This is a genomic window from Variovorax sp. GW821-FHT10C12 (genome assembly GCF_059415405.1).
Window position 1 is genome coordinate 1,495,304 of the sequence record NZ_JBWKNE010000001.1, and the last position, 222,920, is coordinate 1,718,223.

At 67.6% G+C, this 222,920-nt stretch carries 213 protein-coding genes and 2 tRNA genes (1 of these 215 cut by a window edge); 84 read left to right on the forward strand and 131 right to left on the reverse strand.

Annotated features, from left to right (window positions below; genetic code table 11):
* Positions 1–41: 41 nt before the first annotated feature.
* Positions 42–1,874, reverse strand: a complete 1,833-nt coding sequence (locus tag AC07OH_RS07060) for a carboxylesterase/lipase family protein (RefSeq protein ID WP_495300101.1) — start codon at positions 1,872–1,874, stop codon at positions 42–44.
* Positions 1,875–2,023: 149 nt separating this feature from the next.
* Here AC07OH_RS07060 and AC07OH_RS07065 point away from each other — a divergent pair, with 149 nt between their 5' ends.
* The 6 genes from AC07OH_RS07065 (at position 2,024) to AC07OH_RS07090 (ending at position 6,806) form a co-directional block, all read left to right on the forward strand.
* The gene (locus AC07OH_RS07065) at positions 2,024–3,115 is read left to right on the forward strand and encodes an AraC family transcriptional regulator (RefSeq protein ID WP_495300966.1); all 1,092 of its coding nucleotides are present in this window, start codon (positions 2,024–2,026) and stop codon (positions 3,113–3,115) included.
* Between the two features lie 73 nt (positions 3,116–3,188).
* Positions 3,189–4,670: a protein adenylyltransferase SelO gene (locus tag AC07OH_RS07070; RefSeq protein ID WP_495300102.1), complete on the forward strand. Its 1,482-nt coding sequence runs from the start codon at positions 3,189–3,191 to the stop codon at positions 4,668–4,670.
* On the forward strand, positions 4,667–5,077 hold the full coding sequence (msrB, locus tag AC07OH_RS07075) for a peptide-methionine (R)-S-oxide reductase MsrB (protein ID WP_062471289.1): 411 nt from the start codon (positions 4,667–4,669) through the stop codon (positions 5,075–5,077). Before AC07OH_RS07070 ends, msrB begins: the two co-directional genes overlap by 4 nt.
* Positions 5,074–5,613: a septation protein A gene (locus tag AC07OH_RS07080; RefSeq protein ID WP_062471286.1), complete on the forward strand. Its 540-nt coding sequence runs from the start codon at positions 5,074–5,076 to the stop codon at positions 5,611–5,613. The genes msrB and AC07OH_RS07080 overlap by 4 nt, the downstream gene beginning before the upstream one ends.
* Entirely contained in the window at positions 5,610–5,891 is a 282-nt protein-coding gene (locus tag AC07OH_RS07085) for a BolA family protein (protein WP_495300103.1), read from the forward strand. The genes AC07OH_RS07080 and AC07OH_RS07085 overlap by 4 nt, the downstream gene beginning before the upstream one ends.
* 129 nt (positions 5,892–6,020) lie before the next feature.
* Entirely contained in the window at positions 6,021–6,806 is a 786-nt protein-coding gene (locus AC07OH_RS07090) for a peptidylprolyl isomerase (protein WP_492677060.1), read from the forward strand.
* A 192-nt stretch (positions 6,807–6,998) separates the two neighbouring features.
* On the opposite strand, the gene purL is transcribed toward AC07OH_RS07090, so the two are convergent.
* Positions 6,999–10,967: a phosphoribosylformylglycinamidine synthase gene (gene purL / locus AC07OH_RS07095; protein ID WP_495300104.1), complete on the reverse strand. Its 3,969-nt coding sequence runs from the start codon at positions 10,965–10,967 to the stop codon at positions 6,999–7,001.
* Positions 10,968–11,124: 157 nt separating this feature from the next.
* Between purL and map the strand changes: the two genes are divergently transcribed.
* Both map and AC07OH_RS07105 read left to right on the forward strand, forming a co-directional pair.
* A complete protein-coding gene (gene map / locus AC07OH_RS07100; protein WP_062471267.1) occupies positions 11,125–11,949 on the forward strand; it encodes a type I methionyl aminopeptidase in 825 nt (274 codons plus the stop codon).
* A 22-nt stretch (positions 11,950–11,971) separates the two neighbouring features.
* On the forward strand, positions 11,972–14,581 hold the full coding sequence (locus AC07OH_RS07105) for a [protein-PII] uridylyltransferase (RefSeq protein ID WP_062471264.1): 2,610 nt from the start codon (positions 11,972–11,974) through the stop codon (positions 14,579–14,581).
* 25 nt (positions 14,582–14,606) lie between these two features.
* Here the strand turns inward: AC07OH_RS07105 and AC07OH_RS07110 are convergent, their stop codons facing one another.
* Together AC07OH_RS07110 and AC07OH_RS07115 are read right to left on the reverse strand one after the other, a co-directional pair.
* Positions 14,607–14,951 carry a hypothetical protein gene (locus tag AC07OH_RS07110; protein WP_495300105.1) on the reverse strand — a complete coding sequence of 115 codons (345 nt, stop codon included), beginning with the start codon at positions 14,949–14,951 and terminating at the stop codon, positions 14,607–14,609.
* A gap of 53 nt (positions 14,952–15,004) precedes the next feature.
* On the reverse strand, positions 15,005–15,637 hold the full coding sequence (locus AC07OH_RS07115; RefSeq protein WP_495300106.1) for a response regulator: 633 nt from the start codon (positions 15,635–15,637) through the stop codon (positions 15,005–15,007).
* Between the two features lie 198 nt (positions 15,638–15,835).
* Here AC07OH_RS07115 and AC07OH_RS07120 point away from each other — a divergent pair, with 198 nt between their 5' ends.
* From AC07OH_RS07120 to AC07OH_RS07130, 3 genes are all read left to right on the forward strand, one after another.
* Positions 15,836–16,078, forward strand: a complete 243-nt coding sequence (locus AC07OH_RS07120) for a helix-turn-helix domain-containing protein (protein WP_495271246.1) — start codon at positions 15,836–15,838, stop codon at positions 16,076–16,078.
* 123 nt (positions 16,079–16,201) lie between these two features.
* Positions 16,202–17,857 carry a phosphoglucomutase (alpha-D-glucose-1,6-bisphosphate-dependent) gene (gene pgm, locus AC07OH_RS07125; protein WP_495300107.1) on the forward strand — a complete coding sequence of 552 codons (1,656 nt, stop codon included), beginning with the start codon at positions 16,202–16,204 and terminating at the stop codon, positions 17,855–17,857.
* A gap of 16 nt (positions 17,858–17,873) precedes the next feature.
* Positions 17,874–18,287 (forward strand): PPC domain-containing DNA-binding protein, encoded by a 414-nt coding sequence (locus tag AC07OH_RS07130; protein WP_495300108.1) that lies wholly within the window; start codon positions 17,874–17,876, stop codon positions 18,285–18,287.
* Here the strand turns inward: AC07OH_RS07130 and AC07OH_RS07135 are convergent.
* The 3 genes from AC07OH_RS07135 to AC07OH_RS07145 are packed head-to-tail and all read right to left on the reverse strand — an operon-like array spanning position 18,242 to position 21,353.
* The gene (locus tag AC07OH_RS07135; RefSeq protein ID WP_495300109.1) at positions 18,242–19,300 is read right to left on the reverse strand and encodes an amino acid ABC transporter permease; all 1,059 of its coding nucleotides are present in this window, start codon (positions 19,298–19,300) and stop codon (positions 18,242–18,244) included. The two genes, AC07OH_RS07130 and AC07OH_RS07135, sit on opposite strands and share 46 nt — an antisense overlap.
* On the reverse strand, positions 19,297–20,298 hold the full coding sequence (locus tag AC07OH_RS07140) for an amino acid ABC transporter permease (RefSeq protein WP_495300110.1): 1,002 nt from the start codon (positions 20,296–20,298) through the stop codon (positions 19,297–19,299). Before AC07OH_RS07140 ends, AC07OH_RS07135 begins: the two co-directional genes overlap by 4 nt.
* Positions 20,295–21,353 carry an amino acid ABC transporter substrate-binding protein gene (locus tag AC07OH_RS07145; RefSeq protein ID WP_495300111.1) on the reverse strand — a complete coding sequence of 353 codons (1,059 nt, stop codon included), beginning with the start codon at positions 21,351–21,353 and terminating at the stop codon, positions 20,295–20,297. Before AC07OH_RS07145 ends, AC07OH_RS07140 begins: the two co-directional genes overlap by 4 nt.
* Before the next feature lie 173 nt (positions 21,354–21,526).
* Here AC07OH_RS07145 and AC07OH_RS07150 point away from each other — a divergent pair, with 173 nt between their 5' ends.
* On the forward strand, positions 21,527–21,916 hold the full coding sequence (locus AC07OH_RS07150; RefSeq protein ID WP_489056738.1) for a DoxX family protein: 390 nt from the start codon (positions 21,527–21,529) through the stop codon (positions 21,914–21,916).
* 24 nt (positions 21,917–21,940) lie between these two features.
* On the opposite strand, the gene def is transcribed toward AC07OH_RS07150, so the two are convergent.
* From def to smc, 5 genes are all read right to left on the reverse strand, one after another.
* Positions 21,941–22,480, reverse strand: coding sequence for a peptide deformylase (gene def / locus AC07OH_RS07155; RefSeq protein ID WP_070060694.1), 540 nt, complete (start codon positions 22,478–22,480; stop codon positions 21,941–21,943).
* A 49-nt stretch (positions 22,481–22,529) separates the two neighbouring features.
* Positions 22,530–22,976 (reverse strand): hypothetical protein, encoded by a 447-nt coding sequence (locus AC07OH_RS07160; RefSeq protein WP_495300112.1) that lies wholly within the window; start codon positions 22,974–22,976, stop codon positions 22,530–22,532.
* Between the two features lie 119 nt (positions 22,977–23,095).
* Entirely contained in the window at positions 23,096–25,192 is a 2,097-nt protein-coding gene (gene ligA, locus AC07OH_RS07165) for an NAD-dependent DNA ligase LigA (protein WP_495300113.1), read from the reverse strand.
* Between the two features lie 26 nt (positions 25,193–25,218).
* Positions 25,219–26,325, reverse strand: a complete 1,107-nt coding sequence (locus tag AC07OH_RS07170; RefSeq protein ID WP_489056735.1) for a cell division protein ZipA C-terminal FtsZ-binding domain-containing protein — start codon at positions 26,323–26,325, stop codon at positions 25,219–25,221.
* 13 nt (positions 26,326–26,338) lie between these two features.
* Positions 26,339–29,854, reverse strand: coding sequence for a chromosome segregation protein SMC (gene smc / locus AC07OH_RS07175; RefSeq protein WP_495300114.1), 3,516 nt, complete (start codon positions 29,852–29,854; stop codon positions 26,339–26,341).
* 113 nt (positions 29,855–29,967) lie between these two features.
* Between smc and AC07OH_RS07180 the strand changes: the two genes are divergently transcribed.
* The 4 genes from AC07OH_RS07180 to AC07OH_RS07195 all read left to right on the forward strand — a co-directional run bounded on the left by AC07OH_RS07180 (position 29,968) and on the right by AC07OH_RS07195 (position 33,181).
* Positions 29,968–30,738, forward strand: coding sequence for a hypothetical protein (locus AC07OH_RS07180; protein ID WP_495300115.1), 771 nt, complete (start codon positions 29,968–29,970; stop codon positions 30,736–30,738).
* A gap of 55 nt (positions 30,739–30,793) precedes the next feature.
* Entirely contained in the window at positions 30,794–31,114 is a 321-nt protein-coding gene (locus AC07OH_RS07185) for a helix-turn-helix domain-containing protein (RefSeq protein WP_070060699.1), read from the forward strand.
* Complete coding sequence (locus tag AC07OH_RS07190; protein WP_495300116.1) at positions 31,111–32,409, forward strand: type II toxin-antitoxin system HipA family toxin; 1,299 nt, start codon at positions 31,111–31,113, stop codon at positions 32,407–32,409. Before AC07OH_RS07185 ends, AC07OH_RS07190 begins: the two co-directional genes overlap by 4 nt.
* Positions 32,410–32,488: 79 nt before the next feature.
* A complete protein-coding gene (locus AC07OH_RS07195; protein WP_095948584.1) occupies positions 32,489–33,181 on the forward strand; it encodes a P-loop NTPase family protein in 693 nt (230 codons plus the stop codon).
* Positions 33,182–33,435: 254 nt separating this feature from the next.
* On the opposite strand, the gene fabG is transcribed toward AC07OH_RS07195, so the two are convergent.
* From fabG to AC07OH_RS07245, 10 genes are read right to left on the reverse strand one after another with little or no spacing between them, the layout of a single operon-like run.
* Entirely contained in the window at positions 33,436–34,167 is a 732-nt protein-coding gene (gene fabG / locus AC07OH_RS07200) for a 3-oxoacyl-ACP reductase FabG (RefSeq protein WP_062471225.1), read from the reverse strand.
* The gene (locus tag AC07OH_RS07205) at positions 34,164–34,637 is read right to left on the reverse strand and encodes a hotdog family protein (protein WP_495300117.1); all 474 of its coding nucleotides are present in this window, start codon (positions 34,635–34,637) and stop codon (positions 34,164–34,166) included. The genes fabG and AC07OH_RS07205 overlap by 4 nt, the downstream gene beginning before the upstream one ends.
* Positions 34,634–35,404, reverse strand: a complete 771-nt coding sequence (locus tag AC07OH_RS07210; protein WP_095745353.1) for a class I SAM-dependent methyltransferase — start codon at positions 35,402–35,404, stop codon at positions 34,634–34,636. Before AC07OH_RS07210 ends, AC07OH_RS07205 begins: the two co-directional genes overlap by 4 nt.
* Complete coding sequence (locus AC07OH_RS07215; protein WP_495300118.1) at positions 35,401–36,243, reverse strand: polysaccharide deacetylase family protein; 843 nt, start codon at positions 36,241–36,243, stop codon at positions 35,401–35,403. Before AC07OH_RS07215 ends, AC07OH_RS07210 begins: the two co-directional genes overlap by 4 nt.
* Before the next feature lie 20 nt (positions 36,244–36,263).
* Positions 36,264–38,669: an MMPL family transporter gene (locus AC07OH_RS07220; protein WP_495300119.1), complete on the reverse strand. Its 2,406-nt coding sequence runs from the start codon at positions 38,667–38,669 to the stop codon at positions 36,264–36,266.
* Complete coding sequence (locus AC07OH_RS07225; RefSeq protein ID WP_495300120.1) at positions 38,666–39,253, reverse strand: LolA-related protein; 588 nt, start codon at positions 39,251–39,253, stop codon at positions 38,666–38,668. Before AC07OH_RS07225 ends, AC07OH_RS07220 begins: the two co-directional genes overlap by 4 nt.
* Before the next feature lie 19 nt (positions 39,254–39,272).
* Positions 39,273–40,283, reverse strand: a complete 1,011-nt coding sequence (locus tag AC07OH_RS07230) for a lysophospholipid acyltransferase family protein (RefSeq protein ID WP_495300121.1) — start codon at positions 40,281–40,283, stop codon at positions 39,273–39,275.
* Positions 40,280–41,995 (reverse strand): ApeI family dehydratase, encoded by a 1,716-nt coding sequence (locus AC07OH_RS07235; protein WP_495300122.1) that lies wholly within the window; start codon positions 41,993–41,995, stop codon positions 40,280–40,282. The genes AC07OH_RS07230 and AC07OH_RS07235 overlap by 4 nt, the downstream gene beginning before the upstream one ends.
* Positions 41,996–42,011: 16 nt before the next feature.
* The gene (locus AC07OH_RS07240) at positions 42,012–42,656 is read right to left on the reverse strand and encodes a COG4648 family protein (RefSeq protein ID WP_495300123.1); all 645 of its coding nucleotides are present in this window, start codon (positions 42,654–42,656) and stop codon (positions 42,012–42,014) included.
* 3 nt (positions 42,657–42,659) lie between these two features.
* A complete protein-coding gene (locus AC07OH_RS07245; protein ID WP_062482694.1) occupies positions 42,660–42,971 on the reverse strand; it encodes a phosphopantetheine-binding protein in 312 nt (103 codons plus the stop codon).
* A 102-nt stretch (positions 42,972–43,073) separates the two neighbouring features.
* On the opposite strand from AC07OH_RS07245, the gene AC07OH_RS07250 reads away from it, so the two are divergent.
* Positions 43,074–44,585 carry a helicase HerA-like C-terminal domain-containing protein gene (locus AC07OH_RS07250; protein ID WP_495300124.1) on the forward strand — a complete coding sequence of 504 codons (1,512 nt, stop codon included), beginning with the start codon at positions 43,074–43,076 and terminating at the stop codon, positions 44,583–44,585.
* A gap of 10 nt (positions 44,586–44,595) precedes the next feature.
* Here AC07OH_RS07250 and AC07OH_RS07255 read toward each other — a convergent pair whose 3' ends face one another.
* Together AC07OH_RS07255 and AC07OH_RS07260 are read right to left on the reverse strand one after the other, a co-directional pair.
* Positions 44,596–45,237: an NrsF family protein gene (locus tag AC07OH_RS07255; protein WP_495300125.1), complete on the reverse strand. Its 642-nt coding sequence runs from the start codon at positions 45,235–45,237 to the stop codon at positions 44,596–44,598.
* Positions 45,234–45,818, reverse strand: coding sequence for a sigma-70 family RNA polymerase sigma factor (locus tag AC07OH_RS07260; protein ID WP_495300126.1), 585 nt, complete (start codon positions 45,816–45,818; stop codon positions 45,234–45,236). Before AC07OH_RS07260 ends, AC07OH_RS07255 begins: the two co-directional genes overlap by 4 nt.
* An 86-nt stretch (positions 45,819–45,904) precedes the next feature.
* Between AC07OH_RS07260 and AC07OH_RS07265 the strand changes: the two genes are divergently transcribed.
* The 14 genes from AC07OH_RS07265 to AC07OH_RS07330 all read left to right on the forward strand — a co-directional run bounded on the left by AC07OH_RS07265 (position 45,905) and on the right by AC07OH_RS07330 (position 59,115).
* Positions 45,905–46,324, forward strand: a complete 420-nt coding sequence (locus AC07OH_RS07265; RefSeq protein WP_495300127.1) for a hypothetical protein — start codon at positions 45,905–45,907, stop codon at positions 46,322–46,324.
* Positions 46,325–46,338: 14 nt separating this feature from the next.
* On the forward strand, positions 46,339–46,806 hold the full coding sequence (locus tag AC07OH_RS07270) for a DUF6152 family protein (RefSeq protein WP_070060744.1): 468 nt from the start codon (positions 46,339–46,341) through the stop codon (positions 46,804–46,806).
* A gap of 82 nt (positions 46,807–46,888) precedes the next feature.
* Positions 46,889–48,214, forward strand: a complete 1,326-nt coding sequence (locus AC07OH_RS07275; RefSeq protein ID WP_489056718.1) for a GTP cyclohydrolase II — start codon at positions 46,889–46,891, stop codon at positions 48,212–48,214.
* Positions 48,211–49,614: a URC4/urg3 family protein gene (locus tag AC07OH_RS07280; protein WP_495300128.1), complete on the forward strand. Its 1,404-nt coding sequence runs from the start codon at positions 48,211–48,213 to the stop codon at positions 49,612–49,614. Before AC07OH_RS07275 ends, AC07OH_RS07280 begins: the two co-directional genes overlap by 4 nt.
* Before the next feature lie 51 nt (positions 49,615–49,665).
* Entirely contained in the window at positions 49,666–50,295 is a 630-nt protein-coding gene (upp, locus tag AC07OH_RS07285; RefSeq protein ID WP_307635808.1) for a uracil phosphoribosyltransferase, read from the forward strand.
* A gap of 190 nt (positions 50,296–50,485) precedes the next feature.
* Positions 50,486–51,487, forward strand: coding sequence for a BMP family protein (locus AC07OH_RS07290; RefSeq protein ID WP_056582550.1), 1,002 nt, complete (start codon positions 50,486–50,488; stop codon positions 51,485–51,487).
* Positions 51,488–51,495: 8 nt separating this feature from the next.
* Entirely contained in the window at positions 51,496–52,446 is a 951-nt protein-coding gene (locus AC07OH_RS07295) for a 5'-methylthioadenosine/S-adenosylhomocysteine nucleosidase (RefSeq protein WP_495300129.1), read from the forward strand.
* Entirely contained in the window at positions 52,437–53,183 is a 747-nt protein-coding gene (locus AC07OH_RS07300) for an alpha/beta fold hydrolase (protein ID WP_495300130.1), read from the forward strand. Before AC07OH_RS07295 ends, AC07OH_RS07300 begins: the two co-directional genes overlap by 10 nt.
* Positions 53,180–54,769 carry an ABC transporter ATP-binding protein gene (locus AC07OH_RS07305; RefSeq protein WP_495300131.1) on the forward strand — a complete coding sequence of 530 codons (1,590 nt, stop codon included), beginning with the start codon at positions 53,180–53,182 and terminating at the stop codon, positions 54,767–54,769. Before AC07OH_RS07300 ends, AC07OH_RS07305 begins: the two co-directional genes overlap by 4 nt.
* The gene (locus AC07OH_RS07310; protein ID WP_390349899.1) at positions 54,769–55,833 is read left to right on the forward strand and encodes an ABC transporter permease; all 1,065 of its coding nucleotides are present in this window, start codon (positions 54,769–54,771) and stop codon (positions 55,831–55,833) included. The genes AC07OH_RS07305 and AC07OH_RS07310 overlap by 1 nt, the downstream gene beginning before the upstream one ends.
* Positions 55,830–56,753 carry an ABC transporter permease gene (locus AC07OH_RS07315; RefSeq protein ID WP_062477785.1) on the forward strand — a complete coding sequence of 308 codons (924 nt, stop codon included), beginning with the start codon at positions 55,830–55,832 and terminating at the stop codon, positions 56,751–56,753. Before AC07OH_RS07310 ends, AC07OH_RS07315 begins: the two co-directional genes overlap by 4 nt.
* Before the next feature lie 7 nt (positions 56,754–56,760).
* Positions 56,761–57,225: a hypothetical protein gene (locus AC07OH_RS07320; protein WP_369646986.1), complete on the forward strand. Its 465-nt coding sequence runs from the start codon at positions 56,761–56,763 to the stop codon at positions 57,223–57,225.
* Positions 57,226–57,253: 28 nt separating this feature from the next.
* On the forward strand, positions 57,254–58,534 hold the full coding sequence (locus tag AC07OH_RS07325) for an amidohydrolase family protein (RefSeq protein WP_495300132.1): 1,281 nt from the start codon (positions 57,254–57,256) through the stop codon (positions 58,532–58,534).
* 71 nt (positions 58,535–58,605) lie between these two features.
* Positions 58,606–59,115 (forward strand): DinB family protein, encoded by a 510-nt coding sequence (locus tag AC07OH_RS07330; protein ID WP_495300133.1) that lies wholly within the window; start codon positions 58,606–58,608, stop codon positions 59,113–59,115.
* A 1-nt stretch (position 59,116) separates the two neighbouring features.
* Here the strand turns inward: AC07OH_RS07330 and AC07OH_RS07335 are convergent, their stop codons facing one another.
* The 7 genes from AC07OH_RS07335 to AC07OH_RS07365 form a co-directional block, all read right to left on the reverse strand.
* Positions 59,117–59,608 (reverse strand): RidA family protein, encoded by a 492-nt coding sequence (locus AC07OH_RS07335; protein ID WP_062477794.1) that lies wholly within the window; start codon positions 59,606–59,608, stop codon positions 59,117–59,119.
* 86 nt (positions 59,609–59,694) lie between these two features.
* Positions 59,695–60,015 (reverse strand): non-heme iron oxygenase ferredoxin subunit, encoded by a 321-nt coding sequence (locus tag AC07OH_RS07340; RefSeq protein ID WP_056580656.1) that lies wholly within the window; start codon positions 60,013–60,015, stop codon positions 59,695–59,697.
* Positions 60,016–60,031: 16 nt separating this feature from the next.
* Positions 60,032–60,997: a Bug family tripartite tricarboxylate transporter substrate binding protein gene (locus AC07OH_RS07345; protein WP_495300134.1), complete on the reverse strand. Its 966-nt coding sequence runs from the start codon at positions 60,995–60,997 to the stop codon at positions 60,032–60,034.
* Complete coding sequence (locus tag AC07OH_RS07350) at positions 60,994–61,362, reverse strand: chorismate mutase (protein ID WP_062477800.1); 369 nt, start codon at positions 61,360–61,362, stop codon at positions 60,994–60,996. Before AC07OH_RS07350 ends, AC07OH_RS07345 begins: the two co-directional genes overlap by 4 nt.
* Before the next feature lie 9 nt (positions 61,363–61,371).
* Positions 61,372–61,854, reverse strand: coding sequence for an aromatic-ring-hydroxylating dioxygenase subunit beta (locus tag AC07OH_RS07355; protein ID WP_495300135.1), 483 nt, complete (start codon positions 61,852–61,854; stop codon positions 61,372–61,374).
* On the reverse strand, positions 61,851–63,110 hold the full coding sequence (locus AC07OH_RS07360) for an aromatic ring-hydroxylating dioxygenase subunit alpha (protein WP_495262517.1): 1,260 nt from the start codon (positions 63,108–63,110) through the stop codon (positions 61,851–61,853). Before AC07OH_RS07360 ends, AC07OH_RS07355 begins: the two co-directional genes overlap by 4 nt.
* A gap of 28 nt (positions 63,111–63,138) precedes the next feature.
* Positions 63,139–64,128: a 2Fe-2S iron-sulfur cluster-binding protein gene (locus AC07OH_RS07365; RefSeq protein ID WP_495300136.1), complete on the reverse strand. Its 990-nt coding sequence runs from the start codon at positions 64,126–64,128 to the stop codon at positions 63,139–63,141.
* Positions 64,129–64,261: 133 nt separating this feature from the next.
* Here AC07OH_RS07365 and AC07OH_RS07370 point away from each other — a divergent pair, with 133 nt between their 5' ends.
* Positions 64,262–65,182, forward strand: a complete 921-nt coding sequence (locus AC07OH_RS07370; protein ID WP_495300137.1) for a LysR family transcriptional regulator — start codon at positions 64,262–64,264, stop codon at positions 65,180–65,182.
* On the opposite strand, the gene AC07OH_RS07375 is transcribed toward AC07OH_RS07370, so the two are convergent.
* Positions 65,179–65,640, reverse strand: coding sequence for a 2'-5' RNA ligase family protein (locus AC07OH_RS07375; RefSeq protein WP_495300138.1), 462 nt, complete (start codon positions 65,638–65,640; stop codon positions 65,179–65,181). The two genes, AC07OH_RS07370 and AC07OH_RS07375, sit on opposite strands and share 4 nt — an antisense overlap.
* Before the next feature lie 335 nt (positions 65,641–65,975).
* Between AC07OH_RS07375 and AC07OH_RS07380 the strand changes: the two genes are divergently transcribed.
* Complete coding sequence (locus AC07OH_RS07380; RefSeq protein ID WP_495300139.1) at positions 65,976–66,587, forward strand: porin family protein; 612 nt, start codon at positions 65,976–65,978, stop codon at positions 66,585–66,587.
* Positions 66,588–66,603: 16 nt separating this feature from the next.
* Here AC07OH_RS07380 and AC07OH_RS07385 read toward each other — a convergent pair whose 3' ends face one another.
* The 10 genes from AC07OH_RS07385 to guaB form a co-directional block, all read right to left on the reverse strand.
* A complete protein-coding gene (locus AC07OH_RS07385; RefSeq protein WP_495300140.1) occupies positions 66,604–67,605 on the reverse strand; it encodes a fimbrial protein in 1,002 nt (333 codons plus the stop codon).
* 17 nt (positions 67,606–67,622) lie between these two features.
* Complete coding sequence (locus AC07OH_RS07390; protein ID WP_495300141.1) at positions 67,623–68,381, reverse strand: fimbrial biogenesis chaperone; 759 nt, start codon at positions 68,379–68,381, stop codon at positions 67,623–67,625.
* A 299-nt stretch (positions 68,382–68,680) separates the two neighbouring features.
* Entirely contained in the window at positions 68,681–69,781 is a 1,101-nt protein-coding gene (gene argE / locus AC07OH_RS07395) for an acetylornithine deacetylase (RefSeq protein ID WP_495300142.1), read from the reverse strand.
* A 4-nt stretch (positions 69,782–69,785) separates the two neighbouring features.
* Positions 69,786–70,709, reverse strand: a complete 924-nt coding sequence (locus tag AC07OH_RS07400; protein WP_495300143.1) for a DMT family transporter — start codon at positions 70,707–70,709, stop codon at positions 69,786–69,788.
* Between the two features lie 2 nt (positions 70,710–70,711).
* Positions 70,712–71,431 (reverse strand): alanyl-tRNA editing protein, encoded by a 720-nt coding sequence (locus tag AC07OH_RS07405; RefSeq protein WP_495300144.1) that lies wholly within the window; start codon positions 71,429–71,431, stop codon positions 70,712–70,714.
* Between the two features lie 77 nt (positions 71,432–71,508).
* Positions 71,509–72,339 carry a helix-turn-helix transcriptional regulator gene (locus AC07OH_RS07410; protein ID WP_495300145.1) on the reverse strand — a complete coding sequence of 277 codons (831 nt, stop codon included), beginning with the start codon at positions 72,337–72,339 and terminating at the stop codon, positions 71,509–71,511.
* 106 nt (positions 72,340–72,445) lie between these two features.
* Positions 72,446–74,062, reverse strand: a complete 1,617-nt coding sequence (gene guaA / locus AC07OH_RS07415) for a glutamine-hydrolyzing GMP synthase (RefSeq protein ID WP_159271746.1) — start codon at positions 74,060–74,062, stop codon at positions 72,446–72,448.
* 11 nt (positions 74,063–74,073) lie between these two features.
* On the reverse strand, positions 74,074–74,508 hold the full coding sequence (locus AC07OH_RS07420; protein WP_495300146.1) for a type II toxin-antitoxin system VapC family toxin: 435 nt from the start codon (positions 74,506–74,508) through the stop codon (positions 74,074–74,076).
* Positions 74,505–74,753: a type II toxin-antitoxin system Phd/YefM family antitoxin gene (locus AC07OH_RS07425; RefSeq protein ID WP_495300147.1), complete on the reverse strand. Its 249-nt coding sequence runs from the start codon at positions 74,751–74,753 to the stop codon at positions 74,505–74,507. Before AC07OH_RS07425 ends, AC07OH_RS07420 begins: the two co-directional genes overlap by 4 nt.
* 77 nt (positions 74,754–74,830) lie before the next feature.
* Positions 74,831–76,300, reverse strand: a complete 1,470-nt coding sequence (gene guaB, locus AC07OH_RS07430) for an IMP dehydrogenase (RefSeq protein WP_095948611.1) — start codon at positions 76,298–76,300, stop codon at positions 74,831–74,833.
* Between the two features lie 128 nt (positions 76,301–76,428).
* On the opposite strand from guaB, the gene AC07OH_RS07435 reads away from it, so the two are divergent.
* Positions 76,429–76,944, forward strand: a complete 516-nt coding sequence (locus AC07OH_RS07435) for a DUF4124 domain-containing protein (protein WP_495300148.1) — start codon at positions 76,429–76,431, stop codon at positions 76,942–76,944.
* A gap of 27 nt (positions 76,945–76,971) precedes the next feature.
* Here the strand turns inward: AC07OH_RS07435 and AC07OH_RS07440 are convergent, their stop codons facing one another.
* Positions 76,972–77,319 carry an RnfH family protein gene (locus tag AC07OH_RS07440; RefSeq protein ID WP_492677003.1) on the reverse strand — a complete coding sequence of 116 codons (348 nt, stop codon included), beginning with the start codon at positions 77,317–77,319 and terminating at the stop codon, positions 76,972–76,974.
* A complete protein-coding gene (locus tag AC07OH_RS07445) occupies positions 77,319–77,765 on the reverse strand; it encodes a type II toxin-antitoxin system RatA family toxin (protein WP_495300149.1) in 447 nt (148 codons plus the stop codon). The genes AC07OH_RS07440 and AC07OH_RS07445 overlap by 1 nt, the downstream gene beginning before the upstream one ends.
* 62 nt (positions 77,766–77,827) lie before the next feature.
* Here AC07OH_RS07445 and smpB point away from each other — a divergent pair, with 62 nt between their 5' ends.
* From smpB to AC07OH_RS07475, 6 genes are all read left to right on the forward strand, one after another.
* Complete coding sequence (smpB, locus tag AC07OH_RS07450; protein ID WP_099789277.1) at positions 77,828–78,304, forward strand: SsrA-binding protein SmpB; 477 nt, start codon at positions 77,828–77,830, stop codon at positions 78,302–78,304.
* 95 nt (positions 78,305–78,399) lie between these two features.
* Positions 78,400–78,780 carry a COG4315 family predicted lipoprotein gene (locus AC07OH_RS07455; protein WP_495300150.1) on the forward strand — a complete coding sequence of 127 codons (381 nt, stop codon included), beginning with the start codon at positions 78,400–78,402 and terminating at the stop codon, positions 78,778–78,780.
* Between the two features lie 24 nt (positions 78,781–78,804).
* On the forward strand, positions 78,805–79,311 hold the full coding sequence (locus tag AC07OH_RS07460) for a sigma-70 family RNA polymerase sigma factor (RefSeq protein ID WP_495300151.1): 507 nt from the start codon (positions 78,805–78,807) through the stop codon (positions 79,309–79,311).
* A 16-nt stretch (positions 79,312–79,327) separates the two neighbouring features.
* A complete protein-coding gene (locus AC07OH_RS07465; protein WP_495300152.1) occupies positions 79,328–80,152 on the forward strand; it encodes an anti-sigma factor family protein in 825 nt (274 codons plus the stop codon).
* Positions 80,153–80,229: 77 nt separating this feature from the next.
* On the forward strand, positions 80,230–80,625 hold the full coding sequence (locus tag AC07OH_RS07470) for a COG4315 family predicted lipoprotein (protein ID WP_119556624.1): 396 nt from the start codon (positions 80,230–80,232) through the stop codon (positions 80,623–80,625).
* Positions 80,626–80,725: 100 nt separating this feature from the next.
* Positions 80,726–81,403, forward strand: a complete 678-nt coding sequence (locus AC07OH_RS07475; protein WP_495300153.1) for a hypothetical protein — start codon at positions 80,726–80,728, stop codon at positions 81,401–81,403.
* A gap of 13 nt (positions 81,404–81,416) precedes the next feature.
* On the opposite strand, the gene AC07OH_RS07480 is transcribed toward AC07OH_RS07475, so the two are convergent.
* From AC07OH_RS07480 to AC07OH_RS07535, 12 genes are all read right to left on the reverse strand, one after another.
* A complete protein-coding gene (locus tag AC07OH_RS07480; RefSeq protein WP_495300154.1) occupies positions 81,417–82,334 on the reverse strand; it encodes a DMT family transporter in 918 nt (305 codons plus the stop codon).
* A 16-nt stretch (positions 82,335–82,350) separates the two neighbouring features.
* Positions 82,351–84,189 carry a translational GTPase TypA gene (gene typA / locus AC07OH_RS07485; RefSeq protein ID WP_489056689.1) on the reverse strand — a complete coding sequence of 613 codons (1,839 nt, stop codon included), beginning with the start codon at positions 84,187–84,189 and terminating at the stop codon, positions 82,351–82,353.
* Entirely contained in the window at positions 84,186–85,142 is a 957-nt protein-coding gene (gene truB / locus AC07OH_RS07490) for a tRNA pseudouridine(55) synthase TruB (RefSeq protein ID WP_495300155.1), read from the reverse strand. The genes typA and truB overlap by 4 nt, the downstream gene beginning before the upstream one ends.
* A gap of 2 nt (positions 85,143–85,144) precedes the next feature.
* Entirely contained in the window at positions 85,145–85,516 is a 372-nt protein-coding gene (gene rbfA, locus AC07OH_RS07495) for a 30S ribosome-binding factor RbfA (RefSeq protein WP_062479819.1), read from the reverse strand.
* A gap of 117 nt (positions 85,517–85,633) precedes the next feature.
* A complete protein-coding gene (infB, locus tag AC07OH_RS07500) occupies positions 85,634–88,624 on the reverse strand; it encodes a translation initiation factor IF-2 (protein ID WP_489056686.1) in 2,991 nt (996 codons plus the stop codon).
* 23 nt (positions 88,625–88,647) lie between these two features.
* On the reverse strand, positions 88,648–90,132 hold the full coding sequence (gene nusA / locus AC07OH_RS07505) for a transcription termination factor NusA (RefSeq protein WP_487846889.1): 1,485 nt from the start codon (positions 90,130–90,132) through the stop codon (positions 88,648–88,650).
* A gap of 17 nt (positions 90,133–90,149) precedes the next feature.
* Positions 90,150–90,779 (reverse strand): ribosome maturation factor RimP, encoded by a 630-nt coding sequence (gene rimP / locus AC07OH_RS07510; protein WP_495300156.1) that lies wholly within the window; start codon positions 90,777–90,779, stop codon positions 90,150–90,152.
* 187 nt (positions 90,780–90,966) lie between these two features.
* The gene (locus AC07OH_RS07515) at positions 90,967–92,172 is read right to left on the reverse strand and encodes a YbfB/YjiJ family MFS transporter (RefSeq protein WP_495300157.1); all 1,206 of its coding nucleotides are present in this window, start codon (positions 92,170–92,172) and stop codon (positions 90,967–90,969) included.
* Positions 92,173–92,191: 19 nt separating this feature from the next.
* Entirely contained in the window at positions 92,192–93,835 is a 1,644-nt protein-coding gene (locus AC07OH_RS07520; RefSeq protein ID WP_495300158.1) for an ABC transporter ATP-binding protein, read from the reverse strand.
* Positions 93,832–94,875: an ABC transporter permease gene (locus AC07OH_RS07525; protein WP_495262530.1), complete on the reverse strand. Its 1,044-nt coding sequence runs from the start codon at positions 94,873–94,875 to the stop codon at positions 93,832–93,834. The genes AC07OH_RS07520 and AC07OH_RS07525 overlap by 4 nt, the downstream gene beginning before the upstream one ends.
* Entirely contained in the window at positions 94,868–95,881 is a 1,014-nt protein-coding gene (locus AC07OH_RS07530) for a microcin C ABC transporter permease YejB (RefSeq protein ID WP_099789303.1), read from the reverse strand. The genes AC07OH_RS07525 and AC07OH_RS07530 overlap by 8 nt, the downstream gene beginning before the upstream one ends.
* Positions 95,882–95,896: 15 nt before the next feature.
* Positions 95,897–97,729, reverse strand: a complete 1,833-nt coding sequence (locus tag AC07OH_RS07535; RefSeq protein ID WP_495300159.1) for an extracellular solute-binding protein — start codon at positions 97,727–97,729, stop codon at positions 95,897–95,899.
* Between the two features lie 37 nt (positions 97,730–97,766).
* Between AC07OH_RS07535 and fabI the strand changes: the two genes are divergently transcribed.
* Together fabI and AC07OH_RS07545 are read left to right on the forward strand one after the other, a co-directional pair.
* Entirely contained in the window at positions 97,767–98,549 is a 783-nt protein-coding gene (gene fabI, locus AC07OH_RS07540) for an enoyl-ACP reductase FabI (protein ID WP_495300160.1), read from the forward strand.
* A gap of 31 nt (positions 98,550–98,580) precedes the next feature.
* Positions 98,581–99,429, forward strand: a complete 849-nt coding sequence (locus tag AC07OH_RS07545; protein WP_495300161.1) for a DNA ligase — start codon at positions 98,581–98,583, stop codon at positions 99,427–99,429.
* Between the two features lie 46 nt (positions 99,430–99,475).
* Here AC07OH_RS07545 and AC07OH_RS07550 read toward each other — a convergent pair whose 3' ends face one another.
* Complete coding sequence (locus AC07OH_RS07550; protein ID WP_492676987.1) at positions 99,476–101,773, reverse strand: Orn/Lys/Arg family decarboxylase; 2,298 nt, start codon at positions 101,771–101,773, stop codon at positions 99,476–99,478.
* Positions 101,774–101,989: 216 nt separating this feature from the next.
* Between AC07OH_RS07550 and AC07OH_RS07555 the strand changes: the two genes are divergently transcribed.
* From AC07OH_RS07555 to AC07OH_RS07575, 5 genes are all read left to right on the forward strand, one after another.
* Positions 101,990–102,403 (forward strand): NfeD family protein, encoded by a 414-nt coding sequence (locus AC07OH_RS07555; protein ID WP_489056678.1) that lies wholly within the window; start codon positions 101,990–101,992, stop codon positions 102,401–102,403.
* A gap of 49 nt (positions 102,404–102,452) precedes the next feature.
* Positions 102,453–103,382: an SPFH domain-containing protein gene (locus AC07OH_RS07560; protein ID WP_099789315.1), complete on the forward strand. Its 930-nt coding sequence runs from the start codon at positions 102,453–102,455 to the stop codon at positions 103,380–103,382.
* 36 nt (positions 103,383–103,418) lie between these two features.
* A tRNA-Ser gene (locus tag AC07OH_RS07565) sits at positions 103,419–103,509 on the forward strand.
* A 64-nt stretch (positions 103,510–103,573) separates the two neighbouring features.
* Positions 103,574–104,224, forward strand: coding sequence for a DUF4145 domain-containing protein (locus AC07OH_RS07570; RefSeq protein ID WP_495300162.1), 651 nt, complete (start codon positions 103,574–103,576; stop codon positions 104,222–104,224).
* A 75-nt stretch (positions 104,225–104,299) separates the two neighbouring features.
* Positions 104,300–105,268, forward strand: a complete 969-nt coding sequence (locus tag AC07OH_RS07575; protein ID WP_495300163.1) for a hypothetical protein — start codon at positions 104,300–104,302, stop codon at positions 105,266–105,268.
* A 54-nt stretch (positions 105,269–105,322) separates the two neighbouring features.
* Here the strand turns inward: AC07OH_RS07575 and AC07OH_RS07580 are convergent, their stop codons facing one another.
* Positions 105,323–105,580: a hypothetical protein gene (locus AC07OH_RS07580; RefSeq protein ID WP_495300164.1), complete on the reverse strand. Its 258-nt coding sequence runs from the start codon at positions 105,578–105,580 to the stop codon at positions 105,323–105,325.
* A 251-nt stretch (positions 105,581–105,831) separates the two neighbouring features.
* Here AC07OH_RS07580 and AC07OH_RS07585 point away from each other — a divergent pair, with 251 nt between their 5' ends.
* The 3 genes from AC07OH_RS07585 to AC07OH_RS07595 all read left to right on the forward strand — a co-directional run bounded on the left by AC07OH_RS07585 (position 105,832) and on the right by AC07OH_RS07595 (position 107,695).
* On the forward strand, positions 105,832–106,728 hold the full coding sequence (locus tag AC07OH_RS07585; protein ID WP_495300967.1) for an AlbA family DNA-binding domain-containing protein: 897 nt from the start codon (positions 105,832–105,834) through the stop codon (positions 106,726–106,728).
* 113 nt (positions 106,729–106,841) lie between these two features.
* On the forward strand, positions 106,842–107,066 hold the full coding sequence (locus tag AC07OH_RS07590) for a hypothetical protein (RefSeq protein WP_495300165.1): 225 nt from the start codon (positions 106,842–106,844) through the stop codon (positions 107,064–107,066).
* Positions 107,067–107,281: 215 nt separating this feature from the next.
* Positions 107,282–107,695, forward strand: coding sequence for a DUF2513 domain-containing protein (locus tag AC07OH_RS07595; protein WP_495300166.1), 414 nt, complete (start codon positions 107,282–107,284; stop codon positions 107,693–107,695).
* Positions 107,696–107,761: 66 nt separating this feature from the next.
* On the opposite strand, the gene AC07OH_RS07600 is transcribed toward AC07OH_RS07595, so the two are convergent.
* The 13 genes from AC07OH_RS07600 to AC07OH_RS07660 all read right to left on the reverse strand — a co-directional run bounded on the left by AC07OH_RS07600 (position 107,762) and on the right by AC07OH_RS07660 (position 115,739).
* Entirely contained in the window at positions 107,762–110,155 is a 2,394-nt protein-coding gene (locus AC07OH_RS07600) for a phage tail tape measure protein (RefSeq protein ID WP_495300167.1), read from the reverse strand.
* A 9-nt stretch (positions 110,156–110,164) separates the two neighbouring features.
* Entirely contained in the window at positions 110,165–110,569 is a 405-nt protein-coding gene (locus AC07OH_RS07605; RefSeq protein WP_495300168.1) for a hypothetical protein, read from the reverse strand.
* A 151-nt stretch (positions 110,570–110,720) separates the two neighbouring features.
* Positions 110,721–111,074: an HNH endonuclease gene (locus tag AC07OH_RS07610; RefSeq protein ID WP_495300169.1), complete on the reverse strand. Its 354-nt coding sequence runs from the start codon at positions 111,072–111,074 to the stop codon at positions 110,721–110,723.
* Complete coding sequence (locus AC07OH_RS07615) at positions 111,074–111,865, reverse strand: hypothetical protein (RefSeq protein ID WP_495300170.1); 792 nt, start codon at positions 111,863–111,865, stop codon at positions 111,074–111,076. Before AC07OH_RS07615 ends, AC07OH_RS07610 begins: the two co-directional genes overlap by 1 nt.
* Positions 111,813–112,154 carry a hypothetical protein gene (locus AC07OH_RS07620; protein ID WP_495300171.1) on the reverse strand — a complete coding sequence of 114 codons (342 nt, stop codon included), beginning with the start codon at positions 112,152–112,154 and terminating at the stop codon, positions 111,813–111,815. The genes AC07OH_RS07615 and AC07OH_RS07620 overlap by 53 nt, the downstream gene beginning before the upstream one ends.
* A gap of 71 nt (positions 112,155–112,225) precedes the next feature.
* A complete protein-coding gene (locus AC07OH_RS07625) occupies positions 112,226–112,594 on the reverse strand; it encodes a hypothetical protein (protein ID WP_495300172.1) in 369 nt (122 codons plus the stop codon).
* On the reverse strand, positions 112,591–112,824 hold the full coding sequence (locus AC07OH_RS07630; protein WP_495300173.1) for a hypothetical protein: 234 nt from the start codon (positions 112,822–112,824) through the stop codon (positions 112,591–112,593). Before AC07OH_RS07630 ends, AC07OH_RS07625 begins: the two co-directional genes overlap by 4 nt.
* A 364-nt stretch (positions 112,825–113,188) precedes the next feature.
* The gene (locus tag AC07OH_RS07635; RefSeq protein ID WP_495300174.1) at positions 113,189–113,653 is read right to left on the reverse strand and encodes a hypothetical protein; all 465 of its coding nucleotides are present in this window, start codon (positions 113,651–113,653) and stop codon (positions 113,189–113,191) included.
* A 3-nt stretch (positions 113,654–113,656) separates the two neighbouring features.
* Positions 113,657–113,872, reverse strand: coding sequence for a hypothetical protein (locus tag AC07OH_RS07640; protein ID WP_495300175.1), 216 nt, complete (start codon positions 113,870–113,872; stop codon positions 113,657–113,659).
* Complete coding sequence (locus tag AC07OH_RS07645) at positions 113,869–114,075, reverse strand: hypothetical protein (protein ID WP_495300176.1); 207 nt, start codon at positions 114,073–114,075, stop codon at positions 113,869–113,871. The genes AC07OH_RS07640 and AC07OH_RS07645 overlap by 4 nt, the downstream gene beginning before the upstream one ends.
* Positions 114,076–114,161: 86 nt before the next feature.
* Positions 114,162–114,839, reverse strand: coding sequence for a hypothetical protein (locus AC07OH_RS07650; RefSeq protein WP_495300177.1), 678 nt, complete (start codon positions 114,837–114,839; stop codon positions 114,162–114,164).
* An 85-nt stretch (positions 114,840–114,924) separates the two neighbouring features.
* The gene (locus AC07OH_RS07655) at positions 114,925–115,173 is read right to left on the reverse strand and encodes a hypothetical protein (RefSeq protein WP_495300178.1); all 249 of its coding nucleotides are present in this window, start codon (positions 115,171–115,173) and stop codon (positions 114,925–114,927) included.
* Positions 115,170–115,739, reverse strand: a complete 570-nt coding sequence (locus AC07OH_RS07660) for a hypothetical protein (protein ID WP_495300179.1) — start codon at positions 115,737–115,739, stop codon at positions 115,170–115,172. Before AC07OH_RS07660 ends, AC07OH_RS07655 begins: the two co-directional genes overlap by 4 nt.
* A gap of 531 nt (positions 115,740–116,270) precedes the next feature.
* Between AC07OH_RS07660 and AC07OH_RS07665 the strand changes: the two genes are divergently transcribed.
* Positions 116,271–116,867: a DUF6988 family protein gene (locus AC07OH_RS07665; RefSeq protein ID WP_495300180.1), complete on the forward strand. Its 597-nt coding sequence runs from the start codon at positions 116,271–116,273 to the stop codon at positions 116,865–116,867.
* Positions 116,868–116,891: 24 nt separating this feature from the next.
* Here AC07OH_RS07665 and AC07OH_RS07670 read toward each other — a convergent pair whose 3' ends face one another.
* The 10 genes from AC07OH_RS07670 to AC07OH_RS07715 form a co-directional block, all read right to left on the reverse strand.
* The gene (locus tag AC07OH_RS07670; protein ID WP_495300181.1) at positions 116,892–117,338 is read right to left on the reverse strand and encodes a hypothetical protein; all 447 of its coding nucleotides are present in this window, start codon (positions 117,336–117,338) and stop codon (positions 116,892–116,894) included.
* Positions 117,339–117,371: 33 nt separating this feature from the next.
* Positions 117,372–118,601 (reverse strand): tyrosine-type recombinase/integrase, encoded by a 1,230-nt coding sequence (locus AC07OH_RS07675; RefSeq protein WP_495300182.1) that lies wholly within the window; start codon positions 118,599–118,601, stop codon positions 117,372–117,374.
* Between the two features lie 283 nt (positions 118,602–118,884).
* Positions 118,885–119,628, reverse strand: a complete 744-nt coding sequence (locus tag AC07OH_RS07680) for a GntR family transcriptional regulator (protein WP_495300183.1) — start codon at positions 119,626–119,628, stop codon at positions 118,885–118,887.
* A gap of 58 nt (positions 119,629–119,686) precedes the next feature.
* Entirely contained in the window at positions 119,687–120,448 is a 762-nt protein-coding gene (locus tag AC07OH_RS07685) for an aspartate/glutamate racemase family protein (RefSeq protein WP_159271731.1), read from the reverse strand.
* Between the two features lie 16 nt (positions 120,449–120,464).
* Positions 120,465–121,892 carry a dihydropyrimidinase gene (gene hydA, locus AC07OH_RS07690; RefSeq protein WP_307588420.1) on the reverse strand — a complete coding sequence of 476 codons (1,428 nt, stop codon included), beginning with the start codon at positions 121,890–121,892 and terminating at the stop codon, positions 120,465–120,467.
* A 46-nt stretch (positions 121,893–121,938) separates the two neighbouring features.
* Positions 121,939–122,667, reverse strand: a complete 729-nt coding sequence (locus tag AC07OH_RS07695; RefSeq protein WP_307588422.1) for a maleate cis-trans isomerase family protein — start codon at positions 122,665–122,667, stop codon at positions 121,939–121,941.
* 25 nt (positions 122,668–122,692) lie between these two features.
* On the reverse strand, positions 122,693–124,018 hold the full coding sequence (locus tag AC07OH_RS07700; protein WP_492676984.1) for an MFS transporter: 1,326 nt from the start codon (positions 124,016–124,018) through the stop codon (positions 122,693–122,695).
* Between the two features lie 218 nt (positions 124,019–124,236).
* Entirely contained in the window at positions 124,237–125,463 is a 1,227-nt protein-coding gene (locus AC07OH_RS07705; RefSeq protein WP_495300184.1) for a pyridoxal-phosphate-dependent aminotransferase family protein, read from the reverse strand.
* Between the two features lie 37 nt (positions 125,464–125,500).
* Positions 125,501–126,271: a fumarylacetoacetate hydrolase family protein gene (locus AC07OH_RS07710; RefSeq protein WP_495300185.1), complete on the reverse strand. Its 771-nt coding sequence runs from the start codon at positions 126,269–126,271 to the stop codon at positions 125,501–125,503.
* A 32-nt stretch (positions 126,272–126,303) separates the two neighbouring features.
* Positions 126,304–127,371, reverse strand: coding sequence for an EAL domain-containing protein (locus AC07OH_RS07715; protein WP_495300186.1), 1,068 nt, complete (start codon positions 127,369–127,371; stop codon positions 126,304–126,306).
* A gap of 304 nt (positions 127,372–127,675) precedes the next feature.
* Between AC07OH_RS07715 and AC07OH_RS07720 the strand changes: the two genes are divergently transcribed.
* A complete protein-coding gene (locus AC07OH_RS07720; protein WP_495300187.1) occupies positions 127,676–128,065 on the forward strand; it encodes a response regulator in 390 nt (129 codons plus the stop codon).
* Positions 128,066–128,177: 112 nt separating this feature from the next.
* Here AC07OH_RS07720 and AC07OH_RS07725 read toward each other — a convergent pair whose 3' ends face one another.
* The 4 genes from AC07OH_RS07725 to AC07OH_RS07740 all read right to left on the reverse strand — a co-directional run bounded on the left by AC07OH_RS07725 (position 128,178) and on the right by AC07OH_RS07740 (position 131,938).
* Positions 128,178–129,383 carry a branched-chain amino acid ABC transporter substrate-binding protein gene (locus AC07OH_RS07725; RefSeq protein ID WP_369628966.1) on the reverse strand — a complete coding sequence of 402 codons (1,206 nt, stop codon included), beginning with the start codon at positions 129,381–129,383 and terminating at the stop codon, positions 128,178–128,180.
* Between the two features lie 136 nt (positions 129,384–129,519).
* Positions 129,520–129,948, reverse strand: coding sequence for a hypothetical protein (locus tag AC07OH_RS07730; RefSeq protein ID WP_495300188.1), 429 nt, complete (start codon positions 129,946–129,948; stop codon positions 129,520–129,522).
* Complete coding sequence (locus AC07OH_RS07735; protein WP_095948627.1) at positions 129,948–130,391, reverse strand: DNA polymerase III subunit chi; 444 nt, start codon at positions 130,389–130,391, stop codon at positions 129,948–129,950. The genes AC07OH_RS07730 and AC07OH_RS07735 overlap by 1 nt, the downstream gene beginning before the upstream one ends.
* Positions 130,388–131,938, reverse strand: coding sequence for a leucyl aminopeptidase (locus tag AC07OH_RS07740; RefSeq protein ID WP_495300189.1), 1,551 nt, complete (start codon positions 131,936–131,938; stop codon positions 130,388–130,390). Before AC07OH_RS07740 ends, AC07OH_RS07735 begins: the two co-directional genes overlap by 4 nt.
* A gap of 21 nt (positions 131,939–131,959) precedes the next feature.
* Here AC07OH_RS07740 and lptF point away from each other — a divergent pair, with 21 nt between their 5' ends.
* The 8 genes from lptF to AC07OH_RS07780 all read left to right on the forward strand — a co-directional run bounded on the left by lptF (position 131,960) and on the right by AC07OH_RS07780 (position 137,909).
* Entirely contained in the window at positions 131,960–133,099 is a 1,140-nt protein-coding gene (gene lptF / locus AC07OH_RS07745) for an LPS export ABC transporter permease LptF (protein ID WP_495300190.1), read from the forward strand.
* The gene (gene lptG, locus AC07OH_RS07750; protein ID WP_495300191.1) at positions 133,096–134,202 is read left to right on the forward strand and encodes an LPS export ABC transporter permease LptG; all 1,107 of its coding nucleotides are present in this window, start codon (positions 133,096–133,098) and stop codon (positions 134,200–134,202) included. Before lptF ends, lptG begins: the two co-directional genes overlap by 4 nt.
* Positions 134,199–134,570 (forward strand): sirohydrochlorin chelatase, encoded by a 372-nt coding sequence (locus AC07OH_RS07755; RefSeq protein ID WP_495300192.1) that lies wholly within the window; start codon positions 134,199–134,201, stop codon positions 134,568–134,570. Before lptG ends, AC07OH_RS07755 begins: the two co-directional genes overlap by 4 nt.
* A 63-nt stretch (positions 134,571–134,633) precedes the next feature.
* A complete protein-coding gene (locus AC07OH_RS07760) occupies positions 134,634–135,575 on the forward strand; it encodes a CysB family HTH-type transcriptional regulator (RefSeq protein ID WP_056580504.1) in 942 nt (313 codons plus the stop codon).
* A 31-nt stretch (positions 135,576–135,606) separates the two neighbouring features.
* Positions 135,607–136,788: a pyridoxal phosphate-dependent aminotransferase gene (locus AC07OH_RS07765; RefSeq protein ID WP_495300193.1), complete on the forward strand. Its 1,182-nt coding sequence runs from the start codon at positions 135,607–135,609 to the stop codon at positions 136,786–136,788.
* A gap of 28 nt (positions 136,789–136,816) precedes the next feature.
* The gene (locus tag AC07OH_RS07770) at positions 136,817–137,191 is read left to right on the forward strand and encodes a rard protein (RefSeq protein ID WP_495300194.1); all 375 of its coding nucleotides are present in this window, start codon (positions 136,817–136,819) and stop codon (positions 137,189–137,191) included.
* Positions 137,192–137,202: 11 nt separating this feature from the next.
* On the forward strand, positions 137,203–137,652 hold the full coding sequence (locus AC07OH_RS07775; RefSeq protein WP_495300195.1) for a DUF3592 domain-containing protein: 450 nt from the start codon (positions 137,203–137,205) through the stop codon (positions 137,650–137,652).
* 98 nt (positions 137,653–137,750) lie between these two features.
* Positions 137,751–137,909 carry a DUF3309 family protein gene (locus tag AC07OH_RS07780; protein ID WP_093195340.1) on the forward strand — a complete coding sequence of 53 codons (159 nt, stop codon included), beginning with the start codon at positions 137,751–137,753 and terminating at the stop codon, positions 137,907–137,909.
* A gap of 44 nt (positions 137,910–137,953) precedes the next feature.
* Here the strand turns inward: AC07OH_RS07780 and hrpA are convergent, their stop codons facing one another.
* A complete protein-coding gene (gene hrpA, locus AC07OH_RS07785; protein ID WP_495300196.1) occupies positions 137,954–141,919 on the reverse strand; it encodes an ATP-dependent RNA helicase HrpA in 3,966 nt (1,321 codons plus the stop codon).
* Positions 141,920–142,267: 348 nt separating this feature from the next.
* Between hrpA and AC07OH_RS07790 the strand changes: the two genes are divergently transcribed.
* The 11 genes from AC07OH_RS07790 (at position 142,268) to AC07OH_RS07840 (ending at position 155,817) form a co-directional block, all read left to right on the forward strand.
* Positions 142,268–144,289 carry an AAA family ATPase gene (locus AC07OH_RS07790; RefSeq protein WP_495300197.1) on the forward strand — a complete coding sequence of 674 codons (2,022 nt, stop codon included), beginning with the start codon at positions 142,268–142,270 and terminating at the stop codon, positions 144,287–144,289.
* A gap of 43 nt (positions 144,290–144,332) precedes the next feature.
* The gene (gene argA / locus AC07OH_RS07795; RefSeq protein WP_062470199.1) at positions 144,333–145,679 is read left to right on the forward strand and encodes an amino-acid N-acetyltransferase; all 1,347 of its coding nucleotides are present in this window, start codon (positions 144,333–144,335) and stop codon (positions 145,677–145,679) included.
* 31 nt (positions 145,680–145,710) lie between these two features.
* Positions 145,711–146,358: a LysE family translocator gene (locus AC07OH_RS07800; RefSeq protein ID WP_495300198.1), complete on the forward strand. Its 648-nt coding sequence runs from the start codon at positions 145,711–145,713 to the stop codon at positions 146,356–146,358.
* Positions 146,359–146,479: 121 nt separating this feature from the next.
* Positions 146,480–147,475, forward strand: a complete 996-nt coding sequence (locus AC07OH_RS07805; protein WP_495300199.1) for a DUF3829 domain-containing protein — start codon at positions 146,480–146,482, stop codon at positions 147,473–147,475.
* Between the two features lie 58 nt (positions 147,476–147,533).
* Positions 147,534–148,745 carry a succinyldiaminopimelate transaminase gene (gene dapC, locus AC07OH_RS07810; RefSeq protein ID WP_495300200.1) on the forward strand — a complete coding sequence of 404 codons (1,212 nt, stop codon included), beginning with the start codon at positions 147,534–147,536 and terminating at the stop codon, positions 148,743–148,745.
* A 51-nt stretch (positions 148,746–148,796) separates the two neighbouring features.
* Complete coding sequence (dapD, locus tag AC07OH_RS07815; protein ID WP_095745420.1) at positions 148,797–149,630, forward strand: 2,3,4,5-tetrahydropyridine-2,6-dicarboxylate N-succinyltransferase; 834 nt, start codon at positions 148,797–148,799, stop codon at positions 149,628–149,630.
* 88 nt (positions 149,631–149,718) lie between these two features.
* Positions 149,719–150,867 (forward strand): PilT/PilU family type 4a pilus ATPase, encoded by a 1,149-nt coding sequence (locus tag AC07OH_RS07820; RefSeq protein WP_062470184.1) that lies wholly within the window; start codon positions 149,719–149,721, stop codon positions 150,865–150,867.
* Between the two features lie 128 nt (positions 150,868–150,995).
* On the forward strand, positions 150,996–152,174 hold the full coding sequence (gene dapE, locus AC07OH_RS07825; RefSeq protein WP_495300201.1) for a succinyl-diaminopimelate desuccinylase: 1,179 nt from the start codon (positions 150,996–150,998) through the stop codon (positions 152,172–152,174).
* Positions 152,171–153,052, forward strand: a complete 882-nt coding sequence (prmB, locus tag AC07OH_RS07830; protein WP_495300202.1) for a 50S ribosomal protein L3 N(5)-glutamine methyltransferase — start codon at positions 152,171–152,173, stop codon at positions 153,050–153,052. Before dapE ends, prmB begins: the two co-directional genes overlap by 4 nt.
* 142 nt (positions 153,053–153,194) lie before the next feature.
* Complete coding sequence (locus tag AC07OH_RS07835) at positions 153,195–155,204, forward strand: ABC-F family ATP-binding cassette domain-containing protein (RefSeq protein ID WP_495300203.1); 2,010 nt, start codon at positions 153,195–153,197, stop codon at positions 155,202–155,204.
* 91 nt (positions 155,205–155,295) lie between these two features.
* Complete coding sequence (locus AC07OH_RS07840) at positions 155,296–155,817, forward strand: hypothetical protein (protein ID WP_495300204.1); 522 nt, start codon at positions 155,296–155,298, stop codon at positions 155,815–155,817.
* Positions 155,818–155,827: 10 nt separating this feature from the next.
* On the opposite strand, the gene AC07OH_RS07845 is transcribed toward AC07OH_RS07840, so the two are convergent.
* Positions 155,828–156,058 carry a helix-turn-helix domain-containing protein gene (locus AC07OH_RS07845; RefSeq protein WP_489056644.1) on the reverse strand — a complete coding sequence of 77 codons (231 nt, stop codon included), beginning with the start codon at positions 156,056–156,058 and terminating at the stop codon, positions 155,828–155,830.
* Positions 156,059–156,128: 70 nt separating this feature from the next.
* Here AC07OH_RS07845 and AC07OH_RS07850 point away from each other — a divergent pair, with 70 nt between their 5' ends.
* Both AC07OH_RS07850 and AC07OH_RS07855 read left to right on the forward strand, forming a co-directional pair.
* Entirely contained in the window at positions 156,129–156,854 is a 726-nt protein-coding gene (locus AC07OH_RS07850; RefSeq protein ID WP_489056643.1) for a helix-turn-helix domain-containing protein, read from the forward strand.
* 550 nt (positions 156,855–157,404) lie between these two features.
* Positions 157,405–157,659, forward strand: a complete 255-nt coding sequence (locus AC07OH_RS07855) for a hypothetical protein (protein WP_495300205.1) — start codon at positions 157,405–157,407, stop codon at positions 157,657–157,659.
* Positions 157,660–157,701: 42 nt separating this feature from the next.
* On the opposite strand, the gene AC07OH_RS07860 is transcribed toward AC07OH_RS07855, so the two are convergent.
* Positions 157,702–158,658, reverse strand: a complete 957-nt coding sequence (locus tag AC07OH_RS07860; RefSeq protein ID WP_495300206.1) for a helix-turn-helix transcriptional regulator — start codon at positions 158,656–158,658, stop codon at positions 157,702–157,704.
* Between the two features lie 305 nt (positions 158,659–158,963).
* Here AC07OH_RS07860 and AC07OH_RS07865 point away from each other — a divergent pair, with 305 nt between their 5' ends.
* Positions 158,964–159,866, forward strand: coding sequence for a helix-turn-helix domain-containing protein (locus AC07OH_RS07865; protein ID WP_495300207.1), 903 nt, complete (start codon positions 158,964–158,966; stop codon positions 159,864–159,866).
* 11 nt (positions 159,867–159,877) lie between these two features.
* Here AC07OH_RS07865 and AC07OH_RS07870 read toward each other — a convergent pair whose 3' ends face one another.
* The 19 genes from AC07OH_RS07870 to sctV form a co-directional block, all read right to left on the reverse strand.
* The gene (locus AC07OH_RS07870; protein ID WP_495300208.1) at positions 159,878–160,924 is read right to left on the reverse strand and encodes an ABC transporter ATP-binding protein; all 1,047 of its coding nucleotides are present in this window, start codon (positions 160,922–160,924) and stop codon (positions 159,878–159,880) included.
* A 31-nt stretch (positions 160,925–160,955) separates the two neighbouring features.
* Complete coding sequence (locus tag AC07OH_RS07875) at positions 160,956–163,217, reverse strand: ABC transporter permease (protein ID WP_495300209.1); 2,262 nt, start codon at positions 163,215–163,217, stop codon at positions 160,956–160,958.
* Between the two features lie 28 nt (positions 163,218–163,245).
* Entirely contained in the window at positions 163,246–164,298 is a 1,053-nt protein-coding gene (locus AC07OH_RS07880) for an ABC transporter substrate-binding protein (RefSeq protein ID WP_495300210.1), read from the reverse strand.
* A 123-nt stretch (positions 164,299–164,421) separates the two neighbouring features.
* Entirely contained in the window at positions 164,422–165,762 is a 1,341-nt protein-coding gene (locus tag AC07OH_RS07885) for a sensor histidine kinase (RefSeq protein ID WP_495300211.1), read from the reverse strand.
* 12 nt (positions 165,763–165,774) lie between these two features.
* Positions 165,775–166,500, reverse strand: a complete 726-nt coding sequence (locus tag AC07OH_RS07890; RefSeq protein ID WP_495300968.1) for a response regulator — start codon at positions 166,498–166,500, stop codon at positions 165,775–165,777.
* Positions 166,501–166,600: 100 nt separating this feature from the next.
* Entirely contained in the window at positions 166,601–174,157 is a 7,557-nt protein-coding gene (locus AC07OH_RS07895; protein ID WP_495300212.1) for a DUF4781 domain-containing protein, read from the reverse strand.
* Between the two features lie 120 nt (positions 174,158–174,277).
* On the reverse strand, positions 174,278–175,309 hold the full coding sequence (locus AC07OH_RS07900; protein WP_489056635.1) for an EscU/YscU/HrcU family type III secretion system export apparatus switch protein: 1,032 nt from the start codon (positions 175,307–175,309) through the stop codon (positions 174,278–174,280).
* Between the two features lie 8 nt (positions 175,310–175,317).
* Positions 175,318–176,100 carry a type III secretion system export apparatus subunit SctT gene (sctT, locus tag AC07OH_RS07905; RefSeq protein WP_099789444.1) on the reverse strand — a complete coding sequence of 261 codons (783 nt, stop codon included), beginning with the start codon at positions 176,098–176,100 and terminating at the stop codon, positions 175,318–175,320.
* A gap of 21 nt (positions 176,101–176,121) precedes the next feature.
* Positions 176,122–176,610, reverse strand: a complete 489-nt coding sequence (locus AC07OH_RS07910; protein WP_495300213.1) for a serine kinase — start codon at positions 176,608–176,610, stop codon at positions 176,122–176,124.
* Complete coding sequence (locus AC07OH_RS07915) at positions 176,607–177,953, reverse strand: FliI/YscN family ATPase (protein ID WP_495300214.1); 1,347 nt, start codon at positions 177,951–177,953, stop codon at positions 176,607–176,609. Before AC07OH_RS07915 ends, AC07OH_RS07910 begins: the two co-directional genes overlap by 4 nt.
* Positions 177,950–178,588 carry a type III secretion system stator protein SctL gene (gene sctL / locus AC07OH_RS07920; protein WP_495300215.1) on the reverse strand — a complete coding sequence of 213 codons (639 nt, stop codon included), beginning with the start codon at positions 178,586–178,588 and terminating at the stop codon, positions 177,950–177,952. Before sctL ends, AC07OH_RS07915 begins: the two co-directional genes overlap by 4 nt.
* The gene (locus tag AC07OH_RS07925) at positions 178,570–179,274 is read right to left on the reverse strand and encodes a SctK family type III secretion system sorting platform protein (RefSeq protein ID WP_495300216.1); all 705 of its coding nucleotides are present in this window, start codon (positions 179,272–179,274) and stop codon (positions 178,570–178,572) included. Before AC07OH_RS07925 ends, sctL begins: the two co-directional genes overlap by 19 nt.
* A gap of 6 nt (positions 179,275–179,280) precedes the next feature.
* Positions 179,281–180,090, reverse strand: coding sequence for a type III secretion system inner membrane ring lipoprotein SctJ (gene sctJ, locus AC07OH_RS07930; protein WP_495300217.1), 810 nt, complete (start codon positions 180,088–180,090; stop codon positions 179,281–179,283).
* Between the two features lie 7 nt (positions 180,091–180,097).
* Complete coding sequence (locus tag AC07OH_RS07935; protein WP_495300218.1) at positions 180,098–180,511, reverse strand: hypothetical protein; 414 nt, start codon at positions 180,509–180,511, stop codon at positions 180,098–180,100.
* Positions 180,512–180,566: 55 nt separating this feature from the next.
* Complete coding sequence (locus tag AC07OH_RS07940) at positions 180,567–180,773, reverse strand: hypothetical protein (protein WP_021004014.1); 207 nt, start codon at positions 180,771–180,773, stop codon at positions 180,567–180,569.
* A 143-nt stretch (positions 180,774–180,916) separates the two neighbouring features.
* The gene (locus AC07OH_RS07945; RefSeq protein WP_495300219.1) at positions 180,917–182,122 is read right to left on the reverse strand and encodes an FHA domain-containing protein; all 1,206 of its coding nucleotides are present in this window, start codon (positions 182,120–182,122) and stop codon (positions 180,917–180,919) included.
* Between the two features lie 2 nt (positions 182,123–182,124).
* Positions 182,125–183,903 carry a type III secretion system outer membrane ring subunit SctC gene (gene sctC, locus AC07OH_RS07950; protein ID WP_495300220.1) on the reverse strand — a complete coding sequence of 593 codons (1,779 nt, stop codon included), beginning with the start codon at positions 183,901–183,903 and terminating at the stop codon, positions 182,125–182,127.
* The gene (sctS, locus tag AC07OH_RS07955; RefSeq protein WP_099789463.1) at positions 183,900–184,166 is read right to left on the reverse strand and encodes a type III secretion system export apparatus subunit SctS; all 267 of its coding nucleotides are present in this window, start codon (positions 184,164–184,166) and stop codon (positions 183,900–183,902) included. The genes sctC and sctS overlap by 4 nt, the downstream gene beginning before the upstream one ends.
* Positions 184,167–184,208: 42 nt before the next feature.
* Positions 184,209–186,284 carry a type III secretion system export apparatus subunit SctV gene (sctV, locus tag AC07OH_RS07960; RefSeq protein ID WP_495300221.1) on the reverse strand — a complete coding sequence of 692 codons (2,076 nt, stop codon included), beginning with the start codon at positions 186,282–186,284 and terminating at the stop codon, positions 184,209–184,211.
* A gap of 323 nt (positions 186,285–186,607) precedes the next feature.
* Here sctV and sctQ point away from each other — a divergent pair, with 323 nt between their 5' ends.
* From sctQ to AC07OH_RS07975, 3 genes are all read left to right on the forward strand, one after another.
* A complete protein-coding gene (gene sctQ / locus AC07OH_RS07965) occupies positions 186,608–187,741 on the forward strand; it encodes a type III secretion system cytoplasmic ring protein SctQ (protein ID WP_495300222.1) in 1,134 nt (377 codons plus the stop codon).
* Between the two features lie 2 nt (positions 187,742–187,743).
* Positions 187,744–188,403 (forward strand): type III secretion system export apparatus subunit SctR, encoded by a 660-nt coding sequence (gene sctR / locus AC07OH_RS07970; protein WP_099789470.1) that lies wholly within the window; start codon positions 187,744–187,746, stop codon positions 188,401–188,403.
* 137 nt (positions 188,404–188,540) lie between these two features.
* Complete coding sequence (locus tag AC07OH_RS07975; protein WP_495300223.1) at positions 188,541–189,230, forward strand: DJ-1/PfpI family protein; 690 nt, start codon at positions 188,541–188,543, stop codon at positions 189,228–189,230.
* Here the strand turns inward: AC07OH_RS07975 and AC07OH_RS07980 are convergent.
* Entirely contained in the window at positions 189,227–190,228 is a 1,002-nt protein-coding gene (locus AC07OH_RS07980) for a GlxA family transcriptional regulator (protein WP_495300224.1), read from the reverse strand. The two genes, AC07OH_RS07975 and AC07OH_RS07980, sit on opposite strands and share 4 nt — an antisense overlap.
* 212 nt (positions 190,229–190,440) lie before the next feature.
* On the opposite strand from AC07OH_RS07980, the gene AC07OH_RS07985 reads away from it, so the two are divergent.
* Entirely contained in the window at positions 190,441–192,372 is a 1,932-nt protein-coding gene (locus tag AC07OH_RS07985; protein WP_495300225.1) for an amidohydrolase, read from the forward strand.
* Positions 192,369–192,755 carry a YybH family protein gene (locus AC07OH_RS07990; protein WP_495300226.1) on the forward strand — a complete coding sequence of 129 codons (387 nt, stop codon included), beginning with the start codon at positions 192,369–192,371 and terminating at the stop codon, positions 192,753–192,755. The genes AC07OH_RS07985 and AC07OH_RS07990 overlap by 4 nt, the downstream gene beginning before the upstream one ends.
* A gap of 31 nt (positions 192,756–192,786) precedes the next feature.
* Here AC07OH_RS07990 and AC07OH_RS07995 read toward each other — a convergent pair whose 3' ends face one another.
* From AC07OH_RS07995 to AC07OH_RS08035, 9 genes are all read right to left on the reverse strand, one after another.
* Positions 192,787–195,309, reverse strand: a complete 2,523-nt coding sequence (locus AC07OH_RS07995) for a TonB-dependent receptor (RefSeq protein WP_495300227.1) — start codon at positions 195,307–195,309, stop codon at positions 192,787–192,789.
* A gap of 133 nt (positions 195,310–195,442) precedes the next feature.
* Positions 195,443–196,408: a FecR domain-containing protein gene (locus AC07OH_RS08000; RefSeq protein ID WP_495300228.1), complete on the reverse strand. Its 966-nt coding sequence runs from the start codon at positions 196,406–196,408 to the stop codon at positions 195,443–195,445.
* A complete protein-coding gene (locus AC07OH_RS08005) occupies positions 196,405–196,932 on the reverse strand; it encodes a sigma-70 family RNA polymerase sigma factor (protein WP_495300229.1) in 528 nt (175 codons plus the stop codon). The genes AC07OH_RS08000 and AC07OH_RS08005 overlap by 4 nt, the downstream gene beginning before the upstream one ends.
* 36 nt (positions 196,933–196,968) lie before the next feature.
* Entirely contained in the window at positions 196,969–197,130 is a 162-nt protein-coding gene (locus AC07OH_RS08010; protein ID WP_495300230.1) for a hypothetical protein, read from the reverse strand.
* 734 nt (positions 197,131–197,864) lie between these two features.
* Complete coding sequence (locus AC07OH_RS08015; RefSeq protein ID WP_495300231.1) at positions 197,865–199,091, reverse strand: PepSY-associated TM helix domain-containing protein; 1,227 nt, start codon at positions 199,089–199,091, stop codon at positions 197,865–197,867.
* 20 nt (positions 199,092–199,111) lie between these two features.
* The gene (locus AC07OH_RS08020) at positions 199,112–199,846 is read right to left on the reverse strand and encodes a DUF4198 domain-containing protein (RefSeq protein ID WP_495300232.1); all 735 of its coding nucleotides are present in this window, start codon (positions 199,844–199,846) and stop codon (positions 199,112–199,114) included.
* Positions 199,847–199,857: 11 nt separating this feature from the next.
* The gene (locus AC07OH_RS08025) at positions 199,858–202,239 is read right to left on the reverse strand and encodes a TonB-dependent siderophore receptor (protein ID WP_495300233.1); all 2,382 of its coding nucleotides are present in this window, start codon (positions 202,237–202,239) and stop codon (positions 199,858–199,860) included.
* Between the two features lie 182 nt (positions 202,240–202,421).
* A complete protein-coding gene (locus AC07OH_RS08030) occupies positions 202,422–203,444 on the reverse strand; it encodes a FecR domain-containing protein (protein WP_495300234.1) in 1,023 nt (340 codons plus the stop codon).
* On the reverse strand, positions 203,434–203,943 hold the full coding sequence (locus AC07OH_RS08035; protein ID WP_495300235.1) for a sigma-70 family RNA polymerase sigma factor: 510 nt from the start codon (positions 203,941–203,943) through the stop codon (positions 203,434–203,436). The genes AC07OH_RS08030 and AC07OH_RS08035 overlap by 11 nt, the downstream gene beginning before the upstream one ends.
* A gap of 284 nt (positions 203,944–204,227) precedes the next feature.
* On the opposite strand from AC07OH_RS08035, the gene AC07OH_RS08040 reads away from it, so the two are divergent.
* Positions 204,228–206,585, forward strand: a complete 2,358-nt coding sequence (locus AC07OH_RS08040; RefSeq protein ID WP_495300236.1) for a TonB-dependent receptor — start codon at positions 204,228–204,230, stop codon at positions 206,583–206,585.
* A gap of 217 nt (positions 206,586–206,802) precedes the next feature.
* On the opposite strand, the gene AC07OH_RS08045 is transcribed toward AC07OH_RS08040, so the two are convergent.
* From AC07OH_RS08045 to tolB, 5 genes are all read right to left on the reverse strand, one after another.
* A tRNA-Lys gene (locus tag AC07OH_RS08045) sits at positions 206,803–206,878 on the reverse strand.
* 51 nt (positions 206,879–206,929) lie between these two features.
* Positions 206,930–207,748, reverse strand: coding sequence for a tRNA threonylcarbamoyladenosine dehydratase (locus tag AC07OH_RS08050; protein WP_495300237.1), 819 nt, complete (start codon positions 207,746–207,748; stop codon positions 206,930–206,932).
* A gap of 63 nt (positions 207,749–207,811) precedes the next feature.
* Positions 207,812–208,564 (reverse strand): tol-pal system protein YbgF, encoded by a 753-nt coding sequence (ybgF, locus tag AC07OH_RS08055; RefSeq protein WP_489061296.1) that lies wholly within the window; start codon positions 208,562–208,564, stop codon positions 207,812–207,814.
* Complete coding sequence (gene pal / locus AC07OH_RS08060) at positions 208,564–209,082, reverse strand: peptidoglycan-associated lipoprotein Pal (protein WP_489061297.1); 519 nt, start codon at positions 209,080–209,082, stop codon at positions 208,564–208,566. Before pal ends, ybgF begins: the two co-directional genes overlap by 1 nt.
* A 36-nt stretch (positions 209,083–209,118) precedes the next feature.
* Positions 209,119–210,435: a Tol-Pal system beta propeller repeat protein TolB gene (gene tolB, locus AC07OH_RS08065; RefSeq protein ID WP_489061299.1), complete on the reverse strand. Its 1,317-nt coding sequence runs from the start codon at positions 210,433–210,435 to the stop codon at positions 209,119–209,121.
* 163 nt (positions 210,436–210,598) lie between these two features.
* On the opposite strand from tolB, the gene msbA reads away from it, so the two are divergent.
* On the forward strand, positions 210,599–212,383 hold the full coding sequence (gene msbA, locus AC07OH_RS08070) for a lipid A export permease/ATP-binding protein MsbA (protein ID WP_495300238.1): 1,785 nt from the start codon (positions 210,599–210,601) through the stop codon (positions 212,381–212,383).
* Between the two features lie 3 nt (positions 212,384–212,386).
* Here the strand turns inward: msbA and AC07OH_RS08075 are convergent, their stop codons facing one another.
* The gene (locus tag AC07OH_RS08075; RefSeq protein ID WP_495300239.1) at positions 212,387–213,136 is read right to left on the reverse strand and encodes a GntR family transcriptional regulator; all 750 of its coding nucleotides are present in this window, start codon (positions 213,134–213,136) and stop codon (positions 212,387–212,389) included.
* A gap of 99 nt (positions 213,137–213,235) precedes the next feature.
* Between AC07OH_RS08075 and AC07OH_RS08080 the strand changes: the two genes are divergently transcribed.
* The 3 genes from AC07OH_RS08080 (at position 213,236) to AC07OH_RS08090 (ending at position 216,437) form a co-directional block, all read left to right on the forward strand.
* On the forward strand, positions 213,236–214,018 hold the full coding sequence (locus AC07OH_RS08080; RefSeq protein WP_492727003.1) for an SDR family oxidoreductase: 783 nt from the start codon (positions 213,236–213,238) through the stop codon (positions 214,016–214,018).
* 47 nt (positions 214,019–214,065) lie between these two features.
* Complete coding sequence (gene kce / locus AC07OH_RS08085; RefSeq protein WP_070060809.1) at positions 214,066–214,998, forward strand: 3,5-dioxohexanoate:acetyl-CoA acetone transferase; 933 nt, start codon at positions 214,066–214,068, stop codon at positions 214,996–214,998.
* 107 nt (positions 214,999–215,105) lie between these two features.
* A complete protein-coding gene (locus tag AC07OH_RS08090) occupies positions 215,106–216,437 on the forward strand; it encodes an MFS transporter (RefSeq protein WP_495300240.1) in 1,332 nt (443 codons plus the stop codon).
* 33 nt (positions 216,438–216,470) lie between these two features.
* Here the strand turns inward: AC07OH_RS08090 and rng are convergent, their stop codons facing one another.
* The 8 genes in view from rng to AC07OH_RS08130 are tightly spaced (at most 40 nt apart) and all read right to left on the reverse strand, a layout consistent with a single transcriptional unit that may run on beyond the window.
* Complete coding sequence (gene rng, locus AC07OH_RS08095; RefSeq protein ID WP_153284119.1) at positions 216,471–217,997, reverse strand: ribonuclease G; 1,527 nt, start codon at positions 217,995–217,997, stop codon at positions 216,471–216,473.
* Positions 217,998–218,004: 7 nt separating this feature from the next.
* Entirely contained in the window at positions 218,005–218,607 is a 603-nt protein-coding gene (locus AC07OH_RS08100; protein WP_095745437.1) for a Maf family protein, read from the reverse strand.
* Between the two features lie 40 nt (positions 218,608–218,647).
* The gene (rlmH, locus tag AC07OH_RS08105) at positions 218,648–219,115 is read right to left on the reverse strand and encodes a 23S rRNA (pseudouridine(1915)-N(3))-methyltransferase RlmH (protein ID WP_070060813.1); all 468 of its coding nucleotides are present in this window, start codon (positions 219,113–219,115) and stop codon (positions 218,648–218,650) included.
* The gene (gene rsfS / locus AC07OH_RS08110) at positions 219,112–219,807 is read right to left on the reverse strand and encodes a ribosome silencing factor (protein ID WP_062470113.1); all 696 of its coding nucleotides are present in this window, start codon (positions 219,805–219,807) and stop codon (positions 219,112–219,114) included. The genes rlmH and rsfS overlap by 4 nt, the downstream gene beginning before the upstream one ends.
* Positions 219,807–220,439 (reverse strand): nicotinate (nicotinamide) nucleotide adenylyltransferase, encoded by a 633-nt coding sequence (nadD, locus tag AC07OH_RS08115; protein ID WP_495300241.1) that lies wholly within the window; start codon positions 220,437–220,439, stop codon positions 219,807–219,809. The genes rsfS and nadD overlap by 1 nt, the downstream gene beginning before the upstream one ends.
* The gene (hemF, locus tag AC07OH_RS08120; RefSeq protein ID WP_139701687.1) at positions 220,436–221,356 is read right to left on the reverse strand and encodes an oxygen-dependent coproporphyrinogen oxidase; all 921 of its coding nucleotides are present in this window, start codon (positions 221,354–221,356) and stop codon (positions 220,436–220,438) included. Before hemF ends, nadD begins: the two co-directional genes overlap by 4 nt.
* On the reverse strand, positions 221,356–222,654 hold the full coding sequence (gene purD / locus AC07OH_RS08125) for a phosphoribosylamine--glycine ligase (RefSeq protein ID WP_095948656.1): 1,299 nt from the start codon (positions 222,652–222,654) through the stop codon (positions 221,356–221,358). Before purD ends, hemF begins: the two co-directional genes overlap by 1 nt.
* Before the next feature lie 35 nt (positions 222,655–222,689).
* Positions 222,690–222,920: the 3' end of a YebC/PmpR family DNA-binding transcriptional regulator gene (locus AC07OH_RS08130; RefSeq protein WP_495300242.1), read on the reverse strand. It continues 495 nt past the right edge of the window; the window shows 231 of its 726 coding nt (coding positions 496–726); the start codon falls outside the window, past its right edge; its stop codon occupies positions 222,690–222,692.

A 222,920-nucleotide genomic window follows, 5' to 3' on the forward strand; every position in this document is an offset into this window, starting at 1 on the left:
GCGTCTCGGGGCGGGACGGCGATCCCCTGCGGTCCGCTGTATCAGGGCGCCGCGGTGATCTTCGTGGCGGTGGGCGTGGCGTCGAGCAGCAACTGCGAGGGCCACGTTCCCCAGGTGGCGCCGAGTTCGGGCGTGTTCGGATCGCCGTTGCGCATGAAGGCACCGACGCTGGCCATGACGGCCTTCGACAGCGCCACGCGCCCCTTCTCGTTGGCCTTGCCGCCCATCACGTTGCTGAGCAGCGAACCCTCGAAGTTGCCGAACACGAACGGCAGGTCGAAGGCGTGTGCGGCGCCGTACACGTCGTTCCACGGCGCGGCTTCCTGCGACCAGTCGAGGCGGTAGTGCCAGATGTTCGACTGGCGCGTCTTCATGGTGTTGAGCAGGTTGTCGCGATTGGCGCCAAACAGGCCCTGCGTGACGATGTCGGTCGCTGCGTTGTAGCCCGTGCCAGGAGTACCTACCGGAAGGTAGGATGCGTCGATGATTTCGTTCACCGTGAGCGTGGGGGCGGCGTCCGGGTTGAAGTTGAACATCATCGAGAAGCGCACGTCGTCCTTGACGATCCAGCCCGCCTTCAGGCCCGGGATGCCCAGCGATCCCAGCAGCGACGCAAAGAGCTTGCCTTCGTCGCGCGTGTTGCCCGCGAGCATGGGCACCTTGACGTACTTGTCGGCCGCGATGGCGGCGATCGGGTCGGCCGGCAGCACCGTGCCATCGGGAATGGGCGCCACGCTGCCCAGGCCGGCTGCGGTGACCTTGGTCAGCAGCGCCCCGCCCGCCTGCGCACGCATGTACTCGGCGATCTGCGTCGGCGTGCGCGTGCCGATGTACACCTTGGCCGCTGCGTCGTCGGCCACGGTGCCGTCGGCGACAAGCAGCTTTTCGAGGATCGTCTGGCCCTGCGTCTGCGACACCGACACCGGCTGCAGCGAAGGCAGCGTCCTCGCCGGCAGGTTGGTCGCGAGCGAAATGCCGCCACTCATTTCGAAGGCCTTGTGGAACAGGCCCTTGGCCATCGGCGAGGTCATCACCGCCAGCAGGTTGGTCGCGCCGGCCGATTCGCCCGACAGCGTGACGTTGCCCGGGTCGCCGCCGAAGTTGGCGACATTGCCCTGGATGAAGCGCAGCGCCGCCATGTTGTCCAGCAGCGCGAAGTTGCCCGAGTCGTCGCCCGCCGTGCCGCCCGGCCGCAGCTGCGGCATGTTCAGGAAGCCCAGGATGCCCAGCCGATAGCTGGCGGTGATGACCACCGCGTTGGTGGCCTTGGCCAGTGCCGCGCCGTCGTACAGCGGATCGGCCGTGTAACCCGAAATGTTGCTGCCGCCATGGATGAACAGCAGCACCGGCAGGTTCTTCTCGGTGGTGGCCGGGCGCCAGATGTTGACGAACAGGCAGTCTTCGCTGCCGACCGGCTTGCCCAGGTTGGTGCCGATGGTGGCGTCGTAGGTGTTGCTGGTGCCGGGGCTGAAGATCCGGCCGATCTGCAGGCAGGCGTTGCCGAAGGCCTTGGCCGGGCGGATGCCGGTCCAGGCCTCGGGCTCGACCGGTGCGCGCCAGCGCAGCGCGCCGACCGGCGGCTGGGCGAACGGAACGCCCTTCCAGGACCAGGTGCCATTCCTGGCGCTGTCGTCCACGCCCTCGACCTTGCCGGCCGTGGTCTGGCGCACCATCGGACCGTCGGCGGCGGGTGCCGGAGCGGGCGCGGGCGCCGGTGCTGGCGGCAACACGGGAAAGGCGGTCGCCCCCGACGAACCACCGCCGCAGGCCGCGAGCGCCGCCGCGGCGGCCAGCGTGGCCACCGTTGCAATGGCGCGCGCCATCGCCGTCTGTCCTGCCGCACCCTGGTTTTGTGCTGTCGTCGTTGTCTTCATGTTTTGTCTCCACACCGGGTTAATCGGAATGCCTGGCTCGGCGCGCGGCACCCATACTCCGGGCCGCCGTGCACTGGAAAAATTCTAGGAACCGGCCCCGTTTTCACTGCTATCGCAAGCGAGCCAATCGAATGACTTCAGAAGCCTCCCTGCCGCGCCATTCGCGCCGGCCGTCGCGCCGCCCCGGCTGTCCGCAGCCCGAGCTGCGCACCAGCTCGGCCGCCTGGCTGGAGGGGGTGCTGTCGATGTTCGAGGCCGAGGGACTGAACGTGCCCGCGCTGCTGCGCGATGCCGGCTTCGACCCCGACTCGCTGCACCGCCAGAACGCGCGCATCCCGGTCGACGAGATCTCCGTGCTGTGGCAGGTGGCCGTGGCGCACGCCGGTCGGCCCACGCTGGGCCTGGACCGCGACCTGGCCGCCACGCACAGCAAGCTGGGCACCGTGGGCCACGCCATGGCCTGCAGTCCCACCCTGGGCGCGGCGCTCACGCGGCTCACCCGCTACATGGCCGTGATCTCCGACGCCACCGCCTTCTCGCTGCAGTCCGACGCACGCGGCTGCTGGATGGTCATGGAGCACACCGGCGGCAGCCTGCCGATCCCGCGCCAGCGCGTCGAGTACGCCCTGCTGACCGTGCTCATGCAGTGCCAGTGGCTCACGCGGCGCGAGCTGCAGCCGCTGGCCATGGAGTTCGTCTATCCGCCGCCGGCCCACGACCGGCTGCACCGCGAGGCCTTCGGCTGCGAGATCCGCTTCAACGCGCCCGCCAACCGCGTGCTGCTGTCGTCGGCCGACATGACCATGCCGCTGCCCACCCACCACCCGGCGCTGGGCGAAATGCAGGAGCACCTGCTCGAAGACCAGCTCAACCTGCTGGGCCAGACCACCACCGCCAGCCTGGTGTGCGCCGAGATCGCGCGCCGGCTGCAGCACGGCGAGCCGCGCCGCCAGGACGTGGCCTCGGGCCTGGGGCTGGCCGACCGCACGCTGCAGCGCCGCCTGCAGGAAGAGTCGGTGTCGTTCCAGGCGCTGCTCGACCGCACCCGCCGCGAACTCGCCAAGCAGTACCTAGCCGAACAGCGCCACACGCTCGCGGACGTGGCCGACCGGCTGGGCTTCGTGGACGTCAGCAACTTCTTTCGCGCCTGCAAGCGCTGGTTCGGCCTGCCGCCGGCCCAGTACCGCGCCAGCCTCGCGCTCGACGGCGCCGGGGCGCTGCGCGGCGCGCTGCTGAACTGACCGACAGCCTCCACTTCGCGCGCCCGATGGCCTCAACGGCCTGGGGTTTCGCCCACTGCCGGACAATCCGGGCATGAGCTTGTTAGCCGAAGACACCCCGGTCGCCGACCTGGGCCTGCGCTGGAAGCCCGGCTTCTCGACGCTGGGCCCCGCTTTTTTCACCGAACTGCGCCCCACGCCGCTGCCCGACCCGTACTGGGTCGGCCACAGCGACGCCGTCGCCCGCGAACTGGGCCTGCCACCCGGCTGGCGCGACTCGGACACCACGCTCGCCGCGCTCACCGGCAGCCTGCCGGTCGCGGGCACGCGGCCTTTCGCCACGGTCTACAGCGGCCACCAGTTCGGCGTCTGGGCCGGGCAACTGGGCGACGGGCGCGCGATCCTGCTCGGCGAGACCGAGGGCGGGCTCGAAGTGCAGCTCAAGGGCGCAGGGCGCACGCCCTACTCGCGCGGCGGCGACGGCCGCGCCGTGCTGCGCTCGAGCATCCGCGAGTTCCTGTGCAGCGAAGCCATGCACGGCCTGGGCATTCCGACCACGCGCGCGCTGTGCGTGACCGGCTCCGACGCCCGCGTGCGCCGCGAAGAGCTGGAAAGTGCCGCCGTCGTGACCCGCGTGGCGCCGAGCTTCATCCGCTTCGGCCACTTCGAGCACTTCGCCGCCAACCAGCGCGAAGACGAGCTGCGCGCGCTGGCCGACTACGTCATCGACCGCTACTACCCCGAGTGCCGCACCACCGCGCGCTTCAACGGCAACGCCTACGCCGCCTTCCTCAAGGCCGTGAGCGAGCGCACCGCCGCCCTGCTCGCCCAGTGGCAGGCCGTGGGCTTCTGCCACGGGGTGATGAACACCGACAACATGAGCATCCTCGGGCTCACCATCGACTACGGGCCGTTCCAGTTCCTCGACGGCTTCGACCCGCGCCACATCTGCAACCACAGCGACACCCAGGGCCGCTACGCCTTCAACCAGCAGCCCAACGTCGCCTACTGGAACCTGTTCTGCCTGGCGCAGGCGCTGCTGCCGCTGATCGGCGACCAGGAAATCGCCGTGGCCGCGCTGGAGTCGTACAAGACCGTGTTCCCGAATGCCTTCGAAGACCGCATGCGCGCCAAGCTGGGCCTCACGGCACCCGCCGAGGGCGACCGTTCGCTGATCGAGGGCGTGCTCAAGCTGATGGCGGCCGAGAAGGTCGACCACACCATCTTCTGGCGCCGCCTGTCGAACCACATGGCCGACGGCAACGTGGAGCCGGTGCGCGACCTGTTCCTCGACCGGGCCGGTTTCGATGCCTGGTTGCTCTCTTTTTCAGAGCGCCATGCACAATCGCAGCGTGCCGAAGCGGCAAAATTGATGCTGCAGTCGAACCCCAAGTTCGTGCTGCGGAACCACCTGGGCCAGCAGGCCATCGAAGCCAGTCAGCAAAAGGACCACGCGGGTGTGGCAACCTTGCTGACGCTGCTCCAAACCCCATGTGAAGAACACCCCGGTGCCGACGACTACGCCGGCTTCCCGCCCGACTGGGCCTCCACGATCGAAATCAGCTGCTCATCATGACCACGCCCGTACAGAAAACCGACGCCGAATGGAAAGCCCTGCTCGCTGAAAAGGGTGCCGAACCCGCCGCCTTCGAGGTGACGCGCCACGCCGCCACCGAACGCCCGTTCACCGGCAAGTACGAAGCCCACTGGGACGACGGCACGTATCACTGCATCTGCTGCGGCGCCAAGCTGTTCGAAGCCGCCACCAAGTTCGACGCCGGCTGCGGCTGGCCCAGCTTCTCCGAAGAAGCGGTGCCCGGCGCCATCCGCAACATCGTCGACCGTTCGCACGGCATGGTGCGCACCGAGAACGTGTGCGCCAATTGCGGCGCCCACCTGGGCCACGTGTTCCCCGACGGCCCCACCGAAACCGGCCTGCGCTACTGCATGAACTCGGCGTCGCTCGACTTCCAAAAGAAATGAAACTGCTCCTCGACTTCTTCCCGATCCTGCTGTTCTTCGGCGCCTACAAGTTCGCCGACATCTACACCGCCACCGGCGTGCTGATGGCCGCCACCGTGGTGCAGATGGCCGTCATCTACGCCATGGAACGCAAGCTGCAGGCGATGCAGAAGGCCACGCTGGTGCTGATCCTGTTGTTCGGCACGCTCACGCTGGTGCTGCACGACGACCGCTTCATCAAGTGGAAGCCGACGGTGCTGTACGGCGCCATGGCCGTCGCGCTGGCGGTGGCGCTGTGGGCGCTGAAGAAGAACTTCCTGAAGATGCTGCTGGGCGCGCAACTCGAGCTGCCCGAGCGCATCTGGGGCCGGCTCAATGTGGCGTGGATCGGTTACTGCCTCTTCATGGCGCTCATCAACGGCTACGTGGCGGCGTACTTCACGACCGAGGCCTGGGTCAACTTCAAGCTCTGGGGCTATGTGTTCCCGATCGTCTTCCTGGTGGCGCAGGGCCTGTACATCGCGCCACACCTCAAAGAAGACAAGCCGACCGCATGACCGACGCCACCACCTTTCCCCTGCCCACCGTGGCCGCGCTCGAGGCGGCGCTGCGCGCGACGCTCGCGCCCACGCAGCTCGAAGTGATCGACGAAAGCGCCGCCCATGCGGGCCATGCGGGTGCCAACGCCGAGGGCTACGGCACCCATTTCCGGGTGCGCATCGCGTCCCCACTGTTCGACGGGAAGCCCCGCGTGGCGCGGCATCGCCTTGTGTATGATGCCCTCCAAGTTTTTATCGCACAGGGTCTGCACGCCATCGCCATCGAGGTGCTCTGAGTCGTCCAATCGGTTGCTTGCCGCGTTCGCCGCGGCCGCCCACCCTCTCCTTCTTTTCTCCTGATTCCTGCTTTCTTTCCCGCGCCTTTTCCTACACGCGCATTTCCTCTCCAGCCTGATATTCATTTCATGAAAAAACACATCTTGCAGGCCGTTGCGGCCGCAGCGCTGATCGGTGCACTCCCCCTGACGGCCCTGGCGCAGAACGCAGCCATCGTGAACGGCAAGCCGGTGCCCAAGGCCCGCATGGACGTGCTGGCCCAGCAGCTGGCCGCCGCTGGTCGCCCGGTGACGCCTGAAATGCAAAGCCAGCTGCGCGAGGAAATCGTGGCACGCGAAGTGTTCATGCAGGAAGCGCAGAAACAAGGCCTCGACGCCACCGAGGACTACAAGAACCAGCTCGAGCTCGCCCGCCAGGCCATCATGATCCGCGCGCTGTTCGAGAACTACCGCAAGACCAACGCGGTGTCCGACGCCGACGTGAAGGCCGAGTACGACAAGTTCGTGGCAGCCAACGGCGGCAAGGAATTCAAGGCCCGCCACATCCTGGTCGAGACCGAAGACCAGGCCAAGAAGATCATGGCCGACCTGAAGAAGGGTGCCAAGTTCGAAGACATCGCCAAGAAGCAGAGCAAGGACCCGGGTTCGGGCGCCAACGGCGGCGACCTCGACTGGGCCAACCCCGCCAGCTTCGTGCCCGAGTTCTCGGAAGCGATGATCAAGCTCAAGAAGGGCGAGACCACCCCTGCCCCGGTCAAGACCCAGTTCGGCTACCACATCATCCGCGTCGACGACATCCGCCAGGCCCAACTGCCGAAGCTGGAAGAAGTGAAGCCGCAGATCACGCAGCAGCTGCAGCAGCAGCGTCTGCAGAAGTACCAGGAAGACCTGCGCGCGAAGGCAAAGGTCGAGTAAGCCTGCGGCCATCGCCCTAGAAAAAGCCCCGCGACTGCGGGGCTTTTTTCATTGGGGCGTGATGCTGAAGTCTTTGAGAAACCGGGCCCAGCCGACAGACGCCCCCAATGAAAAATGCCCTTCAGGCCAAAGCCTGAAGGGCATTTCTTATTGACCTGATTCAGGCCGCTTGCACGGCCTGACGACGTCCGATCAACCCACCCACTTGCGCGCGTTGCGCCAGATCTGCATCCACGGGCTCAGTTCGCTCTTGTCACCCGAGGTCCAGCTCATCTGGATGTTGCGGAACACACGCTCGGGGTGCGGCATCACGGCGGTGAAGCGGCCGTCCGGCGTGGTGACCGAGGTCAGGCCGCCCGTGCTGCCGTTCGGGTTGAACGGGTACTGCTCGGTCGGCTGGCCGTGGTTGTCCACGAAGCGCATCGCGCCGATGGCCTTGGCGGCGTCGCCGCGGTGCTTGAAGTTGGCATAGCCCTCGCCGTGCGCCACCGCGATCGGCAGGCGGCTGCCGGCCATGCCCGCGAAGAAGATGCTGGGCGACTCGAGCACCTCGACCATCGACAGGCGCGCCTCGAAACGCTCGCTCTGGTTGGTGGTGAAGCGCGGCCAGGCCTCGGCGCCCGGGATGATGTCGGCCAGCTCGGCAAACATCTGGCAGCCGTTGCACACGCCCAGGCCGAAGGTGTCGGCGCGGCCGAAGAAGGTCTTGAACTGCTCGGCCAGCTTCGGGTTGAAGGTGATGCTGCGCGCCCAGCCGATGCCCGCGCCCAGCGTGTCGCCGTAGCTGAAGCCGCCGCAGGCGACCACGCCCTTGAACGCGGCCAGGTCCGCCCTGCCCGTCTGCAGGTCGGTCATGTGGACGTCGAAGGCCTCGAAGCCGGCTTCGGTGAAGGCATAGGCCATCTCGACGTGCGAGTTGACGCCCTGCTCACGCAGGATCGCGACCTTGGGGCGCGACTGCAGGATGGCCGGCGCCACCGGGGCGTTCGGCAGGAACACGTGCATGCCCGGGTCGTTCGGCACGCCGGCCGCGGCGTGTTCGGCGTCGGCGCAGGCCGGGTTGTCGCGCTCGCGGGCGATCTTCCAGCTGACCGAGTCCCACACCTGCTGCAGGTCGTGCAGCGAGGCACTGAACACCGACTTGGCATCGCGCCAGACTTCGAGCTTGCCCTTGCCGGCGTCCATGGCCGAGCTGGCCGGTCGCGTCTTGCCGACGAAGTGGCTGTGCGTGCTCAGGCCGTGGGCGCGCAGCACCTGCATGACGTCGTTGCGCTCGGCGGTGCGCACCTGCAGGACCATGCCCAGCTCTTCGTTGAACAGCGCCTTGAGCGTGAGCTCTTCGCGGCGCGCGCTGACCTGCTGCGCCCAGTTCTTGGCGTCGCCGGTTTCCATGCGGCTGTCGGAGATGCCGTCGCCTTCGGTGACGAGCATGTCGACGTTCAGCGCCACGCCGACGTGGCCGGCAAAGGCCATTTCGCAGGCGGTGGCGAACAGGCCGCCGTCGCTGCGGTCGTGCATCGCGAGGATCTTGCCGTCGGCGCGCAGCGCGTTCACGGCGTTGACCAGCGCCACGAGCTGCGCCGGATCGTCGAGGTCGGGCACGGTGTCGCCGCTCTGGTCGAGCGTCTGCGACAGGATGCTGCCGGCCATGCGGTGCTGGCCACGGCCGAGGTCGATGAGCACCAGCGTGGTGTCGTCTTCCGTGGCGTCGAGCTGCGGCGTGAGCGTGCCGCGCACGTCGGCCAGCGAGGCGAAGGCGGTGACGATCAGGCTCACGGGCGAGGTGACCTTCTTCGCTTCGCCATCGTCCTTCCACTGCGTGCGCATCGACAGCGAATCCTTGCCGACCGGAATCGACACGCCCAGGGCCGGGCACAGTTCCAGGCCCACGGCCTTCACGGTCTCGTACAGCGCAGCGTCTTCGCCGGGCTCGCCGCAGGCGGCCATCCAGTTGGCCGACAGCTTGACGCGCGAGAGTTCGATCGGCGCGGCCAGCAGGTTGGTGATCGCCTCGGCCACGGCCATGCGGCCCGAGGCCGGCGCGTCGAGCGCGGCCAGCGGCGTGCGCTCGCCCATGCTCATCGCTTCGCCGGCGAAGCCCTTGTAGTCGGCCAGCGTCACGGCGCAGTCGGCCACTGGCACCTGCCACGGGCCGACCATCTGGTCGCGGTGGGTCAGGCCGCCCACGCTGCGGTCGCCGATGGTGATGAGGAAGCGCTTCGAGGCCACGGTCGGGTGCGCGAGCACGTCGATGGCGGCCTTCTGCAGGTCGACGCCCGTGAGGTCGAGCGGCTTGAAGCTGCGGGCGACGGTCTTCACGTCGCGGTGCATCTTGGGCGGCTTGCCCAGCAGCACGTCCATGGGCATGTCGACTGGCTGCACCGCGGCGCCTTCGTCGGCCACCAGCAGCTGGCGCTCTTCGGTCGCCACGCCGACCACCGAGAACGGGCAGCGCTCGCGCTCGCAGAAGGCCTTGAACTGTTCGAGCGATTCGGGCGCGATGGCCAGCACGTAGCGCTCCTGGCTTTCGTTGCACCAGATTTCCTTCGGCGCCATGCCCGACTCTTCGAGCGGTACCGCGCGCAGGTCGAAACGCGCGCCGCGGCCGGCGTCGTTGGTCAGCTCGGGGAAGGCATTGCTCAGACCGCCCGCGCCCACGTCGTGGATCGCGAGGATCGGGTTGGCCGCGCCCTGCTGCCAGCAGTGGTTGATGACCTCTTGCGCGCGGCGTTCGATTTCGGGGTTGCCGCGCTGCACCGAGTCGAAGTCGAGCTCGGCCGCGTTGGCGCCGGTCGCCATCGAGCTGGCGGCGCTGCCGCCCATGCCGATGCGCATGCCGGGGCCGCCGAGCTGGATCAGCAGCGAGCCGGCCGGGAACAGGATCTTCTTGGTCTGCGTGGCGTCGATGCTGCCCAGGCCCCCCGCGATCATGATGGGCTTGTGGTAGCCGCGCTGCACGGTGTCGAGATCGCTCGTCACCGCCTGCTCGTACTCGCGGAAGTACCCCAGCAGGTTAGGCCGGCCGAATTCGTTGTTGAACGCGGCGCCGCCGAGCGGGCCCTCGGTCATGATCTGCAAAGGGCTGGCGATGTGCTCGGGCTTGCCGTAGTGGCCCTCTTCCGGCCAGAGCTTCGAGACGGTGAAGCCGGTCAGGCCCGCCTTGGGCTTGGAGCCACGGCCGGTGGCGCCTTCGTCGCGGATCTCGCCGCCCGCGCCGGTCGAGGCGCCGGGGAACGGGGAAATGGCCGTCGGGTGGTTGTGCGTCTCGACTTTCATCAGCACATGGCTCAGGGCGCTATCTTTTTGATAGCTCTGCGAGCCGTTTGCCGGGATGAAGCGCTCGATGGTCGCGCCCTCCATCACCGAGGCGTTGTCCGCATAGGCGATCACCGTGTGCTGCGGGTTCTGCTTCTCCGTGTGGCGGATCATCGAGAACAGGCTCTGTGGCTGGGCCACGCCGTCGATGGTGAAGTTGGCGTTGAAGATCTTGTGGCGGCAGTGCTCGCTGTTGGCCTGCGCGAACATCATCAGCTCGACGTCGCTGGGGTTGCGACCCAGGCGGGTGAAAGTTTCGACGAGGTAGTCGATTTCGTCCTCGGCCAGCGCCAGGCCGAAGCCGGTATTGGCCGCCACCAGGGCGTCGCGCCCGCCGGTTTGCACGTCGACCTGCGCCATCGGCTGGGCCGGCAGTTCGCTGAACAGGCTGGCCGCCTGCTCGACCGCGGCGAGCACCGATTCGGTCATTCGGTCGTGCAGCGGGCCGGCCACGGCGGCCAGCGCGTCGCCTTCGAGCACGGGGGCCTTGCCGATCAGCGGCGCCTTCAGCTTCAGGTGGTACTGGGTGACGCGCTCCACGCGGCGCAGCGCCAGGCCGCAGTTGTGGGCGATGTCGGTGGCCTTGGAGGCCCAGGGCGACACGGTGCCCAGGCGGGGCGTGACCACGACCGAGGCGCTTGCCTTGGCCGCCACGGCCTCGAAGGGCTCGCCGTAGGTCAGGAGCGCGGCAAAGCGCTCGCGGTCGGCGTCGCCCAGCGAGGCATCGGTGACCACCAGGTGCACGAAACGGGCCGAAATGCCCTCGATGCGCGGCTCGATGGCCTGCAGCTTCGGCAGCAGTTGCCGCGCACGGAAGTCGCTGAGTGCGCTGCCGCCCTCGAACATGGTTACGACAGGAAGGGCTTGAGGTGCGGGCTGCGTCACGGTCGATGGGGGGCCTCGGGGGCCGCGTTGGGAATCAAGGAATCGAGGCGGAGGCCGCTGACTGGGGTCATCCGCGTTAACCCGGAATTTTAGCTTGCCGAATGGGATAATTCGGGGCATGAGCATTACCTACAAAGACGCCGCAGGCATCGAAGCCATGCGGGTCGCCTGCCGCCTCGGTTCCGAGGTGCTGGACTACCTCACGCCCTTCATCAAGCCCGGCATCACGACCAACGACGTGGACCGGCTGGCCGCTGAGTACATGGTCAAGCAGGGCACCACCTCGGCCACGGTGGGCTACATGGGCGCCAGCAGCGTGCCGTTCCCGAAGTCGCTGTGCACCTCGGTGAACCACGTGGTGTGCCACGGCATCCCCAATGACAAGCCCCTGAAGAAGGGCGACATCATGAATGTCGACGTCACCGTCATCAAGGACGGCTGGTTCGGCGACAACAGCCGCATGTTCGTGATCGGCGACGCCTCCATCGCCGCCAAGCGCCTGTGCAACGTCACCTTCGAAGCCATGTGGCACGGCATCCTGCAGGTGCGCCCCGGCGCCCACCTGGGCGACGTGGGCCATGCGATCCAGAAATTCGCCGAGGGCCAGGGCTTCTCGATCGTGCGCGAGTTCTGCGGCCACGGCGTGGGCCAGCGCTTCCACGAAGAACCCCAGGTGCTGCACTACGGCCGCCCGGGCACCATGGAGGAGCTCAAGCCCGGCATGATCTTCACGATCGAGCCGATGATCAACGCCGGCAAGCGCGACGTGAAGGAAGACTTCAAGGGCGGCCAGTACGACGGCTGGACCATCGTCACGCGCGACCATTCGCTGTCGGCCCAGTGGGAGCACACGGTGCTGGTTACCGAGACCGGCTACGAGGTGCTGACGCTCTCCGAAGGCAGCCCGCCGCTGCCGGCCTTCGTCACCTCCACCAAAACCTGACGCGCCCCAGCGCGCCCCCGCCGTGATCGAAGCAGCCAAGATCGACGTGGCGACGCTGCGCGAAGCCTATCGCGCGAAAAAGCTCGCCCTTTTCGACACCCTGCGCTTCGCACGCGCGCCCACCCGCAGCGTCCACACGGTGCTGCGCCAGCTTTCGGCGCTGGCCGACCAGACGCTGACAGCGCTGTGGAACGAAGCCGGCTTCGGCGACGCCTTTGCGCTGGCCGCGGTGGGCGGCTACGGGCGTGGCGAGCTGTTCCCGTACTCCGACGTCGATGTGCTGCTGCTGCTGCCGCCCGAGGGCCAGGACAGCGGCGTCGAGCCGGCCCGCATCGAGGCCTTCATCGGCCAGTGCTGGGACGCCGGCCTCGAGATCGGCTCCAGCGTGCGCACGCTCGAGGAGTGCCTGGACGAGGCCGCCAAGGACATCACGGTCCAGACCTCGCTGCTCGAATCGCGCCTGATCACGGGCGACAAGAAGCTCTTCGCGGCCTTTCGCCGCCGCTTCACCCAGGCCATCGACCCGCAAGCCTTCTTCGTGGCCAAGTCGCAGGAAATGCGGCACCGCCACCAGAAGTTCGACAACACGCCCTACGCGCTCGAACCCAACTGCAAGGAATCGCCCGGCGGCCTGCGCGACCTGCAGACCATCCTGTGGATGAGCAAGGCCGCCGGCTTCGGCAGCCGCTGGGACGACCTGGCCAAGAACGGCCTGGCCACGCCCTTCGAGGCGCAGCAGATCAAGCGCAACGAAGCCCTGCTCTCGCTCATTCGGGCCCGCCTGCACGTGATCGCCAACCGGCGCGAAGACCGGCTGGTGTTCGACCTGCAGACCGCCGTGGCCGCGAGCTTCGGCTACGAGAGCGAGTCGCAGCGCAAGTCGAGCGAGGCGCTGATGCGTCGCTACTACTGGGCGGCCAAGGCGGTGTCGCAGCTCAACCAGATCCTGCTGCTCAACATTTCCGAGCGGCTGCAGCCCATCGACGAGCAGCCCACGACCATCAACGAGCGCTTCTACGAGCGCGCCGGCCTCATCGAGATCGCCAGCGACGACCTGTACGAGCGCGAGCCGCACGCGGTGCTCGAGACCTTCCTGCTGTACCAGAAGACCATCGGCGTGAAGGGCCTGTCGGCGCGCACGCTGCGTGCGCTGTACAACGCGCGCCACGTCATGGACAGCAAGTTCCGCAACGACCCGGTCAACCACGTGACCTTCATGCGGATCCTGCAGCAGCCCTACGGCATCACGCATGCCTTCCGGCTCATGAACCAGACCTCGGTGCTGGGGCGCTACCTGCGCGTGTTCCGCAGCATCGTGGGGCAGATGCAGCACGACCTGTTCCACGTGTACACGGTCGACCAGCACATCCTGATGGTGCTGCGCAACGTGCGCCGCTTCTTCATCGCCGAGCATGCACACGAGTACCCGGGCTGCTCGCAGCTCGCGGCCGGCTGGGACAAGCCCTGGATTCTTTACGTCGCCGCCCTCTTCCACGACATCGCCAAGGGCCGCGGCGGCGACCACTCCACGCTCGGCGCGCGCGACGTGCAGCGCTTCTGCAAGCAGCACGGCATCGCGCGCGAAGACGCCAAGCTCATCGAATTTCTCGTGGCCGAGCACCTGGTGATGAGCCAGGTCGCGCAGAAGCAGGACCTGGGCGACCCCGAGGTCATCGGCGCCTTTGCCAAGCGCGTGGGCAACGAGCGCTACCTCACGGCGCTGTACCTGCTGACGGTGGCCGACATCCGCGGCACCTCGCCGCGCGTGTGGAATGCCTGGAAGGGCAAGCTGCTCGAGGACCTGTACCGCTTCACCCTGCGCGCCCTCGGCGGTCGCATGCCCGACCCGGACGCCGAGGTCGAGGCCCGCAAGCGCGAGGCGCTGGTGCAGCTCGCCCTGCACGCCCAGCGCTTCGAGGCGCACAAGGCGCTGTGGGACACGCTCGACGTCGGCTACTTCATGCGTCACGACGCCACCGAGATCGCCTGGCACGCCAAGCAGCTGTCGCGCTTCGTGCCGCCGAAGAACGTGCCCATCGATCCGAAGGCGTTGCCCATCGTGCGCGCGCACCTGTCGCCGGTGGGCGAAGGGCTGCAGGTGGTGGTGTACACGCCCGACCAGTCCGACCTCTTCGCGCGCATCTGCGGCTACTTCGACCAGGCGTCATTCAGCATCCTGGACGCCAAGGTCCACACCACGAGCAACGGCTACGCGCTCGACACCTTCCAGGTGGTGACGACCTTCCAGCCCGACCACTACCGCGACCTGATCAGCATGGTCGAAACGGGCCTGGCGCAAACGCTCACCGAAGCCGGCGCCCTGCCCGCGCCGAGCATGGGACGCGTGTCACGCCGGGTGCGCAGCTTTCCGATCAAGCCGCGCATCAGCCTCGTGCCCGACGACAAGGCGCAGCGCTGGCTGCTCAGCATCTCGGCCAGCGACCGCGCGGGCCTGTTGTATTCGGTGGCGCGCGTGCTCGCGCGGCATCACCTGAACCTTCAACTGGCGAAGGTGACGACCCTGGGCGAACGGGTGGAAGACACCTTCCTGATCAGCGGGCCGGAACTGCAAGGCCAGAAGACGCAGCTGGCCATCGAGACCGACCTGATGGAGGCGCTGGCCTCCCAATGAGGCCGCGGACTTGGCGGGTGCGGGCTCAGCCGCAGTACGCGCCGAGGATGCGACCCGTGGGATCGACCTGCGCGTTGAGGCGCGTCGCGTCCTGGGCCGGGTCGGCCGGTGCCGTGGCCGGCACGGTGCGGGCGGTTTTCGCGCCGGCGCGCTGGCGCATTTCTTCGAGCAACGGACGCGTCGCCTGCATGCCGAGCGCGAAGCGCACTTCCGGGGCTTGGCAACTTTCGGGCGGGGGCGCGAAGCTCGGCGGCGCCGGCACTTCGGAGGTGAGCGGCCGGTCCTTGGGCGGGGCTTCGCAGCCCGCGAGCACCGCAGCCAGGGCCGCAGCCATCAGAAGAACCCCGTGCCGGCCAATCGTCATGCGCATCTTGTCTTGCTCCTTGAAACCAGCCTGAAGCTTAGCCGCCCGCGGCGGCCGGTTCATGACCCCTTGCGCTGCAACGGGGACAACAGCCCCAGGCGGATGCCCGTGATCACGGCCTCGGTGCGATTGTGCACACCCAGCGCCTGGAACAAGGTGCCGATGTACTCCTTCACCGTGTGCTCCGACAGGCCGAGCTCGCGCGCGATCGACTTGGTCGGCAGCCCGCGCGCCAGGCCGTGCAGCGTGTCGGCCTGCCGCGGACTGAGCGTGGGCCTGGCAGTGCTCTTCGGCCCCAGGTGCAGGATTTCCTGCGGCAGGTAGACCTCCCCCGCCAGCACAGTCTCGAAGGCCCGTTTCAGGAAGTCGGCCGGCATGCTCTTGGGCACGAAGCTCATGGCGCCGGCTTCCAGGCAGCCACGGATGATGTCGACATCGGTCGAGGCCGACACCACCACGGCCGCGATGTCGGGCGCCGCCGCCTTCAGGCGCACCAGCGCGTCCAGGCCGTACTCGCCCTTGAGTTCGAGGTCCAGCAGACAGATCGCCAGGTCGGGGTGGCGCAGCGCCAGGGCGCAGGCCTCATCGACCGTGGCGGCTTCGAAGATTTCGGCATTGCGTTCCATGCTCTCCAGCAGCATGCGCAGGCCCGCGCGAAACAACGCGTGGTCGTCCAGCGTCATCACTTTCATGGCACACCCCCTTCGGCCTTTCTGGCCGATATGCACCCTCATTCTGACGCTGGCGCCCACGGGTGCACCCGCCGTGCGTCGGAACTAGATCACCCTCCACGCAAAAAACTACCAGCCCCTGCGAAGGAGGGGTTGGGTACCGGGCGCGTTTCGAGGAGATTCAGGGCCGACCGCTGTTGTCGCCAAAGGGGGCCGACCATGAACGCCAGCTTTCAAGACCGACTGATCTCGCTCGTCGCCGAGTCGCAGCCCCAATGGAAATCCGAACTCGCCCGACAGTGCGGCGTCAGCGCCCCCACCGTGATCCGCTGGCTCACCGACCGCCACAGCTGCGCAGGCACCTTGCACCTGCATGCGATCGCCGCGTACTTCGAGGTGCCGGCCCGGTGGCTGGCCACGGGCGACGGCCCGGAGCGGGTCCGCACGCGGCGCTCACATTGAAAGGGTTGTAAGCGGACCTCTGTGAACGGGCGCGCAGGCGGCAAGCCGGTCCCGCCCATGGCGTATGCTGAAAGGCCGCGCACGGCACCGCCGGCGCGCTCCCTTTCATCACCCGCTTTCGACATGAGCACCACTTCCCATCCCCTCGCGGGCCAGCCGGCCCCGTCTGATCTGCTGGTGGACGTGCCCCGCCTCGTCTCGGCCTACTACACCGGTCGCCCCGACCCGGCGGTGCCCAGCCAGCGCGTGGCCTTCGGCACCTCGGGCCATCGCGGCTCGTCGTTCGACGACGCGTTCAACGAATGGCACGTGCTGGCCATCAGCCAGGCCATCTGCGACTACCGCAAGCAGCAAGGCATCGACGGCCCGCTGTTCCTGGGCATCGACACGCACGCGCTGTCCACGCCCGCCTTCGCCAGCGCGGTCGAGGTGCTGGCGGCCAACGGCGTCGAGCTGATGCTCTCGAAGGACGACGAGTACACGCCCACGCCGGCCGTGTCCCACGCCATCCTGGTCTACAACCGCGGACGCACCAGCGGACTGGCCGACGGCATCGTGATCACCCCCTCGCACAACCCGCCCGAAAGCGGCGGCTTCAAGTACAACCCGCCGAACGGCGGCCCCGCGGGCACCGACATCACCTCCGCCGTCGAAGCCGCCGCCAACAAGATGCTGGCGAACAAGCTCGAAGGCGTGAAGCGCATGCCGCTGGCGCAGGCGCTGAAGGCGTCCACCACGCACCGCCACGACTACCTGAACACCTACGTCGAAGACCTGGCCCAGGTGCTCGACATGGACGCGATCCGCGGCGGCACCATCGACCTGGGCGTCGATCCGCTGGGCGGTGCCGGCGTGCACTACTGGCCCGCCATTGCCGCGCGCTACAAGCTGCAGCGCCTGAACGTGCTGAGCCAGGCGGTCGACCCGACCTTCCGCTTCATGTCGCTCGACTGGGATGGCCGCATCCGCATGGACCCGTCGTCGCCCGACGCGATGCACGGGCTGGTCGCGCTGAAGGACCGCTTCGGCATCGCCTTCGCCTGCGACACCGACCACGACCGCCACGGCGTGGTCACGCGCAGCGCGGGCCTGATGCAGCCGAACAACTACCTCGCGGTGATGGTCGACTACCTCTTCACGCACCGCCCGCACTGGCCGGCGCAGGCGGCCGTCGGCAAGACCGTGGTCAGCAGCCGCATGATCGACCGCGTGGCGGCGCGGCTGGGCCGCCCGCTGTACGAAGTGCCGGTGGGCTTCAAGTGGTTCGTCGACGGGCTGGTCGACGGCTCGCTCGGCTTCGGCGGCGAGGAAAGCGCGGGCGCCACCTTCCTGCGCCAAGACGGCAGTGCATGGACCACCGACAAGGACGGCATCGTGCCCGCCCTGCTCTCGGCCGAGATCGCCGCGCGCACGGGTCGCGACCCCGGCGAGCGCTTCACCGAGCTGACGCAGGCGCTGGGGCGCCCTGTGTCCGACCGCGTGGACGCACCCGCTACGCCCGAGCAGAAGAAGCGCCTCTCCGCCCTGTCGCCGCAGCAGATCACCTCGACCACGCTGGCAGGCGAGAAGATCGAGAACGTGCTGAGCCACGCACCGGGCAACGGCGCGGCCATCGGCGGCGTGAAGGTCGTCACCGAGAACGGTTGGTTCGCCGCACGGCCGTCGGGCACGGAGAACATCTACAAGATCTACGGTGAGAGCTTCCTCGGCGACGAGCACCTTGCACGCATCCTCGGCGAGGCGCAGCAGGTGGTCGACAAGGCGCTGTCGGCGAGCTGACGCGAGGCAACAGCGCATGGACACGCTCGTGCTGCGGCTGCAACCCGGCGACGACCTGCGCGCGGCGCTCGACGCTGTGCTGAAGCAACCCGGCATCGGCGACGCGGCCTTCGTGGTCTCGGGCATTGGCAGCCTGAGCGGCGCGAGCATCCGTTTCGCGGGTGCCGAGTCGGCGACGCGGATCGAAGGCGACCTTGAAATCCTCACGCTCGCCGGCACGCTGTCGCCCGATGGCTCGCACCTGCATCTCAGCGTGTCGGATGCCGTCGGCCGGGTGTCGGGCGGCCATGCCGCGCCGGGGTGCGTGGTGCGCACCACGGCCGAGATTCTCGTCGCGGTGCTGCCCGAATGGCGCTTCTCGCGCGAACCTGATGCGCAGACCGGCTACGCCGAGCTGGTGCCCAGGCGTCGCTCGAGCCAGACGCTGTAGCGCGACAGCCCGAAGCACAGCAGCCAGTAGACGGCTGCCACGAACAGGTAGCCCTCGAGGTAGAACGGCCGCCAGACCGGATCGCCACCCAGCGCCAGCCCGAGCGCGCCGGTCAGCTCGAACAGGCCGACCACGGTGACCAGCGAGGTGTCCTTCAGCGTGCCGACCACGCTGTTGGTCAGCGCCGGCACCACGAGTCGCAGTGCCTGCGGTAGCACGATGTCGCGCTGCACCGGCCAGCGGCCGAAGCCGAGCGCCATCGCCACCTCGGTCTGCCCACGCGGCACGGCCTGCAGGCCACCGCGAATGATCTCCGCCAGGTAGGCCGCGACGAACAACGTGAGGCCCATGAGCACGCGCACCAGCACGTCGGGCTGCCAGCCCGCGGGCCACAGCAGCGGCAGCAGGAATGAGGCCATGAACAGCACCGAGATCAGCGGCACGCCGCGCACCAGCTCGATGTAGCTCGCGCTCAGCGTGCGCACCACGGGCCATTCGGAGCGCCGCCCCATCGCGAGCAGCAGCGCCAGCGGAAAGGCCAGCGCCAGCCCGACCACCGCGAGCCCGATGGTGAGCGGCAGGCCGCCCCAGCGGCTGGTCGGCACCACGCTCAGCCCGGCCACGCCGCCGTGCATCAGCCCGACGAACAGCAGCAACGCCGCGCCCCACAAGGGCGCCAGCCACCAGCGCCAGCTGCGCGGCCAGGCGCTGAGCACCGTCACCGCGGACAACACGACGACGGCAACGGCCGGGCGCCATTGCTCTTCGTACGGGAAACGCCCGAAGAGCATGGGCCGCCACTTCTCGGCCACCACGCCCCAACAGGCGCCGTGCTGCACCGCGCGACAGGCGTCGGCGTCGGGGCGGAACACGGCGTGCAGCACGCCCCATTCGAACGCGTGGAAGCCGGCCCAGGCCAGCACGCCCAGCAGCAGCACCGTGGCCAGTGCGCGCAGCGGCGAACCCCACAGCTCGCTGCGCCATGCGATGGGGCCTTGCGCGACATTTCTCATCGCCAGCCTCGCAGCGCGACGCGCGCGTTGTAGCGGTTCATGCCGAAGGAGATCACGAGCGACAGCAGCAGGTACACCGCCATGATGATCGCGATGCACTCGAAGGCGCGCCCGTTCGAGCCGATGGTCGTGTTGGCCACCGACACCAGTTCCGGGTAACCCACGGCCACAGCGAGCGACGAATTCTTGGTAAGGCTCAGCAACTGGTTGGTGAGCGAAGGCACGATCACGCGCAACGCCTGCGGCAGGATCACGATGCGCAACTGCTGCACCGACGACAGGCCCAGCGCCTGTCCCGCCAGCACCTGTCCCTGCGAGACCGAGAGGATGCCGGCGCGCACGATCTCGGCGACGAATGCCGCCGAGTACAGCGACAGCCCGGCGACGATGGTCACGTACTCCGGGCTCAGCGCGGCGCCGCCGCTCACGCCGAAGTCGCCGCGCTCGGGCCATTCGAAATGCGTGGGCCACCCACCGCCCTCGCCCGTCACCGGCCAGGGCACGCTGAGCCCGCCCTTGCTGAGCCACACGCCCGGCAGCAGGTGCACGGGCTCGGTCGGATCGGGCAGCAGGTTGGCCATCGCGAAAGCCAGCATCAGGAGCTGCACCAGCAGCGGCACGTTGCGCAGCAGCTCCACATAAGCAGTGCAAATGCCGCGCAGCAGCACGTGCGGCGCAAGCCGGCCGATGCCGATCAGCATGCCCAGCACCACCGCGAAGATGGCGGCCGGCACGGCCGCGCGCACGGTGTTGATCAGCCCTGCGAGGAACGCGCGCCACGACGGCTGGCTGGCGTCGAAGTCGAGCCAGCCTTCACTGATCGAAAAGCCCGCGGGCTCGGTGAGGAAGTCGAAACCTGAACGTACGCCGCGTGCACGCAGCACATCGAGTGCATGGTTCACCACCCAGGCGGCGCCGGCCACGACGGCCAGCACCAGCAGGGCCTGAACGAGCCAGGCCAGCCAGGCGCCGCGGCGCGAGGCGCCCTCCTGCCTCATCGCACCGGTGGTGCGTAGATCAGGCCGCCCTTGCTCCAGAGATTGTTGGAGCCGCGCGGCAGCTTGAGCACCGACTTCGGACCGACGTTGCGCTCGAACATTTCGCCGTAGTTGCCCACGGCCTTGATGGCGCGGTACGACCAGTCCTTGTCGAGACCCAGCAGCTTGCCGAGGTCTTCACCGGCGCCGAGCAGGCGCTGCTGGGCCGGGTCCTTGCTGCCGGCCTTGAGCTGGTCGGCATTGGCCTGCGTGACGCCGAACTCTTCCGCCTCGATGAGCGCGTTGGGCACCCACTTGGCAATGGCGAACCACTCGTCGTCACCGCGGCGCACCAGCGGTGCGAGCGGCTCCTTGGAGATCAGCTCGGGCAGGATGAGGTAGTCGTCGGGGTTCGGCGCTTCCTTGTTGCGCAGGCCGGCCAGCGCCGAGGCGTCGGTCGTGAAGGCCTGGCAGCGGCCCGAGAAGAAGGCCTTGAACGAGGCCTCGAAGCTCTCGAACACGACGGTCTTCACCGGGATGTTCTGCGCGCGGAAGTAGTCCGACACGTTCTTCTCGTTGGTGGTGCCCGACTGCGTGCAGATGGTGGCGTTCTTGAGCTGCTTGGCGCTCGTCACCTTGAGCTTCTTGGGCACCAGGAAGCCCTGGCCGTCGTAGTAGGTGATGGTGGTGAAGTTGAAGCCCAGCGACGCGTCGCGCGTGAGCGTCCAGGTGGTGTTGCGCGCGAGGATGTCGATCTCGCCGGCCTGCAGCGCCGAGAAGCGCTGCTGCGAGTTCAGCGGCACGAAGTCGACCTTCTTGGGATCGCCCAGCACGGCCGCGGCGATGGCGCGGCAGGTGTCGACGTCCAGGCCCGACCAGTTGCCCTGTGTGTCGGGGGCCGAGAAACCGGCCACGCCGTTGGTCACGCCGCACTTGACGGTGCCGCGCTGCTTGACCGCATCGAGCGTCTTGCCGGCAAAGGCCGGGGCCGCGGTGGCCATCGCGAGAACGGAAGCGGCGGCGAGCAGTGCCGGGCGCAGTCGGGTGGTTGGGGTGGTCGTTGTCTTCTTCGTCATGGGTGTGTACTCCTCAACAGTAGGCAAAAGGCAGTGTACGGGGCGATGCAGGTCGGCGACAAAGAACCCTGCGTTGGATACATATGTCGAACTGCCTCTTGGCGACAGGCCGGTTTGCCTCGCAGTTTCACTACCATACGGCCCTTTCATCACTCCCAAACAGGAATCACACCATGGTCAAGTCCGACGACACCGGCAAGCTCATCCTGCGCGTTGCGCTGGGCATCCTCATCCTGCTGCATGGCATTGCGAAGGTCGGCAAGGGCGTCGATGGCATCGGCGGCATGCTCGCGTCGCACGGCGTGCCCGCGGTGCTGGCCTACCTGGTCTACGTGGGCGAGATCCTGGCACCGGTGCTGCTGATCGTCGGCCTGTTCACGCGGCCCGCCGCACTGGTCGTGGCCATCAACATGGTGGTGGCGATCTGGCTGGCCCACCGCAAGGACCTGGGCGCGCTGAACGGGCAAGGCGGCTGGGCGCTGGAACTGCAGGGCATGTTCCTGTTCGCGGCGATCTCGCTCGCGTTCACGGGTGGCGGGCGCTTCGGGCTCAACAACAAGTAAGCCGGTCAACGGACGGACGACCCGTCAGTCGTCGTCGGCCGCATCGAGGCCTGGAAACAGGACCTCGGTGTAGCCGAAGCGCGAGAAATCGCGCACCCGCATCGGGTACAGCTTGCCGAACAGGTGATCGACCTCGTGCTGCACCACGCGCGCATGGAAGCCGTCGGCGGTGCGGTCGATCGGGTCGCCATACAGGTCGAAGCCCGTGTAGCGGATGTGGGCGAAGCGCGGCACCACGCCGCGCAGACCTGGCACTGACAGACAACCTTCCCAGCCCTCTTCCTCTTCATCGCCCAGCGGGGTGATGACAGGGTTGAGCAGCACGGTGCGCGGCACTGGCGGCGCATCGGGGTAGCGTGGATTGACGGTGTCGGTGCCGAAGATCACCAGTTGCAGGTCGACGCCGATCTGCGGCGCCGCAAGGCCGGCGCCATTGACCGCCTGCATGGTCTCGAACATGTCGCGCACCAGCAGGTGCAGTTCGTCGGTGTCGAAAGCGGCGACCGGCTGCGCGGTGCGCAGCAGCCGGGGGTCGCCCATCTTGAGAATTTCGCGGAAGGCCATGGCGAGATTATCGCGACAGCCTCACACGAACGTCATGCCTGGGCCGCGATCACGGAGGCGTGGTGCCTTGCGAGTCGGGCGAGGTCCACAGCCGCGCCCGGCCGGTCGGCATCTGCTGCGGCCGCGAAGGCGTGATGCCAGGCACGCCGCCCGCACCGGGCCGCACAGGCGGCACCACCGCGACCGGCGGACGGCCACCACCCCAGGGCGGACGCGTCGTCGGGTACGAAGGCGTGGGCCGCACGCCAGGGTACGGATAGCCAGGCCGATAGCCGTCGTAATAGGGACGGCGGTCGTAGTACGGGCGACGGTTGTCGTAGTAGCCGCCCCCCTGGATGTAGACCGGCGCAGGCACCACCACAGGACCCGGATCGGCGTAGTACGGATCGGAATAGCCGCCGGAGTAGTACGGATCGCCAGGAACGGCCACGCAGCCGCTCAGCAGCGCGATGCCGCCGAGTGCGAGGCTGGTAGCGAGGACACGAATTTTTTGCATGAGGGACTCCTTGTCGGCCTTCTGTAGTCGTTCAACGCCCGCTTGTAGACCCTGTTGACTGCGCGGATGTGAAGTCGCGTAACGGCCGGTAAGGGCCCCAGCCACCGATGCCGACGGCTTCAGGCCTCAGGTGCCGGTGGAACCCCGTTCGCGAGGATCTCCAGCATACGCGCCTCGTCGATCACCGTGACGCCGATGTCGCGCGCCTTGTCGAGCTTGCTGCCAGCCTCTTCCCCGGCCACGAGGTAGTGGGTCTTCTTGCTGACGGAGCCGGCCACCTTGGCGCCGGCTGCCTCCAATTTATCCTTCGCTTCGTCGCGGCCCAGCGTAGGAAGGGTGCCGGTGATCACGAAGGTCAGTCCCGCCAAAGGCTTGGGCGCACGGGCTTCGGGCTCGAACTCTTCCCAGGTCAGGCCGCAGGCGCGCAGCTGCTCGACCACCTCGCGGTTGTGCGGCTGGTCGAAGAAGGTGCGCAGGCTTTGCGCCACCACCGGACCGACGTCGTTGACCTCGAGCAGCTGTTCCTCGGTCGCGTCCATGATCGCGTCGAGCTTGCCGAAATGCTTGGCCAGGTCCTTGGCCGTGCTCTCGCCCACGTGGCGAATGCCCAGGCCGAACAGGAAGCGCGGCAGCGTCGTCTTCTTCGAGGCTTCGAGCGCATCGACGAGGTTCTTGGCCGACTTCTCGGCCATGCGGTCCAGCCCCGCCAGCGTGACGAAGCCGAGCTTGTAGAGATCGGGCAAGGTGCGGATCAGGTTGGCATCGACCAGCTGCTCGACCAGCTTGTCGCCCAGCCCGTCGACATCGACCGCTCGCCGCGCCGCGAAATGCAGGATGGCCTCCTTGCGCTGCGCTGCGCAGAACAGGCCGCCCGTGCAACGGTAGTCGACCTCGCCCTCCTCCCGCACCGCCTCCGAATCGCACACGGGGCACTTGTGCGGCATGGTGAAAATCGCGCCGCGCTGGTCGTCGGGCTTGGCCAGGCTGTCGGGCGCCACGCCCACCACTTCGGGAATCACGTCGCCGGCGCGCCGCACGATCACGGTATCGCCCACGCGCACGTCCTTGCGGCGCGCTTCGTCTTCGTTGTGCAGCGTGGCGTTGGTCACGGTCACGCCGCCGACAAACACCGGCGCCAGCTTGGCCACCGGCGTGAGCTTGCCGGTGCGCCCCACCTGGATCTCGATGCCGACCACCTCGGTCAATTGCTCCTGCGCCGGGTACTTGTGGGCCACGGCCCAGCGCGGTTCGCGCGAGACAAAACCCAGCTGCCGCTGCAGCTCCAGGCTGTCGACCTTGTAGACCACGCCGTCGATGTCGTACGGCAGCGCATCGCGCTGGCGGCCGATGGTTTCGTGGAACGCTATCAGTTCAATAGCGCCCGTCGCCCGCGCTGTCTGCGTGGCGACCGGGAAGCCCCAGACATGGAACTGCTGCAGCCAGTCGAACTGGGTGGCGATCTCGGGACCGCCGTCGCTCGCCGGCGAGACTTCGCCCAGGCCGTAGGCAAAGAAGCTCAGCGGCCGCGCCGCCGCGATCGCCGGATCGTGCTGGCGCACCGCGCCGGCCGCCGCATTGCGCGGATTGACGAACACCTTCTCGTTCTTCTGCCCGGCGGCGATCTTCTCGCGCTGGCGTTCATTGAGGGCGTCGAAATCGGCGCGCTTCATGTAGACCTCGCCGCGCACCTCGACCACAGGCGGCGCCGCGCCCTTGAGCTTGAGCGGAATCTCGCGCACGGTGCGGATGTTCTGCGTGACGTCCTCGCCCACCTCGCCGTCGCCGCGTGTGGCGGCCTGCACCAGCACGCCGTACTCGTAACGCAGGCTCATGGCCAGCCCGTCGAACTTCAGCTCGCAGACATAAGCGATCTGCGGCGCGTCTTCGGCCAGGCCCAGTTCGCGGCGCACGCGTGCATCGAAGGCGCTGGCGCCGGTCGGGGTGATGTCGGTCTCGGTGCGGATCGACAGCATCGGCACGCGATGGCGCACCTTGGCCAGGCCGTCGAGCACCGCGCCGCCCACGCGCTGCGTCGGTGAGTCGGGCGTGCGCAGTTCCGGAAACTCGGTCTCCAGCACCTGCAGGCGCTGGAACATCTTGTCGTACTCGGCGTCGGGCAACTCGGGGGCGTCGAGCACGTAGTACAGATGGGCGTGGCGATGCAGCTGCTCGCTCAGTGCGGCGGCTTCGCGTGCCGCTTCGTCGCGCGTTGTCATGGGGTGTCCCTCGGGAAAAAGACGGATCAGCTGAAGAGGCGTCGCGCCAGCGGCGAGCCCGCGGCGAGGTCGCGTCCATCGAGCGTGTCGTACAGCTGCTCGAGGTCGGTGCCGATCACGTCCATGGTTTCGTCGCGCAGCAACTGGCCGTCACTGTCAGTGACCACGCCGTCCATCTCGCGGGCGAGCGTGGCAGCAGCTTCGCGCATGCGGCGGAACGGCTCTTCGCCGCGATCGACCTGCGGCACATCGAGGCTCAGGCTGAGCTCGCGGATGGCCGATTGCGCCGGATCGTCGGCCAGCGCGGCCTGGGTGTCGAACGAGAGCCCGAGGATCGGCGGCAGGCCGGCCTCGCTGGTTGGCAGCACCATGCGGCCCGGGATGATCCCCGCTACAAAGCCCAGCCGCGCAGCGTTCTGCTGCACGTAGCCCGGGCTCCAGGCCGCATGCAGCGCACGCAGCACGAAGCCCAGTTGCGCGTCGTGCGCGCTGGCGAACTGGTCGAGCTCGCGGGCACGTGCCACTTCGTCGAGCATCTCGGGAAACTCGGGCGCGCCGTTCACGGCATCGGCAAAGGCCTGCGCCTTGACCACGAACTCGGAGTACTCGATCTCGTTGAGTGCCCCGGTGCGGTTGGCCAGCTGCACGCCGACCTGGAAAGCGCGGTAGCGCTGCCCGGGTGCCGGCGGCTCCCACTGGCTGGTGAGGTCGTTCAAACCTTCGATGGCCACCGGCTTGCTGCCGGCGCGGCGCGTGGACGGCATGGCCGCCAGGGCCGCATCGCCCGAGGCCAGGCCTTCGAGCGAAATAGGCGCGATCACGTCGATCAGCGGATCGAGCCCGCCGCGGCGCTCGCCGGTGGGCACGGGTACGCCGCTGGGCGCCGGCAGGTCGGGGTCGAACAGCGGCTCGTGGCGGTCGCTGCCGGCCACCTGGCTCGGATCGGCATGGAGCATCGGCTCCACGCCGCCGTCGCTGCCTCCGGCCAGTGCACGTTCGGCTTCAGCCAATGCGACATCGACCGCGTCGGGCTGGCGCGGCGCGTTGCGGCGCGACATCAGGGTGTTGTAGGCCACGACGGCCGCGAGAACGAGGCCGCCGAGGATCGCCAGGGCGAGGGTGAGATTGCTCATGCGCGCGCCTGCCTTATGCCGCTTCGACCATCGAGGCCGCCGACTCCATGTCGACCGCAACGATGCGCGACACGCCCTGCTCCTGCATGGTCACGCCGATCAGTTGTTCGGCCATTTCCATGGCAATCTTGTTGTGGCTGATGAAGAGGAACTGGGTTTCACGGCTCATGGCGGTCACGAGTTTGGCATAGCGTTCGGTGTTGGCGTCGTCCAGCGGCGCGTCCACTTCGTCCAGCAGACAGAAAGGCGCCGGGTTCAACTGGAAGATGGCGAACACGAGCGCAATGGCCGTGAGCGCCTTCTCGCCGCCCGAGAGCAGGTGGATGGTCTGGTTCTTCTTGCCGGGCGGCTGCGCGAGCACCTGCACGCCGGCATCGAGGATTTCGTCGCCGGTCATCACGAGGCGTGCATTGCCGCCGCCGAACAGCTCGGGGAACATGCGGCTGAAGTGCTCGTTGACGATCTTGAAGGTGCCGCCGAGCAGGTCGCGCGTTTCGGCGTCGATCTTGCGGATGGCGTCTTCGAGTGTGCCGATGGCTTCGTTCAGGTCGGCCGACTGGGCGTCCAGGAAGATCTTGCGTTCGCTCGCGATGGCGAGTTCGTCGAGCGCGGCGAGGTTGACGGCGCCCAGCGCGACCACTTCGCGGTTCAGGCGGTCGATTTCGCTTTGCAGGCCGGTCAGGCGCACCTTCTCGGTCTCGATCGATTGCGCGACCGCTTCGAGGTCGGCGCCGGCGTCGTCCAGCAGCTGCTGGTACTGCTCGACGCCCAGGCGCGCGGCCTGCTCCTTGAGTTGGAACTCGGTGATGCGCTGGCGCAGCGGATCGAGTTCGCGCTCGAGCTGCAGCCGGCGCTCGTCGCTGGCGCGCAGCTTGAGCGTGAGGTCGTCGTACTGGCTGCGGGCCGCGCCCAGAGCTGTCTCGCGCTCCAGCTTGAGCGACAGCGCGTCCTGCAGGCCGGCTTGCGCGGCGGCGTCCGACAGGCGGCTCAGTTCAGCGCGGGCGCGCTCGTCTTCGTCGGTCAGCGCGACGGTCTGCTGCGAGGCGGTTTCGATGCTGCGGTTCAGTTCGCCGCGGCGCGCTTCGAGCGTGCGCTGCGAGAAGGTCGCTTCCTGCGCCTGCCGTTCGAGGCTGCGGTGCTGCTCGCGGCTGGCGTTCAGCGTGCGACCGGCTTCGATGACGCGCTCGTCGAGCTGTGCATGACGTTCCTGGCTGTCGGCCAGTTGCATGTCGAGCTCTTCGAAGCGGCCTTCGGCGGCGATGCGCTTTTCTTGCAGTTCTTCGAGCTGGGCATCGACCTCGCCGAGGTCGGCGGCCAGTTGCTGGCTGCGCGCACGGGTCTGCTCGGCGAGCTGCGTCATGCGCAGCGTTTCGACCTGCAGCTCATGGGCGCGCGACTGCGTTTCGGCGGCTTCGCGGCGGGCCGTGACGAGGCGCTGTGCGGCGTCGCCGTAGGCCGCTTCGGCACGGACCAGCGCAGTGCGCGCCTCTTCGTTGATGAGCGTCTGGGCCTTGAGCTGGCGCTCGAGGTTTTCCATTTCCTGCTGGCGGGCCAGGAGGCCGGCCTGCTCGGAATCGGGCGCGTAGAAGTTCACGCTGTGCGACGACACGGCATGGCCGCTGCGCACATAGATCACCTCGCCGGGCTGCAGCGTGGCGCGCTGGGCCAGGGCCTCTTCGAAGCTCTCGGCCGTGAAGCAACCGTGCAGCCAGTCGTTCAGCAGCGCTTGCTGGCCGGCGTCGTTCAGGCGCAGCAGGCTCGACAGCTTGGGCAGCGCGCCCGCACCTTGAGGCACACCGGCGGCAGGCGGGCTGTAGAAAGCGAGCTTGGCGGGCGGGGCGTCGTTGCCGAAGGCACGCACCATGTCGAGCCGGCTGACTTCAAGCGCACCCAGGCGCTCACGCAGCGCGGATTCGAGCGCGCTCTCCCAGCCCTGTTCGATGTGGATGCGGCTCCACAGGCCCTGCAGGCCGTCGAGGCCGTGCTTGGCGAGCCAGGGGGCGAGCTTGCCGTCGGTCTTGACCTTCTCCTGCAGCGCGCGCAGCGCTTCGAGGCGGGCCGAGAACTCGGCGTGGCGGGCACCCTCGGTGTTGACGGCCTGCTGCTTGGCGCGACGGTCTTCGTCGAGCTGCGGCACGGCTTCCTGCAGTTCCTGCAGGCGGGCGTCGGATTCGCTGGCGGCTTCTTGCGCCGCAGCCAGCTGCTCCTGCATTTCGGTCAGCCGGTCTTCGTCGGGCGCGGCCAGTGCGTTCTGGTCGGCACGCAGACGTTCGCTGCGCAGCGTGAGCTGGCGGCTCTGGTCTTCGATGTTGCGCTGGTCGGCGGCCAGCACCTGGATCTGCTGCTGCACCTGCGACACCGTCGCGCGCTGGGTGTTGGCCTCGTTCTGCGCACGCTGCACGGCCTCTTCGAGGTCCGGCATGCGCGCGTCGTGTTCTTCGAGCTGCGCGGCCAGCAGGATGGCCTGCTCTTCGGCATCGACGCCGGCACCGGCCAGCGTCTCGATCTCGGCCTCGGCTTCTTCGCGGCGACGGCCCCACTGGCCCATCTGCTCACGCAGCTGCACCAGGCGCTGTTCGACGCGCTGACGGCCTTCGACCACGAAGCGGATCTCGCCTTCGAGCCGGCCGACTTCGGCGCTGGCTTCGTACAGCTTGCCTTGCGCCTGGTTCACCAGGTCGCCGGCGCCGTAGTGGGCCTGGCGCACGGTTTCGAGTTCGGACTCGATGCGGCGCAAGTCGGCGGTGCGCGATTCAAGGTCGTTGATGGCCTTTTCCGAATCGGCCTTGATCTTGGCCTGGTCGGCATCGCTTTCGCCGCGCTTGAGGAACCACAGCTGGTGCTGCTTCTTCGTGGCGTCGCCTTGCAGCGCGTTGTAGCGCGCCGCCACCTCGGCCTGCTTCTCGAGCTTTTCGAGGTTGGCGTTGAGTTCGCGCAGGATGTCTTCGACGCGCGTGAGGTTCTCGCGCGTATCGCCCAGGCGGTTCTCGGTTTCGCGGCGGCGCTCCTTGTACTTGGAGACGCCCGCGGCTTCTTCGAGGAACAGGCGCAGCTCTTCGGGCTTGGATTCGATGATCCGGCTGATCGTGCCCTGTCCGATGATGGCGTAGGCGCGCGGCCCGAGGCCCGTGCCCAGGAACACGTCCTGCACGTCGCGACGGCGCACCGGCTGGTTGTTGATGTAGTAGCTGCTCGTTCCGTCGCGCGTGAGCACGCGGCGCACGGCGATTTCGGTGAACTGGTTCCACTGGCCGCCGGCGCGATGGTCGGCGTTGTCGAACACCAGTTCGACGCTTGAACGGCTGGCCTGCTTGCGGGTGGTCGTGCCGTTGAAGATCACGTCCTGCATCGACTCGCCGCGCAGTTCCGACGCACGCGACTCGCCGAGCACCCAGCGCACGGCATCCATGATGTTCGACTTGCCGCAGCCGTTCGGCCCCACCACCCCGACCAGTTGGCCCGGCAGCAGGAAGTTGGTGGGTTCGGCGAACGACTTGAAGCCCGAGAGCTTGATGGAGTTAAGACGCACGACTTGTCGCCCTGCCTTGGCATAGCGCCAAGGTATTGATTTGTAAGGAAAATTGCACGGGCCCGCAGCTTGAAGCGAGCCGCCGCCCCAGCCGTGGATGATAACGTCAGGGCATGAGCGATTCCCCGGCTTCTCCCCTCGCGGCGCGACGCACCTGCCTGCTGGCGGGCACCGCGGCCGCCCTGCTCGCGCCGCTGGCGCTGACGGGCTGTTCGTCCCTCCGATCCACCGAGCGCGCCGAGCCCTACGGCAACCAGGAGTGGCTGCAATCCGCCACCAACCGCATCGCCAATTTGTCGCTGCGCGACAACCTGCAATCGGTGCGCCGCGTGCAGACCACCTTGTACCGGCGCAACCCGCGCGAATGGCGCAAGTCGGCCGCCAGCATGGAAGAAGCCACGCAGCGCACCTGGGACGCGGTCCTGCAGGGCACGCCGCTGCCCGAATTGCGCGGCGCCAACGGCATCGACGCCATCCGCCTGGCCTTCGAGACCGGCCCGCAGGCCTACCAGGGCGACCGCGTGGCGGCGCTGGTCGTCGGGTGGGTCACGATGCTCAAACAGGCCAACGGCAACACCTGGGACCAGACCATGATCGACGGGGTCGACGCCGAGAACAGCTACCGCACGGCGCGCAACTTCGAGATTTCGCTCTGGCTCATCTCTTCCAAGACCGGCCCCGACGGCCAGCCGCTGCTGCTGGCCACCGAGATCAGCGAGCGCGGGCGCAACCTCGTGGCCGACCGCGAGCTGTCGAAGGTGGTGGCACGGCTCGACCTGCTGGCCGCGCAGGCCGACGAGAAATACCGCCGGGCGGCCCTCGATTTCGGCCAGAACTGGGTGATGGGCGTGGTCATGCCGCTCTTCACGTTGATACCCAAGTAGGCTTCTCGCATCGGAAATATATTTCCCAAATAGGCATTTGCGGTAATATCTTTCCGTGGACAAGCAGGAACTCATCACCGCCCTCACGGCGCGACGCGGGGCCACTGGCCTCACGAACGCCGAGATCGCCTTGCGCTCGGGGCTCACCGAGCGCTCGGTGCGCAATGCCCTGAGCCTGAAGGGCAATCCGCAGCTGTCGTCGCTGCTCGCGCTGGTCGATGCGCTGGGGCTCGAACTGCAGCTCGCGCCCAAGGGCTTCGGCGAAGGCACGGCCGTCGATCCTGGCTATCGCCCGGTTGCCACGCGCGTCGGTCGTGCGCTGGCCGAAGCGCCTGCCGCGCCGCCCTACGTGCGGGGCCGCCGCTCACCGCCATGAACGTCAAGATCCTCGAGATTTCGCTCGGCACGCACCGCCTCGGCAAGCTGTTCCAGTACGCCGACCTGTGCCGCTTCGTGGCGGAGCCCGAGTTGATCGCCAACCCGCTGCCCGGCGTGCTTTCGCTGTCGATGGTCGCGAGCGACCCGGCCGCCCAGGCCGCGTTGTGGAGCGACGTGAAGAACCCGTTGTTCAACGCCCAGGGCGGCCAGTTGCCGGGCTTCTTCCAGAACCTGCTACCCGAAGGCGTGCTGCGCAGTCACATTGCGCAGTTACGCGGTTGCCGCGACAACGACCACTTCGAATTGCTGGCGGCCTGCGGCAGCGACCTGCCCGGCGCCGTGGCCGCGCGCCCGGTGTCGGTGGACCGTGGCACGTTGCAGCGGCTCATCACGCAGGACCAGGACGCACTCGAGATGTCGGTGGTCGAGTTGCCGATGCCGCAGGGCATCTCGGTCTCAGGCGTGCAGCCCAAGCTGGGCCTGCGCCGCCAGGGCGGCCGCTACGTGGCGCGCGTGCGCGCCGGGGCGAGCACGCGCGTGATCGCCAAACTGCCAGTGGCAGGCCGGCCGCACATGCCGCAACTCGAGATGCTCTCGCTGCAGATGGCCGGGGTGGCGGGCGTCGAGGTGTGCCGTGCCGAACTTGCGCCGCTGTCGGCCATCGCGGCGGAGCACAGCTATGCGCTGCCGGACGAGCCCGAGTTCCTGGCCGTCACACGTTTCGACCGCGACGGCGCGCGCCGCATCCACTTCGAAGACTTCGCGCAGGTGCTCGCGGTCGACCCGATGCACAAGTACAGCGGGAGCTACCTCGACATGGCGCTCGCGATGCGCGCCTTTCCATCGTTGGGCGAAGACGCCGTGCTCGAACTGGTGCGCCGGCTCGTGGTCAACGACCTGCTGGGCAACCCGGATGCCCACCTGAAGAACTTCGGCGTGCTGTACCCCGATGGCATCGCGCCGCGCCTGGCCCCTGCCTACGATATCGTCGCCTACGCGGCATTGCAGGGTGTCGAAGGCCATGCGCTGCCGCTGCTGCCGGCCCCGGTTAGCGCTACCGCTGCGCGTCGCACCGCGATGTTCACGCCGGCCAACGTGCGCGCCTTCTGCTTCTCGGCCGGCGTGCACGAGCCGCGCATGCGACGCGTGGTGGCCGACACGGCCCGCCTCGCACGCGACCAGTGGCCCACGATGATCGACGCCTCGGCGCTGCCGGCCCCGTGGAAGAAACGGCTGCAGCAGCGCCTGCAGGCACATCCCTTGCTGCAGGGCATGAGCAAGCGGGGTCGCTAGCCACAGCGGTGCGACAGGCGACCCCTAGAATGAATCCGCCCTCCTCCACCCCTCAACCCATTCGAGGCAGCAACCACTCATGAGCTCCATCAACTTCATCGGCGGCGAAAAAGGCGGTGTCGGCAAATCGGTCACGGCACGCGTGCTGGCCCAGTACTTCATCGATCGCAGCCGGCCTTTCACCGGCTTCGACACCGACCGTTCGCACAGCTCCTTCACCCGCTTCTACGAGGGCTTTGCCTCGCCCGTGGTGGTCGACAGCTTCGAAGGCCTGGACACGGTGGTGAACGGCTTCGAGACCAACCCGAAGCAGAGCGTGATCGTCGACCTCGCGGCGCAGACGCTGGCGCCGCTGTCGCGCTGGATCAAGGAGTCGGACCTGTTCGACGTGTTCGAGGAGATCGACGTCACGGTCAACTTCTGGCACGTGCTGGACGACGGCAAGGACTCCACCGACCTGCTCGGCACGCTGATCGACACCTTCGGCAATCGGCCCAACTACATCGTGGTGCAGAACTACGGGCGCGGCAGCGACTTCGGGATGCTGCTGGCGTCGCAGTCGCTGTCGAAGGCCAATGCGAATGGGGCACGCGTGATTGCCTTGCCTCGCCTGCACGAAGCCAGCATGCGCAAGATTGATGCGCAGAACACCAGTTTCTGGAAGGCCGTGAACGACCGCGAAGGGGCGCATGCGCTGGGTTTGCTGGAGCGGCAGCGCGTGAAGTCTTGGCTGGCTACGGCTTACGCTGCGTTCGATACGCTGCCTCTTTAGGCCTTTTGGGAGCGCCCGGCAGGCGGCACGGCGCGGTCGGCCCCACTGTGCCGGCCCTTCGGGCTGCCCTGCGGTGCTCGCGTTTCGCGGGGTCTTGCAGAACTCGCCTTCGGCTCAAACAGCTGCAAGCCCTGATCCGCGAAACGCTGCGCTCCTCGGCGGCACAGAGGGGCCGCCCACACCGCACCGCCTGCCGGGCTCATGGGTGAAGCAAACGCCCTTCCCTTCGCAAGGAAGAACCGGTCACCATGGGCTCAGATCATCCCGCCGTTGATCGAGATCACCTGCCCCGTGATGTACGCGGCTTCATCACCTGCCAGGAACGCCGCCAGCGCCGCCACTTCCTGCGGCGTTCCGGCGCGCTTCACGGGCACCATCTGGTTGATGAGCGCGGGATCGAACACCGCATCGGCCATCGGCGAAGCGATGATCCCCGGCGCGATCGCGTTCACGGTCACGCCGCGCGACGCCACTTCGAGCGACAGCGCCTTGGTCGCGCTGTTCAGCGCGCCCTTGGCCGCGGCGTAGTTCACCTGCCCCTTGTTCCCTGCGATGGCAGCGACGGACGAGATGTTCAGCACGCGCCCCCAACGGGTGCGCATCATCGGCAGCAGCAGCGGCTGGGTCACGCGGAAGAAGCCGTTCAGCGACACGTCGATCACCTTGTGCCATTGCTCGGCACGCATGCCGGGCAGCACGGCGTCGTCGTGCACGCCTGCGTTGTTGACGAGGATTTGCACCGCGCCGCCTTCGAGGATGCGTGCGCAGCCGGCCGCGCAGGCCTCGTCGCTGCGCAGGTCGAACACATGGCATTCCGCCTTGCCGCCGGCGGCGGTGATCGACGCGGCCAGTTGCTCGATGGCTTCGGGCCGCGAGTTCGCATGCAGCAGCACGGTGGCGCCGTCACGCGCAAACCGCTCCGCCATGGCCGCGCCGAGCGCGCCGCTGGCGCCGGTGATCAGTGTGCGTTTTCCTTCGAAACTCATGACGGTGTGCTTCCCATGTCCGCCAGCGGCGTGTTCAAGACCACCACGGCCCGGCCCTCGGCCAGCAGGCGGCCGTCGTCGGCCGCCACCGTGAATTCATACAAGACCTGCCGGTCGTCGCCGGACAGGCGCTTCGCCCGCACCTGCAACGCCCCGGCGATGTCGTCCAGCCGCACCACGGCCAGCTTCACGTTGCGCGCGCTGGCCAGGAAACCGGCAGACGGCGTGCTGCCCTCGACGGCCAGCAGGCCGCCGTGCAGCGCCATGGCCTGCGCCGCGTACTCGATGGCGTTCGGTGCGAGCAGGCCGCTTTCGGTGCGCAGCGGGTTGTCCGCCTGGCTGTGTGTCGTGGTGCTGCAGTGGATCGATTCGGCGTCCCAGCCTTCGAGGCGCTCCAGCAGGCACATGCTGCCGCTGTGCGGAATGCGCGCGGCGATGCCCGCGCGGTCGAGCGTCTGCGGTGCCGTCAAGCGGCAGCCTCCAGGTCGGCGACCAGCAGCACGTTGGCAAACGGCGTGCCTTCGCTCATCGGCATGCTCTGCACGCGGAAACCCAGGCGCTGCAGCACGGCGATCCACTCGGCCAGCGGGCGGCCCCAGGTCGGCGAGACCTTGTGGCCGCGGATGCGCGTCACGGTGCGATCGACCCACTGGCTGATCGCGAAACCGCGCGTGCTCGACGCATCGCCCACGCGCAGCAGCAGGCGCGCCTTCGGGTTGCCGCCACGGCGCAGCGCGTCGCGCACTCGCGTCAAGACACCTTCTTGCGCCGCGAGGTCCACGTAGTGCAGCACATCGAGGATCACGACCAGGTCGCAGTCGGGCAAGGCGGCCGAGCACATGTCGGCGCACACCAGCCGCGGCGTCGGCTGCAGGTGGCCGACCGACGCCTCGGCGCGCGCCACGTCCTTCGGCATCAGCTCGATGCCCGTGTAGTCCGCGGCGGCGGGCGTGGCGGCCCATGAGGCCGGCCAGCGTCCTTGCTGCTGCATCGCGCTCATCGACGCCAGCAGGCTCACGAAGAGGCCCTGTCCGCAGCCGATGTCGACCACGCGCCGATGTTGCGCGTCGATCAGGCCGCGTTCGAGCAGGCCGCGGAACACCGGGTCGCGCCCGAGCTTGCCGCGCGCGAACTGCCAGGCGAAGGTGCCGCCCTTCTTGTAGGGCACGGTCGCGGCTTCATGCAGCTCGCGCCAGGCTTGGTCGGTGGTCATCGTCGATGGCATCACGGCGCTCATGCGGTCTTCAATCCTTCAGGCAGGGTCACGGCGCGCAATCCGTCGGTGCGCAGGCGTTGGAGCAACAAGGGCAGGACTTCCAGTAAGACGGGTTGCCCCGCCGCGGTGCGCGCGGCATTGCCGTCGTGCAGCAGCAGGATGTCGCGCGCCTGCAGGTGGCGAGTAAGGCGCGCCATCACCTTGGTGGCGTCGCCTTCGCGGGTGTCGAAACCGCGCCGCGTCCAGCTCACGAGCGAGAGGCCGAGGCGGTGCAGCACGGGTTCGAGGAAAGGGTTGCGCAGGCCGGCGGGCGCGCGGAAACAGGTCGGTCGCTGGCCAGTCACGTCGGTCAGGATGTCCTGCGCGCGCGTGATCTCCGCCGCGAAGCCACGCGGGCCAAGGAAGGAGAAGTTGTGCCGATGCCGCGCCGTGTGGTTCTGGATGCTGTGGCCGCGCGCGACGATCTCGCGCGCCAGCGCCGGATGCGCCAGCACGCGCTCGGCGATGCAGAAGAAGGTCGCGCGCTGGCCGTGGGCGTCCAGCAGGTCGAGCACGCGGGGCGTGACCTCGGGCTCGGGCCCGTCGTCGATGGTGATCGCCACTTCGCGACGCGCACCGGCCGCCTCGGGCAGGCGCGTGACGTTCGGGCCGAGCAGGTTGCTGCGCGGCGTGAGCCCCGCACCGGTGATCAGCGCATGGTTCAGCACCACCGCGCCGAGCGCCCAGGGCCATGCGCCCGGCACCAGCACGCCCGCGCCCAGGGCCGCCACATGCACGGCCGCGCTGGCGCGCATGGCCGGCGGCCAGGGCCAGGATTCGGAGGCGGCAGAACCAGTGGGAGGGACGGAAGGCGACGACATGATGTGCCCGGATTTTCCCATCAGCGCGGTCGCTGCGGGCTCGGGCCCTTCCCGGGCGCCACGTTGCGTGCGAACGCGGCCGACAGCAGCAGCGCCAGCAAGGCGCCCGGCGCGACCACGCGGCCGATGGACGACAGCGCCGGAATGTCCGAGATCGCGATCAGCCCGAACGACACCACCGTCGTGAGGTTGGCCAGCATCAGCGAGGCCAACGTGTCTTCGTCGGCGCGACCGGTCGTGCGCAGCTGGTCGAAGAAGAGCGCGTAGTTCGATCCCACGGCGACGATCAGCAGCAGCCCCACGAGGTGCAGAATGCCGAGCGCCGCCTGCGCCAGCGCCATGCCGCCCAGCGTGAGCACCACCGCGAACAGCAGCGGCTGGCACACGGCCAGCAGCCGGCGCCATGAGCGCAGGTACACACCCAGCAGCACCACCACCGCCAGCGCGCCCAGCAGCACCTGCACGAAGGCCTCGTGCAGGTAGCGTTGGTAGAGGCCGCCGAGTTCGCGGCCGACGTCCACCACCTGCACTTCGGGCAGACCGGCCAGCGCCGCCTCGAGGCGACCCTGTTCGAAGCCCGGGCCAGGGTGCAGCACGACCAGCGTGGACCATCCACCGCCCGGCCGCTCGTACATCAGCGTGTTGACCACGGAGCCCAGCGGGCCGCCCATCAGGTCGGCCCGCTGCACGGGCGCCTGCTTGCGCGCGGCCTCCACATCGGTCACGAAAGCGCCGAGACGGGAGGCCGGCAACGGCAAGCCCTTCGTCGCTTCGGCCAGGTTGGCGCGCAGCGTGTCGGCATCGGGCAGGCTGGCCAGGCGCGCGGTCTGCGCCGCCACGCTCGGCAGCGCGCGGGTCACGGTTTCGTAGCCGCTGAGCTCGCCCTTGTCGACCAGGGCGTCAAGGCGCGCGGCCGCGGCCTCGGTGTGACGCAGTGCGGCCTGTTCGTCGTCGCCGAAGGCCACCACGAGCACACCGCCGTCGCTGGCGCCGATGTCCTTGCGCAGCGTCTCGTCGAGCTGCTGCGCCGAGCGCGGCACGGGGCTCATCGCGCTCAGGTCGGCACGCCACAGATGGCCGCCCTGCCACAGCACCAGCGCCAGCGCGGCCACGCCGAGCGCCGCCAGCGGCCAGCGCAGGCGCGGCAGGCCGCGCACCAGCAGGCCGGCCAGCCGCGCCATGTGCCGGCGCATGCCCATGCCGGTCGCGCCATCGGGCGCCAGCACGGGCAGCACGTAGCGCGTGGCGAGCGCGGCCGACACCAGCCCGGCGATCGAGAACACGCCCAATTGCGCCAGCCCCGGAAAGCCCGAGAACACCAGCGCCGCAAAGCCGCACACGGAGGTCAGCAGGCCCAGCCGCACCGTGGGCCAATGCACCTCGCGCCAGCGCTGCCAGCCGGTGCCGGCCACGGCGGCGCCGCGCGCCTGGATCAGGTAGTAGATGGCGTAGTCGACCGTCTCGCCGATCAGCGTGCTGCCGAAGCCCAGCGTGAGCCCGTGCACCGAGCCGAACACGAGGCTGACCGATGCCGTGCCGACCACCACGCCCGTGGCCACCGGCAGGAAGGCGATGACGAGCGCGCGCGGCGAGGCGAAGGCCAGCAACAGCAACACGCTCATCACGATGCCGCCCACCACCGCGAGGTGGATGGCTTCGGTCTTGATCTTTTCGCGGCTCATCACCGAGAACACGGGAGGGCCGCTCAGCAGCAGCTTCGGCGCGGCCTCGCCCATGCCGCGCGCGGCGGCTTCATAGGCGGCCTGCACCCGCGCGATGGCGACGGCCTGGGCATCGAGGTCGCCGCCGGCCGCACGCGTCGTGGCGATCATGAGCGCACGCGGCGCCTCGCGCGACATCCAGACGCCGCCTTCGCTGCGCGGTGCGCTCGCCGGCACCAACTCCATCGCGACGCGCTGGGTTTCGCCGGTCGGGTCGCGGTCGAGCAAGGGCTTGATCGCGTTGCCGGCCGGCGTGCCGAGCATCGACAGCGTGTCGATGATGGCGTCGCGCAGCCCTTCGGCCGTGAACTGCCCCGGCATCACGCCGGACGACAGCTGGTAGCGGTGATCGAACACCCAGGTGCCAGCCTCGCTCCAGTCGCTCACATCGCCGTTCTGCACCAGGTCGAAGAGCTTGCTGTCGCGCATCGCCTTGCCGACGGCGCGCGAGACTTCAGCGCGCTGTTCGACGCTGCCGCCTTCGAAACCCAGCATCAGCGTGCGCGAGGCGACGCCGCTTTGCAGCTGCTCGATGAGCACGCGCTGGCGCAGATCCGGGCTCTTGGGGAGAAAGGCCGACAGGTCGGCGCCGATCTGGGTGCGCGCAATGACGACCGCGCCGAGGGCCACGACCAAGAGCCACGCCAGCAGAACGACGATGCGGCGCGACCACCCCGGCGGGCCGCCCGCCTGCGCCAGGCTCACGGCGTCGCGCGCCGGGGAGCGCCGGCCGGCACCGCCGACGGCGGCGCGTTGGGCGAGATGTTCATGACCGAGCGATCGCCGCCCACGAACTCCATCTCCAGCCCCAGCACCTCGCCGCCGCGGCCCGTGATGCGCATGCTGCGCACCTGTGCGGCCAGCCGGCTGTCATTGGGGACCAGGTCGAGCGTCCACTGATTGGCGACGCCGGTCACGGTGCTCTTGAAATAGCGCTGCAGCGTGGTGCCGTCGCCGGTCAGGGTGCCGCGCATGGCTTCGACCAGGCCCAGCAGCTCGGGCATGCTGTCCAGCGCCAGCGTGCGGTTGCGGTTGCCGCGCGACAAGGTCAGCGTGTTGCCGTCGACCGCCATGGTTTCGATGCGCGGCGACAGCGTGCGGCGCACCAGCTTGTCGGGCGCCTCGAAGCTCAGCGTGCCGCTCGCGTCGAGCGGGCCTTCGAGGCCGTGCACGAAGCGCTGCTCGGTGAAGCGCGCCTCGCCGCTCTTCTGCTTGGACAGCAAGCCCATCAGTTCGGGCAGATCGAACGCCGCCCAAGCGGGCGCGGCGCAGAAAGCCACGGCGAGCACCACCACCCTGCAAAGCCAATCAAGCCGCATCTTCGAGCCAGAAATCATGAAAGTTGAACCAGTTGTACGGGTAGGCGCGGCACAGCGCCTCGAGGCGGGCCACATAGGCTTCGACTGCGCTGCGAATGCGCTGTTCGCGCTCCGCGGCATCGGCGAACGGCGTGCCGAAGTCGGCCAGCGGGTCGAACCGGACATCGTAGCGGGCACCGCCGCCGTACATCCCGGCCATGAAGAACACCTTACGGCGCAGCAGTGCCGCCAGCCGGAACGGACCGTCGTTGAAGACGGCCGGCTGCCCCAGGAAGGGCAGCACGATGTTGTTGCCGCGCTGGTGCGCCGGCTGCTCCTCGCTGCCCGGCAGGGTGCGGTCGGCCAGCATGCCGCCGAGGCCACCGCCGTCGAGCCAGTCGCGCAGCGCGAGCATCGAATGTGGTCGGCCCAGCGAGATCACATGGGGCCGCATCTCGGGCAGCGCGATGGCGTTCAGGATGGCGGTGATGCGCTGCGCGTTGTCGGGGTACATCAGCATCGCCAGCCGCATGCGGTTCTGGTGCTTCTGCTGCTTGCAGGCGCCGAGCACCTCGAAGCTGCCGATGTGGGCGCCGAGCAGGAAAGCGCCCCGCCCTTCGGCCGCCTCGGCCTCGATCGGGCCGTTGCCTTCGATCTTCAGCTTGAACAGGTCCATGCGCCCGCGCAGGAAGTACACGCGGTCGAGCACGGTGGAGGAAAACGCGTGCAGCAGGCGGTAGCCGTCGACCCACCCCGCGCGCGGGCCGATGGCCCGGAACAGGTAGCGCTTGATGTAGCGGCGCGGCGCCGGCGCGAACAGCAAGAAGTACAGGCTGATCGGCGGCAGCAGCAGCCGCGTGACGTGCCGCCCGCACACCAGCGCCATCAGGCAGATGAAGCGCAGCGCCAACATGTTGCTGCGCTCGGGCGCGCGCGCCCAGTCGCCCTGCTGGGGCGTCGGGCGGGCGGTCTGGCGCGCCGCTTCGTCCACGGCGCGCGTCTCGGCGTCGGTGTGCTTCATCCCGCCGACTCTGGCACAGCCGTCCAGCGGCCGGTGACAGCCACCACGCCGTCGCAGCGCACGTCGAAACGCACGCCGCGGCCGGTTCCGGCCTCCGGTTGCAGCTCGATGGACAGCGTGCTGCCGGGCCGCACGGGCGCCAGGAACTTGGCAGCCGCCAGCGTCGGGCTTGGGCCGAGCCGCGCCGACAGCGCCGGCACGCGGCGCACGACTTCCATGACTTCGGCCAGCAGCAGCGCGCCGGGCACCAGCGGCTGACCGGGGAAATGACCGGCAAAGGCGGGATGGTCGATCGGCACCGTGTGCGCCATCTGCACCGGCGTCTGGTCGTCGGCCAACTGCGCCAGCGCAAATTCGCGCAGCGCCCGCACCGTGAGCTTGCCCGTGCCTTCGCGCGGGAAGGCCTTGACCTGCACCACGCGGCGCGGCACGAACACGGGCTCCAGGCGTTGCCGCAGTGCAGCAATGATGTCGGTCGCTGACAGCGTGGGCGCGACCACGAAGGCCACCGGTCGCACCACGCCGTCGGCCACCTCGTCGGGCAGCCAGAAGGCGCCGTCGTCGACGCCGGCGATGCTGTTGAGGTGGTAGTTCAGGTGCGCGAGCGAACTGCGCCGCCCGGCGACGTGGATCAGGTCGTTGGCGCGGCCGAACAGGCGAAAGCGGCGTGCATCGAGTAGTTCGAGCACGTCGGCCATGGGCGTCGGCTCGGGAATGAAGTCGCCGCTGAAGATGAAGCGCTCGGGGCCATCGCCCTCCCCCGGCTGCGCATCCACGCGGATCTCGCCGAAGGTTTCCCAGATTTCGCTCTCGGTGGTGCGGCGCGTGGCCACCTGGCCCGACTCGGTGCTGCCGTAGATTTCGAGCAGCACGCCGCCCAGCGCCTGCTCGGCCTGCGCGGCCAGTTGCGGCGACAGCGGCGCGGTGGCCGACAGGATCAGGTCGACCGGCGGCAGCTCGATGCCCGACAGCAGCAGCGTCTTCAGGTGGAACGGCGTGGTCACCAGCGCGCGCGGACGCGGCACCGAGGCCAGCGCCTTCGCGACGTCGGCCGGAAAGAACGGCCGCCCGGTTTCAAAGGCGGCGCCGCCGAGCATCGCGAGCAGCACCGACGACTCCAGGCCGTAGCTGTGCTGCACCGGCACGGTCGCCACCAGCGTGAGCCCTTCGAGCGTGGGCCGCTGCAGCACGCGGCACAGCCGTTCGACCGCCACTTCGACGTCGCCGACCAGCGTGCGCCAGGCCTTGGCATGCGGTTGCGGCACGCCGGTGGAGCCCGACGTGAGCAGGCTGGCCGCATGCCGGCCGCCGTCGATGGCGGGCACCGGCGCATCGCCGGCCGGGCCGGGAACGGCCTCGACCTGCAGACGCCGCATGCCGGGGGTGTCGAGCTTGGCGTCGTCGGTCAGCGCGAACAGGTGGTCGCCGCCGGTTTCGGTCAGGCGCGCCAGCGTGTCCGGCCGCGCATCGGGCGGCAGCAGGCTGGCGTGGCCGCGCACCAGCGCGGCACCCAGGCTCACGGCGAAGGCATAGCGGTCGAGGCACAGATTGACGGCAGGACCTTCGGCGGGCAGTGCGGGCGCCAGGCGCGCGACGTCGGCCAGGAACTGCCGCGTGCTGACCGGCTGGCCGGCGCGCCAGGCCAGGGGCGCATCGGGGTTGCGGTCCGCGAGCAGCGGCAGGAAGGAAGAAGAAGCGGTGTCGGGGGTCACGCGGGCTGTGCCTGTTTCATTGGCCGCCAGCGCCGTTGTCCACCGTCGAGGTGCCGTAGAACGCGCGCACCGCATCGACGAGGCGCGTGCGTTCGAATTCGGGATGCAGGCGGTAGCGCACGAGGTGCTCGCCCACGAAAAGCAGCGCCACGCTCAGCGGTGACAACACGTTGGCCAGCAGCGACCAGGCCGAAAACGGCAGCGTCAGGTAGACCACGATCGACGAGGCGACCACCACGGCGAAATACACCGTCCACACCTGCGTGAGGCGCGTCGTGTACGACAGCATGTGCCCCTTCAGCGGGTGCACGCGCTGCGCGAACTGGGTGATCAGCGGCAGGCCCTTGCCGCGCAGCGTCGAGCCGAACCAGCCGCACAAGGCGCCGTTGATGCCGATGTGCTGCAGCACATACAGACGGTTCGTGTCGCCCGCCTCACCGAGGAAGACGAGCGAGAAGCCGCCGATGCCCAGCGCCGCTGCAATGGCCAGACCCCAGCGGCCGAACCAGCTGGCGGCGCAGCCCATGGCCGCGATCCACAGCGGGCCGAGCAACACCACCACAGCCCAGGGCTCGGTGGCGTGGAACAGCGTCATCCAATGGGAGAGGCCGGCATACGTGACCCCCACCAGCAGCAGGAGGACGAGTCGCCATCGAGACATGGATCAGGTGGCGCTGCGGTGCTCGGCGACGTGGGTCGCGAGCGTACGCAGCGACTGGAAGATCTGCTGGTTGCGCTCGTCGTCCGAGCGCAGCTGGAAACCGTAGCGGCGCGAGACTTCGAGCGCGACTTCGAGGATGTCGATGGAGTCGAGGCCCAGACCTTCGCCGTACAGCGGGTCGGTGGGAACGATCTCTTCAGGTGCAACCTCGAGATTGAGCGCGTTCACGAGCAACACGGCCAGCTCTTTTTCGATCGGCGACTGTTCGGATGCATCGCCAGTGGCGGGAATGGGGGGCTGAGCAGTCGATGACAAAAAAACCTCCTGAACTTTTTTCCTGAACGACCGTGCGGGGTCGTGAATTATAGGAGTGGCGGTTGATTAGACTGCGCGCTTCGATACGACCCGGAGCGCCCCATGGCCGACCCCCTTCTGATCGCACGCCACGACACCATCGAGTGCACCCTCCTGCCCGGCCTTGCCAACCGCCACGGCCTGATCACCGGCGCCACCGGCACCGGCAAGACCGTCACGCTCCAGACCATCGCCGAACAGCTGTCGAACATCGGCGTGCCGGTGTTCATGGCCGACGTCAAGGGCGACCTGACCGGCATCAGCCAGAAAGGCGCCGTCGGCGAAAAGCTGGCCGCCACGCTCAAGGAACGCGGCATCGACGTGCCCGAGCCCGCTGCCTGCCCCGTCACGCTGTGGGACGTGTTCGGCGAACAGGGCCATCCGGTGCGCGCCACCATCTCCGACATGGGCCCGCTGCTTCTGGGCCGCATGCTCGACGTGAACGAAACCCAGGCCGGGGTGCTGAACCTGGTGTTCAAGATCGCCGACGACAGCGGCATGCTGCTGCTCGACCTGAAAGACCTGCGCGCCATGCTGCAGTACGTGGGCGAGAACGCGAGCCAGTTCACCACCGAGTACGGCAACATCAGCGCCGCCAGCGTGGGCGCGATCCAGCGCGGCCTGCTGCAGATCGAGACCCAGGGCGGCGACAAGTTCTTCGGCGAGCCGATGCTCAACATCACCGACTTCATGCAGACGGTGGGCGGCAAGGGGGTGGTGAACATCCTGGCGGCCGACAAGCTCATGAACTCGCCGCGCCTGTACGCCACCTTCCTGCTGTGGATGCTGTCGGAGCTGTTCGAGCAGCTGCCCGAAATCGGCGACCCCGAGAAGCCGAAGCTGGCCTTCTTCTTCGACGAGGCCCACCTGCTGTTCAACGAAGCGCCCAAGGCGCTGGTCGAACGCATCGAACTCGTGGTGCGGCTGGTGCGCTCCAAGGGCGTCGGCGTGTATTTCGTCACGCAAAACCCGCTGGACATTCCCGATTCGGTGCTGGCCCAGCTCGGCAACCGCGTGCAGCACGCGCTGCGTGCGTTCACGCCGCGCGACCAGAAGGCCGTGAAGGCCGCCGCCAGCACCATGCGCCAGAAGCCCGGCCTGGACATCGAGACCGCCATCACCGAACTCGCCGTGGGCGAGGCGCTGGTGAGCTTCCTGGACGCCAAGGGCCGCCCCAGCATCACCGAGCGCGTGTACGTGCTGCCGCCGGGCAGCCAGCTCGGCCCGATCACGCCCGAGCAGCGCAAGGCGCTGATCGCGGGTTCGCTGGTGGCGGGCGTGTACGAGAAGACGGTCGACCGTGAATCGGCCTACGAAAAGCTCAAGGGCCGCGCCGAGAGCGCGCCCGATGCGCCGGCCGCCGGCGCCAAGGGCGGGGCCGCCGCGGAAGAATCGTCCGGCATGGGCGGCATGCTCAACGACATGCTCTTCGGCAGCACCGGCCCGCGCGGCGGCAAGCGCGACGGCCTTGTGCAGACCATGGCCAAGTCGGCGGTGCGCACCATGGGCACGTCGGTGGGCAAGGAGATCCTGCGCGGCGTGCTGGGCGGGATCTTCGGCAGCAAGAAGCGCTGAAGCAGCGCCGCTACCAGCGCAGCAGGCGCGGTCCCAGCACCGCGCCCAGCAGCACCGGCACGGCGATCCCGCTCACGTACCAGACCGCGAGGAACGGCGCGGTCAACTCCATGCAATGCAGCGCGTAGACCGACGCGCCCACACCGCCGGCCAGCGCACCGGCCGCGGCCCCGGCCAGCGCGGGCCGCGTCGGTGCCAGCCCCCGCAATGCCACGAAGGTGGCCGCGAACACCGGCAGCGCCATGAAGCCGATGCTCAGGGCGCAGATGCGCCACGACTGGCCCATCAGCGAGGGCATGCGCGCCTCGATCGGCACCGAGAACCAGACGAACGCCGCCAGCCCCCAGATCCCCAGCACCGGCAGCACCCCGCCCCACCACGCGTGGCGCACCCGCACGCCGGGCCGGGCCAGCCGCTGCACCGTCACGAAGGCCGCCGCCGCGATGCACAGCGGAAACAGCACCTTGACCCAGAACATCGGCCAGAACATCGCCTGCACCAGGTCGGGCCGCAGCCCGTACTCGCCGAACAGGATCACGAAGGACAGCGGCAGCGCGGCCAGCACCGCCAGCCCGATGCGCCCGCTGGCGCTGCGCCGCGGCACCGCCACCTCGCCGGCGGCCAGCAGGTTCACGAGGTCGTCGGTCTTCATGGCGCGGCGCCTCCCCCGAACTTCGCGGCCAGGGCCTTCAGGCCCCGGTGGATGCCGACCTTCACCGCCGACTCCGACATGCCCGTGAGGCTGGCCGTCTCGGCCACCGAGAGGCCTTCGATCTTCACGTGCACGATGGGCAGGCGCTGGCGTTCGGGCAGGGTCTGCAGCAGGCCGCCGAGGTCGCGCTTCGCATCGCTGGCGTCGGTGGCGGAATCGGCGAACACGGCGAGGTCGTCGTCCAGCGGGTCATGCAGGTCTTCGCGGACCGACTTGGCGCGCAGCAGGTCGATCATCTTGTAGCGCGCAATGGCATGCACCCAGGCCGTCAGCGGCTGGTCGCTCTGGTAGGTGTGGCGCTGGTTGTGCATGGCGAGCAGGCATTCCTGGACGAGGTCTTCCACTTCATCGGGCCAGCCGAACAGGCGCTTGCCCAGAAAAGCGCGCAGGTGCGCACTCAATTTCTGCAGGAACTCGCGGTACGCGCCGGCGTCGCCATCGAGGCCGCGAAGGAACAGGCGGCGCAAGGCCGCTTCCGCGTCGCTCGGTGTCGTCCTGCTGCCTACGGTGTTTCGTGCCATCGGGCCGGCCGGTTACAGCCTGGTGGAAAAAGATTGCAAGGGATTGTGCCGCGCCCCCACGGCGGGGCTTGCGCTAAGCTGCCCCGATGCTGGCCGGACTCGTCTCGCACCCCTGGGCCTACCCGGCGCTGGAGGCGGCGCACATCGTGGGCATCGCGCTGCTGTTCGGCGGCCTGCTGGTGTTCGAGCTGCGCGCCCTCGGCCTGGCCCGCGAGCTGCTGGCGCCGCTGCTGGCGCGCCTCACGCTGCGCCCCGCCCTGCTGGGCTTCGGCCTGTGCGCGCTGACCGGCCTGACCATGTTCGCCAGCCAGCCGGGCGAGTTGCTGAGCAACACGGCCTTTCGCGTCAAGCTGCTGCTGATCCTGCTGGCCGGCCTCAACGCCGCCTGGTTCCACCTGCGCGGCGACCTCGGCGGGCAGAGCGCGTTCGCCAGGTTTCAATGCCTCCTGTCCTTGGGGTTTTGGCTCGCTGTCATCATCTGCGGGCGCTGGATTGCCTATGTCTGACCAAGGAGAACGCGATGCTGCATCGACGCATGTTCGTGACCGGTTCGATCGCACTGGCCCTGCCCGCCTGGGCCCACCACGGCTGGAGCAGTTTTGACCAGGAGCGCCCGCTGTACCTGGAAGGCCGCGCCACCAAGGTGAGCTGGCGCAATCCGCACGGCGAGCTGGAGATCGAGCTGCCCGAGAACCTCGCGCTGCCGCCCGACCTGAAGCAGCGGCCCCTGCCGAAGCAAAGCGCCACGGTCGACGGCGCGGCGCTGCTGGCCAAGGCGCAGCTGCCGACGCGGCGCGACCGCAAGTGGCAGATCGAGCTGGCCCCGCTCACGCGGCTGCAGGCCTGGGGCGTCGAGGAGATCAAGCCCGGCACGCCGGTGGCGGTGCTCGGCTTCACCTTCACGGGAGAGAAAGGCGACGCGGTGCTGCGCGCCGAGTACCTGTTCGTGCACGGCAAGACCTACGGCCTGCGCTCGTCGCCTGCCTGAAAGCCAGTGCGGCCAGGCCGCGCGGGCCCTCGCTTGCCAGCCGCACAAGTGCTCGGTACATTGCATTTTTTGAGGGCCTCAAATGTCCGCAGACAGTACCGCGATCCCTTCCGCCTTGCCGACAGCGACTGGCGCGAGCCCGACGCAGAACCCTCCGCTTCATCCCTCGTCCTCGACCGGCCACATCCGCCTGACCTCGCATGCCGGCGGCTTTGGCGCCCTGCCCATCCATTGGAGCGCGGCCACCGCTGTCGAGCGTGGCCCCGTGGTCGGCACGACCACCAAGCGAGCACACCGCAACGTGATCGGCACGCACAGCGGCTCGTACAGCGTGTACCGCGCACTCGCCGTGGCGGCCGGCGCCCTGAAGCGCGAACACAAGGCCGACCTCACCAACACCGCGCCCACCGACGTCATCGGCCCCTATCCGCAGTGGAGCGAGCCGGGGCGCATCGTCTCGCTCGACCCCTGGGGCGCGCTGGTGGCCGACGTGTTTTCCGCCGAACTCGCGGCCGGCTACGACATCCGCCCGACCATCGCGATCACCAAGGCCCACGTGATCCTGCCCGAGGTGATCGAGGCGCTGCAAAGCGGGCGCCTGAAGGCCGACGGCCATTTCCTCACCACGGGCGGTGCGGCCATGGTGACCAAGGCGGCCATCGAACCCGTGTGGTACCTGCCCGAGGTGGCGCGCCGCTTCGGCTGCTCCGAAACCGACCTGCGCCGCACACTCTTCGAAGAGACCGGTGGCATGTACCCCGAGCTGGTCACGCGCTCCGACCTCGAGGTGTTCTTGCCGCCCATCGGCGGGCAGACGCTGTACATCTTCGGCAACCCGCGCGACCTGGCCAACCCCGACGTGGAACTCACCGCGCGCATCCACGACGAGTGCAACGGCTCCGACGTGTTCGGCTCCGACATCTGCACCTGCCGCCCCTACCTCACGCACGCCATCGAAGAATGCATCCAGGGCGCGCAGCGCGGCGGCGTGGGGCTCATCGCCTACTCGCGCAAGGAAGGCCGCGCGCTCGGCGAGGTGACCAAGTTCCTCGTCTACAACGCCCGCAAGCGCCAGGTGGGCGGCGACACGGCCGACCAGTATTTCGCGCGCACCGAGTGCGTGGCCGGCGTGCAGGACATGCGCTTCCAGGAGCTGATGCCCGACGTCTTCCACTGGCTGGGCATCAAGAAGATCCACCGCCTCGTGTCGATGAGCAACATGAAGTTCGACGCCATCACCGGCTCGGGCATCGAGATCGGCGAGCGCGTGAACATTCCCGACGCACTGATCCCGGCCGACGCCCGCGTCGAGATGGACGCCAAGATGGCGGCCGGCTATTTCACGCCCGGCCCGGTGCCGGACGCAGAGGAACTGAAAAAGGCCAAGGGCCGGGGATTGAGCGAATGAGCCGAAGCACCGACATCGACCTGCCCGCCGACGGTTCCGGCAGCCTGCGCCCCGGCGGCGCGGGCAATGTCGACCCGTCGATCGAATTCACGCCCGACACCGGGCACCCGGCCGGCGCCGCCAGCCTGCTGCGCACCACCACCGCCATCCGCCAGCGCGCGGGCGCCCTGCTGGCGCGCGCGCGCCGCGGCGAGTCGCAGTGGTTCCGCATCGGCAGCGACGACGCGCTCGAAGACGCGGCGCGCACCGTGGCCGAGGTCACGCGCGAGCGCTACCCCTGGGACACCATCCCGTACCACAGCCGCTGGCGCCACTTCGAGGCCGGCGGCGTCGACCGCCGCCTGCAGCTCGACGCGCTGCTCGGCAAGGGCATCGACGCCCGCCAGCGCGCCCGCGCCCACATCGACCTCACGCTGGTGAGCGTGCTGCTCGACGCCGGCGCCGGCCCGACCTGGCACTACACCGAACCGGCCACCGGCCTGCGCTTCACGCGCTCCGAAGGGCTGGGCGTGGCGTGCTTCCATGCGTTCACCAGCGGGCTGTTCTCGTCCGACCCGAACCACCCGCTGCAGGCCGACGCAGCCGGCCTGCGCGGCCTCGTGACCGAGCGCCTGGGCGACGCCTTCCAGGTGAGCGAGGTCAATCCGCTGGTCGGCCTGGCCGGGCGCGCGGTGCTGCTGCGCCGGCTGGGCGAGGCCATGAGCGAGCAGCCCGAGACCTTCGGCGATGACGGCCGGCCCGCCGGCCTTTTCGATGCGCTCGTGGCCCCGCTGGGCGCGGCCTCGCCGCCCACGGCCGAGATCACGGCGCACCAGATCCTGTCGCTGCTGCTCGACACCCTCTCCCACATCTGGCCCTCGGCCAACGCCATCGACAGTCTGGCGGCCGACGGCAGCGACAACGCGGGCGGCATCGGCTCCGGCGACCCGGCCTTCGCGCTGGGCGACTGCTGGCGCCACAGCGCCGTCACCGGCCCCGGGCTCACCAACGGCTGGATGCCGTTCCACAAGCTGTCGCAGTGGCTCACGTACTCGCTGCTCGAACCTTTTGAATGGGCCGGCGTGAAGGTGCGCCACCTCGACGCGCTCACCGCCCTGCCCGAGTACCGCAACGGCGGCTTGCTGATCGACAGCGGCGTGATCGTGCCGCGCGAGGCGGCCTTTCTCACCCGCCGCTGGAAGGCGAGTGACGAATTCATCGTCGAATGGCGCGCCCTCACCGTGGCGCTGCTCGACGAAATCGCCCCGCGCGTGCGCAAGGTGCTCGACCGCACCGAGGAAGAGCTGCCCCTGGCCTGCGTGCTCGAAGGCGGCACCTGGGCCGCGGGCCGGGTGCTGGCACAGCGCTTGCGAAACGGTGCGCCACCGCTGCAGATCGAGAGCGACGGCACCGTCTTCTAGTCTTTTAGACTCTCCTGTTTTTCCGCAACAGCACACCAAAAGAAGACTCCAATGAGCAACGTCCACCTCGTCGACCACCCCCTCGTCCAGCACAAGCTCACGCTGATGCGCCGCAAGGACGCCTCCACCAACAGCTTTCGCCGGCTCTTGAACGAAATCAGCATGCTGATGGCCTACGAGGTCACGCGCGACATGCCGATGCAGGATATCGAGGTCGAGACCCCGCTGGAGACCATGCAGGCCAAGGTCATCGACGGCAAGAAGGTGGTGCTGGTGTCGATCCTGCGCGCCGGCACCGGCATCCTGGACGGCATGCTCACGGTGGTGCCGGGCGCGCGCGTCGGCCACATCGGCCTGTACCGCGACCCCAAGACGCTCACGGCCGTCGAGTACTACTTCAAGATGCCCGGCGAGATGGAGAACCGCGACGTGATCGTGGTCGACCCGATGCTGGCCACCGGCAACTCGGCCGTGGCCGCGGTCGAGCGGTTGAAGGAACTCAACCCCAAGTCGATCAAGTTCGTCTGCCTGCTGACCTGCCCCGAAGGCGTGGCCACGATGCAGAAGGCGCACCCGGACGTGCCGATCTACACCGCCGCGATCGACCGCGAGCTGGACAGCCACGGCTACATCCTGCCGGGCTTGGGCGACGCCGGCGACCGCATCTTCGGCACGAAGTAGGCTCGCCCCCAGGCTTCGCGCACTTCGTGTCGCTTCGCCAACCCCCTACCGGGGGCAACACCTGAGGCCCGGCAAAGCCGGTTCCTCGGTGTTTGCTGGAAGGGAGCCTGCCGCGAGCGGCCGGCTCTGTTTGGTGGGGTGGGCATGGGGATTGCAGGGTGGTTCTTTTATTTCAATCGAGGAGAAGACCGTGACAGCACGCCGTCAGTTGATCGTTCGTTCCATCGCCGTTGCCGCAGCGCTTGCGGCGGGCGCCCCGGGCCTTGCGCTCGCGCAGGCCAAGCTCAAGGTGGCTGCCGTGTACACGGTGCCTTTCGAGCAGCAATGGGTGGGCCGCATCCACAAGGCGCTGAAGGCGGCCGAGGCGCGGGGGGAGATCGAATACAAGGCCACCGAGAACGTGAGCAACGCCGACTACGAGCGCGTGATGCGCGAGTACGCCACGGGCGGCAACCAGCTGATCCTGGGCGAGGTGTTCGGGGTGGAAGCGGCGGCGCGCAAGGTCGCGAAAGACTTTCCCAAGGTGGCGTTCCTCATGGGCTCGTCGCTGAAGCCGCAGGCGCCCAATTTCTCGGTGTTCGACAACTACATCCAGGAGCCGGCCTACCTCAGCGGCATGGTCGCGGGCGGCATGACCAAGAGCAACCGCATCGGCATGGTCGGCGGTTTCCCGATTCCCGAGGTGAACCGGCTCATGAACGCGTTCATGGCGGGCGCGAAGGAAACGAACCCGAAGGTGGAGTTCAGCGTGAGCTTCATCAACAGCTGGTTCGACCCGCCGAAGGCCAAGGAAGCGGCCTTCGCGATGATCGACAAGGGCGCCGACATCATGTACGCCGAGCGCTTCGGCGTGTCGGACGCGGCCAAGGAAAAGGGCAAGCTCGCCATCGGCAACGTGATCGACACGCAGGCCCAGTACCCCGACACGGTGGTGGCCTCGGCGCTGTGGAACTTCGAGCCCTCGGCCGACCGCGCGATCAAGCTGGTGAAGGAAGGCAAGTTCGCCGCCGAGGACTACGGCGTGTACTCGCACATGAAGCACAAGGGCTCCGAACTCGCGCCGCTGGGCACCTTCGAGAAGAAGGTGCCGGCCGACGTCGTGGCCAAGGTGAAGGCGAAGCAGGCCGACATCCTGGCCGGCAAGTTCACCGTGAAGGTGGACGACGCACAACCCAAGTCGACGGCCAAGTGAAACAGCCGATGACGACGGTCCGCTGGCGTTCCCTCCTCGCGGCCGGCGTGCTGGCCGTGGGCCTGTCGGGCTGCGTCGGCGTCTACAAGGGCACCGGCGCCAGCATCAACAGCAGCACGCGGCTGGACGACACGCCGCGCCTGGCCGTGATCTCGGCCTTCGAGCCCGAGCTGAAGCTGCTGCTGACGCGCCTGCAAGGTCCGAGCAAGCACAGCGTGAACGGCGTCGAATTCACCACCGGCACGCTCGAAGGCAAGCCCGTGGTGCTGTTCCTCTCGGGCATCAGCATGACGAACGCGACCATGAACACGCAGCTCGTGCTCAACCGCTTTCGCATCACCGGCATCGTGTTCAGCGGCATCGCGGGCGGCGTGAACCCGTCGCTGCACGTGGGCGACGTGACGGTGCCGGCCCAGTGGGGCCAGTACCTCGAGGTGCTCATGGCGCGCGAGACCGCGCCCGGCACGTACAGCGCACCGCCCTTCATCAACGACGCCACGCTGCCCAACTTCGGCATGAACTTCCCGCGCCCGGTCGAGGTGCGCTCGGCCGCCAAGCCGGGCATCGAGCGCAAGTTCTGGTTCGCGGCCGATCCGAAGATGCTCGAAGTGGCGCGCAGCATCCGCAACGTCGACCTGGCGAACTGCGGCGCCGGCAAATGCCTGCCGCGCAAGCCGCAGCTGGTGGTGGGCGGCAACGGCGTGTCAGGCCAGGCCTTCATGGACAACAAGGCGTACCGCGAATACACCTACAAGACCTTCCAGGCCAACGTGCTCGACATGGAAACCGCCGCCGTGGGCATGGTCGCCTACAGCAACGGCGTGCCTTACATCGCCTTCCGCTCGCTCAGCGACCTCGCGGGCGGCGGCGACGGCGAGAACGAGATGGGCACCTTCATGAGCATCGCGGCCGACAACTCGGCCAAGGTCATGCTGGCCTTCCTGGCCGCGTGGAAGTGACGGTGGCGCCCGGGCGCCTGCCTCGCCTTGTGTTGCTGCCGGGCATGGACGGCACCGGCGATCTCTTCGCGCCACTGGTGCAGGCCCTGGGGCCGCAGACCGCCATCGACGTCGTGCGCTACCCGGGCCGCCAGGTGCTGGGCTACGGCGAGCTCGAGCCGCTGGTGCGTGCGCAACTGCCGACGCAGCAGCCGTTCGTGCTGCTCGGCGAATCGTTTTCCGGGCCGCTGGCCATTTCCCTCGCGGCCTCGCGCCCGCCGGGGTTGCGCGGCCTCATCCTGTGCTGCAGCTTCGCGCGCCGGCCCGCACCCGGCCTGGCGCTGATGCGCGCGGGCCTGCTCGACCTGTCGATGCGCCTGCTGCATTCGAAGCTCATGCGCGCGCCGATGCGGCACCTGCTGCTGGGCAGCTCGGCGTCGCCGCAGCTGTCGGACATGCTCCAGGCTTCGCTGAAGCAGGTGTCGGTCGCGGTCATGACCCACCGCATGAAGGAAGTGCAGCGTGTCGACGTGCGCGACAAACTACCGCGGGTCGGCGTGCCCGCGATGTATTTGCAGGCGCTGCAGGACCGCGTGGTGCCGCGCCGCGCGGTGGCCGCCATTCAGCGCGGGCTGTCGGCGTTGCACCTGGTGCAGCTCGACGGCCCCCACGGTCTGCTGCAGGCCTCGCCCGCTGCCTCCGCGCGGGCTATCGAGAATTTCTGCCGCGACCTGTCGTCGCCACCTGTCTGCCCATGAACCCCACCGTGCTCCGCCTCCAGGGCATCACCAAGCGCTTCGGCCCGCTCGTGGCCAACGACGCCATCTCCCTCGAACTGCAGGCCGGCGAAGTGCTCGCGCTGCTGGGCGAGAACGGCGCCGGCAAGTCGACGCTGATGTCGATCCTGTTCGGCCACTATGTCGCCGACGAAGGCCGCATCGAAGTCTTCGGCTCGCCCCTGCCGCCCGGCAACCCCAAGGCTGCGCTGGCCGCCGGGGTGGGCATGGTGCACCAGCACTTCACGCTGGCCGACAACCTCAGCGTGCTCGACAACGTGACGATGGGCACCGAGCCGCTGTGGCGCCCGGTCTCACGCCGTGCGGCGGCCCGTGCGCGGCTGCTCGAGGTGGCGCAGCGCTTCGGCCTGCCGGTGCAGCCCGACGCGACGATCGGCAGCCTCTCGGTGGGCGAGCGCCAGCGCGTCGAAATCCTCAAGGCGCTGTACCGCGGGGCGCGCATCCTGATCCTCGACGAACCGACCGCCGTGCTCACGCCGCAGGAGAGTGAGGCGCTGTTCGCCACGCTCGCGCAGATGGTGGCGCAGGGCCTGTCGGTCATCTTCATCAGCCACAAGCTCGGCGAGGTGCTGCGCGTGTCGCAGCGCATCGCGGTGCTGCGCGGCGGCAAGCTCGTGGCCGAGGCACGCACCGCCGACACCACGCAGGCGCAGCTCGCGCTGTGGATGGTCGGCCATGCGGTCGAGGCGCCGCAGCGCCGGCCCGCGAAATCGGTGGGCGACGCGGTGTGCGTGCTCGACCACGTGAGCACCGCGTCCGCCAAGGACGGCGGGCAGGACCGCCTGCGCGAGGTGTCGCTCACGCTGCGCGCGGGGGAAATCACCGCCATTGCCGGCGTTTCGGGCAACGGCCAGGTCGCGCTGGCCGAGCTGCTGAGCGGCACGCGCCGCGCCGTCTCCGGCAGCGCGCAGTTCATGGGCCGCGCGCTGCCGCCCTCGCCCGCCCGGCTGGTGCAGCGCGGCGTGGCGCGCATCCCCGAAGACCGGCACGCGGTCGGCGTGGTCGGCGACCTGCCGGTGTGGGAGAACGCCGTGTCCGAGCGGCTGCGCAGCCCTGTCTTTTCGCGCTGGTCGTTCATCGTCCGGCGTGCCGCCGCGCGGCTGCACGCCCGGCGCATCGAGAAAGCCTTCGACGTGCGCGGCGCCGGCCTGATGTCGCCGGCCCGTTCGCTCTCGGGCGGCAACATGCAGAAACTGATCCTGGGGCGGGCGCTGCTGGCGCCCGAGCAAGTGGAACAAGACACCGACAACAAGAAATACCCGAACCGCGCGCCGCGCCTCATCGTGGCGCACCAGCCGACCTGGGGCCTGGACATCGGCGCCGTCGCCTACGTGCAGCAGCAGCTCATTGCCGCGCGCGATGCCGGCGCGGCGGTGCTGGTGATTTCGGACGACCTCGACGAAGTGCTCGCACTCGGCGACCGCGTGGCCGTGATGCACGGCGGCCACCTCGGCGAAGCGCGCCCGGCCGCGGCCTGGACACGCGAGGCCATCGGCCTGGCGATGGCCGGCGCCACCGCGCCGCAACGCCCGGGAGCCGCCGCATGATGCGCCTCGAACGACGCCACGAAAGCTCGCGCGCCGCGCTGGTGCTGGCCCCCATCGGCGCGGTCGTGTTCACGCTGCTGGTGAGCGCGCTGCTCGTGCGCTGGGCCGGCGCGCCGGTCGGGCGCACCTACGCGCTGCTGCTGCAGGGCGGCTTCGGCTCGGTGTTCGCATGGAGCGAGACGCTGACGCGGGCGATTCCGCTGATCCTCACCGGCCTGGCCGCAACGGTCGCGTTCAAGGCGCGGCTCTTCAACATCGGCGCCGAGGGGCAGCTGTTCGCGGGCGCGCTCGCTGCCGTGGCCGTGGGCGGCATGCACGGCGGCACGGGCTTCGAACTGTCGCCGTGGGTGCTGTTCCCGCTGATGATGCTGGCCGCCGCAGTGGCCGGCGCGCTGATGCTGCTCGGCCCGGCGCTCATGAAGAACAAGCTCGGCGTCGACGAGGTCGTGACCACGCTGCTCATCAACTTCATCGTGCTGCTCGGCGTGTCGGCGCTGCTCGACGGGCCGATGAAAGACCCGACGGCGATGGGCTGGCCGCAGAGCGTGTCGCTGCAATCCGACCTCGAGCTGGGCAAGCTCATCGCCCAGACGCGCGTGCACACCGGGCTGCTGTGGGCCGTGTCGCTCGCGGTGATCGTGTGGGCGATCTTCAAGTACACGGTGCTGGGCTTCGACATCCGCGCCGTGGGCGCGAATGCGCGCGCCGCCGCCTTCGCCGGCGTGCCGGTGACGCGCACCGTGGTGATGGTGGCGCTGCTCTCGGGTGCGCTGGCCGGGCTGGCCGGCGCCATCGAGGTGGCGGGCCGCACGAGCTACGTCACGCTCGACATGTCGCCGGGCTACGGCTACACCGGCATCGTGATCGCGATGCTCGCCGGGCTGCATCCGCTGGGCGTGATCGCCGCCGGCGTGTTCGTGGCCGGCGTGCTGGTCGGTGCCGACACCATGAGCCGCGCCGTGGGCGTGCCGACCTACATCGCCGACGTGATCGTCGCGGCCTCGCTGATCGCGGTGCTGGTGGCCACGCTGCTCACGCAGTACCGCGTGCGGGTGACGAAATGACCGACCTGCTCGACATTCTTTCCAACCCCGCCTTCTGGGTCGCGGTGCTGCGCATCGCCACGCCGCTCATCCTGGGCACGCTCGGCGTGCTGCTGTGCGAGCGCGCGGGCGTGCTCAACCTCGGCATCGAGGGGATCATGGTCGCGGGCGCCTTCACCGGCTGGCTCGCGGTGTATGCCGGCGCGCCGCTGTGGGCCGGCGTCGGCGTGGCCGCGCTCACGGGCATGGTGTTCGGATTGCTGCATGCCTTCTTGACCGTCGGGCTCGCGCTGTCGCAGCACGTCTCGGGGCTGGGCATCACGCTCTTGGCCACGGCGCTGAGCTACTTCGGCTACCGCGTGAGCTTTCCGAAGGTGAACACGCCGCCGACCATCACGCCCTTCGCGCCGATGGACTGGCTGCCCGTGCCCATCCTCGGCGCGCAGACCGCGCTCACGCTGTTCGCGCTGCTGCTGGTGCCGGCCGTGGCCTGGGTGCTGTACCGCACGCCGCTGGGCCTGGCGCTGCGCATGGTGGGCGAGAACCCGCAGGCGGCCGAGAGCCAGGGCGTGTCGGTCGCGGCCACGCGCACTGGCGCCATCGTCGCGGGCTCGGCGCTGATGGGCGTGGCGGGCGCGTTCCTCACGCTGTCGGCTTTCAACGCCTTCTTCTTCAACATGGTGAACGGCCGCGGCTGGATCTGCGTGGCGCTGGTGGTGTTCGCGTCGTGGCGGCCCGGCAAGGCCCTGCTCGGCGCGTTGCTGTTCGCGTTCTTCGACGCGCTGCAGCTGCGGCTGCAACAATCGGGCGATGCCGTGCTGCCTTACCAGCTGTACCTGATGCTGCCCTACCTGCTGTCGATCCTGGCGCTGGTGCTGGTGGCGCGCAAGGCCAGCTACCCGCAGGCACTGATGAAACCCTATCGCAAGGGAGAACGCTGACATGCCGATGACGCGGCCCCGCCTTTGTCGCCTGCTGGCCACCGCGCTGCTCGCCCTGGCCGGCAGCGGCGCCCATGCACTCGGCGCCGACTACGGCCCCGAGCGCTTCGCCACCCACGATGCCGTCACCTGGGTGCAGACCTGCGGCACCTGGGGCCCCGACCACCACGGCACCTACCGCGTGATCCATGCCGAAGCCTTCGCGCAGTCGTTCCTCTACGTGCAGTGGATGGCGCGCGGCGAGGCCGACCGCAGCTACAGCCTGTACGCCGTGCACACGACCGCCATCGCCGAGCTCGACAACGACCACGCGGAAATCTCCCTGAGCGAACTCACCTGCCGCGCCACGCCGCGCGGCATCGTGGTGACGGCCAAGGCCGACTCGGGCCACGACGACAAGCTGCGCCGCGTGACCATCGAGGTCGGGCCGGCCGCAGGGCAATACCGCTTCCGCGCGCAGCGCACGCGCTGAGCGCCCTTTAGAAAAAAACACCCCACCGATGCTCGACCTCCTCATCACCAACGCCACCCTCCCCGACGGCCGCACCGGCATGTCGGTCGCCGTGCAGGACGGCCGCATCGCCGAGGTCATGCCTGGCCTCGCCGCGCCCGCGCATGAAACGCTCGACGCCCAGGGCCTGCTGCTCGCGCCGCATTTCGTCGACCCGCATTTCCACATGGACGCCACGCTGAGCTACGGCCAGCCGCGCGTCAACCAGAGCGGCACGCTGCTCGAAGGCATCGCGCTGTGGGGCGAGCTCAAGCCGCTGCTCACGGCCGATGCGCTCATCGAACGCGCGGTCGCCTACTGCGACTGGGCCGTGGCCAAGGGCCTGCTGGCGATCCGCTCGCACGTGGACACGAGCGACCCCAGCCTGCTCGCAGTCGATGCGCTGCTCGAGGTGAAGCGCCAGGTGGCGCCCTACATCGACCTGCAGCTGGTGGCCTTTCCGCAAGATGGCGTGCTGCGCTCGCCGGGCGGCGTCGACAACCTCACGCGCGCGCTCGACAAGGGCGTGGACGTGGTCGGCGGCATTCCGCATTTCGAGCGCACCATGGCCGACGGCGCGGCCAGCGTGAAGCTGCTGTGCGAGCTGGCCGCCGAGCGCGGCAAGCTGGTCGACATGCACTGCGACGAGTCGGACGACCCGCTCTCGCGCCACATCGAGACCCTGGCCGCCGAGACGCTGCGCCTGGGCCTGCAGGGCCGCGTGACGGGCTCGCACTGCACCTCGATGCACTCGATGGACAACTACTACGTGAGCAAGCTGCTGCCGCTCATCGCAGAAAGCGGCGTGAGCGTGGTGTCGAACCCGCTCATCAACATCACGCTGCAGGGCCGCCACGACAGCTACCCCAAGCGCCGCGGCATGACGCGCGTGCCCGAGCTGCTGGCCGCCGGCGTGAACGTCGCCTTCGGCCACGACTGCGTGATGGACCCGTGGTACGGCATGGGCTCGGGCGACATGCTCGAGGTGGCCCACATGGGCCTGCACGTGGCCCAGATGACCGGCCAGGCCGGCATCCACCAGTGCTTCGAGGCCGTGACCACGCGCGCGGCGCGCGTGATGCACCTGGACGGCTACGGCCTGGAAGCCGGCTGCGACGCCAGCTTCGTGCTGCTGCAGGCGCGCGACCCGGTCGAGGCCATCCGCCTGCGCGCGACGCGGCTCAAGGTGTTCCGCAAGGGCCGGCTGCTGGCCGAGACGCCCGCGGCCACCGCCGCACTGCACCTGCCGGGGCGTGGCGACCGCACGCGCTGGATGCTCGGCGAGCGCTGATCCTGTTTCGGGTGGACAGGCGCCGCGCCTGCCGCGAACATCCGGGTTCCCCGATGACAAGGACACCCGACATGAGCGCCCCACCCCTGCTGCGCACGCTGTTCCAGTACCACGCGTGGGCCAACGACGAGCTGCTGGACCGCATGGCCAGCCTCGACCCCGTGCAGCACGCCGACGCCCGGCATGCCGCGATCCGCGTGGTCAACCATGCCCACGTGGTGAACCGGATCTTCGCGGGCCACCTCACCGGCACGCCGCACGGCTTCACCGACGACAACACGCCCGAGACGCCCACGCTGGCCGACCTGCGCGCGGCCGTGGCCGAGTCCGACCGCTGGTACCTCGCCTACCTGGACACGCTCACGCCGGCGCTGCTGGCCGAGTCGCTGCCCTTCGTGTTCACCGACAGCGACAAGGGCCGGATGACGCGCGAGGAGATGCTGGCCCACGTCGTGACGCACAACGGCTACCACCGGGGCGAAGCCGGCCGGCTGCTGGCGCAATGCGCGGTGCGCCCGCCACGCGACACGCTGGCGGTGCACCTGCACCGCAGCGAACCCGCGCGCCGCGAGCGCTCCTAGGTCAGGCGGCGTGGGTCGTGGCGACCGTCATCTCGACCTCGACCGTCGCGTTCTTCGGCAACGCATAGACGCCGACCGCCGTGCGCACATGCACGCCGGCTTCGCCGAACACGCGGTGCAGCAGGTCGGACGCGGCATCGGCCACCTCGCTTTGCTGCGTGAAGTCGGCCGTGCACTGCACGAACACGCCCACGCGCAGCACCTTCTCGACCGCATCGAGCGAGCCAAGCGCCCGGCGCAGCAGCGCGAGGCTGCGCAGCGCACAGATCTGCGCGCCTTCGCGCGCGGTGTCGAGCGACACGGCATCGCCCACGCGGCCGGTGACGACCACCGTGGTGCCCACGCGCGGCACCTGGCCGCTGAGATAAACGGTGCGGCCGTCGCGCACCAGCGGCACGTAGTGGCCGCCGGCCAGGATCTCGCCGTCGAAGCGGTGGCCCAGTTCGGCGGCAATCAGGTCGGCGATCTGGTCGCGGCTGTGTGGTTCTGTCATCGGATGTCCAAGAAAACGGGCCTCGATTGTCGCCAACCGGTCGGGCGCGAACAGAGACAGATCGGCCTCGCCGCAGGCAGAACAGTTCAGCCTTCGAACGCCAGGAACACCCGCCCGCCCTCGATCTTCACTGGGTAGGTGCGCAGGTCTTCCGTGAGCGGCGCGCACATGGCCTTGCCGCTGCGCACGTCGAAGCGGCCCTGGTGCAGCGGGCATTCGATCTCGTGGCCTTCGAGAAAACCGTCGCACAGCCGCGCATGGCCGTGCGTGCAGATGTTGTCGGTGGCGTGGATGCCGTCGTCGGTGCCGTACAGCGCGATGTCGCGCCCCTGCACCTCGATGCCGACCACGTCGTCGGCGGGAACGTCGTCGACCGCCGCGGCGTCGACCCAGGTCATCGTGCTCATCGTGTGCTCCCTTTTCTCAATCTGGCTTGAGGCCGGCGCGGTCGATCACCGGCTTCCAGCGGCGCAGTTCCTCGTCCATGAACTTCGACAGGCCTTCGGGCGTGCTGCCCACGGGGTCGAAGTACGCGGTCTGCAGGCGCTTGACCGTGTCGGGATCTTTCAGCGCCGCAGCAATCTCGCGGCTCATGCGCTGCACCACATCGCTCGGCGTGCCCTTGGGCGCCATATAGGCGAACCACGGCACGGCCTGGATGTCGGGCAGGCCCGATTCGCGCAGCGTGGGCAGGTCGGGCAGCAGCGCCGAGCGCTCGGCCGAGGTGACGGCCAGCGCCTTCAGGCGGCCGGCCCTGGCCTGCGGCATCATCGTGACCGGCGGCAGGCAGGCGTACTGCACGTCGCCTTGCACGATGGCCGTGACGGCCTGGCCCGACGACGCGTACGGAATGTGCACCGCGAACGACTGCGTCTTGGCCTTGATGAGCTCCACGCCCAGGTGCGAGATCGAGCCGTTGCCGGTCGAGGCGAAGTTGAACTTGCCGGGGTTCTTCTTCATCGCGGCGAGCCAGCCCTTGACCGAATCGACGCCCATCGAATTGGAGACCGCGCAGACGTTCGGCGTGGTCGCGGCCAGCGACACGGGCACGAGGTCCTTGAACGGGTCGTACGGCAGGTTCTTGTAGAGGATGGTGTTGTAGACCAGCGGCGCATTCACCGACAGCAGGAAGGTGTAGCCGTCGGGCTGCGCCTTCGAGACCGAATCGGTGCCGCTGTTGCCGCCCGCGCCGGGCTTGTTCTCGACGATCAGCGGCTGGCCGATGCGCGCCGCGAGCTTGTCGTTGACGATGCGCGCCAGGATGTCGGGCGACGAGCCCGCCGCGAACGGCACCACGATGCGCACAGGGCGTTGCGGCCACTCCTGCGCGTGGGCAGCCGCGGCCAGGGCCACGGCGGTGAAGGCGACGAAGAGGCGTGCGCGCGTCATGGCTGCACCTCCACGTCGACCATGCCCCGGTGGTCCTGCTGCTCGCGCGCAATGAAGCCCGCGATGAGCGCGCGGTAGGCCGCCTCGACCACCTCGGGGTAGGCGCCCTCCTTCTCGGCGAGCGCCTTCACCTTGTCGATCACTTCCTGCTGGCGCTGCGGCGCCGACACCTGGAAGGCGTCGCGCTTGAAGCGCGCGGCGTCCTTCACGTAGCGGCCGCGCTCGGCCAGCAGCGCGACGATCTGGCGATCGAGCCGGTCGATGTTCTCTCGCACTTCAGCGAGGTTGGCACACAGCGGCACGTAGGCCGGGTCGGTGAAGCGGCGCAACGGGGCACCGTGGGTCTCTGGTTCTTTTTCTGGCATGGCTGCGTTTCAGATTGGGTAAATGATGGAGTTCGGGATCATTTCGCTGTCGAACACGCACAGGCGCGACGCGAACTTCAGCCCTTCAGGGGTCTGCACGACCTTGTCGATGTAGCGCCCGACATTGAACACGGTCGACGGCCCGTCGAGCTTGGTGCGGAACACCGCGTAGTTGGCCTCGCTGTGGATGGTGCCGTCGGCATCGACGCGGTGCACCAGCGGCAGGCCCACCACGTGGCGCTGATAGTACGGGTCGTGGAACAGCGTCTCCTTGATGCCGTAGACGCGGTCTTCGAGCATGCCCCGGCTTTCGAACGAGAGCGTGGCCAGCGGCAGGCCGCGTTCGTGGTTCTCGCGCGGCTGCAGGCGGTAGCTGCACGCTTCGGTGAAGAACGCGGGCCACAGGTCCCAGTCGCCCGAATCGACGGCGTGCGCGTAGGCCGCATACAGGCGCGACAGGTCGAGGTAGGCGGCGGTGTCGAGCGTGCTCATGCGGCCTCCATCACTTCGCGCCAGTAGCGGTACATGCCGCGGATCAGCGTCTCGGTCACCATGTGGTCGGTGTTCTCCACCTCGCGCCCGCCGAGTTCGGCCAGCGTGCGGTGGTAGGGCTTCTGCTCGAAGCCTTCCTGCGAGAACTCGATCACCTCGCCGTCGTCGGCCGACACGAAGCCGGCCGGCCCGAACAGGTTGGCCTGGCGCAGGCGGCGCTGTGTCATCTCGGGCGTGTCGTCCTCGAAGCCGAAATGCGTCCACACGAAATCGAAGGCGTCGTGGCCCACGGGCTGGATGTGGCGCGTCGACACGCTGTTGACCTGCTGCTGCAGGATGAGGCTGGGGAACAGCGTCATCATCACCGCCGTCGGCCCGCCCCACCAGGGCTCGGGCACGATGTCCAGAAAGCGCGGGTCTTTCAGCTGCATGCTTTCCTTGAAGCTCGACACCTGCGTCACCTGCGCGGCCTTGCCGGCGCTGCCGCGCGTGGAAATCATCGCGGCGTGGCGCCCGCGCGCGTCCATCTTCAGCTCCGACTTGTTGTCGGCGCGCCAGAGCCCGAAGGTCACGAACCAGGTGTGCAGCAGGCCCGGGTGGTACGGGTCCTTGATGTTCTCCTGCATGAGCTTCCAGTTGCCCGGAATGCGCTGGCGGCTGTAGCCCAGGATGGTGAGCTTGCGCCCGTCGAACAGGCGGTCGAAGTAATGAAGGATGTCGGGGCCGAGAAAGTCCTCGAACGATTCGATGTCGTGGTCGAACGACGCGAACACCACGCCGCCGCGCGACGCGACCTTGAGCTTGTTCAGGCCGTGGTCTTCGGTCTTGAAGTCAGGCGGCATGCCACCGTGCACCTTGCCGTCCTGCTTCACGCCGCGGCGAAACGGCACGCCCTGCAGGTCGCCCTTGAGCGTGTAGTTCCACTGGTGGTACGGGCAGACGAACTCTTTCTTGTTGCCGTGGCGTTCGCGGCAGAACTGCATGCCGCGGTGGGCGCAGACGTTCTCGAACACGTGGATGGCGCCTTCTTCGTCGCGCGACAGGATGACCGAGCGCTCGCCGATGGCGGTGCGCTTGAAGTCGCCCGGGTTCGGGATCTCGGCTTCGAGGCCGACATAGCACCAGTGCTTGTCGTAGAAGAAGCGCTGCAGCTCCTTCTTGTGCAGCGCCTCGTCGGTGTAGGCCATGAAGGGAATGCGGCTGGTCTTCTCGCTCTCCCAGTGCAGTTCGATGGGGAAGACGGCTGGCGTGGTCATCGGGTCTCCTTTTCTCTTGTTCGGTTCTTCAGGTGCCTTGCAGGTAGAAGGCATCGGCATGCGTCTGCTCGGGCGCCAGGCCGTGTGCCTGCACCAGCCGGCTCGCGGCCTCCACCATGGGCGGCGAGCCGCACAGGTAGGCGCGCCAGCCGTCGAGCCCCACGGGCAGGTCGGCGCGGATCGCATCGGTGATGAGCCCCAGCCGCTGGCCGTCGCGCGCAGGGCCGGCGACCACCACGACGTGCACCTTCAGGCTCGGGTGCTGCGCCTGCAATTCGCGCAGCTCCGGCAGGCCATACACGTCGGCGTCGGAACGCACGCCAAGGTAGAGATGGATCGGCTGCATGAGCCCCGCCGCGACCGCGCCGCGCACGATTGACAGGATGGGCGCGAGCCCCGTGCCGCCCGCCGCGCAGAGCATCGGCCCGCGGTGCTTGGTGCGCAGGTAGGCGGTGCCCAGCGGGCCGCTCACGCGCACGGTGTCGCCCACGCGCAGCTGTTCGAAGATGTGGGCCGTGACGCGCCCGCCCGGCACGCGGCGCACATGAAATTCAAGCTCCGCGTCGCGGCTCAGCCCGGCCATCGAGTACGGGCGCGCCAGCTCGGGGCCGAACTGCAGCTGCGCGTACTGGCCCGGCGAGAACTCCAGCGGCTTGTTGGGCTTGAGGCGCAGGCGGCGGATGTCGTGCGTGAGCACGTCGATGCCCGTGACCGTGGCCTTGAGCACGCGCGCCGGGTGCACCACCACCTCGTCGGGCTCGGGAATCTCGATGGTGCAGCTTTCGGTCAGCGTGCTCTGGCAGGCCAGCACGTAGCGCTCGCCCTGCCCGTCGGGCCGGATCGCGTCCTGGCCGCCGTCGAGCAGCTGGCCCGACACCACCTTGCAGCGGCAGGTGCCGCAGCGCCCCGACATGCAGCTGTACGACACCGGCACCTGGTGCTCGCGCAGCACCTCGAGCAGGTTCGCGCCGGGGCGGACCTCGAGGGTGCGGGCAAGGGGGTGAATGTGCAGGTCCATCGTCGGGCTCTCTTTTTCTGGCGCCGGCGGCAGGGCCGGCTTGTCTCTGGGCACGGATGATGCGCGGCCTCTTCCGATTGACCAATAGAATCTGGTGAATCGGCTGTATCACCGGCATGAATAAAGGTGCGCCATGCAACTCAAGGACATCGACCTCAACCTGCTGCTGGTGTTCGACCGCATGCTGGCCGAGAAGCGCGTGTCGGCCGTGGCCGAGTCGCTGGGCCTGTCGCAGCCCGCCATCAGCAACGCGCTGGCGCGCCTGCGCAAGCTGCTGGGCGACGAGCTTTTCCTGCGCACCGCACGCGGCATGGAGCCCACGCCCTTCGCGCTGCAACTGGCCGAGCCGGTGGCCTACGCCATGGGCGCGCTGCACACGGCGCTCAACCAGCAGGTGGTGTTCGACCCCGCCACGAGCACGCGCAGCTTCACGCTCGCCATGACCGACATCGGCGAGATCTACTTCACGCCGCGCCTCATGGAAACGCTTTCGGCCGCCGCGCCGGGCGTGACTATCAGCACGCTGCGCAACAACACCGCGACCCACCTGCGCGACGACCTGGAGGCCGGCCATGTCGACATCGCCATCGGCCTGCTGCCGCAGCTCAAGTCGGGCGTGTTCCAGCGCCGGCTGTTCCTGCAGCGCTATGTGTGCCTGTTCGCGGGCACGCACCCGCTGGCGCGCAAGCGCAGCGTGTCACTGAAGGACTTCAGCGCGGCCGACCATGTGCAGGTGCAGGCCGCCGGCACGGGCCACGGCAAGGCCGACGACGTGATGGCGGCGCAGGGCATCCAGCGCCGCATCCGGCTCAAGGTGCCGCACTTCGTGGCCATCGGCCACATCCTGCAGTCGAGCGAAATGATCGCGACCGTGCCCGAGCGGCTGGCGCGCAGCATCGCCGAGCCCTTCGGCCTGGTCTGGCGACCGCACCCGGTGGCGCTGCCGCAGATCGCGATCAACCTGTTCTGGCACGCGAAGGTGCACCGTGACCCGGGCAACCAGTGGCTGCGCGGGCTGCTGTTCGATACCTTTGCGGACGACGAAGGCGCTTAGGCGGCCACCTCGGCGGGCCAGCGCCCCAGCACCTCGTGCACGCCCTCGCCCACGTGGCTGTCGATGAGCACCAGCGAATGGGCGGTCCAGGGGGCGGGCGCTTCGAGCGCGTGCCTTTCGAGCTTGCGCCTCGCATAGGCGACGGTCATGTGCGGCGTGAACGTGCGCGAAGGCTTCAGGCCGACATCGGCCAGCGCCTCGCCCAGGCGCTGCCTGAACGCGCGCAACGCCGCAACGTTGGCCTCGTCGTCGGCGCACAGCACCAGCGCGCCCTTGGCGTAGCTCATGGATTTTTCGAAAACGACATCGAGCGCCGGCACGGACACCGCAGCGGCGGCGGTCGATGCCTGGGCCACCTTGTCGGCGGGCACCTGGTCGTGGTTGCCGAGGTCGAACAGCGTGACATGCAGGCGCGGCGCCTCGACCACCGTGCCCTTCAGGGCGTGTTGGGAGTTCATGCGCGCGCCGAGCGCGGCGATGGTTTCGGCGTCTTGCGGGGTGGGAAGCAGTGCGAAGAAAAGCGAGTGCGGCAGCGGCGCCTTGCGAGGGGCCTGGGTGCCGCGAGGCCGCGGCAGGGGCCGCGGCGGGGGATCGATTCCGGGAAGAAGAAGCTGAGCTGACATGCCTCGATCATCGCCCATGGCAAGGGCCCTTCATGAGGCCTTCAGCAAACGCGAAGCTCGTCTTCAGCTTGGTTTTTGAGAATCGTCTCACGGTGGCGGCAAGGCGAACAACGACACGCCGCCCATCCACGCATTCATTCAATCGATCAATCAACCAACAGGATTTCATCTTGACGAAAACGCAAACCCGCCTCGCACTCGCAGCCCTCTGGCTCGGCACCGCCTCCGTCGGCGCCTTCGCCGCCGGTCTCGACAAGGACACCGGGTTCTATGTCGGCGGCGCCATCGGCCGCTCCAGCTACAGCCTGTCGTCCTCGAAGAACCACGTGCCCGTGCCATGGGACGGCAAGAAGGCCAACAAGAGCGGCACGTCCTACAAGCTGTACGGCGGCTACCGCCTGACCGAACACTTCGGCGTGGAAGCCGGCTACGCCCGCCTCGGCGGCGTGAGCCAATGGACCTCGGCCTACGGCGGCTCCCGGCTGCAGACCGGCACCGGCCAGGTCTTCTACGCCGCCGCCACCGCCCGCATGCCGCTGAGCGACGCCTTCGCCCTCAACGGCCGCCTCGGCGTGGCACGCGGACGCATCTCCGGCGACAACAACTGGGCCCCGGCCAACCAACGCCTCTCGGGCACCAGCACGGGTGTGATGGTCGGTGTCGGCGCCGAGTACCGCATGACGCAGAACCTCGCGATCACGGCCGACTACGACTACTTCGGCAAGCTGTCGAAGCAGGCCAAGGGCGGGATGTTCACGGTGGGCTTGAAGGCGAGCTTCTGACGCGAAGGCCCGCAGCCTACTGATAGCTCATCGTGAATGTGGCACGGCCGTTGGCGCTTCCGGGCTTCACGGTCGTGTCCGTCTGCACATAGCGAGCCGTCAACGGAATGTTGAACACCCCGTTCGACGTCGTCCCGGCCAGCCATTGGTTCTTGTTGCCCACGACATTGGAGTCCGGCCCGTAGCTGATCACGTTCGTGCCATTGAGCACCTGGATGCCGACGCCCTGGGCGGTGGACGCCGCATTGAGCGACAAGGTGTTCGACACGTTGGTCGGGCGGGTCTGGTCGGTGAGTGTCACGAAGACCTTGCCGTTCACACCGGCGGCGCCGTTCGAACACGTCAGCGAAATATTCAATGGCACGGCCTGTGACGTCTGGCCGACGCCGGTGAATGAAGTCGCGCTGACATTCCCCAGAAACGCGCCGACTGAAGGTGTCGTCACCTTGCATGTGGGAATGGCCAATTGCATCTGGGCTGCCGGCTTGATGACGTAAGAGATGTATTTGAAGGTGCCCTTGAAATACCCGGCGGCGACTTCGCCCGACAGTGTTCCCCCCGCCTTTATTTCTCCTATCTTTACCACCTCGATCTTCAGGATGTTGGGGTACTCGTACACAAACACGGAGCCTTGGGTTCCGTGATTGACGGACAAGGGCCAGGGACCCACCATGTTCGCAGGCAGATTGTTCGAACCGTGGGAGAAGCGCAGTCCAATCCCTGGAATCGCCGTCCTGTAGGTGTTGTACGGCCCCGTTGCCCCGATGCCATTTCTCGGAGAGATGCCCAGCCCACCACTGCAGATGACCTTGGTTCCGCCCTGCACGCCGGAGTACAAGGAAAACACATAGTCGATCACCGTGCCATCAGGGACGTTGGGGTTGATCTTGCTCCTGCTGATATTGCTGATTTCCGACACGAGCGGCGCCACATCCATCGTCATGCTGCATTGCGCCCGCACCTCGAAAGGGACCAGGGACGCCGCCAGCAGCAGCGTCTTGAAGAGGATCTTTTTCATCGTTGGCAAGGCCGGGCTCAACGTGTTTCCCTGCTGGACAACGGCTGCCTGTTTGGCACGTCACCGCCCCAGTCGTTGATGCTGGTGTATTCGACCTCGGCATCCGCGCTCGCCTGCGCATCGAAGCCCTGAACCGCAAACAACGCCGACTCACCCGGCTTGACGGCTCCGGCGCCCGCATCGAACGCCTGGCCGGACGACTTCAAGGCAACACCTCCCAGGTTCACGACATAGGGCGTCGCATTGCTCGCCCTCAGCGCCTGGCCCTTGCCGTCTGCGGTGCGGACCAGCGCCCATCGAAGCAGCGCAGGCGCCTCCTCCGCCTGCCCCGCCAACCCCTCGGGGCGCGACATCACCTTGATGCGCGTGCGATAGGCCAGCTGGAGCCGGTTGGCATCCAGGCCCGCCTTGGCCTTCGGCGGCACCTCCAGCACGTTCAGCCAGAACAGGCTTTCCTTGTCCTGCGCCAGGGGTGCCTTGAGCCGGATCAGCCGCAGGGTCTGCCCCTTCTTCGGATCAAGGCGAAACATCGCAGGCGCCAGCACGAAGGGCACGTCGATCTTCTCCGGCGGCTCGTTCGGGTCGCCCCGGTCGATCCATGTCTGGATCAGGGCGGGCGACTCGCCTTCGTTGGTCAGCTGGACGGTGACCTCCCGCTCCTGCCCGGGAAAGATCACGCGCGTGCCGGCAATCACCACGCCGGCTTCGGCGCGCAGGGTCACCATGCCGACGACGGCCAGGGCCATCACGGCCAACTTGCGGGACAGGAGTTTCATGGAGGGGGTGCGTGAGCAGTCGTTGGGGAATCTCGTGCGACCTGCGCGCCAGATCATTCGCATCCGGCCGGTCAACGAGAGGGCTCACAGTGAGCACCGGGGACCCTAGGACTTTCGCCTTCGAGCGGCCATCGGCCGAGGACGAAAGCATGCGCCTTCGCTCTCGGATCGGTCTGAATCCGCAGGGTTCGGAATGAAGTTCCAGGATGCGGGCAGACTACGCGCGAAAGCTTAACTTGGACACTCCGGGGAACCCCTGACACGGCCAGGATCGCATCGACGGATGGGGGCGCGAACGCCTAGACGCCCGAGGCCCACGCCCCGACGCACATCAGAAACCGATCAGCGGCGCGCAACTCGCTGGCCGCGATCCACTCGTTGGGCTGGTGCGCCTGCGCGATCGCGCCGGGCCCGCACACCAGCGACGGGATCCCCGCCTGCTGGAAAAATCCGGCCTCGGTGCCGAACGGGATCTCGCCCGGCGGCCACAGCGCGCCCCAACGCCTGAGCGCGTCCACGGCCCCGCCTTCTGGCGCGCAGAGCGCCGGCACGCCGGCCAGCTGCGTCATCTCGACGGTCACCTCGGGCGGCACGCCTGCAAGCAGCCGCGCCAGTTCTTGCGTCACCTGCGCGGTGCTGGCCGCGTCCGTTGGACGGAACTCCCACGTCACTTCGCAGCAACCGGGGACGATGTTGATGGCCGTCCCGCCATGGATGCAGCCGACGTTGAAGGTGGTGCGGTTGCCCTGCGCGCGCAGCGTGCGTCCGAAGCGCGCGAGCTGCGCGATCAGCTGCGCGGCCGGCTCGATCGCACTCACGCCCAGGGCCGGATCGCCGGAATGGACCGGCCGTCCGCTGAAGGTGATGCGGTGGCCGAAGAAGCCGCGATGGGCCAACCCCACGCGCATCTGCGTCGGCTCGCCGATGACGGCCAGCGCCGGGGCCTGCACGTGGGCACGCAGCGCGGCGACCAGGCGCGGCACGCCGAAACAGCCGACCTCTTCGTCATACGACAGCGCGAGGTGGATCGGACGCTGCAGCGCGAGCCCGCGCCACGCAGGCACCGCCGCCAGGCAGGCCGCGATGAAGCCCTTCATGTCGGCGGTGCCCCGTCCGTGCCAACGGCCCTCGCGTTCGACGAGCGTGAACGGGTCCGAATCCCAGGCCTGCCCGTCGACGGGCACCACGTCGGTGTGACCGGACAGCACGATGCCGCCCGCCACGTCGGGGCCCAGGGTCGCCAGCAGGTTGGCCTTCTGGCCGTCGTCGCTGGAGATCAGCTGCGCCTTGACGCCGTGCGCCGCCAGGTAATCGGCCACCCAGTGGATGAGGCCGAGGTTGGAGCGGTGCGAGGTCGTGTCGAATCCGACCAGGGTGCGCAGGACTTCGATCGTGTTCATCGGCTCAGGCCGGGACCTTCGCTTGCCTTGCTGGCTGGAAGGTCGTGACGAAGAAGCCGAGCAGGATCAACGCGATGCCCGCGATGTGGAAGCCGCGCACGGGCTCGCGCAGCACGAGAAACGCCAGCAGCGCCGTGAACAGCGCGACGAGATGGAACGACACGCCCGTCACCGTCGCGCCCAGCGTCGCGACACAGCGGCTCCACAGGATGAAGGCGAACAGCGATGCGAAGAGGCCGATGTAGAGCACCGCCCCCACCGAGGCCGCATCGGTCGGAATGCGCGCGCCGCGTGCCAGCTCGATCACCCAGAACGGCATCAGCACCACCAGCCCGGCGGCCATGGTCGCGGCCAGGAACACCAGCGGGCTGAGGGCCGCCGGCTTGCGCCGCAGCAGCACCGAGTACACGGCGTAGTTGGCCACGGCCAGCAGCACCAGCAGCTCGCCGCCGCCCAGCCGCAACGCCAGCAGGTGCGCCAGTTCGCCACGCGCCACGATCCAGGTCACGCCGAGGAACGAGATGCCGATACCGAGTAGCGCCTTCCAGGTGATACGCTCGACACCGAGCACCACGGCGGCGAGCGGCACCATCAGCGGCAGCGTCGAGTTGAGGAACGCGACGCTGGTGGCGGGCACCGTCTGCAAGGCCAGGTAGCCCAGCGCGTTGTAGCCGGCGATGCCGAAGGCGCCGCAGGCCGCGATCAGCCGCCAGTGCCGCGCGAGCAGCCCGCGCTCGCGCCATGCCTGTGCGCCGACGAACGGCGCCAGCACCGCCAGCGCCACGACCCAGCGCCCCACCGCGAGCGACACCGGCGGAAAGACCGGCCCGAGAGCCCGCCCCAGCACGAGGTTGCCCGCCCAGAAGGCAGGCGGCACCCACAGCAGCCACACGGGATGCGCCCAGAGCGCCGACAGCGATCTGCGCATGCCTACAGCCCTTGCAGCCCGATGCGCACACGGCGGTTGGAGCGGCCCTTGTTCTCGATCTTGAGAATCCGCACCGGCCGCGAGGCGCCGGTGGACGCGAGGTGCGTGCCGCCGCAGGCCTGCCGGTCGAGCCCGGCGATCTCGACGATGCGGACCAGCCCCTCGGCCGAAGGCGGCGGCGCCACCGAACGGGAGCGCAGCAGCCCCTGCTCGCCGTGGGCGGCGGTGACCGACACGTAGTGCGTCTGCACCGCGAGGTCCTGCGCGATCACGTCGTTCAGCTCGGGCTCGAGGGCCCGCAGGCGGTCGTTGTCGGCGCCGGGCAGATCGAAGTCGATGCGCGCGGTGCCGTCATCGTTCATCTGCACGCCCGTGACCAGCGCGCCGTCGAAGTCACGGAAGACCAGCGCGTTGAGCACATGCAGGTCGGTGTGCAGTTCGCGCATGCATTGCCGGAAGGCCGGATCGACCTCGGCCTGGACGTTGCCGGTGATCTCGATGCGATCGGGCAGCTGGACCCAAACGAGGCCCCCCTCCTCGGAAAAGCCGGTGACGGGCACCTCGCCGCCCTGCCAGCGAACGACGCCGCGGTCCGGCAGTTGCCCGCCGCCGCCGGGATAGAAAGGATGCTGCGACAGCCGCACGGCACCGGGCCGCGATTGGAGGACCTGGGCGTCCAGCCGCAGGATGTCGGCATGTTCCTGGCAGAAGAGTCGTGTCATGGGTGGCCTTGCTGATGGGTTTCAGCATGGCAGGACGACTCGAAACGCTATTGGTTGAAATTGCGCCCGCGACCCAATCAGTTCGCCCGGGCGCGCACGTACTGCAACGGCGTCATGCCGAAGGTGCGCTTGAAGTGCTTGTTCAACGCGCTCTGGTCGTAGAAGCCCGAGGCCAGCGCGGCCTCGGCCACGGGCTGGCCCGCATCGAGCTGCCGCAGCGCGGCCCGCAGGCGCAGCTGCGTCAGGTAGGTGTGCGGGGTCAGCCCGAGCGTGCGGTGGAAGGCGCCGATCAGCTGGAAGGTCGTCAGGTCGGCGGCCTGCGCCATCTGCTCAAGCGTCAGCCGCTCGGCATGGCCATCGCGCATCAGGTCGAGCACAGGCGCGAGCACGCGCGCCTCCGAGGGCGCAGTCGGTACGCGGCGCCTGGCCTGTCCGTGCGCGGCGAACAGCGCACCGAAGCTGCGCACGAGCAGTTCCTGGTGCAGCAGCGCGTCGGGCTCTCCGTCGAGCGCGCGGTGCAGCACCAGGAAGCGTGCGATGAGGTCGGGGTCGCGAAAGGCGTTCGATGTGAAGTGCTGCGGCTGGTCGATGCCCAGCGACGTGAGCACGCTCTGAAGCCCCCGCCCGGCCAGGTAGAACGACCGGTAGCGCCAGCGCGGGCTGCCGGCCATGCGGCCCGAGTGCGGCTCGCCGGGGTTGAAGACGAGCAGCGCCTGCGTGTGGGCCACATCGGTGCGGCCCCGGCTCCTGAACTCCGAGCCGCCCACCTCCGTGACCGCGACCACGAGGGAGTCGTGCACATGCGGGGCGTAGTCGTGCGTGGTGAAGTCGGCATGGAGCAGGTCCATGCCCGGCACGCCGGGTGCGTGCCAATACCGCGAGGTGTTGCGAGGATCGGAGCGGGCCAACGGGCGTCCTTTCGCGCGAAGGGCGGCGCCACCGGTGGCCGCCGCTTCAGGGGCGATTAGATCGCAAGCGGCATGCCAGCGCGGGCCTTGGCCCGCGCGATGGGGATCACTCCCACTCGATCGTCGCCGGCGGCTTGCTCGACACGTCGTAGGTCACGCGGTTGATGCCGCGCACCTCGTTGATGATGCGGCCCGACACCTTCTTGAGCAGCGCGTACGGCAGCTCGGCCCAGTCGGCGGTCATGAAGTCGCTGGTCTGCACGGCGCGCAGCGCGACGACGTAGTCGTAGGTGCGGCCGTCGCCCATCACGCCCACGCTCTTCACGGGCAGGAACACGGTGAAGGCCTGGCTCGTGAGGTCGTACCAGGTCTTGCCCGATTCGTCGGTGAAGTTGCGCAGCTCTTCGATGAAGATCGCGTCGGCGCGGCGCAGCAGGTCGGCGTATTCCTTCTTCACCTCGCCCAGGATGCGCACGCCCAGGCCCGGGCCGGGGAACGGGTGGCGGTAGACCATCTCGGGCGGCAGGCCGAGGGCCACGCCGAGTTCGCGCACTTCGTCCTTGAACAGGTCGCGCAGCGGTTCGAGCAGCTTGAGGCCGAGCTGCTCGGGCAGGCCGCCCACGTTGTGGTGGCTCTTGATGGTGACGGCCTTCTTGCTCTTGGCACCGCCCGACTCGATGACGTCGGGGTAGATGGTGCCTTGCGCCAGGAAGGTCGCACCCTTGTGGCCGCCGTCGCCGGCCTTGAGCTTCGCGGCTTCCTGCTTGAACACGGTGACGAACTCGCCGCCGATGATCTTGCGCTTGGCTTCGGGGTCGCTCACGCCGGCGAGCTTGCCCAGGAACAGGTCGCTGGCATCGACGCGGATGACCTTCGCGTGCAGCTTGCCTTCGAACATCTCCATGACCATGTCGCCTTCGTTCAGGCGCAGCAGGCCGTGGTCGACGAACACGCAGGTCAGCTGGTCGCCGATGGCGCGGTGGATGAGCGCGGCAGCCACGCTCGAATCGACACCGCCCGACAGGCCGAGGATGACTTCTTCATCGCCCACCTGCTCGCGGATCTTCTGCACGGCTTCGGCGATGTGATCGCGCATGACCCAGTCGGGCTTGGCTTCGCAGATGCCGAGCACGAAGCGGTCGATGATGGCCTTGCCCTGCACGGTGTGCGTGACTTCAGGATGGAACTGCAGCGCGTAGTAGCGGCGCGCCTCGTCGGCCATGCCGGCGATGGGACAGCTGTCGGTGCTGGCCATGAGCTTGAAGCCGGGCGGCAGCTCGGTGACCTTGTCGCCGTGGCTCATCCACACGTTGAGCATGCCGAAACCTTCGGGCGTGGTGAAGTCGGCGATGTCCTTCAGCAGCGCGGTGTGGCCATGGGCGCGCACGGCCGCGAAGCCGAACTCGCGCTTGTGGCCGCCTTCGACCTTGCCGCCGAGCTGGTGCGCCATGGTCTGCATGCCGTAGCAGATGCCGAGCACCGGGATGCCGAGGTCGAACACGGCTTGCGGGCACTTGTCGGTGGTCTCTTCGTACACGCTGGCGTGGCTGCCCGAGAGGATCACGCCCTTGAGGTGGCCGTCGGCGGCGTATTCGCGCACCCATTCGTCGGTCACGTCGCAGGGATGCACTTCGCTGAGCACATGCGCTTCGCGCACGCGGCGTGCGATGAGCTGGGTGACTTGCGAGCCGAAGTCGAGGATGAGGATCTTGTCGTGTTGCATGGCGAAAGGACTCAGAGCGTTGAAATGTCGAACAGCTTGACGCCCGCGTGCGGCGCCGCCTGGATGAGGTGCTCGTCGAAGGTGGCGAGCGGAAGGTTGAGCGATTTGGCGAGCCAGAGGTAGCCCGCATCGTAGAGCGAGACGCCCGCGTCGATGGCGACGGCAAGCACGGCCTTGTGCTGCGCCGGCGCGAGGTCGTGCAGCTCCACGCGGTGGCGGATGGCGTCGAGCACGCTCCACAGCCCTTCGACGGCCGACGCCGGGATGCGGCCGCTGCGCACGCCGTTGGCGAGGATGTTGGCGCACTCCCATTGCCAGGCGTTGGGCGCCTGTGGCTCGACCTCGTCGCGGCGGATGGCGGTGTAGAGCCTGCGGGTGTGTTCGCTGGCCTGGTCGGGCAGCAGCCAGGCGGCAGTGACGGAGGCGTCCATGACGAAGGCGGTCATGACTGGCGTCCCTGGTCGAGGAGCTCGCGGGTCGTGGGGCCGGGCTGGATGGTGGCGTGCAGCGCGTCGATCTGCCCGAGCTCGCGGGCGATCTGCTCGTCGGTGATGACGGGCTTGCGGCGCACCGGCAGCATGCGCACGACTTCCTTGCCGTGGCGGGTGATGCGAACCTCCTCGCCCTTTTCGACCAGGTCGATCAGGGCCGAGAAGTTGTTCTTGGCTTCAGCGATGCCGATGGATTGCATTTAGGCCAGAAAATTTGAATCTGGCCCAAATTTTAGCTTCAGTCTGGCCTGACTTTCAAGGTCTGGCCAGATTGGGCTTACTCGGCGCGGTAGTTCGGCGCTTCCTTCGTGATCTGCACGTCGTGGACGTGACTCTCACGGATGCCGGCCGTGGTGATCTCGACGAACTCGGCCTTGTTCTGCATGTCCTCGATGGTCGCGCAGCCGCAGTAGCCCATGCTGGCACGCACGCCGCCGGCCATCTGGTAGACGATGGAGACGATCGAGCCCTTGTAGGGTACGCGGCCTTCGATGCCTTCGGGCACCAGCTTGTCGGTGTTGGGGTTGCCGGTGGTCGACTCCTGGAAGTACCGGTCGGCACTGCCTTGCTGCATCGCGCCGATGGAGCCCATGCCGCGATAGCTCTTGTAGCTGCGACCCTGGTACAGCACGATCTCGCCCGGCGCCTCTTCGGTGCCGGCGAACATGCTGCCCATCATGACGGTGCTGGCACCGGCGGCAATCGCTTTGGCGATGTCGCCCGAGTAGCGCACGCCGCCGTCGGAGATCAGCGGAATGCCCGTGCCGTGCAGCGCGGTGGCGACGCTGTCGACCGCCATGATCTGCGGCACGCCCACGCCGGCCACGATGCGGGTGGTGCAGATCGAGCCCGGGCCGATGCCGACCTTGACCGCGTCGGCGCCGGCGTCGGCCAGCGCGCGCGCAGCGTCGCCGGTGGCGATGTTGCCGCCGATGACGTCGACCTGCGGGTAGTTCTTCTTGACCCAGCGCACGCGCTCGATCACGCCGGCGCTGTGGCCGTGGGCGGTGTCGACCACGATGGCGTCGACGCCGGCCTTCACCAGGGCTTCGACGCGCTCTTCGGTGCCGTCACCCACGCCGACCGCCGCGCCCACGCGCAGGCGGCCGTTGGCGTCGCGTGCGGCGTTGGGGAAGCTGGTCTGCTTGGTGATGTCCTTGACGGTGATGAGGCCCTTGAGCTCCCAGTCGCCGTTGATGACGAGCAGGCGCTCGAGCTTGTGCTTGTTCAGCAGCGCCTTGGCTTCGGCCAGCGTGGTGCCGTCGGGCACCGTGATGAGCCGGTCGCGCTGCGTCATGATTTCGCTGACGGGCACGTCGTAGCGGTTCTCGAAGCGCAGGTCGCGCCCCGTGACGATGCCGACGACCTTGCCGCCGTCGATCACCGGGAAGCCCGAAATGCCGAGCTGGTCGGACAGTGCCATCACCTGGCGCACGGAGTGCGTCGGCGTGATCACCACCGGATCTCGCAAAACACCCGACTCATAACGCTTCACGCGGGCCACTTCGGCGGCCTGCTGTTGCGCGGTGAGGTTCTTGTGCACGATACCGATGCCGCCTTCCTGCGCGATGGCGATCGCGAGGCGGGCTTCGGTCACGGTGTCCATGGCCGCAGAGACGAGCGGCAGGTTCAACGTGATGTTGCGGGAGAACTTGGTGGCGAGGGACGTGTCCTTTGGCAGGACTTGGGAGAATGCTGGCACCAACAACACGTCGTCGAAGGTGAGCGCTTTGCCTAGAAGGCGCATGGGTGAGGCTCCAAAAGACGGATTGTAACGAGGGCTCCGCCCGCTTCGCCGGCGCGGGTTTTTTCTGACCGTTGCAAAACCGCCCATTCCGGATGTTGCAAAAAGTAAGGCGCAGCTAAACTCCGCGCATGAATTTCCTGCATTGGCTGGTATTGGGTTGCGCGTGTGCGCTGCCGCTCTCGGCGAGCGCGCAATGGCAATGGGTCGACAACAGCGGCAAGAAGGTCTTCAGCGACCAGCCGCCGCCCACCGACATCCCCGAGAAGAACATCCTGCGCCGCGCCGGCCCTTCGCCGTCGGCCCGGGCGCCCGCTTCGGTCACGCCAGCCCCCGAGGGAAGCAGCGACGCGGCCGCAGCCCCCAAGCCCGCGCCGCCCAAGCCCACGGGCGTGGACAAGGAGCTCGAAGAAAAGACCAAGAAGGCGGAGGCCGAGCAGAAGGCCAAGGAAGCGGCTGAAGCCGCAAAGATCGCCAAGGCCAAGGCCGACAACTGCACCCGTGCGCGCGAGAACAAGAACACCATCGACAGCGGCATCCGCATCGCCAAGGTCAATGCCAAGGGCGAGCGCGAGTTCATGGACGACGCCGCTCGTGCCGACGCGCAGAAACGCGCTCAAACGGTCATCGACAGCGACTGCAAGTAAGCCGCTGACCCGGCCAGTGCAGGCGGCTCAGTAGCCGTCCTTGCCGCCCTTGCGCTTGTTCGCGAACAGGCCCGTGCCGCGCGCACCTTGACGCTGGAAGCGTTCACGCCGCGCCACCTTCGGATCGACCGTGAGCGGACGGCACAGCTCGATGCGGTCACCATCCTTCAGCGGCTGCTCCCACGCCACCGCCCTGCCCCAGACACCCGGCGTCATGGTGTGCCGCCAGTCCAGATCGGGAAAGCGCTGTGTGAGATCGCTGGCCTTCACCGCCTCGCTCACCGCGGTGCCGGGCGCGAGCAGCAGGACCTGCTCGAACACCTCGCGCGCCGCCGGCGAACAGCTCAGCGTGACCTCGATGCGGCTGTCGGCCATCAGCCTTCGCCGTAGACCTGTTCGGCGCGCTTCACAAAGGCCTCGACCAGGCTCGAGGCGATGGTGTCGAACACCGGTCCCACCATGGCCTGCAATGCGAAGTTGCTGAAGCCGTAGCTCATCTGCAACTCGACGCGGCAGGCGCGTTCGCCCTGCTCGCCCACGGGGTGGAATTTCCAGGTGCCGTCGAGGTTGGAGAACGGCCCGTCGACCAGCTTCAGCTGCACTTCGCGGCCTGCGATGTGCGTGTTGCGGGTGGTGAAACTCTGGTGCAGCCCGGCGAAGGCCAGGCCGACTTCGGCGGTCATGCCGCCTTCGTCCTGCTCGATGACGCGCGACTTGTTGCACCAGGGCAGAAACTGCGGGTACTTCGCCACATCGGTGACGAGCGCGTACATTTCTTCGGCGCTGTACCAGATGAGGACGGACTTGTGGACTGTTTTCATAGAATCGGCACCGCGTGCGCGACGGATTGTATTGAAGCCATGCGCCCCCAACTTCTCGAGCCATGGCCACCAAGAAACAAGACACCTCCTCCCGCATCGCCGACAACAAGAAGGCCGCCTACAACTATTTCTTCGAAGAACGCTTCGAGGCCGGCCTGGTCCTCGAGGGTTGGGAAGTCAAATCGCTGCGCGAAGGCAAGGTGCAGCTGACCGACGGCTACGTGGTGATCCGCGACGGCGAGCTGTTCGTCGTGGGCCTGCAGATCAACCCGCTCAAGAGCGCCTCGACGCACGTCAATCCTGATTCGATCCGCACCAAGAAGTTGCTGCTGCACAAGGAAGAGATCAAGCGGCTGGTCGGCAAGGTCGAACAAAAGGGCTACACGCTGGTGCCGCTGAACCTGCACTGGAAGGCCGGCAAGGTGAAGTGCGACATCGCGCTCGCCAAGGGCAAGGCCGAGCACGACAAGCGCGACACCATCAAGGACCGCGAAGGCAAGCGCGAAGTCGAGCGCGCGATGAAGAGCCGCAACCGCTGATCATTCTTTTTTCGGGCGGCATGGAATAAAACGCGCTCTGCGGGCGTTTGTGCGGTGTCATCGATCGTCGATGCCATCAACCCAGGAGTCTTTCCATGTCGCCTCTTCGCATGTCCTCCGTCGGCATCGCCGCCGCACTGCTCGGCAGCCTGCTCGCCCTCCCCGCGTTCGCCCAGCCCAAGGCCGCCGATGGCGCGCTGGTCGGTGCGAACGGCATGACGCTCTACACCTTCGACAAGGACACAGCCGGCAACGGCAAGTCGGCCTGCAACGGCGGCTGCGCCACCAACTGGCCGCCCTTCATGGCGACCGACAGCGACAAGCCGAGCGGCGACTTCAGCATCGTCACGCGCGACGACGGCAAGAAGCAATGGGCTGCCAAGGGCTGGCCCTTGTACTACTGGGTGAAGGACACCAAGCCGGGCGACAAGACCGGCGACGGCGTCAACGGCACCTGGAAAACCGCCAAGCCCTGAGACGGACAGGCTCCCGGCCTACCCATGGACGCCCGCCTGCTGGTCGAGCACATCCCGAGCCTGCGCCGCTATGCGCGCGCACTCACGGGCAATGCCTGGGCGGCCGACGACCTGGTGCAGGACACGCTCGAACGCGCCTGCGGCAAGTGGCGGCTCTGGGTGGTGGGCACCGACCTGCGTGCCTGGCTCTTCACGGTCATGCACAACCTCTTCGCCAGCCAGGTGCGGCGCCGGCCGCCGCCGCATGCAGTCGTGGCGCTGGAAGACGTGGCGCCCGAGCAGCTGCAAGGTGGCGCCGATCCGGGCCTTGGCCTCGACCTGCAGCGCTGCCTGATGCAGCTGCCCGAAGAGCAACGCGCCGTGCTGCTGCTCGTGACGCTCGAAGACCTGTCCTACGCCGAGGTGGCGAAGGTGCTCGGCATTCCGATCGGCACCGTGATGTCGCGCCTCTCGCGCGCCCGCCTTCGCCTGCAGGAACTGATGGACGGCGCCGCCGCGCCCAGCCGCCCCGGCCTGCGCCGCCTCAAGTGATTTGAAGCACCCCGCCATGAACCGCCCCACCCTGCCCCCCACCGACGACGAGCTGCACGCCTGGGTCGACGGTCAGTTGCCGCCCGAACGCCGTGAAGCGGTCGAGGATGCGATTGCGCGCGATCCGGCCGTGGCGGCCCGCGTGGCGGCCTGGCATGCCCAGCGCGACGCCTTGCGTCGCCTGCACGGCGGTCTGCTCGACGAGCCCGTGCCGGCGCCGCTGATGGGCGCGCTCGAACGACGTCGTGCCGAGACCGGCCGCTCGGCCCCCTGGCTGCGCTGGGGCGGCATGGCCGCAGGCCTGCTGGTCGCCTTCGCGGCCGGCTGGCTCGGCAATACCCAGTGGTCGGGCGCGCCGCGTGCGACCGGGGCCTCCCTGGCGCGCGCACCGGCCGTGCGCGAGTTCGTCCGCGACGCGTCGGTGGCCCATGTCGTCTACACACCTGAAAAGCGGCACCCCGTCGAAGTGGCCGCCGCCGAGCAGCAGCACTTGGTGCAGTGGTTGTCCAAGCGCCTGGACCACCCGCTCAAGGTGCCGGACCTGTCCTCGCTCGGCTACACGCTGGTCGGCGGGCGCCTGCTGCCCGGCGAAACCGGCGCGCGCGCCCAGTTCATGTTCGAGGACACGGCGGGCGAACGCATCACGCTGTACATCGGCACGCTCGATGCGCAGGCCGCGGATACCGCGGCCGCGCGCGAAACCGCCTTCCGTTTTGCCTCGGATGGCGCCGTGCCGAGCTTTTACTGGGTCGACCGGGGTTTCGGCTATGCCGTGGCCGGTCGCCTGCCGCGCGATGCGCTGCTGAGACTCGCGACCCTGGCCTACCGCGAGTTATCGTAGCGACGGCATAAACTGCCGGTTCGCGCATTCACCTGGCTTGTTTTCGCGATTGATTTTTCAACTGAAGGAGAAACTGCATGAAATTGCTCAGCGCCTCGATCCTCGCAGCGGCTCTGCTCGCCGGCTGCGGCGGCATGTCCACCAAGACCGCTGGAGCGCCCGACACGCCCACCCGCACCGCCGATGGCGTGCTGGTCGGCCCGAACGGCATGACGCTCTACACCTTCGCCCGTGACACCGCCAATGCCGGCACCTCGGCCTGCAACGGCCAATGCGCCACCAACTGGCCGCCGCTCGGCGTGGCCGATGCCGCCAAGCCCATGGGCGGCTACACCATCGTCGTGCGTGAAGACGGCAAGAAGCAGTGGGCCTACAAGGGCTGGCCGCTGTACTACTGGGCCAAGGACACCAAGGCCGGCGACAAGACCGGTGACGGCGTGGCCAACGGCGCCTGGAAGGTCGCCCGTCCCTGATGCCGCTGATGTGATGGCATCGGTCTGAACCGACGCCTCCATCAATCGAAGCCTCGGCATCCGCCGGGGCTTTTTTCATGCTGCACGGCAGAATCGCCCGATGACTTCTGCCGACACCCACCCGGACGCCTTCCACGCGCTTGTGTCCCATGGCCTCATCACCGACGCGCAGCACGATGCCGCTCTCGCGCACCCCGAGGCCCCCGCCCTGCCGCCGATTCCCGGCCCCGCGCATGCGCTGGCCTGGATGCGCCTCAAGAACCTGATCGCCGAGGAAGAACTGGATGCAGCGGTGGAGCGCCTCGAAGCCGCCTCGCCGGCCGTCGCGGCGTTCACCGAAGCGGAAGACATCGCCTACGACGCAGACGACCTGCTGGACCTCGGCAAGACCGGCATCACACACGAGGCCGTGATCGCGCTGTTCAACGAGGGGCTGATCGACACCGAGACCCGCGACCTGGCGTTGCGTGCCGCGCCTCTGACCGGCGCGCCCGCCGCCCTGGGCCCCACCCTGGGCTGGCTGGTGACCGACGGCCTGCTCGACACGGAACCGTTCGAAGCGCTACGCGCCCGTGTCGCCGCCGAGCCGGCCTTTGCAACGGCAGCCGACCATCGGCGCATCCTCGACGAGGCCCAGGCGATCGTCGCCGCCGACGAGCAGGAGACTGCCGACATGCTCAAAGAGTTCGCGCGCAGCCAGCAAGCCAGCTGGCGCAACTTCGGAATGGTCGTGGTGGCCGTCGTGATCGTGATCGGCTTGTACCTCTTCGGCCGCTGAGGGCCGCTGCGGGTCAGTGCGCGCCTGGCAGCGCGCTGTCCGCCAGCGTGGTGCGGCGCCCGCGCAGTGCGAGCAGCTCGTTGAACACCAGCGCCCCGATCACGAGCACGCCGCCGGTCAGCACGCTGGCCGCAGGCGTCTCCCCGGCGCCGAGCCAGGCCAGCGCGATGCCGAAGATCACCTCGAGCAGCGCCAGCAACGCCACCTCGGGCGCCTTGAGCACCTGCGCGCACAGCACTGAGAGCACGCAGGGAATCGCCAGCTGAAAGACACCCAGGAAGGCCAGCAGGCCCAGGTCATGGGGGCCGGCGTGGAACGGCCAAGCCAGCGGCAAGGTGACGAGCGCACAGAGGGCTGCGCCGATCAGCACCGCGGGCACCAGATCGACCTCCTGCCCCTTGGCGTGCGCATGCTGCACCACGGTCCATTGCGTCGCGCCCGCCAACGGCACGCACAGTGCCACCAGCGTGCCGACGAGCGACCCGCCGCCACCGCCCAGCAGTTGCGTGCCGTACATCCAGCCGATGCCCAGCCCGGCAACCACGATGGCCGCCCAGGTGCGTGCGGGCAGCTTGTGCCCGATGAAGAGGCGCGCAGCGAGTGCGGTGAAGAGCGGCCCGAGCGCCATCGTGACCAGCACACTCGCGGTGGAGGTCAGCGTCAGTGCCACCATGAAGGCCGTGAACATCACGGCCCAGCAGACGCCCGAGATCCAGAGCGAGTGCCCGCCGCGGCGCAGCTGCGAGAACACCGCCCGCCCCCGCCAAAGCGGCAAGATCACCAGCAGCGCCAGCATCGTGAAGAGGCTGCGCCAGAAGGTGATCTCGAAACTGTGCGCCTGCGCCAGGTGCCGCGTGACGACGCCCGCCGTGCCCCACATGAGGGTCACGACGACCATCAGCCCGACTGCGGCGCCGTGCGTCAGGCGCATGGCCGATCGAAGGCGATCAGCCGTTCGACGTGTCGCGGCCGGCGCGCTTGCGGTCGCTTTCCTTCAGGAAACGCTTGCGCAGGCGCACGCTCTTGGGCGTGATTTCGACCAGCTCGTCGTCCTCGATGAACTCGACGCCGTATTCCAGCGTGAGGTCGATCGGGGGCGTGATCTTGATCGCGTCTTCCTTGCCGCTCACGCGGAAGTTGGTCAGCTGCTTGGTGCGCGTGGCGTTCACGACCAGGTCGTTGTCGCGGCTGTGGATGCCGACGATCATGCCTTCGTACACCGGATCGTTCGCCTTCACGAACATGCGGCCGCGGTCGTCCAGCTTGCCCAGCGCGTAGGTGAAGATTTCACCGTCGTCCATCGAGATCAGCACACCGTTCTTGCGGCTGCCGATCTCGCCCTTGTGGGCTTCGTAGCTGTCGAAGATGTTGCTGATGAGGCCCGAGCCGCGCGTCAGGTTCAGGAATTCGTTCGTGAAGCCGATCAGGCCACGCGCCGGAATGCGGTACTCGAGGCGCACGCGGCCACGGCCGTCCGGTTCCATGTTGACCAGCTCGCCCTTGCGTTCGCCCAGTGCCTGCATCACGCCACCCTGGTGGGTTTCCTCGATGTCGGCCGTGACCAATTCGATGGGCTCGTGCTTTTCGCCGTTCACGGTGCGGAACACCACGCGCGGCTTCGACACGGCCATTTCATAGCCTTCGCGGCGCATGTTTTCCAGCAGGATGGTCAGGTGCAGTTCGCCGCGACCCATGACTTCGAAGATGCCTTCTTCGTCGGTCTCGCTCACGCGCAGTGCCACGTTGTGCTGCAGTTCCTTTTGCAGGCGGTCCCAGATCTGGCGGCTGGTCACGAACTTGCCTTCGCGGCCGGCCAGCGGGCTGGTGTTCACGCAGAAGTTCATGGTCAGGGTCGGCTCGTCGACCTTGAGCATGGGCAGCGGCGCAGGCTTGTCCTTGTCGGTCACGGTGACGCCAATGCCGATGTCGGCGATGCCGTTGATCAGCACGATTTCGCCGGGGCCGGCTTCGGTCGATTGCACACGGTCCAGGCCCTGGAACGTCAGCACCTGGTTGACGCGGCCCTTGACGGTCTTGCCGTCCGGACCTTCCATGACCAGCACGTCGGTCATGGGCTTGAGCGTGCCCTGGCTGATGCGGCCCACGCCGATGCGGCCCACGAAGGTCGAGAAGTCGAGGGCGGAAATCTGCAGCTGCAGCGGCGCGTTCGGGTCACCCTTTTGCGACGGCACGTGCTTCAGGATGGTGTTGAACAGGGCCGACATGTCGGGGCCCCACTGCTCGCCAGGAGCGCCTTCTTCGAGCGACGACCAGCCATTGATGCCCGAGGCGTACACCACGGGGAAGTCGAGCTGTTCGTCGGTCGCGCCGAGCTTGTCGAACAGGTCGAAAGCGGCGTTGACGACCTTGTCGGGGTTGGCGCCCGGCTTGTCGACCTTGTTCACGACCAGGATCGGCTTCAGGCCCAGGGCCAGCGCCTTCTTGGTCACGAAACGCGTCTGGGGCATCGGGCCTTCCTGCGCGTCGATCAGCAGCACCACGCCGTCGACCATCGACAGCGCGCGTTCCACTTCACCGCCGAAGTCCGCGTGGCCCGGGGTGTCGACGATGTTGATGTGCGTGCCTTCCCAGGTCACGGCGCAGTTCTTGGCCAGGATCGTGATGCCACGTTCCTTTTCGATGGCGTTGTTGTCCATCACCGTGTCGACGACCTTCTCGTGATCGGCGAAGGTGCCCGACTGGCGCAGCAGCTGGTCGACCATGGTGGTCTTGCCATGGTCCACGTGGGCAATGATGGCGATATTGCGGATTTGCTTGGTACTCATGGTGTCGCTTCGGTCTGTGGTGCGTTCAAAAGAATTTGCTGAATTTCGATGGGGTTCAGCAAGCGCCCCGGGATCAGTTCGCCGGCGCTCACGTGGGCGGTGCCCAGGAACGCCTGCGGGTCGGTGCCGAACACGGCCACCGCCTCGGCATCGGCCCAGCCGCCGCGGCGGCGCAGGCCCGAAAGAAAACGTGCCGCATCTTCGGCGGCGAGCGTGACGCGGCTGTGGCCCTCGACCAGCGCTTCGGCAGGCAACAGCCGTGCCAGGCGCTCGTCTTCGGTCATGGCTTCGAGCGCCTCGATCGTGACGCACTGCGCCTGCCCGAAACCGCCCGTGGCCGTGCGGCGAAGGAACGTCAGGTGCGCGCCGCAGCCCAGCGCCTCGCCGATGTCCTCGCCCAGGGTGCGAATGTAGGTGCCCTTGCTCACGCTCGCAACAATGCGGATGCGGGTGTCGTCCAGCTGCGTCAGCGCGAGCTGGTGAATGACGACATCGCGCGGCGCACGCTCGACCTCGATGCCTTCGCGCGCGTACTCGTACAGCGCCTTGCCGTCTTTCTTGAGCGCGCTGTGCATCGGCGGCACCTGGCGGATCGGGCCGGTGAACAGTGCCTCGATGCGGGCCAGGTCTTCTGGCGACACCTGCACCGGGCGTTCGGCGATCACTTCGCCTTCGGCGTCACCCGTGGCGGTCTTGACGCCCAGGCGCGCAATCGCCTCGTACGTCTTGTCGGCGTCCAGGTGCAGTTGGCTGAATTTGGTGGCGGCGCCGAAACACAGCGGCAGCACGCCTGTGGCGAGCGGATCGAGCGTGCCGGTATGGCCCGCTTTCTCGGCGCGCAGCAACCACTTGGCCTTTTGCAAGGCCTGGTTGCTGGAAAACCCCAGCGGCTTGTCGAGCAGCAACACCCCATGCACAGGGCGCCGCTGCACCCGTGTGCGTGGCGCGTTCATCACTAGTCGTCTTTCGAGCGCGAAGCAACGGCCTGTGCGATGAGCGCATTCATGTCGGCCGCACGCTCGGTGGTGCGGTCGAACAGGAAGTGCAGCGTCGGCACGGTGTGGATGTGAAGGCGCTTGAACAGGCCGTTGCGCAGGAAGCCTGCGGCCTGGTTCAGCGCTTCGGTGGTCTCGGCCACGTCGCCTGTGAGCAGGCTGAAGAAGATCTTCGCGTGCGCATAGTCGGGCGTGACCTCGACCGCCTGGATCGTGACCATGCCCACGCGCGGGTCCTTCAACTCGCGCGCGATCAGCTCCGTCAGATCGCGCTGGATCTGGTCGGCAACCTTGAAGGCGCGGTTGGGTGCGGCAGCTTTTCTTTTGGGCATTTGATCAATCGCTAGCGTCGCGAGATCGGGCTCAGTGCAAGGCGCGCCGTCGCAGACAGTACTTCAGTACGGCAAGACGGCGGCAACGCGGCAATGAGCTCGATATCGTGGCGCGCGTTACAACGTACGCGCGATCTCCTTGATTTCGAAGAACTCGAGCTGATCGCCTTCCTTGATGTCGTTGTAGTTCTTGAGCTTGATACCGCACTCAAAACCTTCGCGGACTTCGCGGACATCGTCCTTCATGCGCTTGATCGAGTCGACTTCGCCGGTGTAGATCACCACGTTGTCGCGCAGCAGGCGGAAATGCGCGCTGCGGTTGACCGAGCCCGACGTGACGTACGAGCCGGCCACGGTGCCGATCTTCGAGGCCACGAACACCGTGCGGATCTCGGCCGAGCCAATGATCTCTTCGCGGCGCTCCGGTGCCAGCATGCCCGACATCGCAACCTTGATCTCGTCCACAGCGTCGTAAATGATGCTGTAGTAGTTCAGCTGCACGCCATTGCCTTCGGCCAGCTTGCGCGCACCGGCATCGGCCCGCACGTTGAAGCCGATGACCACAGCCTTCGACGCGATCGCGAGGTTGATGTCGCTTTCGCTGATGCCGCCGACGCCGGCGTACACGATCTGCACCTTGACTTCTTCGGTCGCCAGCTTGAGCAGCGACTGGGCCAGTGCTTCCTGCGAGCCCTGCACGTCGGCCTTGATGATGATGCGCAGCGTCTGCACTTCGCCCGCCGACAGGTCGGTGAACATGTTCTGCAGGTTCGCGGCCTGTGCCTTCGCCAGCTTGGTGTTGCGGAACTTGCCCGCACGGTAGGTCGCGATTTCGCGCGCACGGCGCTCGTCGGCCATCACCATGAACTCATCGCCCGCCTGCGGCACTTCGGTCAGACCCTGGATTTCGACCGGGATCGACGGACCCGCCGACTTGGTGGCCTTGCCGTCTTCGTCCAGCATGGCGCGCACGCGGCCATAGGTCGAACCCGCCAGCACCACGTCGCCGGTCTTGAGCGTGCCGGACTGCACCAGCACCGTGGCGACCGGGCCGCGGCCCTTGTCGAGCTGCGCTTCGATGACCAGGCCCTTGGCGGCGGCATCCACCGGCGCCTTGAGTTCCAGCACTTCGGCTTGCAGCAACACTTGCTCGAGCAGATCGTCGATGCCCTGGCCCGTCTTGGCCGACACCGGCACGAACGGCACGTCGCCGCCGTACTCTTCAGGCACGACCTCTTCGGCCACCAGTTCCTGCTTCACGCGGTCCAGGTTGGCGTCGGGCTTGTCCACCTTGTTGATGGCAACCACGATCGGCACACCCGCCGCCTTCGCGTGCTTGATGGCTTCCTTGGTCTGGGGCATGACGCCGTCGTCGGCCGCCACCACCAGGATCACGATGTCGGTGGCCTGTGCACCGCGGGCACGCATGGCGGTGAACGCCTCGTGACCCGGGGTGTCGAGGAACGACACCATGCCGCGTTCGGTTTCGACGTGGTAGGCACCGATGTGCTGCGTGATGCCGCCGGCTTCGCCCGCAGCGACCTTGGCGCGGCGGATGTAGTCCAGCAGCGAGGTCTTGCCGTGGTCGACGTGACCCATGACGGTCACGACCGGTGCGCGCGGCAGGGCTTCCGCCTGTTGCGCCGACACGTCCTCGTCGGTGAAGGCTTCCGGGTCGTCCAGCGCGGCAACCACCGCGTTGTGGCCCATTTCCTCCACGATGATCATCGCGGTGTCCTGGTCGAGCGACTGGTTGATGGTCGCCATCATGCCCAGCTTCATCAGCTGCTTGATGACTTCCTGTGCCTTCACGGCCATCTTGTGCGCGAGCTCGGCGACCGTGATGGTCTCGGGCACGTGCACTTCCAGAATGCGCGCCTCGACCGGTGCGGCCGGTGCGTGTTGCTCGTCATGACCGCCACGGTCGTTGCCGCGACGGCCGCGCGGGCCTCCGCGCCAGTTGCCGCGACCGACGCCGCCGCTGGCATCGCCGCGGGTCTTGATTTCCTTCTTCTTGGCAGGATCGCCAGCCCAGCTCGACGAGAGCTTGGCGGACTTGACTTCCTTGCCGGCACCCGCTGCGCCAGGTGCTGCTGCAGCACCCGCCGCGGCAGGCGCGCCAGGACGTGCGGGCGGCGTGGCCGGCTTGTGCAGCGTGCCCTTGACCGCCGACTTTTCAGGCTGCGGCTTCTCGGGCGCCTTGTGCGGCACCAGCACGCGGGCCGGTGCATTCATCATGGCGCGGATGGCCTCGGCTTCGGCGAGTGCCTTGCGGCGACGCTCGTCGAGGTCCTTGGCGCGGGCGGCTTCTTCGTCGGCACGGGCCTTCGATTCGGCAGCGGCCTTGGCCTTGGCGTCTTCCTTGGCTTGCGTGGCAGCGTTCTGTGCGGCCAGCTTGGTGTCGGCAGCCTGCTTTTCGGCAACGGCAGCAGTTTCTGCAGCGGCAGCGGCGGCAGCCACAGCGGCCGGTGCGGCCGGAGCAGCCACCGGCTGCTTCGCGGCTTCCTTGGCCGAAGCGGCGGCGGCTTCGGCGGCCTTCTTCTCGGCGGCGATGCGCGCAGCTTCCTGCTCGGCCTGTTCGGCGCGCTCGGCCTTCTCGGCCTGCTCGCGTTCGCGGGCTTCGGTTTCTTCGCGCTGGCGACGCTTCTCGGCCAGCTCTTCTTCCTGGCGGCGGATCAGCTCGGCCTGGCGGCGTGCGTCTTCCTCGCGACGGGCCAGTTCGGCTTCGTCGATCTGAGGTGCGCTCGGCGCGGCGGACGTCTCGGCCGCCTGCTGCTGAGAACCTTCGGCGGTCGCCGGGTGGCCTTCATCGCGCTGGATGAAGGTGCGCTTCTTGCGCACTTCGACCTGGATGGTGCGGGCGCGACCAGTGGCGTCGGCCTGCTTGATCTCGCTGGTCGACTTCTTGGTCAGCGTGATCTTCTTGCGCTCGGGCTCGGCCGTGCCGTGGCTGGCCTTCAGGAAACCGAGCAAGCGCTGCTTGTCGGCCTCCGTGAGTGCATCGGTGGCGGCCGCTTTGGGCACGCCTGCGCTCTTGAGCTGGTCAAGCAAGGTTTCGGGAGTCTTCTTGAGCTCGTTCGCGAACTCGGCGACAGTGGTACTGGACATATTGCTTTCGTGCCTCCATACCGTCACTCTTGGCCGGCGAACCAATGTTCGCGGGCTTTCAAGATGAGGGCTTTGGCGTCATCGGCGCTCAGGCCGGTGATTTCGGTGAGTTCATCGACCGCGAGGTCGGCCAGGTCGTCACGGGTGTTCACACCCGCTTCGGCCAACTGGGGAATCAGGTCGGGGTTGAGGCCTTCGAGGTCGCGCAGATTCTGCGAAACGGTTTCGACACCTTCTTCCTTGGCGATTTCCATGGTGAGCAACGCATCCTTTGCACGGGCGCGCAGCTCATTGATGGTGTCTTCGTCGAAGGCCTCGATCTCAAGCATCTCGGAGATCGGCACGTAGGCCACCTCCTCGAGGCTATTGAACCCTTCCGAAATCAGGATGTCGGCGATTTCCTCGTCGACATCGAGCTTTTCCATGAAAAGCTTGCGGCTGGTATCGGTTTCGACGGCCTGCTTCTGGGCCGACTCGTTGGCGTCCATGATGTTGATCTTCCAACCGGTGAGGTCGGAAGCCAGACGCACATTCTGGCCGCCGCGGCCGATGGCGATCGCAAGGTTTTCCTCGTCGACCACCACGTCCATGGCGTGCTTTTCTTCATCGACCACGATCGACGAGACGTTGGCCGGCGCCAGGGCACCGATCACGAACTGGGCCGGGTCTTCACTCCACAGCACGATGTCCACGCGCTCGCCAGCGAGCTCGTTCGTCACCGCGTTGACGCGGGTGCCGCGCACGCCGACGCAGGTGCCGATCGGGTCGACACGCTTGTCGTGCGAGAGCACGGCGATCTTGGCGCGCGAGCCTGGGTCACGGGCGCAGCTCTTGATTTCGAGCAGGCCTTGTTCGATCTCGGGCACTTCCTGGCGGAACAGCTCGATCATGAACTCGGGGGCCGAGCGCGACAGGATGATCGGCGCGCCGCGCAGCGTCAGGTCGACCTCCATGATCATGGCCCGCACGCGGTCGCCGTTGCGCAGGTTTTCCTTGGCGATCATCTCGCTGCGGCGCAGGCGGCCTTCGACCCGCCCTGCTTCCACGATGATGTCGCCCTTGTCCAGGCGCTTGACGGTGCCCACGAAGATCTTGTCGCCGCGCGACATGAAGTCGTTGAGCAGCATCTCGCGCTCGGCGTCGCGGATCTTCTGCAGGATCACCTGCTTGGCAGCCATGGCGCCGATGCGGCCGATCGGCACCGAGTCCACCGCTTCCTCGATGTACTCGCCGACTTCGATGTCCGACATTTCTTCCTTGGCCTCGAACAGGAGGATTTCCTGGTCGGGCAGCTGCAGGCCGGCTTCATCGGGAACGACGTGCCAACGGCGGAAAGTTTCGTAGTCGCCGCTGTCGCGATCGACCGCCACGCGGATATCCACGTCACCCTGATGGAGCTTCTTGGTGGCTTGCGCCAGTGCGGATTCGACCGCGCCGAAGACCACGTCGCGTTCGACGTTCTTCTCGCGCGAGATCGCATCCACCAACATCAACATTTCGCGATTCATGCCACCACTCCTCTTGTTCAGTCCGAAACGTTCGTTCCGTCGTCAATATCCGAAAAACCCGGTTGGGTTTTGGCCTTGCGGCCCTTGAAATCCACAATCGGCGCGAGCCGCGCATCGCGCAGCTCGTCCAATGCGAAGCCCAGCGCATGCAACGGTGCAGGCGCGCGCTTCTTGCTCACTTTTTGACCGGGCTTGGCCTTGGGCTCGTCGCTCCAGACGATCTGCCAACCCGAACCGCTCTCCGCACGCTCCAGCGTGCCGCGAAACTTCTTGCGGGTGGCCGACACCTGGCCCGCCGCCGCAGCGCCCATGGGCGCCTTGAGGGTGATATCGATCACCGCGCCCACGAATCGCCCGAAATCCTGTTCATTGCGCAAGGGGCGATCGATACCGGGCGAGGAGACCTCGAGCCGCTTGTAATCGACCGCATCGACTTCCAACGCGAATTGCAGCTGGCGCGTGACCTTTTCGCAGTCTTCCACCGTCACGAAGGGTTCGGGCACGCCGGCCGCCACATCTTCGGAGGTGGGGGGCGTCCAGGGCAAATCAATCGTCACGCGCAGCAATCCACCGGCCGAGCGCTCGACCTCGACCAAGTCGTAGCCGAGACCGGCCACGGTTTGTTCTACTGTTTGCTGCAATGCCACGTGTTTGAAAGCGCCTTCTGAATCAATGCCCAAGCCGCAGCACCCGCCCACCACGGATGCCACGACGCCAAATAATTGCTGCTTGAGAATGCATAGACCAAAAAAAACGGGCGGTTGGTACCCGCCCGTTTGGTCGTGAGCCTCGAATTATATGCTATTCGCGTGCATAAATGAAGGACATCGGTATTCAAGCGGCCAGCGGGCGCCTGTATTTCGACCAGACCACGGCAAACAGCACCGCGCCCAATGCCAATGCGGCCGCGGCCACCAGCAAAGGCAGCTGGAAAGAGCCCGTGCGCTGCGCCAGTGGCGCCGCAAACAACGGTCCGATGATCTGCCCCACCCCGTAGGACGCCGTGGCATAGCCGATCAGCCCGGCCGCCGCATTGCCGCGCAGTCGGCGCGCTTCCCGCATGGCGAAAAGCGTGATGGCGGTGAAAGGCATGCCGAGCAGCAGGCTGCCCAGCGCAAAACCAGCAATCGTCGGCCAGGCCACTGAAAACACGACGCCGAGGGCCTGCAATGCATAGGCGGCGGCCAGCAGCAGCCGGTTGTCCCAATGCACCGGGGCGCGGGCGCCGATCAATGCGCCCGGAATGATGGCCGCACCGAACAATGGCCAGAAGAAGTCCGGCCACGGCGATCCCGGCAGCGCCTGCCGGGCGATCACGGGCAGGAAGGTGGCCGTGATGATGTAACCAAAGCCTGCCAGCCCATAGAGCGCGACCAGCCAGATCGCGTCACTGCGCGCCGAGGCCGATCCGGTGGCACCAGCGGTCGCGGCCGGGCTGGCAGCCGCCCCGCCCGCCACCACCCCTACCCGTTCACCATCGTCGAACACCCGCCAGATCACGGCGATCAGCACCACGGCCAGCAAGCCGAGGCCGATCCAACCCGCCTCCGAACCCCAGCGACCCAGCGCACCGCCCAGCAGCCCGGTCATGGCGATCCCGATGCCCGGCCCGGTGTAGATCACGCCGGCCAGCGTGGGCGAATTCGTCTCGGCCAGCCGGCGCAGCCCCCAGCCCGAGGCGAACACGAAGACCCAGGCGCTCATCACCCCGGCCGCCGCGCGCAGCACGCCCCACCCGATGAAGCTGTGCAGCAGTCCCATGCCGACCAGCAGCGCCGCCGTGGCCAGCAGGCCGCCGCGCACCATGCTCGACGCCTTGATGCCGATGGCCGCGCAGCTGACCGCGCCGAAGAAATAGCCCAGGTAATTAAGAGACGCCAGCAGCCCCCCACCGGCCAGCTCGAGTTTTCCCTCGCTCAGCATGATGGGCAGCATGGGCGTGAAGGCGAAGCGCCCCAGGCCCATGGCCACCGCCAGCGTGACCATGCAGGCCAGCGCCGCGCGCCAGGCGCCGCGCCGGTCGTGTCCGATTCCCGACATTGCTTGCAATCTCCGTGTTCTATTCCAGCAGCGCCGCGGCCACCAGTTTCTGTGTGTAGGGATGCTCGGGAGCGTCGAGAACGCGCAGGGCCGGGCCCGATTCGAGGATCGCGCCGTCCTTCATCACGATGACCTGGTGCGCCATGGCGCGGATCACCTCGACGTCGTGCGTGATCAGGAGGTAGCTCAGCCCCCGTTCGCGCTGCAGCCGCTGCAGCAGGCCGAGCACCTGCTTCTGGATGGTCACGTCGAGCGCGCTGGTGGGCTCGTCGAGCACCAGCAGCCGCGGATCGACGATCAGCGCCCGGGCGATCGCCAGCCGCTGGCGCTGCCCACCCGAAAACTCGTGCGGATAGCGGTCGAGCAGCGCGGGAAACTGTGCCTCGCTCAGCCCCACGTCCGCCAGCGCCGCGAGCGCGCGCACCCGGCGGGCGGCGGTGTCGAGCTCGGGCGCGTGCACGCGCAGCCCCTCGCCCACGATCTGCTCCACGGTCATGCGCGGCGAGAGCGACGAGAACGGGTCCTGGAACACCACCTGCATCGTGCGGCGCAGCGCCAGGTCGGAGGCGCGGTCGACCGCCCAGCCCTTCCCCGTCACCTGCAGTTCGCCCCGGTGCTTGAGCAGGCCGAGCGCGGCCAGTGCCAGCGTCGACTTGCCCGAGCCCGATTCGCCGACCACGCCCAGCGTTTCGCCCGGTGCGATCCGGAAATCGGCGCCCTGCACGGCGACGAACTCGCCTTTGCGGAACCAGCCCGCGAAGCCAGGGCGCGACACCGGATAGCTCACACGCAGCGCGCGGGCTTCGAGCACCGGCGGCGCGGCTCCGTCGGCGGCCGCCTCGGCCACGTCGCGCGCCGGATGGCTGTCGATCAGCTTGCGGGTGTAGGCATGCTGCGGCGCCTCGAACACCGTGCCCACCGGGCCGTGCTCGACGATGTGGCCGCGCTCCATCACCGCCACGCGGTCGGCGAAGCGGCGCACCAGGTTCAGGTCGTGGGTGATGAGCAGCACGGCCATGCCGTACTTGCGTTGCAGCTCGGCCAGCAGCTCGAGGATCTGCGCGCGCACCGTGACGTCGAGCGCCGTGGTCGGTTCGTCGGCCAGCAGCAGGCGCGGCTTGCAGGCCAGGGCCATGGCGATCATGGCGCGCTGACGCTGCCCGCCCGAGAGCTGGTGCGGATACGCCCTCGCCCGCCGCGCCGGTTCGGGAATACCGGTGTCGGCCAGCAGCTGCACAGCGGCCTCCTGCGCGGCGCGGGCCGACAGCCCTTCGTGCAGCTCGAGCACCTCGGCAATCTGATCGCCCACGGTGTACAGCGCATTGAGCGCGGTCATCGGCTCCTGGAAGATCATCGCGATCTCCTTGCCGCGGATGCCGCGCAGCTCGCGCTCCGGGATCGCCAGCAGGTCGCGCGCACCGCGCTGCGCCTGCGACCCCGACAGGGTCGCCACCCCGGCGAGGTCGGCGTTCTGCACCAGCCGCAGCAGCGAGAGCGCCGTGACGGTCTTGCCCGAGCCCGACTCGCCGACCAGCGCGAGCTTTTCGCCCGCCGCGATCTGCAGGTCGATGCCGTGCACCACCGGCTTGCCGCTGAACGAGACACTCAGCCCCTTCACATCGAGCAGGGGCTGGTTCTTGGTCGTGTCGCGCGTCGTCGTCATTTGTCGGCCTTCCGGGGGTCGAGCGCATCGCGCAGCGCGTCGCCCATGAAGGTCAGCAGCATCAGCGTGACGACCAGCACGCAGAAGGTGGACAACGAGATCCACCAGGCGTCGATGTTCCCCTTGCCCTGGCTCAGCAATTCGCCGAGCGACGGCGTGCCGGGCGGCACGCCCAGACCGAGGAAATCGAGCGAGGTCAGCGCCAGGATGGCCGCGCTCATGCGGAACGGCAGGAAGGTGACGACCGGCACCATGCTGTTGGGCAGAATGTGGCGCCACATGATCTGCAGGTTGCCCACGCCGAGCGCGCGCGCGGCGCGCACGTAGTCCATCTGGCGGTTGCGCAGGAACTCGGCGCGCACGTAGTCCGACAGCCCCATCCAGCCGAACAGGCTCAGCAGGATCAAGAGCAGCGACACGCTCGGCGTGAAGATCGCGCTGAAGATGATCAGCAGGTACAGCTCGGGCATCGCGCTCCAGATCTCGATCAGGCGCTGGAAGGTCAGGTCGATCTTGCCGCCGAAGAAGCCCTGCACGGCGCCGGTCGCGATGCCCAGCACTACCCCGACCACCGTGAGCGCCAGCGCGAACAGCACGCTCACGCGAAAGCCGTAGATCAGTTGGGCCAGCAGGTCGCGCCCGCGCTCGTCGGTGCCCAGCAGGTTCGCGTGCGAAGGCGCGGCGGGGTTCGGCGGCTTCGAGAAGTAGTTGAGCGTGGCCGGGCCGTAGCGGTTGGGCGCATACAGCGCCCAGTTGTCGCCCTGCGTGATGCGCTGCTCGATGAAGGGGTCGAGGTAGTCGGCCGGCGTTTCGAAGTCGCCGCCGAAGGTCTTCTCGGAATAGTCGCGCAGCACGGGGAAGTAGGTCTGGCCCTCGTAGCGCACCACCAACGGCTTGTCGGTGGAGAGCACGTCGGCGAACAGGCTCAGCACCACCAGCGTCGAGAAGACGACCAGGCTCCAGAACCCCAGCGGGTTGCGGCGAAAACGGCGCCAGGCACGGCGCCCGGGGCTCAGGGACACGGCGGCGGCTTCAGTCAAACTTCACCCTCGGATCGACCCAGACGTAGCAAAGATCGGAGATGAGCTTGGTCACCAGCCCGATCAGCGTGAACAAGTAAAGCGTGCCCAGGAACACCGGGTAGTCGCGCCGCAGCACGCTCTCATAGCTGAGCAGGCCCATGCCGTCGAGCGAGAACAGCGTCTCGATCAGCAGCGCGCCCGAGAAAAAGGCGCCGATGAAGGCCGTCGGAAAGCCCGTGATGATCGGGATCAGCGCATTGCGGAACACGTGTTTCCAGAGCACCTGCCGCTCGGCCAGCCCCTTGGCGCGCGCCGTCAGCACGTACTGCTTGCGGATTTCCTCGAGGAAGGAGTTCTTGGTGAGCATCGCGGTGATCGCGAAGCTGCCCAGCACCATGGCCGTCACCGGCAAGGTGATGTGCCACAGGTAGTCGACGATGCGCGCGCCCCAGCTCAGCGACTCCCAGTTCGGCGAGGTCAGCCCGCGCAGCGGGAACCACTGCAGCTGGCCGCCGAAGATCACCAGCAGCGCCACGCCCAGCACGAAGCCCGGGATGGCGTAGCCGACGAGCACCAGCAGCGTCGTGAAGAAGTCGAAGCGCGAGCCCGCGCGCACGGCCTTGGCCACGCCCAGCGGCACCGCGATGAGGTAGCTGATGAAGAAGGTCCACAGCCCCAGGCTGATCGACACCGGCAGCTTCTCCTTGATGAGCTGCCACACGTCCTTGCTCTGGAAGAAGCTCTTGCCCAGGTCGAAGCGGGCGAACTGCTTGAGCATCTGCCAGAAGCGCTCGGGGGCCGGCTTGTCGAAACCGTAGAGCGCCTTGATCTCGGCCACCTGCTTGGCGTCGAGCGTGCGGCCGGTGGGGCCGCCCGAGATGCGGTTCTCCTTGTTGGTGAGTTGCGAGAGCAACTGCTCGGCCGGACCGCCGGGCACGAACTGCACGATGGCGAAATTGAGCAGCAGCACGCCGAACAGCGTGGGAATGATCAGCAGGAGGCGTCGGATCAGGTAGGCGGCCATGCGGTGAGTCTGCTTTTACTTGGCGCTCGAGTCGATCCACCACATTGTCAGCAGCGCCGAACGGGCGAGCAGACGTTGCGGCAATGGCGCGTCCGGACGACGCAGCTTTCGCTTATGGGCAACGAAATACTGCTTGCCGTAGTACATCGGGGTCATGTAGTGCTGGTGGAGCAAGTAGCGGTCCAGCAGCCGCGCGGCCGCCGCGAGCGAGGCGCGGTCGTGGCTGTTGACGATCACCTCGACGATCTCGTCGACCACCGGATCGCTGATGCCGCTCAGGTTCTGGCTGCCCTTCTCGCTCGCCGATTTCGAGCTGAAGTCGTCGTACAGCTCGTTGCCCGGGCTCGACGAGCCGCCCACGAGGCTGATGGCCATGTCGAAATCGAAGTCATCCAGCTTCTTCTTCAAGAGGCTCGGGTCGCGCAGGCGGTAGTCGAGCCGGATGCCCAGCTTGCCGAGGTTGCGCGCATACGGCGCGAGCACCACGCCCGAGCTGCGGTCGGCGATGTCGATGGTGATCACGAACGGCGTGCCGGCCTTGTCGCGCAGCGCGCCATCGCGATAGGTCCAGCCGGCCTCCTTCAGCAACTCCTGCGCTTTCACGAGGTTGCGCCGCAGGCCGTCGGCGGTGTCGCCGCTGCTGTCAGGGCGTGGCAGTTCGCCCTTCGTGTTGTCGATGTAGCGCTGCTTGTTCTTAAGCTTGTCGATCAGCGCCTGCTCCTCGGGGCTGACCGTGGGCTGGGCCATGAGATCGGCGCTGTTCTGGAAGTAGCTCTGCGTGCGCCCGCGGCGCCCGTAGAACAGGTGGGCATTGAGCCAGTCGAAATCGAAGGCCAGCGCCAGCGCCCTGCGCACGCGCATGTCGGCGAAGCGGGGCTGCCGCAGGTTGGGCGCCAGGCCCTGCATGCCGGTGGGGCGGCGGTGTTCGATCTCTTCCTTGACCAGCTCGCCGGAGTCGAAGCGGCGCCCCTTGTAGCGACGCACCCACGCGATGATCGAGCGCTCTTCCATCGCGTCGAGCGCGCCGGCCTTGAGCGACTCTTCCTCGCCGAGCGCGTCCTTGAAGTACTGGTACGACACCGTGTCGTAGTTGAACATCCCCTTGCGCACGGCAAGGTTGGCAGCCCAGTAGTCCGGGCGCCGGCGGTACGAGATGAACTTGCCGTAGTCGACCTTGTCCACCACGTACGGCCCGCTCGCGATCGGCGGCTCGGTCACGATCTGGTCGAAGGGCTTGCCCTTGCCCCAGGCGCTGGAGAACACCGGCAGCCCGCCGATGATCATGTGCAGCTCGGCGTTCTGGCGCACGAAGTCGAAGCGGATGGTGCGCTCGCCCGTCACCACGGCCTCCTTGATGTCGGCCCAGTACGAACGGAAGGCCGGCCCGGCCAGCTTGCTTCGCAGGGTGTCGAAGGAGTACTTCACGTCCTTCGCCAGCACCGGCGAGCCATCGGAAAACCTCGCCTTGGGATTCAGCCGGAACGTGACGCTGAGGCGATCGGGCGCCAGCTGGATGTCTTCGGCCAGCAGGCCGTACTGCGAGAAAGGCTCGTCCTCGCTCGGCGTGGTCAGCGAGTCGAAGAGCAGGCCGTACTCGGAGAACACGAAGCCGTTGATGCTGTAGCCCATGCCCTCCGGCGGCACGCCGCGCAGGGTGAAGGGGTTGAGCTTGTCGAAGCCGCCCGGTGCCGACAGCGTGAGGTCGCCGCCCTTCGGCGCATTGGGGTTCACGTAGTCGAAATGCGTGAACGACGCCGGGTACTTGGGCTCGTAACCCATGCCCAGCCCGTGCGCCGCCCACGAGGGCTGCGCCAGGAGCGCCAACATCCAGAGCAGCCAACCTCGCATGCGAGAATTCTGCCCAAGATTTTCACGAGGCAACTTCATGGGCTTTCTTTCCGGCAAGAAACTGTTGATCACCGGTGTGTTGAGCAATCGCTCCATTGCATATGGCATTGCCAAGGCCTGTCACGACCAGGGCGCGGAACTCGCCTTCAGTTATGTCGGCGAGCGATTCAAGGACCGTATCACCGAATATGCCGCAGACTTCGGCTCGAAACTGATTTTCGACTGCGACGTGGGCGACGACGCGCAGATCGACAAGCTCTTCACCGACCTCGCGCAGACCTGGCCCAAATTCGACGGCTTCGTGCACAGCATCGGCTTCGCCACGCGCGAATCGATCGCCGGCGACTTCCTGGAAGGCCTCTCGCGCGAAGGCTTCAAGATCGCGCACGACATCAGTGCGTACAGCTTCCCGGCCATGGCCAAGGCGGCCCTGCCCTACCTCAACGCCAAGTCGGCCCTGCTCACGCTGACCTACCTGGGCGCCGAGCGCGCGCTGCCCAACTACAACACCATGGGCCTGGCCAAGGCCTCGCTCGAAGCCTCGGTGCGCTACACCGCCGCGTCGCTCGGCCCGAAGGGCATGCGGGTGAACGGCATCAGCGCCGGCCCCATCAAGACGCTCGCCGCCAGCGGCATCAAGAGCTTCAGCAAGATCCTCACGGCCGTGGCCGACGCCTCGCCGATCCGCCGCAACGTGACCATCGAGGAAGTCGGCAACGTGGCCGCCTTCCTGCTGAGCGACCTGGCCAGCGGCGTGACCGCCGAGATCACCTACGTGGACGGCGGCTTCAGCAACGTGGTCGGAGGCATGGCGGAGTAATTTCTCCTCTCAGCTCCCAGCGCCTGCCACTGTGTTGAATCGACGCTCCCTCCTCCTGCTTGCGGGACTGGGCGCGGCCCTCCCCGGCCGTGCCGTGTTCGCACGCGCCGCCGCGCCCGCCCTGATGCTGGCCGAGGTGTACCGCCCCGGCATGTCGCTCGCGGGCTACTGGGTCAGCGAGAAGTTCGACGGCGTGCGCGGCTACTGGGACGGCCAGAAGCTCTGGACCCGCGGCGGCGAACCCGTCGTGGCGCCCATCTGGTTCACCGCCTCGTTGCCCAAGCAGCCGCTGGACGGCGAACTGTGGGCGGGGCGTGGCCGCTTCAACCACACGATGTCCACCGTGCGCAGCCAGACGCCCAGCGACACCGCCTGGCACGAGATCCGTTTCATGGTGTTCGACCTGCCCGCCCAGGGCGGCGACTTCAATACCCGCCTCGCGGCGCTGCGCAAGCTGCTGCCGATCACCGATGCGCCATGGGTGATGGCCGTGCCGCAGCAGCCCGCCACCACGCACGAAGACCTGCAGGCGCTGCTCGACAAGACCGTGAAGATGGGCGGTGAAGGCCTGATGCTGCACCGGGGCGCGTCGATGTACCGCGGCGAGCGCAACAACGACCTGCTCAAGGTCAAGCCCTTCGAGGACGCCGAAGCCCGCGTGGTTGCGCACCTGCCCGGCAAGGGCAAGCACCACGGCCGGCTCGGCGCGTTGATGGTCGAGATGCCCGACGGCCAGCGCTTCCGGCTCGGCACCGGCCTGACCGACGCCGAGCGCGACCAGCCGCCGCCGATCGGCAGCCTGGTCACCTACCGCTACAACGGCACGCACCCAAGCGGGTTGCCCAAATTTGCCCGCTTCATGCGGATGCGCGAAGGCTAGCCCCCGCCTTCGCAGACCGTGCCCCTCACCGGGGCACGCTCCTCTCTCAGCTTGCCTTGCGCACGCAGTCCGCGTAGTACCGCTTCTTGCCCGTCTCGTCGACGCGCGCCACCAGGCCGTGGATGTCGGTCTCGAAGCCCGGGCACTGCAGGTTGAACTCGCGCGAGAACTTCAGGTAGTCGACGATCTTCTTGTTGAAAACTTCGCCCGGAATCAGCAGCGGAATGCCCGGCGGGTACGGCGTGATCAGGCTGGTCGTGATGCGGCCTTCGAGCTCGTCGATCTCCACGCGCTCGGTCTTGCGGTGCGCGATGTGGGCGAAGGCGTCGCTGGGCTTCATGGCCGGCGTCAGGTCGCTCAGGTACATCTCGGTCGTGAGGCGGGCCACGTCGTAGCGCGCGTACAGCTGGTGGATGTGCTGGCACAGGTCGCGCAGGCCCAGGCGCTCGTAGCCCGGGTGCTGCTGGCAGAACTCGGGGAGGATGCGCCACATCGGCTGGTTGCGCGCGTAGTCGTCCTTGAACTGCTGCAGCGCCGTGAGCAGCGTGTTCCAGCGGCCCTTGGTGATGCCGATGGTGAACATGATGAAGAAGCTGTACAGGCCCGTCTTCTCCACGATCACGCCGTGCTCGGCGAGGAACTTGGTCACCACGCTGGCGGGGATGCCGGTCTCGGCAAAGTTGCCTTCCAGGTCCAGGCCCGGCGTCACGATGGTCGACTTGATCGGGTCGAGCATGTTGAAGCCGTCAGCCAGCTCACCGAAGCCGTGCCAGTTGCGCGGCGACTTCTTGCTCTTGGGCTTGCCGTTCTTCTCGCCGTGCATGATCCAGTCTTCGGCGCGGCCGATGCCTTCGTCGACGAGCTTCTCGGGGCCCCAGACCTTGAACCACCACTCGTCCTTGCCGAACTCTTCCTCGACCTTGCGCATGGCGCGGCGGAAGTCGAGCGCTTCCAGGATGCTCTCTTCCACCAGCGCGGTACCGCCGGGCGGCTCCATCATGGCGGCGGCCACGTCGCAGCTGGCGATGATCGCGTACTGCGGGCTGGTCGACGAGTGCATCAGGTAGGCCTCGTTGAAGAGGTCGCGGTCCAGCGCGCGGTTCTGCGAGTCCTGCACCAGCACGTGGCTGGCCTGGCTGATGCCGGCCAGCAGCTTGTGCGTCGACTGCGTGGCGAACACCAGCGATTCCTTCGGGCGCACGCGGCGCTTGCCCATCGCGTGGTAGGCGCCGTAGAACGGGTGAAAGGCGGCGTGCGGCAGCCAGGCCTCGTCGAAGTGCAGCGTGTCGACGTAGCCGTCGAGCATGTTCTTGATGGTCTCGGTGTTGTAGATCACGCCGTCGTAGGTCGACTGCGTGAGCGTCATCACGCGCGGCTTGACCTTGTTCGGATCGACGTCGGCCAGCAGCGGGTTGGCCTTGATCTTGGCCTTGATGGCGCTCTGCTCGAACTCGCTCTTCGGAATGGGGCCGATGATGCCGAAGTGGTTGCGCGTGGGCTTCATGAAGACCGGAATCGCGCCGGTCATGATGATCGCGTGCAGGATCGACTTGTGGCAGTTGCGGTCGACCACCACCACGTCGTCGGGCGCCACCGTGTGGTGCCACACCATCTTGTTGCTGGTGCTGGTGCCGTTGGTCACGAAGAAGCAGTGGTCGGCATTGAAGATGCGTGCCGCATTGCGCTCGCTGGCCGCCACCGGGCCGGTGTGGTCGAGCAGCTGGCCCAGTTCTTCCACCGCGTTGCAGACGTCGGCGCGCAGCATGTTCTCGCCGAAGAACTGGTGGAACATCTGGCCCACCGGGCTCTTCAGGAACGCGACGCCGCCCGAATGGCCCGGGCAGTGCCACGAGTACGAACCGTCTTCGGCGTAGTCGATCAGCGCCTTGAAGAACGGCGGCTGCACGCCTTCCAGGTAGCTCTTGGCCTCGCGGATGATGTGGCGCGCCACGAATTCGGGGGTGTCCTCGAACATGTGGATGAAGCCGTGCAGCTCCCGCAGGATGTCGTTCGGGATGTGGCGCGAGGTCTTGGTCTCGCCGTAGATGTAGATCGGCACGTCGGCGTTCTTGCGACGCACTTCGCCGATGAAGCTGCGCAGGCTCAGCACGGCCGGGTCGAGGTCGGGGCCGACCGTGAACTCTTCGTCGTCGATCGACAGGATGAAGGCACTGGCGCGGCTTTGCTGCTGCGCGAACTGGCTCAGGTCACCGTAGCTCGTGACGCCCAGCACCTCGAAGCCCTCGCTTTCGAAGGCCTGCGCGAGTGCGCGGATGCCGAGGCCCGAAGTGTTTTCGGAGCGGAAGTCCTCGTCGATGATGACGATGGGAAAGCGGAATTTCATGAGCGGGGCTCCGGACAGGCAGTCAGACAGGCAATGAGCGAGGCGCGAAGTGTACGGAATTCGGATGACGGATTGCGCCGGCCGGGTTCAAGCCCGCAGGGGCGCGCGACTGCGAAGGGCTCCACCGGGCGTCATACCCCTACGCGACACAGGCGCATGGCGCGCCATGCCGCAGAATGGCGACGGTCCAAGTAACAAAAGAAGAGAGGAGTTGCCATGGGAAATCCCACCTTCTGGTGGTTGATCGCAGGCGCGGCCATCGTGGCCGAGTTGTTGTCCGGCACGGTGTACCTGCTGCTGCTGGCCACGGGCTTCGCCGCCGCCGCCATCGCCGCGCACCTGGGCTTCGGCCTCGTCACGCAGCTGCTGGTGGCCGCCGTGGTCGGCGTGGGCTCGGTCGTGACCTGGTACCTGATCCGACGCAACCGTCCGGCAGCGCCCTCCAGCGATCTCAACCTGGACATCGGCGAGAGCGTGTTCGTCGATGCTTGGAACCCCGACGGCACCGCCACCGTGCGCTACCGCGGCTCGCAATGGACCGTCGTGCTGCGGGCGGGCCATGCGCCTTCCACCGGCGAACACCGCGTGGTCGAGGTCATCGGCAGCCGCCTCGTGGTCGACAAGATCTAGCAGTTCAATCCGTCCGTCAGAAAAACGCATTCGAAAAGGAAGCAACACCATGGAATTTTCAGTTCCTCTCATCATCCTGGTCATCGCGATCATCTTCATCAGCCAGTCGGTCAAGTTCGTGCCGCAGCAGAACGCATGGGTGCGCGAGCGCCTGGGCAAATACCACGGCACCATGACGCCCGGCCCGAACTTCCTGATCCCGTTCATCGACCGCGTGGCCTACAAGCACAGCCTGAAGGAAATCCCGCTCGACGTGCCCAGCCAGATCTGCATCACGCGCGACAACACGCAGCTGCAGGTCGACGGCATCCTGTACTTCCAGGTGACCGACCCGATGCGCGCGAGCTACGGCTCGTCGAACTACATCGTGGCCGTGACCCAGCTCGCACAGACCTCGCTGCGCAGCGTGATCGGCAAGCTCGAGCTCGACAAGACCTTCGAGGAGCGCGACGTGATCAACGCCCAGGTCGTGGCCGCCATCGACGAGGCCGCGCTCAACTGGGGCGTGAAGGTGCTGCGCTATGAAATCAAGGACCTGACGCCGCCGAAGGAAATTCTGCTGGCCATGCAGGCGCAGATCACCGCCGAACGCGGCAAGCGCGCGCTCATCGCCGCCTCGGAAGGCCGTCGCCAGGAACAGATCAACATCGCCACCGGCGAACGCGAAGCCTTCATTGCCCGCTCCGAGGGCGAGAAGCAGGCGCAGATCAACAACGCGCAGGGTGAAGCCGCCGCCATCACCGCAGTGGCCACCGCCACGGCGGACGCCATCGAGCGCGTGGCCGCGGCCATCCAGAAGCCGGGCGGCGAACAGGCCGTGCAGCTGAAGGTGGCCGAGCGCGCCGTCGATGCCTACGGCAAGGTGGCCGCCGATTCGAAGACCACGCTCATCGTGCCGAGCAACATGACCGAGACGGCCGCGCTGATCTCGTCGGCCATGCGCATGATCCAAACTGGCAAAAGCTCTGGCCCGACCTGAAAACGGCTGAAAACCCGCGCTACAATCGTGGGCTCAGGAGCGGTGGATGAGCGGTTTAAGTCGCACGCCTGGAAAGCGTGTGAGGGTTAATAGCCCTCCGCGGGTTCGAATCCCGCCTGCTCCGCCAGAGAAGTAATGAATACGGGGCCTTGTGCCCCGTTTTTCTTTCTTACCCATCAAAGAGCCCATCAATGAAATGCCCGCATTGCCAAGTTGAGATCCATGCTGGCTTCCGTGACGTGGTTCTCGGAGGAAGCAGTGGGCTGATAGGACAAGAAGACGGCGCACTTACCGGCTGGTACAGCCGAACAATGGCGTGTCCGTCATGTTCGAAAGCAATCATTGAACTTGTGAAGTCTTGGGCTGGAAACAAAGATGCCTGGGTTGCTTACCCGCGGAACACTACGCGACCGCCGGCGCCGACTGACGTGCCAGGCCTGCTAGCTGAAGACTTCAATGAGGCATGCGCTGTGCTGTCGCACAGTGCCAAGGCCTCGGCTGCCCTCTCCAGACGGTGCCTGCAAAGTCTTTTACGCCTGCAAGGGTTCACGCAAAAGGATCTGGCACCCGCCATTCAGGCATTGCTCGACACGAAACAATTGCCCTCCTGGTTGGGGGACAACGTTGACGCGATCCGCAACATCGGAAATTTCGCAGCGCATCCGCTGAAGGACACCAACACAGGTGCAATCCTGCCTGTCGAGGCGGAGGAGGCCGAATGGAATCTGGAAGTGCTTGAAGGCCTGTTCGACTTCTACTATGTCCAGCCAGCAAAGGATGCCGCTCGTCGCGATGCATTCAACGCCAAGCTGCAAGCGGCTGGCAAGCCGCCAATGAAGTAGGCCTCCCTGGCGCAGGGGCCCGACCTCTCCTATCGCTTTGCGGCTACGATGCCGGCAAAACCGAGGAGAGAGACGATGCCGATTGAGTGGCTGCACGCAGTGCAGACGGGAGGCCGTTACCTGGTCGACAACCCCACCATCATTGCCGCGGCGATTGCAGGCGTCGTGGCGATCGTGGCAACTCGCACAACGCTCCATGGGGTGAAGCTCTCACTCGCCGCGAGCGAAGCGAAGACCAAAGCCGAACTCGCTCATTCGGTCGATCAAGAGCACCGAAATCGCGAGCACACGCGGCAGCAGGCAGAACAAGAACGGGCTCTGGACGCCAAGAAAGACCGGCACAGCCGATTGATCGCCATGCGCCGCGAGGTCTATCTCCAGGCGGTCAGCGAAATGGTGAAGTTTCAAGGCACGATCGGGGCGCTTGCAAGTAAGGACATAGCGTCCTCGGACGTTCTAGCCACTATCACTGGCCTTTCGCTTTCTATTCAGCGAGTTACCTTGGTGTCTGAACAGGACACTGCCGTCTTGGCCCGTGAGACATTCAACGTCTACATGCGCCTTTTCATCTCGGCGATGACCAAAGTCATTCCCATCGGCGGCACTAACGCGGCGATCAAAACTATCGAGGCGCTACGCACGCAGTCGCTGCAACGAGGAGAAACATATCTCGAGGCGATGCGGCAATTTAATTTGACTCAACGCAAGGACTTCGACGGACTTGTAGCGATCCAAGCGCAGCACAAAATGGCGCTCGAAGAGGTCAACTCATTCGGAGCGCAATTGCAGGCCCTCTTCCAACAGCGAACTACCGCCGAACTTGCCTATGGCGATTTTGTTAGGCTGAGCCTTCGAGAGGAGATATCGGATCGCTTGGACCGACTCACGGTAGCAATACGAACCGAGCTCGAACTTCCAAGCGATCTAGATGTCTTTCGCGCACAGTCTCAGAAGACTCACACTGAGGTCGAAGCGGCCATGATGCAAGTCAAAGCCGTTCTTGCAACGCACATGGGCACCGTTGACTCAACTCAAGGCGCCTAGAGGTGAAGACTTCGCCTCGTCCTTGGTGAGTTCGCACGGCAGCGGCCGAGACACTCACTCAGCCGCGTGGTCGTAAACCTCGACGTGCAGATCAACCACCACCTCACCATCTGTATCGATGTTAAAGAGTCGATTTTCGACAACGAAGATCACATCGTTCGAGATCGCCGCCCAGCGCATGCAATCTCCCTTGTGAGGAACGAAGTTCAGGTGCAAAGCCAGCGCAGGCGCATCTGGGAGCAACAGAGATCCAGTGGCTTTTGCGACTGCTCGCCGGGCCCCGGGGCCAAGGGAATAGTTGATCTTGATCATTTGCTGATCATGCCAGCCAAGGCCGCCGGCACACATGAACCTGGCGAAGACCCCACGCTCACTTCGCGGCGCACGCGGCGTGGCTTTCACGACGACGCCGCAGATCGCGAAGAGAGTTTCCCTTGTCCCCGAATCTAAGACCCGCAAGCGCTCCTCACTGCCGCCGAAGAATCGGCTCCAGTTAGCATACCCTCATGAACGCTCAAGACATCCAGCGCCTCATCGACGAGTTAACCCAGGAATCGCTCTAGCTGGAGTTCAAGCGCGGCGATGCGCTTGGCCGTCAAAACAATCAACGCGCCGAACTCATCAAGGACGTGACTGGCTTTGCAAATGCTGACGGCGGCCGAATCATTTACGGCATTGCCGAAAGCCGCCCTGTAGATGGCATCGCGGCCGCTGAAAGTCTGGCGCCTGTGATCGACGGAACCATCACCCGTGAGTGGCTTAGCTCCACGATTCACGACCACGCGAGCCCGCGTTTCCACGACTTCGACATCGAAGAGATCGCGGTCACCGGTGGCCGGGTATTTGTCATAGACATCAAGGCCGCAGGTACAGCGCATCAGACCTTAGTCGGCGATCTTCGCTACTACCAGCGTGTTGGCGTCACCACCAGGCCGCTCGAGGATTTCCGCATTCGTGACTTGATGTCGCGTGACACGCGACCCGTTGCCGATGTTGTTGTTCGCACGCAGAACCACGGAATTTCAGCAGACCTTCATCGGTATAGTCTCCGAGTCTCAATCACGAACGTCGGCAATGTCACGATGGAGAAATGGTGGCTGAACGTCGATGTGCCGGCCTCTGCTTTTCATGATTCGCGGCATGCCGGCCAGAATCTCGCCCAGCTTCACCCCTTGTATCGCCACATGGTTCAAATGGTGAACCTCCGCGAAGGAGGAGAGTTCGTGCGGCTTTCCTTTGGCGATCCCTTAGGCAACGGCGCTCGCTTCATCCTCCACCCTGGACAATCTCAGAAGTATGACCCTGAGCCTGGGCACTTTCCCGAGTTCATCTTGGAAGTCAATCACGACACTTTTCAAGTGATGAGCAACGCGCAACGCGCGCTCGCCTGGACACTCTACTTGAACGATGCTCAGCCCGTCACAGGCATTGTTCCCTTCGCAGATTGGTGTCGCTTCTAGGGGGGCGCGACAACTTCTCGCGCTCAACCCAAGAAGCCTGGAGACGAAAAATTCGCCTCGTCCTTGGTGAAGTCGTCGCGCGGTATGCTGGTTGCTCCACCACAGGAGACAACATGAAAATCGCGCAGTTGACCGTCCAGCAACTTAAAGAGCTCGCTTTCGCAGGTGGAGGCTTTCACCTCGACGCTACGGGGAAGACCGCTCAGCAACTCACCGAGATTGCTTTTGCCGCACAAGCAAAAGGCGCGCGCCTAACAATCTCCAACTTCGATCTCCTCACCCATCAGCAGATGAAGGAGATTGCGTTCGCAGGAAAGGGAGCCGTGGTTTTCGCCTAACTGGCTGCAAGAAAACACTGCGTCAGAGCGCCTATGTTCGTGCCCGCGGCCCGCCGTAGCGCTGGCTGCATCCCAGCGCAGCTGGCAATGCCGCACTCAGTCCTCTGCTGCAATTGCTTCAGCATCGACAGCGTGTCCGCGCCTCCGAACCAATAGCCTCGCCGGCCCTCTACCGGCACATACCTGCATTCGAAAACCTATCCACGGAACGCAAGATGAAACGAGATTGGGACCTGATTCGAAAGCTTCTCACCGACATCGAGGAAGAGCGGGACCTAACGGCGGACGCGCCGTCCGAACCGAAATGGCTTGATCAGTCAGAGCAAGCCTTCATCGAAGAAATGCGCGCGTACCGTGCGGCTGACGAACGACTCTTCGGTCACTTGGAACTATTGCTCAACGCTGGATACGCACAGGGTTACAGCATCATTCGGGGCGCGGACGGCTACATCAGCTTTGGAACCTTTACACCGCGGCTAACCATGGCAGGTCACGATTTGCTGGACACCATGCGGTCTTCAAAGGTCTGGGACTGGATCAAGTCGACAGCGAACACCAAGGGAGTCGAACTGTCCTTCGACGCTGTGAAGGCGCTGGGGGCGCTCGCTCTGAAAAACGTGCTCGGCTGACGAGGCGCTACAAATTGGCCAAGGCATCCGCCATCGCGTTGGATGTTCCTCGGCCAACCGCCAAATTCACGCCAGCGTCCCTCCGTATCTCTGGCTGCGAGCCACCGCCGCCGCGATTCTGCGCTCGGTGCCAGCCTGGGCCTCCTTCAGCTGCGACAAGGTGGCGATGTCGCCGACCGAATTGTTGATGTTCACCACCACAGGCGAACCCCGGCCGCCGCCCTCGCCCCGCAGGACGTGGTTCGGGATGATGTTGCCGGCAGTGCGTGGCACGAACATCTCCGGCCCCTTCTCGCCGACCAGGCTGGCCATGTCGACGGGCGGATTGCCGCCCTCAGCGAACTTGAAGCCGCTGAAGAGGCCGCCGACTAACTTCATGGCGCCACTGACCGCACCACTGAGGTCAAAGCCGCCAGCACCTCCAGCCGGCGCCGTACCGAAGGCATTGTTCGAGTTCAGCAGCCTGTCCAACGAATCCCCGCCGCCCAGCGCCTGGCTCAGCATGCCGGCGAGCGGCCCTGTGATGTGCTGGCGAACCATGAGCCGCGCCGTGTCCGCGAGGATCGAGTCGATCAGGCCCTTGTAGTCCAGCTTGCCTGACTTCACGAACTCGGCAATCTTGTCCTCCATGTTCTGGAAGGCGCCGCCGACCGCCTGCTCGATTTGCTTGTAGACGTTCTGCGTCTCTGCAAAGTAGTTCGCCGCAGCCTCCGAGGCGCCGAGGGCCGCCGACTTCTCCAGCTCTGCCATGTGGGCATTGCGTCGCTTGAAGCTGTCGATGGATTTCTTCTGGAACTCATCGATCAGCGCGAGTTCGCGCTTGTAGTCGTCTTCCCGGCCGGCAAACTTCTTATTGCGGTTGTCGCGTTCAAGGTCCTGGCGCTTCTGCTCGTAGGTCTGCTCGATCTGACTGATCGCCGCGGCCATGTCGCGAGCCTTCACGCCGAGCCCCATCCCCCCGATCTCAACCGCAAAGGCCCGGTCTGTCGTGGCGAGGAACGACTCAGCGGCCCGACGCGCCTCCTCCATCGAAGAGGCTAAGTCGTCGGTCGACTTCTTCGCGTTGAGGTTGAGGACCGCTAGATTGGTTGCCGCAGCACCTTCAGCCTTGACGAGCTTCGCGCGCGCATCCTCGACCTTGTGCAGGTTCTTCTCTGCGTCCTTGCCCGACAGCTTCGACTGCTCGCTCTCCAGCCGCTTGATCTGGTCCTCGATGGCCTTGATCTCGGCCTGGTCGGCCTCCGCCATGAGCTTGCGCTTCTCGTCGTAATAGTCGGCTTCGCTGATGAGGCTGGCCGCGCGCTGGGCCTCGAGAATCTTCTCGCGGTTGTCGTTCGCGTTCTTCAGCGCATCGGCGCCGTTCTGGATCTGGTCCAGCTCACGGGCCAGGCGCTCGGCGGCCATCTGCGCCGCACTCTTGTCGCTGCCGCCAGTCTTGGCAGTGTCGCCGCCAATTGACGCCGACGGCTTCTCTTCTTCGGGCGTGAAAGCCAGAGCACCGGCCCCGCGGTCACGAAACTTCATGAATGCCTTTTCCGCATCTCTGAGTTTTTGCTGAGCACGCGCGATAGCTGCATCGGAGTTCGAAGTGGAACCGTTGTAGCGCAGCTCCTGCTCGCGGCCGGCAATGGCACGGGCGAGATCATCCTTCGCGTTGGAAATATCCTTGCCCATCGCGTTGCTCGTCCACCCGAGCACGCGCTCTCCGAACTCATCAGCCGCAGCGCCGATGCCGCCCTTTGCCATTGCCTTCAGAACCTCGTTCACAGCCGGCATCAGATTGCCAAGCAACACCCGGCTCGCATCAATAGCATTCTTCGAAATCTCGGCGATTTGCTTGTTGAAGATCTCGGCGTTCGCCGCCTGCTCCTTCGACACCTTGCCGACGAGCGCCGTCTTCTCTCCCAGGTCAGCCAGGAACGGCGCCGCATCCTTCACGGACTTGCCGAACAACTCCTGCACGAGACGCGCCTTGTTACCATCGTCGGCAAAGCCCGAGAGCGCTACCGCCGTCTTGCGCAATGCCTCTGCCGGGTCTTCCTTGCGCAGCTCGGCCGCATCAAGGCCGATGGCCTTCAGTGCCAGCGACACGCCGCTCTTTCCGTCGGCCTCCTTGAGCACGTTGTTGAACTTCACCAGGATGCCCGACACGTTGTCGAGCGTGGTGCCCGTGCGCAGCGCCACGTCTTCGAGGGCACTAATGTTTTCGATGCTCGCGCCCGTGGCGTCCTTCACGTCATTGAGCGCGTCGAGGCCGTCGATGAGTTGCTTGCCGAAATGGACTGCGGCCACGCCGGCAGCACCGAGCGCCAGCCCCACAGCAGCCCCCGCTTTCGAGACGGCCGCGTCGATCTCTCGTGCGCGCTTCTCGGCGGTCTTCGCGGCGCGGTTCATGTCGGTCTCGAAACTGCCCGTGCGCGCGAGCAGGTCGACCACGATGCTGCCGATAGTCGTAGTCATGCTGCTCCTTCAAGAAGTGATGCCTGCGGCGAACTCGCCGTAGGGATCTTTTTCGCCGTTTGATTTCTGTACTGACACCTTCGAGCGATCGGCCGGCGTCATGCCAAGCCGCGCGCATACGACCTCGAATCGGATAGCCAGCTTGGGATCGATCTCCTCAGAGCTGCGCAATTGCCACAGCACGCGGGCACCGTATTCCAGAAAGAGGCGGTCAGCTGCACACAGAACGCCTTCATGACAGAGAGCAACCAGCTCGATCCAGCAAGCGCGCGCGCCTTCACTGAGGTGATCGGGTGGATCGCCAATGTCGCCAGCCGGTTGAGGTTCTCTACCCCGCTCGCGAGCGCGATCAGGGTGTTTCTTGAACGAGCCATTCAGCGCCAGCACGTTCGAAGGTTTGCGGGGACGGGCCATGGTCTAACTTTTTGGTTTCGGGGAAATAAAAAAACGACTGGCGCCCGGTGTCCAAAGAGGAAGGGTTTTGACTTTTTTACCCCCCTGCCGTCTCATTTTTGCAACATTGTTGCATTAACGAGACATTGCACCTCAATGGTGCGGGAGGCAGTCAACCCCTCGTCCTGCCCCTCAGCGCCTCGGCCAAGCTCTTCTCTTCGTGGTGCGCCACGCATAGGGGCTGCACGTTGTCCTCGGTGTCCTTGCCACCCTCACGCAGCGACACGATGTGATCGCGCTGCGTGGCCAGCGTCACGAGCCCCAGGGCTCGGCACTCACGGCATAGCGGCTCTCGCTTGAACAGCCCTTTCCGAAGCTCCACGCCCTTGCGCCCGCGGATGCGATCAGGCGGGGCAACGTCGGTGCGCCACGCCTTCAGCACATGCCGAGCACACCGTGCAGTGCCGTCGCGCACGAGGGCGCCGCAGCCCGGGTAGGTGCAGGGCTTTGCGGGATGCTCAGGCATCAGGGCACCAACCCATTCACATCGTTCATTTCGAGCACCATGACGCCCGGGATGCGCGCGAGAAAGTCGGTCGCGAGGGTCTGGCTTCTGGGCACGCTCATGTATTCACCATGAATCTCAGCCGCCATGGACCGGAGTTCGAGCATCACGTCATCAGCGAGGCTAGCTTCCAGACGCATGGCATCTGCACGACTGCAGCTTTCCGTCACGAGGCGTGCCAAACGGCCGACGGATTCGAGCTGCATTTGCGCATCCCGTGCGACTCGTGCTTCGGTGCCGATCCCCACGACGAACGCCTTGTTGTAGCTGCCGCTCTTCCAGGTTTCGCTGACGGCTTGCGAATATGCCGTCTGCGCCCACAGGGTGAAGTTGTTGATTCGCGGGTCAGCACCAGCCTTGATCAAGGTGACCAAGGTAGCGCGCTCTTGCCCTGCAGTGCTGTGCACCTGCGTTCCAGCGGCGGCCAAGCTCTCCAACTCGACTTCCAGTTCGCTGCGACGCTGTCCGAGCGCGGCCATCTCCGCGGCGATCTCAGCCTCGCGCTTGCATCGCGTGGCAGCGAAGGTGCTGATCTTCTTTTCCAGTGCCGTGGCCTCATCAACGAGTGCCTTGCGCTCTGCCAGTTCTTGACCTTCGATTTCGCGCATTGCCTCCTGAACAACTGGTGCGGCCTTCAGGCGCTCAATGAATTGATGCTGTTGCGTGGAATTGATTCTTGATTTGAAAAACATGTTGCCCTCAGTGGTAGTTGGAGATTGAATTGCCTGCAGTTCCATCGAAGTCAGCGACATCCAGGAAGTCCTCCGAGAACCCGGGGCCGACGATTCGCACTAGCTCCGATTTCTGGTTGTCGTGATCGATGCGATAGCCCATCTTCTTCATGAGCCGAAAGGCATGGATGCGCTTGTGTTGGATTTCGTCGTCGCGCATCGCTGACGACGTGGAGAGAGCCGGCATGCCGAGGGCTTTTCTCAGTTCGATGAATGCGCCCTCAGCCTGGCTTAGTGCGAGTAGAACTTCCTTGCGCGCCTTGGCGGCAGCGATCTCATCCGAAGTAGGGAATTTGGTCTTGGTGCTCATAGTCAATCCGGTCTAGGGAATCGACTGTGAGCTGGGTAACTGGGTAAATCCAAACGGTTTACCCAGAATCTTCACAGCGCCTTTCGGATCGTCTCCGTCGCTTCCGACGGCAGACCTTCGCGCATTGCGATAAGGCTCGCCGCGCGGCGCTTCCCATGCAAGCTGAGATCCGGTTGCGCGGCCATGTCACGCCACCGCTTCTTGTCGTCTTCGGTGTACTTGCACCGTGCTGCCGTCGCTCGTTGCACCTTCTCCATCTGCCCTGGAGCATCTTGCAATGCGCGCGCCGCAGGCAGCAACTCATGCATCAGCATCTGCACTTGACGCAGCTTTTCAACGATCTGCTCTGCGGTCAGCGAAGGCGGGGCAACAGACGCACGCGCGTTCGAGAGGGCACCGTGAGAGGCCTTGCCCTGGCTGGGCTTGCGTCCCCTCGTCATGCCTTTCTCCCTAGCAGGCGCTGCATCAGCATTGCGGTCTGCGAGGTGGCCGATCCAGCATGAGCACGTTTGACCTCAGCGATACCGGCCAGCAATGCGCGGCGCGTCTCGTCTGGCTTGATCGGCATGTCCGGCCTCCCCTCCAGCGCCACGACGACGGCCTCGACAGATTCAGCGCTGGGGTTGGATAGATAGCGGGCGAATGCGAGCCCCAGATTGATGTCGTTCATGCTGCACCTCCGAGCCCCAGATCCAAGCCCCATGCTTGCATGCTGCTAGCAATTGATAGCAGGTGCTGGCGTGACTTGGCGTGACATGGCGTTGCGTGGCGTTCCATGTCCGAAATATGTCCGCTCTCGATGCGGACACGGCCCGCCAGCTTGCCGAGCATTACCTCAATGTCAACGAAACCGATCGGCCAAAAATGCGCGCGCTCCCTCAATACCTTGAATACCAAACACGGGGACCAGCAGCCAGGAATAGATGGCTTCTCTAGATGGTGCCCGCCTGGTGGGACAGAGAGCCTGTGGATAACCGCCCTTATAGACCCGCCCGGCGGGACAGAAGACGCACCTCTTATCCCGCCGGACGGGTCTATGCGTGCATTGCCTGTCCCGCCGGGCGGGATAAGGCTGGTGTTTTCCTGACGGACTGACGCAGCACGGGCGGGTCCCGATACGCACTGCGCTGAAACGTGCTCGCCAGGTCGTGGTCGTAGCCGACGAGCTTGTCGAGTCCCAGCCATGTCACGGCATACCAACTCGCCTTGTTGGGCCTGTGCCCCATCACGGTTTGGTGCACCAGCTTCGCAGCGATCAACTCCCTGAGGCATTTCTCGCGCGTGTCGTTGCTGTTCCAGCCGCGGGTCGCCATGTAGGCGCGCGAGCACAGCAACATGCCGTTGTTGTCTCCACGGCACTGTCGAGCGATCTCGATCAGCAATGCCCTCGCATGCATGCTCAGGCCACGATAGGCAGCCGAATCGATCACGGTGAAGGGCAGCGCCACAAACCCGCCCGAGTCGCGCGTTTGGGTGGAATAGCGGGTACGTTTGGCCATCCATCACACCGCCCCTTCCGGCGAGGGAACGGCTTGCACCTCGGTGCCTGGCTGCTCGAGGCGATCGAGCCAGGCGCCGGCCTTGTCGACCGTGCCGAAGATCCAAGCCCCGCCAAAACGCGAGAGGACAATGTTTCCGGTCGCGGTGAGGGTGCAGGTCATGCCGACCAGCGCTGCGCAAGCTTGCAGCGTGGCAAAGGCCTTATCGGCGCCGATCATGCGCCCACCTTGGTGGAAGCCTCGAAGCGCTCAACGGCTTCCATGCGCCAATACGGCTTCTGCGGGCCGAACGGGTACTCAGGGGCGGGGATGATGCCCGCCTTGAGCTTGTAGTAGAAGGTGGTGTTGGAGATGCCCCAGCGCTGGCGCAGGCGGGGGCCTTGAATCCAAACGGGCTTGAGTGGTTTGGCTTGGAGGGTCATAGCTTTCATTCGCGTTGGTTGGAACGAAAGCGATGGTGTTTTTCGAAACGCTACTGCACCACCTTCAATAGCGAACTGAAGCCGGTTCAGTCGTGTTTTTCTAGAACCTTGCGTATGTGATCGGCTGTGCATCCAAAGCGGGTGGCCAACTTACCAGCCACATTCCGCTCTGATGTGCCCGCGGCGATCAACTCTCCCCTAAGTTCCCGCAGCTTCGTCGGCGATGGGACCTTTGCCCGGGCTCTTCGCGTCTTTCCGCTCTGCTTTCCGCCTTTGCTGGAGCCTGCACGCATATTGACGATCCGCGACAGTTCGCCGCGCACCTCTGCCAAATCGACGGCTCGATCTTCGACCATCTTCAGCGCCATCTGCATTGCGATTGAAACTGAGTTGAGGCAGCCTTCTTTATCGTCGTCGAAGTCTTTGATGCTCTGCCCGAGGTAGTCGAAAAACATGCTGTACCGGATCGCAAACACATGCTCGTCCGTCCAGGCGGGTTTAGGCTCTTCGACCTCAAATGCGTTGTAGTACAGCTCCTTGATTTCTGCCAAGCTGGCAAATCTGCTGCGTGCTTGCTTTCGCACCATAGAGGAAGCATCGAACAGAGCGACCCTCCAGTGATCCCTGTCCGTTGTCGGATCGAGGATCGGGAATGCGAACCCTTCAAAGCCCGCGTCGGCGGGCATCACTCCGAACTCGGGAATTTCAATCCAGTTATCCGGATTCATCTGCAGCTCGTTCCAGTCGAAGCTGTTGGTTGTCATGCGTACCTCACGCACCTGAAAAGGAGCCGCGCCAGCCCGTCAGGTTCACGGGTTTTCGGGGATCAGCCTAGGCGCGGCAGAACTGCTATCGCGCGGCCAACTCGAAATTGAGTATCGCGGTCTTGCGTCGCGGCATCAGCACGTAGTCGACCTCCTCGCCGGTGGTGACGTGGTAGTGAACTCGCGGGCGACGGATGAACCCATGCAGTTCGTGCTCAACCGTCTGGGAACGCCAAAGGCGGCACGGGCCTACGCGGCGCAGGAGCCGAAAAACCGGCTTCTCTTGTGGCAAGAAGCACTGAGTGACTTCGAGGGGAGGGACTTGTTTGGTCATGCCCAGGCCACTCCCAGATAGTCGCGCCGCGGGAGCGTCAGGCCCAGCGAACTCATTTCTTCGCGAAGCGCTCGCGCATTGACAGCCCTCAGGGACAGCAGATTGCACTGCAGTGTGGTCAGCGCCAACATGCAACGCTTGATCGAGCGCCTGCGCTGCCTCGACGGGCATTGGTCCGGCCGCATGGCATCCGCAAGATCGCTCATTTCGTAAGCGACGAGCCGACAGGCCTCCAGGCGCACACGTTCGATGTGGATGCCGATCATGCGGTCGGCCCGATCGATCTCGTCTTCAATCTCTTGCGCTGTGGGGTCGCGAAAAGCGGTGAAAAAAGGATTCCCGATCCACCTCACAAACCAGAGGCGCCCTTCGGAGTCTTTGACTTCATAGACCTTGCTGTAGTCGCCCCCAACAATGCCCGTCGTGTCAACTTGGTGCGAATTAGCAAGGGCGACGAGCCCGCCACAGAACGAGATCGAGTTCGGCCCCTTAATGGGCGAGTGGGGGCCGATCGGCAGGCTATCTTTCGCGGATGCCTCACCAGGGGTGATAATTTTGGGAGCCATAGTGTGTGTTTCCTTTCACGGGTTGCACGGTGTGGATAGACGGTCCTTGGTGTGTCCAGCACCTTGGGCCGTCGCTTTTTGTGCCCCAGTCCCGATCCCTGCATTGCAGGAACAGGCGCCCTGAGGCGCGGCGGTCATTCCTTGGCTTTGTCGATCGCCTGACGGACCCATGGTGCACCACCGAGGCGCTGCAGCTTCTCCTTTTGTGCCTCTGAGAGCTTGATGGTCACGGGACTGGTGGCCGGCGCACCAGCTACCGCGGGTTTCTTCCCCGCACCAGGTCGGGCGCCGCCTACTTGCTTTTTTGTGTCCATAACAGAAATGGTACACCTAATCACAAAATCAAGGTGCACCAAATCACAAGACAAACCCCAAGGTTTCGCGTGAAACGAGCCCCCGCAACGAATACCGGCCTGTCACGCCGGGGGTTCAAATCCCCCGTCCGGATCGGTGGGGGATTTTGAGTCCCCCACACGTTTCGTGTGGAACGAGCCCCAACGCACAATGCGCACAGACCTAGAAGAACTCAGAATGACATCGACCAATACATCCACAGCAGCATTGAATGCATCGCATCGGCTCTCCGCCTGGGTTGAAGCGCACCACCCAGGAAGGTACGAAGGCGACGGACAGGAAAGGATTGCCGCCGTCTGCTATGCGATCGCGCTTGACCATCGAGAAGCTATCTTGTTGTTGCTACAACATGACGCTCGCAGTCCAGCTTTCGCGCTTCTCCGATCAGTCTACGAAGCCTGGGTTCGTGGATGCTGGGCACAAACCTGCGCTACCCCAGTTGAAATCAAACGCATCGAGGCAGGAGGCTTTATCCCAAAGCTCGAAACGATGGTCAGGAAGCTCGACGGCTTGCCGCAAATAGGGGGCGCTTTTTCCCAAATAAAGCGCTCCACATGGGAGTCGATGTCTGACTATGCGCACGGAGAACAGAGACAAATCTCCCGCTGGGTTGACGCGGGCGGCATTGCCGCAGCGCACTCCGATGCCGAGGTGGTAGAGATTTTGCAGGCTCTTGATTTCTACGCCGTTTTTTGCCTGGCAGGCCTCCTGGGTCTGGCAAGGCTTTCCACCGAGCCCTGCTCTCAGAAAATGAAGGAGCTCACTTCAAGTTGAGGAACCATTGACCGCCTTCCCGACTTAACCGGGGGCCTCGCCCATATGCGACTTGATCATTTCAGAGTTGGCTACAAGCCACTCGCGGAAGCATTCATGACTCGCCGAATCAACCCCAAGCTCGCGCAGCATCGGGATTGCCCGCATGAGCATAGCCATCGAGTCAGCCCAGCTGATCGCTAGCACGTCGCCACCAGCATCTGCATGCTTCGCCCCGTTGCGTGCCCTGTTGAGGGCTGCAACGATTTCCTTCTTTGTCATGGGTTCGCCTGCCGCCGCGAATTCGGGCCCGTGATACAGCGCGATGTAGTCGACGGCGCTTTCATTGCCTGCTGCTCGCGCCAAGAAGCCCAAGATTTCTTCAGCCGCCCCAGCGAGCGTCACCGCGCAAAGGTGATCGCCAGCCAAAAAGAGTTCGATGGCTCGGTCGATCTGCACCGTAGCTGCCTCGAGTTTCGAGTACTCAGTCATGTCGGTCCTTCCATTGCCAAATCTGAGCGACTCTCACGTCGCCTTTATCGGCACAACGTTGCCAGCCTTCGGGATCGCGTCGCAGAAGTCGGCCCAAGCCTGCATCATCTTCAGGCGCTTGGCTAGCATGTCGCCACGACGGTAGGCCGCCTCCACCTTCGACTCAATGACGTGCGCGAGCGCCATCTCGGCCAGGTCGCGCGGGAAGTTGGTGCGCTCAGCCGCCCAATCGCGGAACGTGCTACGGAAGCCGTGGGGCACGGCGTCGACCTTCATGCGGCGCATAACCGCGGACAGCGTCATGTCGCTCAGCACCTGGCCCTTAACGCCAGGGAACACCACCTCAACCTTCTCGAAGCGCGGCAACACCTCAAGTAGCTCGATAGCCTGCTTGGACAGCGGCACGCGATGCTCCACCTTGCCCTTCATGCGCTCGCCCGGCACGGTCCACACCTTCTCCGCAAGGTCGAACTCTGACCACAGGGCGCCGCGGACCTCGCCAGAGCGCGCAGCCGTCAGGATCGCGAACTCCAGTGCCCGAGCCCCCATGCCATCCATAGGCCGCAGATCGGCCAGGAACGTGCCGACCGCGTCGACGGGGATTGCGGCATGGTGCTCTACCTTCGAGATCTTCCGAGGCTTGGCCAGCAACTGGTCGAGGTGACCTTTCCATCGGGCCGGGTTGTCGCCCTTCCGGTAGCCGCGCACCGTCGCCCAGTCGAGCACCTGCTCAATCCGGCCACGCACGCGCGTGGCCGTCTCAGTCTTCTCGTGCCAGATCGGCTCCAGGACTTTCATGACGTGAGCGAGCATCACATCGCCGACCAGCAGCTTCCCCATGACCGGGCCGGCGTAGGTGTCGAGGGTGTTTTGCCACTGCTGGCGATGCTTCGGGTTGCGCCACTCGGACTCCTTGGCCTTCATGAAGCCCTCTACGCAGTCCTCGAAGGTCTTGGACGCCGCTCGTGCTGCTGCAAGGGCGCTACGGGCTTGCCTGCGCTCCTCGATGGGGTCTACGCCATCCTCCAGGCGCCGACGCGCTGCGCGAGCCTTCTCGCGTGCCTGCGCCAGCGTCACGTCGGGATAGCCCCCGAGCCCCATATCGCGACGCTTGCCGCCCATCGTCGCGCGCAGCAGCCAAGTCCGAGCCCCAGACTCGACAACCTGCAAATAGAGGCCCGCCACGCCGCCCACGGCATAGAGCCCCGGCGCCTTCAATCGACCCACCTCAAGCGCTGTACGTTCTGTAGCTTTTTTCGGCATTCGAACTTTCCTTGCCCAACGTCCTACCCATCAAAGAATTTCGGATTGGATTGTATTGGCTCGGATGGTCCCGCATGCCACTCTGACAGTTTTCAGAGGAGAAATGCCGAAAATCCGGATTGGTTCGGATTGCGCCGGATTCCCGAAAGGCAGACGCCTGCTCCGCCAAAACGATGCCCCAGTAGCTGCCAAGCTGCTGGGGCTTTTTGTTTGTGGGGCACCCGCAATGGGTTTGCCTGTGCCTTGCGGACATCGGGCATGCCGTTGCCCGACCTCCTTCGCTTCAGCTGAACACGCTTTCGAGATCGACCTCTTCCGCGCTGTCGTCCAGCTTCAGGCTCTGCTCGATGTGGTCGAGGTGATGCAGCATCAGCTTCTCGGCGCGTGCGGCGTCGCCGCGGTTCACGGCGGCGACGATTTCCTCGTGCTCGTCGGCACGGCAACTGGTGGCCGTGGGCGCGTCGTACAGCGAAATGATGAGGCAGGTCAGCACCGACAGCTCGCGCATCGAGCGCGCCAGCGCCGAGTTGCCGGCCAGCTCGGCCAGCAGCACATGGAACTCGCCCGACAGCCGCACGATGGCGCGCTTGTCGTCGCGGCGGCGGGCGTCAGCCTCGAGCTCGATGTGGCGTTGCAGGCGCTGCTTCTTGGTGTCGTCGAGCGTGCGGATGAGGCGGCGCAGCACGCCGGGTTCGATGAGGCGGCGGGCTTCGAACACGTCCTGCGCCTGCTCGATGGTGGGCTTGGCGACAAAAGCACCGCGCTGCGGCACCAGCTCGACGATCTGCTCGTGCGCCAGACGGGCCAGCACCTCGCGCACCTTGGCGCGGCTGGTCGCGAAGATCGTGGCCAGCCGGTCTTCGCCCAGCTTCGTGCCCGGCGCGAGACGGTGTTCCAAGATGGCGGCCGAGATTTTCTCGGCGATTTCATCGACGCTGTGTTCGCGGGCGTTGGGGGCACCGGTCGTGCCGGTGGCGCCAGTCGCGCCGTTCGCGCTGGTCTTGCGGGCTGGGGCTTTGGTGGGCATCGGCGCCGATTCTATCGGCGCCCCCTCGAGGCTGCAGAGCGTCACGGGGCCCACCGCCTCAGCCTGGCGCGCGGGCGCCGTCGCGTGCCAGAAGCCGCGCCAGGGCCTCGGGCAGCCCGTGGTTCGGCTTGATCGGCGGCGGCGCGAAACTGCCCAGGCGCGCCGGCGCGGGCGCCAGCGACACGAGCGTCTGCGCATGGCACACGGCGCTCGACACGCCATCGACCACCGGCACCGGAATGCGGTCCTTGATGGAGCGCGCCAGACCCGCCAGCGGCGCGCCGGCAATGATGATCACGTCCGCGCCGTCGTCCTCGATGGCCGACATGCACAGGGCCTCCAGGCGCTGGCCGTGGTCGTCCTGCACGTGGCCGATGTCCTTGAGTGGACCGTCCAGGCTGCGGATGCTCGCCAGCCGGTCGATGAGGCCGTTGGCCTGCACGCACTCGCGGTACCACGCCGTGATGCGCCGCGAGATCGCGACGATCGAGAAGCGCTTGCCCAGCAGGCACGCGCTCATGAGCGCGGCTTCGGTGAGGCCGACCACGGGGATGTCAAGCGCCTCGCGCAGGCCGTCGATGCCGGGGTCGCCGAAGGCCGCGACCACGATGGCGTCGTGCCTCGTGTGGTGCTCGGCCGCGAGCGTGGCGGCGGCGTAGGCGCCGATCAGCGATTCGAAGCGGGTCTCGATGTAGGCCACGCCGAAGGGCGCCGTGAGCACCTCGATGTGCGTGTCGCTCGCGGCTGCGCGCCGGGCCTCGGCCGCGATCAGGTCGGAGACGCTTTGCGAGGTGTTGGGGTTGATGAGCAGCAGGTTCATGGCGATGGCTCCAGGTTCAGGCGGGTCGGCGGCTGGGCAGCAAGGTGGGCTCGCCCCGGCGCAGGAATTCTCCGCGTCCGGCGCGCGGATGGAAGCGTTCGCCGTCCCACACGACCTCGCCGCGCGCCAGCGTCAGTGCCGGCCAGGCCTTCACCTCAATGCCCTCGTAGGGCGTGTAGTCGACGTCGTGGTGCAGGTCGGCGTTGCGGATGGCGCGCGGCGTGGTGCCCCAGACCACGAGGTCGGCATCGGCACCGACGGCGATCGTGCCCTTGCGCGGGTGCAGCCCGTAGGCCTTGGCGGGGTTGGTGGACGTCAGCTCGACGAACTTGTTGATGGTGATGCGCCCGTCGAGCACGCCGTGCGAAAACAGGAGCGGCAGCCGCGTCTCGATGCCGGGAATGCCGTTCGGGATGTGGCGGAACGCCACCTCTTCGCCGCCGGGCTTCTTGCCCTCGGGTGCGTCGTAGCGGAACGGCGCATGGTCCGACGAGAAGATCGTGAACAGCCCGTCGGACAGCCCGTTCCAGATCACCTGCTGGTTCTCGCGGTTGCGCGGCGGCGGGCTGCAGACGCAGCGCGCACCCTGGTAGCTGTCGTCGATGCCCAGGTCTTCGGCGGTCAGGAACAGGTACTGCGGACAGGTTTCGGCGAACACGCTCAGGCCGTGCGCGCGCGCCCAGCGGATCTGCTCGACGGCTTCGCGCCCCGACACGTGCACGATCATGATCGGCACGTCGACCAGCTCCGACAGCGCGATCGCGCGGTGCGTCGCCTCGCGCTCGACCAGCATCGGCCGCGAATGCGCGTGAAAGCGCGGCGCGGTGCGCCCGCTGGCTTCGAGCCGCTTGGTCAGCCACTCGATGCAGTCGGCGTTCTCGGCGTGGATCATGGCCATCGCGCCCTGCTCTCTCGCCACCGACAGCACGTCGAGGATCTGCCCGTCGTCCAGCTTCAGATCGTCGTAGGTCATGTAGATCTTGAACGAGGTGTAGCCCTCGGCGATGAGCTGCGGCAGCTCGTGCTTGAGCACTTCCTCGGTCGGGTCGCTCACGATCAGGTGGAAGGCGTGGTCGACGTGGGCGCGGCCCTCGGCGCGCTGGTGGTAGTCCTGCACGGCGGCGCGCAGCGACTGGCCCTTCTGCTGCGCGGCGAACGGGATCACGGTGGTGGTGCCGCCGCAGGCCGCGGCGCGGGTGCCGGAGCCGAAGTCGTCGGCCATGCGCACGGGCGGCTCCATCGGCTGGTCGAGGTGGCAGTGGGCGTCGACGCCGCCCGGCGTCACGTAGCGGCCAGCGGCGTCGATCTCCTGCCGGCCGGGCGGCAGGCCGAGGCCGAGCTGCACGATGCGGCCGCCGGCAATGCCGATGTCCGAATCGAAGGTGTCGCTGGCGGTGGCAACGCGGGCGTTGCGCACCACGAGATCGAGGTCGCGGAAGGTCATGGTCTTTCTTTGCTTTTCTGTCTGAGTCGGGGATGGTGGCGAGCGCTCAGGCGTTCGCGTCGAACAGCCGGCCCCAGCCCTTCACGGCGCCCGGTGCGACACCGACCGTCTTCAGCGCGCGCCAGACCACGGTGGCCACCGAGTCGTAGATCGGGATGCCGAGCTCGCGCTCCATTTCCTCGACCAGCTGCGCGCCGCTCAGGTTGGTGCACATGATGGTGATGGCGTCGGGGCGCTGCTGCGCCACCTCGCGCAGCATGCGGCGCAGCGTGTCGGGCTCGACCTCGCTGAACGAGAAGTTCACCGTGAGGTCCAGGTGGCGCTCGGCCACGCAGTCGATGCCGATGCCCGCGTAGTTGGCGACGATGCGCCGCTGCACGTCCTCGACGTACGGCGACACCAGCCCCAGCGTGCGCGCGCCCTGCGCGGCCAGCAGTTCGTTGAGCGCCAGCACCGAGGTGGTCGCCGGGATGCCGGTGGCCTCGGTGATGCGCGCGCACAGCGCCTGGTCCTTCTCGAAGCCGAGCCAGCTGGCCGAGGTGCCGCTCCAGCAGATGGTGTCGACGCGCGCGTCGGCCAGCAGCCGCGCGGCCTCGAGGATCTTGCTGTCGTCGAACTGGTTCAGCGATGCATCGCGCATCGAGATCTCGGTGACGGTGAAGCGCGAGAAATGCGCCGAGACGCCGGGCACGGCCGCGACCATCGCGCTGGTCAGCGGTTCGAGCGCCGTGTTCGAGGACGGCGTGAGCACGCCGATGAGTTTGCGAGGGGTCATGGGATGGAAGTCGGGGTGGGTGGCATCAGACCGGCAGCTTCTTGCTGTAGTCGATCAGCATCGTCGAGCAGACGAAGAGGCCCGCACCGGCGGCAGTGAACAACATGAGCGCCATGAAGTACGAGCCCGTGGCCTGCACGATCAGGCCGACCACGATCGGCACGCCGATGCCCGCCACGTTGCCGCCGAGGTTCATCGTGCCGCCCAGGAAGCCGACCCGGGCACGCGTGCCGAGGATCGAGGGCACGCACCAGAACAGGCCGCACCAGCGCAGAAAGAACAGCGTGACCGACAGCAGCACGACCACGGCGACCGGGTCCGTGATCCGCGTCACCATGAAGATGGCGATGGTCGCGATGATCGACGAGATGCCGAACAGCGTGCGCAGCACCTTGCTTTGCGACGCGCCGGCCGCCATCCATTTGTCGGCCAGCCAGCCGCCGAACATTTCGCCGACGAAGCCCGAGAAGAACATGATGAACACCGCGCCGCCCATCTGCTTGATGTCGAAGCCGTGCACCTTCGACAGGTAGTTGGGCATCCAGGTGAGCAGGCCGTAGAACAGCGCGTTGAAGCACATCCAGCCGAAGAACATGCCCCACACCGAGCGGTAGCGGAAGAAGTCGAGCACGCGGCCGCTCGCATTGGCCGATTCCTTGGCGGCATCGGCGGCGTGGCTGGCCTCGATGTAGCGCGCCTCGGCCTCGTTCACGTCGGGATGCTGGCGTGGATGGTTGCGGATGTAGCGCCAGGCGAAGTAGCCGGCGATGACGGTGCCGACGCCGGCGATCACGAAGGCCAGGCGCCACGAGCCGAGCACGGCGATCAACGCCGAGATCAGGATCGCGCCCAGCGCCGCGCCCAGGGGCGCACCGCCGTCGAGCAAGGTGGCGCCGCGCCCGCGTTCGGTCTGCGTCATCCAGATGCCGTTGAGCTTGCCGCCCGCGGGATAGATCGGCGCTTCGGCCGCGCCCAGGCCCAGCCGCGTCAGCAGCAAGGGAACCCAGCCCGTGCACAAGGCGGCGATGGCCTGGAAGAAGCCCCAGCCCACGGTGGCGCCGGCAATGACGACGCGCGGACCGTAGCGGTCGGCCAGCATGCCGCCCGGAATCTGCATCAGCGCATAGGTCCAGAAGAAGGAGCTGAGCAGCAGGCCCTGCACGGCCGGGCCGATGTCGAATTCCTTGGCGATCAACGGCATGGCCACCGAGAGCGAGGCCCGGTCGATGTAGTTGATCGAGATCAGGAACAACATCATCAGGAAGATCTTCCAGCGCACCTTGGTGGGCTGGAGGGCGGCGTCGGGCGCTGCGGCGGTCGCCTTGGCGCCGTCCGTCATGGTGTTTTGCATCGGTTTGTCTCCTTGCAGTGGCACGGATGCCAGCTTGCAAGGAAACGACCCGGCACGCTGGCGAACTTTGCAGTCGCGGGTCGGGCTGGTCCGGGCCAGTGCACCACCGAGGCTGTGGAGCGGAATTTAGACTTTGTCGAAATCAACGTCAACATCAATGTTGACAATATTGTTGACGATAATGGCAAACACCTAGGCCGCCGCCCCTTCCCGGGGGATCACGCGGCGTCGACGGCCGGTGTTTGCGCAAAGTACGCCATCGCCGCCAGCACCCCGCTGCCGGCCACCGGCACGCCCGCCAGCTTGAAACCCATCTCGATGCCGGTCAATGCGGCCATCAGCGTCAGGTCGTTGCAGTCGCCCAGGTGCCCGATGCGGAACATGCGGCCCCGCAGCTTGCCCAGCCCCGCGCCCAGCGAGAGGTCGAAGCGCTGATGGATGAGGCGGCGCAGTGCGTCGGCATCGACGCCCTGCGGCGTGATGACGCCGGTCAGCACGGGCGAATGCACGCGCGCGTCGGCGCACTGCGTCGGCAGGCCCCAGGCCTGCACGGCGGCGCGCACACCCTGGCCCCAGCGCTGGTGGCGCGCGAAGATCACGGGCAGGCCCTGCTCGAGCACCATGTCCAGCGCCTCGCTGAGGCCGTACAGCAGGTTCGTGCTCGGCGTGTAGGGCCAGTAGCCGCCCTGGTTCATCTCGATGATCTCGTCCCAGGCCCAGAAGGCCTTGGGCAGGCGCGCCGTCTTCGCCACCTCGAGCGCCTTGGGCGACACGGCGTTGAAGCTGATGCCCGGCGGCAGCATGAGGCCCTTCTGCGAACCGCTGACGGTGACGTCCACGCCCCATTCGTCGTGCCGGTAGTCGGCGCTCGCCAGGCCCGAGATGGTGTCGACCATCAGCAGCGCCGGATGGCCCGCCGCATCGATCGCGCGGCGCACCGCGGCGATGTCGGAGGTGACGCCGGTCGAGGTCTCGTTGTGCACCACGCACACGGCCTTGATGTGGTGCGTGGTGTCCTGGCGCAGGCGCTGCTCGATCAGGTCGGCCTGCACGCCGTGGCGCCAGCTGCGCGGCAGGCCGGTCTCGTCGGTGCCTTCGAGCGCGAGGAACTCGGGCTCCAGGCCGAGCCGGCGCGCCATCTTCTGCCACAGCGTCGCGAAGTGGCCGGTCTCGAACATCAGCACGTGGTCGCCAGGGCTCATCACGTTGACCAGCGCCGCCTCCCAGGCGCCGGTGCCCGACGCGGGATAGACGACGACCGGGTGCCGGGTCTGGAACACCTGCTGCAGCCCGCCGATGACCTTCTTGCCCAGCGTGGCGAACTCGGGCCCGCGGTGGTCGATGGTCGGCAGGCTGATGGCCCGCAGGATGCGGTCGGGCACCAGGCTGGGGCCCGGGATCTGCAGGAAGTGGCGGCCGCTGGGGTGGTTGTCGAGCGCGATCATGGGGGTTGTCTCCGTTCTGGATGGGTTGTGGAAAGGGCTAGAGCTGCACCGACGCGTGGCCGATGCCCGGGAATTCGGCGGTGACGAGGTCGCCCTCGCCCGCTTCGAGAATGCCGACCCAGGTGCCGGTCGTGACCACGGTGCCGGCCGCGACGGTCTCGCCGTGGCGCGTGGCATGGCGCAGCCACGCGGGCAGCAGCCAGGCGGGGTCGCCGAGCGAATGCGTGCCGCGGCGCACCACGCTCGCCCGCGCGCCGATGCGCACCTCGCAGGCCTGCGCGGCCCAGTCGCGTGCCACGAACGGCACCCACTCGCCGAGCACCAGCGCGCCGTGCGATTGCAGGTCGGCCAGCTTGCACAGCGCGGGCGCGTCGAGGGCTTCCTGCCAGCGGGAATCGACGATCTCGATCGAGACCGTCATGGCGCCGACCAGGGCGCGTGCGCTGTCGACGTCGAGCGTCGCCGCAAACACAGGATCGACGTCGCGCCCGATGCGCAGCGCGATCTCGGCCTCGATGCCCCGCAGGTGAAACGGCCAGTCGCCGGCCGAGGCCGGGCTGGTCCATACGCCGCGCGGCGGCAGCGGCGCATGCGTCAGCACGGCATCGCGCGACGGGCCGCCGGCCTTCCAGTACCGGGGCGGCGCCGCACCGAACCAGCCGAGCGCCTGCGCCACCTGCTGCTGCACGGCGTAAGCCTCGTCGGCCTGCGCGAGCCCTCCGGCCACGTCGGCCGCCGGGCTCGCGACGTGCGCGCCGCGCGCACGCACCAGCGCCTGCGCGACCGCGTCGATCGTTGAATGGGACATATCGGGTTCCTCCAGTGATCCCAGGAAAGAAATCAGAAGCGCGCGTGCAACGGCGCGAGCCCCTTCACTTCCGCCCGCACGGCCGTACCCTGCGAGGCGAACAACATGCCGGTGCACGAACCGGTCGTCACGACCTGCCCGGCCCGCAGGCCCTGGCCCCGCGCCGCACCTTCGTTGGCCAGCCACACGAGCAGCGCGCCGACGTCGGGGTGCGTGTGCTCCCCGTGCGCGACCGCGCCGGCCAGCACGTCGTTGCAGCGCGCGCCGCCGTCTTCGGCGATCTCCAGCACGAGCTGGTCAGCGGCAATGCCAGCGCGTTCGGCCTGTTCGGCCACGCCCTGCGCCCAGTGCACCGAAGCCGCGACCGACGCCGGCACGCGCACGCGCACGCGCACGCCCAGGCGCAGGCCGTGGTCCTTGTGCATGTAGCCGAGCAGTTCGAAAGCGCAGTCGAGCATGCGTTGCACCAGCGCCTCGTGCAGGCCGGCCTGCGCGATGGCGGGCAGGAAGTCGGCCGCGGGCAGCCAGGTGTCGTCGGGCCGGTACCAGCCCGGCTGCAGTTCGGCGCCGCGCAGCACGCCGGTGCGCGCGCAATGCCGCGGCTGGAAGTGGGCAGCGATCTGGCGCGTGGCCAGCGCCTCGCGCAGGACCGCGGCCGTGACCGCCGGTGCGCCGTTCGCGGGCGGCGCACTGCCGCGCCGCAGCCCGGCCCTGTGGCGCCGTCCGCGCGTCATGGCCTGCGCCGCCGACGCCATCGTGACCATGGTGCGCGGCTTGGCGATGGCCGAAAGCACACGCGCGCCACGGGCCCGGGCATAGTCTTCTGCGGCCTGCAGGATGCGCGGCGGCTGGGCGCTCATGAGCACCAGCACCGCGGGGCTGCCGGCCTCGACCACCGCGTCGATCATCTGCAGGCCCGTGACTTCGGGCGTGTCGATGTCCACCACCAGCAGGTCGTGGCGGCGGCGCTGCACCGCTTCGACAAAGCCATGGCCGCTGCGCGTGACGTCCACGCGGGGAATGCCGGCGTGGCGCATGAAGGTGGCCAGCGCGAAGCCGGTGCGTTCGACCTGGTCGATCACGAGTGCGTGTCTGATCATGGCGGGAGGCCCGGTAGGAAGAGATGCCTTGCATCTTCCCGGGCACGGCCCCGTTCCCCCATCGGCCCTGTCCGAATCTCGCGGGCCTCGGGCTAGGACTGCGCGCCAATCTGCGTTGCGCCAGAACAACTGTTGTCCCGGCCTGCACATCGCGAGGCGCTCACTGGGAGATGTGACCGGAAGGGCCGGACAAGGCTGTGGCGACGCCCATTGCTGCACGGTTTGCGTGCGTCCGTCTCCTTTCTCCTACGCGGAGCCTGCGCGCGCCACGCTACGCTATTGGTTCACACATCAAAACCGCGGCATGGCCCTCATCACGTTCCTCGTCGAGGACAACAAGACCATCAGGGACAACCTGGTCCCGGCCCTCGAGGACCTCGTCAACGGCCATGTCGTCGGTTTCGCCGAAACCGAGTCGGGCGCGCTCGCCTGGCTGGCCGCCCACCCCGATGCCTGGCAGTTGCTCATCGTCGACCTGTTCCTCAAGGAAGGCTCGGGCCTGGGCGTGCTCTCGGGCTGCCGCCGGCGCCGCGCGGACCAGCGGGTCGTGGTGCTGAGCAACTACGTCACCTCGGACATCCGCACACGCTGCCAGGCGCTGGGCGCCGACGCCGTGTTCGACAAGTCGCGCGACCTCGACGCCTTCATCGAGTACTGCAACACCGACCGCCCTTCGGGCTTTGCCACCCTCTGACGCCAAGCGCGCACCACGCGCCGCGTGCACCACCCATCCATGAATGACAAAAGGGCCCGAAGGCCCTCTTGTCATCAAGCGGTCCGATGAAGGACCGTTGGCTGCAATGCGATCAGCGCACCACGGCGATCTGCGTACGCACGCCACCCTTGTAGGTGAAGAGCGTCAGGGCGCCGTTCTTGATGTCGCCCTTTTCGTCGAAGGCGATCGGGCCGGTCACGCCCTTGTATTGCACCTTGCCGACTTCAGGCAGGTACTTTTCCGGGTCGGACGAGCCGGCCTTGGCCATGGCTTCGGCCAGCACGTTGACCGCGTCGTACACGTACGGTGCGTAGATCTGCACTTCGACGCCGTTCTTGGTCTTGAACTTGGCCTTGAAGTCTTCCAGCGGCTGTTTGAAGTCGCCGTCGACACCGCCGGCTTCGGCGCAGACCACCATGTCTTCACCGATGGCGTCGCCTGCCAGCTTCGGCAGTTCGCCGGTGCACAGGCCGTCGCCGCCCATGAACTTGACGTTCAGGCCGAGTTGCTTGACCTGCTTGAGCATCGGGCCGCCCACCGCGTCCATGCCGCCGAAGAACAGCACGTCGGGCTTGGCAGCCTTCAGCTTGGTCAGGATGGCGTTGAAGTCGGTCGACTTGTCGGTCGTGAACTCGTGGCCCACGATGGTCGCGCCGGCAGCCTTGGCAGCCTTCTCGAACTCTTCGGCAACGCCCTGGCCGTAGGCCGTGCGGTCGTCGATCACGGCAATGTTCTTGCCCTTGAGCGTTTCGACGGCGTACTTGCCCAGCGTGCCGCCCAGCTGCGTGTCGTCGGCCACCACGCGGAACGTGGTCTTGAAGCCCTGGCGGGTGTACTTGGGGTTGGTGGCCGACGGCGAGACCTGCGGAATGCCGGCGTCGCTGTACAGCTTGGAAGCGGGGATCGTGGTGCCCGAGTTCAGGTGACCGACGATGCCGTTGACCTTTTCATCGACCAGCTTCTGGGCGACGGCGGTGCCTTGCTTCGGATCGCCAGCGTCGTCTTCGGGAACCAGCACGAACTTGGCAACCTTGTCACCGATCTTGAAGCCCTTGGCATTCAGGTCTTCGATGGCCATCTTGGCACCGAGCTCGTTGTCCTTGCCGAGGTGGGCAATGGGACCGCTGGTCGGGCCGACGTGGCCGATCTTGACGACCAGGGCATCAGCCGGAGGCGCAGCAGGGGCCGGAGCCGCAGCCGTGGGTGCCGGTGCCGCCGGAGCAGCAGCTTCTTCCTTCTTGCCGCAAGCCACGAGCGTGAGTGCAGCCAGTGCGACCGCAGTCCATTTCAATTGCATGAGAACCTCCAGAACTTGGATGAAAAGATATAAAAACCGGTCGTTCGATCCGGGCGTTCAGACCTCGCAAGTTTCGCGCCGCAGACCAGCGGCACCCTCACGCCATTCCGACCTGCGGCGCAGTTTAGCCGAGGATTTATGCGCCGGAAGTTGGCGTAGACCCTGTGTTTTCCCCTGTGTTTTCACAGAGTTCAGCGGCCATGGATTCGATGACGAGCGCACGCAGCACGGCCTCGATTTCGCCGCGCAGACGCGGCACCATTTCGTCGAGCTGATGCTGAACGGCAGCTGACACGGCGTCGCTCAATCGCTCTTCCAGCGACAGGTCGACGCGCTGCAGCACGCGGTGCAGCAATTGCTCTTCGAGGCTGACGATTTCAGCCGGCGTGAGCGGCACCGAAGGCGGCAACGCCACGGCGCTCGCGAGGTCGGGCGGCGGGGGCTGCGACACCGGTGCCCCCGTGGGTCGCACCGTCTCGGCGACCGGCACGGGCTCGGCCGGAATCTCGAGCACGGTCGTCAGCGTCGGGACGAACCGGGGCGGCGTGCGCAGCGTGCTGGCCATCAGGAAGCGCTCCTTGCGAAATCGTGCGGCTGGATCGTGTAGCCCCGGTCGGCGTAGTGGCGCCAGCGGGTGCGGCCGACCTGCCGGTCGTTGGCCTCGTCGCTCACGATGTCGATCATGCGTTCGAAGCGTTCGAAGCCGGCCGGCACCTCCAGGCCCAGGTTGACCAGCATCTCGCGGTGCGGCAGCGAGGCCGCGTCCGAACCTTCGGCGCACAGGATGACGGGCGAGCGCGCCACCACATGGGCCGGCGCATCGGCGCGGCAGTGCGCGACAAAGTCGACCGGCGACAGCTGCCAGAGCGCGGCATCGACCGTGTCGAGCGCGCGCGCATCGCCCACCACCACCACGCGCAGGCCGCGTGTGTTCACGGCCTTGCGAACCAGCCGGCAAGCGTAGGTGAGCTTGTCGGGCGCGTTGTAGTGAAAGCCGATGTCGGTCACTGCGCGGACCGGGCCTTTCGGGCCGGCTTGGCCGGGGCCTTGGGCGCAGCGGCCTTCTTTGCAGGCTTGGCGGCCTTCTCGGCCTTGGGTGCGGCAGCGTTGCCGCCTGCGCGGTTCGTCAGGTACGACACCAGCAGGCCGACGGGCCGACCGGTCGAGCCCTTGGCCGCCCCGCTCTTCCAGGCCGTGCCTGCGATGTCCAAGTGAGCCCAGGCGTAGTCGGCCGTGAAGCGCTGCAGGAACTTGGCCGCGGTGATCGCGCCGCCGGCACGCCCGGCGATGTTGGCCACGTCGGCGAAGTTGCTCTTGAGGCCTTCGGCGTAGTCGTCGTCCAGCGGCAGGCGCCAGCAGCGGTCTTGCGAAGCCTCGCCGGCCGATTCGAGCGCGGAGGCCAGCGACTCGTCGCTGGCGAACAGGCCGCTGCGCACGCCGCCCAAAGCCACCACGCAGGCGCCTGTGAGCGTCGCGATGTCGATGACGGCAGCCGGGTCGAAGCGCTTGGCATACGTGAGCGCGTCGCACAGGATCAGCCGGCCTTCGGCGTCGGTGTTCAGGATCTCGATGGTCTGCCCGCTCATGCTGGTGACCACGTCGCCGGGCTTGACGGCCTTGCCGTCGTTCATGTTCTCGCACGAGGGAATCAGGCCGACCACGTTGATCGCCGGCTGGATCGCGCCGAGCGCGCGGAAGGTGCCGAGCACGCTGGCGGCGCCGCACATGTCGAACTTCATCTCGTCCATCTCGGCCGCGGGCTTGAGCGAGACGCCGCCGGTGTCGAAGGTGATGCCCTTGCCCACGAGCACCACGGGCGCCTCGTCCTTGGCGCCGCCCTGGTAGCGCAGCACGATGAAGCGCAGCGGTTCGGCCGAGCCCTGGGCCACGGCGGCGAACGCGCCCATGCCGAGCTTCTCGACCTCCTTCGGGCCCAGCACTTCGCACTTGATGCGCGGCAGCTTCGCCAGCCCCTTGGCGGCTTCGGCCAGCAGCGTGGGCGTGGCGTGGTTGGCAGGACGGTTGCCCCACTCCTTGGCCAGCTCGATGCCGGCGACCGTGGCGCGGGCGTCGTCGAACGCCTTGCTGACGGCGGGGCTGGCGGCCTCGGACACGCCCAGCGTCAGGTGGCGGATGCTGCGCGGCTCGGCCTTCGACTTGGTCGTGGTGTAGACATAGCTGGCATCGGCCGCGGCCGTGACGGCGGCGGCCACCGCGGCGGCGTCGGCCGGCTGCGCGAAGACGATCACGACGCGCTTCGGGCCATTGGCCTTGGCTGCGGCCACTGCCGCGCTCACGGCGCTGCGCACCGAAGCGGCCTTGCCGTCGCCGATGGCGGCCAGCAGCACGCGCGACGGCACCACGGCCTCGGGGCGGTACAGCGCGAGCAGCTTGCCGGCCTTGTCGGGCAGGTCGCCGGCCTTGCGGGCGCTGGCGGCGAGCACGGAAACGGGGTCTTTGGCGGTGGGGAGAGCGCTGCCGACGAGCACGATGAGGAGGTCGGATTTCTCGGCGGCGGCCTGGGCGACGGTGAGGGTCTTGAGTTGAAAGTCCATAATCCTTTTTTTCCTCGAACGATGTTATTCCATTCTTCCCTACGCAAGGAGCTGTCGCGCAGCTTCGGAGCGACCCTCGTCGTCCTGGTCACCATCGTGATGACCATGATGCTCATCCGTACGCTCGGGCTGGCGTCCAAGGGCAGCGTGAACCCTCAGGAGGTGTTCCTCGTGATGGCGTACACGGTGCTCGGCTACATGCCGACCATCCTGAGCCTGAGCCTGTTCATCGCCATCGTCGGCACGCTCTCGCGCATGTACCGCGACAGCGAAATGGTGATCTGGTTCTCCAGCGGACGCGGCCTGGCCGATTTCGTCCAGCCGCTGTTCCGCTTCGCCTGGCCGGTGCTGCTGCTCATCGCGGTCATGGCGCTGGTGGGCTGGCCCTGGGCCAACTCGCAGACCATCGGCATGCGCCAGCAGTACGAGCAGCGCAGCGACATCGAGCGCGTGACGCCCGGTGAGTTCCGCGAGTCCTCGGGCCGGCTGCGCGTGTTCTTCATCGACAAGGACACGCCCGACGGCGCCACCGCCACCAACGTGTTCATCTGGGCCGTCGAGCGCGGCCTGCAGATCACCACCTCGGCGCGCAGCGGGCGCATCGAGGATGTCGGTACGCAGCGCTACCTGATGCTGAGCAACGGCCAGCGCCTCGAGCGCCCCCTCTTCACGGAGTCGGGCCTGAAGATCAGCGAGTTCAAGACCTACGGCACGCGCGCTGGCGACAGTGCTGCGACCACCACCGACAACACGCCCACGCGCGCCCGCTCCACCCTGTCGCTGCTGCGCGAACGCAGCGACGCCAACTCGGGCGAGCTCGGATGGCGCTTCGGCATGCTGCTGGCTGCCATCAACTTTGTGCTGCTGGCGCTGACCGTGTCGAGCGTCAATCCGCGAGTGGGACGCAGCGGCAACCTAGTGTTTGCGCTGTTCGCCTTCGTCGTCTATTACAACCTGCTGAACCTCGGCCAGAGCTGGGTCAGTTCCGGACGCTACGGCATGGGCTCGTTCATGTTGCTGCTGCACGGCGGCGTCTTCGTGTTCGCCACGGCCTGGCTCACGCTGCGCAACAACAACTGGACTCGCCGCAGCAAGACCCCGCGCGTGATCGCCGGTGGCCCGCCGACCGCCCCGCCTTCCAAGATCGAGCCCACCGCGTGAAAACCATCCGCCAACTGATCTACGTCGAGGCGCTGAAGGCCGTGGCCTTCGTGACGCTCGGCTTCTTGAGCCTGTTTTTCTTCTTCGACTTCGTCGACGAGTTGCAGTCCGTGGGCAAGCCTGAAAGTCTGGCCTACGGGCCGGTGCAGGCGCTGATGTACGTGCTGCTGCTGGTGCCCAGCCACCTTTACGAGCTGCTGCCGATCACGGTGCTGATCGGCTGCATCTTCGTGATGGCGCGACTGGCACAAAGCTCCGAGTACACCATCCTGCGCACCAGCGGCCTCGGCCCGTGGCGCGCGCTGCGCACGCTGCTGCTGCTGGGGCTGGGTTTCGTGGTGCTCACCTTCGCCATCGGCGACTACATCGCGCCGCTGTCGGGGCGCACCGGGCAGCTGCTCAAGTCGCGCTACCAAGGCACGTTCTCGCTGGTGGGAAACACCGGCGCCTGGCTGAAGGAAAAGCGTGGCGACACCTCCTATGCGGTCAACGTGCTGTCGATCTCGCGCGGTGGCTCGCTCACAACCACCCGTATCTTCGAATTCGACGCCGACGGCTATGTGAGCAAGCAGCTGGTGGCCCGGTCGGCGCGCATCGTCGACGACAAATGGACGCTCTCCGACGTCGAGCAGCAGGACTACCAGACCCGCAACACCGAGAAGGCCCAGATCGTCACCACCCAGATCGAGAAGATGGACTGGCCCACCTCGCTCACCGCCGAAATGGTGTCGGTCGCGCTGCTGCGGCCCGACCGCATGAGCACCATCGACCTGTTCGACTACATCCGGCACCTGAACGCCAACGGCCAGACCGCGCAGCGCTACGAGATCGAGTTCTGGCGCAAGGTGTTCTATCCGCTGTCGTGCCTGGTGATGGTGGTGCTCGCCCTGCCCTTCGCCTACCTGCACTTCCGCCAGGCCGGCATCACGACCTACGTGTTCGGCGGCGTGATGATCGGCATCAGTTTCTTCCTGCTGAACAACGTGTTCGGCTACCTCGGCAACCTGAGCAACTGGTCGCCCTGGCTCACGGCGGCGGCGCCGGGAATGATCTATTCGGTGCTGTCGCTGACCGCCTTCAGCTGGCTGGTCCTGAGGCGATGACCGCGCAGGTGCCGGGCACGGTGCTGCTCGCGCACGGCTCGCGCGACGCGCGCTGGCGCGAGCCCATCGAGGCGGTCGCCGCCCGCATGCGCGAAGACGACCCCACGGTGCGCGTCAGCTGCGCCTACATGGAACTGGCCACGCCCGACCTGCCGGCCGCCGCCGCCGCGCTGATTGCCGACGGCGCCACCGCGGTGCACGTGGTGCCGCTGTTCCTGGGCATGGGCAAGCACGCCCGCGAAGACCTGCCGCTGCAGCTGGACGCCCTGCGCCAGCGCTGGCCCGACGTGGCGTTCTCGCTCGCCCCGATCGTGGGCGAATCCCCCGAACTGGTCGCTTTGCTGGCCCGGATTGCCATCGAATCCTGAAGTCCCGGTCATTTTTATAGACTTCAAAGGCATAATGAATTCCGCAATCAGACGGAATTTGATATGAATCTGCACCAGTTCAAGTTTGTTCAGGAAGCCGTGCGGCGCAACCTGAACCTCACCGAGGCGGCCAAGGCGCTCCACACCTCGCAGCCCGGCGTCTCCAAGGCGATCATCGAACTCGAGGAAGAGCTCGGCGTCGAGATCTTCGCCCGCCACGGCAAGCGCCTGAAGCGCATCACCGAACCCGGCCAGCACGTCATCGCCAGCATCGAACTCATCATGCGCGAGGTCGGCAACTTGAAGCGCATCGGCGAACAGTTCAGCGCACAAGACAGCGGCACCCTCTCCATCGCCACCACCCACACGCAGGCGCGCTATGTGCTGCCGGTGCCCGTGGCCAACCTGCGCGAGGCCTACCCGAAGGTCAACGTCAGCCTGCACCAGGGCTCGCCCGACCAGGTGGCGCGCATGGTGATCGACGAGATCGCCGAGATCGGCATTGCTACCGAATCGCTCGACGGCTACGCCGAGCTGGTCACGCTGCCCTGCTACGAATGGCAGCACGTGCTGGTGCTGCCCAAGGACCACCCGCTGGCGGCCAAGGAGCGCGTGTCGCTCGAAGACTTGGCGCTCGAACCCATCATCACGTACCACCCGTCGTTCACCGGCCGCACGCGCATCGACCATGCGTTTGCGCAGAAGAAGCTCACGCCGCGCATCGCGCTCGAGGCCATCGACTCCGACGTGATCAAGACTTATGTGCGCCTGGGCCTGGGCGTCGGCATCGTGGCCGAGATGGCCGTGCGCGACGAGTCGAACGCCGACCTCGTGGTGCGCCCGATGGGCCACGTGTTCGGCCAGAACATCGCGCGTGTCGCCTTCAAGCGCAGCGCCTACCTGCGCAACTTCGTCTTCAAATTCGCCGAGCTGCTGTCCGACCGCCTCGACCGCAACCTGATCGCGAAGGCGCTCAGCGGCCATCAACAAGACTACGAACTCTGATCCTCTGCATCTTTCCCCGCGACGACCGACCATGAGCACCGCCACCCCCTCGTCTTCTCCCCGCACGCCCGAGATCACCACCAAGCTGCCGGCTGTCGGCACCACCATCTTCACCGTGATGTCCACGCTCGCGGCCGAGAAGAACGCCGTGAACCTCGGCCAGGGCTTCCCCGATTTCCACTGCGATCCGAAGCTGCTCGAAGACGTGACCGCCGCCATGGCGGCCGGCCACAACCAGTACCCGCCGATGCCGGGCATTCCGTCGCTGCGCGATGCCATCGCCGCCAAGATCGAGGCGCTCTACGGCCGCAGCTACAGCGCCGCAACCGAGATCACGGTCACGGCCGGCGCCACGCAGGCCATCATCACGGCCATCCTGGCCATCGTGCGCCCCGGCGACGAAGTGATCGTGCTGGAGCCCTGCTACGACAGCTACGTCCCCAACATCGACCTGGCCGGCGGCAAGGTCGTGCGCGTGCCGCTCGTGCCGGGCACCTTCCGCCCCGACTTCGACAAGATCGCCGCCGCGCTCACGCCGAAGACGCGCGCGATCATCATCAACACGCCGCACAACCCGAGCGCCACGGTCTGGACCGAGGCCGAGATGCGACAGCTCGAAGACCTGCTCGCGCCCACCGACGTGTTCGTGATCAGCGACGAGGTCTACGAGCACATGGTGTTCGACGACGCGCGCCATGAAAGCGTGGCGCGCTTCCCCGGCCTGGCGGCGCGCAGCTTCATCGTCAGCAGCTTCGGCAAGACCTACCACGTCACCGGCTGGAAGGTCGGCTTCGTGGCCGCGCCCGCGCCGCTGATGGCCGAGTTCCGCAAGGTGCACCAGTTCAACGTGTTCACGGTGAACACGCCGATGCAGCACGCACTCGCGCACTACATGGCGCGGCCCGAGCCCTACTTGGAGCTGCCGGCCTTCTACCAGCGCAAGCGCGACCTGTTCGCGGCCGGCCTGGCCGAGAAGACCCGCTTCAAGCTGCTGCGCAGCGAGGGCAGCTACTTCCAGTGCGTGGACATCTCGGCCGTGAGCGACCTGTCGGAGGCCGATTTCTGCCTCTGGCTCACGCGCGAGATCGGGGTGGCGGCGATCCCGCTGTCAGCGTTCTACGGCGACGGCTTCGACCAGCGCGTGGTGCGCTTCTGCTTCGCCAAGAAGGACGAGACGCTGCTCGCCGCGCTCGACCGCCTCGCGAAGCTCTGACGTCGGCGGCCGCTATCCAGGCACCGCGATGACGATGAACCGGCCGCGCTGGATCCTGCTGGCCCTGGCCCTGTCGTTCCTCGTGGTGGGCATCGCCGACGCGTTCCTGCCGCCGCTGCGCGGCAAGGACTACACCGTGCTGGACGTGGTGCATGTGTTCCTCATCTCGGCCCTGTGCTACACGTGGTGCCGGGCCGACGGCCTCGCGCGCGGCGTGCCGGCGCCCGGCCGCTCTGCGCTGCTCGCGGGCGTGTTTCCGCTGCTGGGCATCCCGGTCTATTTCTTCCGCACGCGGCCCTGGCGACGGGCGCTGCTGGCCACGTTGGGGGCCGCGGGCTTCCTGGTGTCGAGCCTGGTGCTGGCTGCGGTCGGCACCTTGTCGGTCGAGTGGATGCGCCACTGAAAGCCGTCCGAATGAACCCCACCCGCCTCATCACGCGCATCTTCACGCTCGTCGGCGCGCTCATGCTCCTCGGCGGCTGGTTGCTCTACCAGAACACCACGAAGTTCATCGCATCGGCCGGCAAGGCACAGGGCGAGGTGATCGCGCTGCAGTCCGCGGGAAGTTCGAGCCGCAGCAACTCGCCGACGTGGCGCCCGCTGGTGCGCTTCACGTTGCCCTCGGGCGCGATCGTCGAGTTCTCGCCCTCGAGCAGCAGCAACCCGCCGGCCTACGACAAGGGCGAAATCGTGGGCGTGTTCTTCAACCCCGCGAACCCGCAGGACGCCCGGCTCGACGGCTTCTTCGACCTGTGGGGCGGTGCCGCCATCGTCGGCGGTCTGGGCGCCATCTTCCTGGCGGTGGGCGTGGCCGTGCACTTCCTGCTGGCAGGCGCACCGGTAAAGCGCCGACGCCCACGGTAGGACAGCCCTGACCGCCTCAGGGGCGGCTCTCCGGCGCTCGCAGCGCCCCGGGACGATGAGCATGAAAGCTCGTGACAACAACGTCCCAGGAGAAAAACATGTCTCTCTCGTTCATTCTGCTGATCGTCCTGATCCTGCTGCTGATCGGCGCGCTGCCGAGCTGGGGCTACAGCCGGGCCTGGGGCTACGGACCCAGCGGCGGCCTCGGGCTCGTGGTGCTGATCGTGGTGATCCTCGTGCTCATGGGCCGCATATAGCGCCCGGCCCGCAATGAAAAAAGCCCGCGTCGCCGCGGGTTTTTTTACGCCTGAAGCTGCGCCCAGGCCTTGTCGAGCCGCTTCACGCTCACCGGTTGCGGCGTGCGCAGCTCCTGCGCGAAGAAGCTCACGCGCAGCTCCTCGAGCAGCCAGCGGAATTCGAGCATGCGCTCGTCCACCACGCCCTTGCGCTCGGCCACGAGGCGCCAGTAGCGCTGCTCCTGCGGCTTCAGCTCGGCCAGCTTGGCCGTGTCGCGCGCGGGGTCGGCGCGCAGCTTGTCCAGGCGCAGCACGATGGCCTTGAGGTAGCGCGCGAAGTGCTGCAGCTGCGTCCACGGCGCATCGGCGATGAAGCGCTTGCCGACGAGCTTCTGCAGCTGCTGCGCCGCGTCCTGCACCGCCTCGGGCTGGACCTTCGTGTCCTTGATCTTGCGCGCCGCCGCGGCGTACTCCACGAGGATGACGCCCGCGAGCCGCGCCACTTCGTTGGCGATCAGCGTGAGCCGCCCGCGCCCTTCTTCGAGCCGCTTCTTGAAGGCGAACTCGTCGGTCGGCAGTGGCTCCTGCAGGAAGGCGCGGTCGATCGCCACGTCGATGATCTGCGTGCGCAGTTCTTCCGACGTGCCCAGCGGCATGTAGGCGACCGACATCTTCTGCAGGTCGGGAATGTTCTTCTCGAGGTACTTGAGCGCGTCCTTCAGCTGCAGCGCGAACAGGCGACGCAGGCCCGCGCGGTGCTTGGCGGCCGCCACGGCGGGCTCGTCGAACACCTCGATGGTCACGGCATCGCCCTCGTCGCGCAGGGCCGGAAAGCCGATGAGCGACTGCGAACCGCGCCGCACTTCCATCAGCTCGGGCAGCTCGCCGAAGGTCCAGCTCGTGTAGCGCTGGCCGGCGGGCAGCGTGGGTGCTGCCTTCTCGGGCGCGGCGCTCTTCGCCGGGGCCTGGGCCCCGTTCGCAGGCGCGGCCTTGGGGGCCGGCGACGCCTTCACGTTGAGCCCCGCGAGCGCCTGGAACGCGCCACGCGCCTGCGCACCCAGCTCGGCCTTCAGCGCGCCGAGGTTGCGGCCCATGCCGAGCTGGCGGCCGTGCTCGTCGACGATGCGCAGGTTCATGAACAGGTGCGGCGGCAGCATGTCGAGTTTGAAGTCGGCACGCTTCACATCGATGCTGGTCAGGTCGCGCACGCGCTTGAGCAGCACGTCGGTGAGCGAGCCGGTGCCGAAGAGTTCGGGCGCCGACAGCTCCTCGGCCAGCTTGGTGGCCGACTCGGGCAGCGGCACCAGCCGCGAGCGCGGGCGCTGCGGCAGGCTCTTGAGCAGCGCCTGGATCTTGTCCTTGAGCATGCCCGTCACCAGCCACTCGCAGCGCTCTTCGTTCACCTGGTTGAGCACGAACAGCGGCACGCTGACCGTGAGGCCGTCTTTCGCGTCGCCCGGTTCGTGCAGGTAGCTCGCGGCGCAATCGACGCCGCCCAGGCGCAGCGTGGGCGGGAACGACTGCGTCGTGATGCCGGCCGCCTGGTGGCGCATGAGCTCGTCGCGTGTGAGGTACAGCAGGCGCGGCTGGTCCTTCGCGGCGTGGCGGTACCAGTTCTCGAAGGTGATGCCGCTGGCCACGTCGGCCGGCAGCTGCGCGTCGTAGAAGGCGAAGATCAGTTCATCGTCGACCAGCACGTCCTGCCGGCGTGCCTTGTGTTCCAGGCCTTCGACCTCGCGCACCAGCTTGCGGTTGGCAGTGAGGAAGGGAAACTTGCTCTCCCATTGCCCACCGACCAGCGCTTCGCGGATGAAGATCTCGCGCGCCGACACCGGATCGACCTTGGTGAAATCGACGCGCCGCCCGCTGTAGACCACGAGGCCGTACAACGTCGCGCGCTCCAGCGCCGAGACCTGCGCGCCCTTCTTTTCCCAGTGCGGGTCGAGCAGCTGCTTCTTCAGCAGGTGCCCCGCCACCTGTTCGAGCCACTGCGGTTCGATGTTGGCAATGCCGCGCCCGAACAGGCGCGTGGTCTCGACCAGTTCGGCCGCGACGATCCAGCGCCCGGGCTTCTTCTTCAGGTGCGCGCCGGGGTGCTTGTAGAACTTGATGCCGCGCGCGCCCAGGTAGGCCTCGTCGTCCTCGAGCTTCCAGCCCACGTTGCCCAGCAGGCCCGCGAGCATCGACAGGTGCAGCGGCTCATAGCCGGCCGGCGTGGCGTTGATGCGCCACTTGTGCTCGGTGACCACCGTGAGCAGCTGCGAATGGATGTCGCGCCATTCGCGCACGCGGCGGATGTTGATGAAGTTCTGGCGCAGCAGCTGCTCGTACTGGCGGTTGCTCAGCTTGTGCGTGTCTCCGTGGCCGCCGCGCGCGTCGGCGATCCATTTCCACAGGCGCAGGTAGCCGCTGAACTCGCTCTTCTCGTCGTCGAACTTCGAGTGCGCCTGATCGGCCTGCTGCTGCGCGTCCATCGGCCGGTCGCGCACGTCCTGTACGCTGAGCGCCGAGGCGATGATGAGCACTTCTTCGAGCGCACCGCGCGTGCGGGCTTCCAGAATCATGCGGCCCACGCGCGGATCGAGCGGCAGCTTGGCCAGCTCGGCACCGGTGGCCGTGAGTTCGTTGGCGTCGTCGACCGCACCCAGTTCATTCAGCAGCTGGTAGCCATCGGCAATCGCGCGCGGCGACGGCGCTTCGAGGAACGGGAAGCGCGCCACGTCGCCCAGCCGCAGCGACTTCATGCGCAGGATCACGCCCGCGAGCGACGAGCGCAGGATTTCCGGGTCGGTGAAGCGGGGGCGGCCTGCAAAGTCCTTCTCGTCGTACAGGCGTATGCAGATGCCGTTCGCCACGCGGCCGCACCGGCCCGCGCGCTGGTTGGCCGCGGCCTGGCTGATCGGCTCGACCAGCAGCTGCTCGACCTTGCTGCGGAAGCTGTAGCGTTTGACGCGCGCCGTGCCGGTGTCGATCACGTAGCGGATGCCCGGCACGGTGAGCGAGGTCTCGGCCACGTTGGTGGCCAGCACGATGCGACGGCCGTGGTGGCTCTCGAAGATGCGGTCCTGCTCGGGGCCCGACAGCCGCGCGAACAGCGGCAGCACCTCGGCATTACGGAACAGCGGCTGGTGGCTGACGTGGCGGCGCAGGTGGTCGGCTGCCTCGCGGATTTCACGTTCGCCGGGCAGGAAGATCAGGATGTCGCCGGCGTTGTGCGGATCGCGCCAGAGTTCGTCCACCGCGTCGGCAATCGCGTCATTCAGGTCGTGCTCGCGCGACTCCTCGAACGGCCGGTAGCGCTGCTCGACCGGGAAGGTGCGGCCCGACACCATGATCGTCGGCGCCGGCCCTTTGGCCGAAGCGAAGTGCTGCGCGAAGCGGTCGGCGTCGATCGTGGCCGAGGTGACGATCACCTTCAGGTCGGGCCGGCGCGGAAGGATCTCGCGCAGGTAGCCCAAGAGAAAGTCGATGTTCAGCGAGCGCTCGTGGGCCTCGTCGATGATGAGCGTGTCGTAGGCCTTGAGCAGCGGATCGGTCTGCGTCTCGGCCAGCAGGATGCCGTCGGTCATCAGCTTGACCGAGGCGTCGCGGCTCAGGCGGTCCTGAAAACGCACCTTGAAGCCGACCACGTCGCCCAGCGGCGTCTTCAGTTCTTCGGCGATGCGCTTGGCGACCGAGCTGGCGGCAATGCGGCGCGGCTGCGTGTGGCCGATGAGGCGGCCCTTGCCGGGCTCCGCGTTGAGCTTGCCGCGCCCGAGCGCCAGCGCGATCTTCGGCAGCTGCGTGGTCTTGCCCGAGCCCGTTTCGCCGCAGACGACCACGACCTGGTGCGCCGCAATGGCGGCCATGATCTCCTCGCGCCGGCCGGAGACCGGGAGCGATTCGGGAAACTCGATGCGCAGGGGGGCGGGAGGTGTGAGGGTCGTCAAGGCAAGGCAGTCGTCGGTCGTTGCGCGCGGCGGCAGGCGGGCAAACCGCCAATTATCGCGGGGGCCCGGCGCTGTTGCATGGCATCCACAGCGAGGCCGCATGCAGCAGGTGGCGCAGAAATTTTCGTAAAGACTATTTACTCTACCGCATGCCGCCGCTACGATCGCGGCCATGACCTCCTTCCTTGCACCCCTTTCGATGCGCATCCGCTGCGCAAGCCGCGTCCTTGCACGCGGCGGGGTCAAGGCGACCCGCCCGGCCTGACGAAGCCCGCGCGCCGGCTTCAGCTTCCTTCGCGGAACTGAACGCCCTGTGCTCGCGCTTCACGGACTGAAGCGCGCCAGCCTGACCCGCACAGCGCCTGCACCACCGCCCTCCCCGCATCTCGCGTGGAGAAGCGGCCGCATTCCTGTTTCCGTGTCCCGAATCATTCGAAGAAAAAGAACCTCATGTCGCAACAAGACATTTCCCGCGACCTGCACACCACGCTGGCCGAGCGCACGCGCCACCTGCAGGCCATTGCCCATTCGCTGAAGGCCGAGCTGTTCGGCATCGACGAGATCATCGATCGCGTGATCGATTCGCTGCGCGCCTGGTACGTGCTGCCGCAGCTCATCAGCCGCCCGGTCGTCATCTGCCTGTGGGGCCTGACCGGCACCGGCAAGACGCAGCTCGTGCGGCGCCTGGCGCAGCACCTGGGCTTTTACGACCGCTTCATCGAGGTGCAGATGGACGGCTTCAGCCACGGTTCGGGCCACCGCACCGCCGGCTCGATCTCGGCCATGCTGGCCGAGTCGGGCATCGCCGAGGGCGCGCCCGGCATCCTCGTGCTCGACGAGTTCCAGCGCTTTCGCACCGTGGACGCCAGCGGCAAGGAAGCGCGCGTGGAGCGCTACCAGGACGTGTGGGCGCTGCTGTCCGACGGCCGCCTGCCGCCGTCGCTGTCGGTGCTCAGCGAGATCGAGTCGTCGCTGGCCTGGGCCGAGTACGACCAGGACCGCCGCACCGATGACGACGATGAAGACGAAGAGGACGACGGCGCCAAGGCCGGCAAGACCAAGCGCAAGCGCCGCCTGCAGCTCTCGCCCTGGGAAGCGCAGGAGTTCAAGCGCTGCCTGAAGCTGCGCGAGTCGCTGCTCGAAATCATGACCTGGAAGCCCGACGAGATCCAGGCGCGGCTGCGCGCTTTTCGCGCCTCGCAGGACAACTGGGAGACCGACTACTCCAAGCTGCTGGTCTTCGTCTCGGGCAACCTCGACGAGATGTACGCCGAGACCGCCAAGCGGGTGGAAGACTGCGACACCGACGCCGACATCTTTCACGCGCTGACCAAGAAGCTCTCGCTCATCGACGTGAAGAAGGCGCTGGCCGAACGCTTCAAGCCCGAGCAGGTCGCGCGGCTGGGCAACAACCACGTGATCTACCCGTCGTTCAGCCGCGCCACCTACGTGCGCCTGATCCTGTCGATCTGCGACCGCTACGTGAGCGAGATCCAGGAAAGCTCGGGCGTGCGCTTCGTGCTCGACGCGAGCGTGTACGAGCAGATCTACGCCAACGCCGTGTTCCCGGCGCAGGGCACGCGCCCGCTGTTCTCGTCGATCCACGCAATCCTGAGCGCGACGCTGGTCAATGCCGCGCTGTGGGCGCTCGAACAGGGCGCGCACGGCAGCGAGCCCGTGTGGCTGATGCTCGACCCCGGCGAGGTCACGCCCGGCGGCCCGCGCCTGGTCGCGCGCTTCCGGCTGGCACGGCGCGAGTTCCCGGTGGCGCTGGAGCTGAACCGGCTCAAGCAGCGCGCCAACGCCGACTTCCGTGCGCTGCTCGCGGTGCACGAGGCCGGCCACGGCCTGGTGTACGCCCTGCTCTTCGGCCGCGCGCCACAGGAGATCCGCATCAACGTGGCCTCGTTCGAGGGCGGCTACAACAGCTACGTGAAGCGCAAGGCCTGGTCCAAGCGCAACCTGCTGGACAGCGTGTGCGTGAGCCTGGCCGGCCGCGCGGCCGAGCGGCTGGTGTTCGGCGAATCGGGCTGCACCACCGGCGCCGAGCGCGACCTGATGCAGGCGACCGCGACGGCGGCGCGCCACGTGCGCCACCTGGGCTTCGGCACCCGCTGGAGCCGCACCGACGTGACGACCGATTCGAACGACAACCTCAACACCGACGTGGCCGCCACCAACCGCGAGATCGAGGCCATCCTGGCGCGCGAACACACCCGCGCGCTCGGCCTGCTCGAAGCGCACGCCACCGCCTTCATGGCAGTGGTCGATGCGCTGATGGCGCACGGTTCGATCGCACCGGACGAGCTCGCCGCCCTGCTCGGCCTGCCGCTGGCACCGGCCGCGCCGGCGGGTGCGGCCGAGGCGGCGGTGGAGCCGCTGGACGCCTACGCCGAACAGCTCGAGGCCTTCAAGGCCCGCGGCACGCCCGCCGCGGCCGGGGCCGGCCGGCTGCTGCGCGCCCTGGCATGACGCGCCGCACCAAAACCTTGCCAAGAATGCACAATCACGCCCCATGTCCACCGTCTTCAATTTCACCTTCGTGCCCTGGTTCCGCTCGGTCGCGCCCTACATCCACACGCACCGCGGCAAGACCTTCGTGGTCGCGCTGGCGGGTGAGGCCATCGCGGCGGGCAAGCTGCAGAACATCGCGCAGGACCTGGCCCTGATCCAGAGCATGGGCGTCAAGATCGTGCTGGTGCACGGCTTCCGACCGCAGGTCAACGAGCAGCTGGCGGCCAAGGGCCACGAGGCGAAGTACTCACACGGCATCCGCATCACCGACGCCGTGGCGCTCGACTCGGCCCAGGAAGCCGCGGGCCAGCTGCGCTACGAGATCGAGGCCGCCTTCAGCCAGGGCCTGCCCAACACGCCCATGGCCGGCTCGACGGTGCGCGTGATCTCGGGCAACTTCATCACCGCGCGCCCCGTGGGCGTGGTCGACGGGGTGGACTTCAAGCATTCGGGCCTGGTGCGCAAGGTGGACGCGGCCGGCATCCGCCGCACGCTCGACTTCGGCGCGATGGTGCTCATGTCGCCCTTCGGCTTCTCGCCGACCGGCGAGGCCTTCAACCTGACGATGGAAGAAGTGGCGACCAGCGTGGCCATCTCGATCCAGGCCGACAAGCTGATCTTCCTGACCGAAGTGCCGGGCATCCGCGTGGACAGCGAACTGCCCGAGAGCGAGGACAACCCGATCGACACCGAGCTGCCGCTGGCCGCCGCCGAAAAGCTGCTGGCCTCGCTGCCGCCCGCGCAGAAGCCGACCGACACCGCCTTCTACCTGCAGCACTGCGTGAAGGCCTGCAAGGGCGGCGTGGAGCGCAATCACATCCTTCCGTTCGCGCTCGACGGTTCGCTGCTGCTCGAGATCTACGTGCACGACGGCGTCGGCACCATGGTGATCGACGAGAAACTCGAGAGCCTGCGCGAAGCCACGGTGGACGACATCGGCGGCATCCTGCAGCTCATCGAACCCTTCGAACGCGACGGCACGCTGGTCAAGCGCGACCGCACCGAGATCGAGCGCGACGTGGGCCACTACACGGTCATCGAGCACGACGGCGTGATCTTCGGCTGCGCGGCGCTGTACCCGTACCCCGAGGCGAAGACCGCCGAGATGGCCGCGCTCACGGTGTCGCCGCAGTCGCAGTCGCAGGGCGACGGCGAACGCATCCTCAAGCGCATCGAGCACCGCGCCAAGGCCATGGGCCTGGAAAGCATCTTCGTGCTCACCACCGTCACGATGCATTGGTTCCTCAAGCGCGGCTTCCAGCAGGTCAACCCCGACTGGCTGCCCGAGGCGCGCAAGCGCAAGTACAACTGGGACCGCAAGAGCCAGGTGCTGGTCAAGAAGATCTGAAGAAGAAACCCATCCGAAGAAAGACGCCCCGATGACGCTCGCCACCGCCCTGCTGTTCGCCATCGTGGCCTTCGCCGCCATCGCCACGCCCGGCCCCACGGTGCTGCTGGCCCTGAGCAACGGCTCGCGCCACGGCGTGCGACGGGCGCTGCCGGGCATGCTCGGCGCGGTGCTGTCCGACTTCGTGCTGGTCGGCGCCGTGGCGCTCGGCCTGGGCGCGTTGCTGGCGGCCTCGGAGTTCTGGTTCTCGATGCTCAAGTGGGTCGGCGCGGTCTATCTGGCCTGGCTCGGGCTGCGCATGCTGCGCTCCCAGGGCGGTTTCCAGCTGCCGAGCGCGGACGCCGCGGCCACCGTCACGGCGGTCGAAAGCCGGCGCATCTTCTTCAAGTCCTTCCTGGTGGCGGTGACCAACCCCAAGGGCTACATCTTCTGCTCGGCACTGCTGCCGCAGTTCATCGACCCGGCCGCCGCGCAGGCGCCGCAGTACCTGATCATTGCGCTGATCTTCGCGGGCCTCGACATGCTGGTAATGCTCGGCTATGCCTTCGTCGGCGCCCGCGCGATCCGGCTGCTCACGGTGTCGGCCACGCGCTGGATCGACCGCGCCTGCGGCGGCATGCTGCTGGCGCTGGCGGGCTCGCTCGCCTTCTACCGGCGCAGCGCGGCCACCGCCGTCTGACCGATCCCGCCCCTCGACCGCTGTCCTCAGGCAGCGGCGCTCCTCCCCACGATGTTTTTCCGGCAAGCCGCCATACCGCGGCCTGCCCGTGCTGCTTTTTTTCAACGGAGGAAATGAAAGAATGAAGAACTACCAAGCCCTGCTGGGTGCCACCCTCGTCGCCGTGTCGGCGCTCGTCGCGGGCTGCGGCGACAAGGCGGACAAGACCGCTCCGCCCGCTTCCGCCGAAGCCAAGCCGGCCGCCCCGGCCGGCAACGACCAGCAGCAGCTCGTTGAGAAGTACAACCTCTACGTCGACGTGTCGAACAACCTGCGCACCTCGTTCCAGGAAGCCCGCGAAAGCTACGTGACCGGCCAGGTGCCGCTGCTGCAGGCCAAGGCGCCGCTCACCAGCCTGCGCATCCAGAACGACATCCTGGTCGACCGCTCGGCCAAGAAGCTCGATGCCGCCGCCGCCATCGCCGCGCCGCTGCCCGAGATCGACGAATCGGCCAAGGCCTTCTCGGCCGCGCTCAAGGTGCTGTCGCCCCTGAGTCGCGAGCTGAACGACTACGCCAATTCCAAGGGCTACCTCGCCGACAACGGCGACAAGGCACGCCAGATGAGCGCCGACTACCTGGCCGCGCTCACCACCGTCGCGCAGGCCGAAGCCGCCTTCGACAAGGGCCTGAGCGCCCGCGACCAGGCGCTCACCAAGGAGGCCTTCGAGAAAGCGCCCAAGGACACCGCCGCCTACTACCGCGCCGGCCTGATCTACCACGGCAAGCTCAACCACGCCGACGCCATGGCGCTGTTCGCCGCGCCCAACGACCCGCAGGCGCTGGCCGCCTTCGAGGCCTCGCTGGCGCTGGTGGTCGACTCGGCCGCGGGCTGGAGCAAGAAGACCGCCGAGCAGTCGGCCCAGAGCGGCAAGAGCTGCAGCGGCGGCATGCTGCAGATCAACGAGTTCATCGGCCAGTCGCGCTCGGTGATCAAGGACGCCAAAGACGGCGTGTTCAAGCGCAAGGAAACCGGCGCGATGGCCCGCATGGGCCGCTCGGGTATCGTCGACGCGGCCCACCGTTACAACCAGAACTTCGCCAACATGATCGGCCAGTTCAACCACCCGCTTTGCTGAGCGGGCCAAGGCGCGCGGAGCGTGCGGGCCGCCCGGCCCGTCGCCGATAATCCGGGGCATGAATCCCTTGCTTGCCAAATTGCAGCCGTACCCCTTCGAGCGGCTGAAGCAACTGTTCGCGGGCGTCACGCCCGCCCCCGAATTCGCCCCCATCAGCCTGGGCATCGGCGAGCCCAAGCACGCCACGCCGGCCTTCATCAAGGACGCCCTGAGCGCCGGCCTCGGCGCCCTTGCCGCCTACCCGGCCACCGCCGGCGAGCTGAAACTGCGCACCGCCTTCACCGACTGGCTGCATCGCCGCTACAGCCTGTCGCTCGACCCGGCCACCCAGGTGCTGCCGGTCAACGGCTCGCGCGAGGCGCTGTTCTCGCTCGCCCAGACCGTGGTCGACGCCAGCGGCGGCACCAAGCCGGTGGTGATGTCGCCCAACCCGTTCTATCAAATCTACGAGGGCGCGGCCCTGCTCTCGGGCGCCGAGCCGTACTACGTGCCCAGCGTGCCCGCGCGCAACTTCGCCGTCGACTGGGACAGCGTGCCCGAGGCCGTCTGGGCCCGCACCCAGCTCGTGTTCGTCTGCTCGCCGGGCAATCCCACGGGCGCCGTGATGTCTCTGGACGAGTGGAAGAAGCTCTTTGCGCTGTCCGACCGCCACGGCTTCGTGATTGCCGCCGACGAGTGCTACAGCGAGATCTACTTCCGCGACGAGCCCCCGCTGAGCGGCCTGGAAGCCTCGATGAAGCTCGGCCGGCCCGACTTCAAGAACCTGATCGCGCTCACCTCGCTGTCCAAGCGCAGCAACGTGCCCGGCCTGCGCAGCGGCTTCGTGGCCGGCGACGCGGCCCTCATCAAGGGCTTCTTGCTCTACCGCACGTATCACGGCAGCGCCATGAGCGGCGCCGTGGCCGCCGCCAGCATCGCGGCCTGGGGCGACGAGTCGCACGTGGTCGACAACCGCGCCCAGTACCGCGCCAAGTTCGCCGCCGTCACGCCGCTGCTCGAACCCGTGCTCGACGTGCGCCTGCCCGACGCCAGCTTCTACCTCTGGGCCGGCGTGCCCGAAGTGTGGGCTGGCGACGACGAAGCCTTCGCCCGCGCGCTCTACGCTCAATACAATGTCACGGTTCTGCCGGGGAGCTATCTGGCGCGCGACACCGACCACAGCGCCAACCCGGGCCGCGGTCGCATCCGCATGGCGCTGGTGGCCGAAACGGCCGAGTGCGTCGAGGCCGCCCAGCGCATCGTGCGTTTCGTCAAAGACGGCCGCCGCTGACCCCCTGTCGCCCCGCGTCCCTGCCCCCCTTTTTCACCCGAGACTCTCTCCATGACACAGCAACTGCAACAAATCATCGACGCCGCGTGGGAAGACCGCGCCAACATCTCGATCACCGCCGCCCCCGCCGAAGTGCGCGATGCCGTCGAGCACGTGATCACCGAGCTGAACAACGGCAAGCTGCGCGTCGCCACCCGCCAGGGCGTGGGCCAATGGACCGTGCACCAGTGGATCAAGAAGGCCGTGCTGCTGTCGTTCCGCCTGAAGGACAACGAGCAGATCCAGGCCGGCTCGCTGGGCTTCTACGACAAGGTGCCGACCAAGTTCTCGCACCTGTCGGCCGCCGAACTCAAGGAATCGGGCGTGCGCATCGTGCCGCCGGCCGTGGCCCGCCGCGGCAGCTTCATCGCCAAGGGCGCGATCCTGATGCCTTCGTACGTGAACATCGGCGCCTACGTGGGCGAAGGCTCCATGGTCGACACCTGGGCCACCGTCGGTTCGTGCGCGCAGGTCGGTGCCAACGTGCACCTGTCGGGCGGCGTGGGCCTGGGCGGCGTGCTCGAGCCGCTGCAAGCCAACCCGACCATCATCGAAGACAACTGCTTCATCGGCGCGCGCTCCGAAGTCGTCGAAGGCGTGATCGTCGAAGAGAACTCGGTGCTGGGCATGGGCGTGTACCTGGGCCAGAGCACCCCGATCTTCAACCGCGACACCGGCGAGATCTCGTACGGCCGCGTGCCCGCCGGCAGCGTGGTCATCAGCGGCAGCCTGCCCAAGAAGACCAAGTCGGGCCAGGACTACAGCACCTACGCCGCTGTCATCGTGAAGACGGTCGACGCGCAGACGCGTTCGAAGACCAGCCTGAACGACCTGCTGCGCGACTGACGCACCCAACCACCGGTCGCTGGCTTCACCGCTCGCGGCCGGTCCGCTTCTTCCCCTGAGAAAAAAACAGCACCGAGGAGAGAGACCGATGAACATGATGGAACGGATTCTTCGTTTGATGGCCGAGCGCAAGGCCTCCGACATCTACCTCTCGGCCCACTCCCCGGTGATGATCCGCATCAACGGCAACTGCCTGCCGATCAATGCGCAGGTGCTGCCCCCGACCGCGCCGCTGGCGCTGCTGTCGGAAGTGGTGCCCGAAGCCCGCATCCAGGAACTGGAAAACACGGGCGAACTCAACATGGCCGTCGCCCTCGAAGGCGCCGGCAACTACCGCATCAGCGCCATGCGCCAGCGCGGCAGCTACGCGGTGGTCGTGCGGCACATTGCCTCGGTCATCCCCAGCTTCGACGACCTGAACCTGCCCGACATCCTGAAGTCGCTCATCATGGAAAAGCGCGGGCTGATCCTGATGGTGGGCGCCACCGGCGCCGGCAAGACGACCACGCTGGCCTCGATGCTCGACTACCGCAACGAGCACGCCAGCGGCCACATCCTCACGGTCGAGGAGCCGATCGAGTTCACCTACACCAACAAGAAATCGCTGGTGAACCAGCGCGACGTGGGCAGCGACACCACCTCGCTGCAGGTGGCCCTGAAGAACGCGCTGCGCCAGGCGCCCGACGTGATCCAGATCGGCGAAATCCGTGACCGCGACACCATGACGGCCGCCATCGCCTATGCGCAGTCGGGCCACCTGTGCGTGGCCACGCTGCACGCCAACAACAGCTACCGCGCGCTGAACCGCATCCTGAGCTTCTTCCCGGTCGAGGTGCGCCCCACCCTGCTGGGCGACCTGGGCTCGGCGCTGCGCGCCGTGGTGTCGCAGCGCCTGCTGCGCACGCCGGCCGGCGGGCGTGTGCCCGCGCTCGAAGTGATGCTGAACACCGCGCTGGTGGCCGACCTGATCGAAAAGGGCGACTTCTCCGGCGTCAAGGAGGCCATGGAGCAGTCGATGGCCGAAGGCTCGCAGACCTTCGAGGAAGACATCGCCCGCCTCATCACCGAGGAGCGCGTGACCCGCGAAGAAGGCCTGGCCAACGCCGACTCGCCCACCAACCTGATGTGGCGCCTGCAGAACCGCGACGCGCCCAAGAAGCAGGCCGAGGATCGCGACCTGACCGACCAGCTCGACGAACCGACTTTCACCGACATCACGCTCGACGTGAAATTTTGACTCTCCCCCAGGCTGCGCGCACTTCGTGTCGCTACGCCAACCCCCTTCCGGGGGCAACACCAGCGGCCCGGCAAAGCCGGTTCCGCGGTGTTTGCTGGAAAGGGACCTGCCCAACTGCTCACTCTGCCATGTCCCGTACGCTCCAGCTCGCCGAACAACTGATCTCGCGCCCTTCCGTCACCCCCGACGACGCGGGTTGCCAACAGATCCTGGGCGAACGCCTCGCCGCGCTGGGCTTCACGCTGGAAACCATCGAAAGCGGCCCGGCCGATTTCCGGGTCACCAACCTCTGGGCCGTGCGCCGGCCCACCAACGGCAAGGCGACCAAGACGCTGGTCTTCGCCGGCCACACCGACGTGGTGCCCACCGGCCCGCTCGACCAGTGGAGCAGCCACCCGTTCACGCCCACGCACCGCGACGGCAAGCTCTACGGCCGCGGCGCCTGCGACATGAAGACCTCGGTCGCGGCCTTCGTGACCTCCATCGAAGAATTCCTTCAGGGCGAGCCCGACCCGGCGCTCACGCTGGCCCTGCTGCTGACCAGCGACGAGGAAGGCCCGGGCGTCGACGGCACCGTGATCGTCTGCAACGCGCTGGCCGCACGCGGTGAAACCATCGACTACTGCATCGTCGGCGAGCCCACCTCGGTCGCGCGCTGCGGCGACATGATCAAGAACGGCCGCCGCGGCACCATGAGCGGCAAGCTCACGGTGAACGGCGTGCAGGGCCACATCGCCTACCCGCATCTGGCGAAGAACCCGGTGCATGCGGTGGCGCCGGCACTGGCCGAACTCGTGGCGATCAACGCCGCCGGCGGCTGGGACGCGCAGAGCAACCCCTACTTCCAGCCGACCAGCTGGCAGATCAGCAACTTCCACGCGGGCACCGGCGCGAGCAACGTGATTCCGGGCAGCGCGGTGATCGACTTCAACTTCCGCTTCTCGACCGAATCGACGCCCGAATCGCTGCAGCAGCGCGTGCGGGCTGTGCTCGACGCGCACGGCGTCGACTGCACGTTGACCTGGACCGTCGGCGGCCTGCCCTTCCTGACCACACCGGGCGAGCTCGTCACGGCCGTGCAGGCGGCGATCCGCGAAGAAACCGGCCTGGACACCGAGCTGTCGACCAGCGGCGGCACCAGCGACGCGCGCTTCATCGCCAAGATCTGCAAGCAGGTCGTCGAGTGCGGCCCGGTGAACGCCAGCATCCACAAGATCGACGAGCACATCGAGGTGGCCGAGATCGAGACGCTGAAGAACATCTACCTGCGCACGCTGCGCGGGCTCGACGCGGCGCTTGCGCAATGAGCACCGTCATCGAACTGATCGAAGCCGGCGCCAAGCGGCTCGAAGACGCCGGTGTGGCCTTCGGCCACGGCACCGCCAACGCCTTCGACGAAGCCGCCTGGCTCGTGTTGTGGCGCCTGCAGCAGCCGCTGGACGACATCGACGCCGTGGCCGACTCCCCCGTGTCGCCGGCCGATGCCGCCAAGGTGGTGGCCCTCATTGACGAGCGCATCGCCACCCGCAAGCCCGCCGCCTACCTCACGAAAGAGGCGTGGTTGCAGGGCGTGCCCTTCTACGTGGACGAGCGCGCCATCGTGCCGCGCAGCTTCATTGCCGAGCTCATCGCCGACGGCAGCATCGACTACTGGCTGGGCGAACACACGCAGCGCGTGCTCGACCTGTGCACCGGCAACGGCAGCCTGGCCGTCATTGCGGCCCTGACCTACCCGGACGTGACGGTAGATGCCGCCGACCTGTCGGTCGAGGCGCTCGAAGTGGCCGCCATCAACGTCACGCGCCACGCGCTCGACGCCCGCGTCACCTTGATCGAATCGGACGGCCTGAAGAACGTGCCCGGCACGTACGACCTCGTGCTGTGCAACCCGCCCTACGTGAACAGCGCCAGCATGGCTGCGCTGCCCGCCGAGTACCGCGCCGAGCCCGAACTGGCGCTGGCCGGCGGCACCGACGGCATGGATTTCGTGCGCCAGCTGTTCACCGACGCGCCCGCCCGCATGAGCGAGCAGGCCGTGCTGGTGCTGGAAATCGGCAACGAGCGCGACTACTTCGAGGCCGCGTTTCCGCAACTCGAGGTGGTCTGGCTCGAAACCTCGGCCGGCGAAGACCAGGTGCTGCTGGTCACCCGGACGGCGCTGCTGGCCGGCGCCGGCGCGCGTTAGCGGCGCCCGCCCAAGCCCCCTTCTTCGCCTTGCATGCAGCCTCGTGGCTGCGCCCCCTTTCATCGGGTGATGTCCGCCTTTGCCCCTTCGCGCCGGCTCGCTGAAGGTCGGACGGGATAATCCCCCCTACGGTTCCTATTTCATGATTACTCTCAAAAACGTCATTCTTCGCCGCAGCGCCAAGAAACTGCTGGACGGCGCCACCGTCAATCTCAACCCCGGCGAAAAGGTCGGCCTGGTGGGACGCAACGGCGCCGGCAAGTCGTCGCTGTTCGCGCTGTTCAACGGCACGCTGCACGAAGACGGCGGCGACTTCTACATTCCCAAGCAGTGGCGCATGGCCCAGGTCGCGCAGGACATGCCCGAGACCGAGGAGTCGGCCACCGACTTCGTGGTCGGCGGCGACACCCGCCTGACCGAGCTGCGCGCCACGCTGGCGGCCATCGAGGCCGCCTACGCCGAGAACCCCGACGATCCCGACATCGGCATGGAGCTGGCCCACGCCTACACCGACCTGGCCGATGCCGGCGAGCACGACGCCGTGCCGCGCGCGCAAGCGCTGGTGCTGGGCCTGGGCTTCAAGTCGCACGAGCTCGACGAGCCCGTCAACAGCTTCTCGGGCGGCTGGCGCATGCGCCTGCAGCTGGCCCGCGCGCTGATGTGCCCGAGCGACCTGCTGCTGCTCGACGAACCGACCAACCACCTGGACTTGGACGCCCTGGTCTGGCTCGAAGCCTGGCTGCAGAAGTACGCCGGCACCATGATCGTCATCAGCCACGACCGCGAGTTTCTCGACGCCGTGACCGACGTCACCCTGCACATCGCCAACGCCCAGCTCACGCGCTACGGCGGCAACTACAGCAAGTTCGAAGACATGCGCGCGCTGCAGATGGAGCAGCAGCAGGTGGCCTTCAGCAAGCAGCAGGACAAGATCGCCCACCTGCAGAAGTTCATCGACCGCTTCAAGGCCAAGGCCAGCAAGGCCAAGCAGGCGCAAAGCCGCGTCAAGGCGCTGGAGCGCATGGAAAAGGTGGCGCCGCTGCTGGCCGAAGCCGACTTCACCTTCGAGTTCAAGGAGCCGGGCAACATCCCGAACCCGATGCTCTCGATCGACAACGCGAGCTTCGGCTACGAGATCGAAGGCGAAGCGCCCAAGACCATCCTGCGCGGCGTGAGCCGCTCGGTGCTGGCGGGCCAGCGCATCGGCATCCTGGGCGCCAACGGCCAAGGCAAGTCGACGCTGGTGAAGACCATTGCGCGCGAAATGGGCGCACTGGCCGGCCAGGTCACCGAGGGCAAGGGCCTGAACATCGGCTACTTCGCGCAGCAGGAACTCGACGTGCTGCGCCCGCAGGACAACCCGCTCGAGCACATGGTGCGCATGGCGCGCGAACTCGGCAGCAATGCCAAGGAAGCCACCGGCGAGCAGGCCCTGCGCGGCTACCTGGGCAGCTTCAACTTCAGCGGCGACATGGTCAAGCAGCCCGTGGGCACCATGAGCGGCGGCGAAAAAGCCCGCCTCGTACTGGCCATGATGGTCTGGCAGCGCCCCAACCTGCTGCTGCTGGACGAGCCCACCAACCACTTGGACCTCGCCACCCGCGAGGCCCTGGCCGTGGCGCTCAACGAGTTCGAAGGCACGCTGATGCTGGTGAGCCACGACCGTGCGCTGCTGCGTTCGGTGTGCGACGAGTTCTGGCTCGTGGGCCGCGGTGTCGTTGCCGACTTCGACGGCGACCTGGACGACTACCAGCGCTACCTGCTCGACGAGTCCAAGCGCCTGCGCGAAGAGGCCAAGGTGGCCGTGCGCGAAGCGGACGCCGTGGCAGCGGCAGCCGCTGTCGCAGCAGCCGCCGCGGTACCGGCCAAGAGCAGCAGCAACACCCCCGAGCAGCGCAAGCAGGACGCCCAGGAGCGCCAGCAGCGCAGCGAGCAGGCCAAGCCGCTGAAGAAGGAACTCGCCAAGATCGACGAGCGCATGGCCGCGGCCGGCACCGAGCGCAGCACGCTCGAAGCCCGGCTGGCCGAACCGCTGCCGCCCGCCGAGATCGCCGAGGCCGGCAAGCGGCTGAAGGCGCTCAACGACGAGATCGCGCAGCTCGAAGAGCGCTGGCTGGCGCTGTCCGACCAGCTCGAAGCGCTGGCGGCCTAAGCCCCCTGCCCGCGCACGGCCGGCAACCCGCCGGCCGGTGCGGGCCGGGTAGCATGGCACGCTCAGGGAACCCGCCAAGGAGCCACGCTGCATGCCTTCTTCGATCGAACTCGCCCGGGGCGATGAAAAACTCATCGCGGCCATCCACCGCAGCCGACGCCTGATCGGCCGCAAGGCCCTCATGGCCGCCGCCGCCAGCGCCATTCCGCTGCCCGGCGTCGACTGGATGGCCGACGCGGCGCTGCTGTCGCGCCTCGTGCCGCAGATCAGCTCCGAGTTCGGCCTCTCGGTCACCCAGGTCGAAAAACTCGCGCCGCACCAGCGCGAGCGCATCCAGAAGGCCGCCACCACGCTCGGCGCCCTGCTCGTGGGCCGGCTCGTCACGCGCGAGCTGCTCATGAAGCTGGCCCGCCACGCCGGCATCCGCCTCACCGCCAAGCAGGCCACCAAGTACGTGCCCATCGCCGGGCAGGTGGTGTCGGCCGCGCTCGGCTATGCCGCGCTGCGTGCGTTGGGCGAACAGCACATCAAGGACTGCGTGCGCGTGAGCACCACGCTGGCCCTGACGCCGCCTGAGCCGCCCGAGCCCGCCGAACGGCTCAAGCCGGCCTGAGCCTGCCGCCTCAGTCGCGGGCCGGCGGCGACACGCTGTGCGCGGCCGGCCGCAGCGCCTCTTCCTTCATCCGCTGCTCGTAGGCGGCCAGCAGCGCGACGTAGTGGCGCGACATCACGTCGCTCACCCGCCCCAGCCCGATCTTGCTGACCGTGGGCTGCGGAATGCCCGTGCGTTCCTGGATCTGCTTTTGCGTCAACCCGAGCGCCCGCAGCGCTTGCACCAATTCGCGTGGCTTCATATCGATCCTCCCTTTTTTTCCTATTTTAGAGTCCAATAAGAATATTCATCTGCGCTTGAATCTCCACCCCATGGAGACTATTGCTTCTCGTGCCCTGGCCGCACGCAAATTCGCCAAGATGACGCAGAAGCAGGCCGAGGCCGCTTCGGGTGTCAAGCAGTCGAGCATCTCGAAGATCGAGCGTGGCGACACCAGCCGGTCGATGAGCGTGCTCGCCTTGGCGCGCGCCTACCGCGCCGATCCCAACTGGCTCGACACCGGCGATGGTCCCGCCCCGTGGGACGAGGTGCAGATCCGTCTGGCACGCGACAACGCCCACGAGCCGCCCGGCCCCTACCGCGTCACCCGCATCCCGCCCGCCGGCCCGGGCTTTGCGCCGCAGACGCCCGGCACCGTGCCGCTGATCACGTGGGAGCACGCGGGCGAATGGCGCGGCGCCGAATCGCCGCCCCGACCGACGCTGGCCGAACGCTGGATTCCCTGCATCGCGCACCACAGCGCCGGCACCTACGCGCTGCGCGTGCGCGGCGACAGCATGACCTCGCCGCACGGGCACCTGAAGAGCTACCCGGCCGGATCGATCGTTTTTGTCGACCCGCAGCACACCACGCCCGACGACGGCGAACGCGTGATCGCCAAGCTCGACGACGACACCAGCGGCGAAGTCACTTTCAAGGTCTACAAGGCCGACGCGGGCCGACGCTGGCTGCTGCCGCTGAACCCAGCGCACGAGGCGGTGCGCGTGCCCTTCACCGTGCTGGGCACCGTCATCGGCAAGTGGGAAGACGAAGACTGAAGACCGAAAAGGCCTCATTTCGCGAGGTCAGGTTGCGTACAGATTCGCTGGGCACAGTGAGGTTTCTCCCGGTGGCTTGCACCTCTGATCCTCCCTCCTCCAGCAAGTCACCCTTCCAGCCCGCCCTCGTGCGGGCTGTTTTTTTGCCTGCATGCTGCGCGCCTGCATGAAGATTTTGAGGGGCCGATTCATTTTGGTATATAATCGACGGTTGCCCGAAACGATCGGGCATTTGCCTGGCCAGGCAAGCTGAATCTCATACCAGCGCGTCGAAGTCATAGCGACGAGAAAAACAACAATGACTTCCGCAAACGAATCTTTGCCGTAGCGTGGACCGCGTAAGAGTTCACGACCAACTTCCGAACAAAGCCCTCCTCGTGAGGGCTTTGTCATTTCCGGCCTGCTAACGGCCCCAAGCGGCCCCAAGGCGTTTGCCTGCCGTCAACCCCTCTTTTTTCCTACACGGTGTAACGGAATGCGGCCTACGCGGTTCCACCCGGGCGCAAGAGACGATTCGTTCACTGTCAGCACAGGGAACAAAGGGAACGACATGAGCCTCAGGGACATCCGCGAACGCTACGGCGTGAGCTTCGAAAGAGGAACCCGCGTCATCTGCGGCGGCCGCCTCGGCACCGTCGCCGGCGCGAGCAATTCGCACATCCGCGTCAAGTTCGACGGGCGCCAGATCAGCAGCCCGTGCGATCCGATGGAGGTCCAGCCGTGCCATGAGGGAGCCACGACCTCCACCGGCCTCGCGGACCTCGCGCCGCAAGCCAGCGCGCAGGACTGGCACGCCCCGGCCTGACACCCGCACAGGGGCCTCGAAGGCCCCTTCTCTTCGCCGCTTTCAGATTTCGCTCAGCACGCCGAAATCGCTGTCGCTCTGCTGCACCGCGTTCACCAGCTGCACGCGGTTGCGCGCGGCGAAGCGGCGCCGCAGCTGGCGCATGTGGTAGTCGACCGTGTGGGACGACAGGTCCAGCCGGTTGGCGATTTCCTTGTCGCTGCGCCCCTGCAGCAGGTGCTGAAGGATGTCCTGCTGCGTCGCCGAGATCTCGATGCGCCCCGTGCCCGGCGCGCCGACGATGCGCGTGTGGCGCGTCACGTACTCGTGCACGCTCAGGCCCAGGACCAGCCCCTGCCCGATCACGCTGTCGGTGATCCAGTCGCGCCCGGGCCGGCGCGACAGCAGGCTGATCACGGTGTGCTGGTTCACGTGCGTGGGCGAGGCCAGGCGAAACATCAGCCCGCTGCGGATGTCGCTGGCCTCCAGGTCATCGAGAAAGCGCTGGCGCTGCCCTCCCGGGTCGTCGGGCTCCTGCGCCGCCAGGGCTTCGAGCTGCGCCACGTCCCATGCCAGCGGCACGCTCGACGCGGGCACGCCCTGCTGGCGCAGGTCGCCGCCGCAGTAGCTGTGCGCGAAGTAGCGCTGTGTCCACTCGGGGTTCGCATACGCCGTGAAAAAACTCAGGGGCCACCAGCGTCCCCGCATGTACGCCACCGCGCCATAGCCCAGCCAGTCGAAGTCGAGCGTGTGCAGCATGCCGCGCACCAGCGCCGCACGGGACTCGATGTCGGGCGCGTCCAGCAGGTCGCCGACGATGCTGGGCACGCTGCCGGCCGGGCGCTGCACGGTCTGCGGCAGGAACAGCTGCTCCTCGCCATAGAACTGCGGAATCGGCTGGGTGCACTGCTGCAACTCGGCATCGGACAGTGACGCGGGATCGACATCCTGCGGTTGTTGCTGCGGCGCGTGTGACAGCGACGCCAACGGGGCTCGATAGAACAAGGTAGACAGAATCATGGGAGGCCTGATGGATGTGCCGCCGGCACCAGACAGTGTTCAGTGGGGCGGACTGGGAGCCAAACTACCAAAAGGGCGGAGACACCGCCTTGTAAATTCTTAGCAACCGACGGACGCGCAGCCTGCCGCGCAGGCGGTGCGCGGCAATGTCCTACAGCCCGCGCTTCCAACTGAATACCTTCGCCTGAAGCGCGCGCGGCACCGGTCGATTCCTGTGCGATCGAGGCTTCACAGATGCAGACCTCGCTGGCATGCTGCGCACCGCACGAAGCAATTGCCCGACGTTCGCAAACCCCCGTCTCCCGATGGAACCCGTTGCCTCCCGCTACTGGCGAGACGCCGATCTCGCAGGCCTTCAATTCACCGCCAACCGCTTCCGCCATCGCGAGGTGCGGCCGCACCGGCACGTCGGCTTCACGCTCGCGGTGGCCGACACCGAGCTGCATGTGCGCAGCGGCACCCGCGTGACCGTCGTGCCGCCCGGCACGCTGCTGCGCATCGCGCCGAATGTCTGGCATTCGGTGCAGGCGCGCACGACACCGTGGCACGAAGACGCGCTTTACTGCAGCTTCGCCGTGGCGCGCTGCATCAGCCCCGCGGACGACGCCCTGCCGCGTGCGCGCGTGCAGGACGACGCGGGCATCTCGGTGTTCCTCGATGCGGCCGCGGCGCTCGAATTCCTCGAATGCCATCGCCTGCTCTTCGCACCCACGCGCAACGGCAACGCCGACGACGTCGTCGCGGCGCGCACGCTGCTGCGCCGGCGCCTGGCGCAATGGATTCCCGCCGAGCCGCCACCGGTGCACGCGCACGGGCCCGACGACGCGCCACCGCTGCCCGACAGCGGCGACGAACGCCTGAACCGGCTGTACGCCCTGATCGCGTCGGGCTTTCACCAGCGCATGACGCTCGACAGCCTCGCCGACGAGGTCGGCTGGCATCCGGTGCATCTGCAGCGGCGCTTCCGGGCCGCCTGGGGCTTCACGCCGCACGAGATGCTGGTGGGCCATCGCATCGAATACGCGCGCGACCTCATCGCCGGCGGCGCACACGTCACCTACGCGGCGCATGCGGCGGGCTTCACCGACCAGAGCCATCTGCACAAGACCTTCATGACCACCTACGCCGTGCTGCCCGGCGACTATCGCAAGCTCGCCGCGCTCGACGCGCTGCAGCCGCTGTCGGCCCGCAACGGCATCGCCGGGTAGGTGGCACCTGCTCATTGCGCGGCAACGATGGACACGCCGTGGTCCGCCAGGTACAGGCTCACCGGCGCGCCCTGGCTCAGCGGCTGGCGCACCTCGGGCGACACCACGAAGATGTCGCCCAGCGGGCTGCGGAAGGTGTATTCCACCAGGCTGCCCACATAGGTCTGCTTGAGCACGCGTGCCGCCAGGCCGGTGCTGGCGACGGGCCCGATCACCCAGGCCTCGGGCCGCACCGCGATCTTCACCGGGCCGGGGCGCACGCCCGGCGCAGCCACCACGGTCAGCGCGCCGAGCGACACGCGCCCGTCTTCGCCGCACTCGCCGTCGAACAGCATCGCCTCGCCCATGAAGCCGGCGACGAACTCGGAGTTCGGCGCTTCGTACAGCTCGTGCGGCGTGCCCTGCTGCGCGATCACGCCCTGGTCCATCACGATGATGTGGTCGCTGACGGCCAGCGCCTCGTTCTGGTCGTGCGTGACGTAGGCCACGGTCAGTGCCAGGCGCTGCTGCAGCGCGCGGATCTCCTCGCGCATCGAGCGGCGCAAGCGGGCGTCGAGGTTCGACAGCGGTTCGTCGAACAGCAGCACCGCCGGCTCCAGCGCCAGCGCGCGTGCGAGCGCCACGCGCTGCTGCTGGCCGCCTGACAGCTCGCTGGGCGTGCGCTCGTTCATGCCGCGCAAGCCGACCGTCTCGAGCATCAGCGCGGCCTTCTCGCGCGCCTGCGGCGCGGGCAGGCCCGACATGCGCAGCCCGTACGAGACGTTCTCGATCACGTTCATGTGCGGGAACAGCGCGTAGCTCTGGAACACCAGGCTCACGTTGCGCTGCGCGGCGCCCAGCGCGGTCACGTCCTTGCCGTCGATCAGGATGCGCCCGGCGCTCGGGCTCTCCAGCCCCGCGAGCATGCGCAGCGTGGTCGTCTTGCCGCAGCCCGAGGGGCCGAGGATGGTGGTCAACGTGCCCTTGGGCACGCCGAAGCTGATGTTCTTCACCACCAGCGGCGCGTCGGAGGCCGTGCCGTAGCGCTTGGAGACGTTCTGGAATTCGAAGCCGTACATCTGGATCTGTCTTTCGCTTGTGAAAACTCAATCAAAGCTGCGCGGCCACCGGCGCCGCGCGCTCGGGGCCGGCGGGTGCAACGTCGGCATCCGGGCGGGCCGTGCCCGCCACACGGCGGCCCAGCTTGCGGTCGCCCACCAGCCACTGGATGGCCGCGGTCGCCAGCGCCATGAACACGATCAGCGCGGTGCTGTAGGCCAGCGCCACGCCGTAGTCGCCCTGCCCCACGCGCCCGATGATGAAGGTGGTGGCCAGTTCAGTCTCGGCCGTCACCAGGAAGATCACCGCCGACACCGTCGTCATCGCCCGCACGAAGCTGTAGATCAGCGAGGCGGTGAGCGCCGGTTTCAGCAGCGGCAGCACCACCGACCACAGCGTGCGCGCGGTGGAAGCGCGCAGCATCAGCGAGGCCTCGTCGAGGGACTTGTCCAGCTGGCGGAAGGCCGCCGAGCCGGCGCGCACGCCCACCGGCAGGTTGCGGAAGATGAAGCACATCACGATGATCAGCCCGGTGCCCGTCATCTCGAAAGGCGGCACGTTGAAGGCCACCACGTAGCTCACGCCCAGCACCGTGCCCGGGATCGCGAAGGCCATCAGCGCCGAGAACTCGAAGGCGCCCTGCCCGCGGAACTGCACCCGCGCCAGCAGCCAGGCGATCAGCAGGCCCAGCCCGGTCGTCAGCGGCGCCGCAATGGCCGCCAGCTGGATGGTGGTGAAGAGCGAGTTCCACGCCAGCCCCACCCACTGCAACCCGCCGCCCTCGAAGGTGATGGCAAAGGCCGAGCGGAAGTGGTCCAGCGTGGGCGTGTAGTTGCGCCCCCAGGTCTGCACGAAGCCGCCGGTGAAGGCAAAGCAGTACACCACCAGCGTGAACACCAGCCACGGCACCGCGATGGCCAGCGCCACCCGGCGCAGGCCATGGGGCAGCCGCATCGGAATGCCCGCGTCGCCCTTGCCCGACACCGTCGTGTAGTTCTTGCGCCCGAGCACGCCGCGCTGCAGCGCGAACACGCCCAGTGCGAACAGCGTGAGCACCCAGGCAAGCGCCGCGGCACGGCCCTGATCGAACTGCGCACCCACGATGGCGAAGAAAATTTCGGTCGACAGCACCGAGAACTGGCCGCCCGCCACGATCGGGTTGCCGAAGTCGGCAATGCTCTCGATGAAGCCCACCAAGAAGGCATTGGCCAGGCCCGGCAGCATCAGCGGAAAGGTCACGTGACGGAAGGTGCGGCCCGCGTCGGCGCGCAGCGTCTGCGACGCTTCTTCCAGCGACGGGCTGATGCCCTGCACCACGCCGCGCACGATCAGGAAGGCGATGGGCGTGAAGGCGAACAGCTGCGCCAGCCACACGCCGAACCAGCCGTAGAACCAGCGCCCCGGCTCGATGCCGAAGGCCCATTCGAGAAACTGGTTGACCAGCCCCGCGCGCCCGAACAGCAGCACCAGCCCGAGCCCGACCACGAACGGCGGCGTGATGATCGGCAACGGCGCCAGCAGGCGCAGCGCGCGGCGCACGCGCGAGTCGCTGCGGTCTTCGATCAGTGCCAGCAAGGTGCCCAGCGCCGTGGTGCTCAGGCCGGTGAGCACGGCCAGAAAGAGCGTGTTCCACGCCACGCCGCAGTTGCGTGCGGAGTTCAGGCAGCCCAGGCCCCAGGTGCGCTCGTTGCCCACGCGCGCCAGCCAGGCGCCCAGGCTGATCGCACCGCTCTCGTCGACGAAGGCGCTCGCCAGTGCGCGCAGCACCGGGAAGGCCACGAACACCATGAGCAGCCCGCCGCTGCCGACCACCGCCGCGGCCACGAACAGGTCGCCACGGAAGGCGCCCGAACGCGCGAAGCCGAAGGCGGTGAGCATCATCAACGCCGTGAGCACGCCCACGGCGCCCCAGCCGAAGCCGGGCTGGCCGATGCCCGCCGCGCCGAACAGGCCGGCCCAGGCGCCGGCATCGGGCGCGTTCGGCAGGCCGATGGCAAAGCCCTGCGCCAGCACGCCGAACACACCCAGCGCCCCGCTCCAGGCGAGCAGGCGGCCTTGGGTCTTGCCCGGCGCCATGCCCAGCGCCACGAGCCCGGCCAGCAACGGCCACAGGCCCAGCAGCAGCCAGGGCCGGTGGTGCAGCAGCACCTGCGCCAAGGCCGACGAGGTGTCGTGCCCCGCCGCCAGTTCGCTCAGCCCCTGCAGCCCGAACAGGCCCTCGGGCAGGCTGTACCAGGGCAGCAGCACGAAGGCCGCCAGGCCCAGCGCAGACCACAGCCCGATCACGCGGTTGTTGTTGTCCTTGAATTTCATGGTGTCGGCTTTTCCCGGTCGCCTGGCATCAGCGCGGCAGCGCGTTCACTTCGCGCTCCCAGCGCTCGATCAGGCGCTTGCGTTCGGCCGACTGGCCGTACTTGGCGTAGTCGTAGTGGATGAACTTGATCTTGCGGAAGTCGGGAATGCGGCTGTCCAGCGGCGTGGTCTTGTTCGAGGGCAGCTGGAACTGCTTGGCCGCCACGCCCAGTTGCTGGGCGGCGGGCGTGAGCGCCCATTCGTAGAACTTCTTCGCGTTCTCCAGGTTGCGAGAGCCCTTGACGATCGACAGGGAGCCGATCTCCGCGCCCGTGCCTTCGCAGGGCGTTTCGGTCGCAATCGGAAAGCCTTGCATCTGCTCGCCCGGCGCGTCGTGCACGAAGCTGATCGACACCGTGGTCTCGCCGCGCGCCGCGGCCTTGATCGGGCCGGTGCCCGAGCGGGTGTACTGGCTGACGTTCTTGTGCAGGCCCTTGAGGTAGTCGTAGGCCTTGTCCTCGCCCATCAGCTGGACGATGGTCGCGATCATCGTGTAGGCCGTGCCCGAGCTTGCGGGGTTGGCCACCTGCACCTCGCCGCGCAACGCGGGCGACAGCAGGTCCTTCCAGCACTTGGGCACCGGCAGCTTCTTCTTGGCCAGCAGCTCGGTGTTGTAGGCGAAGCCCAGCGGCCCCGAGTACACGCCCACCGTGCGCCAGCCCGACTGCTCGGCCTGCGCCTGCGCCCACGGGTGCAGTTGCGCCAGCGAGGGCGACTTGTAGGCCAGCGTGAGGTCCTGCTCGGCCGCCTGCAGGTGCGGGTCGCCGGTGCCGCCGAACCACACGTCGCTCTTCGGGTTGGAACGCTCGGCGATCAGCTGCGCCAGCGCCTCGCCGCTGCCGCGCTTGAGCACGTTGACCTTGATGCCTGCGCTGCGGGCGAAGGTGGTGCTGATCAGCGAGCACCACTCGTCCTGCACCGAGCACACCACGTTGAGCTGGCCCGAACCCTGGGCCCGCGCCTCGGCCTGGACCCACAGGGCTGCGGCGGCCAGTGCGGTGGCGCTCAGGATCTTTCGTGTGCTTGCGGTCGTTGTCGTCATCGTCGTCATCTCCGGGTTGTGCTTCATCAAGGTTCTTGCGGCGACACCTGTCCCCCGGCTGCGATGGCGCCGGATGGAACGGGCAGAAAAGGAAGGAAAGAAAAAGGCGCGAAGAAGCGCGCGTCAGGGCCCCTGGCCCCAGGTGACCACCGCGTCGACGCCGATCACGCGGCCGTTGTCGATGCGGTTGTAGAGGTCCATGCTGGCGCCCATCGCATCGGCGATCTGGCGGCAGATCGACAGGCCCAGCCCCACGCCGCCCTTGGCGGCAGAAAACGCCTGGAACAACCGGGGCCGCACCTCGTCGTCGAGGCCCTGCCCTTCGTCCCACACCACCAGCTCGGTGTTGCCCGCATAGCCGCGCAGCAGCACGCCGAGCCGGCCGGCCGCCGGCGTGTGATGGATCGCATTGGCCAGCAGGTTGCGCAGCAGCTCGCCGAGCATCAGCGCATCGGCCGGGGCCCACATCTCGTCGCCTTCGAGCGCGAAGTCCAGCCGCTTGGCGGCGATCAGCGGCGACAGCTCCATCACCGCATCGCGCGCCACGCCGCGCAGGTCGATGGGCTTCAATTCACCGGCGCGCTTGATCTGTTCCAGCTTGGTGAGGCTGAGCAACTGGTTGGCCATGCCCGTGGCCCGGTCGACCGTGTGCAGCATCTGCGGCAGCACCTCGCTCAGCGGCACGTCGCCCGCCATGGCCGACTGCAGCTGCGTGCGCAGCACCGACATCGGCGTGCGCAGCTGGTGCGACGCATCGGCCAGGAAGCGGCGCTGCTGGCCCACCCATTCGCGCTGGCGCCGGTGCAGGCCGTGCATGCGCTCGACCGCGGGGCGCAGCTCGGCCGGGCCGTCGTAGTCGAGCGCATCGACGTTCGGTGCATCGAGCGCCTGCCGCGCGCGCTCGAGCCAGCGCGCGGCCACGGCCACGCCGCTGCAGACCACCGCCGACATGAGCGCGGCACTGGCATAGAGCCAGGCCAGCAGGCGTTGCGGCAGGGCCTGCCACAGCGCAATGCGCTGGCGCAGCGGCTCCGCCACCTGCACGACCACGCCGTCGGCCGTCGCCGCACCCGGCACATGGCGCAGCGCCGCAGCAGCGCGCATCGGTGCGCCACCGCGCTGCGTGATGTACAGCGCCGGCAGGCCCGACGCTGGCAATGCACCGCGCCAGGGATACGCCGCCAGGGCGCGGTCGCCCGCGAGCCAGTCACCCTGCATGCTGCTCACCCTGTACGCCAAAGGTTCGAGCGTGGACGCAAATGCCACACCTTCGGCTTGCACCACGGCCTGCTGCACCACCTGCGAGATCGCCGCGCCCAGGCGCTCGTCCTGCGCACGCGCCACCTCGGCGAACGCCAGCAGCACATGCCACAGCGTGACGGCCGCCACGATCAGCCACAGCCCGCCGAGCATCCAGGCCAGCAGGAACTGCCGCAGCGAGGCCGCGCGAAGGAGGCGTTGCACCCATGCCTTCACCTACCGCGCCACTCGCTGTTGTTGCGGTTGCAGCGACTGCTGCTGTTGCTGCTGCACCGCCGCGCTCGCGTCGTCGCACAGCAGGTAGCCCACGCCGCGCAGCGTCATGATCTCGACGCTCGCGCCGGCCAGCTTCTTGCGCAGGCGATGCACGATCACCTCGATGGCTTCGGCATGGGCCGTGTCGTCGGCGCCGAACACCGCGTCGCGCAGGGCTTCTTTCGGCACCACGTGGTCGACGCGCGACATCAGGCTCTTGAGCAGCTCGGCCTCGCGCGGCGACAGCTCCAGCGGGCTTTCGTCGCGGTAGAAGGCGTTGGATGCGGCCTCGTAGTGCAGCCGCCCGCAGCGCAGCTCGCCGTCGCGCCCCAGCCTGCGCGTGAGCGCGCCGAGCCGCGCGATCAGCTCGTCCAGGTCGAAGGGCTTGGCCAGGTAGTCGTCGGCGCCGGCATTGAGCCCGACGATGCGCTCACCGACTGCGCCGCGTGCCGTGAGCACCAGCACCGGCGTGCGGTTGCCGTCGCCGCGCAGGCGCTGCAGCAGCTCCAGGCCGTCCAGGCCCGGCAGCGACAGGTCGAGCACCACCACGTCGAAGCGCTTCTTGCGCGCCGCCGCCAGCGCCTCGATGCCATCGGCGCAGCACAGCACCTCGAACCCGCGCGACGAGAGGCTTCGGCCCAGCACGCCCGAGAGATCGAAATCGTCTTCAACCAGCAGCAGCTTCATGCCTTGCATCGTGCCATTCCTCTGCCGGCTGCGAACCGGGAGTTGCCCGCCTGAACGGTGAAAGGGAGTCGAAAGGCAGGCACCCGGCGCGTGGCGCGGTTCAGGTGGCCGGCCTCTGTCCGACCTCGATCTGCCAGCCGTTGAGCAGCGTGTCCGGGTCGCCCGCGACGTTGCTGGCCACGCCGTCCATGAGTCGCCTGTCGAAGCGCGGGTTCAGGTTGAAGAGCTGCGACAGGGCCTCGTCGATCACACGGACCTCCCCGCCCTCGCGCCGCGCTTCGCCCAGTTGAAGCGGCGTGAGCAGCGTCTGCTCGTTGTGCTCGGAGATGCCCCAGAGCGTGGTGGTGTCGGGGTCGTTGCCGTCGACGGTGACGAGGATGGGTGTGGGCTTGCCGGAGGTGGGAGGTGGCGTGGTCGGTGTCGTCGGTGGGGTCGTCGGCGGCGTCGTCGGGGTCGCTGGCGGCGTGGTCGGCGTGGTCGGCGTCGACGGCGGCGTGGTGTCGGGTGGCGACGTATCCGGCGGCGACGTGTCCGGCGTCGTCGGCACCTGCTGCACCGGCGGTTGCTGGTTCTTGTCGTCGCTCGTGAGCGCCACGTAGAGGCTCACGCTCGGCGTGATGGCGCCGGTCAGCAGCAGCCGCATGCGGCGCCGGTTGGCGGCGTCTTCCGCCGTCGCGCCGAGCTTCAGCGACTCGAACACGTTGTCCGTCGTCACGAAGCGCCCGACCTTCGGCACCTCCTTGGCTGTCTGCGCGATCTTCTGCCCCGCCGAATCCGGCAACTTGTCGACCAGGTAGTTGTAGCCGCGCCCGATGTGCTTGCCCACAAAGAACAGGCCGTGGCCCTCGTTGATGCCCGAGGGCACCATCTTCATCTGGTAGATGGTGCCTTTGCCCTGCTGCGAGCGCAGCCAGCCGCCGTTGGAGACGATGCCGTGGAACATCGTGAGGCCCGCCAGCACCGGATGCCCGCTGGAGGCCGCCAGCACGCCCATGAAGAAGTAGCGGTACATGCTGGGCAGCGCCATGAAGTCGCCCGCCGTGTTCATCGACTTGGCCGCCAGCTCGCTTTCGGTCTTGGCCATGGCGCGCAGGGGCGCCTCGTCACCGGTAGCGGCGGCTTCATCGATGGCCTTCTTCAGCGCGTCCACGCGGTCCGCCGCCTGCTGCTTGCGCAACAGCACATGCTTGGAGAAGTTGCGGTTCTCCAGCGGCGCCGTCTCGCCCGGCTTCAGGGGCGTGTTGCGTACCTCGACATCCTTGAGGATCGACGCCTCGGCCCTGTTCTTGGCCCATCGCAGCGGCCGGGTATCGAGCATGTTCTCGAACCGGCCCCACCATTTGTCGCGCAGGTACTCCATGCGTCCCAGCCGCTTGTTCAGGTACGCCTTGACGTCGGCGATCGGCACCTGGCTGCCGGGGCCGGCATCGGAGAACTTCGTGCGCGTGTTCAGCGCGGTCAGGTAGTTCCACTGGATGCCGATGTTCGGCACGTTGCCCACCACCTCGCCGGAAAGGCCGGCCGTGCGCAAGCCTTCCTTGCCCAACCCCCATGCGCCCGGCTTGAGCGCATGGCTCACGAAGTTGAAGACACCGCTTCCGCCCGAGTTCACCGCAAACCCCAGGGCCAGGTACTTGAAGGTGAAGCCGACGCGCGAGCCCATGTGCATGGTGCTGCCCAATGCGCCCTGGACATCCTTCATGTTGATGAGGTTGCCGTCGGTGTTCACCATGTCGCGCACCTTGGCATAGGCCAGCTCGGCGTCGCGCGCCGACAGCAGCTGCGCGCGCTTGGCGTCGGGCAGCGCGTCGAGCGCCGCCCTGGCCCGCGGGTCGCCGGCATGGTAGGCGTCCACCATGCGCGCGACTTCGGCGGGCCCGGCCTTCTTCCTGCCCGATTCATACCCTCGCACGCCGGCCTTTCCGGTGCTGCCGATCAAGGTGCCGTCACGCATCTCTGGCAGCTTGGTGTCGGCGCCGGCCTTGACCTCGGCTTCCGAGGCCAGGCGCACCGGGAACTGATCGGCCACGTCCTTCGGCACGCCGGCCGTGCGCAGCCCCTGTCCATAGCGCGCCGAGGCATCACCGAACTCGGTCAGCTGGTCGATGGCCTTCTGCTTCTTGCTGGCGATCTCGTCCGGCGACAGGCCGCGAAGCGACTTGTGCCTGGCCACCGACTCGATCTGCCGCACGGCACTTTCGGTGTCGCCCGTGCGCGCGAACTCGAGCGCGTTCTCCAGCCCTCGCTTGCCGGTGTAGTACGCGCCGCGCGTGCCCAGCCCGCGGGTCTGGTTGAGCCAGGCCGCGAAGGCACCGCCGGTCACCTTGTCGAAGAAGGTGCCTTCCCCGAGCATCTTGGCGGTGATGGACCCGCCCTGCACCAGGCCGACGCCGACCGCCGCCCGGGTCGGGCCGCTGATCCGGGCGAACCATCCCCGGAAGCCGCCGGTCGGCGATGGCGCGGCGGGCGTCGACGGCGTGTTCGGCCCTCCCGGTCCACCGGGCCCGCCAGAGCTTGCGGTCGCCGGTCCCGTGTGCGAGCCCGAGGTGGACGACGCCGGAGCGGGCCGCACCGGCCCCGCGGATGCCGGCTGGCCCGTCGGGTTCGACTGCGGATCGGGCCCCTGTCCGCGCGCATTGCCGCTGCCCTGGTTCGCCGACGCCTGCGCATCGAGCGGGCGCACCGCTGCCAGGCGCTGCGTCGAGCGGGTGAAGGGGGCGTTGGCCGCGGGATGGTCCGCGCCCACGGCGATCGGCATCTGCTGCTCCTGGGGCCGCCGCGCCGAGGCCGGCGCGCTGCCGGGGCCCGGCTCCGGTCCCTCGCCGGCACGGCGCACGGCCAGCGAGATGACGGGCGCCAGCGCAGCGTCGGCCTCCTCCACGGGCACACGGGGCGGCCCGTCCGGATGCAGCGGCGTGACGTTGTCCGGCGTCGGCGTCTGCGCCGGTGCCTCGGCCTTGACCGGGTGCAATGGCGTCACGTTTTCCGGCAGCGACGTCTCGCTGCGCGGTGCCGTCTCGCGGAAGGGTTCGAGCGCATCGGGCCTTGCCGCCGTGGACACCGGGTCTTCGGCGGTGTTCACGGTCGTGGGGCGCCGATTGCCGAGCGGCACGACGTTGTCGCCGCCCGCCACATGCGCATTCACCACCGGATCGTTCAGCACGGCCGCGACCGCCTTGGTGTCCACGACGGTCGGCGGCTTCACCGCGTTGTGAACGCTCTGGTAGCCGCGCGCCAGGGGCCGCGACGCGAAGCCTGTCGCGTTCAGGGCCATCATGCCGATCTGCCGTTCGCGCTCCTGGGGCGTCATGCTGTCGTAGCGATTCGCCAGGTCGATCGCGCCGTCGGCGAAGGCGCCGGCGCTGCCGTAGGCCAGCGGCTTGCCCGCCGCCGCCGCAGGCTTGGCCCAGGCCTCGGAACTCTGGGCATAGCGCTTGTAGTCGGTCAGATGCCTGGCAGCGCCCGACACATCGCCCGCCCCGTGCGCGGCCATGGCCTCGGTGAGTGCCGAGCGCGCGCGCATCGCCTGCATGGTCGCGCGCGTGGAGGCGCCGATCACCGGCACGCTGGTGGCCGACAGCGCCAGCGTCATCCAGTCCATCCGCGCCTGCGTGCTGGTGAACGGATTGATGTCCTGCCCGTGGTCGGCCTGCCGCGACAGGCTCTCGGCCGAGGTCGCCACGCCGTAGCCCGCCGCCAGCACGGCCGCCGACCCCGCGATCAGCATCACGCCCGGTGCCGACAGCGTGCCCAGCGAGCCCACCGTCAGCACCACGCCCGCCACCACGCCGACCACGCCGGCCACCACGTCCAGGTGACCGACGCGGCGGATCTCTTCCCACTTGCTTTCGGTGCGCGCGTCGCCGCTGAACAGCTTGACGTTGCCGTCCCTGTCGAGCGAGAAGTTGCCGTCTTCCGGCGTGACGAGGTTCACGCCCTGCACCGGCAGGTTGTTGTTGGCGCGGTAGTCCTTCAGGTCCTTGTAGTCCCAGCCCTGCTCGTCCACGTAGCGCGCCTTGCCGGGCTCGGTCTCGACCTTGAAGAGCGCGGTCTTCACGATGCCGCCCTTGTCGCCCTCCAGCCCGTAGACCACCGGCAGCACCATCACCTTGGCCTTCTCGCCGCCCTGCTTGACCAGCGCGTCCACCGTCTTGTCGAGCACGGCCTTCTGGTCCTTGTTCAGGTGGGTGAACAGGTTGCGCGTCTGCTGCAGCTGCGTGTTGTTGGCGGGCGTGCTCGGGTCCAGCTCCACATCGGGCTTCCAGCCCAGGCCGAGGGCGACGATGTTTTCCAGCTGCGTCCGGTTCTGCGTCTGCGTGAAGTCACCGCCGTACTGCACGTAGTGGCTGTTGATGATCGACTGCGCCATCAGCTTCGGGTCGCGCATGAACAGCTTGTAGAGCTCGGCGCCGTTGTCGTGCTGGTCGGGCCGCAGGTTCTGGGCGATGAAGTCCTGCTCGCGCGAGGCCGCGCCCTGGGTGGCGCCGGCCGTCAGGTAGCGCTGGGCGATGTCGGCCCTGCCCTTGACTTCCTCCAGCTTGCGCCAGGTGGTGCTGCTGGTCTCGGCCAGCCCGGGGTTGGCGCTTTTCCACTGGTCGTGCGCCGCCTGCGCGGCCCCCAGGTCGCGCTTGGTGCTGTCGGAATAGAAGGTGTTGCGCGACGACAGCCACTTGTCGCGCAGGTCGACGACCTTGGCGCGCGCGTCGCTTTCCATCTCCGACGGCGGCCTGACGTACGACATGTTCATGCGGCCGGTGCGCTCGTTCGACTCGAACAGCTCGCGCGTGCGCCGGGCGTCCTGCCAGAGCAGCACCGCATCGACTGCCGCCTGCTCGTTCCGCGCGATGGCGACGCGCGAGTTGGCGTCGTCCAGGTCGTTCTTCAGCTGCGTGCGGTCGCCGGTGCCGCTGTCGTAGGCGGCCTGTGCCTTGTCGCGCGCGGCGCCGGCGTCGGCCACGCCCTTGTCCACGTCCTTCTTGCGCTGCGTCATGTCGTCGCCCATGCGCAGCTCGGGCACGGGCTTGCCGTCGGGGCCGAGCATGGGCTTGGCGTCGGGCGCGGCCGGCGCCTCCTCGCGGCGCTCGCCGATCAGCTTGACCACGGCGCCGCGCTCGGCTTGCGCCTTGGCCAGGGCACCGTCGCCGTTCTCCGAGGTGGCCCACAGCCGCGCGGTGGCGGGGTTCATCTTGTACTCGCCCTTGCGCACGACGAAGTTGCGCATGTCGCCGGTGCCCTCCGACGCCTGCCAGCCGACGACCTTCGAGTCCTTCTTGATCTTGACGAGGTAGCCGCCGCCGCATGGGTTGAACTGCACCTCGATGTCGTCGGGCGAGAGGCCGCGCGGCAGCCCCTCGGCGCTCACCTTGCCGTCGGCACCGGGCTTGAGGTTCCAGGTCGGGTCGTAGTTCTTCGGGTAGACGTCGCCGGTGGTCGACTTGTTGTCGTGCATGAACATCGACAGCTGCGGCTTGGCGAACGGGGTGCGGCTGTATTCGTTGCGTGCGGCGTACCAGTCGCGCTCGGCGTCGATCAGGCCGAGCTGGCTTCGGTAGTCGCGCCGGGTGAGGTCGAGTGCGGCGAGCTCCCTCGCTGCCTTTTCGCGGTCGGCCGGCGTGGTGGTGTTGCCCGGCCCATTGAGCTTGTCGACCTCGGCGGCCTTGGCGTCGTAGTCCTTCTGCGCCTGCGGCAGGAGCACTTCGCGCATCTTCTTCTCGTCTTCGGGCGAGAGCTTGGGCCTGGCTGCGTCGTCCTTGCCTTGCAGATCGCGCGCCGTGTCGCGCAGTTGCGTCAGCCGCTGCGGGTCCACGGGCTTGCCCGCGGCCTGGTCACGCTCGGCGGTGCGCAGTTCCTGCATGGCCTTCATCGCATTGAATTCGGCCTGGGCCGTGCGCTGCGTCTCCAGCGCCACGCCCAGGTTCTGCGGCGTGGCCTTCTTGACCGCCTCGTTGGCGTCGAGCAGCCGCTGGTTGATGGCGTCGGCGTTGTCCACGTAGCGCCCGGTGTCCAGCCTGGGGCCCTTGCCGTCGTTGCCACCGATCAGGTCATCCTTGAGATTGCCCAGCGCGGTGGCGGTGGCGGCCGCGTTCTTGTCAGACGCTTCGCGCTTGTCCTTGGCCGCCCACAGGCGCGCGGTGGCGGGGTCGAGCTCGGTCTTGTTCTTGCCGTCGACATAGAAGTACTTGCCGTCGATGGGCTTGACCTTCTCGCCTTCCTTGGTGTCCGGACGCGCCCAGAAGGCCGGGTCATAGCCTTCGGCCTTGACCTCCTTGGTGGTCTCCTTCTTGCCATCGCGCTCGGTCACGGTGTAGGTGCCGGGGCGTTGCAGCGACAGCGCCTTCCACGCGCCTTCGGCGTCGGTGTACTCGGTCTGCGCGTCGCTCACGTCGACGGCGGCCTTCGCGTCGTCGTTCACGGCGTGCATGTAGCGCTGGCCGTCCTGCGCCTCGCGCAGCGCGGTCTCGGCCGCCTTGATCTTCGCCGGGTCGCCGCCGGCCACGGCCAGGTCGTAGCGGGTGCTGAGGTCTTTCACCTCGGCGTCGGCGGCGCGCGCGTTGTAGTCGGCATTGACCGCGCCGAGCACGTTCTTCTTCGGGTTGCCCGGGTCCGACGCGTCGCTGATGCCAAAGGTCTTCACCAGGCCGTCGAGCTTCGTGTGGGCCTGGTTCGCCAGGCCGCGCAGGCGTTCGGCTTCGGACTTGGCGTTCTGCCTGGCGCTGACGATGGTGTCGTTGCTCCCCGGGCCAGTGCCGAAGCTGGCGTAGTAGGCCTCGGCCTTGGTGGCGGCGTCCTCGGCGTCGCGCGCCTCGGTGCGACCGTCGGCCACCTGCTTCTTGCCCGACTGGCCGACGTCGTACTGCTCGGCACGCAGCTGCCGCACCGCGGGCGCCTCGGCCTTCACGCCGTCGCGCGCCTTGCCCACGTACTCGGCCATCTTTCCCGGGTCGAACACGCGGCCGTCGTCGACCGCCTGGTTGAGGCGGGTCGCTTCCTGGTCGATGGCGGCGTTCGGGTCCTTGCCTTGGGCCTGCGCCTTCAGCCCCGCGTTGCGCAGGTCGTTCTGGGCGGACTCGAGCCAGTCGTTCAACGCGACATCGAACGCGGCCTTCTGCGCAGGCGTGCCGTCGCCGTTGGCCGCCTGCGCATCGAACACCGGCTTGGCGGCGTTCTGGGCTTTCTCCAGCAGGTCCTGCGTGGCCTTGCTCGCCGGTGGCGCCTTTTCGCCATTCGGCGGGGCGGGCGGAGTGTCGTACAGCGCGACGGTCTTCTTCGCGGCGTCGACCTCGCTTTGCGCCGCAAGCGTCGCATCCGATGGATTGCCCTTCGCGCGGCTCTGGCACACGTCGTCCAGCTTGCTGGCCGCCAGGGTCGATTCCTTGCTGCTCAGATTGGAAGCGGCCTCTTTCTTCAGCGCATCGAGTTCGTCGGTCTTGGCCTGGGCGCGCGCCTTCTGCGCTTCGGCCTGGTCGGCCTCGGCCTTGCTCTGCGCAGCCTTCAGCTCGGCCGCTTCGGCAGCCTTTCTTTGCGCCTCCGCTTTCTTGCGGGCCTCTTCCGCCAGGCGCAGGGCCTCGGCCGCCTTGCGCGCGGCCTCTTCGGCGAGCCGGCGTGCTTCCGCTTCGGCGGCGCGCCGCGCGTCTTCGGCGGCACGCGCGGCGGCCATCTGATCGAGGACGGACTGCGATGGGCCTGAAGATGAAACGGCAGCTGCGACCATGGGACCTCCGGAAATGAACGGGTTCAGACAAAGAAGAAAGACGACGGGTGACGCGCGGCCATGGCGTCATCCCTGGCCCTGCGCCCAGCGCAGGAGCGTGGCCACGGGCGCGTACAGCGAACGCGGAATCGGTTGATCGACCGGCACCTCGGCATAGATGCGCTCGGCCAGCGACGGCTCGAACTCCATCGGCACCAGGCCCTCGCCGGCAAAGCGGCGGATCTGCGCGGCCACCTCGCCCTCGCCGCGCGCGATCACGCGCGGCAGGTCGGCCTCGCCCAGGTACTGCAGGGCCACGGCCGTGCGGGCCGAATGGATCACGGCCGAGGCCATGCGCACCCGGTCGCCCAGGCTGGCGTACACGGCCTCGAAGTGGGCGGAGCGGCGGCGCGACTGGTTGATCGGGTCACCCTCCACTTCCTTGTATTCCTGGCGGATGTCGTCGATCGACATGCGCTGCTGCTTCATGAACTCGAAGTGCTCGTGCGCGTAGTCGACCGCGGCCATCAGTGCGTAGATCACCACGGCCCAGCCGAAGGCCACGAGCACCATGTGGGCCGAGGCGGTCATGATCGCGGCCGGAGTCGCGTGGCCGAGCTTGAGCGAGGTGTCGACGAAGCCGCGCACCACCACGAACATCAGGCCCGCGAGCAGCGCGGTCTTCACGCTCATCTTCAGCAGGTTGATGAGGTTGCGCGTGGAAAAGATGCGCTGCAGGCCCTGCGCCGGGTTCATGCGGCTCACGTCGGGCTTGAGACGTTCCCACGCGGCCACGCCGCCCACCTGGGCCAGCGATCCGACGATACCGGCCACCGCCGCGATGGCCGTGACGGGCAGCGTGCCCCACACCAGCGCCGCGCCGGTGTGCAGCAGCAGCTCGGCAAAGCGGTCGTCGGGTTGCGTGAGCAGGCTGGTGCTGGTGGCGTGCAGCCACAGCTCGCGCAGCAGGCTGTAGATGGCGCCGCCGCCCAGCCACATGCAGACCACGACCACGGCGAACACGAGGGTCGAGGCCACGTCGTTGCTGAACACCACTTCGCCGCGCTTGCGCGCATCGCGCAGGCGCTTGGGGGTGGGGTCCTGGTCTTTCTCGGCCATGGCGTGCGCTAGAGCGTGGCCCGCAGGAAATCGAGCACGCCGTTCTCGGGCCGCAGGAATTCCTGCAGCGACTCGTACACGAAGAAGACGAACAGCAACATCATCAGGTGCGCCAGCAGGCTCTTGAGCGGCTGCGAGAACACGAACACGTTGAGCTGCGGTGCCACGCGGCTGATGAGGCCCATGCCCAGCTCCACCAGCAGCAGCACGAACACCACCGGCGACGCGAGCTTGACGATCCACAGGAACAGCGTGTCGCCCTGTCGAACGGCGAACTGCTCGATCACCAGGCCCAGGTTCGGAAAGAACGAGGCCACGGGCCACAGCCGGTACGAGTCGACGATCACGCCCAGCATGGCGAGCAGCCCGCCGGCCGAGACGAACAGCGTGATCACCATCCAGCCGAGGAACTCGCCCGTGGGGCCGTTCTCGTGGCCCGCCACGGGGTCGAAGAACGAGGCGTTGCTGGAGCCGGTCTGGAAGTCGATCAGGTCGCCCACGCTCTGCACGGCCCAGATGAAGATGCCGAAGCCCAGGCCCAGCATCAGGCCGATGAAGGCCTCCTTGCCGGCAATGAGCACCCAGGTGCCGATGGAGGCCACCGGCATGTCGCCCGCCACCGGCGACATGAAGAGCGCGAGCAGCAACAACAGGCCGTTGCGCACGGTGCCGGTGATCATGCCGCCCGACAGAAAGGGCACGACCGCGAAGATCGCGAACAGGCGCGGCAGCGTGAGCACCACTGAGGAGAAAAATTTCTCGATGCTGGCGAGCTCGATGGTGGGGTCCATGGGCTGTGCGTGTCCTTTTGCCTAGGCCGGGCGCCGTGCGGCCCAGGCCTGCGACGCGCTTTCCTCGGCCGCCTCGTCCAGCCGCAGGTCCTGCATGCGCAGCTGCTCGGTGCGCGCGCGTTGCTGCATCTGCTGCGCCTTCTCCACATCGCCGCTGGCGGCGCGCAGCTTCTGCCGGCTGGCATCGAGCGTCTGCTCGCGCAGCGCATGGGCCTGCCCGGCCTGCGCCGCGCGCTGGCCGGCCTGGGCGATCTGCGCATCGAGCGCGCCGCTCCAGGCGCCGGCATGCCGCAGTTGCGCGACGCTGCATTGCCCGTGCGACAGCGCGCCGGCGGTCGACTGCCAATGCGCCGCCTTGTTCTGCACCTGCTGCTGCTGCCATGCCTGGGCCTGCTGCAGTTCGGCGTGGCTTTGCGCGGCCGCCGCGCGGTCGCGTGCGACGACGCCCATGGCGATGGTCTTCTGGCGCTCGCGCACGCCGACCAGCGTCTTCCAGTCGATGCCGCTCATTGCACCACCTCCGCGCCCTCGCCCACCTGCAGCAGCTGGGCGAGCGACTGTTCGTAGGGCAGGCTCGTGCCCGACGGCTGCGACAGGAACGCGAGCATCGCCGGCCGCGCGCGGATCGCCTCGTCGGCCAGCGCATCGGCGCCGGGCTTGTACTCGCCGATCTGCACCAGCAGCTCCATCTCCTGGTACTTGGCCAGCAGGCTGCGAAAGCGCGCCGCCGCCGCGCAGTGGTCGCGCGAGGCCACCAGCGGCATCACGCGGCTGATGCTGGCCAGCACGTCGATGGCCGGGTAGCGGTTGGCCGCCGCGAACTTGCGCGACAGCACGATGTGGCCGTCGAGGATGGAGCGCACCTCCTCGGCAATGGGGTCGTTCTCTTCATCGCCCTCGGTCAGCACCGAGTACACGGCGGTGATGGAGCCCGTCTTGCCCTGCCCCGCGCGCTCCAGCAGCTGCGGCAGCATCGAGAAGATCGACGGCGGGTAGCTGCGTCGCGTGGGCGGCTCGCCGCTGGCCAGGCCGATCTCGCGCTGCGCGCGCGCAAAGCGCGTGAGCGAATCGACCAGCAGCAGCACCTTCTTGCCCTGGTCGCGAAAGTGCTCGGCGATGGTCGTCGCCACATAGGCCGACTTGATGCGCTCCATCGGCGGACGGTCGGAGGTCGACACCACCATCACCGTCTTCGCCAGGCCTTCGGCGCCCAGGTTGTGCTCGATGAACTCCTTCACCTCGCGCCCACGTTCGCCGATCAGCGCGATCACGTTCACGTCGGCCGTCGCGCCGCGCGCCAGCATGCCCAGCAAGGTGCTCTTGCCCACGCCGGGCGGCGCGAACACGCCGACGCGCTGGCCTTCGCCCAGTGTCAGCAGACTGTCGAGGGCGCGGATGCCGGTGGGCAGCGGCGCGTCGATCATGCGGCGCGCCAGCGGGCTCACGGGCTCGCGGTGCACCGGCAGCTGCATGTGGGTCTTCAGCGGGCCGCGCTCGTCGATGGGCTGGCCCAGCGCATCGAGCACTCGGCCCAGCAGGCTGGCGCCGACCGGGCACACATGGCCGCGCCCGGTGGGCACCACCTCGGTGAGCGCCGAGATGCCGGTGATCGGCCCCAGCGGCGTGAGGATGGCCGTGTTGTTGCGAAAGCCCACCACCTCGGCCAGCAGCGGCGGCTCGCCCGGCGTGACCAGCTCGCACAGCTCGCCCACATGGGCCTGGATGCCCGAGGCGTCGATCAGCATGCCGACCGCCTTGCTGACGCGCCCGCGCATCGCCACCGGCGTGACACGGCCGAAAGCCTGCGCCAGGTCGGCGACAACGCCCAGGGCCGCATCGGACACCGGGTTCATCGGCCGCCCTCCGCGCCGTCGATGACGCCGCTGCGCTCCACGGCGCGGCGAAAGGCTTCGAGCTGCGCATCGACGCCGATCTCCAGCACGCCCGATGCGGTCTGCACCACGCAGGCGCCGGCAGGCAGCGCCGCGTCGGCCACGAGGCTCACGGTCATGGTCCAGTTGGCGTCGGCGCGCAAGCGCGCCAGCACATCGCGCAAGGTGGCCTCCTGCGCAGGCGCCACGCGCACGGTGATGAAGGGCTCGTGGCGGATCAGCGTGTCGACGCGCAGCAGCGCCGCCTCGAACAGCGCCGCCGGTTCGGCGTCGGCGACGAACTGGCCCACGGCCTTGACGACGATCTGCGCCATGGACGCGCGCAGCGCATGCAGCTGCCGCTCGCTGGCCATGGTGTCGCTCAGCAGCTGGCTCGCGTATTCGGCCTTGGCGCGCTGCAGGCCTTCTTCGTAGCCCTGCCGGCGGCTGGCCTCGGCGTCCTGCGCGGCCTGCTGCACGATGCGCCGCGCCTCGCGCCGCGCGGTCTCGACCACGGCCGAGGCGTCGAGCAGCGCGGCGTACTCGTTTTCCTTGAGGACCTTGCGCTCGCTCAGGAGCTGCAGGTTCTCGGTGGTGATCAGAAAAGCCAATCCCATTGGGGCAGTCTTTCGGGAACGATGCACGAGAGCACCAGTTCGTTGAGTTGCCGGGCCTGGGGCCGCTGCAGCAGCGGCACGCCAAGCGTCGAGATGCGCCGCGGCAGCTTGCGGCGCAGGCGATGCAGCATCGCCTCGCCTTCGGCGGCGGCCAGGCCCAGGAGCAGGCGATGGCCCCGGTCGACGACCACCCGGCCCGTGGCCAGGGGTCGCTGCTGCAGCGCGGCGTTGTCCATGTGCAGCTCGGTGAGCTGCGGCACGCGGTCGAGCACGAAGTCCACCGCGTCGGCGTCGAAGCGGCGGGCCTGGCGGCGGATCTGCGCGCCTGCGCCGCCGCGTTGCCTGAAGAGCGGCAAGTGCACGCAGAACCCAAGGTACACGGCGAGCCGGCGCAGCGCGGCGGCGTCGAGCAGTGCCAGGCGCTTGAGGCGCGCATCGAAGTTGTAGTCGGCACCGGGGTCGCCCGCCGGTCCCTGTTCGCGCCGCAGCTGGTTGGCGAGCACCGCGCGCCCGCCCTCGCCCAGCCGCGCCAGGCTGCGGTGGCGGGCCGGCCAATGGGCGGGCAGCCAGCTCGGATGCAGCTCGGCCTCGGGGTGCAGGTTGAAGCGCATCACCAGGCGCACGAGGTCCATCGGGCCGTGCGCAACTTGCGGCGTTTCGGGTGCGGTGACGGGTGATGCAGGCATCGGTGGTCAGCGCCTGAACACCTGGCGGCGCGTCCAGCTGCGCCAGTCCAGCCCCTGCCGGCGCAGCAGCGTGGGCAGCACCATCAGGCAGACCGCGGCCACGAGCAGCAGGCCCAGCAGCACCATCGCGGTCGAGGTCGAGAACAGGCCCAGCACCATCGGCTGGCCCCGGCCGCCCTCGCCGCCCGGCGCCACCGCCGCGGGCTTGCGCGCCTCGAACAGCGACAGCGACACCTGGTCGTGCGTGAGGCCTTCGATGCTGTGCGCCACCATGTCCTTCACGGCCGGCGCCAGCAGGCGGATGTCCACGTCGGGCCGGTGCTTGATGAACACCGCCGCCGACGAGGGGCGCAGCTTCTCGCTCAGCGGATCGTTGGCCGGAATCACCACGTGCACGCGCGCGGACACCACGCCGTCGACATGGCGCAGCGTCTGCGACAGCTCCTGCGAGATGGCGTAGATGTAGCGCATGCGCTCCTCGGACGGCGTGGACACCAGGCCCTGCTTCTGGAACACCTCGCCCATGGTGGCAAAGCGCTCGTTGGGCAGGCCCTGCGCGCGCAGCACGTCGAGCGCGGCGCCCATGCGGCCTTCGTCGACCTCGACCTGCCAGTTGCTGCCTTCCACGCGGCTCTTGGACGCGTCGATGCCTTCGGCCGACAGCGCGGCGACGATCTCGTTGGCCTCCTGCTCGTTGAGGCTGGAATACAAGCCGACCTTGCAGCCGCCCAGTGCCAGCAGCAGGGCCAGCGCCGCGAGCCATCGGCCGCGGCGCGAAAAAATGGAAAGGGAAAGGGGGTGGCGCAGCGGGTTCACGGCATCCTCATTGCTGGTTCTTCAGCAAGGTGCCGAACAGGCTGGTGGCGGCGCTCGCCAGGCCCGTGGAGATGTGCATCTTCGCGAACATGGTGTGGGCCTCCATCGAGTGGTCGGTCATCGCGAACATGGTCTTGATGGGGTCGGACATGTCGATCGACTCGAGCATGCTGCGACGCATTTCCTCGTAGGAGCGCACGTTGCCCGAGAACTGCGCCGCGAGCGCCTTGGCGGCGTCGCCGAGCGCACTGGGCGCGGCCACGGAAGACGGCGGCGCCTGCACGCCCTGCATCATGTTGGCGAACATCCGGGTCTCGCCCGGATCGAAGCGCGAAGCGTGGGCGGCCTGCTGCGACGCCGCCGGCCCGGACACGTCGGCCGGTGGTGCGCCCGCAGCGACCAGCGCGGTGGGATCGGTCATGGTTCACCTCCTGGGGAAAAGGCCGCGCGATGCACCGGGCACCGCGCGGACCTGCTTACGAGGACTTGGCCGACTGGCGGATGTCGTTGCCGGTGGACTTGGCCACCTCGCCGCCCGCGGCGCTCGCACCATTGACCGTGTGCGCGGTGGAAGCCGCGCCCTGGATGCTGGTGGAAGCGGCCATGCTGGCCGACATCAGCCGGGCGTTGTCCGCCGCGGCCTGGTTCATCTGCTGGATAGAGCTGTCAACTGCGCCTGCCATATATATCTCCTGGTCAAGTGGAACGATTCACGAGGGTTGAAGCGCTCCGTCCCGGCGGGACGAAGCCATTCCACGCAGCGCACGAACGCGTCGCCGCATGAAATCGGGGGGGCGCGTGATGCAGGCTGCGTGGGTCCATGCCTTCATCTCGCGCGTCTGTTGTTGTTGCTGTCGGGCACGCCGCCGCTGAGCACCAGCCCGTCGGCATCGATGCGCTTGAGCTCCGCGCCCGAGCGCAGCACCGAGCCTTCGTAGTAGCGGTTGCCGTTCGACAGCTGGATGTGGCGCAGGCCGTTGCCGTCTTCGGTGATGCTCACCATGCGCGCGGGCAGCACGCTCTGCCAGCCGTCCCACTGGGCGCGGATGTCGGGCTCCTTGGCCTCGGCAGCGGGCTTCTCGCGGTACTGCACCTTGTCGGACACGAGCACCGAGGGATGCAGGTCTTCGCTCAGGCGCCGGATCTTCTGGCGCACCGCCGCGTCTTCCACCGTGCCGGACAGCACCAGCCGGCCCTGCCCCGTGTAGGTGACGGCCACGCCGGGGTCGGCCACGTAGCGGCGCGCCTGCTCGACCATGTCCTCGGCCGAATGCACGTTGACGCTGACCTTGCTGCCGAAGGGCGCCATGGCCTGCTGCAGGGCCTGGCGCCGCTGCTTCGATTCCACGTACCCCTTCACGCCGAGCAGCCCGCCCTGCGCGGCCACCACCTCGACCTCGGGAAACGGCACGAGCGCCTTCTCCACCTCGGCCAGGTTGACGCTGCCCTTGGCGCGCGCACCCGCGCCCGCATCGCCCAACGACACGGCGGCCAGCCCGATCACGGCCAGCAGCGCCATCACGCCGCCCACCCAGTAGCCCAGGCGCCGCGACGACGGCGCGGGCTGGCCCACCGGGGCGCCCTCGCCGGCCTGCGCCTCGCGGGCCGGCGCGAACATGCGGTCTTCGCGCGCGTTGGCGGTGTAGCTGCGGTCGAGCTGGAAGTCGATCTGGCCCAGGCTCACGACATCGCCCGCCACCACGCTCTTGCGCGGCTGCTGCATCTCTTCGCCGTTGAGCCGCGCCGAGGCCGTGCCCAGGCGCTGCATCGACACCACCAGCTCGCCGACGGTGAAGGCCAGGTGGCGCGGCAGCACGTCGCCGCCGGGCAGCATCACTTCGCAGTCACCGCCCGAGCCCAGCACGTTGAGCCCGGGCTTGAGCGCGATGGTGCGACCCTTCACGGCACCGCTCAGGAAGCGCAGGCACCAGCCCTCGCCCAGGGCCGGGCCGGACCGCGGGTCTTGCGCAGCCTCGCCGTCACGGCTGGCGTGACTGCTGTTGTCGAGGGACATGTCTTCGGTGTCGCGCACGTTCAGCCTCCCACCGATGCAGGGGGCGGCAGCGGCAGCGCCGGCACGTTCGCCGTGGCGCCGGGCACCACGAGGCGCGGCGTCAGCAGGTAGAAGCGCTCCATGTTGGCCTGCTTCTTCTCGGTCGAGCGGAAGAGCCCGCCGACGCCGGGAATGTCCTTCAGCAGCGGCACGCCCGTGACGGCATTGGTCTTTTCTTCCGACGAGTAGCCGGCGATCAGCAGGCTCGAGCCCTCTTCCACCAGCGCCTGCGTGTTGACGGTGCGGCGGCGCACGATCGGGATCTTGTCGACCGACATCGGGCTGAGGTCGCCGTCGACGATGTCGATGGACATCATCACGCCGCGGCTGGCCTTCTCGTCGATGACCAGCGGCGTCACCCGCACGGCGGTGCCGGCGGTGATGCTGAACAGGCCCGCGTCCTGAAAGCCGTCCACCCGCACATAGAACTCGCTCAGGTTCTCCAGCACGGCCTCGGTGTTGTCCAGCGTCATCACCTTGGGGCGGGCCACGAAGTTCGCGTTGCCGTTGGTGGCCAGCGCCGTGACGCGGGCCAGCAGGTAGTTGCGCGCGCTGTTGCCGATGGCGGCGGTGAGCATGCCGCCCAGCGGCGTGAGCGGGTTGCCCGTGCCGTCGAAGCTGCCGATCTGCCCGGCCTCGCTGCCCGTGCCGCCCCAGGTCAGCTGACCGCGGTCGCCGCGCCCGGTCTGGAAGTCGGCGTGCCGACCGTGCAGGCGCCAGTCGATGCCCAGGCTGCTGAGCGTGTCGGAGCTGATGTCCATGATGGTCACCTCGATCTCCACCAGGCGCGGGCGCACGTCCATCGATTCGATCAGCCGGGCGTACTGCGCCATCTTGTCGGGCATGTCGCGCACCAGCACGGCGTTCATGCGCGTGTCGGCCTGGAACTGCGGCAGCTCGCCGCCGACGATGCTCGACATGCCGCCCAATGTCGCGCCGTCGCTGCCGCCACCGCCTGCACCGGCGATCTCGACCTTCGGCGCGTTGATGGTTTCGCCGCTGCGCAGCTTGATCTGCCGGTTCGGCCCGAGCGACATGCCGCCGCTCATGCCCCGGCCGCCGCTGCTGCCCGACGACGCATTGCCGGTGCTGCGCCCGTAGAGGCTGCGCAGCACATTGGCCACGCCGGGAATCACCGTGTCCTTGCCGGAGCGGTTGATGCGGAAGTCGGCGGCCCAGGCGTACTTGAGCGGGAACAGGCGGATCTCGGCGCCCTCGGCCATGGCGCTCTTCTGGTCGGCCAGCTTCACGGCCTGGCGCACCATCTCCACGTAGCGGCGCGGACCGGTGACATACACGCTGGCGTCGCGCTCGCTGATGCTCAGCGGGTAGCGTTCGTCGGAGATGTGCAGGCGCACCAGCGTCTCGGCGATGCGCCCTGCGTTCTCGCCGGCGATGGGCAGCACCTCGCTCTTGGCGTCGGCCGCCAGGTCGACGAAGAGGAAGGCGCCGTCGAAGTACCAGGTGAGGCCGTTGACCGAGCACACGCTGTTGAGGATGCCCAGCGCCGGCCCGGCGAACTTGCCGCTGATGACGCCGGCCACCTTGGGGTCGATCACCGCCGTGACGTTCTGCGACGACGCCAGCTCGCGCAGGAAGTCGGGCAAGGGCTTCTCGTTGGCGACGATCTGGAACGGCCGGTTGTGCCAGCGCAGCTCGGCGGCCTGGCTGTGCTGGTGCGCGGCCAGCAGCACCAGCGCGGCGCAGCCGAACAGCAGGAAGGCCCGCTGGCGCAGCAGGTTCAGGTGCGCGGCGATCACGGCAAGGAACTCAGTGTCTGCAAGGCGCGTTCGGCGAAGCGCATCACGTCGCGCCCCAGCCAGCCCGCCGTGGCGATGATCGCCACCATCACCGCGATCAGCCGGATCGACTGGCCGATGCTCTGGTCCTGCACCTGCGTCACGGCCTGCAGCACCGCCACCACCAGGGCCGTGAGCGTGGCCACCGCCACCACCGGCAACGAGATCCACAGCACGAGGAGCAGCCCCTCGCGCGTGATGTCCAGGATGTTCTGCGGTGTCATGGTGCTTCTTGGGGAGTGCCAGGGAAGGCAAGGAAAAGTTCATCAATGGGCTTGCGGATTCGTGACCCAGCCCACCGGCTGCAGGGCCACGTCTTCGTCGACTTCCTGGTAGGACAACACGGGCAGCAGCGGCGCCACCGGCTCGATCAGCGTCTTGATGTAGCGGCGCACGTCCGACGAGGCGATGGCCACCACGCGCGTCGCGGCCGAGCCGAGGATGCGGCGCACCTGCTCGCGGATGTCCTGCGTGACGGCCGGGCTCAGCAGCAGCAGGTTGCCGCGCGGCGAACGTTCGATGGCGTTCTGCACGCGCTCCAGCAGGCTGGACTCGAACAGGATGGCCTCGAGCTGCCGGTTCGGCCCCACGTAGCGGCTGGTGATATAGCGGCCCAGGTCGATGCGCACCAGCTCGGTCAGCGCGATGGCGTCCTGCTCCTTCGGCGCCCAGATCGCGAGGCACTCGAAGATGGCGTGCAGGTTGCGGATCGGAATGCCCTCCTGCAGCAGCCGGCGCAGCACCTCGGCGATGCGCTGGCTCGAGGCCACGCGCGACACCTCGGCCGCCAGCTCGGGCGCATCGCGCTGGACCGAATGCAGCAGGCGCTGCACTTCCTGCAGGCCGATCAGCTGGCGCACGTTGCAGCGCACCGCGTCATCTAGGTGCAGGCCCACCACCTCTTCGTTGTTCCAGCTCTTGAAGCCGGAGGCTTCGCCCGGCGCCCACACCACCCGAGTGAACGGACCGAAGGGCTCGGCCACTTCGGCGCCGGCCGGTGGCGCGGCGGCCTCGGCCGGATCGAGCATGCGCCAGCCCGGGCGCAGCGTGCCTTCGGTCACCGCCACGTCGTGCACCAGCACCTGGTAGCCATGCACAGGCAGGCCGTCCGCATAGGCCACCTGCAGGCGCGGGAACACGGGGCCGAGGTCGGACTCGACCGCGGTCTTCACCGTGGCCAGCTGCTGGTCGAGCGCATGGCGGTCGACGCCGCCGCGCAGCCGGCTCGACAGGCGCACCGCCAGCGGCGCGGCGATGGCGTGGTCGCCCTCTTCGTCTGCCTGCGAGGCCTCGCCTTCGCGGTGCGAGATCCAGCCCGGCGTCTGGTTCTTCTGGCGCAGCATGCGCACCGCGAAGCCCAGCCCCAGCAGCACGGCCGCGAGCAGGCCGAACACCCACTTCGGAAAGCCCGGCACCAGCAGAAAGCTCGCCACCGCCAGGCCCGCGATGATCAGCGCGCGCGGGTGCGCCATGAGCTGCTGGCCGATCTGGTTGGCGAGCTGCGTGTCGCGGCGCTCGCCGGTGCTCACGCGCGTGATGACGATGCCGGCCGCGATCGACACCAGCAGCGACGGAATCTGCGACACCATGCCGTCGCCCACCGTGAGGATCGCGTAGCGCTGCAGCGCGGCGCCCAGGCTCATCTCGTGCATCAGCGTGCCGATGGCGATGCCCGCAAGGATGTTCACCAGCGCGATCACGATGCTCGCGATGGCGTCGCCCTTGACGAACTTCATGGCGCCGTCCATCGCGCCGTGCAGCTGGCATTCCTGCTCCAGCATCTGGCGGCGCTTCTGCGCCTGCGCGGACGAAAGCACGCCAGCGCGCACGTCGGCGTCGATGCTCATCTGCTTGCCCGGCATTGCATCGAGTGCGAACCGCGCCGCCACTTCGGCCACGCGCTCGGAGCCCTTGGCGATCACGATGAATTGAACGATCGCGATGATGAGGAACACCACGCCGCCGACCACCACGTTGTTGCCGACGATCAGCTTGCCGAAGGTGTCGATGATGTGGCCCGCATTGGCATGCAGAAGGATCAGCTTGGTCGATGCGATGTTCAGCGCCAACCGAAACAGCGTGGTGAACAGCAGCAGCGACGGAAAGGTGGAGAGCGACAGCGCCGAGGGCACGTACATCGCCACGATCAGCAGCACCAGGCTGATGGCCAGGTTGCTCGCGATCAGCAGGTCGAGCAGCGGCGTGGGCAGCGGCAGCACGAACAGCGCGACGATCACCACCAGCAGGCCTGCGAGCAGCAGGTCGTTGTAGCGGCCTGCACTGCCCAGCAGGTCGCGCACACCGCCACGGTAGGTTGAAAGTGATCGCGGAGAACTCGCCATTGCTACTTTTCTACTTTTGTCTTGGGGTGTGTTCGGCATGACGGGCGATGTCGTTCGCATCGCCCGCCACACCCTCGTCGAACGTGAGGGATGTCACGTCGCGTCGGACTCTATGCGCCGCCATCCATTCACGGCAACCACGAGTTTTCGTAGATGCCTGCGGTGTGTGGCGCGCGCGGCACTACGTGTTTGCGGACTACCTGCGCGAGAGGCCTCTGGCTAAGCTGCCGGTCCCGATGCGAGCTGCCTCGCGTTGCTTCAAGGCATGAAGACAGTGACAAGACGTAGGACCGCCCGCACCGCCATGTCGAACGAAAGCGTGCATGCCGATCGCAGGCGCTGAATCGGTGACCGAGCTCGGCGAAGCCCGCGCATTACCGCGTGCCGATGCCGCGAACGTGCGCGCGCTCAATCGCCTGTATGGCGCACCGCCGCTGCCCGAAGCCGTGTCGGCGCGCGGCACGCGGTATGTCATCGGCTGGCACCACGACGCAGCGCTCGGCCACACCGCGCACGAGAGTTATCGCTTCAGGCTTGGCGCGCACGTGGGCCACCTCGCGCTGGATGCGCCGAGCCTGCAGGTGCTGCTGGGCGAGCGCCGCATCGACCTGCTGCCGCGCGACCTGCGCTACATCCTGCTGGCCGATGCGCTGCATCCGGTGATCGACGCGCTGGAGAAAACACTGCGCCTGCATTTCGAATGGCAGCCTTCGGAAACCGAAGCGCGCGACGCGCAGGAGCGGCGCGAGCACAGCACCGCGTCGCGCGTGCACTGCGACCCCGAGCGCGCCGCGTTCTTCACTGCCAAGCCCACCGAGGGCGGCGCACTGCTGCGCGGCTTCGTGCAGTTCGAGGATGCCGCGACGCTCGATACGCTGGTGCCAGCGCGCGACGCCACGCACCGCCACAACGCGCATGCGGACGAGGCCTTCGACGCCTTGCGCCTGCCCGTGAACTTCAGCCTCGGCAGCACGCCGATCCAGCTGCGCGAGATCCGCAGCATCCGCCCCGGCGACATCGTCGGCATCGAGCAATGGCGCTCCTCGGGCGCCGCGATCGTGGTCACGGCCGAGCTGGGAGGCCCCGCGGGGCGGCATCTCTCGGCCTTTGCCGAGGGCTCGCGCATCACCGTTCAGCAATCGAGAGACAGTGCCATGAAGCCAGACTCCCCCACCCCGGCCGCGCCCACTGCGGGCGTCGCGGACAACACCCATTTGCCGATCGACCGGCTCGACGCGCTGGAGGTGACGCTGCGCTTCGAGGTCGGCGACCTGTCGCTGTCGCTGGGCGAACTGCGCAGCATCCGCGCCGGCCATGTGTTCGACCTGGGCCAGCCGCTCAACCGCAGCCCGGTGCGCATCCTGGCGCACGGCAATGTGCTGGGCAAGGGCTACCTCGTCGCGGTGGGCGACCGCCTCGGCGTGCGCGTGTCGGAGTTCGCCCCCGGCGAAGTCTGAGCATGCAAGGCGGCCTTCCCGAACCCCTCACGCTGGTCGCGCTCATCGTCGCCTTCGGCATCGCGCCGTTCGTGGCGCTGATGGTGACCAGCTACACCAAGCTGGTGATCGTGTTCGGCCTGCTGCGCACCGCGCTGGGCCTGCAGCAGACGCCGCCCAACATGGTGCTCAACGGCATCGCGATCATCCTGTCGGTCTACATCATGGCGCCGGTCGGCATGGACATCGGCGACGCGCTGCGCGGGCGCACCTTCGGCGCCAAGGGCGAGGGCCTGGGCGACATCATGGCCGTGGTCGATGCGGCCAAGGCGCCGGTGAAGGAGTTCCTGCAGAAGCACACGCACGAGCGCGAGCGGCAGTTCTTCCTGAAGTCGGCCGCCAACATCTGGCCCAAGGCACGCGCAGAACAACTGAGGGACGACGACTTCATGGTGCTGGTGCCGAGCTTCACGCTCAGCGAACTGACGCGCGCCTTCCAGATCGGTTTCATCATCTACCTGGTGTTCGTGGTGGTCGACCTGATCGTCGCCACCGTGCTGCTCGCGCTGGGCATGTCGATGATCTCGCCCACCACCATCTCGCTGCCCTTCAAGCTGCTGCTGTTCGTGATGCTGGACGGCTGGACGCGGCTGGTGCACGGGCTGGTGCTGTCGTACCGCTGAGACTGCAGCGCAGCGGCGCGCGCCCACTGGGCCTTGGCTGTTTTTGACGCAGGGTTGGCATCGCGGCCCTGGGGGGCGCGTGCCATGATTTTGGCCAGCCCTTTCGGGCTCCCCCTTCTCTTCGTCAAAGGCCAACGATGCGCATCCTCGCCCTGCTCTTTCCCCGTTTCACCGCCATCGACCTGATCGGCCCGGCCAATTGCTGGGGGTTGATTCCCGGCGTGCAGTTCCAGTTTGCCTCCGCGCAGGCGGGTGCCCTGCCCATGGACTTCGGCGGACCGCACGCGGACATCGTGGCCACGCACGACTTCAGGACATGCTGGCAGGACCCCGATGTGCTGCTCGTGCCTGGCGGCGGCAGGCCCGCATTCGAGGCACTCGACAACGACGCCTACCTCGACGCGGTCGCGCGCATCGGCGCCCGGGCGGGCTGGGTCACCAGCGTCTGCAACGGCTCGCTGCTGCTGGGCGCGGCCGGGTTGCTCAAGGGCTACAAGGCGGCCTGCTACTGGTACTCGCGCGACTATCTCGAACTGTTCGACGCCCAGCCGGTGAACGAGCGCATCGTCATCGACCGCAACCGCGCCACGGGCGGCGGCATGACGGCCGGCGTAGACTTCGGCCTGCACATGATCGGCCAGTGGGCCGGTGCACCCAACGGCGCGCTGACGGAGCTGTTGATGGAATACGCGCCCCAGCCGCCCTTCGGTTCGGGCCGGCCCGAGATCGCTTCGCAGGAGACGCTGGCGACGGCACGCGGCATCCTGCAAGGAGAAATGCCCAACGACCTCGTGGCACAGGCGGCTCGCCGGCGCGGCTTTGCCTAGTTGAGCGCAGCGGCGGTTCCGACAGCTTCCGAGTGCCGGTAGCTGTCCGGCCCGACGCCCAGCACGCGCACGAACGAGCGCCGCATGTTCTGCTCGTCTCCGAATCCGCAGTCGCGCGCGATCTTCTTCAGGCTCAGCGTCGGCTCGGCGAGCGAGCGCAATGCGGCCTCGATGCGGAAGGCCTCGATCGTCTTGGCCGGCGTGCGGCCGACCTGCTCGGTGTAGCGGCGCGCAAAGGTGCGGGGCGCCATGCCCACGCAGTCGGCCAGCGTTTCCACGCTCAGCTCGTCGGCCAGGTGCTCCATGAGCCATGCGTGCAGCTTGCTGAAGCCGCGATCACCCGCGATCTGCGACGACAGCGCCGCCGAGAACTGGGACTGGTGGCCCGGGCGCTTGAGAAAGGTCACGAAGGAGCGCGCGGCTTCCATCGCGATCTCGTAGCCGTGGTCTTCCTCGAGCACGGCCAGTGCAAGGTCGAGCCCGGCGGTGAAGCCGGCCGACGTCCACAGTTCGCCATCGCGCGAGTAGATGTGGTCGGCCTCGATGCGGCCCTGCGGATAGCGCTCGGCCATCACCCGGGCGGCCTGCCAGTGCGTGGTGACCCGCTTGTTCGTGAGCAAGCCCGCTTCCGCCAGCAGGAAGGTGCCGGTGCAGATGCCGCAGATGCGGGGCACCTGGCGGCCTTCGCGCGCCAGCCATGCCACGAGGTCGGCGGGAATCGGCGGGTCCGCGGGCGGCCCGCCGCCGGGCACGACCAGGGTGCCGATGCGCTCGGTGGCGATCTGCGACAAGGGTTCGGTGGCCATGCAGATGCCCGACGACGTGCGGATCGGCTGACCACCGATGGATGCGATCGCGATGCGGTAGCCCGGCGTGGCGCTGCCGAGAAAGTAGCGCGTCGCCATGGCGAAGACATCGGCGGTGCCGGTGATGTCGGAGGCCGTCACCTCGTCGAACGCGAGGATCACCACGAGGTGGCTGTCGGCGGGGTGTGTCATCGAGGTGCTCCAGGGAGCGCAGTGCCGATCGGAGGGGCGGGCCGCGCGTGCTTTCGGATCGTACGTGCTGCCCCGTGGGAACGCGAGAGGGGCAGGCCCCGGCCTGCCGTCGCGTGTGGTCGATGGCCGGAATTGACAGCAGTTTGTCTGTGCGCGAGCGCCCCGCCTCTCTACGCTGACCGTCCGTCATCCCGTGAGAGTGAGCCCGCTTCATGACCGCCCTTCATCCGCACGCCGCACTGCCGGTGACCTCGCCGGTGGCCATGCCACCCCTGCCGGCGCCCTCGCCCGCGAAGAAGAACAGTGCGCACTACCGCTGCGCCTGTTGCATCCCGCGCGCGGCGTTTCTTCAGCTGCTCCACGACGTGCACGGCGCAGAGCACGATGCCGACTGGCGACAGCCCGCACCGCTCACCCGCCCAATGCTGTGGACGTGCATGGCCGCGGCCTGGCAGGCGCAACCGCTGGGTCTCTCGGGCGCGGCCTTGGCGGCCGCTGACAGCGACGGTGCGGCACCGCTCGTTCGAAGGCGCGGTGGCCCTTCCAAAGCGCCAGTTGGCGCCGAGCGCGTGCTGTCCGGCGGGCGCATCTTCACGGCCGACCGCGCGCACCCGTGGTGCGAGGCGCTCGCCATCGACGAAGGCCGCATCGTCGCCACCGGCACGCGCGCCGAGATCGAGGCGTGGATCGGCGAACGCACCGAGGTCATCGAGCTGCAGGGGCGCCTGGTGATTCCCGGCTTCAACGACGCGCACATGCACCACACGCCCGACCCCGCGGGCATCCGGCTGCCGGTCGATCCCGTCGTGGACCCCGGCTTCGTGCAGGTGGCACCGATGATCGAGGAGGCCGTCGCCGCCTCGCCGGCGGGCACCTGGATCTACGGGGTGATGGGCATCGGGCTGTCGATCGACCGCTCGGTGACGCGCGACGCCCTCGACGCGCTGGCGCCCCGGCACCCGGTCATCCTGCTGGGCATGACCAACCACACCAACGTGGTGAACAGCGCCGCGTTGCAACGGCTGGGCATCTCGGACGACGAACCCGATCCGCTGGGCGGCACCTACGAACGCGTGGCGGGCACCCGGCGGTTGTCGGGGCGCATCAACGAGTACGCGCAATGGGCGCCGCAGCGCACCTTCGCGTCGATGGCCACGCGCGACGAGGGCGTGGACAGCCTTCGCGCGCTGGCGGCCGATTGCGTGCGCTGGGGCATCACCACCTTGCAGAACATGTCGTGGACGCCCGCGGCCCGCTACGTCGAGATGCTGAAGGCCGCCGACCTGCCGATCAAGGTGCGGGTGATCCGCTTTCCGCCGTCGGGGCCGCAGGGGCGCCTGGTGAGCGAAGGCCGGGAGCTGCCGCGCCAGGTCGCTCCGCGCATCCGCGTGGACGGCACCAAATGGATTCTCGATGGCACGCCCGTCGAACGGGCTTCGGCCATTGGCCGTGCCTACGGCGACGATCCGACGACGCGGGGGCGCGAGAACTTCGCGGCATCCGACGTGCGCGAGATGCTGCGCGAAAGCATCGCCGCACGCGAACCGCTGCTGCTGCACGCGATCGGCGCGCAGACGCTGGAGACGGTGCTCGCCTGCGCGGAGTCCTTCGGCCCCGATGTGGACTGGGGCGACCCGGGCCTGCGCATCGAGCATGCCGACGGCATCACGCCCGCGCAGATCGACCGCGCGAAAGCCCTGGGCGTGACGGTGGTGCAGAACCCGTCGCACTTCCTGTTCGGCGACCTGTATGCGGCGCGCTTCGGTGCCGACACGCCCTTTGCGGCATTCCGCTCGCTGTTCGGCGCCGGCATCCCCGTGGCCCTGGGCTCCGACGGGCCGCTGAACCCTTTTCTCAGCCTGTATGCCGCCGTGGTGCATCCGGCCAGGCCCGAAGAGGCAGCCAGCCTGGAGGACGCCCTGAGGGCCTACACGCACGGCGGCGCGGTGGCCGAGGGGCTGGGCGATCGCAAGGGACGCCTGGTGCCCGGCGCCTGCGCCGACCTGGCCGTGCTGTCCCAGGACCTGTTCTCGATCGCGCCGTCGGAGATTCCGGCGACCCACAGCCTGTTGACGCTGGTCGATGGCCACATCGTCCACGAACACGTCTTCACTCCCGCTTCTTCAACCACGGAAACACCATGACCCTGATTCAACAGATCCAGCAGCAAGAGGACGCGCTGGCACGCGCCATCGCCGACCGACGCATTTCCGACGCCCTGGCGCTCTACACGCAGGAAGCACAGCTCCTGCCCGAGGGCGCGCCCACCTTCAAGGGCCATGGAGAGATTGCGCGCTTCTTCGAAGGCGTGTTCGCCCAGGGCATCGTGGCCGCGAGCTTCGTCTCGCTCGATGTCGAAGGGAACGAGCACGAGGCCTCGGAGATCGGTGCGTATGAGCTCCAGGCGGCGACGCCGGAGGGCACGAAGGTCACGGCGGACCGCGGGCGCTACCTCGTGCTGTGGCGCAAGGTGGACGGCCGCTGGCTGATCCACCGGGACATGATCAACCACGGCCCCCAGGGGTAGCCGTGCGTGGGCGCGGCGCGCGCCGTTCGACCTACCAGCGGTGCGAGTAGCTCACCTTCAGCACCGCGCCCGCGGCCGGCAGCCGGCTCGTGTTGTTGCTGTTGCGCAGCAGCTGGCTGTACAGCGGGAAGTACTTGCGGTTGAACAGGTTCTCCACGCCGATGACGACGTTGTTCTTCTCGTCGATCTTGAAGCGGCTGACGAGGTCCACGGTGGTGTACCCGCTGGTCTCGCGGCGCCCGAAGCTGTTCACGCCGTCGAGCCGGTAGTCCTTCGAGCCGTATGACACGGCCTGCAGCCGATGGCTCCAGCGCGCGCTGGGCTTGTACTCCACATAGGCGGTCAGCTTGAGCGGCGGGATGCGGTAGCCCCACATGTCCTGGTAGCGCGTGCCGCCCTGCGGCAGCTCGCGGCCCTTGATCCAGGTGAAGGAACCGCCCGTGGCCCAGCGGTCGCCGCTGCCGGCGTAGTCGATGGCGCCTTCGATGCCGTGGATGCGCTCCTTGGTGCGCGTCATGACCAGGCCGTTGAACGAACTCTGGACCGCGCCCAACGCCGATTGCGACTGGAACACGCTGAGGTTGGCCACCGCGTTGTCGAAGCGACCGCGCCAGCCCAGCTCCAGCGTGTCGGTCTTCACCGGCTGCAGGTCGGAGCTGCGGATGTTGAAGCTCGGGGTCGCGTTGCGCACCTGCAGGCCGATGTCGGGCAGCTCGAAGCCCTGGCTGTACGAGGCATAGATGTCGTGGCGCTTGCTCGGGTTGAACACCACGCCGGCGTTGTAGGTCCAGGCACCGTAGTCCACCGTGCCGCCCGTCACCTGGGCGGGGTTGCGCGCGCGCAGCTGCGACAGCGGCGTGAAGCTGTCGAAGCGCGCACTGGCCTTGTCGTAGCGCGCCCCGCCCTCCACCGACCACTGGTCGTTGAAGCGGTGCTGCAGCTGGCCGAAGGCGCCCAGGCTGCGCGTGGTGATCGGCGGCATGAAGATCAGCGTGCCGGTGCGCTGAAAGCTCAGGCCGCGGCTGGCGTCGTAGAGCTTCGGGTCGAACACGTCCAGCGGCATGTCGGTGCGCTCCTGGTTGAAGTCGGCGCCCCAGGTGAGCTGCGTCTTCTTGTCGGCACCGAACGGCGTCTTGACCGTCAGCCGGCCGCCGTACACGCGCGAGTTCTGCATCACCTGGTCGACGCTCGAACCGCGCGCCACGACGCCGCGCGCGTCGAAGGGCGCGAAGCGGGTAAAGAAGTCGCGGTAGTACAGCTGCGCGGCCAGCGTGCTGCCGGCGATGTCGCGGTTGGTGTAGTCCAGGCCGAGCAGGCTGTTGGTCACGCGGTTCTGCTTGTCGAGCTGCAGGCCCTTGAGCGGGCGCGCCGCGACGCTGCCCGCCGGCAGCCTGGCCACGGACGGATCGGAGGCGTAGTCGGTGTCCTGCTTCGCGTCGTAGTGGCTCGCCGACAGCTGCAGCCGCTGGTTGACGTCGATGCGGTAGCCGATCTTGGCGGAGGCGTTGTAGATGTTGGAGTCGAACAGGTCGCCCTGGCTGGGCTCGGGCGCAATGCGGTCGCCGCGCGCGTCGTACGAGCCGCCCACGCGCCGCGCACCGAGGCTCACCGAATAGTCGAAGACCTCGCCACCGCCCGAGAGGTAGTGCTGCACCTCGCCGCCCAGCCCGGCGCCACCCGGTCGCGACAGCGGCAGCACGCCGGTGACGGTGGTTTCGGCGCGCGCCTCGCCGCTGGGTTGGCGCGTGCGGATCGACACGATGCCGCCAGCCGCGCCGCTGCCGTAGATGGCGCTGCTGCCGCGCAGCACTTCGATCTGCTCGACGTCGGCGGGGTTGATGTTGGCCAGGTTGCGCGACGAATCGCGGTTGGTGTTGAGCGGAATGCCGTCGACCATCACGAGCATGTTGCGCCCGCGCAGGGTCTGGCCGAAGTCGGTGATGGTGTGGCTCGAATCGGCCATGCCGGGCACGACCTTGCTGAGCAGCGTGGCGACGCTGTCGGAGCCCTGGCGCAGGGTGTCGAGCTCTTCGCGTTCGAGCACGGTGACCTGCCGGGTCGGTGCCATGAGGTTGCTCTGCGTGCGCGCGGTCACGGTGACGGCGGGCAAGGCGTCGTCCGCGGGTGCGGATTCAGCGGTGGGCGCAGCGGCGACGGGGGCCGGCGTTGCATCCAGCGTGAAGTCGCCGCTGGCCAGCCGCCGTGCGCGCAAGCCACTGCCTTCCAGCAGCCGGCCGAGGCCTTCTTCGGCAGAGAACTCTCCGGTCAGGCCCGGCGTGGTCAGCCCGCGCGTGCGGGCCAGGTCGAAGCTGAGGTTGAAGCCGCCCTGCCCCGCGAAGCTCAGCAGCGCCGGCCCCAGCGGACCGGCCGGCACGCGGTAGGCCTTGCGCGCCGGGGCGGCCACGGCGTCGACCGCATGGGCCGGCAACGCGGCCAGCCCGACGGTGGTCAGGCCCAAGGCGCACAGCGCGCCTTGCACGGCGCACACGGCGAGGCGCTGGCGGTGCCGCGTGGCATCGCGAGAGGTCGGGAAGACGGAAGGCCTGGCGGTCATGAAGGGTGTCCTTGTCGCATGTCGGGAAGTGGATGGCTTGCTTGCTCTTCATCGACATGACAGGCGAGACGCGAAAACCGGACACGCATCGGCAAGAAATTTTTCAGAGGCGCTGCGCGAAGCAGCCCGGGAATCACCGGGCCGTCACGGTCACCCAGTAGCGCGTGCGCGCATCCACGCGCACGGGCAGGGTCTGCGCGAGGACGGCGAGCACGCGGTCGGTGTCTTCGAGCTGGAAGGCGCCCGACACGCGCAGGTCGGCCACCGCGGGGTCGCAGCGCAGCACGCCGCTGCGGTAGCGGCCGATTTCCGAGAGCACATCGGCCAGGCGCATGTCCTCGGCGTAGAGCACGCCTTGCGTCCAGGCTTCGGCGCCGCTCGCGGCCGGTGTCGCCGGACCCGTCCCATCGGCAGTGAACATCATCTGCCGTCCGGCGGGCACGATCGCCGGCGTGCCAGTGGCGCGGGTCGGGCTCACCTCCACCGCACCGGCCAGCACCGTGAGGCGGTTGTGCCCGCCTTCGTCGATGCGCACGATGAAGCGCGTGCCCAATGCGCGCAGCCGGCCTTGCGGCGTTTCGACCAGGAACGGTCGAGGAATTCCGGGGTTGGTGTCGGGTGCGGTCTCGACAAGGATTTCGCCGCTGCGCTGTCGCACCAGCCGCTGCGTGGCGTCGAACGCCACGTCGATGGCCGTCGCCGTGTTCAGCGTGGTGCGGCTGCGGTCGGCCAGCTCGACGGTGCGCCGCTCGCCCGTCGCCGTGCGGTACTCGGCCCCGAGCGATGGCCAGGGCACGGCGCGGTAGCCGACCCAGGCCGCAGACGGCGCGGCCACCAGCACGGCCACGGTGCGCAGCAGTGCGCGCCGGCTCGCCAGGCCCCGGCGCCGGTCGAGCACCGGCATGCCCACGTCCGGTGGCACCGCGCCGAACTTGCGGCTCAGTTGCTCGGCGCTGTGCCACACGCGCTGGTGCTCGGGGCTCTGGTCGCGCCACTGCACCCAGCGCTGCGCGTCGGCCTCGGACAGGCGGCCCGCGTACATGCGCGCGAGCCACTGCGCGGCCTCGTCGACCAGACGGGGATCGACGGCCGCGCTCACACCGGAGTCGCCAGCATGAGCCGCAGGCACTGCGCGAACCCTTGCGCCATGTAGCGCGTCACGGTGCGCACGCTGACGCCGAGCTGCGCAGCGATGTCGTCATAGCCGAGGCCTTCGAGCTGCGACAGCAGGAACGCGGTGCGCGCCCGGGCGGGCAGTTCGTCGAGCAGCGCATCGAGTTCGTGCAACGTCTCGAGCAGGATCGCGCGCTCTTCGACCGAAGGCACCAGCGCTTCAGGCAGCAGCGCCAGCGACGCCTGGTAGGCGCGCTCCAGCGATTGGCGTTCGTGGTGGTTGATCACGAGGCGCTTGGCCACCGTGGTCAGGTAGGCGCGCGGCTCGTGCAGCGTGGGGATGGCACCGGCGCGCAGCCCCGACCAGATGCGCAGGAAGGTGTCGTGCGCGATGTCCGCCGCGTCGAAGCTGTTGCCCACCCTGCCGCGCAGCCAGCTGAAGAGCCAGCCGTGGTGCTCGCGGTAGAGGGCGTGCGCCTGCTGTTGCGGGGTCGACTCGCCGACAACCATCGATGCCTCTTTTCAGTTGAGAAACTTTCGCATTCATTATAAATGCGAATACTTCTCAACAAGTTGAAGCGCCCCGCGATAAATCCGCGCCAGCCGGTGCGACAAGTCGTCTTCACGCCCGTCGGCGAAGCTGAACAGAATGGCGTCAAGCGCCAAGGGCGCACGCATCGCAACGAACGACATGGCGCTGACATCCAAGCGTCTCATTCAGTTCACGGAGGAAGCTGGACGTGGGTGAGCTTGTTCGTCAGCGCTCTGCGCCGTGGAAAGGCACAGGGATTCAAGCGAATGAAGGTGTCGTCAGCGGGAAGCGTCACTATGTGCTTCCTGGCTCGCTCTGGGGATACCTGAATGCCAGGGCCAAACAGAGTGCTGACGCAATGACAACTTGGACGGTTGAGTCTGTTGGCATGCCTCGACCGAAGCAACGCACCCCGAAGTGCTGCTAGTCACCAAACCAAAAAATCACCCAGAGACCGACAGTGCCGTACGCGAGCAGCATTGTCAGTGTTGCGCTTTGAAGGGCAAGGCGCGCGCGCTGCAAACGAATGCGAATCATCATTTCAACCCTCTCTCCACAGACGCTCCCCTCGGCTGAGGTTGCGCGAGGCCCATCCGTTCGTCAAGCCGAAATTAGTTCGCACCAGGTACGGAGCGTCGCGTGCCGCAGGCAGATGCGGTCAGGGGAAAAAATAGGATTGTTGGAGCGACTGCAGTGGGCCCCGAGTCGCCTCCGATCTGCGTTGCCAGTTGTGCGGAAGCAGTGCGTCGATGCGGCCATCATCAAGCAGGTGGCCGCGGACGCTCAACATGCTGGAGCCCCCACAAGATCGCTCAAGGTGAGCGATCTTGTGGGGCGCGCTTTACCACCGGCGTAGTGTCGTTGCACGACCCGTCCCAAGCGATCCCATTCAGTCCCGACAGATCCCGATTCATCGCGTTGTCTTGGGTTTGCGCTTCTCAATACCGTGCATCCTTCTGCGGTACCAGAGGAGCAGCCCGGCCAGCGACAGCGTCGCCACCCCCAGCCCGAACAGCGACACCAGCACCTTGTAGGGCGTGCCGAACGCCCGCGCCATGTGCAGCGCACCCAGCCACTCTTCGAGCCTGTGGCCCCGGGCATCGCCCGCAAAGCCGCGCACCGCGCCGGTCATGGCGTCGATGAGCACGGTGGTCGTGCCCGGCGTTCCGGGCACGTCGAGGCTGGAGTGCACGCGGTACGCATAGACGCCATGGGCGCGGTCCAGCCGCAGGTCGCGCTCCGTGCTCACCGTGAAGTGCTTCTGTGCAGCGAGCACGGCCATCGCCTCGCGGGCGGCGGCATGCGCCGGCTTCCAGTCGATGGCGGGCTCCGGCATCGGCGTGCGCTGCATCGGCACACCGGCCCAAAGATCAGGCGTCACGGCGACGAGCGACATGAGCGGCCGGTAGACGCTCTCGCGCAGGTTGAACATCACGCTCGACCAGGCGAAGACCAGCATCGCCAGCCACAGCCAGAGGCCGGCGACGCGATGCACATCCAGCGTCGTGCGCATCGCGTTGCCGGAGGGACCGACTCGCCACGCCGCACGCCAGCGCTGCCACCCTCCGCGCGCCGAAGGCTGGGCACTGCGGCGAGGCAAGGTCAGCCAGAGACCGATGAAGCAGTTGAAGGTCCAGAGCAGGCCGACCGTGCCGAGGATGCGCGCGCTCCATGGCGCTGGCAGCGCGAGCGCGTAGTGCAAGCGGTAGAGAAAGCTCACCGCCGTCTCACGCTGGAACAGCGACGCGCCCCACAGGCGTGTGCCCTGCACCCTGCCGTCGTAAGGGTTCAGGAACAGTTCGTCCACATCGAGCGGCATCGTCAGGCCGGTCGCCGGATCGGTTCGGCCCGACAGGACGTAGCGCAACGACCGGTCGGCCTGGCGGTCCAGCAGCACCGTGTCGACATGCGCCTGCGGTGGCGCGGCGCGCTGCGCCATCTCGCGCAACGCGAAAGGATCGAGCGGCCGAGCCCCGCCTGGCGGTGGCGACGCCGTCACGAAGAGCGCAGGGTTGAGCCAGGCCTCGAGCCGGTCCTCGAAGGCCAGCAGGCTGCCGGTCAGGCCCGCCAGCACCAGGAAGAGCCCGGTGGCGAGGCCTGCCCATCGGTGCAGGCGCAGCAGCAGCGGTCGCGACATCGCGCGGCGGCGGCGCGCGCTCAGTCGCCCGCGCGCGGCAGGGTGAACGCCAGCGTGGCTTCGAGGCCGTCTTCATCGGCTTCGCGCCGGTCGCTGCGCGGCCGGTTGAGCGACACCGCCACCACGTTGAGACCGCTGCTGCCCACCACGACCGTGGCGCGCCCCGCCTTGTCGGTCTTCACACGCGGGCCTGCGGTGTGGCCGATGAAGTCGGCGATGACCGCAACGCCCGCCACCGGCTGCCCCTTGGAGAGCACGCGCAGCGGCAACGACTGGCCCCGACGCAAGGTCGACGGATCGACCAGCGGCACGATCTCGAGGTCCATGCCCAGCGGCTGCAACGGCATCCGTACCGGCTTGAGCAACGTGGTGCCGTACTTCATGTAGTAGCCCGCGCGGCGTGCGTCGGGCACCTTCACACGCGAGCCGCTGACCCACTTGCCGTCGGCGCCTTGCGACCAGAAGCCGTCTTCCACCGCCACCGAGAGCACGGCCGCATCGGCCGCGGGCTCGACGACGACGTTGCGCTCGCGCGGCAGCAGCTTGACGGCCGAGGCCTCGCCGTTCGCGGTGAAAGCCTTCACCGCGTGCACCTGTTTCGGGTCGTAGGCTTCGTCGAGCGCGCCTTCGCCGAGCACCAGGGCCAGTTCACCTGCGCGCTGTGCCACCCACACGCCGTGGGCCAAGGCGACACCGCTCGCCAGCAGCATCGACAAGCCACATGCGGCGAACGCAAGGATCTTCTTGGTCGTCATGACGGCCCCCTTCAGAAGTTCACCGTCGTCGCCAGGCGGACGATGCGCGGGTTGCCCTGTGTCACGCCGCCGTAGTTGACGGAGCTCCAGTAGCGCTTGTTGGTGACGTTCTCGATCGACAGGCGGATCACCGAGGCCTTGCCCATCACCTTCGTGACGTAGGCCGCGCCGAGGTCCCAGCGCGTGAAGCTCGGAACGATCATGGTGTTGGCGCGGTCCAGCGGCCGGTTGCCCACGTGGTAGACGCCGGTGTTGAACGAGAGGCCCGGCACCGCGCTCAGGCGGTAGTCGAGGAACACGTTGGCCTGGAAGCGCGCGACGTTGCTGGGTCGGCGGCCTTCGAGCGCCGCGTCGCCGGTGTCGCGCTGCTCGGCGTCCAGCCAGGACACGCCGGCGATGCCGCTCAGCTGCGGCGTGATATCGCCGTTGGCGGTGAACTCCACGCCGCGGTGGCGCTGGTTGCCCTTCTGGCGAAAGATGTTGTCGGCGGGCGTGACAGCCTGCAGCGGCTTGTCCATGTCGAAGATCGCGGCCGTGAGCATCAGGCCGTCGCGCACGCGGCTCTTCACGCCGATCTCGTACTGGCGGCTCTTGATGGGGCCGAGCTTCTGCAGCGCGTTCTCGGCATAGCTCGGTGCGTAGGCGCCCTGCTCGAAGCCTTCGCCGTAGGTGGCGTAGACGGTCGTGTGCTCGGCCGGCTTGTACATCACGCTCAGCGTGGGCACGGTGACGCGGGTCGTGTACTTGGGCGTGCCGTCGTACTTGCTGCCGATGTCACTGCTGTAGCTGATGTGGCGCGCGCCCAGCAGCAGCTGCCACTGCGGCGTGAAGCTGATCGTGTCGCTCACGAACACGCTGCTCTGGCGCGCGGTGCTTGCGGGCAGGTGCGTGTCGTCCGACAGGTACGGCTGCTGGTAAGGCAGCGGCCGGAACACGTTGCCGATCATCTGCGGGAAGCGCTGGTAGTCGCCGTCGGGCGATTGCAGGCCGGAGTACGAGTAACCGATGACCGTCTCGTGCCCGATGCTGCCGGTCTTGACGCGGCCGGTGGCGAACACCTGCCCCGCCGCGGTCGGGTACGGCTCGGCCTCGTAGCGCGTGTTGCCCTTGAGCACGTCGCCGTTGGGCGCGATCTGCGAGGCGTTGAAGAAGATCGCGTTGCGCTTGCTGCGGCTGAAGCCCAGCTGCGCGGTCAGGTCCCAGTTGCTGTTGAGTGCGTAATCGAGGCGCGCGCCGATGTTCCAGGCGTCGGTCTTGTACTGGCCCCAGGGCTGGCCGACCAGCGTGCGCGGGTCGAAGCGCGAGGCGGCGAGCACGGTGCCGTCGCTGAGCGGGCCGATCATGCCGCTGGCTGCGAGCGATTTCTTCTGCCAGTCGAAGTCCAGCTGCAGCAGTGCGTCGCGATTGATCTTGATGTCCACCGCGCCGCTCAGGAAGTCGCGCTTCAGGTCGCCGAAATGCGTGAAGTCGCCGACCTTCTCGGTCGCGGCATTGAAGCGGTAGCCCACGGTGCCGTTGGCGTCGAGCGGGCCGCCTGCGTCGATAGCTGCATAGCGACCGCCCTGGGTGCGCACCTCGGCCGTCACGCTGGCAAAGCGCTCGCGCGTGGGACGCTTCACCACGTAGTTGACGATGCCGCTGGGCTCGCCCACGCCATACAGGAAGCCCGACAGGCCCTTGAGCACGTCGACGCGCTCCTTGTTCTCCAGCGGCACGTCGCTGTACACGTTGGCCAGGAGGCCGTCGCGGCGCACGTTGTTGAACGTGTTGGCCGAGAAGCCGCGCACGGCCACGCCGTCGAAGGACGAGAAGCCCGAGGTCGGCGTGACGGACGGGTCGTTGCGCAACACGTCGAGGGCGGTGCGGGCGCGCTGCGCCTCGATGGTGTCGACGCTGTAGGAGCCCACGGCGAACGGCAGGTCTTGCAGCGAGCGGATGCCGAGCGCGCCGGCGTTGACGTCCTGCACGTCGTACAGCCGCTCGCGCTGGGCGCTGACGATGACCGGGGCCAGGGTGGCGCCGTCGGCCGGCGCGGCCGCTGCATTCGGTGCGGCTGCGGCACCGATGGTCTTGCGCAGGCGCCAGCCGCCGCTGGCACCGGGCACCGCCTCCAGGCCGCTGCCCGACAACAGATGGCCCAGGCCTTCCGGCACGCTGTAGGTGCCCTGCAGGCCGGCACTCTCCAGGCCCCGCGTCAGCGTGGGGTCGATCGCGATCATCACGTTGGCTTCGCGGCCGAAGCGGCCGAGCACGCTGTCCAGCGAGCCGGGGGCGATGGCGTAGGGCCGGCTCGGGCCGGCGGCCTGCGCCGTCTGCGCCCAGGCCGAGGGCCCGCCCGTGGCCGTCACGCCCAGGGCGGCGGCCAGGCAGGCGGCGCGGGCGAGCGTTGCCAACGGAGAAGGCCGGAAGCGGAGTCCGGGCCGTGCGATGAATGCCATGTGAAGCGCTCTCTGTGATCGATGGAATGAAGGAAGCCCGAGCCGCTTGCTTGCATCAAGCATTTCGCAGCTCCTGTTCCGTTGATGCACGAGACTTCGAAACCTGCCGCTTTCCGGCAGATTTTTTGCAAGCCGCTTCAGCGGGCTGCGACCGTGACCCAGTAGCGGCTCAGCGAACGCACCTGCACGGGCAGCGTTTCCTCCAGTATGCGCAGCACGGCGTCGATGTCGGCGAGCGGGAAGGCGCCGCTCACGAGCACTTCCGACACCGCGCGGTCGCAGCGCAGCACGCCGGGACGGTAGCGGCCCAACTCGGCGAGGAACTCGGCCAGCCGCATGCGCTCGACCACGAGGCTGCCGTCGGTCCAGGCCGCGGCGCCTTCGCCGGGCGGCCGCAATGCGCCGATGCCGCCCGCGCCGTAGCCGACCCGGCGGCCGGCCGGCACGCGCTGCACCGAGGTGCCCTCGCCCGCCTGCAGATCGACCGCGCCTTCGAGCACCGTCAGCTCGCTGCGGGGACCGTCGGCGTCGTCGAAGGCGCGGACCACGAAGCGCGTGCCGACGGGCACGAGGCGGCCGTCGCGGCCCAGCACCACGAACGGTCGGCCGGCGGCATCCTTGGCGGTGGTCACCATGATTTCGCCGTCGAGCAGGCGCAGCGTGCGACGCGTGGTGTCGATGCGCACGTCGATCGCGGTGCGCGTGTTCAGAAAGACCTGCGTGCCATCGGCGAGCACTACCTGCCGGCGCTCACCGGCGACCGTACGGTGGTCGGCGTTCAGCGCGGCGATGTCGTGCCGCAGCGTCCAGGCCGCCACGGCGCCGGCGCCCAGGCCTGCCATCGCCTTCAGCGCCCATCGGCGCTGCTGGTGGTCGACGCCGCGCAGGGTCGAGCGGACGACCTGCGCAGGCACGGCGCCCGTGCCTTCGCGCAGGTCACGGCCCAGCCCGCTCAGGCGCAGCCAGGCGCGTTCGTGATCGGGGTGCGCGCGGCGCCAGAGGTCGCAGGCCTCGCCCTCACGGACCGAGGCGCTGCCGGACTGGATCTTCACCAGCCACGCCACCGCCTGTTCGACGATGGCCGGGTCGATCGATCGTGCGGAATCGGCGGCCGGCTTGAACACCAAGCGCTCGCCCCAACGGCCGGGCTCACTCGCCATAGACGGCGCGATAGCAATGCAGGTAGGCCTTGCCCATCGCCTTCTGCACGACGTTGAGCGACAGCCCGAGCTGCGCGGCGATCTGCGGGTAGGTCAGGCCGTCGAGCTGCGCCATGAGGAAGATCTCGCGCACATGCGGCTTGAGCCCGTCGAGCACGCGGCTCACCGCGGTGAGCGCCTCCAGCACGAGCAGCCGCGTTTCCGGCGACGGGCTGGTCGCCTCGGGCAGGTGCGCGATCGCGTCGAGGTAGGTGCGCTCCAGCGCCAGGCGGCGAAAGTACTGGGCGGCGATGCGGCTCGCCACCGTCGTCAGGTAGGCGCGCGGCTCGCGCAGCGGCCCCGCTTCGTTCGACGAGAGGATGCGCGCAAAGGTGTCCTGCGCCAGGTCGGCCGCGTTCTCCACGTTGCCGAGCTTGCGGCGCAGCATGTCCAGCAGCCACGGCTGATGCTCGCTGTACAGCGTGCGCACGAGGTGGATGGAAGCGTCGGAAGGAGGCATGGGAGCGTGCGGTGCGCAGCATCAATATGATTGCGAATCGTTCTCATTGTAGGTCAATGGTTTCGAATTCGGCCTCCCACACCGGGCCGAAGGTGTGGCAATCCTGCGACAAGAGTTCCCGTCTATTTGCAAACCAAAGGTAAAGCAAGTCACGGAACTGATTGCGAGTCATTATCATTTCTTCTCTTGCTTCGTGTCTCGCACCAGCGTCCGCCCTGCTGTACGGAACCGGCCAAGGCAAGACCGCCCTGCCCGACGGGGCCACTCCAACACTAAGAATCGCAATGACCCACATCCAAAGTCGCAAGCACTCGCCTGCGCGCTACCTCTCCGGCCGTGCGGCCACCGCCACCCTCGTGGCCCTCGGCGCCTCGGTGTCCGCCCATGCACAGTCCACGCTGAACGAAGTCCGCGTCGAAGCCTCGACCGACTTCAAGACCGAGAAGTCGGCCTCGCCCAAGTTCACCGCACCGCTGCTGGACACGCCCAAGTCGATCACGGTGATTCCCCAGGAAGTCATCCGCCAGACCGGCGCGACCACGCTGGTCGACGCGCTGCGCACCTCGCCCGGCATCACCTTCGGTGCCGGCGAAGGCGGCAACCCGGTGGGCGATCGCCCGTTCATCCGCGGCTTCGATTCGCAAAGCGACACCTACGTCGACGGCGTGCGCGACGGCGCCGCACAGACGCGCGAAATCTTCAACGTGGAGTCGGTCGAGGTCGTCAAGGGCCCCAGCTCCGTGTTCGGCGGCCGCGGCTCGGCCGGCGGCTCGGTCAACATCGTCAGCAAGGCCCCGCAGGCCGAGAACTTCTTCAGCGGCTCGATCGGCCTGGGCACCGATTCGTACCAGCGCGAAACGATCGACATCAACCGCAAGCTCTCCGACAGCGTGGCGGCGCGCCTGAACGCGATGAACTTCAAGTCGGACATCGCCGGCCGCGGCCCGGTCAACGTCAAGCGCTGGGGCATCGCACCGAGCGTGACCTTCGGCATGAACTCGCCGACGCAGGTCACGCTGAGCTACTACCACTACGAGACGAACGACCTGCCCGACTCGGGCATTCCGTACAACAACCCGTTCAGCTCGGGCGCCAACATGGCGCTCAACGGCGACGGCCAGCCCATCGCGGTGCCGCGCGGCACCTACTACGGCATCGTGGGGCGCGACTACCAGCGCACCAAGGTCGACGCCGGCACGATCGACGTCAAGCACGACTTCGGCGGCGGCATGGTGCTGCGCAACGTCACGCGCTCCAGCCAGTCGACCAACGACTACATCTGGACGCAGCCCGACGACAGCCGCGGCAACTTCCTGGTCAACGGCGGCATCTGGCGCCGGCCCAACAACCGCGTGTCCGACTCCGATTCGCTGGTCAACCAGACCAGCCTGTCGGGCAAGTTCGAAGCCGCCGGCATGAAGCACACCTACGTGGCCGGCCTCGAACTCGGCAAGGAAGCCACGACCAAGGGCAACTACCTGTTCCTGCAGGACCTGAAGACCGGCTACGAGACCTACCCCCGCAGCGCCGTCAGCGGCACGAACTGCGCCGTGGGCTCGGGCGTGCGCAGCGCCTTCAACTGCACGACGATGCTGAACCCGAACCCGTACGACCCCTGGACCGGCGCGATCACCCGCTCGCCCGCCGTGACCGAGGTCAAGACGCGCACCACCTCGCTGTATGCCTTCGACACGATCGAGTTCAACCCGCAGTGGTCGCTGAACCTGGGCCTGCGCTGGGACGACTACAAGACCCGCGCAGTCACGCCGGCCTACGCCACGCCCATCGCCGTCACGGCGGCGGTGCCGAGCACCGCCCTCAGCGGCTCGACCAGCCTCGCCGTACGCCCGGGCGGCGTGGTGCCGGGCATCGAGCTGGAGAACAAGGCCTCGTTCCTGAACTACCAGGCCGGCCTGGTCTACAAGCCGGCGCCCAACGGCAGCATCTACGTGTCGTACGGCACCTCGTCGACGCCTCCGGGCACCGACGGCGGTGACGGCGCCGACGGCATCTCGGCGGCCATCCGCAACCTGAAGCCGCAGGAAAGCCGCAGCTTCGAGCTCGGCACAAAGTGGGAAGTGCTGGACCGCCGCCTGGTCCTGACCTCGGCGATCTTCCGCACCGACATGAAGAACGCCCGCACCGTCGCGGCGGACGGCAGCACGCAGAACGTGGGCAAGAAGCGCGTACAAGGCGTGGAGTTCGGCCTGGCCGGCAGCATCACCCGCGACTGGCAGGTGTTCGGCGGCTACACCTACCTGGACGCCAAGCTCACGGACAACGGTTTTGCCCTGACGAACGGCGTGTACACGCCCTCGCCTTTCAACGGCAATGCGTTCCCGAACACGCCGCGCAACAGCGCGACGCTGTGGACCACCTACACCGTCATGCCCGGCCTCACCATCGGCGGCGGCGCGACCTACGTGGGCAAGCAGTACGGCAACGTCAACAACACCAAGTGGATTCCGTCGTACGTGAAGTACGACGCCATGGTGAGCTACGTGGTCAACAAGAACTTCAGCCTGCAGCTGAACATCCAGAACCTGACCAACAAGTACTACTTCGACAAGGCCTATGCCTCGCACTACGCGACGGTGGGCGCGGGCCGCTCGGCTTCGCTGACGGGTACCTTCTCGTTCTGATCCCCGGCGCCTGAACGGCGCCCACAAGACAACGCCGCGCGGATGCATCTGCATCCGCGCGGCGTTGTCGTTTGTTCAGGTGCACAGTCGAAGGCGGGCCCGGCCCGCTCTCTGCTGCACTGCCGGGCGACCTGCCGCGAAGCCAACCACCGGCTTCGCGCCGCCCATAAAAAAATCCTCAGGTGCTTGCAGCACATGAGGATTGATTGGGGGGTTCTGGTAGGACGTACTGGATTCGAACCAGTGACCAACGGATTAAAAGTCCGCTGCTCTACCAACTGAGCTAACGTCCCGGAACCATTTTTCTTGCTTCTTGCCGACGTCGAATCCGGCAAAGCCTTGGATTATAGCGTGCTGTTTCTCGCAATTCCGTCGAGCACCCACCCTGCCGCACATTGACCGAAGGTGGCGGTCACGCTGACCACCGATCCGTAGCCGTGGCAGTTGAGCGAACCGTCGCCCGAATCGATCTGGCAGGACGCATCGGGCGGCGCCACGCTCTCGCGGCTGAACACGCAGGCCAGGCCGATCTTGCGGCCTTCGCGCGGCGCGCCATGCAGCTTGCGCAGCCGCTGGCGAAGCTGGGCCAGCAGCGGGTCGTGGGTGACGAGCGACAGGTCGTCGATGTCGACCTTGTGCGCCTGCCGCTTGCCGCCCGCCGCACCCACGGCGATGAACGCGGTGCTGCGCGACACCGAGCGCGCCCATGCAGCCATGGCGAGCTTGGCCTTCACCTGGTCGCAGGCGTCGATGACCGCGTGAACGGGCCCATGAGTGGCTTGCGCGGTGTCGAGCAGCGAAGCCCAGTTGTCGGGCTCGACGAACTCGTCGATGGCGAGCACCTGGCACTCGGGATTGATCTGCGCGATGCGCTCGCGCATGGCTTCGACCTTGGCCTGCCCCACCGTCGAGTCGAGCGCGTGGATCTGGCGGTTGATGTTCGACTCCGACACGTGGTCGAGGTCGATCAGCGTCAGGCGCCCCACTCCGCTGCGTGCCAGCGCCTCGACAGCCCACGAGCCCACGCCGCCGATGCCGACGACCAGCACATGGGCATGGCGGATGCGCGCGGCACCGGCCACGCCATAGAGGCGCTCGAGGCCACCGAAGCGGCGCGCAAAGTCAGGCGCCGCGGTGTCGGTGACGACATCCGCGGCGGCCATGGGGAGCGAGGAGGCTTCGGGTGAAGCGCTCAAGCGGACAGCTCCGCTGAAACGATCATTGCGTCAACGCAGGCGCGACAGGCGCTCGCGGCCGGCCTGTGCAGCTTCCGACTGCGGGTAGGCCTTGGCCAGGTCTTCCAGCGTGCGGCGTGCGGCGCGCGTGTCCTTCAGTTCGATCTGGCAATTCGCGATCGACAGCACGGCTTCGGGCGCCTTGGCATGGTCGGGTGCGAGCGAGAGCATCGAGCGGAAATTGGCAATGGCTTCGTTGTAGTTGCGCGTGGCGTACTGCGCATTGCCGAGCCAGAACAGCGCGGACGCGTTGTAGCCGCTTTGCGGATAGCGCTTCACGAACTCGGCGAAGGCGGTCTGGGCCTGCGCGAACTGGCCCGCGCGGAAGATGCCCAGGGCCGCTTCGAAATCGGCCTTTTCCTTCGGATCGGCGTTGAATTCGCGGCCGTCGATCGAGACCTTGGAGGGCTCGTTCTGCTTGAGCTTGTCGTCGATCGTGGTCTGGCGCGACTGCATTTCGCTCAGCGTGCGCGTGAGCTGTTCGTTCTGGCCGGTCATGCGTGCCAGTTCGCCGCGCATCTGCTCGATCTGACTTTGCAGGTCGAGCAGGCTGCGACGCAGCTGGCCGTTTTCGTCGGCCAGGCGCTGGTCGGTCTGCTGGCGCATGGCTTCGACGCGCTGGCGCAGGTCGAGGATGGCCTTGCGGGCCTCGTCGTCCTCGAACAGCGCAGCCTGCGAGCCGGCCGACGCGCAGAGCAAGGCGGCGGCGAGGGCCGCGCCTCGCCACAGGGCACGTGGCTGCATCACCGGGTGTAGCGGATTTCAGCGCGGCGGTTCTGCGCCCACACTTCTTCACCCGAGCCTTGGGCCGCGGGCTTTTCCTTGCCGAAGCTCACGGCTTCGATCTGGCTGTCGTTCACGCCCAGCAGCGTGAGCGCACGGCGCACGGCTTCGGAACGCTTCTGGCCGAGAGCCAGGTTGTACTCGCGGCCGCCGCGCTCGTCGGTGTGGCCTTCGATCGAGATGCGACGTTGCGTGGCGCCCTTGAGGAAGCGCGCGTGGCCGTCGATCACCGACTGGAACTCGGGCTTGACCGTGTAGCTGTCGTAGTCGAAGTACACGATGCGTGCCACGCCGACCGGACCTTGCGCCGTGTTGGCGTTGGGGTCGATGGTCACGGGCGCCACGGCGGTCGCGCCGCCTTGCTGGCCGCCAGCCGTGCCGGTGCGGTCGGAGACCGGCGTTTCGTTGAGCTTGGTGCCCGAAGAGCAACCGGCGATGAGCGCCACGATGGCGAGCGAATAGATCGTACGTTTCAACATTTGCGAACTCCTCAAGTAAATTTATCTGGTCAATGCTTATTGCTTTTGAAACGGACCCCAGTCCGGTTCGCGGATGTCTCCCGCCTGGCCCGCCAGGCGGGCCTTGATTTTTCCGTCCAGCGTGGTCGTCATGAGCGCCTCGCGACCTTGCAGGTGCGTGGCATAGACGATCAGCTTGCTGTTGGGTGCGAAGCTCGGGCTCTCGTCGGCCGTGGTGTCGGTGATCGCGGCGACATTGCCGCTGGCCAACTCCATCACGTGGAGTTTGAACGCACCGCCGACCCGCGAGATGTAGGCCAACCACCGGCCATCGCCGCTGACAGATGGAGAAATGTTGTAGGTGCCGCTGAAGGTGACCCGGGTCGGGTTGCCGCCACCGGCGCTCATCTTGTAGATCTGGGGCGCGCCGCCACGGTCGCTCACGAAGTAGATCGTGCTGCCGTCGGCCGAGTACACCGGCTCGGTGTCGATGCTCGAGCTCTGGGTCAGGCGACGCGGTTCGCCGCCGCTGGCCGGAATGGTGAACAGCTGCGAGCCGCCGTCGCGGCTGAGCGTGACGGCCAGCGAGCCGCCGTCGGGTGCCCAGGCCGGGGCGCTGTTGGAGCCCTTGAAGTTGGCGAGCAGCCGGCGCTGGCCGCTGGCCACGTTGTGCACGTAGACCACGGGCTTGCGCGACTCGAAGGACACGTACGCCAGCTGCTGGCCGTTGGACGACCAGCAGGGCGAGATGATCGGCTCAGGGCTGGCCAGCGCGGCCTGCGCGTTCTCGCCGTCGGCGTCGGCCACCCACAGCGAGTAGCGGCTGCCGCCCTTGGTGACGTAGGCGATGCGGGTCGAGAAGATGCCCTTGTCGCCGGTCAGCTTTTCATACACGTAGTCGGCGATGCGGTGGGCCGCCAGTCGCAGGTCGCCCTGCGGCACGGTGTAGCTCTGGCCGCCGAGGTCGCGGTCTTTCACGACGTCCCACAGGCGGAAACGCACGTCGTAGCGGCCATCGGCCAGCCGGCTGACGCTGCCCACCACGAGCGAATCGGCGGTGCGCTGGCGCCACAGGGCGAGGTCGGGGCGCGAGGACTCGTCGAGTGCCTGGCCTGAGGCATCGACGCCGCGGAACTGGCCGCTGCGTTCGAGGTCGGCCTGAACGATGTCGGAAATCTTCTGCGGCGAGGCGTCCTGCCCCTTGAAGGGCACGAGCGCGATCGGCAGCTGCGTCAGCCCCACGCCCGAGACCTCGACCCGGAACTGGGCCATGGCGGGAAGCATGGGAGAGGCAGCAAGGGCCGCGATGAGGCTGCGGCGCGCAATCAACGATGAAGAAGGAGTTGGGGAAAGATCTGGCAACGGCTTGTTCATGCGGTTCGGAGAGGTTTCCGGGTAAAAAGTTTCTCCCCGGCGTTTCACGGGCCACATGTTACACACTGGGTTGAACCCGCCGTCACAAAACGTTTATCCGGCGAAATGGTCCTACAGCCCCTCAAAAAGGCGGTCGGAGCAGCCCCGTAAAATCCGCCGCCATATGCAAGCATCCCCCGGCAGCGAGAGCGCCCGCCCTCCCCTCATGCGCCGGCTGGCGCGACTCATGACCTGGTTCGGCAGTTCGCGCCAATGGTGGGCCGTGGGGCTGATCGGCGCCCTGCTGGCCGCGCTCACCGAGCCGCTCATGGCCGCCCTGCTCAAGCCGCTGCTCGACCGGGGCTTCACGCGCGGCGAGATGCCGCTGTGGTTCATCCCGGCCGCCGTGCTGCTGCTGTTCGCGGTGCGCGGCATCGCCCAATTCATTTCGCAGTACGCGCTCTCGCGCATCGCCAACGAAGGCATGCAGAAGCTGCGCCGCGTGCTGTTCGAACGGCTGCTCGGCGCCGAGCTGGCGCTGTTCGCGCGGCAGTCGGCCAGCGCGCTGTCGAACACCGTGGTGTACGAGGTGCAGACCGGCGCCATGCTGCTGGTGCAGGCGCTGCTCGGGCTCTCGCGCGACGGCTTCACGCTGATCGCGCTGCTGGGTTATCTGGTCTACCTGAATTGGAAGCTCACGCTCATCGTCGCCTTCCTGGTGCCCAGCATCTCCTGGATCATGAAGGTGTTCTCCAAGCGCCTGTACAAGCTCACGCAGCAGGGCCAGCAGGCCACCGACGAGCTGGCCTACGTGGTCGAGGAAAACGTGCTGGCCCACCGCGTGGTGCGGCTGCACGGCGCGGAGCAGGCGCAGGAGCGCCGCTTCGAACAACTGAGCCAGCGCCTCAACCGCCTGGCCGTGAAGTCCACCATCGCCCAGGCCGCCACCACGCCGCTGACGCAGATGATGGCTTCGCTGGCGCTGTCGGTGGTGGTGATGATCGCGCTGTGGCAAAGCGGCAAGCAGGGCTTCACGGTGGGCGGCTTCGTCGCCTACATCACGGCCATGCTGATGCTGATCGCGCCGATCCGCCGCCTGGCCGAAGTCGCGGGGCCGATCACGCGTGGCCTGGCGGCGCTTGAGCGCGGCTTGATCCTCATCGACGAGGTGGCGCCCGAATCGCAGGGCACCTTCAGCGTCGCACACGCCCAAGGCCACATCGAACTGCGCAACGTGCAGGTCAGCTACCGCGGCGACGACGAACAGCGCGCGCTCGACGGCGTGAACCTCGTCATCGAGCCGGGCCAGGTGGTGGCCTTCGTCGGCCCCTCGGGCTCGGGCAAGACCACGCTGGTCAACCTGCTGCCGCGCTTCGTGCAACCCAGCGGCGGCCAGGTGCTGCTCGACGGCCACGACACCAGCGAGTGGCGACTCAAGAGCCTGCGCGCCCAGTTCGCCATGGTGAGCCAGGACGTGGTCATGCTCAACGACACGCTCGCCGCCAACGTGGCGCTCGGTGGCGACATCGACCTCGCCCGCGTGCAGTCTTGCCTCGAGGCGGCCAACCTGAGCGCGCACGTCGAGACGCTGCCGCAGGGCATCGAAACCGTGCTCGGCCACAACGCCACGCAACTGTCGGGCGGCCAGCGCCAGCGGCTGGCGATTGCCCGCGCGCTCTACAAGAACGCGCCCGTGCTGCTGCTCGACGAAGCCACGTCGGCGCTCGACACCGAATCGGAACGGCTGGTGCAGGACGCCCTGCAGCGCCTGATGCAAGGCCGCACCACGCTGATCGTGGCGCACCGCCTGTCGACCATCCAGCACGCCGACCGCATCATCGTGATGGAGCAAGGCCGCATCGCCGAGCAAGGCAGCCACGAGCAGCTCATGGCGCGTGACGGGCTCTATGCGCGTCTTCAGACGCTGGCGGTGCGCAGCGCGGCGCCGGGGCAGGACCCGACGCTCTGACCCTCAGCGCGCGCCGCGCGCCTTCTTCGCCGCCAGCACAGCGTTCTGCGGCGGCAGCGTGCCATCAGACACCAGCACGCCCGTCGACAGGATGAATTCCGCGGCGCTTTCGATGTCGCCCTGCAGCGCGGCCCGGGCCTTGGCGCCGTCGCGGCGCTTCAGCGCGGCCAGCAGCGCCGCATGGTGCGACATCGCCACCTTGTCCCCCACGCGGCGCGAGCCGGCCCGCAGGTCGTAGTTGAGGATGGGGCCGATGCGCAGCCACAGCGCCTCGATCATCTGCAACAACACCGGCATGTCGGCGGCGGCGTAGACCGCGAAGTGGAACTCCTTGTTGAAGGTGACGAGCTTCGAGCCGTCCGGGCTCGCCGCATTCATCTCGGCCGCGAACTCGTCGTGCCAGCGCGTGATGTCGCGCAATGCCACCGCACCCGATGCCGAGGCCGCCAGCTCCGTGGCCAGGCCTTCGAGGTTGGTGCGGATGGTGGTGATTTCCTTGAACTGCGCCGCCGTCATCCGGGGCACGCGCAAGGTGCGGCTGGGCGTGAGTTCGAGCGCCTGCTCGGCCACCAGGCGCTGCATCGCCTCGCGCACCGGCATCACGCTCACGCCCAGCGCCTCGGCCGCGCTGCGCAACGAAATCTGCTCGCCCGGCATCATCTGCCCACTCATCACGAGGTCGCGCAACAGGTCGTAGACGTTGGCACTGAGCGTCTGGCGCTTCAGGGGGGTGACGAGATCGGTGAGGCTCATGCGTCGAAGTATATGGCCGGGGTATTCCCTATGATTTATCTGTGATCACAGATATACGATCCACGTCATTCCAAAATCGACCTCAAGGATCTCTTCAGCATGTGGAACAACAACTCCCTCGCCGGCCGACGCGTGCTCGTCACCGCCGGTGCCAACGGCATCGGCCTGGACATCGTGCGCAGCTTCGCGGCGGCGGGCGCCAGGGTCTTCGTCTGCGACGTGCAGGCTGCCAGCCTCGACCAGCTGGCGCGTGAACTGCCCGAGGTGGGCCGCTGCGTCGCCGACGTGTCGAACGAGGACGACGTGGCCCGCCTCTTCGAGGCCGTCGACCGCGAACTCGGCGGCCTCGATGTGCTGGTGAACAATGCCGGCGTGGCCGGCCCCACCGGTCCGGTCGAGACCGTCTCGCTCGCCGACTGGGAACGCACGATGGCCGTCAACGTCACCGGCCAGTTCCTCTGCGTGCGGCTGGCCGTGCCGCGGCTGCGCAAGGGCCGCCTGCCAGCCATCATCAACCTGTCCTCGGCCGCCGGGCACCTGGGCATGCCGGGGCGCTCGCCCTACTCCGCCTCGAAGTGGGCCGTCATCGGCTTCACGAAAACGCTGGCGCTCGAACTTGGCGCCGACGGCATCCGCGTCAACGCGATCCTGCCGGGCGCGGTCGACGGTCCGCGCATCCGCGCGGTGATCGCCGCCAAGGCCGAGGCGCTGGGCAAGCCGCTCGACGAAGTGACGCGCGCCTACACCGCGCAGGCCGCGCTGGGCCGCATGGTCACGGCCACGGACATCGCGAACATGGTGCTGTTCGCCGCCAGCGACCTGGCCGCCAGCGTCACGGGCCAGGAGCTCGTGGTGGACGGCCACACGCAGGCACTGAGCTGATCCGCTCGCATTCCCTTTCCTTCCCTCTTCTTCTTTCCGGACACCTCATGGCCCAACGCCCCAAAGCCATCATCACCTGCGCCCCCACGGGCGCCATCCACACACCCAGCATGTCGCCGCACCTTCCCGTGACGGCCGACGAGATTGCGCAAGCGTCGATCGAAGCCGCCCGCGCCGGCGCCGCGATCCTGCACCTGCATGCGCGCGACCCGAAGGACGGCCGCCCGTCGCAGGACCCGGACCTGTTCCGCCCCTTCCTCTCGAAGATCAAGGCCGCGACCGATGCGGTGATCAACATCACCACCGGCGGCAGCCCGCACATGAGCGTCGAGGAGCGCATGCGCCCGGCCACCACCTTCAAGCCCGAGCTCGCGTCGCTCAACATGGGCTCGATGAACTTCGGCCTCTTTCCGATGCTGGAACGCTTCAAGTCCTTCGCGCATGAATGGGAGCGCGAGCACTTGGAGAACAGCCGCAACCTGATCTTCAAGAACACCTTCGCCGACATCGAGAACATCCTCAAGCTCGGCAACGCCAACGGCACGCGCTTCGAGTTCGAGTGCTACGACGTGAGCCACCTCAACAACCTGCGGCACTTCCTGGACCGCGGGCTGGTGCAGGCCCCGGTCTTCGTGCAGACGGTCTTCGGCATCCTGGGCGGCATCGGCGCCGATCCCGAAGACCTGATGCACATGCGCCGCACCGCCGCGCGGCTGTTCGGCGACCGCTTCGAATGGTCGATCCTCGGCACCGGCCGCAACCAGCTGCCGCTGGCCACCATCGGCGCGGCCATGGGCGCGCACGTGCGCGTCGGGCTCGAAGACTCGCTGTGGATCGGCCCGGGCCGGCTCGCCGCATCGAGCGCCGAACAGGTGCTGCGCATCCGCGCCGTGCTGGAGGCCCTGAACATCGACATCGCGACACCCGCCGAAGCCCGCGAGATCCTCGGGCTCAAGGGCGCGGCGAACGTCGACTTCTAGCCCCGCGCCAGAACCGCCCGGCCCATGACCGGGCCGCATCTGCACGCCCGCCGGCTCCCGCCGACGACCTTCCGCCAGAACACGACAGGACAGGAGAGAGACATCCCATGCAACACCCATCCATCCCCGCCACGCCGCCGGGCCTGCGCGCCAGCCAGGCCGTCGACGAACAGGCCTCGCTCAATGCGCTGATCTTCCGCAAGCTCATGCCGCTGCTGGTGCTGGCCTATGTGATCAGCTTCATCGACCGCACCAACATCGCGCTGGCCAAGAGCCACATGGCCGTGGACATCGGCATCTCGGCGGCCGCCTACGGGCTGGGCGCCGGGCTGTTCTTTCTGAGCTACGCGCTGCTCGAAGTGCCCAGCAATCTGGTGATGCACCGCGTGGGCGCCCGCTGGTGGATCGCCCGCATCATGATCACCTGGGGCCTGCTGTCGGCCGGCATGGCCTTCGTCACGGGCGAGACCTCGTTCTACGTGATGCGCATCCTGCTCGGCGCGGCGGAAGCCGGCCTGTTCCCGGGCGTGATGCTGTACCTGAACTACTGGTTCGGCCGCAAGGACCGCGCACGCGCCACGGGCTACTTCCTGCTCGGCGTGTGCATCGCGAACATCCTCAGCGGCCCGGTCGGCGGCGCGCTGCTGCAGATGGACGGCCTGTGGGGCTGGCACGGCTGGCAATGGATGTTCGTGCTCGAAGGCCTGCCCGCCGTGGCGCTGGCCTTCGTGGTCTGGCGCAAGCTGCCCGACGGGCCTTCGAGTGCCAGCTGGCTCACGCGCCCGCAGGCGCAGGCCATCGAACGCCAGCTCGCCGCCGAACGCGCCGAGGACGTGGCCAACGGCCAGGTCGGCGAGTCGTTCCGCGCCTGCCTGGTCGACCGGCAGATCTGGCTGGCGATCTTTGTCTACTTCTGCCACCAGATCAGCATCTACACGGTGATCTTCTTCCTGCCGAGCATCATCGGCACCTACGGCAAGCTCTCGCCGCTGGAAATCGGCGCGCTCAACTCGCTGCCCTGGGTGGTCGCCGCCGTCGGCGCCATTGCGTTGCCGCGGCTCGCGGTCACGCCGCAGCGCGGCCGGCGCCTGCTGCTGGTCGGGCTGGTCTCGATGGCGGTGGGCTTGCTGATTGCAGCCTTCGCGAGCCCGGCCGTCGCGCTGGCCGGCTTCTGCCTCACGGGCTCGATGTTCTTCGTGGTGCAGTCCGTGATCTTCCTGTTCGCGTCGTCACGGCTGGCCGGCGTGGCGCTGGCAGGCGGACTCGCGTTGGTCAACACCTGCGGCCTCGTAGGCGGCTTCATCGGCCCGTCGGTGATGGGCTGGATCGAGCAGAGCACGGGCAGCACGAAGAACGGCCTGCTGTTGATCGCCGGAATGCTGGTGGCCGCCGCGCTGGCCAGCGTCTGGATGCGGCAAGGCCAGGAATCGAAGCGCTGACCCGTCGTTGCCACGGGCCGCGCGCTCCCACCGTCAGAGCAGCACGATGTCGTACTGCCCCTGCCCGATCGCCGGCTCCGACTGCAGCGAGATCGGCTTGCCGATGAAGTCGCTCAGTCCCGCGAGGTGCTGGCTCTCCTCGTCGAGGAACAGCTCGATGACCTGCGGCGACGAGACGATGCGGAACTCGCGCGGCGTGAACTGACGCGCCTCGCGCAGGATCTCGCGCATCACGTCGTAGGCCACGCTGCGCGCGGTCTTCACGATGCCCTGCCCGCTGCAGGCCACGCAGGGCTCGCACAGCATGTGGGCCAGCGATTCGCGCGTGCGCTTGCGCGTCATCTCGACGAGGCCCAGCTGCGAGAAACCGCCGGCCGTGGTCTTCACGCGGTCGCGGGCGAGCTGCTTGCGGAACTCGGCCAGCACCTGCTCGCGGTGGTCGTCGCGCGCCATGTCGATGAAGTCGACGATGATGATCCCGCCCAGGTTGCGCAGGCGAAGCTGCCGCGCAATGGCCTGCGCGGCCTCGAGGTTGGTCTTGAAGATGGTGTCGTCGAAGTTGCGCGCACCGACGAAGCCGCCGGTGTTCACGTCGACGGTGGTCAGCGCCTCGGTCTGGTCGACCACGAGGTAGCCGCCCGACTTCAGGTCGACGCGCCGGCCCAGCGCCTTCGCGATTTCCTCGTCGACCGAATACAGGTCGAAGATCGGCCGCTCGCCCTTGTAGTGCTGCAGCTTGCCGGCCGCCTGTGGCATGAATTCGAGGCCGAACTTGAGCAGCACCTCGAACTGCTCGCGCGAGTCGATGCGGATGGTCTGCGTGTCTTCGCTCGTCATGTCGCGCAGCACGCGCTGCAGCAGGCTCAGGTCCTGGTGCAGCAGCGACATGGCGGGCATCCGGCCCGAGGCCTCGCGGATGCGGGTCCAGGTCTTGCGCAGGTAGGCGATGTCTTCGGCCAGCTCGGCGTCGGCGGCGTCTTCGCCGTTGGTGCGCAGGATGAAGCCGCCCGTGTTCACGGGCACCACGCCGCCGCTCTCGGCGGCCGCTGCTGCCTCGATGAGCGCCAGCATGCGGTTGCGCAGCGACTCGCGCTGGTCGGGCGGGATCTTCTGCGACACGCCGATGTGGTTGTCCTGCGGCAGGAACACCAGCAGCCGGCCCGCGATGCTGATCTGCGTGGACAGCCGCGCGCCCTTGGTGCCGATCGGGTCCTTGATGACCTGCACCAGCAGCGACTGGCCTTCGAACACCTGCTTCTCGATGGGCACCATCGGTCCGCCGTTGCGGTGGTCGCGCTCGGGCGGCGTGGCACTCGGGCGCGAGCCCGGCGTGAACGGCGAAACGATGTCGGCCACGTGCAGGAAGGCGGTGCGCTCCAGGCCGATGTCGATGAAGGCCGACTGCATGCCCGGCAGCACGCGCGAGACCTTGCCCAGGTAGATGTTGCCGACCAGCCCGCGCTCGAGCGTGCGCTCGACGTGCAGCTCTTGCACCGCGCCGTGCTCGACCAGCGCCACACGGGTCTCCTGCGGAGACCAGTTGATCAGGATGTCTTGCATGGATGTCTTAAGTATTGAAACCGACGCCTCGAAGCAGCTGCGCGGTCTCGAACATGGGGAGTCCCATGATGCCCGAATAGGAGCCGCTGATGTGCTCCACGAACGCAGCCGCCGCGCCCTGGATGGCGTAGGCGCCGGCCTTGCCGAGCGGCTCGCCGCTGGCGGCGTAGGCCGCGACCTGCTTCTTGGTGAGCGTGGCGAAGCGCACACGCGACACGCTGAGCGCCGCATGGCGGCGACGGCCGTTCTGCAGTGCAACTGCGGTGAGCACCCGGTGCGTGGCGCCGGACAGGTGCGCGAGCATGCGTTCGGCATCGCGTGCGTCCTCGGGCTTGCCGAGGATGGTGCGGCCGAGCGCGACGGTGGTGTCAGCGCAGAGCACGGGCGCATCGGCCAAGCCGAGGCGCTTGCGGCGCGCAACGGCGGCATCGAGCTTGAGGGCGGTGACGCGCTGCACGTAGGCGGTGGGCGACTCGTTCGGCAGCAAGGCCTCGAGCGCCTCGGCGTCTTCGTCGGGGCCGGCCAGCAGCAGTTCGTGGCGCACGCCGAGCTGGCCGAGCAATTGGGCGCGGCGCGGGCTTTGCGACGCGAGGTAGATGAAGTCAGGCAAGTTCAGGTCTCCGTGGTGGGCCCCACCGCCGGCCCCGTGGTCATTCCCGGTGGTACGGATGGCCCGCGTTGACCGACCACGCCCGATAGAGCTGTTCGACCAGCAGCACGCGCGCCATGGCATGCGGCAGGGTCAGGTCGGACAGGCGGATGCGTTCGTGCGCCGCGGCCTTGAAGGCCGGGTCGAGCCCGTCGGGGCCGCCGATGACCAGCGCGACGTCGTCGCCCTCGCCCTGCCAGGTCTGTAGCCGTGCGGCCAGCGCCTTGGTGGTGAGTGCGGTGCCGCGCTCGTCGAGCACGACGATGCGCATGCCGCGGGCGATGGCGCCCTCGATGCGCTCGCGCTCGGCGGCATACAGCGTTTCGAGGGTCTTGGAGCCGCGCGGCTCGGTCTTGACGGCACGCAGCTCGAGCTTGAGCTCGGGCGGGAATCGCTTGGCGTAGTCGTCCCAGGCAGTCTGCGCCCAGTCGGGCATGCGCTGCCCGACGGCGACCACCAGCAGCTTCATGCGCGGCGGGCTGGCGCCTTCTTGGCCGGCGCCTTCTTTGCAGCGGTCTTCTTGGCGGCCGGCTTGCCGACGACCTTCACCGGCACGCGTGCGGTGCCCGTGGCGGACTTCTTCGCAGGGGCCTTCTTGGCGGCGGTCTTGCCCGCGGTCTTCGATGCGGCCTTCTTCGCCGGGGCCTTGGCGGCCTTGGCTTCCTGCTCGGCCGCGCGGATCGCGGTCTTGGCGGCGCTCGAACGACGCAGGCTCGGCGTCTTGGCGGCGGCCGTCTTCTTCTCTTCGGCGCCCTTGACGACGGACGAGGCGGTGGCCAGCGCGGGCTTGGTGGCGCCGAGCTTGGCGCGCACCGGCTTGTCGCCCCAGATCTCTTCGAGGTGGTAGTACTGGCGAATGGCGGGCTGCATGATGTGCGCCACGGCCGCGCCGCAGTCCACGATGATCCACTCGCCGTTTTCCTCGCCCTCGGTGCGCGGCTTGGCAAAGCCGGCTTCGCGCACGGCGTCGCGCACACTCGAGGCGAGCGCCTTGGTCTGGCGGTTGGAGGTGCCCGACGCCACGATCACGCGCTCGAACAGCGGCGAGAGGTGCTCCGTGTCGAATACCTGGATGTCCTGCGCCTTGACGTCTTCGAGACCATCGATGATGGCTCGCTGGAGTTTTTGGATGTCTTTTTTGGCGGCGGCTTCAGTGGTCATCAGGCAGAGCGGTAGAGGTGGTGTTGGTCAATATAGCGTGCAACCGTGGGCGGAACCAGCGAGGAAATGTCCACACCCGACGCCACGCGCCGCCGGATATCGGTGGCGCTGGTGTCCATGGCGGCAGGCAGTTCAAGCGCCTCGAAACGCGCGCCAGCCGGGAGGCCGGGCAGCTGTTTCGGATCAAAACGAGTGACGTCACCCGTCGATAGTGCGCGATACGCTACAGAAACGATAGCAATGCCGAGTATATCCTGCCAGCCGTGCCAGGTCGGCAAGGCCGCCGCCTGGTCCGCGCCCATCACCAGCACGAGCTGTGCGCCGGGCTGTTCTTTCTGCAATTCATGCAGCGTGTCGAGCGTGTAGGTCGGGCCGTCACGCAACACCTCGCGGCTGTCGATGACGACCTTGCCTTGCAGCTCACCGAAGGCCAGTTGCGCCATCGCGAGGCGGTCTTCCTTCGGCGTGAGCGTGCGGCTCTTGTGCCAGGCCTGCCCCGTGGGAATGACGTGCAACTCCGTCAGGTCGAGCTGCGCCAAGGCAGCTTCGGCCAGGGCGATGTGGGCGTTGTGCGGCGGGTCGAAGGCCCCGCCGAAGACGCCGATGCGCAAAGCGGAACCGGTGGGGCTCACACCCAGTCCCGGCGCACGATGAAGTCGCTGTACAGCGCGGCTTCGGGGCTGCCTGCTTCGGGCTGCTGCCGGTAGGCCCAGCTCGCGAGCGGCGGCATCGACAGCAGGATCGATTCGGTGCGCCCGCCCGACTGCAGGCCGAAGTGCGTGCCGCGGTCCCACACGAGGTTGAACTCGACATAGCGCCCGCGCCGGTACAGCTGGAACTCGCGCTCGCGCTCGCCGTACGGCATGCCGCGGCGGCGTTCGACGATCGGCAGGTAGGCCTGCAGGAAGGCATCGCCGACCGAACGGATCAGCGCAAAGCCGTTCTCGATGCCGCCTTCGGCGAAGTCGTCGAAGAAGATGCCGCCGATGCCCCGCTGCTCGTTGCGGTGCTTCAAAAAGAAATACTCGTCGCACCAGGTCTTGAAGCGCGGGTACTTGTCGGCGCCGAAGGGAGCGAGCGCATCGCGGCACACGGTGTGAAAGTGCACCGCGTCCTCTTCGAAGCCGTAGCACGGCGTGAGGTCCATGCCGCCGCCGAACCAGCACACCGGATCGCCGCCGCCCGCGGGCTGCGCGGCCAGCATGCGCACGTTCATGTGGACGATCGGCACGTAGGGATTGCGCGGATGGAACACCAGCGACACACCCATGGCCTCGAACGGCGCGCCCGACAGCTCGGGGCGGTTCTGCGTGGCCGAGGGCGGCAGCTTGGCGCCGCGCACCTGCGAGAAGCCGACGCCGGCACGCTCGAACAGCGCGCCGCCTTCGAGGATGCAGGTCAGGCCGCTGCCCTGCAGCGGCTCGCCGGGCTCTTTCTGCCAGGCGTCGCGCACCGCGCTGCCGCCGTCCGCCGCCTCGACCGCCGAGATGATCGATTGCTGCAGTCCGCGCAGGTAGTCGCCGACCGCCTTCGGCTGGGTGGCTGGCATCAGGATTGGGGCGTGTTGCGCGCGCTCAGGGCGCGGTAGCCGATGTCCTTGCGGTACTGCGCACCGTCGAACTGCACGCGCGCCGCGACCTCGTAGGCGCGCTGCTGCGCCTGCTTGACGCTGTCGGCCAGCACGGTCACGCAGAGGACGCGGCCGCCGCTGGTCTTGAGCTCGCCATTCTCAAGCGTGGTGCCCGCGTGGAACACGACGGCATCGGGCGCCTCGGCCGGGATGCCGCTGATGCGGTCGCCCTTGCGCGGCGACAGCGGGTAGCCGTGCGCGGCCATCACCACGCCCAGCGCCACGCGCCGGTCCCACTGCAGCTCGACCTGGTCGAGCGTGCCGTCGGTGGCGTGCCAGAACACCTCGAACAGGTCGGACTTGAGGCGCATCATGATCGGCTGCGTCTCGGGGTCGCCCATGCGGCAGTTGAATTCGAGCGTCTTGGGCTGGCCGGCCGCGTCGATCATGAGACCGGCATAGAGGAAGCCGGTGAACGGAATGCCGTCCTTTTCCATGCCGCGGATGGTCGGCAGGATGATCTCGCGCATGGCGCGCGCATGCACCTCGGCCGTGACCACCGGTGCGGGCGAGTACGCGCCCATGCCGCCGGTGTTCGGGCCTTCGTCGCCATCGAGCAGACGCTTGTGATCCTGGCTGGTGGCCAGCGCGGCGACGTTCTTGCCGTCGCACATCACGATGAAGCTGGCTTCTTCGCCCTGCAGGAATTCTTCGATGACGACGCGTGCGCCGCCTTCGTTGTGCGACACGCCGAACTTGTTGTCGACCAGCATGAAGTCGACAGCTTCGTGGGCCTCCTGCGCGGTCATGGCAACCACCACGCCCTTGCCGGCGGCCAGGCCGTCGGCCTTGACGACGATGGGCGCGCCCTTGGCGTCGATGTACGCATGGGCCGCGGCGGCGTCGGTGAAGGCCTCGTATTCGGCCGTCGGGATCTTGTGGCGCTTCATGAAGGCCTTCGAGAAGGCCTTGGAGCTTTCGAGCTGCGCAGCCGCCTGTGTCGGGCCGAAGATGCGCAGGCCGTGCGCGCGGAACTCGTCCACCACGCCCGCCGCCAGCGGCCCCTCGGGGCCGACCACGGTCAGCGCGATTTTCTCGGCCATCGCCCACTCGCGCAGCGCGGCGGGTTCGGTGATGTCGATGCAGTCGTAGCGTTCGTCGCTCACGGTGCCGCCGTTGCCGGGCGCCACGTAGACGCGGCTGACCCGGTTGCCCTGCGCCAGCCGCCACGCCAGTGCGTGCTCGCGGCCTCCTCCTCCAATCACCAGTACCTTCATTCGCGGGCTTTCGTTTGTCGCTGTGGATCCATCATTCATTCGCTCAGTGCGGCGTTGTGATAAACGTCCTGCACGTCGTCCAGGTCCTCGAGCACGTCGAGGAGCTTCTGCATCCTGGCGGCGTCTTCGCCGGTCACGTCCACGGTGTTCTCGGCGCGCATCGTGATTTCGGCGGCATCGGGCTTCAGGCCCGCGGCTTCGAGCGCGTTTTTCACGGCCTCGAAGTCGCCGATGGCGGTGAGCACCTCGATGGCGCCGTCGTCGTC

What these genes read in the sequence shown, in the direction of transcription:
- AC07OH_RS07060 (WP_495300101.1), bottom strand. Translation starts at nt 1,874, where the DNA reads ATGAAGACAACGACGACAGCACAAAACCAGGGTGCGGCAGGACAGACG.
- AC07OH_RS07070 (WP_495300102.1), top strand. Translation starts at nt 3,189, where the DNA reads ATGAGCTTGTTAGCCGAAGACACCCCGGTCGCCGACCTGGGCCTGCGC.
- msrB (WP_062471289.1), top strand. Translation starts at nt 4,667, where the DNA reads ATGACCACGCCCGTACAGAAAACCGACGCCGAATGGAAAGCCCTGCTC.
- AC07OH_RS07080 (WP_062471286.1), top strand. Translation starts at nt 5,074, where the DNA reads ATGAAACTGCTCCTCGACTTCTTCCCGATCCTGCTGTTCTTCGGCGCC.
- AC07OH_RS07085 (WP_495300103.1), top strand. Translation starts at nt 5,610, where the DNA reads ATGACCGACGCCACCACCTTTCCCCTGCCCACCGTGGCCGCGCTCGAG.
- AC07OH_RS07090 (WP_492677060.1), top strand. Translation starts at nt 6,021, where the DNA reads ATGAAAAAACACATCTTGCAGGCCGTTGCGGCCGCAGCGCTGATCGGT.
- purL (WP_495300104.1), bottom strand. Translation starts at nt 10,967, where the DNA reads ATGTTCGAGGGCGGCAGCGCACTCAGCGACTTCCGTGCGCGGCAACTG.
- map (WP_062471267.1), top strand. Translation starts at nt 11,125, where the DNA reads ATGAGCATTACCTACAAAGACGCCGCAGGCATCGAAGCCATGCGGGTC.
- AC07OH_RS07110 (WP_495300105.1), bottom strand. Translation starts at nt 14,951, where the DNA reads ATGCGCATGACGATTGGCCGGCACGGGGTTCTTCTGATGGCTGCGGCC.
- AC07OH_RS07115 (WP_495300106.1), bottom strand. Translation starts at nt 15,637, where the DNA reads ATGAAAGTGATGACGCTGGACGACCACGCGTTGTTTCGCGCGGGCCTG.
- AC07OH_RS07120 (WP_495271246.1), top strand. Translation starts at nt 15,836, where the DNA reads ATGAACGCCAGCTTTCAAGACCGACTGATCTCGCTCGTCGCCGAGTCG.
- pgm (WP_495300107.1), top strand. Translation starts at nt 16,202, where the DNA reads ATGAGCACCACTTCCCATCCCCTCGCGGGCCAGCCGGCCCCGTCTGAT.
- AC07OH_RS07130 (WP_495300108.1), top strand. Translation starts at nt 17,874, where the DNA reads ATGGACACGCTCGTGCTGCGGCTGCAACCCGGCGACGACCTGCGCGCG.
- AC07OH_RS07135 (WP_495300109.1), bottom strand. Translation starts at nt 19,300, where the DNA reads ATGAGAAATGTCGCGCAAGGCCCCATCGCATGGCGCAGCGAGCTGTGG.
- AC07OH_RS07140 (WP_495300110.1), bottom strand. Translation starts at nt 20,298, where the DNA reads ATGAGGCAGGAGGGCGCCTCGCGCCGCGGCGCCTGGCTGGCCTGGCTC.
- AC07OH_RS07145 (WP_495300111.1), bottom strand. Translation starts at nt 21,353, where the DNA reads ATGACGAAGAAGACAACGACCACCCCAACCACCCGACTGCGCCCGGCA.
- AC07OH_RS07150 (WP_489056738.1), top strand. Translation starts at nt 21,527, where the DNA reads ATGGTCAAGTCCGACGACACCGGCAAGCTCATCCTGCGCGTTGCGCTG.
- def (WP_070060694.1), bottom strand. Translation starts at nt 22,480, where the DNA reads ATGGCCTTCCGCGAAATTCTCAAGATGGGCGACCCCCGGCTGCTGCGC.
- AC07OH_RS07160 (WP_495300112.1), bottom strand. Translation starts at nt 22,976, where the DNA reads ATGCAAAAAATTCGTGTCCTCGCTACCAGCCTCGCACTCGGCGGCATC.
- ligA (WP_495300113.1), bottom strand. Translation starts at nt 25,192, where the DNA reads ATGACAACGCGCGACGAAGCGGCACGCGAAGCCGCCGCACTGAGCGAG.
- AC07OH_RS07170 (WP_489056735.1), bottom strand. Translation starts at nt 26,325, where the DNA reads ATGAGCAATCTCACCCTCGCCCTGGCGATCCTCGGCGGCCTCGTTCTC.
- AC07OH_RS07180 (WP_495300115.1), top strand. Translation starts at nt 29,968, where the DNA reads ATGAGCGATTCCCCGGCTTCTCCCCTCGCGGCGCGACGCACCTGCCTG.
- AC07OH_RS07190 (WP_495300116.1), top strand. Translation starts at nt 31,111, where the DNA reads ATGAACGTCAAGATCCTCGAGATTTCGCTCGGCACGCACCGCCTCGGC.
- AC07OH_RS07195 (WP_095948584.1), top strand. Translation starts at nt 32,489, where the DNA reads ATGAGCTCCATCAACTTCATCGGCGGCGAAAAAGGCGGTGTCGGCAAA.
- fabG (WP_062471225.1), bottom strand. Translation starts at nt 34,167, where the DNA reads ATGAGTTTCGAAGGAAAACGCACACTGATCACCGGCGCCAGCGGCGCG.
- AC07OH_RS07210 (WP_095745353.1), bottom strand. Translation starts at nt 35,404, where the DNA reads ATGAGCGCCGTGATGCCATCGACGATGACCACCGACCAAGCCTGGCGC.
- AC07OH_RS07215 (WP_495300118.1), bottom strand. Translation starts at nt 36,243, where the DNA reads ATGTCGTCGCCTTCCGTCCCTCCCACTGGTTCTGCCGCCTCCGAATCC.
- AC07OH_RS07230 (WP_495300121.1), bottom strand. Translation starts at nt 40,283, where the DNA reads ATGAAGCACACCGACGCCGAGACGCGCGCCGTGGACGAAGCGGCGCGC.
- AC07OH_RS07240 (WP_495300123.1), bottom strand. Translation starts at nt 42,656, where the DNA reads ATGTCTCGATGGCGACTCGTCCTCCTGCTGCTGGTGGGGGTCACGTAT.
- AC07OH_RS07250 (WP_495300124.1), top strand. Translation starts at nt 43,074, where the DNA reads ATGGCCGACCCCCTTCTGATCGCACGCCACGACACCATCGAGTGCACC.
- AC07OH_RS07255 (WP_495300125.1), bottom strand. Translation starts at nt 45,237, where the DNA reads ATGAAGACCGACGACCTCGTGAACCTGCTGGCCGCCGGCGAGGTGGCG.
- AC07OH_RS07260 (WP_495300126.1), bottom strand. Translation starts at nt 45,818, where the DNA reads ATGGCACGAAACACCGTAGGCAGCAGGACGACACCGAGCGACGCGGAA.
- AC07OH_RS07265 (WP_495300127.1), top strand. Translation starts at nt 45,905, where the DNA reads ATGCTGGCCGGACTCGTCTCGCACCCCTGGGCCTACCCGGCGCTGGAG.
- AC07OH_RS07270 (WP_070060744.1), top strand. Translation starts at nt 46,339, where the DNA reads ATGCTGCATCGACGCATGTTCGTGACCGGTTCGATCGCACTGGCCCTG.
- AC07OH_RS07275 (WP_489056718.1), top strand. Translation starts at nt 46,889, where the DNA reads ATGTCCGCAGACAGTACCGCGATCCCTTCCGCCTTGCCGACAGCGACT.
- AC07OH_RS07280 (WP_495300128.1), top strand. Translation starts at nt 48,211, where the DNA reads ATGAGCCGAAGCACCGACATCGACCTGCCCGCCGACGGTTCCGGCAGC.
- upp (WP_307635808.1), top strand. Translation starts at nt 49,666, where the DNA reads ATGAGCAACGTCCACCTCGTCGACCACCCCCTCGTCCAGCACAAGCTC.
- AC07OH_RS07295 (WP_495300129.1), top strand. Translation starts at nt 51,496, where the DNA reads ATGACGACGGTCCGCTGGCGTTCCCTCCTCGCGGCCGGCGTGCTGGCC.
- AC07OH_RS07305 (WP_495300131.1), top strand. Translation starts at nt 53,180, where the DNA reads ATGAACCCCACCGTGCTCCGCCTCCAGGGCATCACCAAGCGCTTCGGC.
- AC07OH_RS07310 (WP_390349899.1), top strand. Translation starts at nt 54,769, where the DNA reads ATGCGCCTCGAACGACGCCACGAAAGCTCGCGCGCCGCGCTGGTGCTG.
- AC07OH_RS07315 (WP_062477785.1), top strand. Translation starts at nt 55,830, where the DNA reads ATGACCGACCTGCTCGACATTCTTTCCAACCCCGCCTTCTGGGTCGCG.
- AC07OH_RS07320 (WP_369646986.1), top strand. Translation starts at nt 56,761, where the DNA reads ATGACGCGGCCCCGCCTTTGTCGCCTGCTGGCCACCGCGCTGCTCGCC.
- AC07OH_RS07325 (WP_495300132.1), top strand. Translation starts at nt 57,254, where the DNA reads ATGCTCGACCTCCTCATCACCAACGCCACCCTCCCCGACGGCCGCACC.
- AC07OH_RS07330 (WP_495300133.1), top strand. Translation starts at nt 58,606, where the DNA reads ATGAGCGCCCCACCCCTGCTGCGCACGCTGTTCCAGTACCACGCGTGG.
- AC07OH_RS07335 (WP_062477794.1), bottom strand. Translation starts at nt 59,608, where the DNA reads ATGACAGAACCACACAGCCGCGACCAGATCGCCGACCTGATTGCCGCC.
- AC07OH_RS07340 (WP_056580656.1), bottom strand. Translation starts at nt 60,015, where the DNA reads ATGAGCACGATGACCTGGGTCGACGCCGCGGCGGTCGACGACGTTCCC.
- AC07OH_RS07345 (WP_495300134.1), bottom strand. Translation starts at nt 60,997, where the DNA reads ATGACGCGCGCACGCCTCTTCGTCGCCTTCACCGCCGTGGCCCTGGCC.
- AC07OH_RS07350 (WP_062477800.1), bottom strand. Translation starts at nt 61,362, where the DNA reads ATGCCAGAAAAAGAACCAGAGACCCACGGTGCCCCGTTGCGCCGCTTC.
- AC07OH_RS07355 (WP_495300135.1), bottom strand. Translation starts at nt 61,854, where the DNA reads ATGAGCACGCTCGACACCGCCGCCTACCTCGACCTGTCGCGCCTGTAT.
- AC07OH_RS07360 (WP_495262517.1), bottom strand. Translation starts at nt 63,110, where the DNA reads ATGACCACGCCAGCCGTCTTCCCCATCGAACTGCACTGGGAGAGCGAG.
- AC07OH_RS07365 (WP_495300136.1), bottom strand. Translation starts at nt 64,128, where the DNA reads ATGGACCTGCACATTCACCCCCTTGCCCGCACCCTCGAGGTCCGCCCC.
- AC07OH_RS07370 (WP_495300137.1), top strand. Translation starts at nt 64,262, where the DNA reads ATGCAACTCAAGGACATCGACCTCAACCTGCTGCTGGTGTTCGACCGC.
- AC07OH_RS07375 (WP_495300138.1), bottom strand. Translation starts at nt 65,640, where the DNA reads ATGAACTCCCAACACGCCCTGAAGGGCACGGTGGTCGAGGCGCCGCGC.
- AC07OH_RS07385 (WP_495300140.1), bottom strand. Translation starts at nt 67,605, where the DNA reads ATGAAAAAGATCCTCTTCAAGACGCTGCTGCTGGCGGCGTCCCTGGTC.
- AC07OH_RS07390 (WP_495300141.1), bottom strand. Translation starts at nt 68,381, where the DNA reads ATGAAACTCCTGTCCCGCAAGTTGGCCGTGATGGCCCTGGCCGTCGTC.
- argE (WP_495300142.1), bottom strand. Translation starts at nt 69,781, where the DNA reads ATGAACACGATCGAAGTCCTGCGCACCCTGGTCGGATTCGACACGACC.
- AC07OH_RS07400 (WP_495300143.1), bottom strand. Translation starts at nt 70,709, where the DNA reads ATGCGCAGATCGCTGTCGGCGCTCTGGGCGCATCCCGTGTGGCTGCTG.
- AC07OH_RS07405 (WP_495300144.1), bottom strand. Translation starts at nt 71,431, where the DNA reads ATGACACGACTCTTCTGCCAGGAACATGCCGACATCCTGCGGCTGGAC.
- guaA (WP_159271746.1), bottom strand. Translation starts at nt 74,062, where the DNA reads ATGCAACACGACAAGATCCTCATCCTCGACTTCGGCTCGCAAGTCACC.
- AC07OH_RS07420 (WP_495300146.1), bottom strand. Translation starts at nt 74,508, where the DNA reads ATGACCGCCTTCGTCATGGACGCCTCCGTCACTGCCGCCTGGCTGCTG.
- AC07OH_RS07425 (WP_495300147.1), bottom strand. Translation starts at nt 74,753, where the DNA reads ATGCAATCCATCGGCATCGCTGAAGCCAAGAACAACTTCTCGGCCCTG.
- guaB (WP_095948611.1), bottom strand. Translation starts at nt 76,300, where the DNA reads ATGCGCCTTCTAGGCAAAGCGCTCACCTTCGACGACGTGTTGTTGGTG.
- AC07OH_RS07435 (WP_495300148.1), top strand. Translation starts at nt 76,429, where the DNA reads ATGAATTTCCTGCATTGGCTGGTATTGGGTTGCGCGTGTGCGCTGCCG.
- AC07OH_RS07440 (WP_492677003.1), bottom strand. Translation starts at nt 77,319, where the DNA reads ATGGCCGACAGCCGCATCGAGGTCACGCTGAGCTGTTCGCCGGCGGCG.
- AC07OH_RS07445 (WP_495300149.1), bottom strand. Translation starts at nt 77,765, where the DNA reads ATGAAAACAGTCCACAAGTCCGTCCTCATCTGGTACAGCGCCGAAGAA.
- smpB (WP_099789277.1), top strand. Translation starts at nt 77,828, where the DNA reads ATGGCCACCAAGAAACAAGACACCTCCTCCCGCATCGCCGACAACAAG.
- AC07OH_RS07455 (WP_495300150.1), top strand. Translation starts at nt 78,400, where the DNA reads ATGTCGCCTCTTCGCATGTCCTCCGTCGGCATCGCCGCCGCACTGCTC.
- AC07OH_RS07460 (WP_495300151.1), top strand. Translation starts at nt 78,805, where the DNA reads ATGGACGCCCGCCTGCTGGTCGAGCACATCCCGAGCCTGCGCCGCTAT.
- AC07OH_RS07465 (WP_495300152.1), top strand. Translation starts at nt 79,328, where the DNA reads ATGAACCGCCCCACCCTGCCCCCCACCGACGACGAGCTGCACGCCTGG.
- AC07OH_RS07470 (WP_119556624.1), top strand. Translation starts at nt 80,230, where the DNA reads ATGAAATTGCTCAGCGCCTCGATCCTCGCAGCGGCTCTGCTCGCCGGC.
- AC07OH_RS07475 (WP_495300153.1), top strand. Translation starts at nt 80,726, where the DNA reads ATGACTTCTGCCGACACCCACCCGGACGCCTTCCACGCGCTTGTGTCC.
- AC07OH_RS07480 (WP_495300154.1), bottom strand. Translation starts at nt 82,334, where the DNA reads ATGCGCCTGACGCACGGCGCCGCAGTCGGGCTGATGGTCGTCGTGACC.
- typA (WP_489056689.1), bottom strand. Translation starts at nt 84,189, where the DNA reads ATGAGTACCAAGCAAATCCGCAATATCGCCATCATTGCCCACGTGGAC.
- truB (WP_495300155.1), bottom strand. Translation starts at nt 85,142, where the DNA reads ATGAACGCGCCACGCACACGGGTGCAGCGGCGCCCTGTGCATGGGGTG.
- rbfA (WP_062479819.1), bottom strand. Translation starts at nt 85,516, where the DNA reads ATGCCCAAAAGAAAAGCTGCCGCACCCAACCGCGCCTTCAAGGTTGCC.
- infB (WP_489056686.1), bottom strand. Translation starts at nt 88,624, where the DNA reads ATGTCCAGTACCACTGTCGCCGAGTTCGCGAACGAGCTCAAGAAGACT.
- nusA (WP_487846889.1), bottom strand. Translation starts at nt 90,132, where the DNA reads ATGAATCGCGAAATGTTGATGTTGGTGGATGCGATCTCGCGCGAGAAG.
- AC07OH_RS07515 (WP_495300157.1), bottom strand. Translation starts at nt 92,172, where the DNA reads ATGTCGGGAATCGGACACGACCGGCGCGGCGCCTGGCGCGCGGCGCTG.
- AC07OH_RS07520 (WP_495300158.1), bottom strand. Translation starts at nt 93,835, where the DNA reads ATGACGACGACGCGCGACACGACCAAGAACCAGCCCCTGCTCGATGTG.
- AC07OH_RS07530 (WP_099789303.1), bottom strand. Translation starts at nt 95,881, where the DNA reads ATGGCCGCCTACCTGATCCGACGCCTCCTGCTGATCATTCCCACGCTG.
- AC07OH_RS07535 (WP_495300159.1), bottom strand. Translation starts at nt 97,729, where the DNA reads ATGCGAGGTTGGCTGCTCTGGATGTTGGCGCTCCTGGCGCAGCCCTCG.
- fabI (WP_495300160.1), top strand. Translation starts at nt 97,767, where the DNA reads ATGGGCTTTCTTTCCGGCAAGAAACTGTTGATCACCGGTGTGTTGAGC.
- AC07OH_RS07550 (WP_492676987.1), bottom strand. Translation starts at nt 101,773, where the DNA reads ATGAAATTCCGCTTTCCCATCGTCATCATCGACGAGGACTTCCGCTCC.
- AC07OH_RS07555 (WP_489056678.1), top strand. Translation starts at nt 101,990, where the DNA reads ATGGGAAATCCCACCTTCTGGTGGTTGATCGCAGGCGCGGCCATCGTG.
- AC07OH_RS07560 (WP_099789315.1), top strand. Translation starts at nt 102,453, where the DNA reads ATGGAATTTTCAGTTCCTCTCATCATCCTGGTCATCGCGATCATCTTC.
- AC07OH_RS07570 (WP_495300162.1), top strand. Translation starts at nt 103,574, where the DNA reads ATGAAATGCCCGCATTGCCAAGTTGAGATCCATGCTGGCTTCCGTGAC.
- AC07OH_RS07575 (WP_495300163.1), top strand. Translation starts at nt 104,300, where the DNA reads ATGCCGATTGAGTGGCTGCACGCAGTGCAGACGGGAGGCCGTTACCTG.
- AC07OH_RS07580 (WP_495300164.1), bottom strand. Translation starts at nt 105,580, where the DNA reads ATGATCAAGATCAACTATTCCCTTGGCCCCGGGGCCCGGCGAGCAGTC.
- AC07OH_RS07590 (WP_495300165.1), top strand. Translation starts at nt 106,842, where the DNA reads ATGAAAATCGCGCAGTTGACCGTCCAGCAACTTAAAGAGCTCGCTTTC.
- AC07OH_RS07595 (WP_495300166.1), top strand. Translation starts at nt 107,282, where the DNA reads ATGAAACGAGATTGGGACCTGATTCGAAAGCTTCTCACCGACATCGAG.
- AC07OH_RS07600 (WP_495300167.1), bottom strand. Translation starts at nt 110,155, where the DNA reads ATGACTACGACTATCGGCAGCATCGTGGTCGACCTGCTCGCGCGCACG.
- AC07OH_RS07605 (WP_495300168.1), bottom strand. Translation starts at nt 110,569, where the DNA reads ATGGCCCGTCCCCGCAAACCTTCGAACGTGCTGGCGCTGAATGGCTCG.
- AC07OH_RS07610 (WP_495300169.1), bottom strand. Translation starts at nt 111,074, where the DNA reads ATGCCTGAGCATCCCGCAAAGCCCTGCACCTACCCGGGCTGCGGCGCC.
- AC07OH_RS07615 (WP_495300170.1), bottom strand. Translation starts at nt 111,865, where the DNA reads ATGTCGCTGACTTCGATGGAACTGCAGGCAATTCAATCTCCAACTACC.
- AC07OH_RS07620 (WP_495300171.1), bottom strand. Translation starts at nt 112,154, where the DNA reads ATGAGCACCAAGACCAAATTCCCTACTTCGGATGAGATCGCTGCCGCC.
- AC07OH_RS07625 (WP_495300172.1), bottom strand. Translation starts at nt 112,594, where the DNA reads ATGACGAGGGGACGCAAGCCCAGCCAGGGCAAGGCCTCTCACGGTGCC.
- AC07OH_RS07630 (WP_495300173.1), bottom strand. Translation starts at nt 112,824, where the DNA reads ATGAACGACATCAATCTGGGGCTCGCATTCGCCCGCTATCTATCCAAC.
- AC07OH_RS07635 (WP_495300174.1), bottom strand. Translation starts at nt 113,653, where the DNA reads ATGGCCAAACGTACCCGCTATTCCACCCAAACGCGCGACTCGGGCGGG.
- AC07OH_RS07640 (WP_495300175.1), bottom strand. Translation starts at nt 113,872, where the DNA reads ATGATCGGCGCCGATAAGGCCTTTGCCACGCTGCAAGCTTGCGCAGCG.
- AC07OH_RS07645 (WP_495300176.1), bottom strand. Translation starts at nt 114,075, where the DNA reads ATGACCCTCCAAGCCAAACCACTCAAGCCCGTTTGGATTCAAGGCCCC.
- AC07OH_RS07650 (WP_495300177.1), bottom strand. Translation starts at nt 114,839, where the DNA reads ATGACAACCAACAGCTTCGACTGGAACGAGCTGCAGATGAATCCGGAT.
- AC07OH_RS07655 (WP_495300178.1), bottom strand. Translation starts at nt 115,173, where the DNA reads ATGACCAAACAAGTCCCTCCCCTCGAAGTCACTCAGTGCTTCTTGCCA.
- AC07OH_RS07660 (WP_495300179.1), bottom strand. Translation starts at nt 115,739, where the DNA reads ATGGCTCCCAAAATTATCACCCCTGGTGAGGCATCCGCGAAAGATAGC.
- AC07OH_RS07665 (WP_495300180.1), top strand. Translation starts at nt 116,271, where the DNA reads ATGACATCGACCAATACATCCACAGCAGCATTGAATGCATCGCATCGG.
- AC07OH_RS07670 (WP_495300181.1), bottom strand. Translation starts at nt 117,338, where the DNA reads ATGACTGAGTACTCGAAACTCGAGGCAGCTACGGTGCAGATCGACCGA.
- AC07OH_RS07675 (WP_495300182.1), bottom strand. Translation starts at nt 118,601, where the DNA reads ATGCCGAAAAAAGCTACAGAACGTACAGCGCTTGAGGTGGGTCGATTG.
- AC07OH_RS07680 (WP_495300183.1), bottom strand. Translation starts at nt 119,628, where the DNA reads ATGCCCACCAAAGCCCCAGCCCGCAAGACCAGCGCGAACGGCGCGACT.
- AC07OH_RS07685 (WP_159271731.1), bottom strand. Translation starts at nt 120,448, where the DNA reads ATGAACCTGCTGCTCATCAACCCCAACACCTCGCAAAGCGTCTCCGAC.
- hydA (WP_307588420.1), bottom strand. Translation starts at nt 121,892, where the DNA reads ATGACCTTCCGCGACCTCGATCTCGTGGTGCGCAACGCCCGCGTTGCC.
- AC07OH_RS07695 (WP_307588422.1), bottom strand. Translation starts at nt 122,667, where the DNA reads ATGACCCCTCGCAAACTCATCGGCGTGCTCACGCCGTCCTCGAACACG.
- AC07OH_RS07700 (WP_492676984.1), bottom strand. Translation starts at nt 124,018, where the DNA reads ATGCAAAACACCATGACGGACGGCGCCAAGGCGACCGCCGCAGCGCCC.
- AC07OH_RS07705 (WP_495300184.1), bottom strand. Translation starts at nt 125,463, where the DNA reads ATGATCGCGCTCGACAACCACCCCAGCGGCCGCCACTTCCTGCAGATC.
- AC07OH_RS07710 (WP_495300185.1), bottom strand. Translation starts at nt 126,271, where the DNA reads ATGTCCCATTCAACGATCGACGCGGTCGCGCAGGCGCTGGTGCGTGCG.
- AC07OH_RS07715 (WP_495300186.1), bottom strand. Translation starts at nt 127,371, where the DNA reads ATGATCAGACACGCACTCGTGATCGACCAGGTCGAACGCACCGGCTTC.
- AC07OH_RS07720 (WP_495300187.1), top strand. Translation starts at nt 127,676, where the DNA reads ATGGCCCTCATCACGTTCCTCGTCGAGGACAACAAGACCATCAGGGAC.
- AC07OH_RS07725 (WP_369628966.1), bottom strand. Translation starts at nt 129,383, where the DNA reads ATGCAATTGAAATGGACTGCGGTCGCACTGGCTGCACTCACGCTCGTG.
- AC07OH_RS07730 (WP_495300188.1), bottom strand. Translation starts at nt 129,948, where the DNA reads ATGGCCAGCACGCTGCGCACGCCGCCCCGGTTCGTCCCGACGCTGACG.
- AC07OH_RS07740 (WP_495300189.1), bottom strand. Translation starts at nt 131,938, where the DNA reads ATGGACTTTCAACTCAAGACCCTCACCGTCGCCCAGGCCGCCGCCGAG.
- lptF (WP_495300190.1), top strand. Translation starts at nt 131,960, where the DNA reads ATGTTATTCCATTCTTCCCTACGCAAGGAGCTGTCGCGCAGCTTCGGA.
- AC07OH_RS07755 (WP_495300192.1), top strand. Translation starts at nt 134,199, where the DNA reads ATGACCGCGCAGGTGCCGGGCACGGTGCTGCTCGCGCACGGCTCGCGC.
- AC07OH_RS07760 (WP_056580504.1), top strand. Translation starts at nt 134,634, where the DNA reads ATGAATCTGCACCAGTTCAAGTTTGTTCAGGAAGCCGTGCGGCGCAAC.
- AC07OH_RS07765 (WP_495300193.1), top strand. Translation starts at nt 135,607, where the DNA reads ATGAGCACCGCCACCCCCTCGTCTTCTCCCCGCACGCCCGAGATCACC.
- AC07OH_RS07770 (WP_495300194.1), top strand. Translation starts at nt 136,817, where the DNA reads ATGACGATGAACCGGCCGCGCTGGATCCTGCTGGCCCTGGCCCTGTCG.
- AC07OH_RS07775 (WP_495300195.1), top strand. Translation starts at nt 137,203, where the DNA reads ATGAACCCCACCCGCCTCATCACGCGCATCTTCACGCTCGTCGGCGCG.
- AC07OH_RS07780 (WP_093195340.1), top strand. Translation starts at nt 137,751, where the DNA reads ATGTCTCTCTCGTTCATTCTGCTGATCGTCCTGATCCTGCTGCTGATC.
- hrpA (WP_495300196.1), bottom strand. Translation starts at nt 141,919, where the DNA reads ATGCGGCCTCGCTGTGGATGCCATGCAACAGCGCCGGGCCCCCGCGAT.
- AC07OH_RS07790 (WP_495300197.1), top strand. Translation starts at nt 142,268, where the DNA reads ATGTCGCAACAAGACATTTCCCGCGACCTGCACACCACGCTGGCCGAG.
- argA (WP_062470199.1), top strand. Translation starts at nt 144,333, where the DNA reads ATGTCCACCGTCTTCAATTTCACCTTCGTGCCCTGGTTCCGCTCGGTC.
- AC07OH_RS07800 (WP_495300198.1), top strand. Translation starts at nt 145,711, where the DNA reads ATGACGCTCGCCACCGCCCTGCTGTTCGCCATCGTGGCCTTCGCCGCC.
- AC07OH_RS07805 (WP_495300199.1), top strand. Translation starts at nt 146,480, where the DNA reads ATGAAGAACTACCAAGCCCTGCTGGGTGCCACCCTCGTCGCCGTGTCG.
- dapC (WP_495300200.1), top strand. Translation starts at nt 147,534, where the DNA reads ATGAATCCCTTGCTTGCCAAATTGCAGCCGTACCCCTTCGAGCGGCTG.
- dapD (WP_095745420.1), top strand. Translation starts at nt 148,797, where the DNA reads ATGACACAGCAACTGCAACAAATCATCGACGCCGCGTGGGAAGACCGC.
- AC07OH_RS07820 (WP_062470184.1), top strand. Translation starts at nt 149,719, where the DNA reads ATGAACATGATGGAACGGATTCTTCGTTTGATGGCCGAGCGCAAGGCC.
- dapE (WP_495300201.1), top strand. Translation starts at nt 150,996, where the DNA reads ATGTCCCGTACGCTCCAGCTCGCCGAACAACTGATCTCGCGCCCTTCC.
- prmB (WP_495300202.1), top strand. Translation starts at nt 152,171, where the DNA reads ATGAGCACCGTCATCGAACTGATCGAAGCCGGCGCCAAGCGGCTCGAA.
- AC07OH_RS07835 (WP_495300203.1), top strand. Translation starts at nt 153,195, where the DNA reads ATGATTACTCTCAAAAACGTCATTCTTCGCCGCAGCGCCAAGAAACTG.
- AC07OH_RS07840 (WP_495300204.1), top strand. Translation starts at nt 155,296, where the DNA reads ATGCCTTCTTCGATCGAACTCGCCCGGGGCGATGAAAAACTCATCGCG.
- AC07OH_RS07845 (WP_489056644.1), bottom strand. Translation starts at nt 156,058, where the DNA reads ATGAAGCCACGCGAATTGGTGCAAGCGCTGCGGGCGCTCGGGTTGACG.
- AC07OH_RS07850 (WP_489056643.1), top strand. Translation starts at nt 156,129, where the DNA reads ATGGAGACTATTGCTTCTCGTGCCCTGGCCGCACGCAAATTCGCCAAG.
- AC07OH_RS07855 (WP_495300205.1), top strand. Translation starts at nt 157,405, where the DNA reads ATGAGCCTCAGGGACATCCGCGAACGCTACGGCGTGAGCTTCGAAAGA.
- AC07OH_RS07860 (WP_495300206.1), bottom strand. Translation starts at nt 158,658, where the DNA reads ATGATTCTGTCTACCTTGTTCTATCGAGCCCCGTTGGCGTCGCTGTCA.
- AC07OH_RS07865 (WP_495300207.1), top strand. Translation starts at nt 158,964, where the DNA reads ATGGAACCCGTTGCCTCCCGCTACTGGCGAGACGCCGATCTCGCAGGC.
- AC07OH_RS07870 (WP_495300208.1), bottom strand. Translation starts at nt 160,924, where the DNA reads ATGTACGGCTTCGAATTCCAGAACGTCTCCAAGCGCTACGGCACGGCC.
- AC07OH_RS07875 (WP_495300209.1), bottom strand. Translation starts at nt 163,217, where the DNA reads ATGAAATTCAAGGACAACAACAACCGCGTGATCGGGCTGTGGTCTGCG.
- AC07OH_RS07880 (WP_495300210.1), bottom strand. Translation starts at nt 164,298, where the DNA reads ATGACGACAACGACCGCAAGCACACGAAAGATCCTGAGCGCCACCGCA.
- AC07OH_RS07890 (WP_495300968.1), bottom strand. Translation starts at nt 166,500, where the DNA reads ATGAAGCTGCTGCTGGTTGAAGACGATTTCGATCTCTCGGGCGTGCTG.
- AC07OH_RS07895 (WP_495300212.1), bottom strand. Translation starts at nt 174,157, where the DNA reads ATGGCCGCCGCGCGTGCCGCCGAAGACGCGCGGCGCGCCGCCGAAGCG.
- AC07OH_RS07900 (WP_489056635.1), bottom strand. Translation starts at nt 175,309, where the DNA reads ATGGCCGAGAAAGACCAGGACCCCACCCCCAAGCGCCTGCGCGATGCG.
- sctT (WP_099789444.1), bottom strand. Translation starts at nt 176,100, where the DNA reads ATGGACCCCACCATCGAGCTCGCCAGCATCGAGAAATTTTTCTCCTCA.
- AC07OH_RS07910 (WP_495300213.1), bottom strand. Translation starts at nt 176,610, where the DNA reads ATGAGCGGCATCGACTGGAAGACGCTGGTCGGCGTGCGCGAGCGCCAG.
- AC07OH_RS07915 (WP_495300214.1), bottom strand. Translation starts at nt 177,953, where the DNA reads ATGAACCCGGTGTCCGATGCGGCCCTGGGCGTTGTCGCCGACCTGGCG.
- sctL (WP_495300215.1), bottom strand. Translation starts at nt 178,588, where the DNA reads ATGGGATTGGCTTTTCTGATCACCACCGAGAACCTGCAGCTCCTGAGC.
- AC07OH_RS07925 (WP_495300216.1), bottom strand. Translation starts at nt 179,274, where the DNA reads ATGCCTGCATCACCCGTCACCGCACCCGAAACGCCGCAAGTTGCGCAC.
- AC07OH_RS07935 (WP_495300218.1), bottom strand. Translation starts at nt 180,511, where the DNA reads ATGACCGATCCCACCGCGCTGGTCGCTGCGGGCGCACCACCGGCCGAC.
- AC07OH_RS07940 (WP_021004014.1), bottom strand. Translation starts at nt 180,773, where the DNA reads ATGGCAGGCGCAGTTGACAGCTCTATCCAGCAGATGAACCAGGCCGCG.
- sctS (WP_099789463.1), bottom strand. Translation starts at nt 184,166, where the DNA reads ATGACACCGCAGAACATCCTGGACATCACGCGCGAGGGGCTGCTCCTC.
- sctV (WP_495300221.1), bottom strand. Translation starts at nt 186,284, where the DNA reads ATGGCGAGTTCTCCGCGATCACTTTCAACCTACCGTGGCGGTGTGCGC.
- sctQ (WP_495300222.1), top strand. Translation starts at nt 186,608, where the DNA reads ATGCCGATCGCAGGCGCTGAATCGGTGACCGAGCTCGGCGAAGCCCGC.
- sctR (WP_099789470.1), top strand. Translation starts at nt 187,744, where the DNA reads ATGCAAGGCGGCCTTCCCGAACCCCTCACGCTGGTCGCGCTCATCGTC.
- AC07OH_RS07975 (WP_495300223.1), top strand. Translation starts at nt 188,541, where the DNA reads ATGCGCATCCTCGCCCTGCTCTTTCCCCGTTTCACCGCCATCGACCTG.
- AC07OH_RS07980 (WP_495300224.1), bottom strand. Translation starts at nt 190,228, where the DNA reads ATGACACACCCCGCCGACAGCCACCTCGTGGTGATCCTCGCGTTCGAC.
- AC07OH_RS07985 (WP_495300225.1), top strand. Translation starts at nt 190,441, where the DNA reads ATGACCGCCCTTCATCCGCACGCCGCACTGCCGGTGACCTCGCCGGTG.
- AC07OH_RS07990 (WP_495300226.1), top strand. Translation starts at nt 192,369, where the DNA reads ATGACCCTGATTCAACAGATCCAGCAGCAAGAGGACGCGCTGGCACGC.
- AC07OH_RS07995 (WP_495300227.1), bottom strand. Translation starts at nt 195,309, where the DNA reads ATGACCGCCAGGCCTTCCGTCTTCCCGACCTCTCGCGATGCCACGCGG.
- AC07OH_RS08005 (WP_495300229.1), bottom strand. Translation starts at nt 196,932, where the DNA reads ATGGTTGTCGGCGAGTCGACCCCGCAACAGCAGGCGCACGCCCTCTAC.
- AC07OH_RS08015 (WP_495300231.1), bottom strand. Translation starts at nt 199,091, where the DNA reads ATGTCGCGACCGCTGCTGCTGCGCCTGCACCGATGGGCAGGCCTCGCC.
- AC07OH_RS08020 (WP_495300232.1), bottom strand. Translation starts at nt 199,846, where the DNA reads ATGACGACCAAGAAGATCCTTGCGTTCGCCGCATGTGGCTTGTCGATG.
- AC07OH_RS08030 (WP_495300234.1), bottom strand. Translation starts at nt 203,444, where the DNA reads ATGGCGAGTGAGCCCGGCCGTTGGGGCGAGCGCTTGGTGTTCAAGCCG.
- AC07OH_RS08035 (WP_495300235.1), bottom strand. Translation starts at nt 203,943, where the DNA reads ATGCCTCCTTCCGACGCTTCCATCCACCTCGTGCGCACGCTGTACAGC.
- AC07OH_RS08040 (WP_495300236.1), top strand. Translation starts at nt 204,228, where the DNA reads ATGACCCACATCCAAAGTCGCAAGCACTCGCCTGCGCGCTACCTCTCC.
- AC07OH_RS08050 (WP_495300237.1), bottom strand. Translation starts at nt 207,748, where the DNA reads ATGGCCGCCGCGGATGTCGTCACCGACACCGCGGCGCCTGACTTTGCG.
- ybgF (WP_489061296.1), bottom strand. Translation starts at nt 208,564, where the DNA reads ATGCAGCCACGTGCCCTGTGGCGAGGCGCGGCCCTCGCCGCCGCCTTG.
- pal (WP_489061297.1), bottom strand. Translation starts at nt 209,082, where the DNA reads ATGTTGAAACGTACGATCTATTCGCTCGCCATCGTGGCGCTCATCGCC.
- tolB (WP_489061299.1), bottom strand. Translation starts at nt 210,435, where the DNA reads ATGAACAAGCCGTTGCCAGATCTTTCCCCAACTCCTTCTTCATCGTTG.
- msbA (WP_495300238.1), top strand. Translation starts at nt 210,599, where the DNA reads ATGCAAGCATCCCCCGGCAGCGAGAGCGCCCGCCCTCCCCTCATGCGC.
- AC07OH_RS08075 (WP_495300239.1), bottom strand. Translation starts at nt 213,136, where the DNA reads ATGAGCCTCACCGATCTCGTCACCCCCCTGAAGCGCCAGACGCTCAGT.
- AC07OH_RS08080 (WP_492727003.1), top strand. Translation starts at nt 213,236, where the DNA reads ATGTGGAACAACAACTCCCTCGCCGGCCGACGCGTGCTCGTCACCGCC.
- kce (WP_070060809.1), top strand. Translation starts at nt 214,066, where the DNA reads ATGGCCCAACGCCCCAAAGCCATCATCACCTGCGCCCCCACGGGCGCC.
- AC07OH_RS08090 (WP_495300240.1), top strand. Translation starts at nt 215,106, where the DNA reads ATGCAACACCCATCCATCCCCGCCACGCCGCCGGGCCTGCGCGCCAGC.
- rng (WP_153284119.1), bottom strand. Translation starts at nt 217,997, where the DNA reads ATGCAAGACATCCTGATCAACTGGTCTCCGCAGGAGACCCGTGTGGCG.
- rlmH (WP_070060813.1), bottom strand. Translation starts at nt 219,115, where the DNA reads ATGAAGCTGCTGGTGGTCGCCGTCGGGCAGCGCATGCCCGACTGGGCG.
- rsfS (WP_062470113.1), bottom strand. Translation starts at nt 219,807, where the DNA reads ATGACCACTGAAGCCGCCGCCAAAAAAGACATCCAAAAACTCCAGCGA.
- hemF (WP_139701687.1), bottom strand. Translation starts at nt 221,356, where the DNA reads ATGCCAGCCACCCAGCCGAAGGCGGTCGGCGACTACCTGCGCGGACTG.
- purD (WP_095948656.1), bottom strand. Translation starts at nt 222,654, where the DNA reads ATGAAGGTACTGGTGATTGGAGGAGGAGGCCGCGAGCACGCACTGGCG.